Here is a 227,710-nt window from a genome sequence, read left to right as displayed (position 1 = left end):
CCGGCCACCAGGCAATAACCCGCCAGGAGCGGATCGATCAGGTAATCCCAATAGTTTTCCGAGGCCTTGAGTCGCAGCGCAAAGGCCAGCGTACCCAGCGCGAGCATCAAGACTGCCAACGCATTGCCCAGCCACAACAACGCCAGCGTCAGCAGGCCGATAGCGACGATCAGCGGCCGTGGGTTGAAGCCCCAGCGGTACGGATCGACATACGTCAGGCCCATCGTCGCCGGATACAACAACGCGGCCAGCACGGCAAACAGCACCAGCACCTGAACCCGCGCCGACAGTGCCTGCTTCCTTACGACGCCGAGCCGGACCAGACTGGCCCAGCCGAGCAACACCAGGGTGGTGATCGCCAGATCGTCGGTAAAACTGCGCAGGTACGCCGCCACAGGCAGATCACCGACCGGAATGAAACTGACCGCCGCCAGTACCGGCAGCAGCCACGGACGCCAGCGTTGCGTGCAGTGCATCGAACCCAGCAGGACGAAACCGAGCAGGATGAAAGTCAAATGGGCTTGCCAGAGAAACAGCATCACAGGCGCTCCGCCAGCCAGGCTTCATTGAAGCTGACGTGTTTGATGAAGGTGTTGTTCCACGAATACACCAGGTGATACAGCCCGTCGCTGCCCCGGCTGAAGTACGGATATTCGTACTCGAAATCACAGCCCTGCGGCTTGCACACCCGGTAATCCAGATTGCTCAGAAAGCGCTGTTCCAGCGGCAAGCGTCGGGCACCGCTGGAGGCGCGAAAGCCTTCGCCGATGATCGCCTTGTAGGCTTGCGGGGCGAACGGTTGGCCGAGCGGGTCGGGCGACTGATCAAGTTCGATCACATTACGCCAGTGATTCAGGTCGGCATCGGTGCCGTACAGGCTGAGCTTGAAGCGTCCGTCCTGCAGATCGTTCAGCGCCACCAGCAGACCGTTGTCATCGGTGCCCACCGCCGCCAGCGACGAGTTGGGATTGGCCGGCTCCAACGGGTACGGCTCGCTCCAGGTCTGCCCGGCATCCTCGGTGCGGCTGGCCAGCACCCGATGATGGGTCTCGCCGGCATAGCGCAGCATCGCCACTGCACGTCGCCCGTCCAGCGGCACGATGGTCGGCTGCAACGAATGCTTGCCACGGCTGATGCGGAATTTGTCGATCACCGCGCCGTCTGCGCTCAGGTACAGATACTCGGCGAATTTGCCCATGAACTCGTGATACACCGGCAGGCCGATCGAACCGTCGGCATGAAACACCGGCGCCGCGCGCACCAGCGTGCTGATGTTGAAAAAAGGCGACGTGATCAACTGCCGTGGCGCCGTCCAGTTGCGCCCGAAATCATCGGAGACCATCACGTTGATCGCGCTGGTGGCCCAGCCCCCCACGGACACTGACACGTAAAACATCCACAGGCGCTGATCCGGCGCGAGGGCAATCACCGGGTTGCCCAGTTTGCGGATGTAACGCCGGGTGCCGTCGCGGGTCGATTCGCGGGTGGCCAGCACTTGCTCGGCGCCCCATTCCGCCGTGTCGGCGTCGTAACGCGCGGTGCGGATCTGCACGTCGGCAGCGCCCTCGCGGGAGCCGGCAAACCACACCGCCATCAGGTCGCCGCCCGGCAGCGCCGTGACCGACGACGAATGCACGAAATCATTCAATTGCGAGGAGACGAAGCGGCTGTTGTACAGCGGTTCCGGCGTCTGCAACGACGCATCGACCCGCGGCGTCGTCACGGCAAACGGCGCCAGTACATGGGCCGGGTGACTGCGCCAGGCACCCGAGAAAATCAGGCACACGGCCAGTCCGCCAAGGGTCAGTTTCAAGCGATAGGACAGCGCACGCATAGTGGACTCACGGCAAGGACAGGATGGAGGGTCATCGGCAAAACATCCTTGTCAGCACGTCGGATCGTCCGGCAAGCGGCGACGGCGTCCCGTGAGCATCGACAACGGCAAGTTGTCGCGAACCAGAAAACTCTCGAACAGCGCGGCAGCGATATGCAGACACACCAGCACCAGCAAGGTGTCGACCGCGGTTTCGTGCACCTGCAACGGCCAGTCGGCGCCCCATAAGGCGTCGACCTCTTCCATGGCCCAGCCGCTTGCGCCAGCAGTGAACATCGCCAGCAGCATCAGAATCATCACCAGCGCGCCAATCGGCGAATGCCCGAGGCGATGCTCGGGCCTGCCGGCAATCAGCGAACGCGCATGGGCGATCAGCCGCGCCGGCGTCGGCCAGAAATCCGCCCAGCGCGCACTGCGCGGCCCGACAAAGCCCCACAGCAGTCGGACCAGCAGCCAGCCCATCGCGTAATAGCCGAGCCAGACGTGCCAGTCGTCCCCCGCTTCATTGAAGAAATAATTGGCGACGAAGACGCCCGCGATGGACAGATGAAACAGCCGCACCACGGGGTCCCACAGGCGCAGGGACGCGCTCGGCATCAGCCCTTGATCTCGGTCTTCACCGCTTTGCCACTGACCGGGTCGTGGTAGATCTCGACCTTGCGCTTGTCCTTGTCAAAGCCATAGATCTCGTAGCAGTTGCCGTCGGTGACCTTGAACTTGCTGATTTCGTAGCCTTGGGCCTTGAGCTGCTCCTGAAAGGCTTTCTGGTCTTGCCATTGCGAGCGTTCGGCACTGGTGCATTGCGGGCCGGCGACGGCCAACGGGCTGGCAACGATCAGGGACAACAGCAGAAGTTTGCGCATGGAAACACTCTCGCTCGATGGGGAAGGCCTCACTGTGCAAAAGCAACCTTAGTGAAAGCTTAGTTGGCAACGAGTCGTTACATCTTTCCCGTCGGGTGAGCTGCCACAGCCGGCTGCGCAGCGGCATGATGCGGCCGGTCACCCGCCCTGTTTCTGCAAGAGAATCCACTATGCGCCTACTGCTGGTCGAAGATGATCGCGCCCTCGGCCAAGGCATTCGCGTTGCCCTCGGCAGCGAAGGCTACACCCTCGACTGGTTGCAGGACGGGGTCAGCGCCTTGCACGCCCTGCGCAGTGAAAGCTTCGATCTGCTGCTGCTCGACCTCGGCCTGCCGCGCCTCGACGGCCTGGCGCTGTTGCAACGGCTGCGCGGCGAACAACTGGATCTGCCGGTGCTGATTCTCACCGCCCGCGACGGCACCGCCGAACGCATTGCCGGGCTGGACGCCGGTGCCGACGACTACCTGATCAAGCCGTTCGATGTCGATGAATTGAAAGCGCGTATCCGTGCCCTGTTGCGCCGCAGTCAGGGCCGCGCGCAACCGGTGCTGGAGCATGCCGGAGTGTGCCTCGACCCGGTCACGCAACAGGTCAGTTGGCACGGCAACGAGGTGGTGGTGACGCCGATGGAATATCAACTGTTGCACCAACTGCTGGCCCGCCCCGGCAAGGTTGTCACTCGCGAACGCCTGTCCCGGGCGCTGTATGGCTGGCAGGAACGAGTCGAGAGCAACACCCTCGAAGTGCTGATCCACAACCTGCGCAAAAAGCTCTCGACCGAGTTGATCCGCACCGTGCGCGGTGTCGGCTATGTGCTGGAGCTCAAGGCATGATTTCCATCCGTGCGCGGATTCTGGTGCCGGTGCTGATACTGGTGTTGATCGGCGATGTGCTGATCAGTTGGCTGGTGCTGCGTGACAGCCACCATGAGATCGAAGAAGTCTACGATGCCCAGTTGGCGCAAAGTGCCCGTCTGTTGCAAGGCGTGCTGGCCCAGCGCGCGCCGGGCGACAACGACTGGAGCCGGCTCTATCAGGCCTTCGATGAAGCCATGAGCCGGGTCGGCGACGGCGAGGCTGCGCACCCTTACGAAACCCGGCTGACCTTTCAGGTCTGGCGCAGCGACGGGCAGTTGCTGGTGCGCTCGGCCGAGGCGCCGGAGCTCGCGGCGCCGCCGACCACTCCGGGCTCGCATGACCTGATGGAGAATGGCCGCGACTGGTGCGCCTTTCTGCTCAAGGATCCGCAACAGGGGCTGCTGATCTGGGTCGGCGAGCGCGACGATATTCGCCAGGACCTGATCGAGCGCATCGTCGGCCACACGCTGTGGCCGAGCCTGATCGGCGTACCGTTGCTGGCCGCGCTGATCTGGCTGACCATCGGCTGGGGCCTGCAACCGCTGCGCGCCATGGCGCAGAGCATTCGCGGGCGTGACACCGAAACCCTGAAACCGCTGCACCTCAGCCCTCTGCCGCATGATCTGGAGCCGATGCAAACCGCGCTCAATCGCCTGTTGCAGCAGATCGACAATCTGTTGGCCCGCGAGCGCCGCTTCATCGCCGACGCCGCGCACGAACTGCGCACGCCACTGGCGATCCTGCGGATCCATGCGCAAAACGCGCAACTGGCCGCGACCCCGCAACAGCGCGAAGAAGCCCTGGAATATCTGGTCAGCGCCGTGGATCGGGCGACGCGCATTGCCAGCCAATTGCTGACCATGGCGCGTATCGAACCGCGCCTGGCCAACCCCGAAACCAGCGCGGTGGACCTGACCGAACTGGTCCGCGAAGAGCTCGCCGAACTGGCGCCGCTGGCCCTGGAAAAAGACGTCGAACTGATCCTCGACAGCGAGCACCCCTGTCCAATCGAAACCGACCCGGTAGCCCTCGCCATCGCCCTGCAGAATCTGGTGACCAACGCCCTGAATTTCGCCCCGCCCGGCAGCGAGGTGCGGGTGCAGGTGCAACCGCAGGCAGGCGGTGCGGTGTACATCAGCGTCGAGGACGCCGGGCCCGGAATCAACGAATTGGAATACGCGCGGCTGTTCGAGCGTTTCTACAGCCACGGCCACGGCAATGGCGCCGGACTCGGGTTGGCGATCGTGCAGATGATCGTCAGCAAGATCGGCAGCTCGCTGCAGTTGTATAACCGAGCGCAGGGCGGTTTGTGTGCCGAGTTGCGGATCAACGAAGTTCCCAAGGGCCTGACATCGGCCAGTTAAAATCCAATGGCTCGCTACAGGAAATTCTGATCACAGAAGGCTCAAGGTGAGTGGACCTCTTCAGCTCGACTCTTTTGACAAAATTTTCATATTTGCCCGATTAAGATCCGGGGCCTCGTTGGGGAGTAGCCTGTTTCCGAGTCCCTCGGAAGCGTTCGTATCAACATTCTCGGCAACACGCCGTGGTGCGAACACCTTTTGGTTGGTGAGACCGACGACACATCCATGCCTAAAGTCGGGCGTGTGGTTGTGTCGTTGACTCATAGCCCGACTGGAAGTATGCCCCCGTGAATCCTGTTTCCCTCATTTTCCTCGCCCTGGCCATGTCCACGGACGCGTTCGCCGCGGCCATCGGCAAAGGCTCCAGCCTGCACAAACCGCGTCTGAGCGAAGCACTGCGCACCGGTCTGATCTTCGGTGTGATCGAAGCCATCACCCCGATCATCGGGTGGCTGATCGGCCAGGCCGCCACTCGATGGGTCGCCGAATGGGACCACTGGATCGCCTTCACCCTGCTGGTCATCCTCGGTCTGCACATGATCTACAACGGCCTCAAACACGAAGACGAGGAAGAAGAAAAACCCGGTCAACACTCGTTCCTGATTCTGGCGGTCACCGCGTTCGCCACCAGCATCGACGCGCTCGCGGTCGGCGTCGGCCTGGCATTTGTCGACGTGAATATCTGGGTGGCCGCAGCGGCCATCGGCCTGGCGACCATGACCATGGTGACCATCGGCGTGATGCTCGGTCGGGTACTCGGCGCAGTGGTCGGCAAGCGTGCGGAAATCGTCGGTGGCGTGGTGTTGATGATCGTCGGCGCGACCATTCTGTACGAACACTTGTCCGCCTGATTCAACCCCTGACCAATACTGCCAGTGCCAACGCGTTCCCCAAGGCGGCGCCACTGGCGGTGTTGTCGAAGATGCACCAGGTCGCGGCGCCTTCTGCTGCCGCGACTTTCAGCTGCTGTGCCAACGCTTGCAGATAACGTTCGTCGTAGGTGCTGTGGTAAATGCGTGGTGAACCGTGCAGCCGCCAATAGCGTATACCCGGCCAACCCTGCACTGAGCCATCGGTACTGATCCGCGAGGGATCGACCACCACTTGGGCGATGCGATACGCCCGCAACATCGGTTCCGCCGCCACCCACGATTCATGCCGTGGTTCAAGCACCACGTCACCGTCGAATCGCTGTCGCAACGCCACGAAAAATGCTTCAGCACTGGCCGGCGCAAATGCCAGCGATGGCGCAAGCTGTACCAGCAAACATCCCAGCCGATCCGCCAGGCCGCCGCACTGGCCGAGGAACTCATCCAGCGCCTGATCACAGTTTTCCAGGCGCAATTCATGGGTGATCCGTTTCGGTACCTTCACCGAAAAACGAAAGTCCGGCGGCACCGAATCCGCCCAGCGCTCATAGGTCTGACGACGATGCGGGCGATAGAACGAGCTGTTGATTTCCACCGCATTCAGCCGCAACGCATAACGCTGGAGGTGAGTGCCCTGCTGCGCAAACTCAGGCCAATACTCGCGCCCGAGGCTCCAGCCCGCGCAGCCGATGAAAATCGTTGGTGCCGTCAATCGCTCTCCCTCATCGCTATTTCTTGTGCGGCAGCACCGCGCCCAGCACTTGCTTGGCAGCCTGCACGATGATGCCCGCTTCGTCCGGGTCGCCCTTGAGCAGCGTTGTGGCAAATTTCTTCGCCTGTTCGAGCTTGATGTGTGGCGGCAACGGCGGCACGTTGGGGTCGGTCTTGAACTCAATCAGCACCGGTACGTCCGAGGCCAGCGCCTGCTCCCAGGCGGCGGCGACGTCTTCTTCGCGATCGACGAAAATCCCTTTCAGGCCGATGGAAATGGCGAACAGGTGATACGGCACGTCGGGGATGCTTTGCGAGGCTTCAAACTTCGGATCGCCCTCCATCACCCGCTGCTCCCAGGTGACCTGATTCAAGTCTTCGTTGTTGAACACTGCGCAGATCCACTTCGGGCTTTCCCACTGACGCCAGTATTTGGCGACGGTGATCAGCTCGGCCATGTTGTTCATCTGCATCGCTCCGTCGCCCACCAACGCAATCACCGCGCGCTCGGGATGTGCGAACTTGGCGGCAATCGCATACGGCACCGCTGCGCCCATTGAGGCCAGGCCACCGGACAGCGAACACTGCATGCCGCGGCGGATCTTCAGGTCGCGGGCATACCAGTTGGCGCAAGAGCCCGAGTCGCTGGTGATGATCGCCTGCTCCGGCAGACGCGGTGACAGCTCATACACCACCCGCTGCGGATTGATCGGGTCGGCTTTGGCCATGGCGCGTTTTTCCAGGGTTTTCTCCCAGCTGCCGCGCCAGCCTTCGACTTTTTTGCGCCACTTGCGCGAGGTCTTCTGTTCGAGCAAGGGCAGCAGCGCGGCGAGGGTTTCTGCGGAGTCGCCGACCAGATTGACCTCCATCGGATAACGCAGGCTGAGCATGTCCGGCTGCAGGTCGATCTGCACGCCGCGCGCCTGACCTTCCTTCGGTAGAAATTCGGCGTAAGGGAACCCCGAGCCAATCATCAGCAAGGTGTCGCACTCGCTCATCAACTTGTAGCTCGGCTCGGTGCCCAGCAGGCCGATGCTGCCGGTGACCCACGGCAAGTCGTCCGGCAACGCGGCTTTGCCGAGCAGTGCCTTGGCCACCCCGGCGCCGAGCTTTTCCGCGACAGCGATCACCTCATCGGTCGCCTGCAATGCACCGGCGCCCACCAGAATCGCGACTTTTTCGCCGCTATTCAGAACGTCGGCGGCACGCTGCAGATCCGCCTCATAGGGCAGCACTTTCGGCTTGGTATAACCGACGCCGGAGTGCGCGGTGCCGTGCGCTCGCGCCGGTGGCTCGTACTCGAGATCCTGCAAATCATTGGGCAGGATGATCGCCGTCACCCGCCGCTCGCCAACCGCCGTGCGTACCGCTCGGTCGAGCAGATGCCGGACTTGCGACGGCGCCGACGCCTGCTGCACAAAGGCGCCGGCCACATCCTTGAACATCGAGACCAGGTCCAGCTCCTGCTGATAGTGGCTGCCGAGTGCGGTGCGCGCCTGCTGGCCGACAATCGCCAGCACCGGCTGGTGATCCATGCGGGCGTCATACAGCCCGGTGATCAAGTGCGAAGCTCCGGGGCCCGAGGTGGCGATGCACACGCCCAGTTCGCCAGTGAACTTGGCATGGGCCGAGGCCATGAACGCGGCCATTTCTTCGTGCCGCGCCTGAACGAATTCGATCTTGCCGTTGGCTCGGGCGAGCGCGCCGAACACGCCATTGATGCCGTCTCCCGGATAACCAAAAATCCGCGTGACGCCCCATTGGCCAAGCCGCTCAACCAGAAAATCTCCCACTGTCGTCGTCATCTCGTTCCTCGCCTGTCACCGATGCATGAAGCCTGCCCGGCGTGACATCCGCCGGGCGGTACAAGGGTCTGGACAGTCGAGGCGCGCGCGAAGTTTCGATTGTTTTTGCCGCTAACCCGTGACGACCGGCGCTGTCTGCGGCCAGTCGGCCTCGTCGATCTGCTCAAGACTAAGGTGAGCCGTCTCCTTGAGAAGCAATGAACACAGCGCCACGATGCCCAGCGCAATCGCGCCGTAAACTGCCACCCCGAATGCGTTGTGGTGGTTGGCGATCAGAATCGCTGTGGCCGCACTGGATGCCGTCCCGCCACCCAGCGCCGCGCCGATCTGATAGGCCGCCGACATCCCCGAATAACGCAGCTGCCGTGGAAACTGTTCGGCCAGGAACGCCGGAATCGGACCTTGCGTCGCCCCCATGAATGCACCGATGGCGATGTACGCAGCGGTAGAAATCCATAGGCTCTTGAGGCCGACCAACGGGAAGAACGCGAAGAAGCCGAGGGCCATGATCACCGCGCCGAGAACCATCACCTTACGACGGCCGATCCGGTCGGAGAGCAAGGCAAACAGCGGCGCGGTCATCACGATGGCGATCGACAGCGACAAGTCGAAAACCAGCGCGTCAGTGCTGCCATAACCCAGCTGCGTGGCGTACGACAGAAAGAACGTGCTGCCGATGTAGGCAATGGTCACGTAGCCAAAGGCAATGCCGGTGCACAACAGCATGGCTCTGGGCCGTGCGCGCAGTGCTTCGAGCAGCGGCATGCGCACGTGCGCCTGCGGTTCGGCCGTTGTTTCGAGCGGCTTCTGCAAACGCGCATACAGGCCGATCAGCACCAGCACGCCACCGAGCCAGAACGGAATGCGCCAGGCGAATCCGGCCAGGTCATCGTGCGACACGACACTGACGATGGCGAACACCCCGGCACCGAGAATCCCGCCGATACCGATGCCCATGCTGGTGAAACTGCCCCACAGCCCCCGTCGTCCGGGTGGCGCCGATTCGATACCGAACAATGCCGCACCTCCCCACTCGCCACCGGCGGCAAAGCCCTGCACCAGCCTGAGCAGCACCAGCAACACCGGCGCGCCGGCGCCGAGGGTGGCATAGCCCGGCAGGCAACCGATCAGCAGCGTGCTCAAGCCCATCAGCAGCAGCGTGATCACCAGCATTTTCTGCCGGCCCAGCTTGTCGCCGTAATGCCCGAACACCATGCCGCCCAGCGGCCTGGCGAAGAAGCCCGCACCGAAAGCCCCGAACGCCACCAGGGTCGCGGTCAGCGGATCCATCTGCGGGAAGAACACCTTGGGAAACACCAGCGCGGCGGCGGTGCCGTAAATCACAAAGTCATAGAACTCCAGGGCGGTGCCCATGCCGGAGACGAAAAACGTCCTCAGCGCAGACGGGGAACCGCTCTTGCGATCAATCTCGGTAGCCATGTGCAATGCTCGTTTTGTTTTTATTGGAAGCAGCGACTCAGAAACGCAGATAGCCGTTTCGGGCCAGTTGTTTAGGGTTGCCGGCAGCGTATTCGAGCACGCTGTTTTCAGTGTCGATGCCGATCGTCAGCAGGGTTTCCCAGCGCTCGGTGGCCGGCATGCTCAGGTCGGGGTGGAAGCAGATCGGCGCGTCTTCGCCCGCCTCGCCGCACATGGCGTCAGCCCGACGGCTCAGCTTGCCACTGGCCATGCTTTGCCGCGCCGCGTTGACATGGGCGAAACGCGCGTAAGTCGTCGAGGCGTCAGGCGTGCGTTCGCCGAGGCTCAGTTCGGGGTCGAGAAAGTGGTTGGTGTGGGTGATCCAGCCCTCGGCATCAGGTCGCACCACAGCGGTGAAGGCCGGTGACATTTCAATGCTCACCGCACGAGGGCTGGAGTCATCACGGGAGAACACGGTCAGCACCGTGGAGGCGCTCACCCGCGCCGAACGCGCCAGAGCAATCGCTTCATCAACACAGGTGGCTTCTTCGAGAATGCGCCGGGCAATCGCATGCACCGGTACTCCGGCAGACCCGTTGTCGCTGGCGTGGTGCAGGATATTGAAGTGCAGCCCCAGCCCCGCACTGTTCACGCCGATCTTGCCGAGCATGCCGAATTCGGTGAACAGCTTGACCGTCATGCCCCCGGCCGTGGTCAGTTGCAGGAGCAGCCCGTTGGGCACCAGCGAATCGTGCCAGTCCCAAGTCTGAATGGTGCGCGGCGGCAGTGCGCCGTTGGGCGCGAACACGGCGGTCGAGCACTCGCCTTCGGTGGACGCCGGCATCACCGCCAGAATCTCGGTGCGGGCGTTGAGGCTGGCGAGCTGCCAAAGCGGCACGCCAGCACCTTCAGCGGTGGCGACGATTTCTTCGGCGAGGCTCGGGCACCAGCCTTGCAGGGTTTGCAGGCTGGCTTCGCCGATGGCCTGCACCTGTGCCTGGGGAACACCGACCTGATTGAAGAAATCCAGATAGAGCGCCACCGTCTGGCGGATCTGCGCGGCCCAGGTGGCGCCAATCTGATGCCCGCGAATCTGCGGGTTACGGGTGTCGGTGACGAAGCAATGAACATTCACGAAAGGGTTTCCTTGTTTACGTTGCACAGAGAGGCCATCAAGGCTTGCGGCGGTAGATTTCGCGACCGGCAAACCAGGTAGTGAGCACTTGGGTGTCGCGCAGGGCTTCGGACTCGACACTGAACACATCGCGGTCGAGCACGATCATGTCCGCCTGCTTGCCGGGCTTGAGCGAACCGATCTGGTCTTCCAGGCGCAGGACCTTGGCCGCGTTGAGGGTGTAGGCCTGGAACATGGTCTGGCGGTCGATGTCTTCGGCGGCGTTGAGCACGCCTTTCGGGCCTTTGCGGCTGACGGCCTGATAGATCGCTTTCCAAGGCTCGGGGGTGGTGATCGGCCAGTCACTGGCGCCGGCGATAGTCGCGCCGTTCTTCAGCAGCGAGCGCGCCGGGTAGGTGTACATGAAGGCCATCGCGCTGACGTAGGGCTTGACCAGATCCATGCTCGACTCATCGGCGGCGGCCCAGAACATCTGCATGGAGGCGATCACATTCAGCGCCTTGAAGCGGGCGAACTCCTTGGGGTTGACCATTTGCAGATGGGTAATCGAGTGCGCGATGCCACTCTGGCGATCCTTGCGCGCCTGCTCGATGCCGTTGAGCGACTCACGCACCGCGCGGTCGCCAATGGCGTGGATGTGCACCAGCCAGCCGCGCGCATCGGCGGCGCTGACCAGTTCGCCGAAATGCGCGGGGTCGATCAGCAGCTCGCCGGTCTTTTTCGAGTTGCTGTACGGCTCAAGCATCGCCGCACTTTGCGCCGGCACTTCGGCCACACCGTCGGCGAAGATCTTGATCCCCGGCAAAGTCAGGTTGCTGACACCGAGGAACTGTTGACGGACCTTGTCCAGCTCATCGAGGTCGGCCGGTGTAGCCTTGGAGTCGGCCATCAGCAACGCCGCAACGTGGGCGGTCAGCTCGCCGTTCTCCGAGAGTTGCTTATAGGTCGGCAACACCCCGAGCGTGCTGTTGGTGACGTCACTGCCGGGGACTTCGTTGGCAATCGGGTCCATCCACCCGGTGATTCCCAGACGCTTGTAATAGCTCAGCGCCGCGCGCCCGCCGGCCAGCAACGCCTCAGCCGTCGGCGGCGGCAGCAAGGCCTGCACCGGGTACAGACCGGCATCGACGAGGAAGCCATCCGGGGTGCCGTCGGGGTGATGGCCGATGGTCGCCTGCTCTTCACCTTTGAGGGCCTTGACCTTTTCAGGCGTGACGCCGGCACGTTCGAGCATGGCCCGATTGGCCCACCCGGTGTGCAGATCCCAGCCCAACAGCAGGATCGGCTGGTTCGCCCATTCGCCCTGATTGAAGCGCTGTTCGAGAGCCGCGACGTCACTCCAGTAGGTCGACGGCAACCCGCCGACACTGAGGAATTCCCCGCGTTGCGCCTTGCCGTCCTGGCGCCACTGGCGCAGGCGTTGTTCCAGTTGTTCGAGCGGCAATAACTGCCCATCGAGGTTGGCCTGCAACAACTGCAGCCCGCCCTTGATCGTGTGGGAATGCGAGTCGATGAAGCCCGGCATCAGCACGTTGCCGTGCAGGTCGATCACCTGCGTGGCTGCCGTTTTCAGGCGCAACACCTGCGCATCCGTACCCACTGCGAGGATCTTGCCGTTCTCCACCGCGACCGCTTGCTGCAAGGCCTGGCCGGGTTCGGCGGTGTAGACCTTGGCGTTGTGCAGGATCAGCTCGGCTGACGCCAGACTTTCCAGTGAGGCACAGGCCAGTGCCGATGACACCATCAGGGTCAGTAGCTGCTTCATGAGGTTTCTCGTTATTTTTGTTAGGCTGCGAACAAGCCTATCCAAGCCCTGGCGATAACTGAATGCCACCTCGCGCACAACTTCTGTGCCCAGCAGGAATAGATCAATGGACAAGATGAGCGCCCTGACCATGTTCGTCGCCACCGCCGAACACGGTAATTTCAGCCGCGCCGCCGAGGTGCTCGGCAAGACCCCGTCAGCTCTGACCAAAGCCGTGGCACAGCTGGAAGAGGAACTCGGTACACGGCTGTTCGACCGGACTACGCGGCGTATGGCGCTGACCGAGGCCGGGCGGATTTATCTGGACGGCGCGCGGCAGGCGCTGATGCAACTGCAACTGGCCTGCGAAGGCGTCGAACAGCTCAAGCACGAATTGAGCGGCGGCTTGCGCATCACCGCCCCGCCGTCCTTCGCCCCGGCGTTTCTCAACGAAGTCTGCTGCCGCTTCCTCGACGCCCATCCGCAGGTGCATCTGGAGGTCGACTTGAGCGACAGCTATGACGATCCGGTGGATGGCGGTTACGATCTGGCGCTGCGCGACGGCCCGATCGATCTGCCGGGAGTGATCGCCCAGCCCATCGTCGAAAATCAGGTGGTGTTGTGCGCCAGCCCGGCGTATCTGGCACGCAAGGGTCAAGAGGTGTCGCTGGACAACTATCAGCAACATGATTGGCTGATCTTCCGGCACCCGCTGCTCAACCGGCATTTCTGGTGGGTCAAGCAAGGGGATCGGCGGATACGTTTGACCCAGCCGAGCCCGCGCGTGGCCAGCGACAATTACGACTTTCTGCTGGCCTGCCTGCTACAGGGCCAGGGCCTGCAGTTTCTGCCGCAATGGAGCGCCGCACCGTATCTGGCGCGCGGCGAACTGGTGGAGGTGATGCCCGAATACTGGCGTGAGCCGAGCGCATTCGGCCCGTGGATTTACGTGCTGTATCTGGCCCACCGCCGCAGCACGCGCAAGGTCAAAGTGTTTATCGAGTTTCTGAAGGCGCACTGGCGCCCATTACCGCAAGGGACGAATGAAAATGCAGCTACCGCAGACATGGCGCAGCCGCTTCGCTGACAGCTGCCCGTTCGACCAGCGCCTCGAAGCGAAAATCGCTCTGGCCCGGGAGCACCTGCTGGACGAGTTTTTCTGAGCGGCGAGTCAACGATGCGGGTGCACCGTCATCGACACCAGTTTGATCACAATCGGCCGCACCACGAGGATGCACAGAAACGCCACCGGCATCGCCAGCTTGTAGGCGTGCAGCGCATTACCCAGGTAGTCGTTATCAATGCCGGAGTTGGCGGCGGTGATCACCAGCGACATCAGGAACGCCATGATGGTCGCCATGTACAGCGCAAACACATACGGCGTCGCCCGCGGTGACAGCTTGCGACGCGAGGGATACAAGGCTTCGGTGGTTGTTCTTTGATTCATATGGCTTTTCCATCCATTGACAGGGAGCCGGCACCTTAGCAAAGCCCCCGCCCGCCAACTAGACGGCCCGCCACAGGTACTTTATAAAGCAGAACTTACGAATCGAACCCACTCGGCGGGACACGGATGAATCTGTTGGCGGCGATTGCCAGTTTTATCAAAGTGGTCGAAGCCGGCTCCATCGTCGGCGCCGCCAAGACTCTGGGCGTCAGTGCGGCCGCCGTGAGCCAGACCCTCAATCGCCTCGAAACGCACCTCGGCGTACGCCTGCTGCAACGCACCACCCGCCGCATGGCCCTGACCGAAAACGGCGCGCAGTATTACGAAAAGGTCAGGCGCATCGCGGCGGATCTGGAGTCAGCGCAAAGCTCGATCATCAGCGATCAAGGCGAGCTGCACGGCCGCTTGAGCATCGCCTCGACCTCCGCGTTCGGCCGGCATGTGCTGGCACCGCTGATTGCCGGTTTCGCCGCGCTGCACCCGCGCCTGCTGGTGGAACTGTCGATCACCAATGGCAAGATCAACCACATCCAGAACGGTATCGACCTGAGCCTGCGGATCAAGCCGCAACTGGAAGACGGCATCGTGGCACGCAGAATCGTGTCCCTGCCCTTCGTCTTCTGCGCCGCCCCTGCCTACCTTGAGCGCGCCGGTGTACCGCAAGCGCCGCAAGACCTGCAGCACCACGCCTGCCTGGCGTTCCGCTACCCGCTGGACGGGCGCTTTCTGCGCTGGGGTTTTATCCGCGACGGCCAGCACTACGACACCCCGATCAACGCCACCGCCATCAGCGACGACATCGACGCCCTGGCGCAAATGGCCGTCAATGGCGCAGGCGTCACACGCCTGGCCGAATTCGTCGCCGCCCCCTATCTCGAAAGCGGTCAGCTGCTGCCGCTGTTCGAGCAATACCAGGCTGAACACCAGGCTTACGGCGAGCCGATGGAGATCTTTGCCTGCGTGCAGGAGCGTGCGGCGCTGACGCCGAAGGTCAGAGCGTTCGTCGACTATCTGACAGAACACTTGAAGAGGCGCTGGCCGGACGAGAATGCTTTGGCCGCGTCATTTCACATCCGCACTGAAAAGGAATTGCAGTGAGCCATCTGCTTAACTGGCTCATTGCAGCATCCCGACTCAGGAGAGCGACGATGAAACTCAGCGCAACCGTGACGGCACTATTGATCACCGCCAGCCTGGCCGGTTGCGCCGGCTCATCCGGTTCCAGCGTGAACCTACAGTTGACCGCCACGCGGCAAAATACCGGGCAGATCGGCAATGTCACGTTGGCCGACTGGGGCAAACAGACCAATTTCAATTTCTTCATCAGCGGCGCCCCCAGTGGCGCCTCGCTGCCCTTGCGCCTCTACGCCTTCATCAACAAGGGCCATTGTCAACAACCCGGGCCGGTGGCGTACGCGATGAATGACAGGGTCAACACCGAGCGCCAGGCGATTCGCGGCTGGACGTTCTCGCGCAGTGCGCCAGTGGCCCTGGCGGATTTGCTGGCCGGCGATTACTCGCTGGTGGTGCGCACGGCGGCGACTGATGGCAGCGTCGATATCTTTTGCGCAGATATCCGCCAGGGCAACAGCGTTAAATAACCGTGGGCGAATGCACCGCAGCGCCCTCGGCAAACTGTTGGCTGCACAGGCTCATCTGTTGCGTGATCCATTGCTGGAACAGCATGGCATTGGTGCTCTGCGCAAACGGTCGCGCTGACAACAGGCAATAGCTCGAACCGTCGCGCACAAAACCGAATGGCGCGATCAACTGGCCGGACTTGAGTTCGTCCTGCACCATCAGAAACGACGTCATGCCAATCTCCAACCCTGCCAGCGCCGCCTGAATGCACAGGTAGAAATGCTCGTAATCGACCCGGCTGGCGTCTGCCGCGGTCATATCCGCCAGCCGCAGCCAGTTGTCCCACGCCTGCGGGCGCGTCTTGCCGCGCAACAAGCGTGCGCCGTGCAAATGATCGCTTGCAGGACGACCGGTCGGCACGCAGACCGGGGCGATCCACTCCTCGCAAATCGTCACGCCATGCACGCTTGCATCCCAATGGAAATCGTCACGATCGACAAGGTGATTGATGCCGCGCTGATTGGCCTGGCGGCCTGTTTGATGATTCCGGGGGTTGCGCAGACTTGAGCCAGAGCGTTTATGCTGTCGCGTCTGATACCCGTCAGGTCATTCTCGGCACAATCACGATGAGGCCCGTTTCATGAGTAAAGCGCCCTACGTACCGCCCAAAGTCTGGAAGCACGAAGCACCGTCCGGCGGCCAGTTCGCCAGCATCAACCGCCCGATTGCCGGGCCGACGCATGACAAAACGCTGCCCGTGGGCAAGCATCCGCTGCAGCTTTATTCGCTGGCAACGCCCAACGGCGTGAAGGTGACCATCCTGCTGGAAGAGTTGCTCGCACTGGGGCACACCGGTGCCGAATACGATGCGTGGCTGATTCGCATCAACGAAGGCGATCAGTTCTCCAGCGGCTTTGTCGAGATCAACCCGAACTCGAAGATTCCGGCACTGCTCGACCGGAGCGCGCAGCCGCCGATTCGGGTGTTCGAGTCCGGCTCGATCCTGTTGTATCTCGCGGAGAAATTCGGCGCCTTCCTGCCCAAAGACCCAGCCGGGCGCACCGAAACCCTCAACTGGCTGTTCTGGCAGATGGGCGCGGCGCCTTATCTGGGTGGTGGCTTCGGGCATTTCTACGCGTATGCACCGGAGAAGCTCGAATACCCGATCAACCGCTTCACCATGGAAGCCAAGCGACAGCTCGACGTGCTTGACCGCCGTCTCGGTGAAAGCCGCTATCTGGCCGGCGACAGCTACACCATCGCCGACATCGCCGTCTGGCCGTGGTACGGCCAACTGGTGCGCAACAACGTGTATTCGGCTGCCGAGTTTCTAGCGGCCCAGGAGTACACCCACGTGCAACGCTGGGCAGAAGATATCGCCCAGCGACCGGCAGTCAAGCGCGGGCAACGCGTCAACCGCACCTGGGGTGACGAGGCGAGCCAGGTCGCGGAACGGCATCAGGCCAGCGACCTGGATTGATTCCAGGGCTTAAACGGTTTGCCGGCGCATGGTCAAAATCGCCGTACCAAAACCGATGAACGTGGTGCCCACCACCCGGCTGACCCAACGCGACAACGCGGGCCGGGTCAGCACACCCTTGGCCCGGGAGGCCAGCGCGGCATACAGGCTCAGCGACGTCACCGACAATGCCATGAAGATTGAGGTCAGGATCAGGAACTGCGGCAACAGCGTTGCGCCCTGATCAATGAACTGCGGGAACAGCGCGGTGAAAAACATCGTCGCCTTGGGGTTGGTCACCGCCGTGAGGAACGCCGACTTATACAGCTTCGTCCGGGTCGGCCGGCTCTTGCTCACGTCATCGGCAATGCCGTCGGGCAGCATCGGGCCTTTCTTGAACAACTGCTTGAGCCCCAGATAGAACAGGTAGCCGGCACCAAGAATTTTCACCGCATTGAACAGCCACTCGGAACTCGCCAGCAATGCCCCCAACCCCAACATCGCCGCCGCCGACAGGCAGAACAGGCCGCTGGCATTGCCCAGCGATGACCAGATCGCGCTGCGCTGCCCGTGAGCCAGGCTGTTGTTGATCGCCATCAAAGTCGCAGGCCCGGGACTGGCGATGGCAATTGCCGCAACCAGGGTGAAGGTCAGAATCGAGTGAGAATCCATTTTCAATGCTCGTGGGTAGTGAGGTGAGGCATGTTACCGCAGCTTCAGCTCTCTGCACGCGGATTCAGGCGATAGAAAAAAGTACCGGGCCTGACCCGGAGGCAGTGGCGGGTAAAGAGCTGGATACGCTGATCTACAAACCTGGGAATACGCGAAGAGTTCGCCTTTGATCCGGCGTACGACTTCCTCGCTGCCGGCGATATATGATGAGCGCTTTTGATCGCTGGCCATTGTCGGCAAAGGAACTCGCAATGCCCCCTGGAAAACGTGAACTGGCGCGGATCGAGAGGCGCTTGATTGCCACGCTCACTGACGCGTGTGAAACCGCAAAAGGTGAAATCAAAGGCTTCACCTGGCTGACCCACACCGTTGACCTGAACGAGTTGCCGGAAACCCTGACAGTCATCTGGGTGTTCGAAACCGAGGCAGACAAAACGCTCGCCCTGACGCAAGCCAAAGCACGCATCTTCGAACTGACGGCCACCGCACTGAGGGAAGCCGACATCGACCTGCGCCCTTCAGACCGCTGTGTGCGTTTCGACTCCGAACAAGAGTGCCTGCGCACGCACGGTGGCAACTGGCGTGCGCGTCTGGCGCAAAACACGCGGGGGCAACGGTGATGGAGCTGTAAGCACCCGGCTTTCGATCAGGTTCGCTATCATCCTTCGCAGCTGGCTTTCTCCTTCAGGGACAGTTAAACCATGGAACAGTCCAAACCAGATCCTGGTTCCGATTGGGTAGTGCGCAGCACTCAGCCGGGGCGGATAGAACGCATCGAGGCCTGGTTTGGCGGCCATGGCTACCAGCCACATCGGCACGACACTTATTCGATCGGCCGCACACTCTCCGGCGTGCAGAGCTTTCACTACAAGGGCACCTTGCGCCACGGTTTGCCGGGAAACACTTTGCTGCTGCATCCAGATGAACTGCACGACGGCATGGCCGGGACCGAAGCAGGTTTCCACTATCGCATGGCCTATATCGACCCGGCCCTGATTCAGCAGGTTTTAAAGGGTGAGCCGTTACCCTTTATCGCCGGCGGCCTCTCCAGCGATCCGCGTCTGTATCGGGCCAGCGAATCCTTCGTGCAGGCGATGGATCACACACTCGATCCGCTGGAAGAACAGGACGCCCTGTTTGAGCTGGCAATGGCCCTGCGAGCGGTGGCGGGCAAACCTCGTGGACGCAAACTGCTCGACTACCCGGCAGCCGAGCGCGCCAGAGAATTCATCATGGCCCACCTGCACCAGAGCGTGACGCTGGAGATGCTGGAGCACGCCAGCGGCCGTGAAAAGTGGAGCCTCTCCCGGGACTTCAGAGTGCTGTTCGGCACCAGCCCTTATCGTTTCGTGACCCTGCGTCGCCTGGATGTATTCCGCATGCTGGTACTTGACCGGTTCTCGCTGGTGGACGCCGCGCTGGCGGCGGGTTTTCACGACCAGAGTCACATGACCCGACACTTCACCCGTACTTATGGTGTATCTCCGTCGCGTTGGCTGGAGCGCGTGCGCACACAGGGTCAACTTGCAGGATCGTACAAGCATTGCCAATCGCCCCTTCGCTAGGCTGACGACTCCCGTTTGAGAGAGGATCTGTCATGTCACACACCCGCAAAGAACCGAGTCTGCACGCCATCAATCTGGCGCAAAAAGCCGCACTGATCGACCAGCAATGGAGCCCGCGAGTGGTCGCCGAAATGAATGACTACCAGTTCAAGGTGGTTCGCATCGAAGGTGAGTTCATCTGGCACTCCCACCCGGAAACCGATGAAGCCTTTATCGTGATCGAAGGCACGCTGCGGATCGATCTGCCCCATGGCAGCGTCTACATCGGGCCAGGTGAGTTGTACGTCGTGCCACGCGGGATCGAGCATCGGACGGCAGCAGAGGGAGAAGCGCGATTGATGATGATCGAGCCTCGGGGTGTGCGTAACACCGGACACGAAGGTGGGGAGCGCACGGCGGACAACGACGTCTGGATCTGAACAGAATGCGCCGTGAAACCGTGGTTTTACGGCGCCATTGATGAGTTTTCCAGCCCTAGCGTTGCCGCTGATACTGTGCCACCAACTGGTCGAGAAACTCGAAGAGCTTGAGGTTCATCTCCTCATAGACATTGGTTCGAAGCGCCGCCGGCTGCTGCACGAATCGACGTCCAGTCGCCGCTGCCAACTCGTCGCCGGATGCGCCAATCAAGGACTCCACGGCATCCGCCGTGAACTCCATGTGGCACTGAAAGCCGTAGACCAGATCGCTGTACTCGACAATCTGCCGCGGGCAACCTTCACTTGCGGCGAGGATCTTCGCATCCGCCGTCAGCCCCGGCATATCGTTGTGCCAATGCCCTACCTCCAGCACATCGCCGAAGTGCGCCACCTTCGCATTGCCCTTCCCCGCCTCCGTCAGCCTGATCGCAAACTTGCCGATTTCCTTTTCCGGGCTGTGACCGTGTGCAGCCCCCAGCGCCTCACCCACCAGTTGCGCCCCCAGGCAGACGCCCACTACCGCTTTGTTTGCCTTGATGGCTTTAGCGATCAATCCGCACTCGGCAGCCGCGTCGAAATGCGGGCAATCCTCCAGCGTAGTCGCCGGCGATTGCGGGCCACCCAGCACCACCAGCAGGTCAATGCTCTCCACGCTTTCGGGCAAGGCATCGAACGCGTGGACATGCGAATAGCTTGCCTCGTACCCCCGCTGCAGAACCCAGGTCTCATAGGCACCGGGCAACTCGAATGCTTCGTGAACCACGAAATGAACGTTCATTGAAAATCCTTGATGGGAGGCGCGATGGAGCGACACGCAAAAGACTATATGACACACAGTGTCATTAGCAAGCCTGGCTTTCGGCCGGAAACGCTCCCGCTACATGCCCTGCGGATCTTCATAATTCGGCAGGTGGATGGCGTCAGCCTTCGGTGAAAGAATCTTTGCGAACAAGCTCCTCAACCCCGGTGCGGTGGCCATCCTCAACACTGCGTGGCCGAGTGCAATGCCCAGACGTGAATGCGGCGATGCCAGTCTCGGCGCGAACCCGGGCACGCTTTGCGCCTGCGTCACGTAAGGACGCAGGCGCTTTTCGTAAGCCGCGAACGCTTGGGTGTGGTCGGCGTGGCGGCCCAGTTCACCGGCCAGCACATACGCGCCGCACAATCCCAGGCTCGTGCCCATGCCGCTGATGGGCGAGGCACAATAGGCTGCATCGCCCACCAGCGCGATGCGCCCCTTGGACCAACGGGGCATCTTGACCTGCCCCACTGCGTCCAGATAAAGGTCGGTTGCATCCTCCAGCGCAGCGAGCACGCGAGGCGTCTCCCAACCGGCATCGGCGAACATGTGCTTGAGCAACGACACCTGCTGATCCTTCGGCAGTTTCTCGTACCCGCTCGGCGCTTGCTGGAAAGACAAAAAGGCCCTCGTGGTGCCCAGATTATCCGGGCGCAAACACACACAGCGGCCGCCGGGGATGTTGTACCAACGCATGACCTGACCATCGCTCGGCTGCCGAGGCACGGTGAAATAGGCGGTGTAGAGATTGAGGGGGCGGCGCTGGACTTCATCGCCAAATACCTGATTGCGCGTCGCCGAGCCGATGCCTTCGGCGACAATCACCAAATCGTAAACCTGCTCACTTCCCTGCTCGAAGCGCACCTGCACCTGCTCGCCATCGTCCTCGATGGTTTCGATGCTGTCGCCGAACCGATACGTGACCCGGTCCTGGCTGTGGCGGATCAAGAGTTTGGCGAGTTCGCCGCGCAGGATTTCCAGTTCGGCGATAGGGCCGTCACCCTCAAACGCATCCACATCAATGAACGCTTTGGTCTGATTGCCCCGGTCAACAAAGGCGATGCCCTGCTCATGGGTCGTGTTCGCCCGGATCTGGCCCTCAAGCCCCATACGCTGAACGACGATACGACCGGCACCCCGCACGTCGATCGTCTGCCCGCCATCGCGAAACGCCGGCGCCCTCTCGACCACGGTGACGTCCATGCCCTGCCGGGACAGCCAATAGGCCAGGGCAGGCCCGGCGATGCTTGCTCCGCTCACCAGCACTTTTTTTGCTTTCATCGCGCGCCCTGCTGTTCAGCGTCAGGATCAGCGCTACCGGGCAAGGTGCTGCGGTAGACCTCGATCACCTGCCCGAGAAACCCCTCGACCACCGCGCGCTCCCGCCCTTCGAGCGCGCCGAGCACAGCGCTCAGGCCATTGAGCATTGGCGCGACATGCCGATAAGCCTGCGCCACCGACTCGGCTACGGGACAGACCAGCACCCGACGCTTGTCATCGAGCTGGCGCTCACGGACCACATGCCCGGCGCGCTCCAGTCGGTCGATGACTTGAGTAATGCCTGCGGTGGTCACAGAAAGCCGCGCTGCAAGCTCGGTGGGCGGCAGCGGTCCGTCCGTGATCAAGTGCTCCAGCGCGGCCATGTCGGTCTGATTGATGCCCAGGGCCATGCCCAGATGGCTCGCCGATTTTCGGGTCAGGATAGCGATCTGCTGCAGCTGCTGGCCGACGGTGTCGCTGGCGATTTGCAGATTGCGTGGGTCTTCGGCGGGGGGTGAAGGTGACTTCATGCTTAGCGGCTATCCAGAATTTCGAGGCTGATCGTGATGAGAAAAGCCAAGCTAACATATAGCTAACTTGCTTAGCTAGTTTCCGAAGCCGGGTTGATGAATGGCCCGCTTTGCCGAAAAGACTCTAGGTAGGTTTCAAGTACCGATAAAGCGTCTGACGACTGATATCAAAATCACGTGCCAATCTGGATTTGCTTTCCCCGTTGCTGGCTCGGCCAATCAAACTGACAACCTGACTGTCAGACAGTTTTTTCTTGCGGCCTCTGTAGGACCCCCGACTCTTTGCGCTAGCAATTCCTGCGGCCTGTTTTTCCCTGGTCGCCGCACGCTCGAACTCTGCGAGCTGCTCCATGACGGCAATGATGGGCTCCACCACTTCAAGACAGTCATGGCGAAAAATCAGGTTTTCATTCAGAAACTCGAGCGTTACCTGTTTTTCCATCATCTGCCGAATGATGCTGCACAACTGTTCGGTGCTGGAGGTGAGCGATGCCATGCTGTCCACCACCACGGTGTCCCCGCATTGCACGTAGCGAATCAGCCTTTGAAGGCCTGCGCGATTCACGGAATTGTCGGCAAGCTCATCGAAAAACATTGCGTCAAATACATCATGACGGCTGATTTTCTCTGTGTTGTCCTCGGACGGTTGTAGAGACAGCCGGAAATATTTTATGCGGTGCAATCTCATGGTGCCTCCTTGGCAATACTTGTACGCATGCATTTTATATTTGTACAAACTGTAACTAAATAATCAAATAATTACACAACACCTGTAACACTTGACCCACCCAAAATACACAGTTGCAAAGACGGGTACTTGCCTTATCATTTCAAAACCCGAAATGATTCTAGCAAGCTTTTTGGAATGCCGTCGATTTGGCACTTATTGAATAGCGCGCACGCACTTTGCGCGGTGTTTTTTAGCACCTGTTGTTTTATCGCTCGAACAATTGACGTGACCGGCTTGACGGGACGGGTAACTCCCCGGCGCAAACAGAGGATGAATAAATGAATGTCATGGAAAACACCAGCCCACTTGAACGCCCTGATACCGATCAGGAAAAGATCGAGAATGTAACCAGGCGCATTACCGAACATGGCAATTATCTACGTGAGCGTTATCCGGTCCTGCAGTATCAGAATGCTCTTGGTGCGAGCGTCATGGCGCTTTCCCTGATAGGGATGGTCGTCACGGGTGGCCTCTATCTGGAGGGTCTTATCCCCGGATGGCTGTGTATTCTGGTCAATGCGCTGCTGACTTCGTTCATTCATGAAATCGAGCATGATTTGATTCATCGTCTTTACTTCAGAAAACAGCCGCTTGCGCACAATGCCATGATGTTTTTGTGCTGGCTGGCCCGGCCGGGAATGCCCAGTCCGTGGCTAAGGCGCAATTTGCACTTTCATCATCACAAGGAATCCGGAACCGACACGGATGTCGAGGCCTGGATAACCACCAGTGGCAATCCGTGGGGAATACTTCGGTTATTGAAACTGATGGATGGATTTGTATTTGGTTTTCTAAATGCGGTTTTTGCTCCGGGATGGCGGCAAAAGGTAAAATTGTTGGGCAAGATTATCCGCCTCAATACACCGTTCGGTCTTTTATATTGGGGATGCTGGTATCTGTTCCTCGGCTACCATCTGTATGTCTGGCTTGGCTCGATCATTGGACAGGAAATCCATAGCTCTGCTGCGACGCTGACGTTAATGAACATCATCAATAGCGTAGTTGTTATTCTGATCGCCCCAAACATGATACGGCAGTTCTGCCTGTTCTTTATAAGCTCAAACATGCACTACTACGGCGATGTTGCCCCACGCAATGCGCTACAACAAACCCAAGTAATGAATCCTTGGTGGTTGTGGCCGTTTCAGCTGTTCTGTTTCAACTTTGGCAGCACTCACAGCATTCACCACTTCGTGGTGAGAGACCCGTTCTATCTTCGTCAGATGACGGCACCTTATGCTCATAAAGTCATGGCCGAGGCAGGTGTCAGATTCAATGACTTCGGCACCTACAAGCGTGCGAACCGCTTCTCCATGGATCACTCTCACACTCGGTCGCGGGGGTGAATTTCCCAACAAACACTAATTGTTTGAAGCACTTCAAATAGGAGGAACTCGAGGGATGAAAGCGCAAGGGATGTGTGCCAAGCAGTTCGAAGCGGTCAAGCAAGCCTTCGAAGACATGTTTGATGATCCTCAAGAGCGCGGGGCCGGGCTCTGCGTGCAGGTCGGCGGAGAAATGGTTGTAGACCTGTGGGCCGGCATGGCCGATCAGGAGGGCAAGAAGCCCTGGGCCCGCGATACGCTGGCCAATACCTTTTGCGTTGTAAAACCCTATGTTGCGGTGGCCATTCTGATGTTGGTCGAGGCCGGCAAGCTCGAACTGGATGCGCCTGTGGCCCGCTACTGGCCGGAGTTTGCCCAAAACGGCAAAGCCAGGGTCACCCTGCGTCAGGTGATGAACCACACTGCGGGCCTGCCGGCGCTGCGCGCACCCGACCATAACCCCATGATGTATGACTGGGAGCATATGGTGCGGATCCTCGCGGCCGAGTCGCTCTGGTGGGAAGCAGGAACAGACCTGGGGTACGGCACCACCACCTTTGGCTGGATTCTTGGTGAGTTGATTCGTCGGGTGGACGGACGAGATCCCTGTGTCTTCATCCACGAAGAGATTCTGGACCCCCATGAACTCGACGTTCACCTTGGCGTGGACGACCAGGACTTTCATCGAATTGCTCGTTTCGACAGTGCCACGGGACGCGTTGGTGATCCGTACTCGCAAGCCTTGCGAACCGTGCTGAAAAACCAGCCAGCACATGTCGCGACACTCGCATTCACCAACCCCGGGATGGTGCCTCGACGAACCAGTGATCCTCGCTGGTGGGCCTACCGTCAGCCGGCTGTGTGTGGTCACGGCACCGCTCATGGCCTCGCCGGTTTCTACAGCGCGTTGCTGGCCGGACGCTTTATCGGTCGCGAACTGCTCAGCGAATTCACTCAAGAGCACAGTCATGGCATGGATCGGGTATGGATGCGCCCGATGCGTTATGGATTAGGCTGCATGCTGGAACAGCAAATCGACCCGACAGCTTCCCACGCCATGGGCCCGGACACCTTTGGTCATATCGGCCTGGGTGGCCCGATAAGTTTCGCCGACCCCGAAAAGCAAGTGAGCTTTGGTTTCGTTACCACGACCTCGGGCAGCCATTCGATGATTGATCCGCGCCCTGGCCGGCTATCATCGCTGGTCTATGCGGCGCTTTGAGCGGGATATCCATCAGGCAGGGTGCGTGCTCAAGGCTACGCACCAGCCACTCTCTGCCCAGGCTCTTGCCGCAACGTGCCAAGGCCTCGAAACCCGATCCACCTGGCACCTCATCTGCCGCCGTTCAGGCGCAACGCCAATACCTGCAAATGCCCCGAACTTATGGCGATCGCCAACAGCACCAGCATGATCAACAGCCAATCAGTGGCACCTGGATGCTGGCCGAGGACCACCATCGAACTGAAGATGCCAAACACCGGAATCAACAGTGACAACGGTGCTACCCGCGACATCGGGTATTCACGCAACAACAGGTTCCAGCCCCAGTAACTGAAATGCGTCGCGGCGTAGACCTGGAAAGCCAGTGAAAACAAGGTCATTGCATTGAACTGTGAAGGCAGCGCACTGAACGGCGCCGAGCCATGCAACAGCCACGTCAGCAACAGCAGCGGAATCGGCGGAAACAGGCTGGCCCACACCACGAAGGCGAAGATCTCACGGACCTTCGAGACCTTGATCACAACGTTGCCGATACTCCATGCCATTGCGCTACCGATGACCAGCGCCACACCGGCCCTCGATGCATCGCCCGGGCTGCTCACCACGATCCCGAGCAACCCTGCGGCTGCCAGCACGCTCCCGACCCATTGCGCCCGCCGCAGATGCTCACCGAAAAAAATCACTCCCCAGCCCAAAGTGAAAAATGCGCTGCACTGGATCAGCAGCGACGCAGTGCCGGGTGGCACGCCCCAAGCGATTCCGACGTTGATCAACGCCCACATCGCCACGCCAAAAATCAGCCCGTATGCGGCCAGCCAGCGCAAGGCAACGCGCGGCCGTTTGACGAAAAACACCCAAGGCAAGGCAGCCAGCGCAAAACGCATCGCGGTCAATAGCAGCGGGTCGATGCCGGCAAGCCCAAGCTTTGTCACGGGGAAATTCAATCCCCAGACAGCCGTTACCAACACGGCGAGTAATACATGTTTTTTCTGCATATTCAGTCTTTCTCGACGCACAGCGGAAATGCTCGTGTGCAGAGAAATATGCAGGTAATCAATCTGGCCTGCTTTCCGTGGAAGGCCAACTTTCATTAGAATCGGGCCATGCGAGAAACAATCCAGGACACCTATCAGAATATTGCGCGCGATGCCGTCGTGACGGCGCGCGACTACGCCGACGGCGCACTGTTCCCGCGCCATGACCATCAACGTGGTCAGTTTGCGTACGCCGCCAGTGGTGTCATCACCGTGTTTACCGATGACGGCAACTGGGTCGTGCCACCCCAACGCGGCATTTGGGTTCCGGCGCAACTCCCCCACTCCATGCAGATGCGCGGCCCGGTCACCCTGCACAACACCTATATCCGCAAACACGCGGCTCGCCGGCTGGGCCTGCCGGAGCAATGCCAGGTGCTGGACGTCTCGCCGTTGTTGCGCCAGTTGTTGTTGAAGGCCATCGATGTGCCCCCGCGATATTCCATTCAAGGACGTGACGGCCACCTGATGGGATTGCTGCTGCACGAAATTGCCGACATGCCCGCGCTGTCCCTCAATGCCCCGCTGCCGACAGATCCACGCCTTGCGAGGGTCTGTCGTGAGTTTCTGGCCCAACCTTCGCTGGAGGTGAGCATCGACGAAATGGCCCTGCGCGCCGCAATGAGTCGCCGGACCTTCACCCGGCATTTTCGGCTGCATACCGGGATCAGCTACATCGAATGGCGACAGCAAGCCTGCCTGCTCGCAGCGATTGTCCAGCTAGGCAAAGGTCAGCCGGTGACACAAGTCGCCCTGGCGTTGGGTTACAGCAGTTCAAGTGCTTTCGCGACGGTGTTCAAGCAATTGCTGGGGGAAGTGCCCAGCCGTTACTTTGTCGAGCCGTAGGTTCAGGGCGCATGATTGATTGATTCCGTTGCCCCCGGCCACAGGCGAAAGCCGTCAGCCATTAACAGCAGAAAACCACCGCATGCAAACACTGGACATGACCAACGCTACAGCGCCAGCGTCGTCCGCTTCGATTGGAGGGCCACACCATGGACGCTATTGCCGACTACTCAAATGAACACCATCTCCAGCCTTTATTACAAACAAATGACAGGAATTACGCCCGATTAGTCCACAAACGCGACACCCACGTTGAGCCCGAATCCCGGCTGAGATAGAACACCTTGGCAGCATTGGCCGCAGTGGCTCAATCCGTGTTTTAAGGGCTCAAACGTGAAAATAAAAATAAACCAGATCTCCCCCTTGTTCCTCTCTCTACTGATGCTGCATGGCGCTCCCGCCTTTGCCGAAGAAGCCGCCAGCCCGCCATCGAATCTTCTGACCGCCGCCGTCACCTGGAAGCAGACTGCCGCCGAGTTCGAGGCGCTTTATTACCAAGGGTTCAACGTCGCCCGAATGCAACTGGATCGAGCGCTGCAGGCGCACAAGCCGGGCGATAGACCATTGGCGATCATCAGCGATGTCGACGACACCGTGCTCAGCAGCAACAGCTATTGGGGCTACATGATTAATGCCGACAAGGAGTTTTTCGACGACGCGGCCTGGGACCAATGGGTGGCTGACAATGGCCCGGTTGCCACGCCCGGTGCGGTGGACTTCCTCAGCTATGCGCAATCCAAAGGCGTTGAGATTTTTTACGTCACCAGCCGCGACCAGGGTGAAAAAACCTATGAATACGCCTTGGCGAACCTGCGCAAAAACAACCTGCCGGTGGCCGACGAGAAACACCTGACGGTTTACCGTGACAGCTCCAACAAGGAGCCGCGTCAACAGGAGATCGCCAAGGATTACGATGTGGTGGTGATGCTCGGTGACAACCTCAACGACTTCAAGCGCAAGTACTACGTTGCAGACGTCAAACAGCGCACCAGCCTGATGACCGAGGACAAGGAGCAGTTCGGGCGCAAGTTCATTATTTTCCCGAACCCGACCGATGGGCACTGGCTCAAAGCGATTTTCGGCGACTCGGAACCACCGGCCACCGCGCAGAATCGTGCGAAGTTCAAGGCGGCAGCGGGTTCTACGGCCTGGCAGCCCAAACAGTAACTTGCTGATGCGATTGTCAGTCAGCGGGGGCGACAACTATTGTCGCTCCCTGCTCGGCCCGACCAGGATCCGCCAATTCTCAGATAAACGCAGCCTCGACAAAGGCCTGCAGCGTTTTCTCTTGCAGTATCTCGATGGAAAAATGCCCGAAGCGCTTTGGCAACCAGATAATCCGTCTCCCGGCGGTGGCTCCCATCGAAACGATACTCATGGTAAGCACGACGCGATTGTTCATGTAGTCGGTTTCATCACCGATTTCCCCATTGGAATACCTTCCCGTCTGTGAGACAAAAGCCCGAGCCTTTCGAGGCAACCACGCCATCAAGGAGCGCTGCACCCCATGGATGAAACCATCACTTACCGAACTGCGACGGTCGAAGACGCACTGAGCATGTGTGAGCTGGGCCAACTGCTCAATGAGGTGCACCACACGGCCCGCCCCGACATTTATGCCCCTGCCACCGTGGAGTTTTCCCGCGATCTGCCTCACTGGTCAGGCCTTTTCGAGAAGCCGGGCCATGTTGTTTTCATCGCCAGTGTCGATGACCAAGCGGTGGCGTTTATCACCGCCAGCCTGTCGGCCAGTTCAGGGCCATTGATGCAGTCGCAAAACGTTGTGCGCATCGGCTCGGTGTGTGTCGCCGAACCGTTTTCGGGCAAAGGCATAGGGCGCGGGCTGATGGCGCTCGTGAAAAACTGGGCAGTCGAACAGGATGCTCAGGATCTGCGTTTGACCGTCTGGCCGTTCAATAGCCGTGCCGCGCGGATGTATGCGGAGTTCGGATTTGAACCCCGCGCCTTTGAAATGGGCATGCGTTTGTAGACGCTTGCCCGCTCGCAGAACCCTGCCTCAACCCAAGCGCATCGACAGTTCGATGTCGTCGGCAAACGGCACGGACAGGTAACCGTTCTGCGGTGCGCGCACGTAAGCCAGGTACTCCGGGCAATAGTTGGTGTTATCCGCCACCACCAGCGCGCCCGGTTTCAGGTGTTTCTCCACCAGGCTCAACACGTCGCCATACAACGCTTTGGCGCCATCGAGCAGGAGCAGATCAACTGAAGGCGGCAGGTCGCTGGCGAGGGTGACGAGTGCGTCGCCTTCACGGATCTGCACCAGGTCGCTGACGCCGCCTTCGACGAAGTGATGACGCGCCAGGGCGATTTTCTGCGGTTCGAATTCGCTGCCGATCAGCATGCCGCCACCGTTGTCGCGCAGCGCCGCCGCCAGGTGCAGGGTCGATAGGCCGAACGAGGTGCCGAACTCGACAATCGCCTTGGCCCTGGCATTGCGCGCCAACATGTACAACAGCTTGCCGGTGTCACGGGAGACCGGAAGCCACAAGTCCTTGAGCATTGCGTAGAGCTTCAGATACTCGGTCTTGCTGTGCATCAGGCGTTCGCGCTCCGCGCCGGATACCGTTTCCAGCAGCGGACTGGTGGCGGCGCTGGCCTGGTTGTAGAGGCGTTCGATCAGGCTCGCCAGTGGTTCAGTGGTCAGGGTTGTCATGATTGCTTTCCGTCAATGGGGGATTAAGATGCGAGCAATTCGTCGCATTTAAATGATGCGAGTGATTCACCGGATCCGCTATTCGCGTTTCCCCCGAGGCCCGAGCCGCCCATGAGCAATCGCCAGACCGCCCGTATTTCCTCACGCAAACAGCCGCAGCAGGCGCGCTCCACCGATCTGGTCGCGGCGATTCTGCAGGCGGCTATTCAGGTTTTGACCGAGCATGGCGCCACCCGATTCACCACCGCACGGGTCGCGGAAAAGGCCGGTGTGAGCATCGGCTCGCTGTATCAGTACTTCCCCAACAAGGCCGCGATCCTGTTCCGTTTGCAGCGCGATGAGTGGCTGCACACCACGCAGATGCTGCAGCGGATTCTGGAAAATATCGAGCAGCCACCACTTCTGCGCCTGCGCACATTGGTGCAGGCATTTGTCCGTTCGGAGTGTGAAGAGGCACAGATGCGCGGCGCGTTGAACGATGCCGCGCCGCTGTATCGCGACGCCCCCGAGGCGCACGAAGTGCGCGCGGCAGGACGGCAGATCTTCGCCGCGTTCATCTCGCAACTGTTGCCCGAAGCCAGCGGGCCAACGCGCGCGGCGGCCTGCGAACTGATCCTGACCACGCTCAGTTCGGTGGGCAAGGATTTTTCCGCCAGCCCACGCGCCGATCTGGAAATCACCGCATTCGCCGACGGCCTGGCGGACATGTTCAGCGCTTACGTGGTGGCGCTGAATCAACCTTCAGGGTAAATCGGCTGCGTGCGGTCTGATGCGGGTGAACTGCTGTTCGGTCACGAGGGTGCCCCACTGATTGCCCTGCTCTTCCTTGCTCAGTTCGAAGCCGGACGCTTCATACAGTTGGCGCGCGGCGTCGAGGCCCTTGAAAGTCCAGAGCTGAATGGCGTCAAAACCCTGCTGATCACAAAACGCCACGGCCGTGTTCAGCAGCTGCCGGCCGACACCGCACCCACGGCAACCATCGTCGAGGATGAACCAGCGCAAATGCGCTTGCTGATGACCCAGGTCCTGCCCGTCGATCGCGATCGAACCGACGATGCGCTCGTTGAGGGTCGCGACCCAGATCTGGTTGCACGGATGATCGAGGCGACCGACGAACTCTGCCACGCCACTGGCGACCCGGCTTTCGAAGATCGCGCCGAAACCGGCATGCCGCGAGTAGTAATCGGCATGCATTTGCGCCACGCGGCCAATCAGGCCCGGGCGGTAGCCGGCGCTGATCGACAGGTTCGGCGTGAGTGTCTGTTCAGCGCCCAGGCGAATGCTCTTGAGGGCGTGGGCGTAGGTCGTGAGGCCTTGCGCCACGCTCTGTTGCTGCGAGGGATTGAGCGCCTGCAATGCCTTGTTGACCTGCGCCTGCCCGAAAGCGTGAATGGCAGCGACGGTCTGCCGGCCTTGCGGCGTCAGCTGCAAGCGCTTGACGCGAGCATCCTCGGCGGCACGCTCCTGGATCTCGCCGGCCTTGATCAGCTTGCCGACCATGCGGCTGACACTCGACTTGTCCAGCCCCAGGCTTTGCGCCAACTGCGCAGCGCTCACACCGTCCCCTGCCTCGATTTCCAGCAACGCGTGGACACCCGAGGCGGAGTAGTCGGTCGCTGCCAGCGTGGCGCGCATGAAGCCCAGTTCCCGCACCATGATGCGCGACGCCGTGCGGATGTCTTCGATCAACGCTGGGGCAATCGTCATGACCAACCACCTCTGAAAATGGTTGTCCGATACAACCATAATCCGCTACCGCAGTGCAACGGGCCGACTACGCTGAGTAACAGCCAAACGCATCGGGTCGACAAATCCGGCAGCAGGTTCCACCATGGCCCCTTTCCTTGAAATGACAGCGAGGCGTTGTAATGAGCCAATCCACCATCCGCGCGTTGATCCTTGATGACTACGCCGACAGCAGCTTTCGCGAAGCACAGATCGAACGCCCGGTGCCGCAAGCCAACGAGGTACTGGTGCGCATCGTGGCCAGTGGCGTGAACCCCATCGACTACAAGATCCGCACCGGCAACGCACCGTACGCCATGCCGCAGCTGCCAGCGATTCTCGGAACTGACATGGCCGGCGTGATTGAAGCGGTCGGCGCCAACGTCAGCCACCTGTCAGTGGGTGACGAGGTGTTCGGCATGGTCGGCGGCGTGCGCGGCCTGTCGGGGTCGCTGGCCGAATACCTGGCGGTGGATGCCGACCTGGTGGCGCTCAAGCCGAAGAATCTCGGGTTCCGAGAGGCGGCAGCAGTGCCGCTGGTGTTCCTCACGGCGTGGGAAGGTCTGGTCGACCGCGCGCACGTCAAGGCCGGTCAGAAGGTGTTGGTGCAAGGTGGCGCGGGCGGTGTCGGGCACATGGCGGTGCAAATTGCTGCGGCCTTGGGCGCTGAAGTGTTCGCCACGGTGTCGCCGGGCAAACGTGCGATTGTCGAAGGCTACGGCGCCACCGCCATCGACTATAAAAGCGTGCCGGTCGAGCAGTACGTAAACCAATTCACCGACGGCAAGGGTTTTGACGTGATCTACGACACTGTCGGCGGCCAGAGCCTGGATGATGCGTTCGCAGCGATCCGCCTCTACGGCCACGTCAGCAGTTGCGCGGCGTTCGGCACCCACAACCTGGCCACCGGTTCGCTGCGCAGTGCGACGCTGTCGGGTATTTTCGTGTTGCTGCCGATGCTCACCGGGGTCGGGCGCAAGCACCACGCGGAAATCCTCGGTTACGCCACGCGGTTGATCGAGGAAGGCAAGGTCAAGCCGTTGATGCACGCTGAACGCTTCAGCCTCAGTCAGGCGCGACAGGCACACGATGCGGTGCAACAGGGCACGGCGATTGGCAAGGTGGTGATCGACGTCGCCTGAGCGGCAAAAAATCAGGGAAAAAAAAGCCCCGCAACCGAATGAGGTGCGGGGCAAAGGATTGGTTGGTTGCGGCCAACCAAAGGAGCGCGGTCAAAACAGTTCGCAAGCCTGGGTCAGAGGCAATCCTGGGCGGCGCGTTCAAAGCTTGATGGCAGGAAGTTGGAGGCCAGCAAGTGGCGCTCGTAGATGAACACCTTGCCGCCGCTGCCGGCCTTGTAGGCTTCCAGCACGTTGTCCGCCGAGACCTTGCTCGGTACCACGATCCGGTAGCTGCGCTGCGTTTGCGAGACAGTCGGGTTCAGCGCACTGAGCTGCAGCTTCGGCACCACGCAATCGGCGTACTGCGCCGGGGTCTTGCTGGTCTGCAAGGTCAGCGTCGGGTCATTCGGCGCGGAAGCGCAACCGGCGAGCAGCAGCGTGGCAACGGCCAGGGTCGGGGCAAATAAAGAACGCATCGGTGTAATCCTGAAAATAAAGGTTCGGTTCAACTGGCAGTGGTCCAGCGTCACGGCGCCGCCTCTGCCCTTTATGTTTTTGAGTTTTCAGCTTGAAGCCACCAACGCCTTGAGCGAGGCATCGAACTGCTTCAAGGCATTGAGTTGCAGGTCACGTTGTTTCTCGATCTGCGCGGCAATCTCATGCGCCGCCTTGTCGTGTACCCAGACCGACGGGATCTGTTTCTCGACGGAGCCTTCGGCCTTGCCGATGTACTGCAGGTCGGCGTCGTAGAAACGCGCGATGAAGTGCGCTTCGAACAGGCTGTTCTGCTGGGTCAGCAAGCGGTTGAAGGTGTCGAGTTTCACCACGATGTCCGGATGTGCCTGAATCAGCGCATCGAGGTTGTCGTAGACAGTCACTGACATGAACTGGCGCTGCAGCGAGCTGAGCAACCAGTCGATCGCCAGCTCCGGATCAGAGCTGCGCACAAAGGCCGCGCGAATCTGCGAGTCCAGCGCATCCTTGGCCCCGTGCAGCGCCATGTCGTGGTAACGCGTCAGGTACTGCAGGTTTTCCCGGGTGTTTTCGCTGTACAGCACACCCACGCTCTGCGAATGCTGCAACGTCGCGACACTGCCGGCGATCGGTTGAAGATGACACGCACAGGCGTCGTCTGCGAAAGACGGTGCGGTGGTCATCACCCCGCCCATCAGCAGGGCGATCAGCGCCAGTCGGGTCAGTGTCTTCATCGCGCAATTTCCTTGAGCTGCGTGTTCAATGAAGGCAATTTTCCGCCTATTGCATACAAAGCTGAACTTGCGTTTCGTGATGGTCACTATTACTTCTAGCGATAGTTGCGCACGATAAAGACAGGTACACACTCATCCACAACGACCAGAACAACAGTGAGGTAGCCGATTTGAGAACCTTTGACCTGATCCGCGACGCGGTCTTGCCCGACTTTCGCGAGCGGGTGGCCGAATATCTGGTGCAGTACGAAAGCGTGTTGCTGGACAAAGGCATCACCGATGCGAAGCTCAAGCGTGACACCGCCAATCAGCTGCGCGGCTACCTGCGCGGGCTGAACACCACACGGGTATTGGGCATGGCCTACTGGGAAGAACTGGATCGACGGGTCGTCGACACCTGGCTCGCGCCGGCGCCATGACCGACTAGACTTGCCGGGCTGCCAATGTCCCGTCAGTCGAACCGGAGGTGTCCCCATGAGCAACACCGAACCTGCAACTTTCAACGGCTGGGCCGCCACCGCTGCCGGCGCCCCGCTGGAACGCTACCGCTACGACCCCGGTCCGTTGGGCGCAGAGGACGTGGAAGTCGCGGTGGAATACTGCGGCGTCTGCCACTCCGATCAGTCACTGATCGACAACGACTGGGGCATCAGCCGCTACCCGTTCGTGCCGGGCCACGAGGTGGTCGGCAAAATCGTGCGCGTGGGTCCGCAGGTGCGCGGTCTCGAACTGGGCCAGCGCGTCGGCATCGGTTGGTACAAGGGCAGTTGCATGCACTGCTCATCCTGCATCAGCGGCTCGCAACAGCTGTGCGGCACCGCCCAACCGACCATCATCGGCAGCCACGGCGGCTTCGCTGACCGTTTGCGCTCGCACTGGGCATGGGCAATTCCGGTGCCCGCCAATCTTGATCCGGCCATGGTCGGCCCGCTGTTCTGCGCCGGCTCCACCGTGTTCAACCCGTTGCTGCAGTTCGGCGTCAAACCCACCGACCGCGTCGGCGTGGTCGGTATCGGCGGCCTCGGTCATCTGGCGCTGCGCTTTCTCAACGCCTGGGGCTGCGAAGTCACCGCGTTTACCTCGTCGTTGAACAAACAGGACGAAGCCCGGCGTCTCGGCGCGCACAACGTGGTCGCCTCGACTGACAGCAATGCGCTGAAAGCGATTGCCGGTACCCTGGACTTCTTGCTGATCAGCGCCAACGCCGACCTTGACTGGACGGCGATGCTCGCCACCCTGCGCGGCAACGGCCGGCTGCATTTTGTCGGCATCGTGCCCAGCGCGATTCCGGTGCATGTGTTCGACCTGATCCCGCAGCAGAAATCCCTGTCCGCCTCCCCGGTCGGCTCGCCCGGGACGATGGCAACCATGCTCGAATTCTGCGCCCGGCATCAGATTCTGCCGCAGGTCGAGATGTTTCCCATGAGCAAGGTCAACGAGGCGGTCGACCATCTGCGCAGCGGCAAGGCGCGCTATCGCGTGGTGCTCGACGCCAGCCAGTAACGAAACCGTGCGGCGCCTGTCCGTGCAGACGCCGCCGCTCCTGCCAAAACAGGCCCAAACGCTTACAATCGCCGGTCTAACCGAACTTCAGACAGGCTCTTCAAGAAATGCCGCTCGATCCACCAACGATGCTGACCATCTCGATCGCTCTAGCGGCCGCTGCCGCGCTCTACCTGGCGGTCGAGTGGCGCAGTATTCGTGAGCCTTCGCTGCTGTTGTGGAGCGCCGGTTTCGCCACGATTACCGTCGGTTCCACCTTGGCCCTGCTGCGCAGCAACGGCTTTTTGCTGATCGGCATCTGGTTCGCCAACGGCCTGCTGGTGACCGCCCATTTCCTGTTTCTGCTGGGGGTGGCGCGCTTCACCCGGATTCGGCTGTCCCGGGCCTGGTACCTGATCTTCGTCACCTGGCTGGTGATGTTGCTGCTGCCGGACGGGCCGCTGTGGTCGAAGGTGATGCTGGCCGCCAACTCGCTGCTGGTGGCCGCCTCGACGCTCAAGGCCAGTCTGCTGCTGCGTCCGCATGGCAAATCGCTGAGCGTCGGCGCGGTGCAACTGCGCTACGTGTTGCTGGGCCACGGTATTTTCTATGTGGCCAAGGCCCTGACGGTGATGATCCCCGGGACTCTGATTGATCTGGCCGCGTTCCGTGGCGAAATCATCCAGATCTCGCTGGTCGAAGGCGCGATGGCGATCATGCTGATCGCGCTGTCGATGACCGGAACCGAACGCTACCGGCGCGAAGAGCAGATCGCCCGGTTGGCCGCCCGTGATCCGCTGACCGCCCTTTTCAACCGCCGCGCCCTCGACGTGCGCGCCCCGCGCCTGCTGAGGGACGTCTCTGCGCAGCAACCCGGAGCGCTGCTGCTGATCGATATCGACAACTTCAAACTGGTCAACGACCAGTACGGCCACACTGCCGGCGACCGCCTGCTGGTGGCCTTGAGCGAGATGATCCGTGCCGAATCACCCGACGGCGCACTGGCCGCCCGACTGGGCGGAGACGAGTTCGTGATATTGCTGAATAACGCGCCGAGTGAACGCATCGTCGCCCTCGGCGACACCCTGCGCGATCAGTTTCAGCGCAGCGCCATTCAGGCATTCCCGACCTCGGAGCCAGTGACGCTGAGCATCGGCGCCACCCTGTTCAACAAGCCGCCAGCCAGCCTCGCAGCACTGATTGAGCAAGGCGATGCCGCACTCTACGAATCCAAGCGCGGCGGACGCAACCGCCTGCGCCTGACCGGACTCACCCCTTCAGGATGACCAGACCCATGCCCTGTTTCGACACTCCCCTGCAAGACCTCGCCGCCCCCGAAGGCGTCTGCTACGGCTGCGGCGGCCGCAATCCGCACGGGCTGCACGTGAAAAGCTTCTGGCACGAAGACGGCGTGCACGTCATGGCCGAACACCTGCCGGACGACAAATACTGCGGCTGGCCGGATCTGGTGTACGGCGGCTTGCTGGCGATGCTGGTCGATTGCCATTCCAACTGGACGGCGATGGCCTGGCACTATCGTAACGAACAGCGTGCACCGGGCAGCCTGCCGCGTATCGACTGCGTGACCGGCAACCTCGGCATCAAGTTCATCAAACCCACACCAATGGGCGTGCCACTGACCTTGCGCGCCAAGGTCGAGGGCGAGGTCGGGCGCAAGACGCGGGTGATCTGCGAGGTGTACGCCGGGGATGTGCTGACGGCGATTGGCGATTCGGTGTTTGTGCGAATCGATACCGGGCAACTGGCAGACGCTGCTCACGGGCGACAGGCATAGAGCAAACGCGGCTAGGCGCGACCCTGTCGAAAACGCAGAAGCTATCGCAGACCGCACTTCCCAGGAGTTTCCAACCCGTGTCCGAGCTGCCGATCCACTTCGCCTACACCCGACGTTTCAACGCCGTGCTCGCCTATATCGAGGCCCATCTCGAGGACGACTTGTCGGTGAGTACGTTGAGTCAGGTGGCGAACTTTTCGGTGTTTCACTTCCATCGGCAATTCAGCGCCTTCGTCGGCGTGCCGGTCTCGCGCTACGTGCAGCTGATGCGATTGCGCCGAGCGGCGCATCGGCTGGCCGCGCAACCGGAGCACTCGATACTCGACGCCGCGTCTGACGCCGGGTTCGAGAGTCCGGAAGCGTTCAGCCGAGCGTTCAGGCGCGACTTCGGCATGACGCCGAGTGCCTTCAGGAAGCAGCCGAACTGGCAGACCTGGAATGCGGTGTTCGCCATCCCTCACTTTTCCAGGAGCGTCATCATGCACACCAGAATCATCGATTTCCCAACCGTACGGGTCGCCGCACTTGAGCATTGCGGCTCGCCGGGTGAGGTTCAGCAAAGCGTGCAGAGATTCATTGCGTGGCGCATGCACAGCGGGCAGTCGCCCGTGGCGTCGAGTCGCACCTTCGGCATTCCCTACAACAATCCCGACACCACACCCGCGGAGGATTTTCGCTTTGCCATTTGCGGTGAGATTGACCAGGCCGTCACACCCAATACGTTCGGCGTGCGCGAAATGGTCATTCCCGGCGGTCGTTGTGTGGTGGTACGACACGTGGGTTCACCGGATCACATCGGCGAAACGATCTACCCGATCTACCGCGACTGGCTGCCAACCAGCGGCGAGGAATTGCGCGATCATCCGCTGTTTTTCCATTACCTGAGCGTGTATCCGCAGACGCCGCAGGAGCAGTGGCAAACGGACGTGTACGTGCCGTTGCAATCGTAAGAGCCGCCGAGGTGTTTTTCCGCTTGTCGTGTGCAATGCCAACCCCTTATAAGAGCGGCTCTTTCTCTCGAACTAAAGGATGTACACATGAGCAATGCCTGGAACGAAGGGTATTTCACCGACGAGGGCTACACCTACTCGTACAGCCGGGAAATCAACCCGGTGTTCCAGCGCTTTTGTCTGTTGTTGCGTGGCTTTGCCACGCTGGAAAATGCCGGCGGCTATCACTGCGAGCTGGGCTTCGGTCAGGGCGTCTCGATCAACATCCACGCCGCCGCCAACCCGGGAAACTACGTCGGCACGGACTTCACGCCGTCCCAGGCGGCGCATGCCATCGCTCTGGCCAACGACTGGAACAGCCAGGCGCAGCTGTACGATGACAGTTTCGAGCAACTGCTGGCCCGCGATGATCTGCCGGCGTTCGACAGCATCAGCCTGCATGGCATCTGGACGTGGGTCAGCCGGGATAATCAGCAACTGATCGTCGAGTTCGCCCGTCGCCACCTCAAGCCGGGGGGCCTGTTGTATGTCAGCTACAACTGCTTCCCGGGCTGGTCGCCTTCGGCGCCATTGCGCAATCTGTTCAGCCTGCACAACCGCTTTGCCAGCCAGATTTCTACCAGCCCGGCCAAACGCATCGATGCCGCACTGCAGTTTTCCGAAGCGCTGCTGGCGGCCAATCCGAAATATGCCCACGCAGCGCCGAGCCTGGGCGCCCAGTTGAACAGCATCAAGGGCCAGAATCGTCAGTACGTGGCCCATGAGTATTTCAACCGCGACTGGAACTGCATGTATTTCACTGACGTGGTCGACGCCATGACCGCAGCCAAACTGGACTACGCCGCGACCGCCGTGCCGCTGGATACCGTGGCCCCGCTGAACCTGAGCGCAGAAGGCATGGACTTTCTCGAGGGCATCGAGCATCCGGTCATGCGCGAGCAAGCGCGTGACTACTTCGTCAATCAGAATTTCCGTCGGGACCTGTACATCCGCGGCGCCAATCGGCTGTCTGCCGCCGAGCACCGTGACGGCCTGCTGAGGACCCGCTTTGCCCTGTTGCAGACCGTTGAAAGCATTCCGGGCACGGTGACCGGTCCGGCGGGCGAGGCTGCGCTGCAAGCGGAGATTTACAGTCCGGTGCTCGCAGCGCTCGCCGCCAACGCCTGCCAGCCGAAAACCCTGCAGCAATTGTTGATGGCGGTCGGCTCCGTTTCGTATGACGATCTGTTGCAGGCCGTCACCGTGCTGATTGGCATGGGCGTTGTTGCGCCGTGCCAGAGCGAAGCCGCCGAACGACAGGTGCAGGAGCGTTGCAACACCCTCAACCTGCAACTGTGCAAGCGTGCGCTGTTCAACAGCAACATTCAGGTGCTGGCCAGCCCGGTTACCGGCGGTGGCGTGCCGGTCGGCCGCTTCCAGCAGTTGTTCCTGATTGCGCTCAAGCAAGGCATGACGCATCCAGGCGAATGGGCAGAGTTGGCGTGGGGCGTCATCAGTGCCCAAGGCGAAGCGCTGCTCAAAGGTGATCAGCCGCTGCTCACCGCCGCAGAAAACCTTGCCGAACTGACTGAGCAGGCCCAGGCATTTGCCGAGACATCGCTGGGCATTCTCCAGGCGTTGAAAATTGCTTGATCCTTGCCTGCGCAGCGACTGACGCGCAGGCAACCCGGGCGACTGGCCGCCATCGAAAGCGCCAGTCGTCTGCGTTTACCGCTCTGAGTGCCGTCATCTGAGCAGCCACACCGCTTGCCTCGCCCCGCGCCCCGGCAAAGAAGCAAAATTGCCATGTGTTTCCATCGTTCCTTCTTGCGTCGCACTGTTCATTGCCCGTTCCTGTCTGGAGTTCCTCGATGCCCGCGTCAAAATCCCTGCCCACTGCCCTGTTGAGCCTCGCCCTCGCCTGCCCGGCCATGGCCGAGGAACCCAAAGGCATGGAATTGGGCCAGGTGCTGATTTCGGCCGAGGAACAGAGCGGCGCCGATGCCTCCGTGGCCGAGGCCGAGGCGCGCCTTGCGCAGGTGCCCGGCGGCACCAACGTGGTCGACCTGCGCCAGCCGCTGCAAGGTCGGGTCGCGAGCAATCAGGACGTGTTGGCGTATCAGCCGGGGGTCTACGCGCAGTCGGCGGGTAATGAGGGGGTGAAGATCTCGATCCGTGGCTCGGGAATCAACCGTGCACCCGGCGCTCATGCTTCGGGGCTGTACACCATGCTCGACGGCCTGCCGCTGACCGGCCCGGGCGGCACGCCCTACGAATTGCTCGAACCGCTGTGGCTCGACCATGTGGAGGTGCTGCGCGGCGCCAACGGCTTCGATCGGGGCGCTCTGGCGCTGGGCGGCGCCATCGATTACGTCAGCCACACCGGTTACGACGCGCCGAAATTGCAGGTGCGCTACGTCACCGGCAGCCATGGTTATCAGCAGCGTCAGGTCAGCTCCGGGCAGGTGCTGGGCGACTTCGACTACTACGTGTCGTTGACCGATTCGAACGCCGACGGCTATCAGGATCACACCGCCAGCGACAGTCAGGGGGTGATCGCCAATTTCGGCTATCGCTTCAACCCGAACCTGGAAACCCGTTTCTATTTCCGCTACCGGCAGACCGACAACGACCTCGCCGGGCGCGTGACCAAGCACTCGATCGAGCACGACCCGCGAGCGGCCAACCCGGCCTACGTGTCGCGCGACGACAGCCGCAAGCAACCGGGCAGCACCTTCATCGGCAACAAGACCACCTACTACATCGATGATGATTCGAGTATTCAGACCGGGCTGGTCTACCACGACTACCCGATGGACCTGCGCGAAGGCCCGAACCGGCTGAAAGTGGCCTACACCGACGTCAGCGGCACCTTCGATTACAAGCGCCGCGACAGCATTTTCGGTCTGGAAAGCCGCAGCACCGTCGGCCTGCGCACCACCAAACACCTGCCCAATGACGGCGCCAGCGAGTTCGTGCGCATCCCCAGCGGTAACACCGCCGGCTATGCGCCTGGCACCCGCATGCGTAACTTCACCTATCAGGGTTCGGACACGGTTCTGCACGTTGGCAACGACCTGGAAATCGCCGATGACCTGTGGCTGACGACCGGTCTCGCCGCTATCTATACCCGCCGCGAAAGCGCCGTCACCTACCCGCAAAGCGGCGGCAAGACCAGCCTGAGCGACTGGGACTACGCACCGCGCCTGGGCTTTCGCTATCAGCTCACGCCGGACCTGCAATTGTTCGGCAACCTCAGCCGTTCGGTCGAGGCACCGCATCCGTGGTCGCTGATCTACAGCTCGAACATCCGCTTCCCGGCCGGCAACGGTGCGGCGACCGGCACCCAGAGCGACCCGATCAAACTGCAAAACCAGACCGCCACCACCCTCGAACTCGGCGGGCGTGGCGACAGCGCAATCGGCCAGTGGAGCCTGGCGTGGTACTACGCGCAGGTGCGCCACGAACTGCTTTCGGTGCTGCCGGACGCCAACGCTGTCACGCCTTACGAACTCAACGCCAGCCCCACCGTGCATCAAGGCGTGGAAGCCAGCCTGCAAAGCACCCTGTGGTCAGCCGCCGACGGGCGCAAATTGAGCCTGCGCCAGGCTTACACCTTCAGCGACTTCCATTACCGCGACGATGAGCGTTTCGGCGACAACCGCCTGCCCGGCCTGCCGATGCACTACTACCAGGGCGAACTGCGCCACGACTGGCCGCAAGGCTTCTTCGCGGCGGTCAATACGCAACTGGTGTCCAAAGTCGCGGTGGATTACGCCAACAGCTACTACGCCGATCCCTACGCGCTGTTCGGCGCCAGCGTCGGCTACAACGCGCCGAAAAACGACTGGCAAACCTGGCTGGACCTGCGCAACCTGACCAACCAGCACTACGCCGCGACGGTCACTCCGGGGTATGACGACAAGGGCCAGGACGCGGCGCGGTCTACGCCGGGTGAAGGATTGGGGGTTTATGTCGGGGTGTCGTGGAGCTTGCTCTGACCGCATGAGCTGACCATCACTCAAGGCATGCAGCGGGTCAGAACGGCCCCTGCGTCATCACCCGCGTCTCGATGATATTGCGCAGAGCCTCGACCCGCCGCTGATACAGATCCGTCAGACAACCGACCTTGGCGCCACAGGCCTTGCGGCTTTTCTGAAAGGCCTGTTGCTCGCCGATCAAGGCGTCGCGCCCGCCCATCGGCAGCAGGCGTTTGTCGAGGCTGAACAGCTCGCCCATGGTCACATCCAGATCGTTCAGCGCGCGATTGGCGCAGACCGCTTTTTCGTCCGCGGCCTTGGCCTTGGCGCAATCGAAGCTGGCGGCGCGTGCCATATCGGCGGCCAGCAGCAAACCGGCGCCGAGCAGCGCGCCGATCACCGATGAAATTTCTCGAACTCGCGTCATGTCGTCGTATCCAACGTGGTAAGCCAATGGAGGTATGAAAAATGAAAAGTACCGATGACAGCAAGCCTGCAACCCCTCACAACGCACCACCGCTCGACGCGGCGGGCAAACCGGTGGATGTCGTTCGCCGCGATCTGCAGGACAGCGACGACAACACCAGGGCCGTGGACGAGGTGATTACGCCAACCTCGATCCGCACCAAGGAACAGGAGGCCGAGGAACTCAAGCGTAAGACCGATGCGATCGAACGCAAGGTTGCCGACGGCAATTAGTTCGCCCAGCACCGGACAGCGCTGCTCGAATATACCTGGCGAGTGCATTGCTTATTGCCAATGAATCCATCCGTTGTGTGCTCCTTTCTGTCCTACCGATAACCGTGTCCGCTCAAAGGCTTGGAGGCCTTGAGCGAGCACGCCCGGTTTACCGTCAATGTCCCGCGCACGACCGTTCGGCGCTTTCTCTGGCAGGCCTGCGAAATCGGATCTAGGGTTGCGTGGCTGGCGATATGCCAGCGACCCGCGAACGTCAGACAGACGCTCGCCCGTAGCGGCACTGGAAAAGAAATCAGGGATGGTTTTTGTGCTTGCGGTTCCCTCTGCGCTCTAGCCGAGCGCACCACTGATCCCTGCGTTTCGTTGTGTTCTATCAAGGACAGAAAGATGAACAACGTACCGGTCAATTCCTCTCGCCTGTCACTGCGACAGGCCACGCGCGACGCTCCGAAAGCCCAGCCCGGCGGCTTCGGCTGAGAACTCGCGCGCCAGCGCCGGTGTCTGCGCGCCGATGCTGGGCAAACTGAAAATACCACTTGATCAGATCCCGACGGATCAGGTTGCTCGCTCGCCGAGAACGCCGCTTGCCGGTGTTCTTGCAGGCAGAGGCTGCCTGTCTGTCAGGTAAGGCGCCCCTTCACCAGGGGCGGTTCTGCAGCACGGATGAGGAAAACCTCGTTATGACCCGTTCAACGGCCAACATCCCGCCTTACGGGGTCGCCATTCAAAGTGCGATCAAACAAGGCGATGTGCAGCACATGAAGACGTTGTTGCAACAACGCGACACCAGCAAACCTGAAGCGCAAGACCTGAAAGACGCGTACGAAAACCTGGCCAGGGAAGTTTCCAGGCACGAAAAGTCCTGAAGCCATCAATCACATTGCAATGGAGGCAAACAACATGTCCGGTTCTACTGAAAATGTCGGCCTGTTTCCGGTGAGCTACCGCATCGGCACCGGCGCGCCCGGTGCGCAGACGCTGGTACTGCACCTGCTGGTCTCGACACCCAATACGAAGGTCAACGGTACTGCAGCGATCACCCAGGCAACCAATCCGCCACTCGACGTGCATTCAGACGTCTGGGGCGAGTACACCTACCTCACCGTGATGTCGCCCGGGGTCAGCAAAATCCTCGTGACCGCCCAAGGCAATCACGGCGGCCCGGGGTCCAACTCGATCAATAACTTCGATGTGCGTCTGGTGGTGGGTACCGACTGGCGCGAAGGCGTCGCCAACTATCGCTACTTCGATGGTCAACGCTGGCACGAGGTCAATAACGCCCCGGCGCATCTGCAGGAATCGCTGCCATCACCGTACAACCCAGGCCCTGTGATCAATCCGCACCCGCCAACCCTGCCGCTGTACGCCGCGCCGATTCAGAGCGCAATCGCCAGCGGTGACCTGGCCCAGATGAAGAATCTGGCCAAACTCGCCCAGCAGCAGCTGGACCAGCAACCGCAACTGCAGAGCGCACTGGAAGCGGCGAAGAAAGAAGTCAGCCGGCTGCAGAGCCGCTGAGTCAGGCCACTTGATCCGCCATTCATTTTAGGGAGTAGCACCATGTCGATCGGACTTTTTCACACCCGTCTCAGCATCAGCAATGCACTGCCGGGCGCACCGGTTCTGACCCTTGATCTGCTGGTCGATACCGCGCACAAGCGTGTCAGCGGGATCGCCAGCGTGTTCCAAGCCACTTGGCCGACGGTCAATTACCGGGCGCAGGTCTGGGGCAGCTTTTCCGAAACCAAGCTGACGGCCAACATCGAGAACCACATCATCCTCACCCTCGACGGCGGCCCGAGCGGCCCGCTCAGCCAGATTGCCCAGACGTTCCACCTCAGAGGCATTCTGGGCAGCGACTGGGCCAGCGGCTTTGTCGATTATCGCTACGAAGAACAGGGCCAGTGGCACGAAGTGAAACACGTTGCAGTGCATCAGGCTCCCAACGAGCAGCCGCATCCGGGGCCACATCCGCAGCCGCTGTACGCCGTGGCTGTGCAGCAGGCGCAGACCAGCGGCGATCTGGCGCAGCTCAAAATCGTGGTGCAACAGGCCGAGCAACAAGTGGCGCACGAAGGTGCATTGCGCAGTGCCCTTGAGCATTTGAAAGCGGAAATCGCGCGACTGGAAGCGCGCTAACCGGTAAGCCCCGGGCGAGATCGCAACGGATCTTGCCCGGGGCTTGTTCAACCGCGGTCAATCCCTTCGTAGCGCGCACAGGATTGTGCGCAAGGATTTCCCATGTCAGACGTGCGCCCCGCCCGTTACCTCAGCGACACCGATCTCAAACGCTATGTGCCGGTGCACGTAGTCTGGGAGATCACCCTGGCCTGCGACTTGAAATGCCTGCATTGCGGCTCCCGCGCAGGGCATCGACGGCCTGACGAACTCAACACCCGCGAGTGCCTGGACGTCATCGACGCGCTGGCCGCGCTCGGCACCCGCGAGATCACCCTGATCGGCGGCGAAGCCTATCTGCGCAAGGACTGGACGCAACTGATCAAAGCCATTCACGACCACGGCATGTACTGCGCGATCCAGACCGGCGGACGCAATCTGACGCCGGCGAAAATGCAGGCGGCGGTCGATGCCGGGCTCGACGGCGTGGGCATTTCCCTGGACGGCCTGGCGCCGCTCCACGACGCGGTGCGCAACGTACCCGGCTCGTTCGACAAGGCCGTGGACACCCTGCGCCGGGCCAAGGCCGCGGGGCTGGCGGTGAGCGTCAATACCCAGATCGGCGCCGCCACACTGCCGGACTTGCCGGCGCTGATGGACACCATCATCGAACTCGGCGCCACCCACTGGCAGATCCAGATCACCGTGGCCATGGGTAACGCGGTGGATCATCCGGAGTTGCTGCTGCAACCCTATCAACTGCTGGACGTGATGCCGTTGCTGGCACGGCTGTATCGCGAAGGCGTCGACCGTGGCCTGCTGATGAACGTCGGCAACAACATCGGTTATTACGGACCGTATGAACACCTGTGGCGCGGCTTCGGTGACGAACGTGTGCACTGGACCGGTTGCGCCGCCGGCCAGACGGTGCTGGCGCTGGAAGCTGACGGCACGGTCAAGGGCTGCCCGTCCCTGGCAACCGTCGGTTTCTCCGGAGGCAATGTGCGCAACATGAGCCTGCACGACATCTGGCACTACAGCGAAGGCATGCATTTCGGCCGTTTGCGCTCGGTGGATGATATGTGGGGTTACTGTCGCGGCTGTTATTACAACGATGTCTGTCGCGGCGGTTGTACCTGGACCTCGCACTCACTGCTCGGCAAACCCGGCAACAACCCCTACTGCCATTACCGAACGCTGGAACTGCAAAAGCGTGGACTGCGCGAGCGCATCGTCAAGGTCGAGGAAGCCGCGCAGAAATCATTTGCAGTCGGCCGTTTCGACCTGATCACCGAACGCATCGACACCGGCGAGAAGGTCAGCAGCGTCAGTGACAGCGGCCAGGTGGTCAAACTGGCGTGGATCAATCAGGGTCAGCAGTCTCCGGAACAAGGCCGGATCGCCCCGCAGCTGAGCCTGTGTCGCAGTTGCCTGCAGTACATTTATCCGCACGAGGTCAGCTGTCCGCATTGCGACGCCGATGTCGCCACCGCCGAAGCCGAGTATCAGGCCAATCGCGCGCGGCAGCAGGCGATCATGAACACGCTGACCGGGCTGCTGGGCATCGCCCCCAGTCACTTGAACTGAGCGCCTGGCGCCCTTGCAGTAGATATTTTCCCTGTCTGTCCCGGGTTCTCCCGCCCGGGACAACCCTCCCCCTGCCCTGCAGGCCACGGTTTTACTGGGCTTGTCCTTTCTGCTTCAGCAATTTGTATTCACATCCCAGCTTAATAATATTTTACCGATACCCCCCTCCTGCCTAGTCTGACCGCAAGCAAAACGGACAAGCCTGAAGCGATCCGAATCCACTTGCCTTGCCAGGAAGGATGTAGAAATGACCACTGAAATAATAAAAACAGACACGCTTGTCGTGGGGGCCGGACAGGCCGGTGTGGCGATGAGCGAGCACCTGAGCAAACTCGGCGTGCCGCACCTGGTGCTGGAGCGCAGCCGCATTGCCGAACGCTGGCGCACCGGACGCTGGGACTCGTTGGTGGCCAACGGTCCGGCGTGGCACGACCGCTTTCCAGGACTGGAATTCGATGACGTCGACCCTGATGGTTTCGCCCATAAAGAACGGGTGGCGGACTACTTCGAAGCCTACGCGAAGAAATTCAATGCGCCGATCCGCACCGGCGTCGAAGTCAAAAGTGTCGTGCGCAATGTCGGCCGTCCGGGCTTCACCGTCGAGACCTCCGGAGGGGTGATCGAGGCCAGCCGCGTCGTGGCGGCAACCGGTCCGTTCCAGCGTCCGGTGATCCCGCCGATCGCCCCGCAAGATCCGCGTCTGTTGCAGATCCACTCCGCTGACTATCGCAATCCGCAGCAACTGCCCGACGGCGCGGTGCTGGTGGTCGGTGCCGGCTCGTCTGGTGTGCAGATCGCCGATGAATTGCAGCGCTCCGGCAAGCAGGTCTACCTTTCGGTCGGTGCCCACGACCGTCCGCCGCGGGCCTACCGCAACCGTGATTTCTGCTGGTGGCTGGGGGTGCTCGGCGAGTGGGATCAGGCCGCTATGAAACCCGGTCGCGAGCACGTGACCATCGCCGTCAGCGGTGCCCACGGTGGGCGCACCATCGACTTCCGCGGTCTGGCCCATCGTGGCATGACTCTGGTCGGCGTGACCGAATCGTTCAACAACGGCGTGGTGACCTTCAAGCAGGACCTGGTCGACAACCTCAAACGCGGCGATGACAACTACCTGGCCCTGCTGGACGCCGCCGACGCCTACATCGAGCGCAACGGCCTCGACCTGCCGCAGGAACCTGAAGCGCGCGAGACCTATCCGGATCCCGAGTGCGTGAAAAATCCGCTGCTCGATCTCGACCTGGCCAAGGCCGGCATCACCTCGATCATCTGGGCCACCGGGTTCGCCGTGGATTATTCCTGGCTGCAGGTCGCGGCATTTGATGACAAGGGCAAACCGCAGCATCAGCGCGGCGTGTCCAGCGAGCCGGGGGTGTATTTCCTCGGGCTGCCATGGCAGTCGCGGCGCGGTTCGTCGTTCATCTGGGGCGTGTGGCACGACGCCAAACACGTGGCCGATCACATCGCCACCCAGCGCAAATACCTCGACTACAAAGATGCCGAGCAGCGTGAAGCCGCCCTGCATTCGACCGCCAACACGAAAACCGCCGACACCGTCGACGCTTGACCTCCCTCTTTCGCGGCGGTGCCCGGTGCACCGTCGCCGCCACTGTCTGGAGCTGTACATGAGCAAGCCAACCCACACCCGCATCCGTATGTTCAACACCAAGGACACCTACCCTAACCAGACCCTGGACAACGACCTGTGCCAGGCCGTGCGCGCCGGCAACACCGTGTATGTCCGTGGGCAAGTCGGCACCGATTTCGACGGTAATCTGGTAGGCCTCGGCGACCCGCGTGCACAGGCCGAACAGGCTATGCGCAACGTCAAGCAGTTGCTGGAAGAAGCCGGCAGCGACATGAGCCACATCGTCAAGACCACCACCTACCTGATCGACCCGCGCTACCGCGAGCCGGTGTACCAGGAAGTCGGCAAGTGGCTCAAAGGCGTGTTCCCGATTTCCACCGGACTGGTGGTGTCGGCACTGGGGCAGCCGCAGTGGCTGATGGAGATTGATGTGGTGGCGGTGATTCCCGAGTAAGTCGGCAGACCGCGTCGCGGCTATCGCGAGCAGGCTCACTCCTACAGGGGAATGCATTCCAATTGTGGGAGCGGGCTTGCTCGCGAAGAGGCCCGCAAGGACAACAAATTCCTGGAACGGAGTTAGACCATGACCTTTTCAATCGCAGCCCGTTGCCCCGAAACCGGCCAGTTCGGTGTCGCCATCAGTTCCTCCAGCATCGCCGTCGGCGCGCGCTGCCCCTGGCTGCTGCCGGGTGTCGGCGCAGTGTCGAGCCAGAACATCACCCTGCCGTCCCTCGGCCCGGAAGTCCTCGCGCTGATGGAACAGGGCGTGGCGCCTGACGCTGCGCTGGACAAAGTGCTGACCCGTAACGGCTACAGTCAATACCGGCAGATCACCGCGATCAACCACCTCGGCCAGACCGCGCATTTCAGCGGCGCACAAACCCTCGGCGTGCACAACGCGGTCAGCGGCGAACAATGCGTGGCTGCCGGTAACATGCTCGCCGGACGCGCGGTGATCGAGGCGATGGTCAGTGCCTTTGAAGACGGTGAAGGCCAATTGGCCGACCGTTTGCTCAAGGCCCTGCACGCTGCACAAGCCCTCGGAGGCGAAGCCGGACCGGTGCATTCGGCGGCCGTGGTGGTGGTCGGCGAACAGACCTGGCCGATCGTGAATTTGCGGGTCGACTGGGCTGACGAAGACCCGATCAGCCAGTTGCAAAAACTCTGGGACGCCTATCAGCCGCAGTTGCAGGATTACATCGACCGCGCGCTCGACCCGGCCAAAGCGCCGGGCTATGGCGTTGCCGGTGATGATCGATGAACAGCGTCGCGTTGCTCAAGACGCTGGTAGGGTTCGACACCACCAGCCGCGAATCCAATCTGCAACTGATCGAGTTCGTGCGTGATTACCTCGCCGGTTTCGATGTGTCGTGCACGCTGATCTATAACGCCGAGCGCAGCAAGGCCAATCTGTTCGCGACGATTGGCCCGGCCGATCAACCGGGCATTGTGCTCTCGGGGCACACCGATGTGGTGCCGGTCGACGGTCAACCTTGGACCGTGGCGCCGTTCGAGCTCAGCGAACACGACGGCAAGCTGTTCGGACGCGGCACGGCGGACATGAAGGGCTACATCGCCTGCGTGCTGGCCCTGGTGCCGACGCTGGTCGCCGCAGCACTGCGCATGCCGGTGCACATCGCCCTGTCCTACGACGAAGAAGTCGGTTGCCTCGGAGTGCGTTCGTTGCTCGCCGAACTGCAACAGCGCCCGGTCAAACCGCTGCTGTGCATCATCGGTGAACCCACCGAACTGAAACCGGTGCTCGGCCACAAAGGCAAGCTGGCGATGCGCTGTGACGTGCACGGTCATCCATGTCATTCCGCCTACGCACCGCTGGGGGTCAACGCCATCGAGTACGCCGCCGAACTGATCGGCGAACTGGGGCGAATCGGCCAGCAACTGCAAGCGCCCGAGCATCACGACGGGCGTTTCGACCCGCCCTACAGCACGGTGCAGACCGGGGTGATCAGCGGCGGCAAAGCGCTGAATATCGTCCCTGCCGATTGCCGCTTCGACTTCGAGATCCGCGCCCTGCCCTCGCAGGATCCGGCGCGGGTCGCGCAGCAGCTGCAAACCTACGCCGAGCAGCAGGTGCTGCCGCGCATGCGTGCGGTGAGTGCGCACAGTGAAATCCGCTTCAGTGAGCTGTCAGCCTATCCGGGCCTGGTCACCGATGCGCAGAGTCAGGCGGCTGAACTGATCGCGGCGTTCTGCGGTTCCCGGGAATTCGGCACCGTGGCGTTCGGCACCGAGGGCGGGCTGTTCGATGCGGCGGGTATTCCCACCGTGGTCTGTGGTCCCGGCAGCATGGACCAGGGGCACAAACCCGATGAGTTTGTCAGTCGTGCACAACTCGATGCCTGCGATGCGATGCTGCAACGAATGCTGACCTCGATTCGCGCCTGACCCCTTCGGCCCGGCTGCCTGCCTTCAGGCGTACAGTCGGGCCAACTCCTCGCGACAATGATCGACGAACAACTGCACCGGTTTGGTCAGTTGCACCCGGCGCAGCCAGGCCGCTGACAATCCCGAGCCGGTCACGGTTTCCACCAGCGGCACGCACACCACTTTCTGCCCGTCGTAGGTGTACTCGCCGAACGGTCGGGTCACCAGAATCGAAAAGCCGAAACCACGCCCGACCATGCCACGCACCATCTCGATCGATGGCGAGCTGAAGACGATGTGCGGGGTCAGTCCGCGCTCTTCGAAGATGCTTACAAAGTAGGTGCGGCTGGGCACCACGTCGAGCAGGATCATCGGTTCCAGCACCAGATCGTGCAGCGAGACTTTCGCCTGTTGCGCAAAGCGATGATCGGCCGGCAGCAAGGCGTAAGGCTGTTGCGGCGGCATCAGCGGCGTGGTGTCGATGGTGGTGTCGAGGTCGTGTTCGAACAGCATTGCCACATCGATGCTGCCAGCGGTCAGGGCCTGCACCAGCTCCTGTTGTTCGCCATCGCGAATACGGATTTCCACCCCCGGCCAACGCTCCTTGAAACCGGCGATCAGACGCGGCAGGTACAGCGGCGCGACCGTTTCGAAACAGCCGATATCGATCTGCCCCGAGACCACGTCGTTATCAGCCAGCGCGTTCTGCTCGAACTCATGCGCCACTCGCAGCAACTCCATAGCCTTGCGATAAAACCGCGAGCCGCTGGGCGTCAGTGACACACCCTGGGCGTGATGACGGATGAACAGCTGCACACCAAAGCTTTCTTCCAGATGCTTGATCGCGGTCGACACCGACGGCTGGGCGATATAGAGCTTGCGCGAGGCTTCGGCGACGCTGCCGCAATCGGCGGTGGTGACGAAGTATTTGAGCTGGCGCAGGTTGTAGGCAGCCATATAAAACCTCTGCAGAGAAACGACGCGTTTGTGGCGAGGAGATTCATCCCCTCACCACAGAACTGTGTAAATCCAGAAAAGAGCGAAGCCTGAACATACCGGACAGCCCCCGGACCCGGGGCATATATTTTTTAAGGTCTGAAGCAACAAACTTACTAATTTATCTATCCCGGGCCTTTGCACATGATCGCTTCAACAAGAAATGCGCCGTCCGTGTCGGCGCTTACCGAAGTACGTCCACGTACTCATCCTTGCCTTGGAGTTCGTCATGTCCACCTCTGCAACAACGTCCGCCCCGCTCATTGAAAAACACACGATAGGATACGTGCCCCCCGAAGATCGCCACGGAAAGGTCAGGGATCTGTTCACGCTGTGGTTCGGCGGCAACATTGCGCCGTTGCCCATCGTCACCGGCGCGCTGGGCGTGCAGTTGTTCCACTTGAATCTGGTCTGGGGCATCGTCGCCATTCTGGTCGGTCATCTGGTCGGCGGCGTGCTGATGGCGCTGCATTCGGCGCAAGGCCCGCAGATGGGCATTCCGCAGATGATCCAGAGCCGCGCGCAGTTCGGCTCGCTCGGCGCCCTGCTGGTGGTGCTGATTGCCGGCGTCATGTACATCGGCTTCTTCGCTTCCAACATCGTGCTGGCCGGCAAGTCGCTGCACGGCGTGGTCGATAGCGTGCCGGTGCCGGTCGGCATCGTCATCGGCGCCCTCGGCTCGGGGATCATCGGCATCATCGGCTACCGCTTCATCCACGTGCTCAATCGCATCGGCACCTGGGTGCTGGGGATCGGCATCGTGGTCGGTTTCGGCTACATCTTCACCCATATCCAGACCGATGATTTCCTCACCCGGGGCAGCTTCAACCTCTCCGGCTGGCTCGCCACCGTGTCGCTCGCCGCGCTGTGGCAGATCGCGTTTGCCCCTTACGTGTCCGACTATTCGCGTTACCTGCCGGCCGACGTCAAAGTCTCGTCGACGTTCTGGACCACGTATCTGGGTTCGGCGCTGGGCTCGAGTCTGGCGTTCATCTTCGGTGCCGTCGCCGTGCTGGCGACGCCCGTGGGCATGGACACGATGGACGCGGTGAAAATGGCCACCGGCTCGATCGGTCCGCTGATGCTGGTGCTGTTCCTGCTCAGCGTGATCAGCCACAACGCTCTCAACCTGTACGGCGCAGTGCTGTCGCTGATCACCCTGGTGCAGACCTTCGCCTACCGCTGGATCCCGACCGCCAAAAGCCGTGCGGTGATCTCGATCATCGTCCTGCTGGCCTGCTGCTTCGCCGCGGTGGGCGCGTCGAAAGACTTCATCGGTCACTTCGTCGACATGGTGCTGGTGCTGCTGGTGGTGCTGGTGCCGTGGACTGCGATCAACCTGATCGACTTTTACGCCATCCACAAAGGCCAGTACGACATCCAGTCGATCTTCCAGGTCGACGGCGGCATCTACGGACGCTACAACCCGCAGGCGCTGCTGGCCTACGCGATCGGCATCGCCGTGCAGATCCCGTTCATGAACACCCCGCTGTACGTCGGCCCGATCTCGGCACACATCGACGGCGCGGACCTGTCGTGGCTGGTGGGCCTGCTGGTGACCTCGCCGCTGTACTTCTGGCTGGCCAGTCGTGACAGCGCCTATCGCCGGCGAATGCTGACCGGCGCGAAGCTGGTGGGCAGTCTGTGAGGGTGCCTGCATGACAAAAGAAGGCCCGCCATGCGCGGGCCTTCTGCATTGCAGTGTGGTATTTGTTGAGGCCCGACAGGCACCCACGAGACAGGGAATCCCATGCTGCGAATTCTGGGCAAGGCGTCATCGATCAATGTGCGCAAAGTGCTGTGGACCTGCGCCGAACTACAGTTGCCGTTCGAACGCGAGGATTGGGGCTCGGGCTTCAAACCTACTGACACACCGCAGTTTCTGGCCCTCAACCCTTGCGCCATGGTGCCAGTGATTCAGGACGGTGATTTCACGTTGTGGGAATCGAACACGATCATTCGTTACCTGGCGGCCACCCATGACGGCGCAGACCTCTACCCCGCCGAGCCGCGAGCCCGCGCGCGGGTTGATCAGTGGATCGACTGGCAGGCCTCGGAACTGAACCGCTCGTGGTCGTATGCGTTTGTCTCGCTGGTGCGCCAATCACCGGATCATCAGGACAGCGCTGCTTTGGCTAACGGCATCGCGCAATGGTCAAGGAACATGGCGATTCTCGACCGGCAGCTACAGAAGACTGGCGCCTACGTCAGCGGCGAAGCATTTTCGCTGGCCGATATTCCCATCGGACTGTCGGTGAATCGCTGGTATGAAACGCCGCTCGCGCATCCGGACTATCCCGCCGTCAGCGCGTATTACGAGCGTCTGAGCCAACGCGAAGGCTTTCGGCTCTACGGCAGAAACGGTACGCCGTGACGCAAAAAAACCTCTGATTCCAGCGTTCGGAATCAGAGGTTTTTTATTGACCTGAACAGCAGATCAGGCAGGCACGCCCAGAATGATATGCGAAGCCTTGATTACCGCCGTGGCGCTGACACCCTTGGCCAGACCCAACTCTGCAACGGCATCACGGGTGACGATCGAGTAGACCTTCGAACCACCGGCCAGCTCGATCACCACTTCAGCATTGACCGCGCCATCAGTCACGCTCAGTACTTTGCCTTCCAGGCAGTTGCGTGCCGACAGGCGAATGTCGCTGGACTCGGTCATCAGCATCACCCACGGCGCCTTGACCAGCGCCACGGCTTCTTTACCAACGGCGATGCCGAGGTTCTTGATGCTTTCCATGGTCACGACAGCAACCAATTGCTCGCCCCCGGCCAGAGTCAGAACCACTTCGGCGTTGACTGCGCCGGCTTGAACCTGGCTGACTTGGCCTTTGAATACGTTGCGTGCGCTGACTTTCATGACGGGCTTCCTTTTTTGACTTTAGAGTTAGGAAAAACGGCCTGCATCATCGGAGTAAACGCTATGTAGAAACAACTATAGCGCTGCGCCCTGTTGCCACACTTGAGAGCTGCCGAACAACGATAGATCAGATCAGCAGATCTTCATAAAACGCGCCGAACGGTCGCTGCGGGTGGGCAATCTGGATTTCCAGAATCCATACACCGGCATGCGGTGCCTGGTCGAAATCGCCGAGATTGCCACCCTTGTAAATCGCATGAGGGAAGTCGCTGACCCGGTGACCCTTGATGTCGAGGTGTAACACCCAGCCCATGGCGTTGGCCTGATCGGTGGCATAGCGGTACAACTCGACCCCGGACACGCCTTCGCGCCAAAACGCCTCGACCCGATCAAACAGCTCCTTGGCTGCCGCAGCACAAGCGATCATTTCCGGGTCGGAACCGGTAGTGAACGTCGCGCCGGCATCGCCTTCGTGCCCCTGCCAGACCACGCCCATGTCGATGAGGAAAATGTCATTTTCACCCAGCACCGGATCGCCGTCGGAACGCTGCTTGAAGGTCTTCAGGGTGTTGGCGCCAAAGCGGATCAGCAGCGGATGCCAGATACGGTCCATGCCCAGTTCGAGGAGGATCTGCTTGCCCTGCTCCTGCGCTTCGGATTCACGCATGCCGGGCTTGATCACCTTGGCGATGGCGTCGACGGCTTTCCAGGTCAGGCCTTGCGCGTGACGCATCGTTTCCAGCACAAACCGTTCGCCGACCGCTTCTTTACCGCTAAGGGCTGCACTCATTTCCTTGTTCCTCATGGCTACGCTGTATAGTTTTTTATATTGCGAAACGCAGATAAAGATACAGCCATGACACAAGGTGTCAATTACTCTTCTGCACGCACCACACCGCGCTCTTCCAGCAAGCGCACGAACATGCTCAAGCTACGCGACACTGTGCCCCGTCGCCACACCAGCCACGTGGTCAGATAACGAAAATCCGCCGCCAGCGGCCAGACGCTGATTGTGGCGCTGCCGGGCATGCTCTGCAGCATCTTGCGCGGCATCAGCGCCAGCCCCGCCCCGGCGCTGACGCAGGCGAGCATGCCGTGATAGGACTCCATCTCGAAAATCTTGCCTGGCACGGCGGCGTCGGTGCTGAACCATTTTTCGAAGTGGTGACGGTAGGAGCAGTTGGAGCGGAACGCATAAATGTTCTCGCCGTTGACGTCCGCTGCGCGCAGCACCGGGGCGTGATTGAGCGGCGCGATGATGACCATTTCCTCTTCGAACGCCGGCACACCTTCGAGGGCCGGGTGCAACACCGGGCCGTCGACGAACGCCGCCGCCAGCCGCCCGGACAGCACGCCATCGATCATCGTCCCGGACGGCCCCGTCGACAGGTCCAGATCGACCTTGGGGTGCAACTGGTTGTACGCCGCCAGCAACTCGGGAATACGCACCGCCGCGGTACTTTCCAGCGACCCCAGAGGAAACGCGCCCTGCGGCTCTTCACCCGCGACGGTGGCGCGGGCTTCCTGCACCAGGTCGAGAATGCGCCGCGCGTACTCAAGAAAACTCCAGCCGGCGGGCGACAAGCGCAAACGGCTTTTCTCGCGGATGAACAGGTCGACGCCCAGATCCTGCTCCAGCTGTTTGATCCGCGTGGTCAGGTTCGACGGCACGCGATGGATCTGCGCCGCGGCGGCGCTGATGCTGCCGTGCTCGGCAACGGCCTTGAAGATTTCCAGTTGCACCAGATCCACAGTCATTCTCCAAACGTGAAAGAAAGGATCTTTATTATTCAGTTTCCAGAAAACAAACGCCACCCTACTCTAGGCCCATCCACTGAACTCGCAGGAGCCAGCCATGAGCCCGATTTCCAGCCAGACCCACGCCATCTCGATCAACCCCGCCACCGGCGAGCAGATTGGTCATTACGCCTTTGAATCCGCCGCCGCCCTCGACGCCGCGCTGACCCGCGCCGCGTTCGGTTTCTCGAAGTGGAAACGCAAGCCGCTGCAGGACCGCTCCCGCGCCCTGAGCGCTCTCGCGGGTGCGCTGCGTGACAGCGCCGAAGCCATGGCGACCATGATTACTCTGGAAATGGGCAAGCCGATCGCCCAGGCCCGTGGCGAAATCGAAAAATGCGCCAAGCTCTGCGAGTGGTACGCCGAAAATGGCCCGGCCATGCTCGATGCCGAACCGACGCAAGTCGAAGGCGGCAAAGCGCGGATCGAGTACCGTCCGCTCGGCCCGATCCTCGCGGTGATGCCGTGGAACTTCCCGATCTGGCAAGTGCTGCGCGGCGCAGTACCGGCCCTGATCGCCGGCAACACCTACGTGCTCAAGCACGCGCCCAACGTGATGGGCAGCGCCTACCTGCTGCGCGATGCCTTCAAGAACGCCGGTTTCGCTGATGGCGTGTTTGAAGTGATCAACGTCACCCCGGAGGGCGTTTCCAGCGCCATCGCTGACCCGCGCATCGCAGCCGTAACCCTGACCGGCAGCGTGCGCGCCGGCATGGCCATCGGCGCCCAGGCCGGTGCCGCGCTGAAGAAATGCGTGCTGGAACTGGGCGGTTCCGACCCGTTCATCGTGCTCAACGATGCCGATCTCGACGAAGCCGTGCAGGCTGCCGTTATCGGTCGTTATCAGAACTCCGGCCAGGTGTGCGCCGCCGCCAAGCGCCTGATCATCGAAGAAGGCGTGGTCGAGGAATTCACCCGCAAATTCGTCGAGGCCACTCGCAAGCTGAAGGTTGGCGATCCGCTGTCCGCTGACACCTACATCGGCCCGATGGCACGTTTCGACCTGCGTGACGAACTCGATCAGCAAGTGCGCGACACCCTCGAAGAAGGCGCCACCCTGCTGCTCGGCGGCGGCAAGGCGCAAGGCCAGGGCAACTACTACGAGCCGACCGTACTGGCCGATGTCACCGACCGCATGACCTCATTCAAACAGGAACTGTTTGGCCCGGTGGCGTCGATCATCACCGCCCGCGATTGTGCCCACGCCATCGCCCTGGCCAATGACAGCGACTTCGGCCTGACCGCCACGATCTACACCGCCAACGTGCAACTGGCCCAGCAATTGACCAGCGAACTGGAAACCGGTGGCGTGTTCATCAACGGCTACTCCGCCAGCGACCCGCGCGTGACCTTCGGCGGCGTGAAGAAAAGCGGATTCGGACGCGAGCTGTCGCACTTTGGCGTACGCGAGTTCTGCAACGCACAGACGGTGTGGCTGGATCGCAAATAACCCGCAAGATCACCTTCCGCAGCGCCTACAGGTCGGGGGCCTGGCAACGACCTTGCGAGCGACACCGAAATCTGTAGGAACGGGCTTGCTCGCGAAAGCGCTGGAACAGTCACTTTTGCAGTGATTGACCTGCCCTCTCGCGAGCAAGTCCGCCCCCACTGTGCCCTGGCGTCAAGCCGCTGCCTGTTGCGCCTTTGCGACCGTTCGATCCTTGCTCAACAGCCCGAGCACCGCCGCCGCCGAGGCCAGGGTGATCACGGTCAGGATGTGCAGCAAGTATTGAAACGCCGAGGCATAACCCTGCACCAGACGCTCATTGGCCAGCCCCGGAAGCGTGTTGATCGCATGCACCATGTCCCCCGTGGTGACCCGGTGCGCCGTCTCGGCAATCAGCACCGTATCGACATTGCCTGTCACTGCACTCGACAGATCGTTCTGCAGCAGCGAAGCCAGCATCGCCGCGACACTCGCCAAAGCAATACCCTCACCCGCCACCCGCACCGTGTTGAAAATCCCTGCGGCCATCCCCGCGCGCTCTTTTGGCACGACGCTCACCGACAAACCATCCATCAGCCCCCACGGCAGGCCGGCACCGATACCGATCAATACCATCGGCACGATCAGCGCGTGTTTCGGCTCGCCGACGTTGTACAGACTCAGCCAGTGCAACCCGAGCGCGGCTATCAGAAAACCGCCCCCCGACAGGATGCCCGCCGAGACAAACCGGGTCATCGATGCCGCCAGCATCGGTACCACCAACATCGGAGCGGACAGCGCCAGCAACAGCAGACCGGCGTCGATTTCGCTCAAGCCTTCCACGCCGATAAAGCGCAGCGGCAACATAACCACCAGCACGATGTAGCAAAAGCAGGTGCCGATCGGCAGCATTTGTACGCCGATGAAGCGCGGAAAACGGAACAGGGTCAGATCGAGCATCGGTCGTTTGGCACGCATTTCGATCATCACGAACAACGCCAGCATCAATGCCGAAGCACTCAGCAGACCGACCACCAGCAGGTTGCCCCAACCACTTTCCGGTGCCTGGATCACACCAAAAGTGAACAACGCCAGCATCGCGCTGTAGGTGATTGTGCCCGGCCAATCCAGCCCCTTGGCATCCGGATCGCGGGTTTCGCGCATGCGTGGCAGGCCGAAGACCATGGCAATCACGCCGATCAGCGCGGTGAAGTCGAAAATCGCCCGCCAATTGAACGCTTCGATCAATGCCCCGGCCACTAACGGGCCAAACGCCAGACCGATACCGAACGTGGTGCCGAGCATGCTGTAGGCACGAGTGCGGGCATGGCCTTCGAACTCCTGCGCCAACGCCGCCGAACCACTGGCCAGCGCCGCAGCCCCGGCCACACCTTGAACAGCTCGCAGCACGTCCAGCCAGAACACCGACGGTGCCACGCTCTGGGCAAGCGATGCCGCCGTGAACAGCAACATGCCGAAGGTGAACAGGCGTTTACGCCCATAGACATCGGCCAACGCCCCTGCCGCCATCAGCAAACTGCCGAACGACAACATGAACGCATTGGTGATCCAGGTCAGGGCAACGGGACTGCCGCCCAAATCACGGCCAATGGCGGGCGTCGCCACCGCGCCACCGGTAAAACTCAAGGGAAGTACCAGTGCCGACAGGCACACCGCTGCGAGGATCAGCTGCTGGTTACGCGCTCCTTGCTGTTGAGCGACAGGTGTCATGAATTCGTCCTTTATGAAGTTTGCCAGGCTGCCACTGTAAGGCCGTGCTATTGATGTGATAATCCCAGCAAACCTGCATGACTTTGTGAAAGGCATTCACAGATGAAATCATCCTCAACGGCAGACCTCTCAGTATTCCTCTGCACGGCACAACACTTGAACTTCAGCAAAGCCGCCGTCGAACTTGGCCTGACACCGTCAGCCCTGAGCCATTCGGTAAAGGCACTGGAGAATCGCCTCGGCGTGCGCCTGTTCAATCGCACCACCCGCAGCGTGGCGTTGACCGAGGCCGGCGAGCGCCTGTGTGCGCGACTGAAACCGGCGTTCCGCGACATCGAAGACGCACTGGAAGACCTCAACCATTTTCGCGACAAACCCACGGGCAACCTGCGCATCACCTGCGGACGCCAGGCATGCGAACTGGTATTGCTGCCGATTGCCAGCGAGTTCCTGCAGGCGTATCCGGACATTCGAATGGAAGTGGTCGAAAGCGAGGCACTCCTGGATATCGTCGCCGGCGGATTTGATGCGGGCGTGCGCTTTGGTGATCGACTGGAGGCCGACATGGTATCGCTGCCGATTGGCCCGGCAATGCGTTCGGTGGTGGTCGCTTCGCCGGCATTCCTTGAGCGCCATCCTGCGCCACAACAACCCGAAGACCTGCACGACTTGCCGTGCCTTCGCCACCGCTATCCCAGTGGCACGATGTATCGCTGGGAGTTCGAACGTGAAGGCATTGCCCGGGAAATCGAGGTCAGCGGCCCACTGACCCTGGGCGACGTCAGCCTGATGGTCGGCCCTGCGCTGCAAGGCCTGGGATTGGCGTATGTGTTCGATGAAATGGTCAGCGAACACCTGGCATCAGGGCGTCTGATTCAGGTGTTGGCCGATTGGTGCCCTTACTACCCGGGCCTGTATCTGTACTACCCGAGCCGGCGCCATGTACCGGCGCCGCTCAAGGCTTTTATTGAGTTCGCGCGCGAGCGCAGTGGTCGCTAGGGTTTTACAGGTATTTCAGCCAGGCAATGTCGCGGCGCCGCGCCTTCAGTGCCGAGAACCAGCGCACTGCCGGGTACAGCGCAAGCGTCAACAGCGCCGATACCAGCCATATCGCCGCCACTGAATCGAAGCCGAAGTAGCTACCGTGGTTAAGGCCGAACAGCGCCACGGCGATCAGATACAGCACCTTCAGCACGTACAGGTGCAGCAGGTAGAAAAACATCGGCGCCGAACCGAAAACGCACAGCCAGCGAATCCAGTGACGCGTCTGCACTCGCTCAAACACCCGCAACAACAGCAGTCCCACACTCAACGTCAGCGTGATGAACAACAGCGATGGCGGGTACTTGGTGATATTGAAAAACGCCATCAGCGTTTGCACGGTCGTGTCATGCAGCGCCCAGGGCTTTTCGCCGTAACCGTTGAGCAGCCGCAGCCCCACGAAACCCAGCAGACCGGCGACACCGCCCAGCAACAGGCACTGCTGACGAGTCCCGGCATCGGCCATGCGCGCGAACCAAGGGCCCAGCGCATAACCCAGCCCGATCACACCGATCCACGGCAACAGCGGATACGAGGTACGCAAGCGCAAGCTGTCGCCGGCGTCGATCCAGCCGCGGTCATGCAGAATCGCCCATGGCACATGCGGTGCCGACTCCGGCGCGAAATGCAGCCCATCGAGCACGTTATGCCCGGCGATGATCGCCAGACTCAGCGTCAGCAGCAGCCAGCGCGGCAGCCACACCAGCAGCGACAACGCGATCATGCTCAGGCCAATCGCCCAGATCACCTGCAGATAGATCACACTCGGCGGCAACTGAAACGTCCAGGCGAAATTCACCAAAGTGAATTCCAGTACCACCAGAAACAGCCCCCGCTTGAATAGAAAGGCACTGACGTCGGTCTTGCCCGCATACTTCTCGCCAAACAACCACGCAGACAATCCGGTCAGCAACACGAACACCGGCGCGCACAGATGCGCCAGCGTGCGGCTGAAAAACAACGCCGGCTCGGTGCTGGCGATGTCCATCGGGTCGGAGACCTGACGGTGCAGCACAAACGTCTCGCGCACGTGGTCCAGGAGCATGAACAGGATGACCAGACCTCTTAGCGCATCAATGGACAACAAGCGCCCGGTCGGCGCCGGGCTGGAAGGAGCACACGCAATCGTCATGGACATTTCGCTATCGAATGGATGAATCGGGGTGATCGCAACGGCGCGGCTTCCCTGTGAATTCTCGTTACTCTATAACATTAATAATCGAAGCCCAACCCAGACGCTACCGGTTCTCAAAAAAGCCGCAGAACCTTCGCCGCCATTTGCCCTATCACGTCAGGCTTCTATAGTGATCAGGCGCCCCCCGCCCTTTGCGCCTGCTGTCGAGCCTTGTCCATGACCCAGACCGAACACCTGATCATCTGCGAGCACTGCGATTGCGTGTACGAGAAAGTCGTGCTCGGCAAACACCAGAAAACCTCCTGCGTGCGTTGCGGTGGCGTGCTGCAGCGCTATAACGGCCTGACCGTCGAGCAGCGCCTGGCCCTGAGCTTCACCGCAGCCATGCTGTGGCTGTTCGCCAATTTCTACCCGGTGATGAGCATCAGCATGAAGGGCCTGAAAAACAGCGCGACGCTGTGGGATTCGGTGCTGGCGTTGAGTCAGGGACCGATCACGTTCATGGCGATGGTCGCGGCAATTTCGATCATCATCGCCCCGGCGTTTCAGCTGGTGCTGTTGATCTGGGTCCTGAGTTTCGCCCTGTCCTCGCGGCGCGCGCCGGGGTTCAGGTTGTGCATGCGCTGGCTGGAAACGCTGCGCCCGTGGAGCATGCTCGAAGTCTGTCTGCTGGGGGCGATGGTGGCGGTGTTCAAATTGGCCGGTCTGCTCGATGTACTGCCGGGCATCGGTCTGTTCGCCCTGGCGGTGTTGAGCCTGATGATGATCCGCATCGCCGGTCGCGACACTCGTGATTTGTGGGACATTCTATGAAGCGACCACCGACCGCCAGCGAACTCAACCTGTGCCTGTGCCACAGCTGTGGGCTGGCCTGCGACATGACCGATGAGCCGCACCAGTGCCCGCGTTGCGAGGCGCCCCTGCATCGACGCAAGACCAATTCCCTGGCCCGCACCTGGGCCTACATGTTCGCTGCGCTGGCGTTTTACGTGCCGGCCAATCTGCTGCCGGTGATGAACACCGTGATGCTCGGCAATGGCGCCGACAGCACGATCATGAGCGGCGTGCTGGAATTTTGGGAAGGTGGTGCGTGGGACATCGCCCTGATCATCTTTATCGCCAGTATCGCGGTGCCGGGGATCAAGTTCGTCGCCCTGACACTGCTGCTGATCACCGTACAGCGCGACAGCGGCTGGGCGCGCCGCGAGCGCTCGAAGCTGTACCGTTTCGTCGAATTGATCGGTTATTGGTCGATGCTCGACGTGTTGGTGGTCGCACTGGTCGCGGCGCTGGTGAAGTTCCAGGCGCTGGGCGATATCGAGCCACGACCGGGCATTCTGTTCTTCGGCCTGGTCGTGGTGTTCACCATGCTCTCGGCGATGAGCTTCGATCCGCGACTGATCTGGGACAACGCCCCGGAGGACGAGCCACTCAGCGACGCACCACCTCAAGCAACACCTGCAACGGATGGCGCAACGCCCGATCCGACTGGCGCTTGACCTGACTGCGGCACGAATAACCGGTGGCCAGCGCCTCGCCGCGCTCGCCCGGCGCCTCGATCTGGTTGGCCCAGGATTGCTCGTAGATCACCGCCGACGTTTCGCGGTTGCGCGCCTCGTGGCCATAGGTGCCGGACATGCCGCAGCAACCGGTGGCCTGCGTCGCCAGTTTCAACCCGACCCGTTCGAACACCTGCTCCCACTGTCGGGTGGCGGCCGGTGCGTTGGTTTTCTCGGTGCAGTGCGCCAGCAGACGGAACGCCTGGGCCGAATCTGCAGCGGCCTGCTCCGGGATCACCTTGAGCAACCATTCCTGGACCAGCGCGACTTCCGGGCACTCCTGCATGCCGGGTACTTTCAGGTATTCCTGGCGATAGACCAGGGTCATTGCCGGGTCCAGCCCCAGCAGCGGCACGCCGACATCGGCCAGCTCACGCAGTTGCTGCGCATTGCGCAACGCCGCGCGGTTGAACGCCGAGAGGAAGCCCTGCACATGCAGCGGCTTGCCATTGGCGCTGAACGGCGCCAGATACGCCTGATAGCCGAGTCGCGAAACAAGCTCCAGCAAATCCGCCAGCAGCGGCGCCTCGAAGTATCGGGTGAACGCATCCTGCACCAGCACCACACTGCGCTCGCGTTGCGCCGGGGTCAGTGCCGCCAGCCGGGCAACCGTCGCCGGCTGCACCTTCCAGCGGCGCAGCGCCGCGTGGAAATCAAAGCGGCTGAGCAACGGCACATCGACCATGCCACCGAGACGTTCAAGCAGATTGCGGACAAACGACGCGCCCATCACACCGTTGTACAGCGCCGGAATCCTCGCCATGTACGGGATGCTGTACTCCAGCGAGGCGATCAGATAGTCCCGCGCCGGGCGCAGATAACGGGTGTGATACAGCTCGAGAAAGCGCGAACGGAATTCCGGCACATTGACCTTGACCGGGCATTGGCCCGCGCAGGACTTGCACGCCAGGCAACCGGCCATGGCGTCGTAGACCTCATGGGAAAAGTCGGCGCCCTGGCTGCGGCTGTTGCGCCAGCGCGTCCAAAGGCTGCTGAAGAAGCCCGGACGACGGATCGCATCGGACAACACATCCACACCCGCCTCGCCCTGCAACCGCAGCCATTCGCGGATCAGCGATGCGCGGCCCTTGGGCGATTGCGCACGCTCGCGGGTGGCTTTCCACGACGGACACATGGCGTCGTCGGGATCGAAGTTGTAGCAGGCGCCGTTGCCGTTGCAATGCAGGGCCGCGCCGTAGCTTTGCCAGACTTTCTCGTCGATCTGCCGATCCAGTTCACCGCGCAGGGTTACCTCGTCGATCTTCAGCAGCGTCGCGCCGCTGTTGGCCGCAGTGGCGATCTTGCCCGGATTGAACTGGTTGAACGGGTCGAACGCGGCCTTCAACGCTTGCAGCGCCGGGTACAACTCGCCGAAAAACGCCGGTGCGTATTCCGAGCGCAGGCCTTTGCCGTGCTCGCCCCACAGCAGTCCGCCGTAGCGCTGGGTCAGCGCTGCCACGCCATCGGACACCGGTCGCACCAGCGCGGCTTGCTGCGGATCTTTCATGTCGAGAATCGGCCGTACGTGCAGCACGCCGGCATCGACATGGCCGAACATGCCGTACTGCAACCCATGGCTGTCGAGCAGCTCGCGCAACTCGGCGATGTACTCGGCCAGGTGCTGCGGCGGCACCGCCGTGTCCTCGACAAACGGCTGCGGCCGCGCTTCACCGGCGACGTTGCCGAGCAGACCCACCGCGCGTTTGCGCATGCCATAGACCTTGTTCACCGCCGCCTGACCGACCGCCAGCGTATGGCCCAGGCGTTCGACCGTGGTGTCGTTGCTCAAGTGTTCGAGGAACGCTTCGACTCGGCGCTGCAGGTCTTCGGGATCATCACCGCAAAACTCCACCAGATTGATCCCCAGCGTTGGCCGTTCGGCACTTTGCGGGAAGTATTCGGCGACGCCGTGCCAGACGATATCCTGCATCGCCAGCAGCAACACTTTCGAGTCGACGGTTTCAATCGATAGCGGCCTGAGCGCCATGAGCGCCCGGGCATCACGCAATGCGTCCATGAACCCGGCGTAGCGGATGTTCACCAGCATCGTGTGTTTGGGAATCGGCAGCACATTGAGCCTGGCCTCGACCACAAACCCCAGCGAGCCTTCGGCGCCGCACAGCACACTGTTGAGGTTGAAGCGCTTGTCAGCCTCGCGCAGGTGCGCAAGGTCGTAGCCGGTCAGGCAGCGATTGAGATCAGGAAAGCGCTGTTTGATCAGTTCGCCCTGCTCATCAATGATCTGCCGCGCACAGCGGTAGACCTCGCCGACCCGATCTTCCCGCGCACACAGCGCTGCCAGATCGTCTTCAGCCAGCGCCTCGCCGTGCAGGCGCTCGCCGCCACGCAGGATCATCTCGAGTTGCAGCACGTGGTCACGGGTCTTGCCATAGGTGCAACTGCCCTGACCGCTGGCATCCGTGTTGATCATGCCGCCGACAGTGGCGCGGTTGGAGGTCGAAAGCTCCGGAGCGAAGAACAACCCGGCGGACTTCAGCGCGGCGTTGAGCTGATCCTTGACCACCCCGGCCTGCACGCGTACCCAGCGCTCTTGGACGTTGATCTCCAGAATACGGTTCATGTGCCGCGACAGGTCGACAACAATGCCATCGGTCAGCGACTGACCGTTGGTACCGGTGCCGCCGCCACGCGGGGTGATCACCACTTTCTGGTAAGCCGGCTCGGCGATCAGTCGTGCGACCCGCGCCACATCCTCGGCGTCCATCGGAAACACTGCCGCTTGCGGCAGGCGCTGGTAGATCGAATTGTCAGTGGCGAGCACCACGCGGCTGGCGTAATCGGCGCTGATCTCACCGCGAAAACCGCTGGCTTTCAGGGCGTTGAGGAACTGCTGGTAATCGGCAGTCAATGCGGTGGCGGGCGACAGCTGGGCAATCATCGGTCAGGGAATCTCGGTCAAAATCGGGCCGTGTGGCGGTGAACAGTTGTGCGCAACGAATGATTGCGTCACGCTCCCGCCATCTCATGGTGCTTATGTTCATTGCTTGGCGCCACCGGGACAAGCGTAAAATCGACCCGCAATCCATGACTAAAACGAATGAATCCGCGAACCCTCACCCCTTCCATGTCGTTGTTGCTGGCCTTCGAGGCCGCCGCGCGCCATGAAAGCTACACCCGCGCCGCCCACGAACTGTCGCTGACACAGAGTGCGGTCAGCCGCCAGGTGCAGATTCTGGAAAAGATGCTCGGCATGCGTCTGTTCAGCCGCGAAGGCCGGCAAGTAGTGCTGACCGATGTCGGGCGCATGTATCAGCGCGAACTGGCCCAAGCGCTCGGACAGATCCGCAGCGCGACCTTGCAGGCCATGGCGTTTGGTTCGGGCATCCACAGCCTGCGGCTGGCGACGCTGCCAACCTTCGGCTCGAAATGGCTGCTGCCACGACTCAAGGATTTCTACACCGCGCACCCGGGCATGACCGTGCACTTGCATTCGCGGATCGAAGCGATCGACTTCGACACCAGCGAGATCGATGCCGCGATCTGTGTCGGTGGTGGTGACTGGCCGGGACTGAGCGCCCTGCCCCTGCACACCGAAGAACTGGTGGTGATCGCCAGTGCGCAGCTGTCAGCGGTCGAGTATCAGGACGCCGAACAGCAGATTGCCGAACAGCTGCTGCTCAATGTCAGCAGCAACGCCCAGGCCTGGGCGGAATGGTTCACTCATCACCGCCTGCCGCACCGCAGCATGCGCATCGGGCCGAGCTTTGAAATGACCTCGCACTTGATTCAGGCGGTGCGGGCCAATATCGGCGTGGGGCTGGTACCGCGGATTCTGGTGGAGGATGAATTGCTTAACGGCGAGCTGCTGCAACTGGGGGAACCGATTACCAGTCGGCGCAGCTATTACCTGGTGTATCCGCCGCGTAACGAGGCGTTGCCGTCGTTGAAGGCGTTTCGGGATTGGTTGGTGGACACGCTGTGATCGGCGCCCCCGCACATGCAAAACATAACGAAACGCCGCTCGATGAGCGGCGTTCAGTCAATCCCTGTACTGGCGCTTTAGCGGAGGCGGCGCACTCGGCCCTTTAACGAGGGGTTTGGCCAGCAGTTTGCCGTCCGGGCCATAAAAGAGGCGTCTGACGTCAGGCGGCATGGGAGTAGGCTCTTTTGCGCTCATGTTGAAACCTCTTCGATAGAACTGAATTCGACCCACTGAACTTTCGAGGAATCTATCACTAATAGTTCGGCGCCAAAAGGCAGCGCCACGCCATCCTCCCCCAGCCAGCCTGGATTGAGCATGATGAACTGTCCCTCCAGAGGTCCGGAAGGCCACTCGACGGGCCAGCCAAACAATCGCCTTTCATCCGTCAAATGCAGAGTTACCAGCCGATTGTGGCGGACAAACGTGCTGTACCACTCGTTGGGATAAGAGTTTTTATTCGTTACATTTTTACTTCGTAACCATTTGTGCAGTTTGTCATTCGAAGCCAGAGCACACGACAACAGCCCAAGCGCCATTGAAACGATAAACGCCCACAAAGCCTCGGCTTTACCATCCCACTTTCCTACAGAGATACCCTTCGAGCCTATCCACAAACAGGCAGCTCCGAGCCCCAACACCACCCCATGAATCACAAACGTAAAAATCAACGCCTGCACAATCTGTCCAAACGTGTCAGGTCGCTTGAATGCGGTGAGCGTATAAAAAATCCAGGTCGAGACAAACCCGGGAATCAGATACTGCAACAACGGAATCACTTCTTTGACCAGATCATCCATGATCCGTGGCTCCTTGAAAGACTTGCCGGCCCGATAAGTGACCGGCAATCAAAGCCTAGTGCACGCTGAAAGAATGCCTTCGCCCAACTGTCACAGCGCATTACGCCAGCCGCTAAACCTGCGCATCCTGCAAAATCAGATCCGCACCCTTTTCCGCCACCATCAGCACCGCCGCATGGGTATTGCCCGACGTTACGTTCGGGAAGATCGACGCATCGACAATCCGCAACCCTTCGAAGCCATGCACCTTCAGGCGCTTGTCGACCACCGATGTCTGCTCGTCCGCTCCCATCGCGCAAGAACCACAGAGGTGATAGATCGAGCCACAGTTGTCGCGAAAGTACTGCAACATCTGCTCATCGGTCTGCACCGCCGGGCCGGGCAACACTTCATCGACGGTGATGCTCTTGAGCGCCGGGGCGTTCATGATCTTGCGCATCAGGCGACTGCCCTGAATCACTTCATCGATGTCCTTCTGCGTGCTCAGGTAGTTCGGGTCGATCAACGCCGCGTCCCGTGGATTTTTCGAGGCGATTTCGACGTGCCCGCGACTGGTGGGCCGGCACGGATTGAAGCACAGCAGGAAGCCCGAGTAAGGTTCCGGCTTGAGGCTGGCCTTGTTGTTTTTCGGGATCTGGTACGACAGCGGGTTGAAGTACAGCTGCAGGTTGGGATGCACCTGCTGCTGGTCGCCGCGAAAGAACCCGCCCGCCTGATTGACGCTCATCGCCAGCGCGCCCTTGCGGGTCAGCAGGTATTTGATGCCGAGCTTGAGCTGGCCGAACAGCGAGCTCAGTTCATCATTGAGCGTCGGGATGTTGGCCTTGTAGTAGTAACTGGCACACAGGTGATCCTGCAGATTCTGCCCCACCGCCGGCAGGTGCCTGACCAATGGAATCTGGTGCCTGGCGAGCAACTCGCGATCGGCCACGCCGGACAATTGCAGGATTTTCGGCGTATCGACCGCGCCCGCACACAGGATCACCTCCTTGCGCGCCGTAAAGGTGCGCGTCACACCGTGCTGGGTGATCGAGATGCCAGTGGCGCGCTGCTGCGCAGCGTCAAACAGCACGCGATCCACCAGGGCGTAATGCTCGACCGTCAAGTTCGGCCGGCTCAGTGCCGGATGCAGATGTGCAAAGCTGCTGGAGCAACGCTGGCCGTTTTTGGTGTTGACGTCGTACAGGCCCGCACCTTCGAATTTCGCCCCGTTGAAATCGTCGCTGCGTGGATAGCCGAGCTGCGAACAGCCCTCAAGAAACACATCGCAGATCGGGTGGGTCTGGCCCTTCATCGGGGTGATGCTGATCGGGCCGCTGCCGCCATGGTATTCGCTGTCGCCCAGCGGATGGTTTTCCAGTTTGCGGAAGTACGGCAGCACGTCCTTGAAGCCCCAGCCGTCGTTGCCGTTGGTCGCCCAGTCATCGAAGTCATGGGCCTGGCCGCGCACGTAGATCATCGCGTTGATCGAACCCGAACCGCCCTGCACCTTGCCGCGCGGGGCGTAGATTTCGCGATTGCCCAGTTGCTTCTGCGGCTGGCTGTAGTACATCCAGTTGAAGGTCGGGTTGTAATACATTTTGGCGAAGCCGACCGGAATCCTGAACCACAGCGAGCTGTCTTTACCGCCCGCTTCCAGTAGCAGCACCGTGTATTGCCCGCAGGCCGAGAGCCGATTAGCCAGCACGCAGCCTGCTGCGCCGGCGCCAGCGATGATGTAGTCGTATGTCATGCACGGTTACCGCGTAAGTCGTTGTACAAATCGAAAAGCGCACCACACTCCCCTGTGGGAGCGAGCCTGCTCGCGAAGGCGTCGTATCAGCCGCCACTCTCAGAGGGTGACCCACCGCTTTCGCGAGCAAGCCCGCTCCCACAATGGATCTGCGTCAGCCTTTGGCCGGGGATGTGTCTTTGACGTCCACTGGCGTCGGCGCCATTTGCAGGTGCAGGCGCTCGCCGGTGTACGGCGAATGCCTGCGCACCACGTCCATGTTCAGTTCCACGCCCAGGCCCGGTTCGGTGGACGGGATGATGTAGCCGTCCTCCCACTGCAGCGGCTTGTTCAGGATCTCGGCATGGAAGCCGCCCCAGGTCTCGATGCTTTCCTGAATCAGGAAGTTCGGGGTGCAGGTCGCCAACTGGAAACTGGCCGCAGCGCCAATCGGTCCGTTGTACAGATGCGGAGCGATCTGCGCGTAGTAGGCCTCGGCCATGCTGGCGATTTTCTTGGCTTCGAGCAGGCCGCCACAGCGCGCAACGTTCATCTGCAGAATCGACGCGCCGCCGGCCTGCAACAGCTTGAAGAACTCGTACTTGGTGGTCAGCCGTTCGCCCGTGGCAATCGGGATGCTGGTCTTGGCCGCGACTTGCGCCATGGCCTCTTCCTGCCCCGGCGGCACCGGCTCTTCGAACCACAGCGGGTCGTACTTTTCCAGGCGCCTGGCCAGACGAATGGCCGATGACGGCACCATTTGCCCGTGAGTCCCGAACAGCAGGTCGCACTTGTTGCCCACCGCTTCGCGGATCTTGCGGCAGAAGGTTTCGCAGCGCTCCAGCACCTCCAGCGAAATCTGGTGCCCGGAATACGCGGTGTAAGGGCCGGCAGGGTCGAACTTCACCGCCGTGAAGCCCTTGTTCATATTCTCCACGGCGCATTCAGCCGCCAGATCCGGATCGTCGTAGTCGTACTCGCCACGGCTGTTGACCGGGTACAGATAGGTGTAAGAGCGCAGGCGCTCATTGACCTTGCCGCCGAGCAGTTCGTAGACCGGCTTGTTCGCCGCTTTACCGATGATGTCCCAACAGGCCATTTCCAGGCCGCTGACCACCCCCATCATGGTCAGGTCGGGGCGTTGGGTGAACCCGCTGGAATAGGACTGGCGGAAGAAGCGCTCGATATGGTGCGGGTCCTGATTGAGCAGGTAGCGTTCGAACACGTCGTCGATGATCGGCAGCATGGCGTTGGGGCCGAAGGTCGCGGCGTAGATCTCGCCGACGCCTTCGATGCCGCAGTCGGTCCTGAGCTTGACGAACAGCCAGTACATGCCGCCGATGTGCGGTGGCGGTACGGCGACGATATGGGTTTCCAGGGCGATGATTTTCATGTCAGGCACCAGTTTTCTTCGAGGATTTGCGATTGATTCGGGCACGCAAGGTCACAGCAGCCAGAGTGCCGAGCAGTCCGATAAAGGCGATGTAGCCGAAATACAGCTTGTAACCAAAGGCTCCCGGGAACCGTTCGGTGAGGTAGCCGTTGATCAGCGGAATAAAGGCATCCGGCATATAGCCGACCACCGAGACGATGCCGATGGCCAGACCGGTGATGCGCAGCGGAATGTTGCAGCTGTCGAGAATTGCCCAGTACAAACCGCGAATCGCGTAAGTCATCAGGCCAATGAAAATCACCGTGGCAATCAGCAGCCCCATGCTGTTGAGCGCCGGGAATACGATCAGGCCGACGATCGCCAGACTCGCCAGCAACAGCGCGACGATCAGCACCGAAATGTTCGAGAACCTGTCCCCCAGCCAGCCGCCACCGATGCCGCCGATCGGGCGCATCCACAACTTGATAGTGGTGATAGTGCCGGCCATGACGGCGGTCAGGCCGCTGCCTTGCAGGTAGTCCGAGAAGCTGTAGGTGGCCCAGAAGATGTGATAACCGCAAAACACGATCGCCGTGACCAGCCATAGCTCGGGAATCTTCACCAGCGTCGCCAGATCCGTGAGCAGGTTGAACTTGCCCTTCTCCACCGGCGGCGTGTCCGCCATCGATTTCGGATCCTTGATCAACACCAGCACGCAGCCGATGGCGATACAGGTGAAGGCGTACAGATAGACCACATGGCGGAAGCCTTCGGCGGTGGATTCACCACGGGTTTCGGTGGCGAAGGCGAACAGCGCCAGCGCAACCGTCGCCAGCAGCGCCTCGACCAGGCCGCGACCTCCATCGAGGATGCCGAAGAAGCGCCCCTGTTCGGTGTGATGAGCGATCATCTTCACCCGTTTGAGCACCGAGGCCCAGAAGGTCAAACCGGTGGTCAGGCCCCAGCAACCGAAGATGATCATCAGCCCGCTCATCGACGGCGCCGTCGAATACCACAGGCCCAGCGCGCCGGTCGCCACCAGCGAAAAGAAAATCAGAAAGCGTGGCGCAATGCGATCCGCCAGCCAGCCGCTGGGCAAGTAGCTGAGGAGGAAAATCGTGCCGAGCATCGAGTACAGATAGCCCAGTTCACTGTGGTTGATCTGGAACACTTCGAGCATCGTGGTCTGGTAGACCTGACGCAGGTACAGAATCGGATAGATCGCGCCGGCCGCGAGCACCAGCAACATCAATTGGACATAGCGACTTCCCTTGTCACTCGGGCTTTTCACAGCCGAATGGGAACCCTGAACAGCGGCAGCAGAGGATGCATGCTTGGACATTGAAGTGACCTCGGGCGACCCGTGCTCCGGGCGCCCCTGATAATTGTTTTTATAGGTGCAGCATGAGGCGTGTTGCGGTGGATCAGTACTTCATGACCACGAGGCGGGTCTGGGTGAATTCGAGCATGCCGTGCTTGCCGTCATCGCCGCCCAGGCCCGAGCGTTTCCAGCCGGCGTGGTAGCCCTGATACGGGTCGGCCGGGGTGCGATTGACGTACAGCTCGCCGGCTTCGATAGCGTTGGCGACTCTCTGCGCGGTGCGATAGTTCTCGGTGTAGAGCACCGACGACAGGCCGAACTGATGATCGTTGGCCATCGCCAGTGCTTCATCAATGTCGCGGTACTTGAGCACCGGCAGTACCGGGCCGAAGATTTCTTCCTGGACAATTTCCATGTCCTGGCGGCAGCCGCTGAGCAGGGTCGGCGGATAGAAATGCCCACGACCTTGTGGCAATACACCGCCGCTTTCGAGGACCGCACCGTCGGCGATGGCGCGCTCGACCATGGCGTGGATGGTCTGCTGCGAACTGGCGTTGACCAACGGCCCCATCAGGCTGGCGTCCGTGGCGCGATCGCCGAATTTCACGGCGGCAATCTTGGTCTTGAGCAAGGCGAGGAAGCGGTCATGAACGCTTTCCTGCACGTAGACCCGCTCCACCGCCGTGCACAACTGGCCGCAGTGGGTGGTTTTCGACGCAACGATGGCCGTGGCTGCGGCTTCCAGATCGGCATCGGCCTCGATGATCGCCGGGGTCTTGCCGCCCAACTCCAGCGACGGCTTGGCGATGTTGGCCTTGCAGTAGTCGAGGACGATGCGCCCGGCGTTGACGCTGCCGGTCAACGTAATCAGGCCCACGGCTCTATGAGTGCAGACTGTCGCTGCGGTCGCGTGATCCATGGTCAGAATATTGATGACGCCCGCCGGCATGCCCGACTGTTGCACCGCTTTGGCGATTTCGAACGCCGAGGTCGGGGTGTTGTTGCTCGGGCGCACCACCACGGTGTTGCCGGCAATCAGCGCCGGGGCAATTTTGCGCAACAGGGTATAAACCGGGTAGTTGAACGGGATCAGGCAGGCAACGACACCGATTGGCTCGCGGTGCAGAAACAGGTTTTCGTCGGGGCTGTCGCTGGGAATGATCTCGCCTTCGATGCGGCGTGCCCACTCGGCGTGATAGCGGGTGATCTGCGCGGCATAACGCGCTTCGTTGCTGGCGTCGGCGACGCTCTTGCCGGACTCGGCAGCCAGCGCGACGCCGATGGCTTCGGCACGCTCTTCAAGGGCAGTGGCAAAGGCTCGCAGATGTTCGGCGCGTTCGATGCTGGTGAGCTTGCCCCAGACCTTTTGTGCGGTTGCTGCCGCATCGACGGCTGCGGTGGCTTCCTCGACGGTCGCGGCCGACACATGGCCGAGCAACGCTTCAGTGGCCGGGTTATAGACCTCGATCAGCGCCGCGCTGGCAGGCTCGATGAAGTGGCCGTTTACATAATTTCGCTCGATTCGCATGTGCATCGCCCATCGTTTGTTTTTATCAATGCCGCCAGTCTTGTCATCGCTGGCGGGTTGAACAAACGATTTAAAGGGCGCTTAAACATTCGAAAAATGCAGGTTACCCTCGCGTGCGCAGAATCCTGTGTGGGAGCGGGTTTGCTCGTGAATGCGGGGTGTCAGGCGTTGACGATGCAAGCTGACACACCGCATTCGCGAGCAAGCCCGCTCCCACGAGGGGATTTGGGGTGGATCAGGTCGCAGCGGTCGAGGGCTCGAGTTGGCGCTGCGCCAGCCAGATTTCCTCCTGCAGCCATTGCGCAAATACCTGCAACTGCGGCATCTCGGTCTGCTCCGGCCGGGTCACCAGCCAGTAGGACTGGTGCCCTTCCACGTGCACATTCAGCACTTGGGTCAACTGCCCGCTGGCCAACTCAGTGGCGACCATGTGCCAGTCGGCAATGGTGATCCCCAGCCCGTCGGTCGCGGCCTGAATCGCCAGGTCCAGCAGATCGAATTCGTAACCGCCCTGGGTATCGACTCCGCTGATGCGCGCCGCGTCCAGCCAGTGTTTCCAGGTCAGATAGCGCTGATCTTCCTTGGCCAGCACGTGCAGCAGCGTCAGTCGATTGAGGTCAATGCCCTGCTCGGCGCCCTCGCGGGTATACAACGACGGCGCGCACACCGCGATGTGCCGTTCCTGAATCAGCAGCGAACTGTCGAGGCCGTCCCATTCACCGTCGCCAAAACGGATCGCACAGTCGAGTGTGCTGGTTTCCGCCAGGCTGTCCTGCAAGCGCGTGGTGATGCTCAGTTCGAGTTCCGGGTGCTGCTCGCGCAAACGCCCCAGGCGCGGCATCAGCCAGCGACTGGTGAAGGTCGGCGGCGCGTTGATGTGCAACCGGTTGGAATGGGTTTTCTGCTGGATGCTGCGCACCGTCAGTTCGATCTTGTCGAACGACTGGTGCAGTGCCCGCAGCAGCACCTTGCCGGCGGCGGTCAGCTCCAGATGATGATGGCGCCGCTCCAGCAGGCTTTCACCGAGCTGTTCTTCCAGCTGCCGCACCTGACGGCTGACCGCACTCTGGGTGACGTTGAGCAACTCGGCGGCGCGGGTGAAACTGCCGGTGCTGCCGGCCACTTCGAACGCCTTGAGCGCGTTCAGGCCGGGCATTTTGCGTTTCATATCAAGGCACTCGAAAACCACTGACAAGGCGTAAAGCATCCCATGCCTGTGCCGGACTGTCCTACAGGATTTTTTGAGTAACATGCATTCGATGCAGGTTTGCGCATCGTTTTTATCGTTTGTTCAACCTCCAGCGGATGGCAAAACTGCGCGGCATCTCTAATAAAAACAATCGAGAGCCGCTTCATGCCCTTCCCTGCATCCTTGCGCCTGCGCACCACGTCTATCGTTCTGTTCTGCAGCGTTGCCGCTCCGGCGATGGCGGTACAAGTCACCGACAACCTTGATCTTGGCGGCGCCATTCGTGCGCGCTGGGACGTGGACCCGGATCGCGACATTCAGAAGTTTGGCCTCGACACGGTCTTCCTCAGCGCCAAATACAATTCCGACAGCTGGATCGGCGAGGCGCAGTATCGCTTCTACGGTCGCTCCTACCCTTACCAGTACACGAAAAACTATGGCGACATTCAGTTCGCCAAGTTCGCCTGGGTCGGCTACAAGTTCAATCCGGACCAACAGGTACAAGTCGGCCTGAACAGTGTGCCGTTCGGCCTGCAGCCGTATTTCGGCAGCACTTTCTACGAAACCCTGGGCAACGTCATTGGCCTGGAAGACGTGCAACAGGTCGGCGCCAAATACATCCAGCAAAGCGGCGACTGGAATATTCAGGCCGGTTACTACTTGCGTCCGGCGTGGCAAGGCAAAGGCACCAGCAAAGGCGTCACCTATTCCAGCGTGGTGTCCGGGGCTGACAGCTACGTGGCGGACGGCAGCGACAACCAGGAACGCAACACCGTGGTGCTGCGGGTGGCGAAAGCGCTGGAGCTGGGGCCGTGGAAATCCGAAGTGGGGATCTCCGGCCTGACCTCGACCTTGGAAAACAAGGACACCGACAACGATGGCCGGCGCAACGCCGTGGCCGTGCATTATCTGGGCAAAAATGGCCCGTGGGGCGTGCAGTTGCAGGCAGCACGCCAGCAGATGTCGCCGCGCAATGCCGGCACTGATGAGCGGGTGACCCTTGGCGGTTACGACGGCACTTACAACGTTGCCAGTCGCGGCAATCTGTACGTGGCGGATCTGAGTTACGACGTGGCTGGCAAATACCTGTTCGATCAGGTCAGCGGAATCAAGCTCTACACCAACTACAGTGCCTTCGACAAATCCGCCAGCGGCTTCAAGACTTCTGAGCGGATGATCCTCGGCAGCTCGTTTTCAGTGAGCAAATTGTGGGTCGCGACCGAGTGGTTGTTTGGCAGGAATGACCCGTACATCGGTGGCAGCAGTTACACCCAGAGCCTCGGTGCGGGTGGGCTGGATCAGTGGGAGAATCAGCTGTATGTGAACGTCGGTTACTACTTCTGATCCGGGATTTACCGCGCCTGAAAGTCAGCCTTCGCGAGCAAGCCCGCTCCCACCGGATGTGTGCCTGACACACATCCAATGTGGGAGCGGGCTTGCTCGCGAAGGCGTCCTGCCAAACAACGCTTGCATCCGCCCCCTCACCAATAGTCAGATAACCCCTACCAACAAAACCTACAAAAACAAAACCGAGCCAAACGCTCGACCCGGAGTTCCACCTCCATGCGTCAACTGCCCTCGCTCAACACCCTGCGCGTGTTCGAAGAAGTCGCGCGGCATCGCAGTTTCAGTCAGGCCGCACTGGGCCTGAACGTCACCCAGGGCGCCGTCAGTCGCCAGATCAAACAACTCGAAGACTACCTCGGTGTAGCGCTGTTCGTGCGCACGCCGCAAGGCCTGTCACTGACCGAAGCCGGCAGCAACCTCAAACCGCATCTGGCCGAAGCTTTCGATCACATGGAGCGTGCGCTGCAAGCGGTGCGCGTGCCCAATCTGCGCCAACGCCTGCGCGTGCTCGCGCCACCGACCTGGGCCACGCGCTGGCTGTCGCCGCACCTGCGCGCGTTCTGCCAGCGCTACCCGGACATCAGCCTCAGCGTGACCAATCAGGCCAGCCACGACAGCCTCTCCGAGATCGATTGCCACATCCGTTTCGGCCTCGCAGCGACCACCCATTGCGCCAGCCAACTGCTGGTGATGGAACGCCACATCGCCGTTGCCAGCCCGGAGCTGTTCGACGGCGAGCAAGCACCGGATCTGCGGCAATTTCCATTGCTGCACATTCTCCACGACGGCAAGCGCTTGAAGGTCTGGGAAAACTGGCTGGCAGCCATGGGACGCGACGACATCGATGCTGCCCGAGGTCTGGAATTCAGCACCCTGGACCAGGTGATTCACACCGCATTGGCCGGCGGCGGGCTGGCGGTGATCGACCGGCAGATGATCGAAAAGGAACTGGCTAACGGCAGCCTGTTGCCGATCACCCCGATTGAAGTGATCGGCCCGTATGGCTACTGGCTGGACGTGGCGAATGACAAGCAGGGCTTGTCGAAAGTGAAGCTGTTCACCGACTGGCTGAGCCTGGTGAGCAACCCCTGACACCGCAAAACCAATGTGGGAGCGGGCTTGCTCGCGAAGGCGGCAGATCAGTTGAAATCAATGTCGACTGACACACCGCTTTCGCGAGCAAGCCCGCTCCCACAGTTTTTGGGTGGCAGGCCGTTAGATCGGGGTGGCGATTTTGGTCACGGTGATGACGCTTCCCTCCACCGGACTTTGCGCCTTGCACGCCTGGCTCAGTGTCAGCGACTTGGTCTCCGGCGCCCACGCCCATGACAGCCATGCGCCAATCGCCAGGATCGCCGCGAGAATGCCCATGGTCGGGCTCAGGCCGATCCCCGCCACACTCACCGGCAGCAGAAAGGTGCTGACCGCCGAGCCCAAACGGCTGACTGCCGTGGCCAGGCCAATACCGCTGGCACGCACTTCGGTCGGGAAACTCTCCGCCGGGAACACCCCGACCAGATTGCTCACCGCCGACAGCACCAGGGTGAACACACCGAACACCAGCACCATCAGCCACGCTGCGCTACCCGGCAGCACCGCCAGCAGGAACAGCGCCACCGCGAGGATGATGAACGAGTTGATCAGGAAGCCGCGACGGCTGAACCTGATCGTGCACCAGATACCGATCAAGGCGCCGAGGATCAGCAACAGGTTGAGCATCAGTTCAGTGCCGAAGCCTTCGGCCAGGCCCATTTTCTGCAGGATCGACGGCAGGAACGTGTAGATCGCGAAGTACGGCATCACGATGCAGACGAAAAACAGGCAGTTGAACGCCGTGCGTTTGCGGTACTCGCGGCTGAACAGTACCGCCTAACCGGAGCGGGTTTGCGTGGTGCGGGTTTCGTCCAGTTCGACATTGTCGCCCAGATGCTTTTTGACAATCGCCCGCGCCTCGGCGATGCGCCCCTGGTTGACCAGCCAGCGCGGTGATTCCGGCGTGCCGATGCGCGCGATCAGAATCAATGCCGCCGGGATCGCCGACGACGCAAGCATCCAGCGCCAGGCATCGTCGCCGAGGCTGAGCATGGCGGTGCCGACGAAGGTTGCGGCAACGTAACCGAAGGTCCAGATCACGCTGAACGAACCGAGCAGTACGCCGCGATGTTTCTTCGGCGAGAACTCGGCGAGCATCGCGTGTCCGACACTGAAATCACCGCCCAGGCCAATGCCGATCAATACTCGGCAGAGAAACAGGCTCATCGCGCTTTCGACGTAGAACTGCATCACCGAGGCGATCGTGATCAGCACGAAGCTGGCGAGGAAAATCTTCTGCCGGCCGACCTTGTCCGAGATCCAGCCGAAAAACAGACTGCCGAGAAACAGCCCGATCAACGCCGACGCGCCGATCAATCCCTGCCAGAACGCATCCAGGTGCATCTGCGGGCTGAGCAAGGTAAACGCAATGCCGATCAGGCCGAGGATGTAGCCGTCGGTGAAGTGCGCGCCGAAGGTCAGCCCGGCGATCTTGATATGAAACCGGCCGATGGGCAGGTCGTCGATTTTTACGGGTTGAGCGGACATGTTCGTCTCCAATTGTTGTTATTGACGGAGAAACGGATTGCTCTTGCTTCTTCTGTAGGAGTGAGCCTGCTCGCGATAGCAGTGTGTCAGTCAAAGCCGTATTGCCTGATGCACCGTCATCGCGAGCAGGCTCACTCCTACAAGGGGTGGTGGTGGGGTTCAGAGACCGCCCATCAACAGGTATTTGATCTCCAGATAGTCATCCAGACCGTACTTCGAACCTTCGCGCCCCAGGCCCGATTCCTTGATGCCACCGAACGGCGCCACTTCCGTGGAAATGATCCCTTCGTTGATCCCGACCATCCCGGCTTCAAGGCCTTCGGCCATGCGCCAGACCCGGCCGATGTCGCGGCTGTAGAAATACGCCGACAAACCGAATGGCGTGTCATTGGCCCGCGCCAGCACGTCGGCCTCATCCTTGAAGCGGAAGCACGCGGCTACCGGGCCGAAGGTTTCGTCCTGGGCGATCAGCATGTCGCCGTTGACCTCGGTGAGGATGGTCGGCTCATAGAAGGTGCCGCCGAGAGCATGGCGACGACCGCCGCACAGCAACGTAGCGCCCTTCGCCAGTGCATCGCTGACATGGCTTTCGACCTTGGCCAGCGCGGCAGTGTTGATCAGCGGACCTTGCTCGGTCTCACCCTCGAGCGCGCTGCCGACGCGCATCGCGGCGACTGCTTCGGCAAGCTTGCCGGTGAAGGCCTCGTAGACGCTGTCCTGAATAAAGAAGCGATTCACGCACACACAAGTCTGCCCGGTGTTGCGGAATTTCGAGGCCATCGCGCCTTTGACCGCTGCGTCCAGATCGGCATCGTCGAAGACAATGAACGGCGCGTTGCCACCCAGTTCCAGCGAGACTTTCTTCAGGGTGTCGGCAGCCTGACGCATGAGCAGTTTGCCGGTGCGCGTGGAGCCGGTGAACGACAGTTTGCGCACGAGGCTCGAGGCTTGCAGCGCACCGCCAATCGCCACCGCATCACCAGAGACGATGTTGAACACACCCGCTGGAATCCCTGCCTGCTCGGCCAACACTGCCAGGGCAAATGCCGACAGCGGGGTCTCTTCCGACGGTTTGAGAATCATTGTGCAGCCCGCCGCCAGCGCCGGGCCGACCTTGCGGGTGACCATCGCCAACGGGAAGTTCCACGGGGTGATCGCCGCGACCACGCCGATGGCTTCCTTGACCACGATGATCCGCGCATCGGCCTTGTGGCTCGGGATCACGTCGCCGTAGGCGCGCTTGGCTTCCTCGCCGAACCACTCGAGAAAACTCGCGGCGTAGACCACCTCGCCCATGGCTTCGGCCAGCGGTTTGCCCTGTTCGCGACTGAGCAATGTCGCCAGGTCCTTCTGGTGGGCGAGCATCAGATCGCTCCAGCGTTTCAGGCGCTGGCTGCGCTCCTTGGCGGTGAGTTTGCGCCACGCCGGCAGGGCGCGGTTGGCGGCATCGATGGCCAGATTGGTTTGCTCGGCGCCAGCCTTTTGCACGTCGGCAATCAGTTCGCCGTTGGCCGGGTTGCGCACCGCGTAGGTCGCACCGCCCTGCCCCCACTGGCCATCGATGAAATTGCCGTGACGGATCAACTCGCTCATGCCACCGCCCCTTGCAAGGTGAACCGCTCAAGCCCCAGGCGTGCCGTGCGCAGGATGCGCTTGCCGGCGGTGTAGTCGTTGATCACATCGCACGGGGTGTAATTGCGCTCCAACTCGTGCAGCTCATCGGCATCCAGCCTGGTTTCCAGCGCCGCCAGCGCACTGTCGAACTGCGCGGTGGTATCGGCGCCGACCAGCATGCAATCGACCCCCGGATGGTTGGCCACCCACGCCTGGGCAATCTGCGCATTCGACACGCCACGGGCGCGGGCCACGCGCTGCACCGAGTGGGCGATTTCGAACGAGGCTTCGTCGCTGTACATCTGCTGGGTGAAGAAGTCGGTCTGGTTGCGGGTCGACTGTACGTCGCCAGTCAGCAGGCCACGGGCCAGCGGGCTGAACACCGAGACGCCGATGCCCTGATCGCGACAGAACGGAATCATCTCGCGCTCTTCTTCGCGGTAAGCGCAGTTCAACTGCAACTGCATATTGATCGGCTTGACCCAGCCGTTGCGTTCGCAGGCCATGAGGATCTTCGCCAACTGCCCGGTGAGCATGGTCGACACGCCGATATAACGGGCCTTGCCGGAGCGCACGATGTCGTTCAGCGCCGACATGGTTTCTTCGACCGGGGTGTTCACATCGAAGTAATGCAGCATGAACACGTCGACGTAATCCATGTTCAGGCGTTTCAGCGAGGCGTCGATGCTGTCCATGATGTGCTTGCGTGAATGGCCGCTGGCGTTGATCCCGCTGCGGGTGCCGTAACCGACCTTGGTGGTGATCACCAGGTCCTCGCGGCGGGCCAGGCGCTTGACGATGCGCCCCACCACTTCCTCGCCGACACCAGCGGAATAGAAATCAGCCAGGTCGATGAAGTTCACACCCTTGTCCAGCGCGTGGGCGACGATCGGCTCGCTCTGTTTTTCATTGAAAATCCACGGTTTCCAGTCCGGCGTGCCCATGTTCATGGTGCCCAGGCACAGACGAGAAACCTGCAGGCCGGAGTGGCCCAAACGAATGTATTGCATGGCGCGGACCTCAGGCTTTTGGCGTGTAGAAAGGGTTGCTGATGTGATTGACCACATCGGCCAGCTGCGCGGTTTGCGGCTTGCCGGTCAGGGCGGCTCGGATCGCGGTGCGACAGGCGTTGTAGTTGTTCAGGTAGACCGCATCGAGGTCGTCGCAGGCCGGGTTGACCCAGTTGGCGGTGACAATCGCCCACTCGTCCTCGGCTTCCGGCGGCAAGGTGCCGTCGAGCAGCGCTTCGAGCACGGCTTTGGCGATCCCGGCCTGCGATGCGCCCCAGGTGGCATTACCGTGCAGGTCGCTGCTGATCGCGGCCTTGTTCACATACAGGGTCATCGGCTTGACCGGAATGTTCGGCTGGGCGATCACCATGAATGGGCAATGGCCCTGACTAGGCGACGCCAGGCTGTTGGCGAACGCCTGTCCGGCCGGGCCATTGCGCGGGCCGATCAGGATGTTGATGTGTGCGGCGTTCACGCCCGGGCCTTCGAAACCTTCACCGATGTACAGGTCGAGTTCTTTCATCAGTCATTACTCTTTTGCGCTGCGAGGGATGGTCGATAGCTCACGCGGGCCGAATGGCCGGTGCGCTCAATAACGGGCGTAGGGAGATGCGACGAGGGAAACGGGACATGGCTGCAAACGCTCTCTGGTTGTTATTGATGAGCTGTGTTTGCGATTTTTTAACACCGGGGTTTGCGCGGGCTGTAACCATTAAAAATCATGGGGCCATGAGTTTTGGTCATAGCCTTTCGCGCAGGCAAAAAAATCCCGCTCAGGGAGCGGGACTGTCGTAGCGCGGTGGTCAGGCGACCACGGGGATCATCGGGTCAGCCGCCGCCAGTGCACTGATGCGATCGGCCGCTGGCGGGTAGATCCACTGAGTGTTGATCTGCGTCTTCAGGGCCTTGCCTTCCTGTTTGACCAGTTTCACCTGGCGATCCCAGCCCTCGGTGTACACCGCACCCCAAGCGCCGAGGTCGAGACAGGTCACGTATTTCGGCTGGCTGTACGGCGTCGGCTCGACACCGAGAATTTGCGCCGCGACGTTGTTGCCGGCGTGACGCCCCAGAGAGATCGCGTGCTGGCAGGTCATCAGCGCGTAATTGCCGATGGCATCGGTGGCGGCGTAAGCCACATCGCCCGTGGCGAAAATATCGTCCTGCCCCAGAACTTGCAGATGCGCATCGACATGCAGGCGACCCTGGCGATCGCGCTCACCCGGGATCTGTTCGGTCAGCGAGCTGGCGCGGACGCCGGTGGTCCAGACCACGGTTTTTGCCTCGATGCGCTGCCCGTCCGACAGCGTCACGCCATTGCCATCAACCGCTTGCACCGACACACCCAAACGCCATTCAACGCCCAGCGTGTTGCTGGCCTCGACAATCGACTGGCTGATTTCTTCGCCCATCGAGGCGCCGATCTTCTGTCCGCGATCAACGATGATCACGTTGATGTCGGCCTGCTCGCCGAGGATCTCGCGCAGGCGTCCCGGCATTTCGGTCGCGGTTTCAATGCCGGTAAACCCCCCGCCTGCCACGACCACCGTGTTGCGGGCCTCGCTGGGCGGCAGATCTTTCAGGGACTCGAGGTGGGCTTCCAGGCGGATCGCCGCTTCGATCTGGTCGACGTCGAATGCGTGCTGTGCCACCCCGGGCGTACTGGACAAGGCTAGCCCGCTGCCGCTGGCCAGCACCAGTTTGTCGTAGTGAAACACCTGCGGTTGTCCCGCGGCATCGATGTAACCCACGGTTTTGCCCGGGGCGTCGATGGACTCGGCCGCCCCCTTGATGAAGTGAACGCCGACCGCTTCGAACAGCTCGCCCAGCGGTGCGGCCAGTTGATGAGCGTTTGGTTCATAGAAACGCGGCCGCACGCGCAGCTCGGCCTGCGGCGCCAGAACAGTGACATCGACATTGTCCCGACCATGAATATCGACCAGACGCGCGGCACTCAATGCGGTCCACATGCCCGCAAAACCTGCGCCGATTACCAGAATGCGCTGTTTCATCGTTGTCTCCGGGCTCATTGCCCATGTGCTTGAAAAATGGCTGACACCTGCCCGTCAGGCGAGCGGATGCGTCTCGGCGCGAAAAAAGATTTCGAAGGTACAGTCCGTTGCTCACCGAATATTTCCGACTGTATTGGTCGTATTTATTTGCAACAAGTCAGATTAACTGATCATTCAAATCGAATATTCAGATATAAACACGCGAGAGAAAATCCGTACAAAAGCCAATAAACAGGCACATAAAGCGCTGAAAGCAGCGTAATACCCTAGCGAGCAACGTTGCCGAACAGCTTCAAGGCTGCTAGCATTTACGACAAATTAAGTCGGACTTATACATGTCTCTTTACAGCGCAGGCGTCGAATACGGCATCCATTGCCTGGCATTTCTCGTGGGCAATGGTGGTGACAGTCGGGAAGCCAGCGTGCGCGACCTGGCCGAACTGCAAGGCGTGCCGGTCGAATACCTGGCAAAAATCTTCACCAAACTGGCCAAAGGCAAACTGGTCGTCGCCAGTGAAGGCGTACGCGGCGGGTTCAGCCTCGCGCGGCCAGCGGACGAAATCACCTTGCTCGACATCGTCAAGGCGATTGACGGGCGCAAGAACATTTTTGAATGCCGCGACATTCGCGGACGTTGCGCCTTGTTTGAAGGCAAGCCACCAGAATGGGCCATCGAAGGCACGTGCTCGATTCACAGCGCCATGATGACGGCACAACAGCGCATGGAAGAAGCCCTCGCCCAACAGACCATTCTCGACATCGCGAGAAAGGTAGGACGCAAGGCCCCGGCGCAATTCGGCCAACAGGTGGAAGACTGGATTCAGGATCGCCGCGAGAAAAAGGGCCACTTCGGCAGCATCCCGCTGACCGATATTTCCGACTGACCTGCGCAAAACACAAAAAAAAGCAGAAACCGCACTCCGGTTTCTGCTTTTTTTGTAGCGGGCTTTGGTAACTGAAGCCGTGCGTTACAGGCAGTCACGCACTGATTTGCGCAACGACCCGGACTTGGCCCATGGCGGCCCTTGATACAGCGAAACCCGGCTGCCGTCCTTGTACTTGATGACGTCGAGAATCTCGTCGGCGGTCACGATGCTGGGCGCAGTGATCCGATAACCGTTGGAGATCGCCGTCTGCGTGGTCTTAGGAATGTCCTTCTGCCACAACGGCAACAGGCACGCGGCATAGTCTTTAGGCGCCTTGGTGCTGGTCTTGCTGAGATTCGGCTCACCCGGTACCAGTGACGCCGGCAACGAGCAACCTGCAAGCAATGCCAACGCCAAACTCCCGATCCATATCCGCATGGTGTTTCCCTGATCTGAAAAAAAGCGAATGTAACGTGTAACTGGGTGCACATCCATCGTGGCACCACGCCCACAGGGGAAATTGGACAAATATTTACATCCATTGCGCCAGGTGACAGACGAGCTGTGCACCCTCGATGAAAAAATACGGCTACTCTTTTCTACCGAGAATGTTCCGGAGGTGATCATGCGGCTCAATGAATACGAACACGAACTTCAGCGCGACCTGCAAGCCGTTGCATCGGATCTGAGGTGGTCGGCGGTCGACCTCAAGCGCATTGCCGAACAACTGCGCAAGAGCGGCAATGAAGCGGATGCCCAGGCAGTGCTCAGGTCTTGCGAGGTGCTGCAAAGCGATGAAGAGCGGCTGCAGTTGTATGCCAGGGAAGTAAAGACGCGCACCATCAGCCGAAGCAAAGTCCACTGACAACGCCCGCCCCTCAACAGAAGCCCCGGCAATCACCGGGGCTCTTTCGTTACCTTTGCGTCAACTTGTGGTGTGACTTCGCGCCCGCGCCGAGCGTTGTTTGTAACCCGGCAACGCGGCGGCGTAAGCCAGCGCCTCTTCTCTGCTACCAAACGACGCAAGGCGGTCGCCCTGGGTACAAACCCGCCATGGGCCGTTGTTCACGCTGAGTACGTCGTAGCCGTTCATGTGCATCTTGTTCAGTACAGGAATGCTCATGGGTACCTCCTTTTCTGCCGGCGATTGATTCAGCCATACCTTTTTACCTTACACCCAGCGGCTGCCGGTGTGCCGACCGAGTGTCGCGCCAGCGTTCCGGCACTTTTTGCTCGACCGGGCAATCCAAGATCCCACGGAACCTCTGGTTTGCGGCCCGGCTCGAATATTGCAGATTTATTTCATTTATGTGACACGCAGTAAACAGGTAACAGATGAAAGTACGTGCAACCGTCATTTGCGAGCAGGATCGACACATCCTCCTGGTGCGCAAACCCAGATGCCGCTGGACCTTGCCGGGTGGCAAGGTGGAGCCCGGGGAAAGCAAAGCCACCGCAGCAACGCGCGAGCTGCAGGAAGAAACCGCACTGGAGGCGGAACAGGTGCTTTATCTGATGGAGTTGCGCAGCGGCAGCACCCAGCATCATGTCTACGAGGCGTCAGTGCTGGACCTCGAACAGTTGCGCCCGCAAAACGAGATCACCGAATGCATCTGGCATCCGCTGGACGCCGTGCAGAATCTGCCCACCAGCGACGCGACGCTGCGCATCGTGCAGGCATTTCAGCGACGCTTGTGAGGTTTCAACCGGCGAACGCTCGGCGTCCGGCGCTCATTTCCGTGCGCAATTCGCCGATGAAGTTGGAAATATCGCGGATCGTCACCAGGTGTTCCGGCGACACACCATTGAGCAACAACTCGACCCGTCCGGAGTCAGGCTCGTAAACCTTGATCCGCAACAGTCCCTGCTCCACTTGGGTGCATTCGCATTCAAGCGACGGAAAGCCGGATTCGACTATCCGGCAAATGTCGGCAATGGCTAGCATGGGCGCACGCCTCGCAGGCGATGAGTCGGTCGACCCGTTGAGCATAGATGAGGCTTCGCCGACCTGCCGCCCCGGCAATTGCCAACCCGATCACATTTCTGGCGCAGCCTCAGTGCGCATCATGATCCCAGATCCAGTTCCACATCCCCGGCAGTTGCACCGGCTCCGAACTTTGCTGAACCGTGCGCGCCAGCGCCGCTTTCTGCAACGCCGCATGATCATCGTAAAACGGCTTGTCCGCCAACCTCACGCCAGTGGCTGCGGCACTGTCGAGGAGGATTTGCAGGTACTCGCGGGTATGGCGTGCGGTATAGCGGTTGAGGTCATGAAAGGTCACCACCACCGGAATCACCCCGTCCACGGTCGGAAATTCCCCGAGGGCAATCCGCTCGCGGACTTCCGACAGCTGCCGCAACATGTTCGCCCGGCGCCTGGGGCTGGCGTTGAAGCCCCAGATCTTGCCGTCGTTGGCGCTCAAATCGGTCAATAACACGTGCAGGCCGTGCTGTTGATAGGCCGCGAACGTGCGTTTGTCGTAATTCCAGAATGGCGGCCGCAGCAGGATTGGCGCCGCCCCGGTGATCGCGGCGATATCTGCACTGCCGTTGGTCAACGACTGCTCCAGTTCCTGCGGGTCGAGCGAGCGATGGTTGGTGTGCCAATGAGTGGCCGTGTGAAACCCCAGGATGTGCCCTTCGGCGTGCTCGCGGCGCATGATGCCGCGGCCGATCTCACTGTTGCCGGCACGGGGCGCGCGGGTCTGGACGAAGAACACCGCTTTGATGTCCGGTTGCACCGGGTTGACCTTGAGGCTGTCGAGCACCGTCGCCGACGGGTTCCAGAAGCTCGAAGCGCTCGGGCCGTCATCGAACGTCAGCAGAAACCGCACCGGCGCCTGGGATTCGAGACGGGTGGCGGTTTGCGCGGTCATCTCGATGGGCGCCGCTATGCAGCCGGCCAGCCCGAGCGCGATGGCCGCAGCACAGAGAAAGTTGAAAGCGTATTTCATGTTTTGCCTTGCGCCTGACCGTTGCGGCCCTGTTGTCGACTGGCAAAACTCCCTCGCCCTGATCCATCCCTGCGCCCGGCTGTTCGAGCCAGGTTTGGATAGGGTACACAGGCTTTGGTTCCGGCGCTCGTTCAGTCAGCCAGTACCTGCTGGAACGAGGTGTCGATGATCCCGGCGGTGGCCAGTGGCGCCGGCAATGCCTTGACCTTGAACAGAAAGTCCGCGGTGCTTTGCAGGTCTGCTGCGGCCTGTTGATCCACTGGCCCGACCGTCATGTGCGCCTGACGCAACCAGTGGCGTGACACCTGCTGATCGAGGTTGGCTTTCTTCGCCCAGAGATCTGCGTATTCGTCGGTATGGCTGTCGACCCAGGCTCGTGCCTGCTTCAAACGTCCGAGAAAATCGGTGATCGCTGCGCGTTTACTGTCGATTGATGGCGCCGACGCCGCAATGGCGCTGAGGCCCGGCATCAGGTTCTTCGCGGTGAGAATCGGTCGCGCACCGGAAAACACGATTTGCTGGGAGATGTACGGCTCCCACACCGGGAAGGCGTCGATACTGCCTTGCGGCAACGCAGCCGCCGCATCGATCGGCATCAGCTTGACGAACTCGACGTAATTTTCCGGCAGACCGCCCTGCTCCAGCGCACGCAAGGTCAATTGCTGGCTCCAGGCCCCGGGCCAATAAGCGACTTTCTTGCCTTTCAGATCGGCGATGGTTTTCACCGGCGAATCTTTCGGCACCAGCAACGCGATGGTGTCCGGGTTCTGCCGCGATACACCGATGAGCTTCACCGGCGCCTGTTTGGCGGCGAGAAACAGAAAACCGGAATCGCCGAGAAAGCCCAGATCCAGCGAACCGGTCTGCAACGCCTCGGCCAATGGCGCAGCCGCCTGGAAATGCTTCCAGTCAACGCTGTAAGGCGCGTCTTTCAACACCCCGGACGCTTCTATCGAGGCGCGGATGTTGTAGTAATTCTGATCACCGACGTGCAGGACCAATGGCTCAGCGGCGTAGGCCAGCGGAGTGGCGAACAGTCCGGCAATCAGGGTGGTACGGAGGAAACGGGAGAGCTTCATGGCGGTTCCTGCAATGGATTTTGCATAGACCATAACGCTCTTGATCAGCCATTTTTAAATTCGATTAATGCATAAGCTCAGCACCCTGAATGCTCGCTGTCCGTTACGCAACAGCCCCTCGTCACACTGTTGCTCCAGCAACAGCTGAACACCAGCAAACCTGGCAATCCTCCCGTAAACACGGGCTCAGACACACATGGCACAGAGCCTGCAATATTCCATTGATGCAGGACGCAGCCGTTAAAAATATATTTTCGGACATAAAAACAGTGCTTTTGCCGGAGCGCCCCCATGACATCGTTCTTACCGTTTTCCCGTCTCAAAACGCTGCTGGTCGCCAGCGCCATGGCGCTGGGCCTGCAACCGCTGGCCCACGCCGCCGAAGCCGCGCCCGCCGAGGTTCATCTGGATTACGCCTATTACTCCCCCGTGAGCCTGGTGCTCAAGCATTTTGGCTTCCTCGAAAAAGCCCTGCCTCAGACCAAAGTCAGTTGGGTGCTCAGCCAGGGCAGTAACCGTTCGCTGGAATACCTGAACAGCGGCGGCGTCGATTTCGCCTCCAGCGCCAGCCTCGCTGCCGTGCTGAGCCGCGCCAACGGCAGCCCGATCAAATCGGTCTACATCTACAGCCGCGCCGAATGGACCGCGTTGGTGGTGCGAAAAGACTCGCCGTACCAGAGCGTTGCCGACCTCAAAGGCAAGAAAATCGCCGCCACCAAGGGCACCGATCCTTACCTGTTCACCCTGCGCAGCCTGCAACAGGCCGGGCTGAAAAAAGACGACGTGGAGTTGGTACACCTGCAGCATCCGGACGGCCGCACCGCGCTGGAAAAGGGTGATGTCGACGCCTGGGCAGGCCTTGACCCGCACATGGCGGCCAGCCAGGTCCAGGCCGGTTCGCGCCTGCTCTATCGCAACCCGGCGTTCAACAGTTATGGCGTGGTCAGCGTCACCGAGCAGTACGCCAAGGAGCATCCGCAAACCATCGCCAGCGTGATCAAAGCCTACGAACAGGCGCGGGAATGGGCATTGAAAAACCCGGATGAGTTCGCCGCCCTGCTCGCCAAGGAATCCGGCCTGCCGCTGGACGTGGCCAAGCTGCAACTGTCGCGCACCGACCTGAGCAGTCCGCAACTGACCGCCAAGGATGTGCAGGCCTCCAAGGCAGCGGCGCCGATTCTGGTTTCCGAGGAGCTGGTACGGCGTGGGGTGAATATCGATCAAGTCATCGATCAGTTGCTCGACAGCGGTGTGCAGCAAGCCGTCGCCCGCCAGTAATCGATCAGACTCACCGCGAACCGGTGCCTGACGCGGTTTCGCGGTGAACGGAGCCCACGTATGACCACACGCAGTAATGAACTGCCCGCACCTGGGCGCCTGTCGAAGACGCGTCCTTCCCCGCTCAATCCAACCTGGCGACGGCGCTTGAAAGGCCTGGCCCTGCCGCTGCTGGCCGTAGTCGCACTGGAGTTCATCGTGCGCATCGGCTGGCTGCCGTCCTACCAAATGCCCGCCCCGAGCGAGATCGCCCTGACCCTCACCGACCTCGCCGAAGGCGCTTTGTGGAAGCACATTGGCGCCAGCCTGATTCGCGTGTTGCTCGGGTTTGCGATCGGCGCCAGCCTGGCGCTGGTGTTTGCCGCTTGGGTCGGTCTGAGTCGTGAGGCCGAAGCGTATCTGGAGCCGACGTTCGCCGCCCTGCGCTCCATCCCGAGCCTGGCCTGGGTGCCGCTGTTGCTGCTGTGGCTGGGCATTGATGAAACCTCCAAAGTCGTGCTGATCGCCATCGGCGCGTTCTTTCCGGTCTACGTCAACGTGGTCGCGGCGATTCGCAACATTGATCGAAAACTGGTGGAGGTCGGGCACATTTATGGCTTCAGCCACCTGCAACTGGTTCGGCGAATTCTGTTGCCGGCCGCCCTGCCCGGTCTGTTCACCGGGCTGCGCAGCGGCATGAGCCTGGCGTGGATGTTTCTGGTGGCCGCCGAACTGATCGCCGCGACCAAGGGTCTGGGCTATCTGCTCAGCGATGGGCGTGAAACCTCGCGACCGGACATCGTGCTGGCGGCCATCATCGTGCTCGCCCTGCTCGGCAAACTCAGCGACGGGTTGCTTGCGGGGCTGGAGCGCCGCTGGCTGGCCTGGCGCGACACGTTCTCAGGTCAAGAGGCGAAGGCGTGATCCTCAATCGTCCCGCGTCAAAACCTCGAGCAACTCGATCTCGAACAGCAGATTCGAATTCGGCGGGATCTTGCCCATCGTCCGCTCGCCATAACCCAGGTGCGCGGGCACCAGCAGCTTGCGCTTGCCGCCCACCTGCATGCCCATGAGTCCCTGATCCCAGCCCTTGATCACCCTTCCAGTGCCAATCACGCACTGGAAAGGTTTGCCACGGCTGTGGGAAGAATCGAACTCGCTGCCGTCTTCCAGCCAACCGGTGTAATGAGTGGTGATCAGCGCGCCTTTGACGGCGGCCTTGCCCTCGCCCACCTGGAGATCGATTACCTGCAGTTCATCATTCATAACATTCACTCTATTGTTCAGCTGGCGGCCGTTTTCCCAGAATTGTCGGTGATTGGCAACCCGCAAGCGCAGATCAACGCTGTATCCGAAGTGAGTGACCAAGCATTAACATAGCAAACCGCCATTACTTCTCGGATCGACTCCTCATGCTGGCAGCGCCCCAATGATTCAGCTCTGGATCGGCCTTGCCATTGGCGTCGTCATGCTTGCTGTGATTGCCGTGCTGGTTTTGCGCGAACGCGACTTGCGCCGGCAGTTAGCCGAATACCGAGAACTGCTGGCCCGCGCCGCCGAAGGCAGGAACATCCATCAGGACCACGACGCCGAGCGCTTCAAGCGCAGCCAGTATTTTGCGCGGATCGGCACCTGGGATTGGGAAGTCGACACCGATCGACTGTACTGGTCGGACGCGATCTACGGCATGTTCGGGTTCAAGATCGGCGAGATCACTCCGTCCTATGCGCTGTTCTGTTCCTGCGTGCACCCGGACGATCGCCTGCGCGTGCGCGACGGCGAGTTGCGCTGCCTGGAGACCGGCGAAAACCACGATGAGGAGTACCGCGTGGTCTGGCCCGATGGCACGATTCGCTGGCTGCGGGAGACCGGTAACGTGGTGCGCAACGACCACGATGCGGTCATCAAAATGATGGGTGTGGTGCGCGACATCACCGAAGAAAAAGCCTCGGCCAGTTACCTCAAGCACCTCGCCCACTACGACCCGTTGACCGGACTGCCCAATCGACTGGTGCTGGAAGAGCGCCTGGCCGAAGCACTGGACCAGGCGCGACAAACCAACACCCGCGTGGCACTGGTGTTTGTCGACCTGAACGGTTTCAAAAACATCAACGACCATTACGGCCACGCCGCTGGCGACCGCGTATTGATCACCACCGCCACCCGCCTCAAACGCATCCTGCGCGCCACCGACACCGTCGCGCGCATCGGCGGCGACGAGTTCGTGGTGATCCTGCAAGGCCTGGCGCCGAGCCTCAATCTGCAAGACGAAGCCCGCCGCATCTGCCAGAAGATTTTCATCGAACTGTCGCCACCGATCGGCATCGGCAACGACCAGCGCCACATCGGTACCAGCCTTGGGGTGGCGGTGTTTCCCGACCATGCGCCAACCATGGATCGGCTGCTGCACATTGCCGATCTGGCGATGTATGAAGCCAAGCGCAGTGGGAACAATCAGTATCGGTTGGGCGGCGAAAGCCCTGCACGAGTGCATGTGCAGGGCCTTTGAGCCCGGTGCTTAACGCTCGACTGGTTGCATCTGGACGATGGTGCCGTTGGTGATCATGACCATTACGTACTTGTCGTTGATTTGCACCCACTGCGCCTGTTCGATCGGTGCTTTCAAGCCTTTCTGTTTCCAGTTTTTCAAGGCTTTGTCGCTGCGCTGATAAATGTCTGGAGCCCGGTCGTTGACCTTCAATTCACGGTCGCTGGTCGGGGACTGGACAGCAGGTTCGCTTGAGGTTTGCGCCGCTTGAACAAGTGGACTGATCCCGGCAATGCCGGCGACGAGCGCCAGGCTGGCGATTAGGGTTTTGCTGTTCATCGGTGAACCTCCTTCAGATGTGTGATACCTGAACTCCGACTGCGGAGTCACAGAATCATTCCTTGTTTTTTTGCCTGGGCTGGCCGGGAGAGTGTAGTTGGCAGACAGGCCGTTCTCGCGAGCCAGCTCGCGCCCACAGGATCCGGGCTCAACCGCGTGCTTTTGCGCTAACATGCCGCGCAAAATCCCGCCGAGTGAACAAGGACATCACCGTGAACACCTATCTTGTCGTCAATCTGGTTTTGCTCGGACTCTGCGCGCTCTATTGCGTGTACCTGTTCAATGCGCTGGTTGCCCGGCGCAATGAAATCAAAAACGCCTTTGCCCAGGTTGAAGTCCAGCTCAAGCGCCGCTACGACCTGATCCCCAATCTGGTAGCGGTTGCCAAAGGCTACCTTGCCCACGAGCGTGAAACCCTCGAAGCGGTGATTGCAGCGCGCAATGCCGCAGTGGTCGGGCTCGAGGCTGCACAGGCGCAGCCGGGCAGCGCAAAAAACATCGAACAGTTGGGCCTGGCGGACAGCACCCTCAGCAGCGCTTTGAGTCGGCTGAATGTGACGCTGGAGGCTTATCCCGACCTCAAGTCTTCGCAAAACATGCAACAACTCAGCGAAGAGTTGAGCAGCACTGAAAACAGGGTCAGTTTTGCGCGCCAGGCCTACAACGATGCGGTAATGGCCTACAACACGCTCAAGCAGGGCTTTCCGGCCTTGCTGCTGGCCCCCGGATTCGGTCACGGCAGCGACGCGGCGCCGTTGAAATTCGCCGACACGCTGGCAATCAAAGTCGCCCCCAAAGTTTCTTTCTGACCCCTCTCTGCCCACGGACGGCCTCATGAATTTCTTCCAACAACAACGCCAGGCGCGTCACCAGACCGCTTTGCTCGTCGCGCTGATGATCATCGCAGTGCTCTGCCTGATCACCCTTGCCAGTCTGCCATTTGTCATCGGCGTCCTTGATAACCAGCATGACAGCGAGGCCAGGATCAAAGCCCTGCACACCACAGCCGTGGTCGCCATGATCGTTTCGGGCATCGTGTTGCTCGGCAGTCTGTTCAAGTATTTTCAACTGTTGGGCGGCGGCAAAGTGATCGCGGAAAAGCTTGGCGGGCGCCCGGTCAACGACGACGTGCGCACAGCGGATGAGCGTCGACTGATGAATGTGGTCGAGGAAATGGCGCTGGCCTCCGGCGTCGCCATACCGGCGGTGTATCTGCTGCCCGACGAAACCATCAATGCGTTCGCAGCGGGTTTCACCCCCAAGGATGCGGTGATCGGCGTCACCCAGGGCGCGATATCGCTGCTGACGCGCGAGGAACTGCAAGGGGTGATCGCTCACGAGTTCAGCCATATCTACAACGGTGACATGCTCCTCAATACCCGCTTGGTGGCGACTGTCCACGGGATTCTGGTGGTGGGTCTGGCCGGCGCCTATTTGCTGTTTGGTCTGACCAGGTCGAAGAAAAGCAAAAAGAACGATGACGGATATCTTTTGCTGCTGCTGGCGTTCATGGGCATGGTGTTGTGCGTGGCCGGTTTCATCGGCAGCTTCTTTGCCAACGTGATCAAGGCTGCCGTGAGCCGACAGCGCGAATACCTCGCTGATGCCAGCGCCGTGCAATTCACCCGCAACCCCCAAGGCATTGCCGGCGCGCTGAAAAAAATCGGCAGCCAGGGCTCGACCCTGAGTTCGCCACGGGCCAAAGAGTTCAGCCACCTGTATTTCAGCGCCGGCTCGACGTCATTCTTCAAGAGTCTGTTCGCCACCCATCCTGACCTGAGTGAGCGCATCCGGCGGATCGATCCGCAATGGGACGGCCAGTTTACGTTACCGCCCGCGCAGTAACCGCCTGCACACCTGAGCACGATGCCTCAGGCGCACTCGACAATTTCAGGACATTACGATGAATTTCTTCCAGCAACAGCGCCAGGCCAAGCGCCGCACCGTGTATCTCATTTTCTTGATGTTCATGGCAGTACTCAGTCTGATCGCAATGTCGTGTGTGCTGATGACCATCCCGGTCGAGGATGGCAGCGGTAACGTCCTGATGGATTTGAAGCTCGATCGGCAGTTGGTCATGACCGTATCGGCGGTGGTCGTCAGCATCGTGCTGCTGGGCAGTCTGACCAAGCTTGCGGATTTGTCAGAAGGCGGCAAAGTGGTTGCGCGACGCCTCGACGGGCGCGTGATCAACCACAGCGCGCAGACGCTGGAAGAGCAGCGATTGATGAACGTGGTGGAAGAAATGGCCATCGCCTCCGGAACCGCCGTGCCCACGGTGTACTTGCTGCCCGATCTGGGCATCAACGCCTTCGCGGCGGGACTCACGCCACAGGACGCCGTCATCGGCGTCACCCAGGGCGCAATCAGTGTGCTGACCCGTGACGAGCTCCAAGGGGTGATCGCCCATGAGTTCAGTCATATCTATAACGGTGACATGCGCCTCAACACCCGACTGATTGCCATCGTCCACGGGATCATGGTTCTCGGGTTGACCGGCAGCTATATCCTGGAAGGCACGGAACATGTCGGCAAAACCCCGCTGCAGCGCAGTAAGTTCGTCGCGATACCGATGTTGATTGGTTTTGTACTGTTGTTTGTGGGTATCGCGGGGACGATTTTTGGCAATCTGATCAAATCTGCAATCAGTCGACAGCGTGAATTCCTCGCCGATGCAACTGCTGTGCAATACACCCGCGACCCGCAAAGCATCGCCGGTGCGTTGAAGAAAATTGGCGGTTATGAATTGGGCGCAACCATCAGTTCCGCGCGCGCGGAGGAATACAGCCACTTGTACTTCGGACCGGGTTACTCGAACAGCGACTCGACGGCTTCCCATCCTGATCTGCAGGAGCGAATTCGCCGAGTCGATGCGCAATGGGACGGCAGCTTCATCAAAATCGCAGCAGCGCAAACCGAGACGCAGTCCACCGCCAGACCGCCCCTACCGGAGGCGTTCGGCGGTGTTCCCGCTGCGGCCAAGTCGGTGCTTTACGATATGAATGCAGTTCAGGCTTCTGTTGCGGCCATGGGTGCCCCGCAAAAAGAACACCTGATGGAAGCTCGCCGTGTGCTGGAAGACATTGAGCAAACGCTCAAATCCGCAGCCCGCAACATTGAGGGCGCACAGGCCATTGTTTATGGGCTGCTGCTGTCACGTTTCGATTCCCTGCAAGGGGCTCAACTTGATGCACTGCGGCGGGAAATCGACGAGAGTGTGTTTGATGCCGTGGGTCTGCTGCGTGAACCACTAGCGCAGCTCAATCCCGGCCTGCGTCTGCCATTGCTTGATCTGGCGATTCCAAGCCTGCAACAGCTGGACAAAAAATCGTTTGCCAAGGTCAAGCGCAACCTGAATCTGCTGATCGACGCCGATAACGAAACCGAGTTGCTGGAGTGGACGCTGCTGCGCATCGTCGAACGCAATGTCGAGGGCGCACCAGCGGTACAGTTCAAATTCGGCCTGTTCCAGTGCGCCGAACAACTGCTGGTGCTGTTGAATGCGCTGGCGCGCGCCGGTCAGCAGAATCAGCAAGTGGCGTTACAGGCGCTGCACTTTGCCTGGGAGGAATTGCCGTTCGAGCGACCGTTGGAATTGCCTGTCGAGCTTGAGGATCTGCAAGGGCTCGAAGCCGCAATCAAACGCCTGCGTCACCTGATGCCCGAGGAGCGCCCCGCCCTGCTCAATGCCATGACCCGGTGTGTGATGCATGACGGGGTGATCACTGTGGCGGAGGCCGAGTTGTTTCGTGCGGTGGCGGATCTGCTCGATTGCCCGCTACCACCCTTCCTGGTCACACCACCCGAAACGCAAACCAGCAAGAAAGAAATTGCAGGCGAAGAAGCCAGACAATCCAGCATTGGCGTTGCCTGACACACCGCATTCGCGAGCAGGCTCGCTCCCACAGGGCCTAGTGGCATTAACAAGATTTGCAGACAACCCACAAACCTGTGGGAGCGAGCCTGCTCGCGAAGAGGCCGGCACATCCAATATTTTCTTCGCCTGATACACCGCTTTCGCGAGCAAGCCCGCTCCCACAGCGCCCAGTGGCGTTAACAAGATTTGCAGACAACCCACAGACCTGTAGGAGTGAGCCTGCTCGCGAAGAGGCCGGCACATCCAATATTTTCCTCGCCTGATACACCGCTTTCGCGAACAAGCCCGCTCCCACAGCGCCCAGTGGCGTTAACAAGATTTGCAGACAACCCACAAACCTGTGGGAGCGAGCCTGCTCGCGAAGAGGCCGGCACATCCAATATTTTCTTCGCCTGATACACCGCTTTCGCGAGCAAGCCCGCTCCCACAGGGCCCAGTGGCGTTAACAAGATTTGCGGACAACCCACTAACTTGTGGGAGCGGGCTTGCTCACGAAGAGGCCGGCACATCCAATATTTTCTTCGCCTGATACACCGCATTCGCGAGCAGGCTCGCTCCCACAGGGCCTAGTGGTGTTAACAAGATTTGCAGACAACCCACAAACCTGCTCGCGAAGAGGCCGGCACATCCAATATTTTCTTCGCCTGATACACCGCTTTCGCGAGCAAGCCCGCTCCCACAGCGCCCAGTGGCGTTAACGGGATTTGCAGTCAAACCACTAACTTGTGGGAGCGAGCCTGCTCGCGAAGAGGTCGGCACATCCAGCATTTTCATTGCGTGATAAACCGCTTTCGCGAGCAAGCCCGCTCCCACAGGTGCGGTGGTAATTCAGAGGATTGATCCACTTGGCGCATCAATCCATACCAATAATGCAATTAACATCCGGTTACACCTGCGCCACTATCCGCCGCAATAACAACCGTGCGCCGCTTCCACGTCGCGCACGTCATAAAAGCGGTGGAGTTCTTTTCTATGACAGCCTCAATCCCTCACGGCGGCTCGCGGGCCGGCGCCATTTTCCGGGTGACCTCGGGCAATTTCCTCGAACAGTTCGACTTCTTTCTGTTCGGTTTCTACGCCACGCAGATCGCGGCGGTGTTCTTCCCGGCGAGCAGTGAGTTCGCTTCCCTGATGATGACGTTTGCCGTGTTCGGCGCAGGCTTCTTGATGCGTCCGCTGGGGGCTATCGTGCTCGGTGCCTATATCGATGACGTGGGCCGCCGTAAGGGGCTGATCGTCACCCTGTCGATCATGGCCAGCGGCACGATCCTGATCGTGCTGGTGCCCGGGTACGAAACCATCGGTCTGTTCGCTCCGGCGCTGGTGTTGATCGGGCGGCTGTTGCAAGGCTTCTCCGCCGGTGCGGAACTGGGCGGGGTTTCGGTGTACCTCTCGGAGATCGCCACCCCGGGCCGCAAGGGCTTTTTCACAGCCTGGCAGTCGGCCAGTCAGCAAGTGGCGATCATTGTCGCCGCTGCGCTGGGCTATGCGCTGAATGCGTGGATGGCCCCCAATGTGATTGCTGACTGGGGCTGGCGGATTCCGTTTTTCGTCGGTTGCATGATCGTGCCGTTCATCTTTCTGCTGCGCCGTAACCTGGCGGAAACCGAGGAGTTCGCCGCACGCAAACACCGCCCGAGCATGGGCGAAGTGTTCCGCACCCTCGGCCAGAACTGGGTGGTGGTGCTTGGCGGCATGCTGATGGTCGCACTGACCACTACCGCGTTTTACCTGATCACCGTCTACGCGCCGACCTTCGGCAAAACCGTGCTGCACCTGAGCACCTCCGATGCGCTGCTGGTGACCTTGCTGGTGGGTGTGTCGAACTTCTTCTGGCTGCCGATTGGCGGCATGTTGTCCGACCGTATCGGCCGGCGTCCGGTGCTGATCACCATGTCGCTGCTGGCCCTGGCCACCACGTATCCGGCGCTGTCATACCTGGTGCAGGCGCCGAGCTTCAGCCACATGTTGCTGTCGCTGCTGTGGCTGTCGTTCATTTACGGCATGTACAACGGCGCAATGATTCCGGCGCTCACCGAGATCATGCCGGTGGAAGTGCGGGTGGCCGGTTTCTCTCTCGCTTACAGCCTGGCGACCGCAATTTTCGGCGGCTTCACCCCGGCGATGTCGACCTTCCTGATCCAGTACACCGGTGACAAGGCCGCGCCCGGTTACTGGATGAGCGTCGGCGCACTGTGTGCGTTGTGCGCCACGTTGTACCTCTATCGCCGCGCAGGCGGCCGGTTGCAACCGGTTGCCGCATAAGGAGCAATCACTTTGAAAAAACTGATCAACCTCAGCGCCGTCGCCCTCTTCGCATTCAGCGCCCTGGCACACGCTGAACAGCTGAACGTGATGACGTCGGGCGGCTTCACCGCCGCGTACAAAATCCTCGGGCCGAAATTCGCTGCCGCCACCGGCAACACCCTCGACACCCAACTCGGCCCCTCGATGGGCAAAGCCCCGGAGGCAATCCCCAATCGGCTCGCTCGTGGCGAACACGCCGACGTGGTGATCATGGTCGGCTATGCCCTCGACGACCTGATCAAACAAGGCAAGGTCGATCCGGCCTCGCGGGTCGAACTGGCGGACTCGCGCATCGGCCTGGTGGTGCGTGAAGGCGCGGCGAAACCCGACATCAGCAGCGTCGAAAGCCTGAAGAAAACCCTGCTCGACGCACAGTCGGTGGCCTACTCCGACAGCGCCAGCGGCGTGTACATCGAGCAGCAGTTGTTCAAGCAGCTCGGCGTTGAGGATCAACTGAAACCGAAGGCGAAGATGATCCCGAAAATCCCGGTCGGCTCGGTGGTTGCCACTGGCGACTATCAACTGGGCTTCCAGCAGGTCAGCGAATTGCTGCCAGTGCCGGGGGTGAGTTTTGTCGGCAAGATTCCGGAGTCGGTGCAGGCGGTGACACGCTTCGCCGCCGGCATTCCGGTCGGCGCGCAGCATCCAAAAGAGGCCAGAGCCCTGCTTGCCTACCTCGCCGCACCCGCCGCCCAGGCGGATGTGCAGGCCACCGGGCTGGATTCGGTCAAGCGCTGATCGTGGGCGGCTGGACCTTCATTTCCACCACCAGCCGCTCCAGTTCCAATGCCGCCGGGGTCAACGTGCGATCCCGGCGCTTGATGATGCCGACACTGCGCATCACCTGCGGATCAGTCAGCGGCACCCGCGTCAGGATCGGATGATCCGGGCCGGGCATCGCCATCAGCGGCACAGCCGCCACGCCCAGTCCTGCTTCCACCAGACCGATCATGGTCGTCACGTGCCGCGTCTCGCAAATGCTCGGGCGCTGCGGCACCACGCCGCTCAAGGCCTGATCGAGGAGGAAGCGGTTGCCCGAGGTCTTGTCCAGCGAAATGTAGTCCTGCTGATAGAACTCATCCCAGGTCACACTGCTGCGCCCGGCCAACGGGTGATCGCGGCGACAGGCAACCACGTAGCTTTCCTGCACCAGCGGTTCGAATTCGACTTTGGCCTCCTGGGTGCCCATGAAACTCAAGCCGAAATCCGCCTCGCCGTTGACCACCGCACTGAGCACATCGTGGGCGCTGGAATCGAGGACTTTGACCTTGATGCGCGGAAACTGCTGGTGATAACGCGCGACCACCCGCGGCATGAAGTAGTAAGCCGCCGACGGCACGCAGGCGACGGTGACGTGCCCCAGTCGCGTCGAGGCCACTTCGCTGATGCCCAGCAGCGCCACGTCCAGGTCATCGAGCAAGCGCTCGACGCTGGGCATGAAACCACGTCCGGCCTGGGTCAGGCTGACCTTGCGCGTGGTGCGCTCGAACAGCTTCACGCCGAGAGCGTCTTCGAGCTTTTCGATGCGCCGGCTCAGGGCCGGTTGCGACAGGCGCACGGTGTCGGCGGCCTTGCGGAAACTGCCCTGCTCGACCACGGCGCGAAAGGCTTGCAGGTCGTTGAGATCGAAGTTGATGGCCATGGCGGGACTCGCAAAGGACTGATTCGCAGAGGCTATCAATGTAACCAATTGATGCGCGCTTTTACACAGCGCGTTCCGTCGAGAATTGCCGCTGGATCGAAGCCAGGTTGCGCCGCCGGATCCAGCCGCTGGCCAGGCGGATCAGCAGCCAGTAAGGGGTAAACAGCATTTTCGTGCGGGTATTGGCGCAATAGACGAAGGTTTCGGTGCGCAGCGTGCGAATGCCCTGAGCATGCTCGATGACCTGAAAGCGCAGCACCAGTTTGGCGACGTTCGGGTCGTCCAATGCCTTGAAAGCTTGAGCATCAGGGATGTCGCCCGTCTTCAGATCCGGGCGCCAGAAACGTCCCGCCAAACCGAAGGTCACTTCAGAGGCGGTGCGTTCAAGGAGCGTGAAGGCATCAAAACCAAAGGGAGCGGTTGGCTGCTGCAATGCGGGGTCGCCGAACTTGCGCAGTATTTTCCCGGGTAATTCACGCAGGGACAGCAGCGCATCGACCACGCGGTCTTCGCGCATGTCCAGCGCGCAAACCGCAGCGATGATCGCGTCTGGCTGCGCACGGATTGCACCCGATTCGTGGCGCTCGTGAAACTGGAACAACCGCAGAAAAGGCGACGGATATTCCCACAGCAGATTGTCCCTGCGCCCGATGATGCCCAGTGCGTTGCAGAATGTGCGGTTCATGAATCAGCGGTCCCGTGTGATCAGACGATGTGAACCAGAACGCGGCACCTTTGAGGTCGATGCGGGCATCGCCGCAAAGGTGCTGCATATCGCCGGTCAATGGCTGGGTCAGGCCTGCAGGCGCTCACCGGTTGCCGGCGCCGGCGAGTCCGCCAGAGCGGTTTTTTCCGGTACTTCACAGGGTGCCACAGCGATGGTCTGGCGCAGGTCGACCTTCAACGCGCCCCACGACAACCCGGCGCCGAAACCGCACAACACAACGTGTGCGGCCTGCGGCGTGCCGATCGCGGCATGGCGCGACAATACGATCGGAATCGAGGTGGAACTGGTGTTGCCGACACCATCGATGTCGACCGGCATTTTTTCCGCCGCCACACCAATCATCCGCCGCAGGTAATTGAGCATGAACGCGTTCGCCTGATGCAGCACCAGCAAGTCCAGCGTGGCGGGGCTCGACCCGGTGGCGTCGAGCAAGGTCTTGACGGTCTGTGGTACGCGGTTGAGGGCAAAGTTCATCACCGCCGTGCCATCCATCTGCAAACGCTGGATGGTCGCGCAGACGTGGCTGCCCTCCTCCCGGGCGTAGCCGATGTCCGACTGCAGCGCCGCACCGCCGCTGCCGTCGGCACCGCAGATGAACTCGAACTTGCCTGCACCCGGCTCCAGCAAGGTCGCCGACGCAGCGTCGCCAAAGAGCATCTTCACGTGGCGGTCGCGCTCGTCGAGGATCCGCGTGGTCACGTCGCCGGTACACAGCAGGATCTTCTTGCAGGCGCCGGACGAAATCAGTGCGCCCGCTTGCACCAGTGCACTGATGTAGCCAGAGCAGCCAGCGGCCACGTTCAGCACCAGACAATGCTGCGGCAGGCCGAGAGCCTGCTGCACCATGAAGCCGACACCCGGCACCCAGGAATCGGGCGTCTGGGTGACCACGATCAGGCCATCGATGTCCTGTGCCGCAGCATGCCCTTGGTCGAGCAGATTGCGACACGCGGCGATGATCAGGTCGGAGGTGTGCAGGGTTCTGGTTTCCCGGATCGACTGAATGCCGGTGCTTTTGGCGATACGTGCGACTTCCTTGGCGCCGAACAGTTCGGCGAAGTCCTCTTCAGTCACACGGCGCTCAGGCAGCGCCGCCGTGACCGCACGGATGGCGACGCCTTCAATGGTCAGCAGGCTCATGCGGCGTCCTTGATTTTCCGGTCGATCAGATCGAACAGATCCTGCACCGTGACCACGCGCTCGATCTCCTCGCCCGACACACTCACGCCGGTTTGTTCGAACACCAGGGCGACAATCCCGATTCGCGCCATCGAGTCCCAGTTGTCGCTGTTTTCCAGCACGGTTTCGCCGTGCAGCTCGGCCAGCGGAATGAACAGGATTTCAGCGATGCTTGCGCGCATTTTTACCAGATCAACCATTTGTCATTTCCTTATAACGTGATGAGTAAACCGGTCTCACGACTGGGCGAGAACGCCGGGGTGACGCATTTTCTTGAAGCGGCTGGTGTACAGCGGAGTCTCGGCAATGGACACCACCCGCGGCAGTTGCTCCGGGGCCAAAACGCCGCGAACGTGCTGATACAGGCGGACCTTGAAGGCCTCCAGCGCTTCCGGTTCGAACAAGGTGAACTGCGCGGCAACAATCTGCCCGAGCAGCGGGTTGGGCTGCGCGTAGACCACCACGTCGCAGACATTTTCCAGGCCCATCAGCACGCTTTCCACGTGCGACGGAAACACCTTCTTGCCACCGACGTTGATCAGATCGACCGCCCTCCCCGTGACCCGAAAGTAGCCTTCGTGTTCCTCGGCCAGATCATGGGTGATCAGGTAGCCGTCACTCGACAGGTCGCCGGCGCTGGCCAGGTAGCCAAGCATGTTGGTTGCGCCACGCACGTGCAGAATGCCGTCGACCACCCGCAGGCTGTAATTCGGGTCCTCGATTTTCATCCACGCGCTGTCGCCATCCTTGCTGCGGCACGGCAGCACACCGATTTCCGACATCCCGTACAGCTGCTGCAATTGCACTTGCGGCATCACGTTGGCAATGCGCTGGATGGCTTGCGGCGAACTCGGCTCGGAGCCGAAATAGATGCGCTGCAGACTGGTCGTGTCCCACTTCTGGAAAACGCCAGTGATCGTCGCCAGGTTCAGCAGCGTCGGCGACACGTGCAGGGTTTGCACGTTGAACGATTCGATGCAGCGACCGACCTCTTGCGGCGAACGCTCCTTGGGCAACACCAGCGTGCCATGGGTCGCCAGCGCCTGCAGCACGGTGACCAGGCCACCGATATGATCGAACAACAAAAACGCCAGAATGGTGCCGCAGCGTTCGGCACTCAGGTAGCGCTCGAAAAATGGCGCGATGCTGTGCACCACGCCTTTGGCCGGCCCGGTCGAACCTGAAGAAAACACAATGAAACCGGCCTGATGTTGCGACAGCAGTCCGTCGACCGTGGGCGGTACCTGATTGTTGCCGTGAGCAATGACTGCCGACTCCGCCCCCCCGCCGATCACCGAAAACCGCGCGCCCGCAGCGCCCGCCAACTGCGCCAGTTGCTCCTCTCCCTTGGGCACAGAAAGCGCGACGACGTTGTTGTGCAGCCACAACGCGAACAGCATGCAGACACTGTTGAAGCTGTAGTTGTCGACCAGCAGCACGCACGAATCGCAGACGGACTTTGCCGCCAGTTCCGCACCATAAGCGTTTATTTGCGCGTGCAACTGATCATAGGTAAAGCGCCCCTCATCACTGACGATCGCCAATTGGCTGCCGGCGCTTTTCAGATGAGCCAAAAATGCTGCTACTTGCATACCCCAACCCCTCGTTCGGTCAAACGGCTGGAACCTGAGCTTGCGCTGCAGACAACCGGTCCATGATGTAGGCGATCAGCGTGCCCAGCGTGGCAAACGGTGTGGCGGCTTCGGGCAGGTCGGTGGTATCGGCCAGACGCACGTCAACGCCCAACTGGCTGCGCAGTTTTTCTTCGACATCGACGATGATCGACACCAGGGTCAGCGAGTCGATGCTGCCGTCCACGCCATAGAGGCGGCTGTCTTCGCCATGGGACAAATCGATCGGGGTACTCAACAACAGATCCTGTTGCCGAATGGCTGACTCGGTCAGCGCTTTGACTTGATTGAACATTCCAACATTCCTTTATTGGCTGATGCAGGTCCCAGCGTTGACTACGCCTGAGACAATGGCTGGTGCGCTTTCTGGTGATCGGCCAGCGCCGTGCGCATGTCGACAAATATCCCGCTCTTGATTCCGTAGGCATCGGGTGCGTCGATCATCGCCAGGATGTCGATTGCACGTTGCGCGGGAGAGACCATGTAGCCGGGCGCCAACGCCCTTTGCTGCAAGGACTTGAGATCGGCAAAGTCGGCGGTACGCTGGCTGAAGCTCACCTGCCGCGACAGCCCGGTGTCGACATTGCACAGGCCGAGCACGGCGAAGAAGATCTCCGGATTTTCCTCGGCATACACGCCGCCCAATGCCTTCAGCGCAGCTTTCGACAGGCTGTACGGCAGCGTACCCGCACGAAAGCGTACGCCGGCCATCGAGGCTGACAGCACGCAGGTCGCTGGACGGTGCGCGGCAGACAGCATCAAGTCGAGAATGGCCTTGTTCGCCAGCACGTTGACGTTGAGCACATGCTGCAACTCATCCAGCGAGAACTCCCCACCACGCCCCGGCACATTTCCGCTGACCCCGGCATTGAGGAAAAACCGGTCGACGCCCTGCTCCAGAACGGTGGCAAAGTTGTCCTTGAACAACTCGCCCATCTCGCTCGGCCGGGAGAGGTCGAACGGCCGAAAGTGGAAGTTCGGATGGCCCATCAGCTGATACGGCTGACGGCGCGAGGTGCCAAAAACCGTGTGCCCGTTTTGCAGATGCAGTTGCGCCAGCGCCTCGCCGATGCCGCTGCTCACGCCGGTGATGAACACCCGCTGTTTGCCCTTCTCGCGGGGACCTGTGGTGGCGTTGCGTTTGACCGTGTGCATCAGAATTTACCGGCCGAAAAACCGCCATCAACCGGCATCACGGTGCCGGTGACAAACGACGAGGCGTCGCTCAGCAGCCACAGGATCGCGGCAGAGATTTCGCCCGGATTGGCGAAACGCTTCATCGCCGTCACCTGCAGCTTGTGTTTGGTCGATTCCGGGTTGGCCTTCAGGCGTTCTTCCGAGTTCATGCCGCCCAATGTCGGGCCGGGGCACACGGCGTTGACGCGAACCGAATGGCGCTCAGGCAAGGCTTCTTCAGCGCACTCGATCGCGCACACCTGGGTCAGCATGTTCAGCGCAGCCTTGCTGGTGGAGTAGGCGCTTTGCTTGGCCACCCCGAGCAGACCGGCGCAGGACGAGACGTTCACGATCGAGCCGCCGGCATGTTTCGAGATCAGGTTGGTCTCGTGCTTGAGCAACAGCAGCGGGCCCAGCAGATTGATCTCCAGTACGCGTTTCCAGTCTGGGAAATCCATGTCGCGGATCGGCGCGTGTTTGGAGGTGACGCCGGCGTTGTTGACAGCCAGATCAAGGCGACCGTGTTTGTCGTTGATGATGCGAAACAGCTCGATGATCGAGGCTTCATCGGTGACGTCGCTTCTGATGAACGTGCAGTTGTCGCCGAGGCGACTTTGCGCCGTCAGGCCATCGTCCTCGTTGCGCCCGGTGATGTAACAGATGCAGCCGGCCTCGATCAGCTTCTGGCTGACATCGAAACCGATCCCGCGTGTGCCGCCGACAACGAGGGCGATCTTGGCGTTGAAGTTCATTTCAGGGTTTCCTCATAGTGCTGTTGTAGTTGTTCTGGCCGTCGATAGTCAGGATTGACGCAGCAGTAAACGCGCTCGGCCATGGGGTCTTTTTTGTCGCGGAAACAAAAGGCATCGCCTCGGCAGCGGTTGACCTGATCCGCTCGGCCCGCCAGTTGCTTGGCGACAAAGCGCTGGTCGGCGAGCATGGCGCGGCCGAACCCGACGAAATCGGCATCACCGCTGGCGATGATTTCATTGGCTTGCGCCACGTCCGCGACCGAACCGGTAAAGCCCACCGGTATCCGCACGAAACGCTTCAGATAGCGGCAGCCGGCGCGCGACATGGCTAGGGCCTGTTCGGTATTTTTGAAAAAGAAGCGGAAGGTCTCACTGATGCCCAGCGAACAGGTAATCGCCGCAACCCCACTGGCCTCCAGAGCGGTGACGACATCCCCCAGCAACGCGGCGTGCTGCCCTTCTTCGCCGAGGCCATCGTCCATGCCCAGGCGCACGGTGACCGCGACCTTGTGGTCGGTGGCCTCGCGGATGCCCGCCACGATGGCGAGCAACAGCCTGGCGCGCTTGAGCGGCGTGCCGCCCCAATCGTCCTCGCGCCGGTTGGTCTTCGGCGAGAGGAAGCTGCTGATCAGATAACCGTTGGACGCCTGCAACTGGATCAGCGTGGCCCCGGCCTGCTGCGCATAGCGTGCGGCGGCACAGAAATGCTCGATGCAGCGCTGGATCTGCGCCTCGGTCATTGCCACCGCCCGCGCCTCGGGATGCGCGCTGAGGATGGTTGGGGACGCAATGGCGCTGGGGGTCAGAATAATCCCCTGCTTCGACGGCAGAGACTGCGGCCCGTAATGCTGCAGTTGTACCCCGAGCGGAAAACCCCGCGCCCGCGCCGCATCAAACAGCGGACGCAGGGCCTGCGCGTGGGCCGCCGAAGTCAGCCGCAGCCCACGACTGTTGTAACGCGCATCGGCGTCGACGCTGGCATTACCGAGAAAACCGAAGCCGGCGCCGCCGTCCATCAAGGCTTGATAAACCGCGAAAAACGCCGGCTGCGGGAAGCCGTGTTCATTACACAGATCCATGCCGAGCGAGGAAAAATACAGCCGATTCTTCGCCACCGCATGCGCACCGAAATGCAACGCCTGCGTGGCGGCCTCGAAGGTCGGGGGTTGCTTGATCATTGCTTCAGCGCCGCAAGCGCCGCCTCATCGAGGTAGACAAAACCGCGCTTGATGATGTCGCTGATCACCTGCAAGCCGTTGAAGTCCACCTCAGCGAACTCCCACGACGAATGCTCGCCCTGACCGGCAAGGCGAATGCCGGTGGTAAAACTGAATTTGCCTTCGTAGACGATATTCAGGCTGACCGGGTCAGGCAGATCCGATGTCGTCGTCACGCAACCGCTCTTGCCCAGGCCCAACAGTTGCACCTCGGCGCTGCGACCCTGCTTGTCGCTCAGGGTGCAGGCCAGCTTCAACGGTTGCAGTGGGGCAAACCAGTCGTTGGAGTGGATGAAGATGTTGCGCGTCTTTTCGAACAGCGGCATGTCGATCACGGTGGCCTTGGTGTCGACCGTGGCGAACAAGGTCTGGCGTTGATAGAACGCAACCCGCAAATGGATTTTCTTCGGCGATGTGGCATCACTCGGGGTCATGTTGTCGACCACCAGTTCGATCGGATACATCAGCTCGGCGTAGGCGAAAAAGCTCGCGTTCAGCTCGTTGACGCTGACAGTGACGGCACCGCGTGCATGATCGGTGTGGTGGTACAGGTGGTGATAGACCGCCTGGCGCGCCGCCTCGATGAACATCGTACCCGGCACATGTTCGTGCGCCTTGCGGTAGAAGAAGTAGTTGTCGGCGTTATTGATGAAGCGAAACGAACTGGCGCGGCGAATGGCCGGAATCGATTCGCACAGTGCGGCCACCGAGAACTCCAGGTTGTCGCCCTTCGTCTGGACCGCCCCCAACTGCGCAGCGACGATCTGGTAGGGCAGCGCCCTGACCTTGTTCCATTCATCATCGGCGCCGACGCCGGCCATCCGGGTCTTTTTCTGTAGCTCGGGCGCAATGTCGAAGCGCGGCTGCTGGTTGGCGCTCAAGGCATAGTTGCGCACCAGCGGGTTATGCCCGTTGGCCTCAATCAGGGCTTCGTCCAGATACAACGGAAGCGCGTCTCTGGGGGCGCAAATCAATACGTCGTCCGCCGAACCTTTGTGCAGGAGATCGGGCGAAATGCTGTCGTTATTCATCATGGTCAGCTCATCTCGGTAGTGGTTGTATTTTTTGTTGTACGGGGCTGGCGACAGCCTTCGGTTACGAGGCTTCCATCACGTCGCGTTCCTCTTCTTCACTCAGTTGCCTGGCGATGACAGCGGATGGCTGCCATGACTCGACACCGTGGATGACCGGTTTGTCCGCCAGAATCTGTTCGATGAGTTCTTTCTCACGCAGACGTGCCGCCGCAATCGAACGGTCCTTGACGTGGCCGTAGCCGCGAATCGAATCCGGCAGACTCGCCCAGGCAACGAACGCCGACAGATTCTCCGAGTTCAATTTCGGCAACAGGCGTTGCAGGGTTTGCTCGTAATCGCTCAGCAGACGGCGTTCTTCACGGCGCTCAGCGGAATAACCCAGCGGATCGAACCGGGTATGGCGCAACACGCGGCCCTTGGCCAGGACCTTCAGCAGCGGCAGGATCCAGCCGGAGAACGCGATTTTTTTCGGCTCGCCGGTGCTCTCTTGGTTCTTGCGCAGCAGCGGCAAGGCAAAGTGGAATTTCAGGCGAATGCCCCCGTCGAATCGTGCTTTCAGGGAGTCGGTGAAACTGCGCGTGGTGAGCAACCGCGCGACTTCGTACTCGTCCTTGTAGGCCATCAGCTTGAACAGATTGCGTGCCACCGCCTGAGTCAGCGCGCTGTCATCACCGGCTGCCGGCAGCGCCCGCAGTTGCGCGATGACCTTGCGATAACGTGCTGCATACGCAGCGTTCTGGTAGTGGGTCAGGAACTCGCTGCGATTGTTGATCAACTGCTCGAGACTTTCGCGGCGACCACGCATGTCGCTGATGTCGCGGATCGCGATCGTCGACACGGCGTCCACCGGTTGGTCGAGATAAGGCGCAACAAAGGCTGCGTCCTGCGCCCACAGCCGGCCCCAGGCAAAAGCCAGATGGTTGGTGGCGGCGCTGCCGGCCAGGTCGATGGCCTTTTTCAACGCTGCCAGCGACACCGGCACTGTGCCCTGCTGCCAGGCATAACCGAGCAACAGCATATTGGCTTGCATCGGACTGACCAGCGAGTTCGCCAACTCCCCGGCATCGAGGCTGTGGAAGTGCTCGGCGCCGACCTTTTCTTTCAAAAAGGCCTGAATCGCGTCGGTCTCGATATTCAGTTGGGTATTGCGCAGCATCGCGCCGGTCTGGGTCATGGCAGTGTTGGCAATGACCACGGTCTTGTTTGGCCGCAGCGTCACCAATGCATCGTCCTCGCTGGCCACCACCAGATCGGCGGCAAGCAGCAGGTCGGCCCCGCCGATATCGATGCGGTGCTGGTGCAGCGCATCGGCACTGCCGGCCAGGCGCACATGGCTCAACACCGCACCGCCCTTCTGCGCGAACCCGGTGAAGTCAAGCACGCTGACTGCACGCCCATCCAGGTGAGCGGCCATGGCAATCGCCCGCGCCACGGTCACTACACCCGTACCGCCAACACCCGCCAGCAGCATTTCATACGGCAGCTCGAGCGAGCGCGGCACTGGCGGCAGCGCCAGCGCTTCGGCCCGCGCCAGCACCTGGGCGCTGTCGGCCAGTTTGCGCGGACGCTGCCGTGGTTTGCCGGTCACCGTCACGAAGCTCGGGCAGAAGCCCTTGATGCACGACAGATCGGTGTTGCACGAGTGCGGATCGATGCGACGCTTGGCGCCGAACGGTGTTTGCACCGGGATCACCGACAGGCAGTTGGATTTGACCTGGCAGTCGCCACAACCTTCACAGACGGCTTCGTTGATCACCACTTCAGTCTTTACCAGCGGTGCCGGCAATTGCTTCTTGCGGCGGCGCCCTTCAACAGCGCAGACCTGATCGAAAATCAGCACGCTGACACCGCAAGTGTCGCGCAGCTGCAACTGCACTTCTTCCAGCTTTTCGCGGTGAAACACTTCGATGCCCTGGGGCAGACTGTCATGCGCCTGATAGCGCTGCAGGTCATCCGCCACCACCACGATGCGCTGCGCGCCTTCGGCCTTGAGCAGCTCAACGGCTTTTTTCACCGTCAGCTTGCCGTCGATAGGCTGACCACCGGTCATGGCCACCGCATCGTTGTAGAGCAGCTTGTAGGTGATGGTCGCACCGGCCGCGATGGCCTGGCGCACCGCGAGGAACCCAGAGTGGAAAAAGGTCCCGTCGCCGATGTTCTGGAAGATGTGCGGCGTCTGCACGAACGGTGCCTGGCCCAGCCAGTCGACCCCTTCCCCGCCCATCTGCACGCTACCGGTGGTCGAGCGTTCCGGCATGCGCGCTGCCATTGCGTGGCAGCCGATGCCGAGCCGCGCTTCACTGCCCTTCGGCACCTGGGTCGAGGTGTTGTGCGGGCAGCCGGAACACAGATAAGGCGTGCGCCGGATCCAGTCGCCAGCCCGCGAAATACCGGGCATACGCCAGAAATACGGAAGGCTGAGGTCGATGCCCAGGCCTTGCAGGCGCTGCTGCAACAGTGCGGCGATGCGCGACGGTCGCAGCTCCTCGTGGTCCGAGATCAGCGCCTGGCCGTCCTCGTCGGTCTTGCCGATGATCACGGCACGCTGGTCGTGGGCCGCGTTGTAGTACTTCTGTTTGAGCTGCTCTTCGACGATCGCCTGCTTCTCCTCGATGACCAGCACCTTGCCGGCGCGCTGGGTCCAGGCGTCCAGCACCGGCGACAGCGGGTACACCAGGTTGATCTTGAGCAACGCGACGCCGGCGTTTTCCAGTTGTTCGAGGGAGATACCGCATTGCTGCAAGGCCTGGCGCACGTCGCCGTAGGCCTTGCCGACTGCCGCGATGACCAGCGTTGGCTGGGCTGGCGCGGTGACGGCGGTATCGATCGGATTGGCCAGGGCAAAGGCACGGGCAGCGTCGAATTTGAACGCGGTCCGGCGTTCGATCTGCATGCCTGGCAGGTCCGGCCAGCGCCAATGCAGGCCGTCCGGCCCCGGATCGATATCCGGGGTGACGAATGTCGGCAGCGTGATCGACTCGACGGAGGTGGTCGCCTCGACAGTTTCGGTGATGGCCTTGAACCCCACCCACAATCCCGAGACCCGGGACAGCGCCCAACCCCACAGGCCACATCGCTCATAGTCGCCAAGGCCGGCCGGGTGAATCACCGGCAAGCCCCAAGCGATCAGCGTGCGGTCGGATTGATGCGACATCGACGACGACACGCAACCGTGATCATCACCCGTGACCACCAGAACGCCGCCGTTGGGCGAGGAACCATAGGAGCTGCCATGCTTGATCGCGTCACCCGAGCGATCGACCCCCGGCCCCTTGCCGTACCACATGCCGAACACGCCGTCATACAGACGCTGCGGGTCGGTTTCCACGCGCTGGGTGCCGATCAGGGCCGTGGCCGCCAGATCTTCGTTGATCGCCGGTAGAAAGCGGATGTTGGCGTTTTCCAGAACCGCCTTGGCCTTGACCAGCTCGCGGTCCACGCCGCCCAGCGGTGAGCCGCGATAACCGCTGACAAACCCCGCCGTGCGAATGCCGTTGGATCGATCAAGTTCGGCCTGGGACAGCAGCAGCCGCACCAGCGCCTGCTGACCGCTCAAAAAGATCCGTTCGTTGGGCTGCGCGTGCTCCCGGCAATACATCGAGCGACTGTCGTACTGCTCGATCCGCGACAGTGCAGCCTGAGCCTCAGTACTCGCGAGTTTGTCGGGTTGCAGGCGTTGACGTTCTGAATCAATGGAATCTAAGTACACAGTTTCAAATCCTTATGAAAACTTCACATTAAATGTGCTTTTTTGCGCACTACAGCAGAGGTTGCATCAAAACTTTCGGCCGCTATACGACGGAAATACGGGAGTACCAGTACCTGATTGGCCGCACGAAAAGACGCACCCGCATGGCTCCGCGACTTTTCGGAAGCACATCGAGTTATTTCAGTCCTTTTAAGCAGGCAGCAGAAAAAACAGGCACAAAGTTTCAAATCCTTGTGAAAGCGTTACTTCAAATAGATGGATATTCTCGCCTCGGCGAGCACAACTTCAGACTGGCGAATTCGCCCCGGCAAGAGTGACGGCGTTATAAGCGCGTGACGGCTCGCGGCGACCCGATTCAACTGAAGTTGCCGACGTCATGAACCGTTCGGAAACGCATCACCTGCGGCTTGGAGAGCAAGCTGCTGCACAGGGGCTATTCGTTTTTTTGAAATGATCGATCCGGCCGAGTCCACGATTCTTCGAGACCCGATCAAATGATTGTCATGAATTTGGCGACGTGACAATGGCGCCATGATTTCTGTCTGTCCACGATCTTGTGTCACGCCCCGGACAAAACAGGAAGCGAACTGATCGAGCCGAAATCGCAGAGGTTCCGATCCAATGGAATCCAGATACAAGTTTCAATTCCTTATGAAAACTTTGCGACCATCCTGGCCGCTTTATTACGGCCGTTATAAACGGCCAGCATCTTGGCGGAAAAATAGTAGGTTCGGAGTGTGCACCTTGTCAATCGCTGTAACAAACATTTAATGGTCATTTGCAAACTATGAACTATCTGGTTCACGCAATCACAACGGGCACACATCTAGAACATGGCACTGCAAGCTTTACATTATCGAATCGGCTGTCTAAGTCTCCGACTTACCGCAGCAAGCGCTTTATCTTTCACAACTTCGCCCATCGCCAGCGATTATCGAGCCATCACACAATGGCTCGGCGATATCGCGCCCGCCACCTATAAGACCAAAGTCTAACTTTACTTAATCATATAACCGCAAAACCAACTTTAACTCGTTGACGGCAATTCGATAACTTTGAAGTTATTTCGATGATCATCGGCGCCTGGCACTTGCGTCAAAAAAGACATTGATCGATCAAACGCTGGCCAAGAGCGCCTGTGGTGCGACGGGGAATCAGCCTTTATCCTTGACGCCCCCGCCGTACCGCTGTCAGGAGACAACCCATGCCCCATGAAGGCAACCTGTTACAAGCCGCTGTCGTGTTTCTGTTCGCGGCAGTGCTCACCGTACCCTTGGCCAAGCGCCTGCAACTGGGTGCCGTGCTCGGTTACCTGTTGGCGGGGGTGATCATCGGCCCGTCGGTGCTCGGCTTGATCGGCAACCCGCAAAGCGTTGCGCACATCTCGGAACTGGGCGTGGTGTTGCTGCTGTTCATCATCGGCCTGGAACTGTCACCCCGCCGTCTTTGGGTGATGCGCAAATCAGTGTTCGGCGTCGGGCTGGCGCAGGTGCTGCTGACTGCTGCGGTCATCGGCGTGCTGGCGCTGTACGTGTTCGGGCAACCGCTCAACAGTGCGATTGTGCTCGGCCTGGGCCTGGCGTTGTCGTCCACGGCTTTCGGCCTGCAAAGCCTGGCCGAGCGCAAGGAGCTGACCAGCCCCCATGGGCGGCTGGCGTTCGCGATTCTGCTGTTTCAGGACATCGCTGCGATCCCGCTGATCGCGCTGGTGCCGATGCTCGCCGGCGGTGCTCACGACACCAGTAGCGCCGCAAGCCTGAACCACGGTTTGCAGGTGCTCGGCGGGATCGCCGTGGTGGTGGTCGGCGGGCGTTATCTGTTGCGTCCGGTGTTTCGCGTGGTGGCGAAAACCGGTCTGCCGGAAGTCTCCACCGCCACCGCATTGCTGGTGGTGATCGGCACGGCGTGGCTGATGGATCTGGTCGGTGTGTCGATGGCGCTCGGCGCATTCCTCGCCGGCCTGCTGCTGGCGGACTCGGAATATCGCCATGAACTGGAAGCGCAGATCGAGCCGTTCAAAGGTCTGCTGCTGGGGCTGTTCTTCATCAGCGTCGGCATGGGTGCGAACCTGAGCCTGTTGCTCAGTGCGCCGATCACCGTGCTGGGACTGACGCTGTTGCTGATCGGTTTGAAGCTGCCGCTGCTGTTTGTGGTCGGGCGTCTGGCGGGTGGGCTGAACAAGGTCAGTGCGATCCGCCTGGGCATTGTGCTCGCGGCCGGTGGTGAATTTGCTTTCGTGGTGTTCAAGATCGGTCGCGATCAGGGTCTGTTCGAACCGCGCCTGTACGACCTGCTGGTGCTGACCATCACCCTGTCGATGGCGTTGACGCCCTTGTTGCTGTTGATCTGTGCACGGCTGGTCAGCCCGAAGGTGCAGCCGGTGGAGGTGCCGGAGAAATTCCGCGAAATCGATACCGAGACGCCGCGTGTGGTGATCGCCGGCATGGGCCGGATGGGGCAGATCGTGGCACGGATTCTGCGTGCGCAGAACATCAAATTTGTGGCGCTGGACACCTCGGTGGAAACCATCGAACTGTCGCGCAGCTTCGGCGGCGTGCCGGTGTTCTACGGCGACCCGATGCGCCCGGAGATCCTCAACGCGGCCAAGGTTGGCGAGGCGGAATATTTTGTCATCGCCACGGATGATCCGGAGACCAACATCAAGACCGCCGAGATCGTGCGCAAGCTGTATCCGCACATGAAAATCATCGCCCGGGCACGTAACCGTCAGCACGTGCACCGTTTGGTCGATGTCGGCGCCGAGCCGATTCGAGAGACGTATTACTCCAGCCTGGAAATGAGTCGCCGCACCCTGGTCGGGCTTGGTCTGACCCAGGCTCAGGCCGATGCGCGGATCAAACGCTTCAAGCACCACGACGAACAGGTGCTGGAAGCCCAGCACGCAATCTACGATGACGCTGCCAAAGTCCTGCAGACCGCCCAGGAAGCCCGGGCGGAACTGGCGCGATTGTTCGAGTCGGATCAGCTTGAAGAGGAATCGCGCAAGGCCTGACCTTCACACAAATCCAATGCAGGAGCGGGTTTGCTTGCGATGGCGCGGTGTCAGGCAACACTTCGGCAACTGACAGATAGCTTTCGCGAGCAAGCCCGCTCCCACAGGGTTTGCGTCGCGCGCAAATGATCGGCATGCCATTGGCCAATGTGGGAGCGAGCCTGCTCGCGAACGCGGTGTGTCAGGCAACACGCCGGCAACTGGCAGATTGCTTTCGCGAGCAAGCCCGCTCCCACAGGGTTTGGCGTCGTGCGCAAATGATCGGCATGCCATTGGTCAATGTGGGAGTGAGCTTGCTCGCGAACGCGGTGTGTCAGCCAACACGCCGGCAACTGACAGATTGCTTTCGCGAGCAAGCCCGCTCCCACACGGTGCCGTACCTGGACTTTGTGAACACCAGAGAAAACGGTGGGAGTGGGCTTGCTCACGAAGAGGCCGGCACATTCAACATCGATTGCGCCTGTCCGGACGCCTTCGCGAGCAAGCCCGGTCCCACAGTGTCCAAGGTGTGGCCGAGACTGCATGCACAACCCCATCCTGTGGGCGTGACGCCCGAATCAGCGCCGCTTCAACGCCTGCTTGTGCGCATACATCGCTCCGTCGGCATCCGCCAGCAGGCGATCGACGCTGTCGTGACGCGGCGGGTCGTATTCGATCTGGCCAACACTGAAACGAATGTCATAGCCGCGTTGCAACATCGCATTGCGTTCGTCGAGGATGTCTTTGAGTCGCGTCATGATCGCCGTGGTTTCGACGTGACTGGAGCCGGTCAGCAACACCACGAATTCGTCACCACCGAGGCGTCCGACCACGTCGCTCTCGCGAAAGGCAATGCGCAGCACGTCGGCAAATGTCTTCAGCGCACTGTCACCTTCGGCATGCCCGTAAAGATCATTGATCTGCTTGAAGTCATTGAGATCGAAGAACAACAACGTCGCCGGTTTCTGCAGGCGCGCGCAGGCGTCCAGACCGTGTTGGGCAAGGGCCTTGAAGCCGCGGCGGTTGGACAGCAGCGTCAACTCGTCCATGCTCGCCATCTGCACCGCCATCAACTCTTGCTCGGCCATGCGCGCCAGATCGCGCAGCAGTTCACGCTCCTCGTCATCGAGTTGCCGGGGTTTGGTGTCGATCAGGCACAAGGTGCCCAGTTTGCTGCCATCGCTCACTTGCAGCGGACAACCGGCATAGAAGCGGATGCCCGGCGCACCGGTCACCAGCGGATTGTCGTGGAAGCGTTCATCCTGTGCCGCATCACTGATGTGCAGAATCTGGTCCCCCAGAATCGCATGCCCGCAAAACGACACGTCGCGTCCGGTCTCACTGGCATCCAGCCCCACGCACGACTTGAACCACTGCCGATTGGTATCCACGAGGCTGACCAGGGCAATCGGCACGTCGAACACTCGCCGCGCCAGGCGCGTCAGCCGATCGAATCGCTCTTCGGGAGCGCTATCGAGCACATTGAGCCCGCGCAGTGTCGCGACACGGGCCTGTTCGTTGGCGGGTTTTTCCGGGGCCAGCATGGGTTACTCCATCGAGGGGTCTACCGCTTCAGAGTAGACCATGCGGTGTTTGACTCCTCTGCGCTGTTACCTTTGGTCAGCCGCCCGCCACCGGGCATGGGCCACCGGCATCGGCCCAAAGCTTGAACTGCTCGACAAAAATGTCATGCGGCACCGGCACCGGCGTGCGCCCTGCCCCGGGATTCCAGCCCCACAGCACCAGTTTGTCGTCGCTGACGTGCTTGATCAGCGCCGCGAAATCACGGTCGCCGTTGCTGGAACGATCCTTGATCATGGCGCATAACTTGTCGGGCGGCAGGCCGATCCAGGCCATTTTGTGTGCCGCCGGCGGCAGGCTCCAGTGCGGTGCACCCGGCGGCGCATGCGGGCCATAACTGGCCGGCGGGTTGCTTTCGGCGTGGCAGGTGGCGCAAGGCAAACCGGCGGCGCCCTTGCCGTCCATGCCGCGCACTACATTCATCGCGTGCGGGGTGCCGGCGTCGAACTGCAGCGGCGAATCACCCGGGATGTGGCAGTTCTGGCAGCGCGGGCTCTGGAACACCTTCTGCACCGTGCCAAACGCCTTGAGCGCTTCCTGGTCATCGGCAAACAGGTCCGAGGCGTAACCGCCCAGACCCAGCAGAATCAACGTACCCAACAGCAAATGTCGCTTCATCTCACACCCCCGACAGTTGCAGCGGCAGTTCACGCAGGCGTTGCCCGGTCAGGGCAAAGACCGCATTGGCCACCGCCGGCGCGGTTGGCGGGACACCGGCCTCGCCGATACCCCCGGGCTTGTCGCTACTGGGCACGATATGCACCTCGACCAGCGGCATTTCGTTGAGCCGCAACACCTGATAATCGTGATAGTTGGACTGCACCACCATGCCGTTCTTCACCGTCAGTTTGCTGTGCAGCGCCATGCCCAGGCCAAAGGTGATGCACGATTCCATCTGCGCCGCGATGCTCTGCGGATTGACCGCAATCCCGCAGTCCACCGCACACACCACCCGGTGCACGCGAATCGCCAGGTTGTCCTGCGAGACCTCCGCGACCTGCGCCACATAACTGCCGAACGATTCGTGCACCGCCACGCCCAACGCATGCCCGTCCGGCAACGGCGCGCTCCAGTTGGCCTTCTCCACCGCCAGGTTCAGCACGCCCAGATGCCGTGGATGATCCTTGAGCAGTGTTCGTCGATACTCCACCGGGTCCTTGCCCGCCGCCGTGGCCATTTCATCGATCAGCGACTCCATGACAAACCCGGTGTGGCTATGCCCCACCGAACGCAACCACAACACATTGATTCCGGTCTGCGGTGAATGCAGCTCCACCTGCTGATGGGCCAGGCCTTTGAGATATGGGCTGTCGGCCACGCCTTCGACCGAGGTCGGGTCGATGCCGTTCTTGACCATGGTCGCTTCCAGCAGCGTGCCCGTCATAATCGATTGGCCGACCAGCACATGCTGCCAGCTCAGCGGCATACCCTGCCCGTCCAGACCAATGCGCGCCTGATGCAGGAACATCGAACGGTAATAACCGCCGCGAATGTCATCCTCACGGGACCACACGGTTTTCACCGGCGCCCCGGCGGCTTTAGCCACCTGCACCGCTTCGGCGACAAAATCCGACGTCGGATTGGCCCGACGCCCGAAGCCGCCACCGAGAAACTCGGTGTGAATCTCCACCTGCTCGGGCTTGAGCCCGGTGATCTTGCCGGCGATCATCTGGTCGAGGGTCTGGAATTGCGTGCCGGTCCAGATCTCGCACTTTTCGGCGCTGATCTTCACCGTGCAATTGAGGGGTTCCATCGGCGCGTGGGCCAGATACGGCACGCTGTACTCGACGTCGATTTTCTTCGCCGCCTTGTCGAAATTACCCTTGGGGTCCCCGGCTTGGGCGGCCGATGTGCCCGGCGTTGCCGCCAGTTTGCGGAAACTGTCGAGCAGGCCCTGGCTGCTGAGGTCGGCGTGCGGCCCCATGTCCCAATCGACTTTCAAGGCGTCGCGGCCCAGTTTGGCCGCCCAATAATGCTCGGCGATCACCGCCACACCGGTCGGCACCTGCACCACTTTGTGCACGCCAGGCACTGCCAGCGCCTCGGCGCCCTCGAAGGATTTGACCGTGGCACCGAACACCGGCGCCCGCGCGACCATCGCGGTCATCAAGCCCTCGAACTGCACGTCCATGCCGAACTTGGCGCGCCCGGTGATTTTCTCAGGGGTGTCGAGGCGCCTGGTCGGTTTGCCGATGACCTTCCAGTCCTTGGCCTCCTTGAACGTGATCGACTTCGGATCCGGTACCGGCAGTTGCCCGGCGTCGTCCGCCAGCTCGCCGTAGGTCGCGCGTTTATCGCCGGCAATCACCACGCCCGATTCGGTGCGGATCGTCGACGCCGCGACGTTGAAGCGCTTGGCCGCTGCTTCCACCAGCATCTGCCGTGCCGTGGCCCCCGCCAGCCGATAACGGTCGAACTCCATCCAGGTCGAGGTCGAGCCGCCGGTAATCTGCATCCCGCCAAACGCCGGCATGCCGTAATTGGCCGCCGAGGCCGGCGAGTGTTCGACGCGGATCTTCGACCAGTCGGCGTCCAGCTCTTCGGCAATCAGCATGGTCAGGCCGGTCCAGATACCCTGGCCCATTTCCGAATGCCCGAGCAGCACCGTCACGCTGTTGTCTGCGGCTATCCGTAAAAACGCATTCGGCGCAAAGACCTTGCCTTCATTCTCCGCCGCCCGGGCAAACCGATGGGCACCGGGCACGACAAACGCCACCACCAGACCGCCACCCAGCACGGCACTGCCCTTGAGAAAGCCGCGACGCGATACAGGACTGTTCATCGTTTACCTCCCAATCAGCCAATCTCGGCCGCACGTTTCACCGCCGCGCGGATTCGCGGATAGGTGCCGCAGCGGCAGATGTTGCCGGAGAGCGCCTGATCGATATCGCTGTCGGTGGGCTTGGGGATTTTCGCCAGCAGCGCGGCGGCCGACATGATCTGCCCGGACTGGCAGTAACCGCACTGCACCACGTCCAGTTCGGCCCAGGCTTGTTGCACCGGGTGCGAGCCGTCCGTGGACAGGCCTTCGATGGTGAGGATTTTCTGGCCGTTGGCCACAGCGGTGGCGGGCGTGATGCAGGCGCGCAACGGCGCCCCATCGACGTGCACGGTGCAGGCGCCGCACTGGGCCATGCCACAACCGAATTTGGTACCGGTCAGGTGCGCCACATCACGCAGGACCCAGAGCAGCGGCATGTCGGCCGGCACATCGAGTTCCTGATCCTTGCCATTGATATTCAAGGTCAGCATCGGGGGATTTCCTCAGACTCACGGTGTTCTGAAGGGGGCGTCGCTACAGCCGGCAAAGCCTGTGCGCGCCTCGGCTTATCCCTTTCAGCAAAGCCTAATTTGCGCCGCAAGCCAGACGTTGCGACCACCGGTCATGCCCCAACGCAAAAATGTCGACTTTAATCCTACGGCTGATAACGGCGCTCACCCGAGCCATCACGACCGGTCTTCAGCGTGCGCGCTAACTCATCACTTTGCTCAGGAGTCGCGAACATGGGATTTGTCACCACCAACGACGGGGTCGATATTTTCTACAAGGACTGGGGCCCTAAAGACGCGCCGGTGATTCACTTCCACCACGGCTGGCCGCTCAGCTCGGACGATTGGGATGCGCAAATGCTGTTCTTTCTCGGGCAAGGTTTTCGGGTGATCGCCCATGATCGCCGGGGCCACGGCCGCTCGAGCCAGGTGTGGGACGGCCACGACATGGACCACTATGCCGACGACGCCCTGGCCGTGGTCAAACACCTGGGGCTGAAGAACGTCGTGCATGTCGGCCACTCCACCGGTGGCGGCGAGGTGATCCATTACATCGCCCGGCATGGGCAGGACAACGTCGCCAAAGGTGTGTTGATCAGCGCCGTGCCGCCGTTGATGGTCAAGACCGAGAACAATCCCGGCGGGCTGCCGAAATCGGTGTTCGATGATTTTCAGGCGCAACTGGCGGGGAATCGGGCGCAGTTCTATCGAGACATTCCGAGCGGTCCTTTCTATGGCTACAACCGGCCCGGCGCCAAGCCTTCGGAAGGGATCATCGGCAACTGGTGGCGCCAAGGCATGATCGGCGGGGCCAAGGCGCACTACGACGGCATCGTCGCCTTCTCGCAGACTGATTTCACCGAAGACCTGAAGAAAGTCACCGTGCCGGTGCTGGTGATGCACGGTGAGGATGACCAGATCGTGCCGTATGCGAATTCGGGGCCTTTGTCGGCGAAACTGCTGCCAAATGGGACGCTGAAGTCGTACCCGGGGTTTCCCCACGGAATGCCGACGACAGAGGCGGCAACGATCAACGCGGATCTGCTGGCATTTATACGCGGTTGAAATAAGTGGCCTGCACACAACATCGGGGCCGACCGAACCACCGCTTTCGCGAGCAAGCCCGCTCCCACATTTGTCTGCGGCGTACACACAAACATCCGCGCCACACAAAACCCTGTGGGAGCCAGCCTGCTGGCGAAGGCAATCTTTCAGTTGATACTGAGCTGACCGAACCACCGCTTTCGCGAGCAGGCTCGCTCCCACATTTGTCTGCGGCGTACACACAAACATCCGCGCCACACAAAACCCTGTGGGAGCGGGCTTGCTCGCGAAGGCGATCTGTCAATTGATACTGGGCTGACTGAACCACCGCTTTCGCGAGCAGGCTCGCTCCTACATTTGTCTGCGGCGTACACACAAACATCCGCGCCACACAAAACCCTGTGTGAGCGGGCTTGCTGGCGAAGGCAATTTGTCAGTTGATACTGAGCAGACTGAACCACCGCTTTCGCGAGCAAGCCCGCTCCCACATTTGTCTGCGGCGTACACATAAATATCCACGCCACACAAAACCCTGTGGGAGCGGGCTTGCTCGCGAAGGCAATCTGTCAATTGATACTGGGCTGACTGAACCACCGCTTTCGCGAGCAGGCTCGCTCCTACATTTGTCTGCGGCGTACACACAAATAACCCTGTGGGGCCGGGCTTGCTCGCGAAGGCTGGTTTTGGGCTGCCATTATTCTTCTGTTCGGCCCGGGCTTTCACGGTCACGTTCGTAGTGGTGAGCCAGCGGCAGCACCGGTAGCCAAGCCTCGCGACGGACAGTCCAGAGTTCATAAGTGGGTTTGAACTGGTTCGGCTCATCAAACGAGCCGACATTCACCTCAACTTCATCACCCGAACGCCCCAGTACGGGTGACCCACAGCGTGGGCAGAACACTCGCCCTTGATATTCCCCGGTGGTGCCGCTGACGGTCACCGCGCTTTCGGGGAATATCGCCGACGCATGAAACAGCGCGCCGTGATGTTTGCGGCAATCGAGGCAGTGACAGAGGCCGACGCGGTAAGGTTGCCCGGTTGCCTCGAAACGTACATTGCCGCACAGGCAACCGCCGATGAATTGATCCATGTCGCACCTCCTCTGATTGCTTATGTCTTCAGTGTCTGAACGCAACACTGCGCACACGTTTAAATTACATGAATCATTGCGGCAAAATCCGTTCCCCCCCGCGCTGCTTTGCGCAGTCCATACTGCATTCCTCATCCCCACATTTCGGACACTGACATGCCCTCCCCCGAAGCCACCCTTCTGCAGAGCTGGCACATCAACGCTGACGCCTGGATCGAGGTGATCCGCAGCGGTGCCATCGAAAGCCGCCGGCAGGTCACCGATCAGGCGATCCTGCTGGCAATCATGGGCCGTCAGCCGGAACGTGTGCTCGACTTGGGTTGCGGCGAAGGCTGGTTGTTACGGACGCTGGCCGATCGGGGCATTGATGCGACAGGAGTGGATGGCGATACGACGCTGGTCGAGGCGGCACGCGCGGCAGGGTCGGCCAAGGTGCAGGTCGCCAGTTACGAAGAGCTGGTTGACGCCAAGGTCAATGTCGGCCGCGATTTCGAGCTGATCTGCGCGAACTTCTCGCTGCTGCATCAGGACATCATTGCGCTGCTCACGGCGATGAATGCATTGCTCGTCCCCGGCGGCGCCTTGATCATCCAGACGCTGCACCCGTGGGCGGTTGCAGCAGGCGACTATCAGGACGGCTGGCGTGAAGAATCCTTCGCCGGGTTCAAGGGCCAGTGGCAGCCGATGCCGTGGTACTTCCGCACGCTGTCGAGTTGGCTGAATGCCCTGGACATCGCGGGCTTCAGGCTGATCGGCCTGCAGGAACCGCAGCATCCGCAAAGCGCGGTGCCGCAGTCGTTGCTGATGATCGCCGAATCGCGCTGACTCGGCAGCTTGAGCCCCTTGTGGGAGCGAGCCTGCTCGCGATGGCGCGGGGTCAGGCGACGCCCATGCAGGCCGTGCCGACGCCATCGCGAGCAGGCTCACTCCTACAAGGGGTCAATTGCTCGAATTGTCGATCTACGGCACCGCCAGTCGACCAAGGACTGACTACGCTGTTAATCCTGCGTGTCTAACCTGCCGAGGATGACTGCCATGCAACGCTTTCAAAAAATCACGCCGTGCCTGTGGTTCAACGATCAGGCTGAAGCGGCGGCGACGTTCTACTGCTCGATCTTCGATCACTCGAAAATCACCGGCCTGACCCACTACAGCAAGGTCGGTCAGGAATTTCACGGCAAACCGGAAGGTGCGGTGATGACCGTCAGTTTCGAGCTCGACGGCCAGAGCTTCACTGGCCTCAATGGCGGGCCGATGTTCAAGTTCAGCGAGGCGATCTCGTTTCAGGTCAACTGCCAGAATCAGGAAGAAGTCGACCACTTCTGGGGCAACCTGTCTGCCGGCGGCCCGGTCGAGGCCCAGCAATGCGGCTGGCTCAAGGACAAGTTCGGGGTGTCGTGGCAGATCGTGCCGGTGGCGTTCATGCACATGATGCTGGACGCCGACACCAGCAAGTCACAACGGGCGATGCAGGCCATGTTCAAAATGAAAAAACTCGACATCGCCGAACTGGAGCGGGCCTTTACCGGCCAGAGCTAATACACTCCGGGACTGGCCTGCCGGGAACAATAACGATGAAACACGCTGCCGCCAAAAACCCTGAAAAAGCCCCGCGCTTCTGGCGCGATGACGCCCTGCCGTTTATCGAAGCACGGGCCATCGCCGATGGCCGTGAGGTCTGCTACGCCCGGCATTCCCATGCGCATTTCTCGATTGGCGCAATCACCGCCGGGCGTAGCATTTATGTGCATGAACACGCGCAGTTCGAGGTCGCGGCCGGCACCGTGGTGCTGATGAATCCGGGTGACGTGCATGCCTGCAACCCGATCGATGACCAGCCGTGGTCATACCTGATGCTGTATGTGGAGACGCCCTGGCTGACGGATTTGCAGCATCAACTGGGGTTCAGTGCCGAACTCGCGTTTCGCCGATTCTCCAGCACCCACTTGAATGACCCGCGGCTGTTCCGGGAACTGCAAGGGCTTTACGACACGCTGGTCGATGAGCAGCAGGATGCGCTGCGCAAACAGAGCGCAGCGGTCGAGTTTTTCAGCGATCTGCAAGGGCACCTGAACCCGGCGGAACGACCGTTGCGCGAGCCGAATTTCAAGCTCGAACGCGCCGCCGACTTCATCCGCGAACGCTGCACTGCCCTGCTGAGCCTGGACGACATCTGCACGGCGGCGCAGTTGTCGCCGTCCTACCTGATCCGCGCGTTCAAGCTGCATTACGGCATGACCCCGCATGCCTTTTTGGTCAACCAGCGCATCCAGTTCGCCCGCGAACGCTTGCGCAACGGGCAATTGATCGCCGATGTGGCGCTTGAAGCGGGATTCGCCGATCAGGCGCATTTTCAGCGGGCATTCAAACAGTACCTGGCCGCCACTCCGGGTCAATATCGCGGCTGACAGCCAAAACCGGCTACGCTGCAGATCAACCACCCGCCCTGGCCCGGGAGTTTGCCCTGGATGATCCTGATTCTTTTACCGTCCGCCGATTACGACCCGACTGAAAGCAGCGTGCCGTGGCAGGCGCTGCGCGACGCGGGCATCGAGGCACGCTTTGCCACGCCGCAAGGCCTGTCTGCCTACGCCGACCCACGGCTGGTGAGCACCGGGTTCGGGCCACTGAACCCTATGCTGATGACACGCAAGGCCGATCTGCACAGTTACGCGCAGATGATCGACAGCCCGGCGTTCCTTCAGCCCCTGGCGTACGCTGATGTCGACCCGACGCAGTTCGACGGTTTGCTGATCCCCGGTGGTCATGCCAAAGGCATGCGCAGCCTGCTGGAATCGGCGCAGGCACGAGACATCGCCCTGCAGTTTTTCAACGCACAAAAACCCGTGGCGGCGGTGTGTCATGGCGTGCTGTTGCTGGCCCGCACTCTCGACCCCGACACCGGACGCTCAGTACTGTTCGGGCGCAAGGTCACGGCATTGCTAGCCTCGACCATGGAGTTGCCGGCCTGGCTGATGACGGCAGTCTGGCTGGGGCGCTACTACCGCACTTACAAGCAGACCGTCGAGGCAGAGGTCACCGCGGCGCTGTCGCACAAGGCCGATTTTGTACGTGGCCCGCTCATCGCCAAGCGCGATAGTGCACAAGCGCCGCAAACCGGGTTTGTGGTGCGCGACGGCCAACTGCTCACGGCTCGCTGGCCCGGTGATTGTCACCGATTCGCCGCCGAGTGGGTGGCCCTGCTGCAAAGCAGATACGCCAAATACCCAAGCTTCAAGGCAGCAGCAGATACCCTGCACTCACCGCCAGCAGCAACGCCATGAGCCGATTGAACAAACGCATCCCCGCTGGATTGCCCAGATACCCGCGCAAAAACGTCCCGGCATACACCCAGCAACCCACCGACAGATAGCAAATCACCAGATACACCGCCGCAAACTGCCAGACCAGTCGCGCCTCGCCATCGGCCACAAATGCGCCCATCCCCGCCACGCAGGCCAGCCAGGCTTTGGGGTTGAGCCATTGCATCACGGCGCCATAGAGCATCGTCGGTGCACGTCCCACTTCCCCGGTACTCAACTGTCCATCATCAATCGCCAGTTTCCAGGCCATGAACAACAGAAACGCGACCCCGGCCAGTTGCACCACACGGGTCAGTGACGGCCACAGTGTCAGGACTTCATGCAGCCCAAGTCCCATCAGGACCAGCAATAGCACAAAGCCCAACGTCGCCCCGGCCACATGCCGTTGACTGGCCCGGAAGCCGAACCGCGCACCGGAACTCAGCGCGACGATATTGACCGGCCCCGGCGTGATGGACGCCACCAGGGCAAATGCGGCCATTGAAACAATCAGACTCATTGCACACCTGCTTCAAAACGGGGAACAAGATGACCACGGTAGCGAGTAGCGCGCCTGCGATATTGCACAAAATTACCCTGACACAATCTCCTTCGCCTCCGCTATTGCGCATCCGGCCCGCGCGCCTGAAAACGTCCCGACGCAATAACGATTAAAACAAGCCACTCAAACACAGCCTGAAACCAATCACGCAAGTCAAAAGAACATAGAGATGGATATAGTTCCCACCCGGACATCAACTTCTACCGGATTCAAATAGAACTCTCTAAACCACGGACGGACTTCGGCAATGAAAATCCCCGCAAATCTTTTTCCCGGCGCACCCTTATCCGCACATCAACTAGAGCGCCGCGCAGCAGCCGAAACAATCAGAACCACACTGGACGCGCTGAAGAAACTTAAAGCATCTGACCCTTATCGCTACTCCACCAATCTTATAGATCTAAAACAACTGGTCGTATCGATTACCGAAGAAAGCCAGTTCTATGCCTCTCAGCTTTCGGCGCATATTGTGCTGCGTCAGTTAGTCCGACAACCGCCGTTCACTGCCATTGTCAGAGCCTTAAACTTGACCAGCGACAACTGGACCCTGATCAGCGAAGAAGGGTTGATCTTTCAGGTTTATGAAGTTGAAAAGCGGGGCGGCATTTTTCTCGAATTCATTAACATTACAGAACAGGTCCGCGCCGACGCTTCACTCAAGACCGATGCCGAGCTGGTGGCAAAAAATGCGTTTCTGACCGGCGCAATCGTTTCTTCCAGCAACCGCGTGCCACTGCTCAACTGGTTACAGTTCCAGCAACTGAGTATGCCTAAGACGATCGACGAAGCGCACAACCTGATCGCCCTGCTCGAGCTGACGTTGCCCTCTGCGCCGACACACGGTAACTACTGGGGCGTCTGCGGTGAAACCGGCGAAACGAAGCTCGTTATCGACGACGATGACCATTCGCAGATCTATCAAGCCATCTACAAGCTGCTGCAACGCGGCGATACACGCCGAGAGCCACTGATCAACTATTTGACCAACGCGTTACTCAAACAAGAGACGGCGACGTTTCTGCGTGAATATCCGGAACAAAGCTGGACGCTGTTGATCGAGACAGACGAAGCCAAGGCATTCGCGCAATCCTGCCTTGATGCATTGGACCTGCCGCAACCAGCCAACGCATCGCCCATCAGTACAGAACAACGCAGCCGTCTTTTGATTGCTGCATTGATGCTGGACTTTTCATTGGGCCGCGCCGACAAAAACCAGAGTTTTGTCGCGCATAACATCTACACATCGAGCCATGTTCACGCCAACGCCCATGAGATCCGCAAAGCCCTGCAACAGATGCTTACCAGGCACGGAGTCAACGAGCCTGCCGTACCGCTGGCAACCCAGCTGATTCTTGCCGGGCTCGCACCGGAGTGTCTGGTCAGGGCTCCGGCGGCACTGCAGATTGGCACACCCGGCTGGGTGATGTTACGCAAATCGGTATTGCTGGCCGAAAGCATAGCCCCCGGACTTTCCCGCCAGATATCCTATGAAAAACTGCTTGAGCTTGGGGCAATTACGCCAGTCAGCACTCAACAAGAGATGCTGCACGATTGGGCAAACCTGCAAGCAATCAAGGACTGGGCGACACTCAATGAAGTCGACCCGGTCAACGCCGATGTACTTCCGACACAGGAAATCATCAAGCAGGCCGCCATTCACTACAACGCACACATAGAGGCCGCAACAACAGCGCTCGACGTGATCGCCACCCCACCCGTCAGTCGGCGGAAACTGGCAATTGCTGTACTGAATGAAACTGGCTGCCCGCCGCTGACGCAAGTAGAGCTGCCTCGTGATCGCCGCTACAAAAGCCAGTACTATTCCGTGCTGGATATCTACATGACGCGTAATTTATTACGCCTACAGGAATACGACACCCGAACGGGCAAGAGCATCTACCAAAAATCCCCAAGCCTGTTAGCGCTGGAGCCGATCAACACCCTCTATACAATCAAGGTAAAAGAGCACTTCGAGAAATATAAATCTGCAATCGCTACGGTTTCACGGCTGGCCATGTCGCGCCTTCCCCTGGAGGACCGGTTGGCGATCGAGCACGGTGAACTGGCTATTTATCATGTGCGCAATACAAGGCCACACGCAGGATCAGGAAGCAACAATCCACCGCGCGATGCCGCCAATACGGGAAGTTTTGGCGTGGTGATTCTATGCCGACTCGGCACGCAAATAAGCGGTTATGAATTATTCCCGTTACAGGGCATATGCCGCCGCAATCCAGAACTGGCTAAAGCCTACACGCAAGGCCGGACTCTCGATAGGAGTGGGTGGTACACCGTCGGCCCTAATGGTGATGACGACCCTTTCAAGTCTTTGACCTTTCTGAATAACGCCGTTGTCGATATGGACGAGTATTTCAAAGGAAGCGAGCAAAGGGATGAAGAAGAATATAAAACAACGGGGGTCTTGCTCGAGCGCTTTGCTGAACTTGAAAGCCTGCCTGATAGACCTCCGTACCTTCGCAGCCCGCTGCAAAGTTTCCACTCCGAACGTTTCAACATGATTGGAGAGAAAGTTGCCAACCATAATCCACCTACCACTTACGATCAGTTTTATGCCACGGGCTACGACAAAACCAAACTCCAAGAGAGGCTCGATCAAAACGACAACATCGTGGATACCTTTCTTAATATCATCATTCCGTTCAAACAGTGCATCGAAGGCATCGTTTCGGGAGACCGAGAGCGTCACAGCGAAACTGTATTCAGCTGTGTCATGGACCTTACCGCCATCCTCTTTGTCTTTGCCGGAGCGGTCGGCCCCTTCAGTAAAGCGCTGGCCAGCAGCTCAAAGCTGCTGAATCTGAGCAAGGTCGGCTCACGATTTTTGTTATCGGCGTTCAATCCGCTTGATGGCGTGCCAACACTGGCCTACGGAGGAGCCAAACTGGTTGGCAAAGGAGTGATGAAACTGAGTCACTTCGGCCATTTCGTGACCAAGGCTGGTGCAGGTCAACTGCGTGCGTTGACCGCAACAACCAGTGGCTCGTATGACCTGGTCAGGGCGCTGAACAAGACTGGCGTCGCCGCCGATATTCGCATGACGCTGCCGACAGTGGCTCACGCCCGGGCGCTGTTCAACGATGATGCGCTGGAAACGGTCGAACACATCGTCGCACGACTGAGTGGCGAGGCGGTTTCCGTCCCCAAAGGCACGTCGTCGGCAGAACTGCAGCATCTGTTCAACAATGCGACGAGAGAAGCGACTCAGTCCTCGAAAGGCTTCCGAGACCTGGAGTCATTGATCGGCCATGCCGCAGCGAACGACGTACTGATCACCTTCACAAAAAGCAAAGGTCCTCAGTTCAACGGCACCAAGTTCACTACAAACGCGGGTGACTATTCCGACACACTTGGCTTCCTGGCCGAGCTCGAAACAAAGAAAATCAACTACCTCAAGAGTCATCAGCAAAGCGTCTTGAAACTGGATCTGGGCAAGCCGCCCTACACCGACGTAATGCCGGAATCTGCTTTCAACCCCCAGGGTTTCACCGACCATGCACAGAGGGCCGGAGCCTGGATGGTCAAGGGCTCGACCTCCGATAACGAACTGGAACACATCGTTGCGATCCTGCGTGAATACACGGGCAACAACAAATCCCTGACCGACGCGGCCGTGGTCAAAGAGATCCACAGCCGACTGGTTCCTCAACTGGCAGGGACTGTGCGTGAGGCCGGTGCGCCCTCAAAATATGGCAGCAGCGTCAGTGGTTATGCCTTGTTGGAGCAACATCTGAAGCAACTGGATGCCGCCCATGATCACTTCGACAAGCACTTGCTGGCAGCCATTGCAGGTTTTCAGGGCTTCGGCGATGGCAATGGCCGCACCGCCAGCGCGGTGTACGCGATCAGCCAGCTACGCAACAACCGATTTACACCGATGCCGAAACACGTGTTCATATTGTTGAGTGACCTGGGTTGACCCCGGGTCCGTGCCCCGTTCGCCGGGGCACGGACTATTCATCGGTTTTCAACACTCACCGGCACGGTGAACCGAAACTCGGTGCCCTTTCCCGGCTCGCTGCTGGCCTCGATCCGCCCGCCATGGGCTTCAACGATGCCCTGAGTGATGTACAAACCCAACCCGGTTCCGGTCGGATTGCCCTCCTTCACCGTCCAGTAGCGGTCAAACACATGTGCCAGGTTTTCCTTGGGAATGCCTTCGCCGGTATCACGCACGGTGAACACGATTTCGTTACCCACCGACTTCGCCAGCACGCCCACCGAGCCCCTGTGTGGCGTGAACTTGATCGCGTTGCCGATCAGGTTCGACAGCACCTGAAACAGACGCTCCGGATCGGCATGGATTTTCAGATCGGCGTCGGCTTCAAACGAGATGCTGATGTCCTTGTCCAGCGCCAGCGGCCCGAGCAGCGCCTGGGTCTCCTCGAACATCTGCCCGACATCCAGAGTCTGCGGTGCGATGCTGTAGCGCCCGGCGTCGATTTTCGAGGTATCGAGCAGGTCTTCGAGCAGCGTGTTCATGCGCCCGGCCGCTTGCTGCATGGTGTCGATGGCTGTGGAAATCCGCCGTGAGGTATGCGGGCCGTCGGAGCTGAAGGCTTTCTGCATCATGCCGCAGAGCATCGAAATCACCGTCATCGGGTTGCGCAGGTCGTGGGAGACCACCGCCACCAACTCGTCCCGTGCGCGCACCGCCTCTTGCTCGCGGCGCACTTGCCGGGCCAGATCGTTTTCCAGGGCCGAGCGGCGCAGGTCATTGGCGGCAAACCGGTCACCGTGGCTCCATTTGGTGGAGATTCCGGCCATCTCGACTTTCCAGATTTCGAATGACGTGCGCGGGCGCAGCCGCAGGCCGGCGTCGGAGTTTTCCAGATCCAGCGGTTTGCGCGGATCGCCGCTCCAATTGATGTTCTCTTTCACTTCCGGGCGGAACCACAGCACACCGTTGTCCACCGGTTTGGGCAGGCTCATCGCAAGGACGCCGCTGGCCACTTGCTGAAACTGCGCGGCGGGCGGGTACACACTGGCCAGGTGATGACTGGCGAACACCGCCTCGCCGCCGTCCTGCAACCAGCGGTGCAAAGCGCGGATGTCATCCGGCTCCGGGCAGTTGCCGTAACGGTGCAACTGCTTGTCTTCGATGATCGCGATACCTCCCGCCCCGGCCAGCGCCATCAGCACTTGCGGCTGCTGCGCCAGACCGTCGAAAACGTTTTGCGGCGAATCGATCATTGCCTGATTGAGCAGCGCCAGCGCCTCAACCTTTTCTTCACGCTGACGGCTGATTTCCAGCGCTTCCATGGCGCTGATCTGCAGCGACAATACCTGGCCGATGGTCTGACAGGCGCTGCGCAGCTCATGCGGCACGTGCAGCGGCTGACGGTTGCCGCAACTGATCAGGCCCCACAATTTGTCGCCCTTGAGCAGGGAAATGCTCATCGACGACAGCACGCCCATGTTCTTCATGTACTGACAGTGGATCGGCGAGACGCTGCGCAGCGTGGCGAAACTCAGGTCCAGCGCGGTCTGGGTGTCAGGACGCAGCTTGGGCACCAGCGGTACCGGCTGGTAATCGGCGTTGGGGATGATCCGTAGCCAGTTGGTGCGATACAGCTCACGCGCCTGCTCGGGGATGTCCGAGGCCGGGAAGAACAGACCATTGAACACTTCCATCGACGGATCGGACGCCTCGGCAATCACCTGGCCGTGCCCCTCCTCTTCGAATCGGTAGATCAGCACCCGGTCGTAACCGGTCATCGCCTGGATTTCCTTGACGCTGATGTCGTACAGCGCCTGCAACGTGGTCGCCGCTTGCAGGCGCTGGAGCATGCGCCCCAGGTGGGTCTGGTTGCCGGCGACGTTACGCGGCTGGAAGTTCTCGACGTGGATTTCCAGTTCCAGAATCAACACGCCCTGATGGCGGTGCAGCAGGCCTTCGAACGCGGTGCCGTTGAGGTGAAAATGCAGCGGTCCCGCGTCGGAGAATGACGCTTGCTGCATGGCTGCGCGCACGGCAGCGGCGTGCACGTCACCGAGCAGACTGTGCAGCGGCTGACCGATCAGTTGTTCTGCCGGGCGCGCCAGTAAGGACTCGACGTTGGCGCTGATCTGAATGATTTCCAGAGCAGGCTCGCTCAGGGTCAGCAACAGGCCATGGGGCTGGATCGCGCCGGGAAAGCGAATCGGTTCGTCGGCGCAGTTGGCCAGCAGTTCTTCAAAGGCTTCTTGGTCTTGCGGGGTCATGCCAGTACCTCCCGGCTTTCGAGCCAGCGCTCGAAACAGCTGAATGTGGTTTGAGCCGCGGCGACAACAGCCGCACGCTCGTCGACGTCCATCGGGCACGCGCCCAGGTATTCAATGAAATCGCGCCAGCGGCGGCCGGTGGCGGCGCCGTAAACGTCGAGAAAGGCTGCACCGTTGTCGGCGTCCAGACTCAGGCGCGTGGCGATTTCGCGGCGCAGGATCTGCCCGCCCAGCGTCGCGCCTTCGAGCACGTACAACACGCCCAGGCACGCCGCGCCGGAATCGATGACCGGCAATTTGCGACAGATCGGCAAGCGCTCCAGCCCCTGGGTCGACTCGCCCATGTTGTGCAGATCGCGTTGCAGGGTTGGGGTCTTGAGTCGCGGGGCGAGATCGAAATCGGCGGGAATGCAGGCGCTGTCGAGCAAGGCGGTTTCCAGTGGCTGGTAAAACCCGTAATAGGCCTGCATCAACCGGTGGAAGGCGTCCGCATCGAGCTGATCGGAGAAAAAAGGAAGGCGTTTTTCCAGTGCGATGTGCAGTTCGGCAGTGCCGGCCCGCAGATCTTGCAGCACTGGTGGCACATAAACATCACGAGCCTTTGATTGCATGTATTTCGCTCTTGGTGGGGCCGCCTGGGGCCTTGCAGGGTTGGTATGACAAAGGGCGAAGTTATCACGGCCTCCGCCCATGCTGACTGGGCAGGCAATTTTTTTCTGCCGCAGCCACCCCCTTCGAGTCTTTCTGAGTGGCCGTGGCAGCGTAAAGTTCGACCGGGTTGATCAACGAGCATCGACGCTGTACCGCGACAGCGTCGCTTGACTGTACGGGGCGCTACGCCCGGGGGCTGTGATAAAAATGCGCATCCACGTTTCTGGAGTGCCGCCATGGACCTCGCCACGCTCACACTGTTTCTCCCGGCCTGTTTCGCCCTGAACATGGCCCCCGGCCCGAACAACCTGCTGTCGGTGAGCAATGCCACCCGTTATGGTTATCGACGTGCCTGCGCGGCCGGTATCGGGCGGATTCTGGCGTTCGCCGGGATGATCGCCCTCGCTGGCGCGGGACTGTCGGTGGTGCTGCAAACCTCGGAATGGCTGTTCCACGCGATCAAGATCATCGGCGCGGCGTATTTGTTGTACCTGGCGTGGCAACTGTGGCGGGCCAATCCCGATGCCGGGCAGCAGCTAACAGGCACCTCGGTTGGCTTATTCCGCCTGGCGCGCCAGGAGTTTCTGGTGGCGGCGGGTAATCCGAAAGCGATCCTGCTGTTCACCGCGTTTCTGCCGCAATTCGTCGACCCGAGCCGTCCGGTACCGGCGCAATTCGCCGTGCTCGGCGCGCTGTTCCTGCTGCTGGAATGGATCGCCATCGGCGCCTACGCCTGGATGGGCCTGCACATGCGCCGCTGGTTCGCCGAGCCGCGCGGCAAACGCATCTTCAACCGTTGCTGCGCGGGACTGCTGTCGGCGGCGGCTTCGGTGCTGCTGATGGCGAAACGGGCTTAAGCCTCGGACGGGCCTTTGAGTTCGACCTGATTGCCGTCCGGGTCGAAGCAGTACAGCGACAGACCATAGCCCTCGGCGCCAAAACGTCTGGCGGCTTTTTCGACGCTCAGGCCGTGCGCCTGCAAGTGTTCGGTCAGCGCCGGTTCATCGAACGGTTCGATGCGCAGGCAGAAGTGATCGACGTTGCGCCGCTCGGCACCGGCCGCCCCGCCGCCCTTGCGCCCCAACTCACCCTGCAAGTCGACAAGATCGATCATCGAACTGCCGGCACGCAGGTGCACCAGCCCCAGTTTCTCGTTGTGCCTGACCACTTCGGCACCGAATACCTGGCCGTAAAAATCGATACTGCGCTGCAGCTCTGCGACGCGCAGGACGATGTGGTCGATACGTTGGATGATGAACGGTTGCATGGGGTTGCTTCCTCAAATCGGCGACCCGCTGATTGTGGTGCAGAATCAAAAAAATTCATTGTCGATTTTTCGGTGGAGCCATCGAAATCCTGGATTTAAGCTCTAGCCATGAACATACAAACCGCAATCCTGCCGCCCCACGCCGAGATGGTTCGCGCCATGCTCGAACGCGACACCGCCTATGAGGGGGTGTTTTTCACGGCCGTGAAAACCACCGGGATCTTCTGCCGCCCCAGTTGCACGGCGCGCAAGCCGAAACCGGAAAACGTCGAATTCTTCGCCCATGCCGATGAATGCCTGACGGCCGGCTATCGCGCTTGCCTGCGCTGCAAACCGCTGGACGCCGCCGCGATTGCCCCCGAATGGGTGCAGCGCCTGCTGACCGCCGTCGATGCGGACCCGGAGCTGCGCTGGAGCGACGCTCAGTTGCTGGCCGCAGGCATCGAGCCGCTGAAGCTGCGGCGCTGGTTCAAGCAGCATTTCGGCATGACTTTCCACGCCTGGCTGCGCACCCGTCGGCTGGGCATGGCGCTGGGCGGAATCCGCCAAGGTACGTCGATTGACCATGCGGCGTTTGATTCCGGCTACGAATCGCTCAGCGGTTTTCGCGATGCGTTCCAGAAGTCGTTCCACATCACCCCGGGCCGGGCGGCCAACAGTGAACCGCTACTGTTCACCCGTCTGACCACGCCGTTGGGGCCGATGATCGCCATGGCCGAACATCGCGGGCTGGTATTGCTGGAGTTTCTCGATCGCCCGGCACTGACCCGCGAGATCAATGAGCTGCAGACCCGCCACGGCTACGTGGTCGCACCGGGGCACAACGCCCATCTGCAGCAGATCGAGCAGCAACTGAACGAATATTTTGCCGGTACGCGCAGCGTGTTCAGCGTACCCTTGCACCTGCCCGGCAGCGAGTTCGCGCGGCAAGTCTGGCGCGAACTGCTGAACATCCCTTATGGCTGCACCAGCACCTACGGCAGTGTCGCCGCACGCCTGGGCAAACCCGGCGCCAGTCGTGCGGTGGGGCTGGCCAACGGGCACAATCGCCTGGCGATCGTGGTGCCATGCCATCGGGTGATCGGTGCGGATGGTTCGCTGACCGGCTATGGTGGTGGGCAGCCGCGCAAGGCGTTTCTGCTACGGCTGGAAAACGCCGCCGTGCAGCTCACGCAGCCACTGGCTTTCTGACCACGGCACAACATAAAAGAAGGGATTTCGATGAGCACACTCGACACACAGTTTCACCAGCTGCACCAGGATGGCCTGCTGATCCTGACCAACGTCGCCGATGCCACCGGTGCGCGACTGGTCGAGCACGCGGGCGGCAAAGCGGTCGCCACCAGCAGCGCGGCGGTGGCCTGGGCCCATGGTTATCCGGACGGCAATACCCTGCCCCTCGAACGCTTGATGTCCACCGTGGAGTCCATCGCCCGGGTGATCAAGGTGCCGCTGAGCGTGGACATCGAAGCCGGTTATTCCGATGACCTGGGGCGCGTGGCCGAGGTCATCGATGCGGTGTTGGCCGCCGGTGCGGTCGGGATCAATATCGAGGACGGCAGCGGCGCACCAGAGCTGTTGGCGCGCAAGATCGAAGTGGCGCGGCAAGTCGCTCAGAAGCGTGATGTGAAGCTGTTCATCAACGCCCGCACCGACGTTTACCTAAAAGGCCTGGTCCCGGCGCAAGACCGCGTCGCTGAAACCCTGCGGCGCTCGGCGCTGTACCAGGCGGCCGGGGCTGATGGTTTGTTCGCGGCCGGCGTCACCGCTGCCTATGAAATCGAGGCGATCTGCAAAGGCACATCGTTGCCGGTCAACGTCCTGGGGTTCGCCAGCCTGCCCTCGCCCGAGGAGCTTCAGGCCCTGGGTGTGCGCCGTTTGAGCGCCGGCTCCGGCATCGCCGAGTTCCTCTATGGCGCAATGGATACCCTGGTGAAAAGTTTCTTTGCCAGCGGCAAGCTCGACACCCATGCGCTCAAGGCGCTGACCTACGGCGAAGTCAACGGTCTGCTGAAATAAGCATGGCCGAGCGTTATCAAGCGGCCCGCAAACATCTGGCCGCACTCGACGAGGACTGGCAGCGGCACATCAGCGCTGTCGGCCCCTGCCTGCATCAACCGCACCCGGCGCGTGATCCTTACGAGTCGCTGGTGCGGGCGATTGCCTATCAGCAACTGCACGCCAAGGCCGGCGACGCGATTGTCGGGCGTCTGGTGGCATTGTTTCCCGGGCAGACGTTCCCCCGACCTGCGCAGATTCTGGCGGCGGGCTTCGATCAACTGCGCGGCTGTGGCTTCTCGGCGGGCAAGATTGCGACGATTCAGGGCATCGCCCAGGCGAGCCTGGACGGCGTGGTGCCGGATTATCCCACCGCGCTGGCGATGGATGACGAGGCGTTGATCGAGCGCCTCGTCAGCCTGCGCGGGGTTGGCCGCTGGACTGTGGAGATGCTGCTGATTTACAGCCTGGAGCGCATGGATATCCTGCCGGCGGACGACTTCGGCGTGCGCGAGGGTTATCGCCGGTTGAAGGGGCTGGAAGTGCAGCCGACGCGCAAGCAGATGATCGAAATCGGCCTGACGTGGAGCCCGTACCGGACGGTGGCAGCGTGGTATTTGTGGCGCGTGGCAAAACCGTTGCCCTCACCCTCCCGGAGAGGGCTGGGGTGAGGGTTGGCTTTTCACAGACCTGATTTCAACTTGCTGAACGCCCGGATCAACGCCCGGTTGAACACCTTGCCATTGTCATTCTTGCTGTACAGCGAAGCCCTCACCGCCTCTGACGGGTACGTCCCCGGATCATTGCGGATCGACGCATCCACCAAACCGTCCGCCGCCGTGATCGCGTTGGCGTAGTGAATGGTGTCGGTGATCGGCGCGATCACCTCGGGGGTCATCAGGTAATCCATCAACGCCAGCCCGGCCTGGGGATGCGGTGCATCCTTGGGAATGACCATGGCGTCAAACCAGATCAGCGTGCCTTCTTTCGGGATGCGGTAACTGAGCTTGAACGGCTTGTTTGCCGCCTGCGCCTGCCCTGCCGCAATCGCCACGTTGCCGTTCCACGACATCGCTACGCAGGTGTTGCCGTTGGCCAGGTCGCTGATGTTCAGGTCATTGTCGAAGTAGCGAATGTACGGGCGGATCTTCGCCAGTTGCTGCTCGGCGAGTTTCAGGTCGTCGAGGCTCTGCCGGTTGATGTCCAGGCCCATGTATTTCATGACCGCCGCGAACACCTCGTTCGGGTCGTTGAGCAGACTCACCCCGCAATCGGCAAATTTCGATACCACTGCCGGGTCGAACAGCATCGCCCAGCTGTCGGTTGGCGCATTCGGCAGGCGCTGCCGGATCGCGTCTTCCCGATAACCCACCCCGGTGGTGCCCCAGGCGTAGATCCCGGCGTAGCGGTTGCCCGGATCGAACACCGCCATGTGCTGGCGAAACTCTTCACCCACCCCGGCAAAGTGCGGCACCCGTGCCTTGTCCAACGGCTGGATCGCGCCGCTCTCGATGGCCCGCGACAGGTGCTGGCCGGCGGTCAGCACCAGGTCATAGCCACTACGTCCGGTGAGCAGTTTGGTCTCCACGGTTTCCAGCGAATCGAAGTGATCGGCGACCACGTGAATGCCGGTTTTTGCTTCGAAATTCCTCAGCGTATCCGGGGCCAGGTATTCGCCCCAGATGTACAGGTTAACCACCGGTTTGGCCGTGTCGGCGGCCTGCACACACAGGGGTGCAAGCACCAGCAATAACGCTTGAGTCAGTTTGTGCAGGCCCATCATTACACCCCCTTTTTGTAAGGCGTGCCGGCGTACTGCGGCATGGTGATACACGCGACGTTGCCGCCACCGAGGAGGATTTCCCGGGAGTTTTCAATGCCGACGATCTTGTGCTGCGGGAACAGTTCGGCAAGGGTCGCCAGTGCCACCTGATCGTTGCGATCACCAAACAGCGGCACCACGATCGAGCTGTTGCCGGCGTAGTAGTTGATGTACGACGCACAGATTTTCGTGCCGGCCTGACGGGTGTGGGTGCTGTCCTGCTGATCGAGGCCTTCGGCTTCTTCGGCGGTCCACTCCAGCACGTCCGGTTGCGGCAGCTTGTGCACGATCAACTCGCGACCGCGACTGTCGCGGGTGCTGCGCAGGATGTCGTAGGCCTCCTGATAAATTTCCCATTGCGGGTCATCGCGGTTGTCGGTCCATTGCAGCACCACTTCGCCGGGACGCACGAAACATGCGAGGTCATCGACATGGCCGTCGGTTTCATCGAACTTGCAGCCACGTGGCAGCCAGATCACCTGCTCGGCACCGAGGTAATCGGTCAGGCGCCGGGTGACTTCGTCCTTGCCCAGATGCTGGTTGCGATTGCGGTTGAGCAGGCATTGTTCGGTGGTGAGGATGCTTCCCTGGCCGTCGCTCTGGATCCCGCCCAGTTCGGCAATCAGCGGTGCGCGGTAGCGGTCGAAGCGCTCGATTTCGAGGATCTTGCTGGCGATCTGATCGTCCTTGTCCCACGGGTAGTAGAGACCGCCGTCCAGGCCACCGTAGGCGTTGAACTCGAAATCGACGCCGCGCACTTCGCCGCGCTCATCGTTGACCACAAAGCAGGGGCCGCTGTCGCGGAACCAGGTGTCGTTGCAGGTCATCTCGACCACGCGCACTTGCGGCGGCAACTGGCGGCGGGCGGTGGCGAATTGCGCGGCCGAAGCGCAGACGGTGACGGGTTCGCTGTGGGAGATCGCCGTGACAATCTGCACCCAGACTTTCTGCGCCGGTTTCGCGCCGTTGCGCCACACGTCGGTGCGCTCCGGCCAGCCGAGCCAGCAGCCGGTCTTGCGTTCGAATTCGCCGGGCAGACGGAAGCCGTCGCGTTTAGGGGTAGAGTCGAGCAAACGTGCCATGATCAAACCTCGTCTTGGGGATGGGAATGACCACAGGCTACGGTCGCGGACGCTTGGCCCGCCAACGATGATTATTTCGGAACCGTTGAGTTCAATTCATCAATCGGTCAGCTGATCGTTGAACCATTCGAGCATCTGCGCGACCGCCGGACGCTCCAGGCGCAGCCGTTCGCAAACCAGCGCGTATTGGCCGAGCGCGGTCATGCTGGAGGTGAATGGCCGCACCAGTCGCCCGCTCAGCAAGTCCTCGTGCGCGGTAAGGTTGTCGCCCATCGCCACCCCCTGCCCCTGCGCCGCCGCTTCCAGCGCCAGCCCGGCATGGGCGAAATACAGTTGGCGCTGCGGGCGTAGATCGCCGGCATGACTGGTGAGCCACGCGGTCCAGGTCTTGCCGTCCTGGTCGTCGTGCAGCAGGCAATGGCGCGCGAGGTCTTTCGGGGTTTTCAACGTGCCCTGGTTGAACAGCCCGGGGCTGCACACCGGGAAGAACTGTAGCGCCGGCAACGGCCGCACGAAGTAGGCGCTGCTATCCACCGGGCCGGTGCCGTAGGTGATCGCCAGATCGATGTCTTCACCGGGCGCGCTGGCGTCGATCGGCTGTTCGTAGAGATGCAGGGTGATGTGCGGGTAGCGCGCATAGAAATCGGTGAGGCGGTTCATCAGCCACTTTTGCGCCAGTTCTGCCGTCACAGCCAGGCGCAATACCGCCAACGACGAGGGGTCGCGCAGTTCATCGCAGGCCTCGCCGATCAGTTCAAAGGCTTGCTGCAGGCTTTGCATCAGGCGTCCGGCGGCGATGGTCGGGCGAATCTGCCGGCCTTCGCGGATGAACAGCGAAACGCCGAGTTGCTCTTCGAGCTGACGGATCTGGTGGCTGACCGCACTGTCAGTGACGCACAGCTCAGCGGCGGCCCGGCCGAAATGCGCGTGACGGGCGGCGCACTCGAAGGTTCGCAGAGCGGCCAGTGAGGGGAGTTTTCGCATGGGGTGATCCCTTTTTTGTGGGACATGCTGACCGGGCTGGCGGTGGGCGTCCAGTGGCTGCGCGTTATCGTTCTTCGCGAGCAAGCCCGCTCCCACATTTTGAAATGCGTTCCCCCGTGGGAGCGAGCCAGCTCGCGAAGGCGTCCAGTGGCTGCGCGTTATCGTTCTTCGCGAGCAAGCCCGCTCTTGAAATACGTTCCCCTGTGGGAGCGGGCTTGCTCGCGAAGGCGTCAGCATGATCGCCACAAACCTTCTAGGCTGAACCGGACCACTTCAGCCCACCGGAGGCCCCTCATGCACCTCGAAGGCTCCTGCCACTGCGGCGCCGTCACCTTCAGCCTGACCAGCGCCCACCCTTACCCTTATCAACGCTGCTACTGCTCGATCTGCCGCAAGACCCAGGGCGGTGGCGGCTATGCGATCAACCTCGGTGGCGACTCGAACAGCCTCAAGGTCCAGGGTCGCAAGAACATCAGCATCTACCACGCGAAAATGAAGGATGAAGGCGAAAAGCGCGCCCACCGCAGCACCGCCGAACGGCATTTCTGCTCACAGTGCGGCAGCGCTTTGTGGCTGTTCAGCCCGCAATGGCCGGAGTTGATCCACCCGTTCGCCTCGGCCATCGACACGCCATTGCCGACACCGCCGGAACATACGCATTTGATGCTCGGTTCGAAGGCGCCATGGGTTGAGGTGGACGCAACGCCTGGGGACAAGCAGTTTGAGGTTTATCCCGAAGAGTCGATTGCGCAGTGGCATGAACGGTTGGGGCTGGTCAAATGAGTCGGGAATTGCGGTGTGATTGATGGCCTCTTCGCGAGCAAGCCCGCACCCACATTTGGAATGCATTCAACCTGTGGGAGCGAGCCTGCTCGCGAAGAAGCCGGGACTGGCAACGCAGATCAATCCAGATGCGCCCAGGTCATCCGAAACGACGCCCCACCCCAAACCGACTCCCCCACTTCGACCTGCCCGCCATGGGATTGCGACACCCGCCGCACCAGTGCCAGCCCCAAACCAAAGCCGCCCGTGCGCCGATCACGGCTGGCATCGAGCCGCGAGAACGGCTCGAAGATCTTCTCCCGTCCGTCCACCGGCACACCCGGGCCGTCGTCGTTGACCCGCACCTCGTAATAATCACCGGTGCGCACCAGCGTTACTTCAACGCGCTGTTCGGCATAACGAATAGCATTGCGCAGCAGATTGATCACCGCCCGCGCCATGAATCGCGGCTCGATGCGCACTGTGTCGATCCGACAATCACCGATCAGCAATTGCACCCCCGCCGCTTCTGCCTCCAGCGCCACGCTGCCGACCACGCTGTCGAGCCAGTTGGCGGCCTGAATGTTCTCACGCTTGATCACCGTTGCACCGCGTTCCAGGCTGGCGTAGGTCAGCAGTTCGGAGACCATTTCCTCCAGCTCGCCAAGGTCGGCGTACATGTCGGCGATCAGTTCGCGGTTCTGGCTGGCGTCCGGTTGCTGCTTGAGCTGATCGAGCTCAAACGAAAGCCGCGCAATCGGCGTACGCAGTTCATGGGATACGGCGTTGGTCAGCTCGCGCTGATTGGCGATCAGGCTCTCGATGCGCGCCGCCATCAGGTTGAAGTGCTCGGCCAGGTCGCGGATGTTCGAGCGCTTGGACAGTTGAATGCGCACCGAAAGGTCGTTATCGCCAAAGCGCTCGGCGGCCAGGCGCAGTTTCTCCAGATCGCGCCAGTGCGGGCGCACCCAGAAGAACAAGACGATGCCGATCAGCACCGCGAGCATCGCGTAAGCCACCGCAATGTAGAACGGCATCAGGCTCGGCTCCGGCGGCAACTTGATGCTGAGCAACTGCGAACCACCGTCGATGTTGCTGATGAACTGGGTGTAGTTGTCGCGAATCACCAGCAGGTTCTGCGCCAGTTCGGATTTTTCCTCAGGGCTGAGAGCCAGTTGATCGGCCTCCACCAGCTTCAGCGACAAGCCGTAGTGCGGGCGCAACGCCTCCAGTTGCTGCTCACGCGCCGCGCCTTGCTGATCGCGCATGTGCTCGACCAGTGACCACGCCTGCCCACGCACCGCCTCACGGTTGTAGGCCTGCATCTGATTGTCGAGCAATGCGTTGAAGGTGTGCTCGACGGTTTGCAGGGCCAGCACCAGCCCCACCGTCATCACCAGAAACAGCCCGAGGAATAACCGCAGCATCTACAGCTCCCAAGCGAACGGATTGAACAGATAGCCCTTGCCCCACACGGTCTTGATGCAGACCGGCTCGCGGGGATTGTCCTTGAGCTTGTTGCGCAATTTGCTGATGTACACGTCGACACTGCGATTGAGCCCGTCGAAGGCAATGCCGCGCATGCGGTTGAGGATGTCATCGCGCGACAAGGTCTTGCCGGCAGCGCTGGCCAGCAGCCACAACAGCTCGAACTCCATGGTGGTCATTTCAATGATTTCGCCGGCCAGGCGCACTTCGCGACAGCTGCGATCAATGCTCAACCGGCCGAACTCCAGCGAGCTGACGACGCCGCTGTCCGGCACCTGGCGCCGCTGCAAGGCGCGCAGCCGCGCCAGCAGCACCGGCGGCTTGATCGGTTTGATCACGTAGTCATCGGCGCCGGATTCCAGGCCGAGAATGTGGTCGAGGTCGTCTTCCTTGGCGGTGAGGATGACAATCGGCGTGTCCGACACGCTGCGGATTTCCCGGCACACATGCAGCCCGCTCTGCCCCGGCAGCATCAGGTCGAGCACCACCACTTTGGGCTGGAACTCGAGAAACGCGGCCATCGCCAGATCACCGCGATGCACCGCGCGCACCTCGTAGCCATGCTGTTCGAGAAAGTGCGCAATCAGCGTGGCCAGACGCTCATCGTCTTCGACCAGCAGGACTTTGCCAAAACCCAGGTTATCCATAACGACCGTCTGCCAACCCATGTGTGAAGTGGCCGACATTATGGCGGCAATCGCGGGTGTGGCGTGGTTGCAGGCAGCAAAAACCGGCCACTGGGGCCGGTTTTCGGTGATATTTCATACTCTTAAGAGTTTTTAACAGTTTGTGTGTCAGGCCGCGGCCGGCACACCGCTGTGGAAGCGAAACTCTTCATCCGGCGATTCGATCAGCTCCTGCTCGGCAGCGCGGACCTTTTCGATCACCTGGGCGATGTCCTTCGCGTCGCCGTACTGGTAAGCCAGCTTCAGATAACCCTGAAAATGCCGCGCCTCGCTTTTCAGCAGGCCGAAATAGAACTTGCCGAGTTCTTCGTCCAGATGCGGCACCAGCGCCTCGAAACGTTCGCAACTGCGTGCTTCGATGAACGCGCCGACTACCAGCGTATCGACCAGTTTCACCGGCTCGTGACTGCGCACCACTTTGCGCAGGCCCGAGGCATAACGCCCGGCATGCAGCTGGCGCAACTCGATCTTGCGGCGCTTCATGATGCGCATGACTTGTTCGTGGTGCACCAGCTCTTCCCGGGCCAGACGCGACATCATGTTGATCAGGTCGACGTGGGAATGGTACTTGGCAATCAGGCTCAGCGCGGTGCTGGCGGCCTTGAACTCGCAGTTCTTGTGGTCGATCAGCAGTGTTTCCTGATCGGCCAGTGCGGCCTGGACCCAGGCGTCGGGCGTGCGGCAGCCAAGGAATTCGTGGATTTCGGGCAGGATCATGGGGCTCACGGTAAAGGTATTGGCGCGAAGGGCGCCGATTATACCGGCCTGCCCGCAGACCACCAGTCGCAGGCGTTGATATGCATCAAGTCGCAGGCCGATGAGCAGCAACTATAGTTGTGCAACGCCGTGCCTTTTCTTTGCTGGAGACTCCGCTCATGCAAGCCATTCGCAGCATTCTGGTGGTCATCGAACCCGAACATTCGGAAAGCCTGGCGCTCAAGCGCGCCAAGTTGATCGCCGGCGTGACCCAGGCGCATCTGCACCTGCTGGTGTGTGACCGCAAACACGACCACGCCGGCATGCTCGGCGTGCTCAAAGCCGCGCTGATCGCCGACGGCTACAGCGTGACCACCGAACAGGCGTGGAACGAGAGCCTGCACGAAACCATCATCGATGTGCAGCAGGCCGAAGGCTGCGGGCTGGTGATCAAACAGCACTTTCCTGACAGCGCGCTGAAAAAAGCCTTGCTGACCCCGGCGGACTGGAAACTGCTGCGTCACTGCCCAACCCCGGTGCTGCTGGTGAAAACCTGCATACCATGGAAGGACCGGGTGATTCTGGCAGCGGTCGACGTGGGCAACGCCGATGGCGAACACCGGCATTTGCACACGACGATCATCGATCACGGCTTTGACATCGCCAGCCTGGCCAAAGGGCATCTGCATGTAATCAGTGCGCACCCGTCGCCGATGCTCTCGGCGGCTGACCCGACCTTTCAGCTCAAGGAAACCATCGAGGCCAGGTATCGCGAGCAATGCCGGGCGTTTCAGGCCGAATTCGATGTCGATGACGCTCATCTGCACATCGAAGAAGGCCCGGCGGATGTGCTGATCCCGTTCATGGCGCACAAGCTGGAAGCGGCGGTGACCGTCATCGGCACTGTGGCGCGGACCGGGTTGTCAGGGGCGCTGATCGGCAATACCGCCGAAGTGGTGCTCGATTCGCTGGAAAGCGATGTGCTGGTGCTCAAGCCGCAGGAGGTTGAGGACCATCTGGTGGAGCTGGCGGTGAAGCACTGAGAATTGCGCTGTATTGGATGGACCCTTCGCGAGCAAGCCCGCTCCCACATTTGGAATGCACTCCTACCTTTAGAATGCATTCCTCTGTGGGAGCGGGCTTGCTCGCGAAGCTTTTGATCTTCAGGCGCCGAAGGCGTCTTTCAGGAAGCCGGGCGCAATGTAGCGCTGGTAATGCGCTTCCGACAGCAGGAAGAATTCCCGATCAATGGCATCGCGCAGTTCCGGCAGGTTCCAGTCGCGGAACTCCGGCAGCAACACCATCCCATAGGCTTCCAGATTAATGATCACCCGCGCCCCGCGAGCAATCAGCTGATAGGCCCAGCAATATTCCGACTGGTGCGGCACGAAGCGGATCTTGCGCTGCTCCAGCTGCTGGCGCAGGCGCGCCGAATCGAAGATCTCGACCTTGCCCGCCATCACTTGTGACAGCAATTGCTCAAGACGCAACCACACCGCGCGCTTTTCCTCCTCGTTGTAACCATTCCAATTGATCACTTCGTGGTGGAAACGCTTGCAGCCGCGGCACACCAGATCTCCGTAAACAGTGGAGCAGAGGCCGACGCAGGGGGTCTTGATGGTCTGATTGGGCATAAATTGGCAAAACACTGAAACGCGGAACAGGCCGGCATGTTAGCCCTTTGTCGGGCATTGATCACCCCTCAAACGTCAGGGACAAGCGCTGGATCGCGGTTTGCTCCGCCCGCGCACAACGCCACCAAAGTCCAATAGAGTCCGACTTACCTTTAAATTTTTTTTGCCGTAGAATCAGCCAGCCTTTTAAGGCGCCAATGTCCGTTAGAAGCTGTTTTCAAAGCGTCACGAGCACAGTCGTTCCTTCAGAGCGGTGTTGGCGAAGGGTTTTTCCAGCGGGGAAAAGCCCAACGCCAACCCTCATCAGCTCCCCGTTCTGCAGGCGTAAAACTTTGAAAGCAGCTTCTGTAAGGAATTGCCGGTAATTCTGGCCAAACGACCCACAACGTCGTGAGGTGCATGAGTACGGCAATTTCGGGATGAGCGTCCCGGACACCCATTTGGGACCACTGATGAGGGTAATAACTGTGCTTGAAGCCTACCGCAAACATATCGAAGAGCGTGCAGCCCTGGGTATCGTTCCCCAGCCGCTTAACGCCGAACAAACTGCAGGCCTGGTCGAGCTGCTGAAGAATCCTCCGGCTGGCGAAGAAGCTTTCCTCGTTGACCTGATCACCAATCGCGTACCACCTGGAGTGGACGAAGCCGCTTACGTCAAAGCCGGTTTCCTGTCGGCTCTGGCCAAAGGCGAAGTCTCCTCCCCTCTGCTGGACAAGAAGCGCGCTGTAGAACTGCTCGGCACCATGCAGGGCGGCTACAACATCGTGACCCTGGTCGAACTGCTGGACAACGCCGAGCTGGCGCCAGTGGCTGCCGAAGAACTCAAGCACACCCTGCTGATGTTCGATGCCTTCCACGACGTGGCTGAAAAAGCCAAGAACGGCAACGCTCACGCCAAAGCCGTGCTGCAATCCTGGGCTGACGGCGAGTGGTTCAAGAAGCGCCCTGTTCTGGCCGACAAGATCAGCCTGCGCGTGTTCAAGGTCACCGGCGAAACCAACACCGACGACCTGTCCCCTGCTCCAGATGCCTGGTCGCGTCCTGATATCCCGCTGCACGCCCTGGCCATGCTGAAAATGGCCCGTGACGGCATCGTTCCGGACGAGCAAGGCAAGACCGGCCCGATGAAGCAGATCGAAGAAATGCGCGGTCAAGGCTTCCCGATCGCCTACGTCGGTGACGTGGTCGGTACCGGTTCCTCGCGTAAATCCGCAACCAACTCGGTCCTGTGGTTCTTCGGCGATGACATCCCTTACGTGCCGAACAAGCGCGCTGGCGGTTTCTGCTTCGGCAGCAAAATCGCTCCGATCTTCTACAACACCATGGAAGATGCCGGCGCACTGCCAATCGAGTTCGACGTTACCAACATGAACATGGGCGACGTGATCGACCTGTACCCGCATGCTGGCAAAGTCTGCAAACACGGCACTGACGAGGTCCTGACCACCTTCGAAATGAAGACCCCGGTTCTGTTGGACGAAGTACGTGCCGGCGGCCGTATTCCTCTGATCATCGGCCGTGGCCTGACCGAGAAGGCTCGCGCCGAACTGGGTCTGCCTGCGTTCGACCTGTTCAAAAAGCCTGAAGCACCGGCTGAAAGCACCAAGGGTTTCACCCTGGCGCAGAAAATGGTCGGCAAGGCGTGCGGTCTGGCAGAAGGCCAAGGCGTACGTCCTGGCACCTACTGCGAACCGAAGATGACCACCGTAGGTTCTCAGGACACCACCGGTCCGATGACCCGTGACGAACTGAAAGACCTGGCGTGCCTGGGCTTCTCCGCTGATCTGGTCATGCAGTCCTTCTGCCACACCGCGGCGTATCCGAAGCCGATCGACGTGACCACCCACCACACCCTGCCTGACTTCATCATGACCCGCGGCGGCGTTTCCCTGCGTCCGGGCGACGGCATCATCCACTCGTGGCTGAACCGCATGCTGCTGCCAGACACCGTCGGTACCGGTGGTGACTCGCACACCCGTTTCCCGATGGGCATCTCGTTCCCGGCCGGTTCCGGTCTGGTCGCGTTCGCCGCTGCCACCGGCGTCATGCCGCTGGACATGCCGGAATCGATCCTGGTGCGCTTCAAAGGCAAGATGAAACCTGGCATCACCCTGCGTGACCTGGTTCATGCCATTCCTTACTTCGCCATCCAGAACGGTCTGCTGACCGTCGAGAAGAAAGGCAAGAAAAACGCCTTCTCCGGCCGCATCCTGGAAATCGAAGGCCTGGAAGGTCTGACCCTGGAACAGGCGTTCGAACTGTCCGACGCCTCGGCCGAACGTTCGGCTGCCGGCTGCACCATCAAGCTGTCGAAAGAGTCGATCACCGAGTACCTGAACTCCAACATCACTCTGCTGCGCTGGATGATCGGCGAAGGCTACGGCGACGCACGCACCCTGGAACGTCGCGCTCAAGCGATGGAAGCCTGGGTTGCCAACCCGGAACTGATGGAAGCCGATGCCGACGCCGAATATGCCGAAGTCATCGAAATCGATCTGGCCGACATCAGCGAGCCGGTACTGTGCGCGCCGAACGACCCGGACGATGCCCGTCTGCTGTCCAGCGTTGCTGGCGAGAAGATCGACGAAGTGTTCATCGGTTCGTGCATGACCAACATCGGTCACTTCCGCGCTGCCGGTAAACTGCTGGATCAGGTCAAGGGTCAGCTGCCAACCCGTCTGTGGCTGTCGCCACCGACCAAGATGGACGCTCACCAACTGACCGAAGAAGGCTACTACGGCATCTACGGCAAGGCCGGCGCACGCATGGAAATGCCAGGCTGCTCGCTGTGCATGGGTAACCAGGCACGCGTTGAGCCGAACAGCACCGTGGTCTCGACGTCCACCCGTAACTTCCCGAACCGTCTGGGCGACGGCGCGAACGTCTACCTGGCTTCGGCCGAACTGGCGTCCGTTGCTTCGATCCTGGGTCGCCTGCCGACCGTCGAGGAGTACATGGAATACGCTGGCAAGATCGACAGCATGGCGGCCGATGTCTACCGCTACCTGTCCTTCGACCAGATCGCCGAGTTCCGTGAAGCTGCTGCGAACGCCAAGATCCCGGTCGTTCAAGCCTAACGTTGCAACGCAATGAAAAACGCCGCCCATCGTGAGATGAGCGGCGTTTTTTTATGCCTGAATGACCTGTGGGAGCGGGCTTGCTCGCGAATGCGGTGTGTCAGCTACATTTTTATCGACTGACACAACGCTATCGCGAGCAGGCTCACTCCTACAGGGGGTTATGGGTTGAGCTTGCGGGCCTGCTGCACCGCGCCATCCACGCTCAATCCACTGAGGATCACCCCGTTGGCCGTCACCTCCGGCAACGCCTCCAGCACCGCCAGCGCTTCATGCTTGAGCCGCGCCAGAATCAGCCGCTTGCCTTCCTGATGCACCCGCAGAAAAAACTCCTGCATCGCCTCGATACTGGTGCCATCCAGATCCGGGGTTTCTTCAAGACTGAGGATCACCGTGTGCACCGGCGCGTCCGAATGCCGGATCAGACGCAATGCCGCGCCGAGAATCCGCTCCACATTGGCAAAGAACAGCGCCTCACTGGGCCGCACAATCAACACCCCCGGCTCAGAGACAGCCGTCGGATGGCGCTGCAGATCGACAAAATCATGCCCGCCATCGATTCGCCCGAGCACCTGAATATCCGCTGCCGACATCTGCTTGAGCATCAGCAACACGCTGATGGCCACCGACACCAGCAGTCCATCCAGAATCCCCAGCACCAGCACCGCCCCTACCGCGCACAACACCAGCACCCGGTCCCGGCGCCAGATGAAATAGCGTCCCAGCGGCTGCAGACTCAAACCACGGCCCAGCGCATGCATGACGATGGCGGCCAGAATCGGTTCCGGTGTCAGGGCAATCCACGGCAATACAGTCAACACGATCACCAGCACCACCAGCGCCGCCACGCCCCCGGCCCAGCGTGAAGTTGCCCCGGCCGCCTCGTTCGCCGACGTCGCCGAATACCCTGCCCCCGCCGGCATGCCATGAAACAGCCCGGACAACAGGTTCGATGCACCCAACGCCAGCAGGTCACGGTTGGAGGTCACACGATCACCGTGCTTGAGCGCGAACGAACTGATCGAGCCGTAAGACTCGGCATACAGAATCATCACCAGCGCAAACCCGACTTCGCCCAGCCGCAGCCAATCGGCGAACGGCAGCACCGGCAGGTTCGGCACCTCCAGGCTCAGGTCGATCAAGCCGATCAGCGGCACGCCATGTGCCGGCAGATTCAGCCATTGCCCGGCAACGATGCCGATCACCACCACCAGCAAACCACCGGGCACCCGTGGAAAGCGGGCAAACAACCCCAACAATACCAACGCGACCGCCGCCACAGCGGCGGCCGGCCAGTTCCATTGCGGCAATTGTTCAAGCAGTTGCGGGGCAAAACGCACCAGATTGGCATCTGTCAGGTGCACGCCGACCACACTGGCGACCTGCTTGAGAATGATGGTCAGCGCCAGGCCGAAGGCGAATCCGCGCAACACCGGTTTGGCGATAAACGAGGTGACGCTGCCGAAACGAAAGATCCCCGCCAGCAAGAACAGCCCGCCAGTGACCAGCACCAGCCCGACCGCCAGCGTCGCGCGCAACTGCGGGTCACCATTGGCCATGGTCGCGGTGGCCGCCGCCAGTACCGCCGCAGATGAAGATGTCGCCGAAACAATGGCAAAGCGGCTGGTGCCAAACAGCCCATAGCAGAGCAGCCCGGCAAACAGCGCGATCACCCCCGCCTGCGGCGCCAGCGCGGCGATGGTCGAATAAGCGACCGCTTCGGGCAACAGCAGACCGGCAATCGACAGACCGGCGAGGATGTCCTGCCAGCGATTGGGTGGTGCTACAGGTTGGGGCGCGCTCGACAATCCACTGTCTCCAGACGAAAAAAAGCCGCTGTGCGCATCACGCACAGCGGCCACTGTAGCTGAGTATCCGGCGCTTTGGCTTACGCCGTCAGCGAATAAATCACCGCCGAAATGGCCACCAGACCTACCGCGGTAACGAACACGTTCGATGCCTGACCGCGATAGCGCGCCATCGCTGGCACTTTGCGAATCGCGTACATCGGCATCAGGAACAGGATCGCCGCGATCACCGGACCACCGACGGCCTCGATCATCCCGAGAATGCTCGGGTTCAGGGTCGCAACGATCCAGCACACCACCAGCATGAACGCCGCGACGATGCGATCCAGGGCCTTGGCGCCCGGACGCTTGCCGCTCTTGACGATCAGGCCCTTGAGGCCTTCGCTGGCGCCGATGTAGTGACCGAGAAACGACTTGGAGATCGCCACGAATGCAATCAACGGCGCCGCAAACGCAATGGCCGGGTTGCTGAAGTGGTTAGCCAGATAGGACAGGATCGACAGGTTCTGCGCCTTGGCTTCAGCCAGTTGCTCCGGCGACAGGGTCAGCACGCAACTGAAGACGAAGAACAGCACCATCACCACCATCAACAGGTGGGCACGGCAGAGGATCTGCGAGCTGCGCTGCTCCGCATTGGCACCGTAACGACGCTTCTGGTCCACCGCGAACGCCGAAATGATCGGCGAATGGTTGAACGAGAACACCATCACCGGGATCGCCAGCCACAGCGTGTGCAGCAATGCCGACGGCGCTGGCACTTGCGATGCCGTGGTGAGAATGCCGCCGGTCCAGTGCGGGATCAGGTACACCGCGAGGAACAGCAGCGCGACGATGAACGGATAGACCATCAGGCTCATCGCCTTGACGATCGCCGTTTCGCCGCAACGCACCACAGCCAGCAGGCCGAGGATCAGCACGAACGACAGCAACACGCGTGGCGGCGGCGTGATATGCAGTTGGTGTTCAAGGAAGCTGGCGACCGTGTTGGTCAGGCCGACGCTGTAGATCAGCAGGATCGGGAAGATGGCGAAGAAGTACAGCAGGGTGATCAGCGCACCGGCCTTGATGCCGAAATGTTGCTCGACCACGTCGGTGATGTCGGCGCCTTCGCGACCGGAGAGCACGAAGCGGGTCAGGCCGCGGTGGGCGAAGAAGGTCATCGGGAAGGCCAGCAGCGCGAGGATCACCAGCGGCCAGAAGCCACCCAGACCCGCGTTGATCGGCAAAAACAGGGTACCGGCGCCAATGGCCGTCCCGAACAGTCCCAACATCCACGTGGTGTCATGGCGATTCCAGCTCGACAGTTCAGCTGGTGCTGCCGCTTCATAGCGTGCGTCGACGCTATTGGCCTGATCATTCATCCGGTCGGATCTCCGCATTCCGGTCACTTGCCACTCGGTCAGGACGCGTCGGAAAAAACCGACAGACATGCTCCGGCCGAAACAGGGGCGCGATTCTCCGCGATAAATGAGCAGAAGCAAAGACTTAGCTGAGGAATGGTTGTACGGATCAGATAACCGGGTTGTCGTTTTCGGGAAAATGACTGTCGGCAACAGGTATGCGCCATGTCGTTTTCTGGCAAGCTTCAGTGCAATGTGCGATCGGGAAGACTTGATCAGATCGATCGGGCGAGGAGGAATCCGAGTGACATGCAAAAAAGGCCGAACACCAGCATTCCCCAGATTGGGTACATATCGCCCTTGTTTTTAATACGCATTCTTTCCTCCCACTCATCGTGCTCTCGTTCCAGTTCCTCCATTCTGGCTTTGTGGTCATAGGTGCTCATGTCGATGTCCCTTGCTGAGTGATAGACCTGTCTGTCGTGAAACGCGCACGCTCAATACTTGAAAAAAACGCCTGCTACTGCAGTGATGGCTGTCGCAATCCCAGCCAATAGTGCGAGCGGATACAAATTCGTTTCCCTGCTTAGCTTTTTTCTTCCGCCAGAAGTTTTTTTCTTTCGGCTATGAGTTTGCGTGTTTCATTTTGGAGCCGTTCGAGTTCCAGATGTTCTCGATTGTTTTGAAGCATTCGCCTTCCTTGGCTGTTGGCAGTGACTGCCCGGGCTGCTTTGTGTCCACATGATTTCGCGTTCATCGCCGTTCCGACAGCAGATGCATCCGCCAACTTCGTAGGCAGAATCCGCAAATTTCGTAGGTAGCCACCGACGCTTTCGCAAGCAGGCTCGCCCCCACAGGTGATCGCTTTCCAAAGGTGGGAGCGAGCCTGCTCGCGAAGGCGTCGATTCAAGCACCCGATACTTTCAATTTCGCCCAATTCATCTAGCGTCAATGAGTCCCCTGCCCCATGGAGTCTCTGCCCATGCCCCTCGTCCGCGTCGAAATCAAGAAACACGCCGATCCCACGTTCGCCAAACGCATCGGCGAGCAGATCTACGTCGCCATGCGCAACACCATCAACGTACCGGAGCATGACAACTTCCAGATCCTCAACGAGCACGATGCCGAGCATTTCATCTTCGACCCGCAATATCTCGGCATCCAGCGCACAGACCAGCTTGTGATCATCCAGATCACCCTCAACGAAGGCCGAACCCAGGAGCAGAAAAAAGCCCTGTACCAGACTATCGCGCAAAGCCTGAACACGCAGCTGGGCATACGCCTGGAAGACGTGTTCATCAATCTGGTGGAGGTCAAAAAGGAGAACTGGTCGTTCGGCAATGGCATCGCGCAATACGCCAGTTGACAGCCCTTCGCTGCCGCCAGCATGATCGGCCCATGAACCTGCGCCCGCTGCACCTCACCCGTACCACCACGACCGCCACCGGCGGGTCTTGGTGTGGCTGTCTGAGGTGAATCCAGCGCAGTGAACCCAAGGCCCCGCCAGCAATGGACGGGGCCTTGTTGTTTCTCCCGTCCGTGCGGCACTTGCAACCCTCAAGGAGAAACACCATGTCCGCAGCTCTGCTGGTCATCGATATGCAGGTCGGTCTGTTCCATGGCCCGGAAAAACCCCACGACGGCGCACGGGTGCTGGCCAACATCCGGCACCTGATCAATCTGGCACGTCAGCAGCACGTGCCGGTCTACGCCGCACGCCACACCGGCCCGCAAGGTTCGCCGATTGCCGCCGGCAGTCCGTTCTGGCAAATACTGCCGGAACTCGAACTGCGCGCTGACGCCGACCACCTGTTCGACAAGTCCCGGCCCAATGCCTTCCACGGCACCGGACTGGCGCAGCAGCTCAAAGCCGCGGGGATCGAAGACCTGTACCTCGTCGGCATGAAGACTCAGTACTGCATCGACGCCACCTGCCGTGCCGCCGCCGACCTGGGCTTCAAACCGGTGCTGGTGGCCGACGCACACACATGCATGGACACCCCGGTGCTGCCGGCCAAAGCCATCATCGAGCACCACAACGCCACCCTCGGTGGCGCCTTCGCGCGACTGATCAACAGTGCCGACGCGAGCTTCTGACGAAGCGTCCACGCGCCCCCCGTTTCAGCTCCTACACTGGCTGAAGCGGGGCTGCAGCCACCATTGCCAAACCGCTCTGGAATCAGCACTCTGACACGACTCTCGCGACCGAACCGCCATTGATCAACAGGAGCCGCGCAATGCCCGCCACCGTTCTGGTACTGGTTGAAACCATCAATGACTATCTGCCGATTCTCGAGCATCAGGGTTTTCACCTGATCCTCGCGCCAACCCCCGCCGAACGGGCGCAAGCCATCGCCACCCATGGCTCGCGAATCGACGCCGTACTGACCCGAGGCCCACTGGGCCTGACCGCCGATGAAATCGCAGCCCTGCCGATCCTGAAGATCATCACCGTGATCGGTGCCGGGTATGAACACGTTGACCTGCAGGCGGCCAGCGACCGCGGGATCACCGTGACCAACGGCGCTGGAGTCAACGCCTCGTCGGTGGCCGACCACGCGATGGCGATGCTGCTGGCATTGGTGCGCGACATTCCGCGCTGCGACGCCGCCGTGCGCCGGGGTGAGTGGCCGAAAATCATGCGCCCGTCGCTGGCCAATAAACGCCTGGGGATTCTCGGCCTGGGCGCGGTGGGCATGGCGATTGCCAAGCGCGCCCACCTCGGTTTTGACATGCAGATCAGTTACCACAACCGCCAGGTTCGCAGCGATGTGCCATACGCATTCTGTTCGACGCCGACCGAACTGGCGCGGGCCGCGGATTTTCTGATCGTTGCCACGCCCGGCGGCATCGGTACCCAGCATCTGGTAACCCGCCCGGTGCTCGACGCATTGGGCCCGAAAGGTTTCATCGTCAATATTGCAAGGGCCAGCGTGATCGCCACTGCCGACCTGATCATCGCCCTTGAGCAACGGCGGATTGCCGGCGCTGCACTGGATGTGTTCGATCACGAACCGCAGGTACCGGATGCGCTGAAAATCTTGAACAACGTGATTCTTACGCCGCACGTTGCGGGGCTGTCACCGGAAGCCACCCGAGGCACGGTAGAACTGGTAGGGAAAAACCTCGTGGCGTTCTTTTCCGGTCAGCCGGTGCTGACGCCGATTGCGCTGCCGCCGCGCCTGGGCAATCAGCGGGTGCACTAAAGCACCCCGAGCAAGGTCCACAAACGCCGCGATTCGGCGTCCGCCGAGATCAACTCGCCGAGTAACTCACTCAACGGTTTATTGCCCCACTCCACCCCGCGACGAATCAGATACGGCACAGGGCTGTGCGGTTCGGTGCGGGCCAGGTACTCGGCAATCAGCAGCAGTTGTCGGTAAGCCTCTTCACGACTGGCCGGCTCGCGAAACGCTTGCGCAGCCGGCGCCTCTGCATCCGGTTGCGCCACGGCGACAGGAACCTCAACCAACGCAGGTGGCGGTGCCGGCTGTTGTGGGTGCATGGCAATGAACTCCTGAACCAGCGTCAGCAACGCTTGAATGGTTTCCTGCAACGGGCGAAATCCCGGCCCCTGCTCACCCAGATACGCATCGCTCCAGGCGTCCAGCCGCTGCAGATGCTGCAGGCTCAGCAGCAGATTGCCCTGCATGCGCAACCAGAACGCCATGGGTGTAACGCGGATCTGGTCGCCGAGTTTCTTCTGTTCGTTGCGCGCGGTGTCAGCCGAAGTCTTGGCGTTTTTGCTGTCGTTGGCCTTGACCTGCTGCACCTGCAAGCGGCGCCAGACGTCCAGGGTGTAGACCTCGAAATCACTGCTGTGCGCGCCGAACAGCGGCACCCGCGTCAGCAGAACTTCACTGTAGCGGCGCACCAGCCATTCCAGCGGAATCACCCGCCACGACTGGTCGCCGTCCTCGGCTTGCGGGTGCACTTGCTCGGGGTAGCGCTCGCACAGGCCGGCGATCAGCGCGAGGCTGCCGGGCAAGCCGTCCAGTGCTTGCAGATGCAGCCACGCCTCGCCCAGCCACGCGGCAAGCATCAGATCTTTGCTGCGCTCCAGCAGCAGCGTCGTGGTGAGCGCTTCCACGTCCGGCCAGTTCGCCCGCTTGATCGCCGACTGCCAGACCCCGGTCGGCAGGCTGGTGTCATCCTCGCGGCGCAAGTCACGCAACTGGTCGTACTCGCGCTCATAGCGCAAATCCACCCCACAGGGTTGCTCGACGCTGATGGGCGCCAGCAACTGCTCGATCAGGTCCGGCAAAGTCGTCGATGGCAGGCTCACAGCCCCTCCTCTTTACGCACGTCCAGGGCGGCGGTGGCGCCGGTCAGTTGATACGGCGAACGCGGTGCACGGGTCGGCAACGGCGGAATCGCCAGCGGCAGTTTCGAACCCTGACTCATCAGCGACAGGCGCACGAACATCCGCGTGAATTCGCTGGTGACGCTGTCGGTCGCCGCCGTCACCGGCAGGCGCAGCGCCAGTGGAAAGTCGGTGTAATCGAGGTTTGGCTGACGCTGCACGGAAAAATGCGCACGCATCAGCCGCAGTAACGACCAGGGGCCGCCGTACTCCCAACCGGCCTCCATGTCGCGCACCACCAGGTTCGGTTGCAGCGGGTCGTTGACCGGGCGCTCCTTGCCGTTACGCGCCCAGCGCAAGGTCAGGCGAATCGGCTGGCCGACCATCCAGCGCAGGTTCGGCTGTTCGGCACCGGGGTAGTTGATCTGCTGATTACCCGCCAGCAGGCCCCAGGCAATCACCTGATCGGCCCCCCTTTCTTCCTCGCGATCGGTGCGCCAGCGCACGTCGAGCTCAACCCCGAGAATGCCGCTCTTGTCACGCACGAACAGCGGCGTCAGCCACACGCTGGCCTGCTTCAGGCGATTGAGAAAATCTTCGGCGGCCAACCGCTCCGGCGTCTGGCTCAGGACCAGTCCGGCCTGGGCGACCGCCAGACGCTTGTCGACGATTTCCAGAAAGTGCTGGACCCGTGCCGGGTCGGCATCTTGCGCCTGCACACCGTTGGCAAATGGAAAGCGATCCGCCAGATATTGGTTGAAGTAGGTCGCCAGCTCGTTCCACGCCGCCGCAGCCTGCTGCTGTTGCAGGAACTGGCAGCGCTGCATGGCGCTCTGTTGCAACTCCACCGCGCGCATCGCCAGAGTGCCACGGCCACCGGCGATGTTGGCCGACTGCAACAGCTGCACGCAGGTGCCGGTGTCCATCTCGACAAAGTCACGGCTGACCAGTTGCTCGATCTGCGCGGGCGAGCTGGCCGGGTTGGCGTCCTTGTACTTGAGCAGTTCGTCGTTGAGCGCGCTGAACTGGGTCACTCGTTCGTAATCGATCGCCGACAGATTGCCCTGCTGCGTCATCAGCCACTGCAACGCCGAGGTGCGCCGCTCGGTGATGCCGAGCATGGTATTGAATTGCTGCTTGAGGCTCAGCTTCAGGTCCTGCACATCACTGGCGCCGTACAGCTGCAGACCGAGGTTTTTCGAGCCGTCCCACTGGCTGATTTCGGTACGACCGCCGAACAACGGCTGCGCGGTGATTTCCTCCAGGCCGCTGACGATCTGCGCCAACGCCCGCCGGTTCAACGCCCCCTGCAGGCGCGACGCCAGATCGCTGCGATGCACCTCGACGAAGGCTTTCTGCAGGGCCATCGCCTGCTCTGCCTGCACGTTGAACACGGCGTAAGGATGAGTCTGATCGTTGTGATCCTTGAGGCTCAGCCACATCGCCTGAGCGGCGGCGCTTTCAGCGGCCTGCAGCAAGGCTTCGCGATACGCCGGCGGGATGCGCGGCAACTCTTCGGCGACATAACTCTTGTAGCTGGCGAAATAGCTGAGCGAGGTATTGAGGTCGTCACCGTCGACCGTCTGGCCCTGCAGGTTGACGTTGTCCTGGCTGGCGCGCATCGCAACCGACACGAAGTCGCGCTTGAACAGCGCCTGCACCGCGTTGTTGAGCTTGACCACCTGCTCCTGCAACGCCAGTTGCCCGCTGCCCTGCTGCACCAGCAAGTTACCGCGCGAACCGACCTGGGCAATCCACTGATCGCGAAAGCTCTGTTGCAGCTTGCTCGCCTGCTGATCCAGTTGCTGCTCGACCGCCGGCCCGAGCAATGAACTCTTGCGCACCTTGTCGAGGAAATCGCGATAGCCCGGCACCAGTTCCTGGCCCTTGCCGCGACTCCAGGTCGAATTGGTCAGGGCAATGGCCGCTTGCAGATCGTCGATCAGTGCGCGCAGATCCTCCAGCTCGCTCAGGCTGTTACCACTGCCCGCCTCCAATTGCTCAAGATGCAGCTTGAGGTAACCGGCCTTGCTGACGAAGTTGTCGGCGAGGAAATACTGATCGAGCCAACGCTCCATCATCCCGGTGAAGTTGCTGACGATCAGCGGCCGGTCCACGCTCAGGTCCAGCGCCTGCAACTCGCCGCTGTCGCCCGCCGCCAGCAGCCGATTGTAGTAAGCGGCGTGGGGCAAGGTGGCGGCGTTGAGGTTCAGTGACAGCGCACTGTTGCTCAGTTGCACCAGATCATCCAGCGGCACCCGCTGGTTATTCTGCACTTCACCGAACAGCTGGTTCTGTTGCTCAAGACGCAGCGCGCGATCCACCAGGTCGCTCGCTTTCTGATAGTTCTGCCACTGCGCCGGGTCTTCGCTTTCCACACTGTTGCGTCGGTCGGTGCTGCGGATTGCCTTGATTTTCGCCAGTTCCGCGACCAGCAGGTCGTGCAGCGGTACCAGCATGTGGCGCTGGGTGGAGCGAAACAGCTCCTGCTCCAGCCAGGTGTCGAAGGAGGAAAACCACGAGCTCGGAAACACCAGCGACGCGTAATGCCAGTGCGGGGCTTTTTCCAGCACCCGCCAGAAGCTCTGCACGTTGCGCCGGGTCGGCTCGATCCGGTGCGCCTCGTCGGTGACCGCGACATAACTCTTCTGCGCGCCCTGCATCAGCCGCGCCAGTTCGTGAGCATCGCGCACCGCATCGCGCCAGATCCAGACCATCGCCACCGCCCACACCACCCCGACCACCAGCGCGACACCGGCGGTGATCCGCTGCCAACGCTGGCGCAAACGCAACAGACGCGGCACGCCCTGGGCCAGGCCCCGTTCGCCCACCAGTCGCTCGCGCCACAACGGACGCACGAACGCACTGCGCTGCAAGCCGCTGTCGTCCGCAGAAAAACCGTCCAGCGCATCTTCCGACGGCTGATTGGCGGTCAGATACACGCCGCGAAAACACGGCGCCTCACCTTGGGCATTACCCTGGAATACCGGCTCGAGCACATTCTGCAAGCTGCGACGCAATGTCTCCAGGCGCTCCGGCAAGGCATACAGGTCGGCACTCAAGTGCCCGGACAACGTACCGATTTCGATCACCGCTTCTGACACCGCGCGGTGTAGGCAATCCAGCGCCTGATCGCTCCACTGGCCCTGCCACACCGCGTCGCGGGCGTAGGGTGACGACCAGCCCAGGGTGCGCTCGCGAACTTCGTCGGGCAGTGCGCTGATCAGTTCCTGAAACCCGGGCAACTCCTCAAGGCCGGTGATGATCACGTACACCGGCACACTCAAGCCGAAACGTTGCAACAGGTCGATGAAGCGGCGGCGCGCCGCCAGACCGAGCTGGGTGGCCTGCTCCAGATTGCCCAGACGATTGGCCGGTACGGTCCAGATCACCCCGTCCAGCGGGCGTTTGCTGCGCAGACGCAACATCAGCCCGAGCAGACGCCACCAGCCGCCACGCTGCAGGTGCATGCCGTCTTCGGGCAGGAACAACGCCTGCGGCACCACCAGCACCGCACCTTCGGGATCGGACCACCAGCGACCGAACCACGCCGGTTTGTCGGTTGGCTGCAAACGCCATTCGCTGACCAGTTGCGTGCCCTGGGCTTCATCGCCGAGCAACAGCAGCCATGGCAACTGATAACGATCGTGACTGCCCTGTTCTTGCTCCATGTGCCGCACCGCAGCATAAAAGCTGCGAATTGCCGCCCCGCTCTGGGTGCGCAACCACCACACGGCTAAGGCGATGATCACCAGCAGCAACAGCAGCGCGACGCCCCACGCGACCATCGACAGGACGCTCATGAGTCTTGCTCCGCCGTGACCGCCGGATCGCTGATTTGCAGCACAGGCTCCAGCTCCGAGCGAATGTCACGCCAGAAAAACTGCCCGAGGCCGGTCAGCAGCAGCACCATCGCGACAATGCCCAGCGCCAGCCGAAAACCGTCCGGCAAAGCGCTACGCACCGGCAGTTGCAGCGGCGCGACCCGTGAGGGCTGCAGCAGCCGCTGGCTGACATCGGCGTAACTGGCGTCGTCCTGCCAGGCAAAATTGAACAACGCCAGACGCCATTTTTCCAGCTGCGCCTGGCTGTGCTCGCCGCGCAGACGACCGTGGAAGCCGAGGATCAGGCACTGCAGATAGACGTTGGCCAGATCACGGCTGGTGGGTTGCTGTTCGTCGAGCAGCGTCTGAATCGCCGCCGGCAGTTGCTCGCCGGCCTGCCGACTGGCGTACAGCCGCGACTCCAGCGGCTTGTCCTGCCAGGCGGCCTGTCCGGGCCAGGGCGTAAACAGCAGCGTTTCATCGACCAGTGCGACAAACGCGTAAACCAGCGCCTTGACCTGTTCAGTCGCTGAATCGCCGACCCGCGAATACGCCGTGCGCCACAACCGTTGCGAAGCCTGGGTCGACAACTCGACCACGGTGTCCACCAGCGCCGCTTCGTCTTCGCTGTCCTTGGGCAACTGGCTCCAGTCCACTTGCCATTGTTGCCAGGTCTGGCGGAACGCGCTGCTCAGCGGTGCGTCCTGCAACCCCAGGCTTGCGGCACTTCCTTGGGACATACGGCGTTCCTTGTGTGATCAGGCACTTTCGCTGTTCTGGGCGACAAACAGCACCACTTGCCAGGGACTGCTGGTCAGCTTCGCGGCGGGCGCGGCGATCATCAGCGGCAGTTGCGCGTCGAACCACGCCCCTTGGGCAGTGACCACGAACAGCCGCGTGTCCTCACCGACGCTATATGCCACCTGCTCGCTGCGACTCATCGCCTGATGCGTCAGACCGCTCATGCGCTGGCGGCTGAGCAAGGCGATGTGCGGCGCCGAAGCGATGATTGCGCCCCGCAGCCAGTCACCGGCGGCCTGCTCGCTGGCACCGTTGGGCATGCGCAGGCCGATCACCAGTCGCTGGCTCGGTTGCTCATCGGGCAACTGAATGGAGAAGCTCTGCTCACCGCGTTCGAACGGCAGGCTGCGATAACCGGCACGGATCAGTTCGAGGGTGGTTTCCAGCCATTGCAGCACCGCGTCGTAACCGCGCTGCAGCTCCAGAAAATCCAGCGGCGCGAACGCCGGCACCCCGGCCAGCGGATCGAGTGCCGACCATGCGCCGGCCAGGCCCAGCAGTTGCACATACACACTCTGCGGATGGGCGATGCGGCTGTTGAGCGCGCCTTCGACTTCCGGCAGGCGTGCCCACAACGCGGTCAATTGCCGGCGAATCTCCAGCGCATCGTCCTGATTGCCGGCCTGTTGCGCCTGACGCAGACGGCCGCCGAGGAACATGCATTTCTCCCGGGCCCGCGCGCATAGCCCGGCGACACGCCGGCCCAATGGCGCGTCGGGCAACAGCACCGGAGTTGGCGGTGTATAGGCCAATGGCAGGAAACCACCACCTTCCTTGCGGACTTTCAACAGCGGCAGACAGATCGAATCGGCCCTGTTCGCTTGCGTGCACAGGCGCGGATTGGGCCGCCACACGGTGATCGATTCCGGGAATTCGCCACTGGTAAGATCCGGCAATGCCTCGCCGACCACCGACTGCAAACGCCCCTTGAGCGGCAGCAGTTGCCCGGCGCGCCACAACGGGCTGATCGCCAGGTACACCGTGACGGTGGCATCGTCGGTGGCGCTGATTGCCGCGCTGACATCCAGCTCCAGCATCGACCCGCTGCCGGCTTGCAGATTCACCGGCAAACCGTCGGGCATCGTTCCCTGCAACGACAGCAGCCGCACCACGCCACCGCTCAGCGCCGAAGGGTCGAAATCCATGTGGCTGACGCCCCAGAACCACGGATTGCAGGCTTGCGCCAGGTGCGCGCCGAGGGCTTCGGCTCGCAGGCCCTGCAACTGAAAATGCTGGGGCAGCAATTGCATGCCTTCGTGCCAGCAGACCGCGTCAGGTAGCAGACTCATACGACTCCCTTCGACTGCACCGCGAACCGGCGGCGGACGGTGTGTTTCAGTTTTCCTTGCTGACCAGGCTCATCTCGCGACTGTCGAACTTGAGCCACGCTTCGCTCTGATCGTCCAGCCGCAAGCGGTGTGCTCCGGGTGTGTTATAGCTGGCGAAGACCAAAAGTCCAGCGGCCTTCTTGCCCCCCAGCGGGAACGGTTGGCGGTCGATGAATTGCCCCGGCACCAGCTCCACACCCCACACACTCATCAGCTGACGATAGTCGCGCTGATACTGCTCGCGCTCGGCAAACCACTGGCTGGCACTGATGCCTGACAGTTGCTTGAGCAGGTCCGGGTCGTTGACCGCGATGAAGTCCACGGCAATCGGCGTGTCGTCATTGGCCTTGGGCGCGACGTCGAGGGTCAGGCTGTCGAGATCCACTTTCGGCCCGAACAGGGAACACCCGGTCAGCAGCGCCAACAAAAACGCTACAAAAAATCGTCCGCACAAAATGAATTTTCCTTTTCCCGTGGCAGTCCAAAATCGTTTTTGCTTGCTTTTTTATAGACCTGTTCTAGCGTCTTGGGTAGTTCGGTTCCTGCAGCCGAATGAGGAAGGTTTGTCAAAGGAACGACAGGTCATCTGCCACCCTTTCTAACCTACGGTCCAGTAAGGGAAAGCGATGAACGGGCCTCCCCGATGCATTGCGCCCGCCTTCGCATCGGAGTCAACCACCATGGCAGAAAGTACTCAGCACAAGCTCGACCGGGTTCGCCCGCCCCGAGTGCAAATCACCTACGACGTCGAAATCGGCGATGCCATCGAGAAAAAGGAATTGCCGCTGGTGGTCGGGATCCTCGCCGACCTCTCGGGCAAGCCGCTCGAACCATTGGCAAAACTGAATGAACGGCGTTTTACCGAAATCGACCGCGACAACTTCAACGAAGTGCTCGCCTCGATCGGTCCACGTGCGACCTTGCAGGTCAACAACACCCTCAGCGGCGACGACAGCAAGCTCAACATCGAACTCAACTTCAAACACATCGACGACTTCGACCCGGTCAGGGTGGTGGAGCAAGTCACCCCGTTGCGTCGCCTGTTCGAGGCACGCCAGCGCCTGCGCGATCTGCTGACCAAACTCGATGGCAACGATGACCTGGACAAACTGCTGCGCGACGTCATCGCCAACACCGAAGGTCTGCAGGAAATCAAGTCGGCTCGCCCGGACACCGCTACCCCGGCCGCTGACGCCGAGGCTCCGGCCGAACCGCAAGCCTGATCATCCACCTAACGAGGGGAGAATTCGCCATGCCCGCCGCCGCCCAGAATCAAGCCAGCGACAATGCTGCAGCCGAAACCTTATCCCTGCTCGACCGAATCATCGCCGAGGGCCGCATGGCCCACGATGACAGTCAGCAGGACTACGCCCGCGACATGCTCGCGGAGTTCGCCACCCAGGTACTTGACGAAGGCATGGCCATCGACAAGGACACCGTGGCGATGATCAACGACCGCATCAGCCAGATCGACGAACTGATCAGTGCCCAGCTCAACGAGGTGCTGCACCACCCCGACCTGCAGAAACTCGAAGCGTCCTGGCGTGGCCTGCACATGCTGGTGCAGAACACCGAAACCAGTACTCGCCTCAAGTTGCGCCTGCTCAACGTCACGCAGAAAGAGTTGCAGAACGACCTGGAAAAAGCCGTCGAATTCGACCAGAGCGCGCTGTTCAAGAAGATTTATGAAGAGGAATACGGCACCTTCGGCGGGCATCCGTTCAGCCTGCTGGTGGGTGACTACACCTTCGGCCGGCACCCGCAGGACATCGGCCTGCTGGAGAAACTGTCGAACGTCGCCGCCGCCGCCCACGCCCCGTTCATCGCTGCCGCCAGCCCGCGTCTGTTCGACATGAACAGCTTCACCGAACTGGCCGTACCTCGTGACCTGTCGAAAGTCTTCGAGAGCCAGGAGCTGATCAAGTGGCGCTCGTTCCGCGAGAGCGAAGACTCGCGCTACGTCTCGCTGGTGCTGCCGCACTTCCTGCTGCGCCTGCCTTATGGCCCCGAAACCTCGCCGGTCGAGGGCATCAATTACGTTGAAGACACCAACGGCACCGACCACAGCAAATACCTGTGGGGCAACGCCGCGTGGGCGCTGTCGCAACGCATCACCGAAGCCTTTGCCAAGTACGGCTGGTGCGCGGCAATCCGTGGCGCGGAAGGCGGCGGCGCGGTTGAAGGCTTGCCGGCGCACACTTTCCGTACCAGCTCCGGTGACTTGTCGCTCAAGTGCCCGACCGAAGTGGCGATCACCGACCGCCGCGAGAAAGAACTCAACGACCTCGGTTTCATCGCCCTGTGCCACAAGAAGAACAGCGACATCGCGGTGTTCTTCGGCGGCCAGACCACCAACAAGTCCAAGCTCTACAACACCAACGAAGCCAACGCCAACGCGCGGATCTCGGCGATGTTGCCGTACGTGCTCGCGGCCTCGCGTTTCGCCCACTACCTGAAGGTGATCATGCGCGACAAGGTCGGCAGTTTCATGACCCGCGACAACGTGCAGACCTACCTCAACAACTGGATCGCCGACTACGTGCTGATCAACGACAACGCGCCGCAGGAAATCAAGGCGCAGTACCCGTTGCGCGAAGCTCGCGTGGATGTCACCGAAGTCGCCGGCAAACCCGGTGCCTATCGAGCGACCGTGTTCCTGCGGCCGCACTTCCAGCTGGAAGAACTGACGGCATCGATCCGCCTGGTCGCCACCCTGCCGCCTCCGGTAGCAGCCTGACCTGCCTGCGCCCGCAGGATTTTCCTGCGGGTGCTCCCCCGTTTGTCTAGCGCGATAACCTTCAGGAGTTTCAAGCGATGGATGCAATCATTCTCGACCTCGGCGGCGACATCAAAGGTGACAGCCTGCTCGAGGGTTACAAGGACAAGATCGAGGTCATGTCCTACAGCCACAACGTGGCGATGCAGGTGACCAACGACGTCAGCAACTCGGAGCGTACATCCGGCCGGCCGCACATCGGTGAATTTACCCTGACCAAATTCATCGACAGCTCGACCCCGTCCCTCAACGAGTATTGCTGCGCCGGCAAGCCGATCCCGGAAGCCAAGATCACCATCGGTCGCAACGCCGCCGAAGGCAGCGGGCAGATCATGCCGTTCATCATCTACACCCTGACCAATGTGGTGATCTCCAACGTCAGCGTCAGCGGCGGCACCGGCGGCAAACCGGTGGAAACGCTTTCCCTGAACTTCACCAAGATCAAATGGGAACTCACGGCGCAAAAAGACGACGGTACCAAGGAAGGTACGGCCGGCACGGTCTGGGACCTGGCGGCGAACAAGGCCAGCAAGTAACCGGACGCCCTCGCCATGGCAGGCACCGGGATACGTGCACCACTGTTCGAACGCCTCGCCTGGAGCGAGGCCGACGAACCGCCGGTGTTCGATCGGCAGGATTTGCTCGACTCGGTGCACACCGAGCTCGGGCGCCTGTTCAACACCCGCCGTGGCCCGCGCACACTGACGGTGCCCCCCAGCGTGATCGACTACGGCATCGCCGACTGGAGCGCGCTGCAACAGCAACGCAGCGATGACCGCCGTCGCCTGGCGCGGGACATTCGCGAGGCCATCACCCATTTCGAACCACGCCTGCTGCTGGGCGAGGTTCAGGTCAATCCCCTCCCCGAACAGCCACAGCGATTGAGCATCCGCCTGCTCGGCCAATTGCGCAGCGGCGCGCAGCACTGGCCGGTGGCATTTGTCATCGAGCCCGGCAACGAAGGGCTGGAGGTGCGCCATGAGCGACTCGATTGACCCGCAACTGCTCGACTATTACCAACGCGAACTGACCTGGTTGCGTCACGCTGGCAGCCAGTTTGCCGAACGCTATCCGAAGGTCGCGCGGCGGCTGGAACTGTCTCCCGGCGAATGCCCGGACCCACACGTCGAGCGCTTGCTCGAAGGCTTCGCCCTGCTCGCGGCGCGTCTGCAACGACGCCTGGATGACGACTACGCCGAGTTCAGCGACGCCTTGCTGGAACAACTCTATCCATTGGCCGTACGCCCATTGCCATCCTGCGCCATCGTGCAGTTCGAGCCTGACCCGAGCAAAGGCAAACTCGACGGCGGCTATCCCCTGCCCCGGGACACGCCGCTATTCGTCACCACCAGCAAGGGCGAAAGCATTCACTTTCGCACAAGTGCCGCCGCGCGGCTGTGGCCGATCCAAGTGACTGAAGCACTGTTGCTCGGCAGTGATGAAGCCCAGGCGTTGACCGGTGTGGCGCAGTCTCGTTCGGCATTGCGCCTGAGTCTGCGTTGCCTTGGCGAAAGCCAATGGTCTGAGCTGGAGATCGAAAGTTTACGCATTCACCTGGCTGCCTCACCGGTAATCAACGCCGGGCTCTATGATTTGCTCGGTGCCCATGCGGTGCAGGTGCTCGCAGGTTCACCGGGGAGTATTCCGGCGAAGGTGAAGGGACTGCCGCAGATCGTCGGGTTCGCTGACGACGAAGTGCTGCTGCCGGACGAGGACGGCGTACACCCGGGCATGCGCCTACTGGCAGAGTACTTTACGTTTCCCGAGAAATTTCATTTCTTCGACCTGCCACTCGGCGGTGTTTCCAGCGACAGCCAGACGCTCTACCTCTACATCGTTTTCGACCGTGCACCGGCCGGCCGATTGCACTTGCAGGCCAGCGACATCGCCTTGGGCTGTGCGCCAGTGATCAATCTGTTCCCGCGCACCTCCGAGCCGTTGCGCCCCGACGGCACCCGCAGCGAGTACCGACTGGTCGCCGACAGCCACCGGGAAAACAGTGTCGAAATCCACAGCATCCGCAGCATGCGCGCCAGCTCCAGCGCCGGCGTGCAACGCCTGCCGGCCTATTACGGCAGTCAGCACAGCGGCGGCGATCAACAGCGTTACTGGCATTCGCGGCGCGTCAGTGGCCAGTCGCCGAACCGACTCGGCAGCGATCTGTTGGTCAGCGTGGTCGACACCCGTTTTGAACCGCAAACCGATCTGCCCGACTACAGCCTCACGGCCGAGCTGCTGTGCACTAATCGGCATCTGGCCCAGAGTCTGCCGGCCGGTACGCCACTGGGATTCGAGCGGCCGGGCCCGGTGGCGTGGGCGCGCCTGCGCAATCCGCCGAGCCCGCAGAGTCTGCCGCGACTGGACGGCGATTCACGCTGGCGGCTGGTGTCGCAACTGACCCTCAATCATCTGTCGCTGGTCGAAGGACCGCAGGCGCTGGATGCGCTGAAAGAAATTCTGCATCTGCATAACCTGCGCGATGAAGCCAGCGCCCTGCGCCAGATCGAAGGTTTGCTGAGCCTCGCTTGCGAGCGGGTGATCGGCCACGTCGGCGCCGATGCCTGGCGTGGCTGGCGCAACGGACTTGAAGTGCAATTACAGCTTGATCCGCAACATTTCGTCGGCAGCAGCGCGGTGCTGTTCTCGGCGGTGCTGGCGCAATTCTTTTCGGTGTACGCCACAGCTAATCGCTTTGTGCGCACGGTGCTCATGCAGGCAGACAAGGAGATCAAGGCATGGCAACCCCAAGCCGGCATGCCCCTGTCGCTCTGACGCTGGGCCAGCGACTGCGCCGCGATCCGCAGGCGTTCGAGTGGTTGCAGGCGTTGCTGTTGCTGGAGCGCGAACAGCCGCAGGCCGATTCCCTGGGTTCAGGCACGTCCCCGCAGGCCGAAGCCTTAAAGCTGCGCGGACCATTGACGCCGGTGTTCGCCGCCAGCCAGATCGAAAGCCTTGAGGAAAAACCGGGGGAACCGCTGACCCTGAATACACCGATGTTCGGCCTCGGCGGACCCGACGGCCCACTGCCCTACGCCTATCAGGAATGGTTGCAACAACGGGCCAGGGCCAAGGATCACGCGCCCGCCGAGTTCCTCGATCTGTTCCAGCATCGGCTGCTCAGCCTGCTCTACAAGGTGATGCGCAAACACCGTATCGCCCTCGGGTTTACTACGCCCGGTGCTTCGCCGGTGCAGGCGCAATTGCGGGCGTTGACCGGGTTGTTGCCCAAATCCCTGCAAGAACGCCAGGCGATTCCCGACTGCGCGGTTCTGGCCTGCACCGCGTTGTACGCCGATGGCCGCCGGTCATTGGCAGGGTTCGCGGCGATTGTCCGCGAGCAGTTTTCCGTGCCGGTGGAGCTGAACGCCTATGAAGGCGCATGGCGTGAGATTCCGGCTGCCAGCCGCAGCGTCATGAAGGCTGGCGGGCGCAATCTGCAACTCGGTCGCACTGCGGTCGCCGGCACTCGGGTCTGGGATGAGCACGCCGGAATTCGCCTGACACTAGGGCCATTGTCCTCGGCGCAGGCCGGGCGCTTTTTGCCGGACGGCGAAGCGCACCCGGCACTGGCGAGCCTGGCCGCGCTGTATTTCGGCCCGGATCTGGACGTGAAACTGGTGATGTTGGTGCGTGGTGCCGGGCCGATGAAACTCGGTCGCCAGGCCCCGGCCCTGCTGAGCTGGAACGGCGGATTGCAACGGCAGGCCAGCCTCACCGTGCAGCGCATTGAAACCCGCCTTCGTCAGCTGGAGATCACCTGAAATGGAACTGGCCAGCCTGATCGGACGCCTCAACCCGGACAACCGTCGCGCCCTCGAACGCGCGGCCCAGCGCTGTTTGCAGCGCGGGCATCACTTTGTCGAGATCGAGCATTTGTTGCTGGAACTGCTCGATATCGAGGGCGGTGATTTTGCTTTTCTGCTGCCGCGTTTTGGATTGGAACGGGATGCACTGACGGCTGAAATCAACAAGGCGCTGGACTTGTTCAAGGCTGGCAGCACGCGTACGCCTGCACTGTCTTCGCACACGTTGGGATTGCTTGAAGATGCGGTGGTGCAAGCGAGTGTGCAGGGGATCGACAGCATTCGTTCCGGGCTTCTGCTGTTGGCATTGATCGACCGTGACGAGCGCCGCAGTCTGTTGCTCAACAGTGCTTCGTCCCTGCTGCGAATTCCCAAGGAGGCCCTGCGGGCGAATCTGCTGGAGTGGACGGAGAACTCCCGCGAACATGCAGGCCCGCGCTCTGTCGCCTCTGGTAACCCGGCGCCACGGCAGGACTCGGTGCTCAATCAGTACACCCAGGACCTGACCGCCGACGCTCACGCCGGACGCATCGACCCGATCGTTGGTCGCGACGGCGAGATTCGCCAGTGCATCGATATTCTTTTGCGGCGCCGGCAGAACAACCCGATTCTGGTTGGCGCACCCGGCGTCGGCAAAACCGCTGTGGTCGAAGGCTTGGCCCTGCGCATCGCCGCCGGGGACGTGCCGCCGTCGTTGCAAGAAGTCAGTCTGCGCGTGCTCGACCTCGGTCTGTTGCAGGCTGGCGCCGGGGTCAAAGGTGAATTCGAACAGCGTTTGAAAGGCGTGATCGACGCGGTACGCAGCGCCGACAAACCGATCATCTTGTTCATCGACGAGGCCCATACGCTGATCGGCGCTGGCGGTGCCGAGGGTGGCAGCGATGCGGCCAACCTGCTCAAGCCAGCGCTGGCCCGAGGCGAGTTGCGCACCCTCGCCGCCACGACCTGGATGGAATACAAGAAATACTTCGAGAAAGACCCGGCCCTCGCCCGCCGCTTCCAACTGGTGCAGGTCGAAGAGCCGGACGAAATCACCGCCGTGGAAATGCTCCGTGGCGTCGCCGCCAAACTCGAACAGCACCATGGCGTGCAGGTGCTCGACGCGGCGATCCATGAAGCGGTGAAACTCTCGCACCGTTACATTTCCGGCCGCCAGTTGCCGGACAAAGCCATCAGCGTCCTCGATACCGCGTGCGCCCGGGTCGCCCTCGGTCAGCACGACGTGCCGCCACCGCTGGAAAGCCTGCGACACCGGCAGAACAGCCTCAAGGATGAAGTCGAACGTTTGCGGCGTGAACAGGCTACCGGCCTGGATCACAGGGAACGCATCACCCTGCTGGAAGATGAATCGAAAACCAATGTGCAGGCCATCCGCGAACTGGAAACCCGCTGGAGCGAAGAACGCGTCGCCGTGCGCGAGCTACTTGAAACACGCCGCGAATTACTGGCGTTGAGCGAAAGTGCCGACAGCGACAAACCGGATGAAGCCACTGACAGCCGCATCGACCATTTGGCCGCCGAATTGCTGCGTCTTGAGGCCGGGCTGGATGCGATTCGCCAAGACGACCCGCTGGTTCCCGAACAGGTCGACAGCAAAACCGTTGCCGCCGTGATCGCCGGTTGGACCGGTATCCCCGTCGGCAAAATGCTTGCCGACGAAGCCCATGCCGTACGTACCCTTGGCCAGCGCATGGGCTTGCGTGTGATGGGCCAGACCACGGCGCTCTCGACCATCGCCCAGCGCCTCCAGGCCTACCGCGCCGGGCTCACCGATCCGCAGAAACCAGTGGGTGTGTTCTTGCTGGTGGGCCCCACGGGCGTCGGCAAAACCGAAACCGCGTATGCGCTGGCCGACGCGCTGTACGGCGGCGAACGCAACCTGATCAGCATCAACCTCTCCGAATATCAGGAAGCCCACACCGTGAGCCAACTCAAGGGCGCCCCTCCGGGTTACGTCGGTTATGGCAGTGGTGGCGTGCTGACGGAAGCGGTACGGCGCAAACCGTATTCGGTGGTGTTGCTGGACGAAATTGAGAAGGCCCACCCGGATGTGCTGGAAGCGTTCTACAACGTCTTCGACAAGGGCTTGATGGAGGACGGCACCGGCCTGGTGGTGGACTTCAAGAACACCGTGATGCTCGCCACCAGCAACGTTGGCGCGGAACTGTTGCTCGATACGCCCGTGTCACAGATCGGCTCTGAAGCCTTCAACGAGGCGCTGCACAAAGTCCTCCTGCAAGCCTTCCGCCCGGCGTTCCTGGCGCGCATGACGGTGGTTGCGTACCGGCCGCTGGATGAGCAGACGCTGGAAGGGATTGTGCTCGCCAAGTTGGAAAAACTACGCGGACGCTACAAGGCAGCGACCGGTAAACAGTTCGAGTTTGACTCGGGAATTGTCAAAGCCGTGCTCGCCAAATGCAGCGCGGCGGGTGCGCGGGATGTCGAGAATGTATTGATGACGCAGGTGACGGGAAAGTTAGCGGAGTGGGTGTTGGAATAACCAGACAAGGAAAACATCATGCCGGCCTTTATGCTCAGCTCAGGATATATAGGAACGCCCTCGGACTACACCGAGATATGCACACTTTTTGCTGGAATGGTCTGGTCTCCCGACGTGGTTACCGTCTATATCACAAATGGCTGGCACACTGGTTTTGAAAGCAGATATAGGCCAACCGCAGGCGGTGGATACGAAGCCTATCTTGCCGAAGTGACTTATTGTGGTTACCGCATGAACTCCGATAGCGCCCCAAAGGCTCATTTCTATTGGAACTGATGAATGTAACAGGACCGAGTGTAAGGGGACAGATCTATTTTTCGCTCCCTGTTCAAAATTGCAATCCGTCATGAATAAAGACAAGGAAACACGCAGCCATGTTCGGAATCCCCTATAAAAACGGAAAACACCTTTGGCTGAGTTCGCCAAAAACGGATTGGTCCCTGGGTACGATGATGTTTGTCTTCGGACATTCAGCCTGGAATCCACAGGATGGCTTCTATTCCCTCCCTAAAGGTTCTCAGGTGGGTTTTTATAACGATGCCGGCGAATTGATGAACGCTGCGAAAGCCAAAGCCATGATCTGGGACGCCAGCGAACTCAAGGCGCCAGATACGATCGTCAAACAATTTCAATCCGTACAAAACCTGCGCCTGTATCCAGCCCCGGAACATCTTGGCGGCGTTCGAGCTGCATTCGATTACGCGTCCCTTCACGGGAATGCCATTCCTGTGCTTACGTCCGCAGAAGATGACCGTGGCGTTACGATGAAAAACATCATTGAGCGCTTTCCGGATAAATACATCATCTGGCTTGGCTGTCGGGGCATGCAGTTCAGGTAGAGGTATCGGAAGAAAAACATTATCCGGATCTAACCCAAGCGTAGTGGCCGACTTATGAGAATCGGAAGCTTCAACGTCGAAAAGAACGGCAAGTCCTCGACCCTCGACAAGCAGACCCAGGTCGATTTCTTTATTCACAATTGCTGCACCAGTGATGCATGGGATGCCGATATTGTTTTTCTGTGTGAAATACATTCTGCTCAGGTCAATAACTACAGATCCAACCTGGCGGCCATCTACAAAAACTACACGGTGCATGCTTTCGATGGCGGCTACTCAAATGCCTACATCGTTATGGTCAAAAGCTTTGAAGCGCTTCAGGTGTGTAGCCAGGGAAGCCTCTTCGGACTGAACAGAGATCTGATCGCTGTGGAAGCCAATGGGGTCAAAAGCTACACCGGCTACGTGTTTCTCGCTCACTTCAAATCCGGGCAAACCGGGCTTACCCGAAGCCAACTCAAGTCCTGCACGGCCTTGGGCGGCAGGTGGGTGGCGACGGGGGACTTGAATCTTGATCACGCCAACGTCGGACAGCTCGACACCGCAGGCCTCGCCTATGAATGTTGGGGCGGTCAGCAAACTCAAAGCAAAGGAGGAATTCTTGATTGGGTTCTGGCTTCCGTAGACGTAAAGGTCAAAGTCGTCGACATCACCGGGCTCGGGCATATCTTCGACATGTCCGGTCCTGATCATCGGCCGATTCTTTTCGACGTCACCGGTTGAGTCCAGCCTTGCAGTGTCATTGAGGAAATCCGATGCCGCGCTCCACCGACAGCAACTCTACCCTTTCCCTGACGGCCGCCTCGCTGTCGGCGCTTTACCCTGATTCGCTGTCCGGCGACGAGGCGCTCAACCTGTTGGGTTCGCAAACCCTCAACGGCCTCAACGACGGCACCGCCCTCACCCTGACCAGCGCTGTCGCCACTCATGTCACCACCACCCTGCACAACGACGCCCAACTCCGTCACTTCGACGCGCTGGTCGCCGAAATCCGCCAACTCCCTGCCGACGCCACCGCCGAGCGCTATCAACTCGTATTGCGCCCGTGGCTCTGGTGGCTGACCCTGGCCAGCAACAACCGCGTGTTCCAGAACCTCGCCACGTCGGACATTGTGACTACGATCTTCAAGGCCCACGGTTTCAGCGATTTCAAACTCTCACTGACCGACAGCTACACCCCACGGGAATATTGCGTGCAGTACGGCGAAACCGATTTCGCTTTCGTCTCGCGGCTGCTGGAAGAGGAAGGCATCTTCTGGTTTTTTACCCACGAGGACGGCAAGCACACGCTGGTGCTGGGTGACAGCAACGATGCTTTCGTACCGATCCCCAACGGGCCGAAGGTCAAATATCTGGGCCAGCAAATGGGCGAGCGTGAGTTGCATGGCATCCGCTCAGGCCAAGTGTGTGTGCAAGCCGTGGCCGGCGTGTACAAGGCGACGGATTACGAATTCACCACGCCGACCACCTCGCTCTATGGCCAGGCCGAAGCCGTGGCCGGGCCGCGTTCGATCTATGAGCATCCCGGCGGTTACAACGCCAAGGCTCGCGGCGATACGTTGACCAAGCAACGCGTCGACGGTTTGCGCAGTGAGGAAAAACGCTTTGTCGGCGAGAGCGACTGCCGCTGGCTGATTCCGGGCCATTGGTTCACCCTCGACGGCCACGAAGACGCAAGCCTGAACATCGATTGGGTCGTCACGCGGGTGACCCACGACGCCAGTCATGAAAGCTATCGCAACCGCTTCGAAGCAATCCCCAAAGCCACACCCTTTCGCCCGCAACGCCTCACGCCCAAACCGCGCATGCATCCACAGACCGCCATCGTCGTTGGCAAGTCCGGCGAGGAAATCTGGACCGACGAGTACGGCCGGATCAAGTTGCAGTTCCCGTGGGATCGCGACGGAAAGAATGACGAAACCAGTTCCTGCTGGGTGCGCGTGGTGCTGCCGTGGAGTGGCAAGGGTTTCGGCATGCAGTTCATTCCGCGCATCGGTCAGGAAGTCATCGTGACCTTTATCGACGGTGATCCGGATCGGCCGCTGGTGACCGGTTGCGTGTACAACGGCGACAACGCCCAGCCCTACGCGCTGCCGGCCAACCAGACGCAATCGGGGATCAAGACCCAGTCGTCCAAGGGGGGTGCCGGATTCAATGAATTGCGCTTCGAGGACAAGAAAGACGCGGAAGAGGTGTTCTTGCAGGCGCAGAAAGACCTGAAAATCAACGTACTCAACGACTCCACCGCCACCGTCGGCCATGACGAAACTCTCACCGTACAAAACGCCCGCACCCGCACGGTCAAGGACGGCGACGAGACCGTAACCCTGGAAAAAGGCAAGCGCAGCGTGACGATTCAGACCGGCAGCGACAGCCTCGATGTGAAGGACAGCCGCACGGTAAAAGTCGGCGCCGACCAGAACCACAGCACCGGCGGCAACTACACCGACAAGGTCACAGGCGATTACAGCCTGACGGTGGACGGCAACCTGACAATCAAAGTCAGCGGCACCCTCACCCTGCAAAGCGGCGGCAGTTTCACGATCAAGAGCGGTGCGGATCTGGCGTCGTCGGCCAGCACCTCGATCACCCACAAGGCTGGAACTGCCTTGACCAATCAGGCCGGCACCTCGCTGGACAACAAGGCCGGGACTACGCTGACCAACGACGCTGGCATCAGCCTGACTAACAAGGGCGCGGCCTCGCAGACTGTGGACGGCGGCGGCATGCTGACCATCAAGGGCGGGCTGGTGCAGGTCAACTGACAGGGAGCAGGCATGGCAATCACACCGCTGGATTTGCAGCAGGATGACAAACAACTCAAGGGTCGTTTGCAGGACGGTCAGCTCGACGGCGCGTTGCAGATCAAGGATGACGGGCGCAAACAAGCGGATCTGAATTACAGCCAGGGTGAATTGCAGGGCATGTCGCTGCTCTATCACCCTAACGGCAAGGTCTCGGCGCAGATGCCGTTTGTGCTCGACAAACTGCAAGGCGTGGCGAGTTTTTATTCGGCCGAGGGTTGGTTGCAGCGCAAGGCCACGTATCGGCGTGGCTTGTTGCATGGCGAGGCGTTCAATTACTTTCCGGATGGGCAAGTGGCGGAAGCGGAGTTTTACCGCGATGGTGTGCGTGAAGGGCGTTATCAACGCTTTCACCTCAACGGCAAGCCAGCGGCGGAGGCACGGTATCTGAACGGCCAGTTGATGGAGCCAGAGCAAGGGTTTGCCGAGGACGGGCGGCCGCTGGGGGCGGACGGCAAACCGATTTCCCGGGTGCGCTGGTGGTATCAGCGGTGGGCGGATCCGCAGCAGGCCTGAGGTTCTCTATTGGCAGCACTGGCCTCTTCGCGAGCAGGCTCACTCCCACATTTGATCGCATTCCAGGGTGGGAGCGGGCTTGCTCGCGAAGAGGCCGGCACCGCCACCACAAGCCTCAGGGAATGAGCATCTGCATCTGCCCCGGCATGACGATCTTGATCACCCCCGCCCAGTTGCACATCAACGTGCTGTTGGCATCAATCGCCGGCATACCGCCCAACAACAACGTCGGCGCGCCGCCGGGAATCCACGGCGTGGCGGTCGCCGGTATGCACGGCATCGGCGTCAATACGCCGAGTGCCGCAGCCGTCGCCGCTGCCACCATCGGATTGGCCATGCTCATGCACACCCCGAACGGCAGGATATTGACCAGCGGTATGTGATCCATGATGTTCGCCGCCGGCATCCCGCCGGTCAGCGTGCGGTTGACCGGCAACACGTTGAGCACCGCCGGGGCGGCGCCGAAACTGCATTGCAGGGTGGCGCTGGCACAGACTTGCGGGCAGCCCATTTCATAGCTCCTTGCTGGACACGGCATACCCGCTAAACCTTAGTCTGCCGCGGCCCGTCGCGCACATTCCCAAAGGTGATTATCCGGCAACACGCTAACCTATAAGACCGACCCGCGCTTGTGACCATCCGAGCGCACCATTAGATTAGCCAATGATGTCTGGCCTCCAAAATAAGCAGAAGGGATAAGCATGGCGCTTACTGACCAGTCCACCCGGATCCGCTCTGGCGAAGAACTCGATGCCAGCCTGATCGATCCGTACCTCAAGGCGCACATTCCGGGCCTGACCGGCTTGCCGGCGATCAGCCAGTTTCCCGGCGGTGCGTCTAACCTGACCTACCTTCTGGAATACCCGCAGCAGGAGTTTGTCCTGCGCCGGCCGCCGTTCGGTCACAAGGCCAAATCCGCCCACGACATGGGCCGCGAATTTCGCATCCTCAATCAACTGCGCGACGGTTTCCCGTACTGCCCCAAGGCCTACGTGCACTGCACCGACGAATCGGTGATCGGCGCCGAGTTCTACGTGATGGAACGGGTCAAGGGCATCATTCTGCGCTCCGACCTGCCGCCGGAACTGGGCCTCGATGCGGTGAAAACCGAAGCGCTGTGCAAGAGTTTCATCGACCGTTTCGTCGAGCTGCACCGTGTCGATTACAACGCCTGCGGTCTCGGTGATCTGGGCAAGCCGCAAGGCTACGTTGCCCGCCAGATCAAGGGCTGGAGCGAACGCTACGAAAAAGCCCTGACCCCGGATGCGCCACATTGGGAACAGGTCAAAGCCTGGCTCAACGACAAGATGCCGGCCGACCACCCGACTTCGAGTATCGTCCACAACGACTACCGTTTCGACAACGTGATCCTCGACCCGGACAACCCGATGCAGATCATCGGCGTGCTCGACTGGGAACTGACCACCCTCGGCGACCCGCTGATGGATCTGGGCAACACCCTCGCCTACTGGATCGAAGCCGGCGACCCGGCACCGGTGCAACTGATGCGCCGCCAGCCGAGCCACGCCCCGGGCATGCTGACCCGCCGCGAATTCGTCGATTATTACGCCGAGCGCTCGGGCATCCAGATCGACAACTTCGACTTCTACTACACCTACGGCCTGTTCCGCCTGGCCGGCATCGTGCAGCAGATCTACTACCGCTTCTACCACGGCCAGACCCAGGACAAACGCTTCGCGCAGTTCATTCACATGAACAAACTGCTGGAGCACATGAGCCTGCAGGTCATTGCGAAATCGAGCCTCTGACGGCCCACACCAAGGAACCCCTATGTCCAAGACTCAGTTGTTCGACCTCGACGGCAAAATCGCTTTCGTCTCCGGCGCCAGCCGCGGCATCGGTGAAGCCATCGCCAAACTGCTGGCCCAGCAAGGCGCCCACGTGATCGTTTCGAGCCGCAAGCTCGAAGGCTGCCAGCACGTCGCCGACGCAATCGTCGCCGCCGGCGGCAAAGCCACCGCCGTGGCCTGCCACATCGGTGAAATGGAGCAGATCAGCCAGGTCTTCGCCGGCATCAAGGAACAATTCGGGCGTCTGGATATCCTGGTCAACAACGCCGCGACCAACCCGCAGTTCTGCAATGTGCTGGACACCGATCTGGGTGCGTTCCAGAAGACGGTCGACGTGAACATCCGGGGCTACTTCTTCATGTCGGTGGAAGCCGGCAAGCTGATGCGCGAAAACGGTGGTGGCAGCATCATCAACGTCGCGTCGATCAACGGTATTTCACCGGGCGTGTTCCAGGGTATCTATTCGGTGACCAAGGCCGCCGTGATCAACATGACCAAGGTCTTCGCCAAGGAATGCGCGCAGTTCGGCATCCGTTGCAACGCCCTGTTGCCCGGCCTGACCGACACCAAGTTTGCTTCGGCGCTGGTGAAGAATGACGCAATCCTCAAGCAGGCGCTGACGCAGATCCCGCTCAAGCGCGTGGCCGACCCGAGTGAAATGGCCGGGGCGGTGTTGTACCTGGCGAGCGATGCGTCGAGCTACACCACCGGGGTTTCGCTGAATGTGGACGGTGGGTTCCTGTCCTGATTCGGCTGACAATCAATAACCCTGTGGGAGCGCGAAGGCGTCGAGTCAGTCAACGTTGATGCTGGATGGGCCGGCCCCTTCGTGAGCAAGCCCACTCCCACCCTTGATCTCGGCCGGGCCCTGAACCGCCATCTATCGCCTATCTTCTGCGGGAGCGGGCTTGCTCGCTCCCACATGGGTTGTATTTCAGGCATCGATGATCTTGGGCAACTTCCGCCCAAAGTCCACCCGCCGCAATCGCGCCGTCAACGGCAAACACTGCGGTCGACCCGAGCCCTCAACGCAAACGCCGCACCACGCTACTGCGTGACACAGCGAGTGGTGGTGATATGCCGAGTGACCTGCTCGTCAACGTACATATCGCCAGACACCTGGGTATTTTCCAGGGTTTGACACGTACGAACCGGCGGCGGCGGAGGTGCAGCAGGCGGCGGTGGCGGAGGACTGGCGCAACCGCCGAGCAGCGCGACGCAAAGGGCCAGCGACAAGAGTGGATACACGCGTTTCCCAGGATTATTCATAGGATGACCCGCGATAAATGGAAGAGCCACTTCCGCAATCACGCCCGACTGCAGCGGATGACAGAAGACCTGACTACTCATTCTTTATAGCCGACCACCTTGTAAGCGCCAGTGAAACGGAGGGGGATGGGGAAATGGGCTGTCGATTTTGCGGGGAAGGATCGGGGGAGTGAATTCAGGGGGAACGGGGGATCGTGAGGCCGCCTTCGCGAGCAGGCTCGCTCCCACAGTGGGAATGGGGGCGTCCTGATGGAGATTGGGCGGCTTTCGGGCCGCCTTCGCCAGCGGGCGAAGGCCTGCAGTGAAGCAAAGCGGCGCGCCCGCTGTGCTCCTGACCATTCAAACCCAGGCAGTCGTTGCCGCAGCAACGGATCTACCCCCAAAACCCCGGCCTAAGCCAAATCCGGATCCCGCGAGGAACGCAACGAATTGCTCTCCAACTCATACCGCAACTCATCCACCAACGCCGCCACTGACTCTGGCGTACGCAACGCATCGAGCTTCAATCCGCTGATCACCAGATCCACCTGCCCCGTCTCCGGGTGATACAACTTCACCGTCAGCGAATGATCACCATCCACCAGACACTCACACGCCAACGGCGAAAAACTCTGCTCCAGGCGCGCGCGCAACTGCGCAAGATTCATCATGGAGGCTGTTCCTTTAGCTGCTTCGAAGGGAGCACGATCCCAAGCCAACCGGCTCGTATCGCACTTCACCAGACTAAGAACACCCCGAGCACGCCAACACCTCCATTTGCACCGGATCAACTAGTGCATTTGCACCTACCGTTGACCCTTGCCACCCCGCTCACCGGAAAACAAACCCCGCTCGCGCGCCCAGACAATCGCCTCGCTACGGCTGTGCACATCGAGCTTGGAATACACCGTCGCCACATGATTACGCACCGTGTTCGGCGCCAGCTTCAGCCGCGCCGCAATCTCCTTGTCGGCCAGCCCTTCACAGATCAGCCCCAGAACATCACGCTCGCGCGCCGTCAGGTCGGTGAACGACACGCTGGGCAGTTGCGGCGAGTTGACCTTCTTCACATTGGCCAGTTTTTCAATCAGCGTACGGCTGAACCACGAGGCGTCTTTCATCACCTCTTCAATCGCCGCCACCAGCTCAAGCTCAGTGCGTTTGCGCTCGGTGATGTCCATCAGCACCAGCAGATAACACGGCGTATCCTGAATATTCACGGTGTCGGCGGACACCGCGCACTCCAGCAGATCCGCGTCCTTCTTGCGCACCCGCACATCGACCCGATCCACCCGTCCGTTTTTTGCCAGTGCGGCCAGCAGCCGGGCGCGGGCGCCATCGTCGTCGATGAAGTTCAGCTGCGTCACGGTTTTGCCCAGTACCTCGTCGCTGTCGTACGCCAGGGTGTCGAGGAACGCCTGATTGACGTCGATCACCTGCTGCTCGTCAGCGCTGCAGATCAGAATCGGCACCGGGGTCAGGCGGAACGCCTTGGCAAACCGCTCTTCACTCTGGCGCAGCGCCACTTCAGCCTTGTGTCGCAGCTCCATGTCGACGAAGGAAAACAGCATGCAGTCCTCGTCGTTGAGCTGCAGCGGCTGACCGGCGACGATCACCTGCTTGCTGCCGCCATCGGGCAGACGCAGTTCGGCCTGCATTTGCGGAATGGTCGCCACATCGCGCAGGCGCTGAATCGCCAGGTCCTTTTTTTCAGCCTGTTCAAAGATGTCGATTTCGTAAGCTGAAGTACCGATCACTTGCTCGCGGGTGTAGCCGGTCATCTCGAGAAAACCGGGATTGACCTTGATGTAGCGCAAATCGCTTAGGCGGCAGATCACCGCCGGTGCCGGGTTGGCGTTGAAGGTCTTTTCGAAGCGCTGTTCGGCGTTGGCCCAATCGGTGACGTCGCTCATGATCAACACCAGCGACTCCGGCTGCCCTTCGCGGTCAGTCAGGATCATGCTGCGCACGCTATGCACCCAGACGTGTTCGGGGTCGTCCACGGCAGACACCTCGATCAGCACGTCGCTGAAGGCCTCGCAACGTGCCGCACGGCTGATGGGGTAGTTGTCCGCTGGCACCGGATGATTGTTGCGATAGCGCAGGCTGAAACGCTTGGCGTACTCGTCAGCGTTGCTGCCCAGCTCACCGATCCGGCTGACCCCGTGCATGGCCAGCGCTGCCTCGTTGGCCCAGAGGATGCTCTGATCGAGTTCCAGCAGAATCACCCCGTCGGACAGCCCGGCAATAATCTGCTGCAACTGGCGACGATTGGTTTCACGGGTCAGGACTTCCTGGCTCATTGGATCTCCACAGGGAATGCGCGTGTGAAGATTACGACCGCAGACGCCCGTGATCGTGCCGACGAGTTCAGCACACCGCGAAACCTGTGGGAGCGGGCTTGCTCGCGAAGGCGTCGTGTCAGTTGAAAATTCAGTTGAAGGACACACCGCATTCGCAAGCAAACTCACTCCCACAAGGGGTCAGCGGTGATTTGCAGATTCCACCAGTTCGCGCAGGGTGTCGAGAAACAGCTTCAATACCGGCGAAGCATCGTCCGCGCGATAAGTGGCATACAACGGCACTTCCGGCAGCGCCGGAGTCAGCTTGCGAAATACCAGCCCCGCCGGCGCCAACTGCGCGATCGAGGCCGGCAACAGCGCCACGCCAAAACCCGCGCGCACCAGGCTGAGCAAGGTCTGCACCTCAATCACCTGCTGGCGGATCTGCGGAGTGAACCCGGCCTGGATGCAACACTGATAGAGAAAATTGGCGAACCGCGACTGCTTCAATTCCAGCGCGACAAACGGCTCCAGAGCCAGATCCGCCGGCGCCAGCGGTTCGCGACCGGCCAGCGGATGATCGGCCGGCATCACCACGTGAATCGGCTCATGGATCAGCAGTTCATTGCGCAGTAGAGGATCGTCATAACCGACGCGAAACACGCAGGCGTCGATACGCTTTTCCTTCAGCGCCTTGACCTGCGCCGCCGGGGTCATTTCGTGCAACCGCCAGCTCACTTGCGGATAGCGCTCGCGAAACAGGTGCAAGGCCTTGGGCAGCACGCCAACCATCACCGAGCTGATCATGCCGATTTCCAGCTCGCCGAGCTGCCCGCGCCCGGTCTGGCGGGTCAGGTCCAGCGCCCGTTCAAGCTGCTCGAACACCAGCGGCGCTTGCTCCTTGAGCATCTGCCCCGCTGCCGTCAGCTCGACCCGATGGTGACTGCGCTCGAACAGTGGCGTGCCCAGCTCCTCCTCCAGCAGCCGAATCTGCTGGCTCAGCGGCGGCTGGCAGATGTGCAGGCGCTCGGCGGCCCGGCCGAAGTGCAGCTCATCGGCCAGGGCCATGAAATAGCGCAACAGGCGCAGGTCCATGGCGGCTTACCCCAGGCTCAGCGGTGTTGAGCGCTGGCGCACGCCGGTCAGCGCGAACAAGGCGTTGGCTATCGCCGGAGCCACCGACGGACTGCCCAACTCGCCGACGCCACCGGGTTTGCCCGGTTCGCCGTCCAGCACCAGAACGTCCGTGACCGGCATGTCCGACATCCGGGTCACGCGGTAGTCGTGGAAGTTGCTCTGCACCACCCTGCCCTGTTGGATGTCGAGCCGGTCGAACAGCGCATGGCCGAGGCCCCACATCAGGCCGCCGTAGATCTGCTCCTCGACGCCACCGGGCGACACGGCCAGGCCGCAATCGACCACGCACGTCAGCTTTTGGATTTTGGCCTTGCCATCGACCGTCGCAACCTGCGCCACCACCGCGATAAAACTGGTGTAGCCCTGATTCGTCGCAATCCCCAATGCGGTGCCCGGCGGCAACGGCTGGCCCCATCCGGCGCGCTCGGCAGCCTGTTTGAGCACCGCCACATGCCGTGGCCGCTCCTGCATGTTGGCCAGCCTGAACGCCAGTGGATCGGCGCCCGCCGCATGGGCCAGTTCATCCATGAAGCTTTCCACGGCGAACACGTTGGGGATGAAGCTCACCGAGCGATACCAGCCGCTGGGCACCTGGCTTTCGTGCTTGACCCAGTTCAGTTCAAGATGTGGCGGACGGTAGGCGAAGTCCCACGCGGTGATCGATTCAGTGGTGCTGTAATCCATGTGATCCGGGCGCTCGAAGTAACCCGGCTCCCACTGCTCCGGCGACGCCGGTGACACCGCGTGCAACTGCAGCGCGCTGAGTTTGCCCTGGGCGTCGAGCGCGCCTTTGACCCGGTGCAGCGTCGCCGGGTGATTGAACAGCGCGTGCATTTCATCTTCGCGGCTGTTGAGCAGTTTTACCGGTACACCGCTCTGCTGCGCCAGATACGCCACTTCGAACAACCAGTATTTGGCCTCCCGCGCACCGAAGCTGCCACCGGACACCAGCTCGTTGATGGTGACTTTGTCCTTGTCGATGCCGCACACGGTTTGCGCCGCTTCCAGGGCCGAGGACGGCACCTGCACACCGCCCCAATAGGTGATCGCCTGGTCCCTGACCTGCGCAGTGATGCAGATCGGCTCCAGCGGGTTCTGCACCTTGTAGGGCATGGTGTAATCGGCTTCGATCAGCTTCGCCGCAAGCGGCCATTGCGCGCCGACGTCACCATGAGTCATGGCCTTGATGGTTTGGCTTTTGGGATCGGAAATAGCGGCCGCTTGCGCCTTGGCCAGTCCTGCGCTGTCGAACCCGTCCAACGGCGAATCACTCCACTTGATCTCCAGCACCTTGCGCCCCTGCTGCGCCGCCCAGAATGTATCGGCCAGCACTGCCACGCCTTCCAGGTTGCCGCCGAGCACATCGGGCCGCCCCGGAATCGCGATCACCCTGCGCACCCCCGGTATCTGCAACGCTGCCACCGAATCGACGCCGAGCACCTTCGCACCGACCACCGGCGCCCGCTGAATCACCGCCACCAGCATCCCCGGCAACTGCACATCGATGCTGTACTTGAAGCCCCCGCAAACCTTGGCCGCCGCGTCACGCTTGTGCCGCAGTTTGCCGATGTATTTGAACTGCGCCGGATCCTTCAACGTGACCTTGGCCGGTGCCGGGAGATGTGCTGCCACGTCGACCAGTTCGCCGTATCCGAGGCTGCGCTTGCTGGACAGGTGAACCACCCGGCCTTCCTCGGTACTGCAGCTGTCGGGGCTGACTTTCCATTGTTTCGCCGCCGCCGTGATCAGCAGCGCCCGCGCGGTAGCCCCGGCCATGCGCAAGCGTTCGTATTCCAGCGACACACTGGTGCTGCCGCCGGTGGAGAAAACTTTCCAGATCGGGTGAATGTAGGTGTCGAAGAACGGGTCTTCCGGGGTGATGACCTGCACGGTCATCGGGTTCACATCCAGCTCCTCGGCCACACACGCAGCCAGCGCCGTTTGCGTACCAGTGCCGGAATCGTGCTTGTGCACCACCAGTTTCACGGTACCGTCGGGGAAGATCCGCACCCAGGCGTTGGGTTCAAATTCCGTGGCCGGGGCCGGGGCTTTCGGGTCGCTGGCGGCCACGCCGCTCGGCAGATACAGGGCAATCGCCAGACCCGAAGCCACCGTCGCCGCTTGCTTGAGAAACACCCGGCGTGAAGGTTCGATCAAGGTGGCGTCGAGCGGGCTCATCACGCCTCCTTCGGCGCATTCGCCGCGCGCTTGATCGCTTTGTTGATCCGCCCGTACGTGCCGCAGCGGCAGATGTTGCCGGTCATCGCATTGCGGATCGAATCGTCGTTCACCGCCGTGCCCGTGTTGAGCAACGCAGCCGCTGACATGATCTGCCCGGATTGACAGTAGCCGCATTGCGGCACATCTTCGGCGACCCAGGCCAGTTGCAGCGGATGGCTTTGCGTCGGCGACAAGCCTTCAATGGTGGTGATGCTGTGGCCCGCGACGGCGGCCAGCGGCAACTGGCAGGAACGCACCGCGACCCCGTCCAGATGCACGGTGCAGGCACCGCACAGGCCCATGCCGCAGCCGAACTTGGTGCCGGTGAGTTTCAGTTGATCACGCAGGGCCCATAACAAGGGCATGGAGGGGGACGCTTCATCCAGCTCGCGTCGTACGCCGTTTACCGTGAATGCAATCATTGTCAGGCTCCAAAAGAGCGGCCCGTCTTTGTGCGGGCCTGGTCATCGATTATCGGGACCCCGGGCAAAACGCGGCCAGCGACGATTTCTGCCAACCGCTGTAAGCAGGACTAACAACATGTACAAGCGATACCCGTCGGTGCAGTCCATGAGCGCGTTCATCCACGCGGCGCGCAGCGGCAGTTTCTCCAGCGCCGCGCGCAAACTCGACCTGACCCACAGCGCCATCAGCCAACAGATCCGCGCGCTGGAGGATTTCATCGGCCAGCCGCTGTTCGTGCGTGAAGGTGGCGGCAGCAATCTGACCGATGCCGGGCAGTTGTTTGCCAGTGTGCTATCGGACGGTCTGGCGCAGATTGATCGGGCGATTTCCTCGGTGAAAAACCGCAGCATGACGCAACGTTTGACGCTGGACGTCGACAGTGAATTGGCGCAGAGCTGGCTCAACCCACGCCTGCCGCAGTTGCTCGATGGGCTGCCGGATTACGAGGTGACGCTGCTGTCGATGCCGCGCAGTGATCGCAGCGCGTTCGAGCGGGTGGATCTGGCGTTGCGTTACGGTTATGGCGACTGGGATGACTGCGAGATGACGCAGATCTGTGGTGATCGGGTGTTGGCGGTGGCTTCGCCTGAGTTGCTTGAGCGCCATGGCTTGCAACTGCCGTTAAGCCCCGCGCAGATTCTCGAACTGCCGCTGTTGGGCTATACGCGACGCTCGTGGATTCCGTGGCTGGACGCGGCCGGGATGACGCCGACCGAGCCGCCGGCGCGGGTGATTTTCGATAACGCGGCGAACCTGATTGCGGCCGCCGAGGCCGGTGTCGGAGCAGGACTGGTGCGTGGTTTATTGGCGGCTGACGCGTTGCGCAGCGGGCGGCTGGTGGCGTTGAACGAAGCGCAGATTGCAGCGCATTACAACCTCTATGCAGTGTGGCCGCACGGCCAGGCCGAGCGTGTGGCGCCGGTGGTTGAGGTGATCAGGCAGCTAGCCTTGCAAACACCCCGCTGACGCCTTCGCGAGCAAGCCCGCTCCCACATTTCGAACGCATCCGCCAACTGCAATGCATCCCCCCCTTGTGGGAGCGAGCCTGCTCGCGAAGAGGCCCTGTCAATCACATCACCGCTGAATAACACCCCGCCTTCGCGAGCAGGCTCACTCCTACATTTCGAACGCATGCCGCCAGCTGCAATGCATCCCCCCTTGTGGGAGCGGGCTTGCTCGCGAAGGGGCCCCATCAGTCATATCACCGTTGAATGACACTCCGCCTTCGCGAGCAGGCTCACTCCTACATTTCGAACGCATGCCGCCAACTGCAATGCATCCCCCCTTGTGGGAGCGGGCTTGCTCGCGAAGGGGCCCCATCAGTCACATCACCGTTGAATGACACCCCGCCTTCGCGAGCAGGCTCACTCCTACATTTCGAACGCATGCCGCCAACTGCAATGCATCCCCCCTTGTGGGAGCGAGCCTGCTCGCGAAGGGGCCGGTACATTCAGCGCAAATCCAAAACCATATCGCCCAAGTATCACCACCGCGCCCAATTAATATTGTACGAACCCCTCCCCCCTTTCCAATACTCGCCCTCAGCAACCACCCACCCGGGCCGGATGCGAACAGGCGAGGGAATGCGCGTGTCTTGCGCATAGAAACGGCCGATTGCCCGGGACGTGGATGCCGAGAGCCGCAAGGCTCCCTTCCCCGCTATCAGGAGATCGACTTCAATGATCATCGATATCAGCTGCTATCCCACGGATCTCGTGGACCTCGCCTGGAGGCATGACGGTGACCCGTTCACCGGCGAGCGTCTGCTGGAGATGATGGATGGCCCGTACATGGTCAACGGCAAACCTCGCCGTATCGACAAAGCCTTCATCCAGCCGCCGCAGGGCAACACCATTTACACCTGGACCGACGGCGAACTCTCGGGCCGCGAATCCATCGACGCCTACATGGCCTACACTCTGAAAATGGTCCAGACCTACCCGGATCGCTTCATCGGCTGCTTCGTCTACAACCCGCGCTGCGGCGTGGAAAACGGCATCGAGGCAATCGAGCGCTACGTCAAGGAACACGGTTTCAAGATGGTCCAGATGCAGGCCAACATGCACGCCTACCGGCCTGACCGTGCACTCGACTGGGTACGCCCGTGCTTCGAGAAATGCGCCGAGCTGGGCATTCCGGTGAAGCTGCACACCGGCGACGGCCCGTACAGCATCCCGTCGGAATGGGTGCCGATGATCAAGGAATTCCCCAACGTCGATTTCATCATGGCCCACTTCGGCGTGCAGACCGGCGGCGTCTACGTGTTCGAACCGATGCAATGGGCGATGGAGCTGCCCAACGTCTACTGCGAATCGGGCTGGTGCCTGCAATCACGAATCGTCGAGTTCGCCAAGGTATTGCCGACGCACAAGATCCTGTTCGGCACCGACACGCCACCGAACGAACCGGGCATGTGGCTGCGCCTGCTCGAAGTGCTCTGCCACGAACCGCCACAGGGCTTGAACCTCGACGAGGACACCCTCGAAGACTACCTGGGCAACAACACCGCGCGGATGATCGGCCTTGAGCCCACCCCGCCACCGCGTTCCGTTTCCGAAGCAGAGGCGCAACTCAAGCGCCCCGTCACCACTCAACTGGCCAGGAGCTGAACCGATGATCATCGACACCCATCTGCACCCCACCAACCTGGTCGATGAGGCCTGGCGCCACACCGGCGAACCGTTCACTGGCGAGCGCATGCTCAAGCTGATGGACGGCCCGTACATGATCAACGGCAAGCCGCGCCGGATCGACATGGGTTTCATCCAGCCGCCACCGGGCAACACCGGATATCGCGACGGCAACCGCCGTGGCCGTGAGGGCGTGCGCGACTACATGTCGTACGTCGCCGAACTGTGCGTGAAGTACCCGGATCGCTTCATCGGCAACTTCAACTTCAACCCGCGCTGGGGGCCGGAAAACGGTGCGGCAGAGCTGGAATTCCACATCAAGGAATACGGCTTCAAGATGCTCAAGCTGCACGCCAACATGCACGGCTATCGCCCGGACCGCGCACTCGACTGGCTGCGCCCGGCAATGAAAGTCTGCGCCAAATACAACATCGTCGTGTTGATCCACACCGGCGACGGTCCGTACACGATCCCGACAATGTTCTACCCGATCATCCGCGAGTTCCCGATGGTCAATTTCATCATCGGCCACTTCGGCATCCAGACCGGTGGCAACTACTCGTTCGAAGCGTTCTGGATGGCGATGGACACGCCGAACGTGTACTGCGAATCGGGCTGGTGCTTCCAGTCGCGGATCGTCGAGTTTGCCAAGGAACTGCCGCGCAACAAGATCGTGTTTGGCACCGACTCGCCACCGAACGAGCCGGGCATGTGGCTGCGCGAGCTGGAGGTGTTGTGCTCACCGGCGCCGCAAGGGCTGGGCATCGATGAGGATCATCTCGAGGATTACCTGGGCAACAACATCGCCCGGTTGTGCGGGATCGAACCGACGCCGCCGCCCAAGGACCTGGCCGAGGCGGACATACGCCTGACCACCACGTATCTCTAGGTACACGCACATTCCAATGTGCGAGCGGGCTTGGTCCGGGCGGCGATCCAACGAATGCGGTGGATCAGTCACCTTCACCGCTGAATGACACACTGCATTCGCGAGCAAGCCCGCTCCCACAGGGGAGCAGTGTCACCACAGGCAACACAGCGACTTTACAGGCACGAAGATGACCCGGCGTTCCTTCGACCGGCAGGCCAACGGCTGCTCGATCGAACACCAACTCACCCCTGCGTGCCTGCTTTTTACGAGGTGAAACCATGACCCGTTCGACGCTCGGCGACTCCCAGGACTTTCACGTGTTCATCGATGCCTATCGCCGTGAGTACCCGGACGATGTGCTGACCATCACCCAACCTGTTTCTGCCGATCAGGACGTCACCGCCCTGGTCGATGCCCTCGCCGCCCAAGGTCGCGATCCGCTGCTGATCTGTGAAAACGTCGGCAATCTCAAGGGGCCGGTGGCGACCAACCTGTTCGCCTCGCGTACCCGCATTGCACGGTTGTTCGGCGTCACCCCGGCGCAATTGCACGAAACTTTCCAGCGCCGCGCCAACCAGCCCATCGCCCCGCGCTATGTGGAAAGCGGCCCGATCCTCGATGAAGTGTTCGAAGGCGAAGCACTGGATCTGGCGCTGCTGCCGATGCTCAAGCACTTCGACAGTGATCGCGGCCCTTACATCACCAACGCGATCATCATCGCCGAGGACCCGCTGACCGGCATCGCCAACATGAGCTACCACCGCTCGATGCGCCACGCCCGGCAGGCCCTCGCCACCAGCCTGCACTCACGCGGGCACTTGTGGCGGATGCTGCAGACCGCCCGTGAACGCGGCGAAGAGTTGCGCGTGGCGATGGTGGTTGGCGCGCATCCGTTGTTCATGCTCGCCGCCGCGGCACGCTTGCCCTACGGCAGCGATGAACGCGCAGTGGCCGGCGGCTTGTTCGGCGCACCGCTGGAACTGGTAAAAACCCCACGCTACGGCATCGGCGTACCGGCTTGCGCCGAGTTTGTTCTGGAAGGCGCCATTGACCCGGCGGCCTACGCCGAGGAAGGCCCGTTCGGCGAGTTCAGCGGCTATTCCTCGGATCGTTCGACCAACAACGTATTGCGAGTCGACACCCTGTTGAAGCGCAAGGACGCCTGGCTGGTCGACGTGATGGGTGGCCGCTACGCCGAGCACCTGACCCTCGCCCGGCTACCCCGCGAGGCGGAAATGAGCGAGAAGCTCAAGGCGCGTTTCCCTGCCGTCACCGCCGTGCATTACCCGAACTCCGGCACGCATTTTCATTGCTACGTGGCGCTGGACCAAAGCCGCGATGGCGAGGCGCGGCAGATCATGCTCGCCCTGCTTGGCTGGGACCCGTACCTGAAAAACGTGATCGCGGTGGACAGCGACATCGACATCACTGACGACAGCCAGGTGCTGTGGGCGCTGGCCACGCATTTCCAGCCGCATCTGGACCTGTTCATGATCGACGGTTTGCCCGGCAGTCCGCTGGATCCGTCCTCATCCGTCAATGGCACCACCTCGCGCATGGGCCTGGATGCCACACGCGGCTCAGGCTTCGACGGGATCAGGGCGCAGCTTGATCAGGATGTGCTCGAGCGGGCGCGGGTTTTGCTCAAAGGGCTACCAGTGTGAACCGCCAGCGGATGGTGGTCGGGATCAGTGGCGCGTCGGGTTTCATCTACGGCGTGCGCCTCCTGCAATTGCTCGCCGAACTGGACATCGAAAGCCACCTGATCATCAGCCGCGCCGCGCTGCTGACCATGGCCCACGAAACCGACTACAAACTGGCCGACGTCGCTGCACTCGCCAGCCACTACCACCGCGCCGATGACGTCGCCGCCGGGATCGCCAGCGGTTCGTTTCGCTGCCTGGGCATGGTGGTCGCGCCGTGTTCGATGCGCACGCTGGCGGAAATCGCCACTGGCACCTCGTCGGGGCTGATCGGCCGCGCCGCCGACGTCACCCTCAAGGAGCGCCGCACCCTGGTGCTGATGGCCCGCGAAACGCCGCTGACCCTCGCCCACCTGCGCAACATGACGGCGGTCACCGAGATGGGCGGGATCATCGCGCCGCCGGTGCCGGCGTTCTATGCCCGCCCGGAAAACCTCGGGCAAATGGTCGATCACAGCCTGGGCCGAGTGCTCGACCTGTTCGGCCTGGATGCCGGCGTTGCCCGCCGCTGGCGTGAACACCCAAATCCCTGTGGGAGCGAGCCTGCTCGCGAAAGCGGTGGATCAGTCGCCTCCGCGCTGAATGACACACCGCATTCGCTAGCAGGCTAGCTCCCACAGTTGATCGCACTCCGACAAAAAAGCTAAGGAGATCCAGATGAACACCCCCTTCAACGCCCCAACCCCCAACACCAAAATCCCCGTGACCATCCTCACCGGTTTTCTCGGTGCCGGCAAAACCACCCTGCTCAATTACATCCTCAAGGAAAACCACGGCCGTAAAATCGCCGTGATCGAAAACGAGTTCGGCGAGGTCGGCATCGACGGCGATCTGGTGCTCAGTTCGGAGACCGAAGAAATCTACGAAATGGTCAACGGCTGCGTGTGCTGCACCGCCGAGGTTCGCGAGGACCTGGTGCGCATCGTCCGTGAACTGGTGGCGCGTCCGGTACGCCTCGATCACATTCTGATCGAGACCAGCGGCCTGGCCGATCCGTACCCGGTGGCGCAAAGCTTTTTCATCAACGACCCGATCGCCGAGGAAGTCGAACTCGATGCAATCGTGACCATGGTCGACGCCAAGCACATCGCCCAGCACCTGGAGGATCTGCAACTGGATGGCGTCGATAATCAGGCGGTGGACCAGATCGTCTGCGCCGACCGCATCGTCATCAACAAGGTCGATCTGGTCAGCAGCGACGAGGTGGAAACCCTGCGCGGCAAGATCCGTGGTTTGAACGCCACGGCGGATCTGGTGACTTCGACTCACGCGCAAATCGACCTGACGAAAATCCTCGGCATCGGCGCGTTCGAGTGCACGCAAAAGCTCATGGAAATCGGCGCGCACCAGCACGATCACGATGACCACCACGATCATGAAGAGCCCGACCACGAGCACGATCCAAGCGTGTCCTCGGTGGGCATCGCCGTGGACGGCGCGGTCAACCTGATGGCCTTCCACCGCTGGATCAGCGAGCTGCGCTCATCGCAGGCCGACAATCTGTACCGCATGAAAGGTGTGCTGGCGGTGGCCAACGAAGACCAGCGCTACGTGCTGCAGGGCGTGCACAGCCTGGTGGAGTTCCGCGCCTCGACCGCATGGGGCACGGAGCCCCGTTCGAGCAAGATTGTGTTCATCGGCCGCGACCTGGACCGCGCGGCCCTGAACCAGGGCTTTGCCGCCTGCCTGGCAGGCTGAACAAGGTGTTGGAGCCGGTGGATGGCGGCTTCGCAGCACGAATGACTGATGCCATTTTTTTGAACAACACAAGCCCGCTCCCACAAGGATTGCGGTGTCTCTAAGACAGCATCAGACGAATACCCCTCTTTACCGAATAACAACAGCTAGAGGTGATTCCCCATGTCGTCAGCCACGCCCTCCTCCACCGTCCACCCCGTCGACCGCGTCCTGCCGGTGCGACAGATGCTCACCCTCGGCCTGCAACACATGGCTGTCTCGTACATCGGCGCCATCGCCGTGCCGTTGATTGTCGCCAGTGCCCTGAAGATGTCCCATGCCGACACGGTGGTGTTGATCAGCACCACGCTGTTTTGCTCGGGCATCGCCACCCTGCTGCAAACCGTTGGTTTCTGGAAGTTCGGCGTGCGTCTGCCGATTCTGCAAGGCGTGGCGTTCAGCAGCGTCGGGCCGGTGATCGCCATTGGCAGCGACCCTCAGGTAGGGTTCGCCGGGGTCTGTGGCGCGGTGATCGGCGCCGGGATCTTTACCATGCTGATGGCGCCGTTCGTGGGCCGATTGCGGCGGTTCTTCCCCCCGGTGGTCACCGGGTGCATCGTCACCGTGATTGGTTTGCAGCTGTTCCCGATTGCCTACGAGTGGGTCGGTGGCGGACGCAACGCGAGCAACTTCGGCGCCCCGGCGTTTCTCGGCGTGGCGGTGGTGGTGTTGCTGACTATTCTGCTGGTCAACCGTTATGGCAGCCCGTTGCTGCGCAACATGGCGGTGCTGATCGGCATGCTGATCGGCGCCGGTCTGGCGTACGCGCTGGGCATGGGCAATTTTCACAGCGTCGAAGACGCGCCATGGCTGACCGTGCCCTACCCGTTCTACTTCGGCCTGCCGACCTTCAGCCTGATCCCCATCGCGACGATGGTAGTGGTGATGATCGTGCAGATGGTCGAGTCGATGGGACTGTTCGTGGCCATCGGTGACATCGTCGACAAACCAGTGGAAGACAAGCAGGTGATCAACGGCCTGCGCGCCAATGGCCTGGCCAGCACCATCGCCGGGATGTTCGCCGCATTTCCGTTCATTGCCTTCATGGAAAACGTCGGCCTGGTGATCCTGACCGGCGTGCGCAGCCGTTGGGTGGTGGCGGTCAGCGGCCTGCTGATGTGCTCGATTGCACTGGTGCCCAAGGCTGGCGCAATCATCGCCTCGATGCCGACGGCCGCACTGGGTGGCGCCGGTATTGCGATGTTCGGTGTGGTCGCGGCGGCAGGCATCCAGACCCTGGCCAAGGTCGACTACGAACGCAATCGCTTCAACGTACTGATCGTCGGTTTCACCATCGCCGCCGCGCTGGTCCCGGTGCTCGCACCGTCCCTGTTCAAACAAATGCCCGAGTGGTCACAGCCGTTCCTGCACAGCAGCGTGGTGATCGCCTGCCTGGTGTCGGTGCTGCTCAACGCGGCGCTCAACGGCGTCAGCGTGCCCGACACCACACCCGGCAAATCCGCCTCGCACATCCTTTGACTGGAGCCTGCCCATGACTCAACTTCAAAACATCCTGATCAAAAACCCGCTCGCGGTGATGACTGGCCTGCGCGGCCCGCGTGCCCGGGCGGGTGCGGTGGACGTCCGCGTGGTCAACGGACGCATTGCCGAAATGGCCGCCAACCTTGAGCCTCAACCCGGTGAACGGGTCATCGATGCCCGTAACAGCGTGGTCTATCCGGGCTGGATCAACACTCACCACCACCTGTTCCAGAACCTGCTCAAAGCCGTGCCCGAAGGCTTGAATCAGGATCTGCAGGGCTGGCTGGCGAGCGTGCCCTACCCGCGCCTGAACCGCTTCACCCCGCAACTGGCGCGGATCGCCGCACGTTTGGGCATGGTTGAATTGCTGTTGTCCGGCGTGACGACCTGCGCTGATCACCACTACCTCTACCACGCGCACGGTACGACCGAGACCGGGGATTTGCTGTTCGATCTGGCCGATGAATTCGGTCTGCGCTTTGTGCTGTGTCGCGGTGGCGCGCTGGAGTCGGCGAGCGCCCACCCGGGCTTCTCGAAAACCGCGCTGCAACCGGAAAGCCTCGAGCAAATGGTCGGCGACCTCGAACGGTTGAAATCGCTGTATCACCAGGACACCCCGGACGCCCTGCGCCGGGTCGTGGTGGCGCCCACCACGCCGACCTTTTCGCTGCCGCCGACCCTGCTGCGCGAACTGGCGCACACCGCGCGCGGCCTCGGTTTGCGTTTGCACACACACCTGTCGGAAACACAGAACTACGTGAATTTCTGCCGCGAGAAATACAACTGCCTGCCGGTGGAATTCGTCGCCGAGCACGAATGGCTAGGCCCCGACGTATGGTTCGCCCACGCCGTGCACCTGCAACCGGGAGAAATCCGCATGCTCGCCCAGACCGGCAGCGGCATCTCGCACTGCCCGGTGAGCAATGCGCGCCTCGGTAGCGGTGTCGCGCCGGTGCCGCAGATGTACGAGGCTGGCGTGCCGATCTCCCTCGGCGTCGATGGCGTCGCGTCCAATGAGTCCGGAAGCATGGTCGGCGAAGCCAACACCGCGTGGCTGATCCACCGTGCGGAGCAAGGCGCCTCGGCGACCACGGCTGAAGATGTCATTCACTGGGGCACGGCGGGTGGCGCGCAAGTACTCGGCCTCGGAGCGGTCGGCACGCTCGAAATCGGTCAGGCAGCGGACCTGGTGATCTACAGCCTCGATCATCCACGCTTCTTCGGCTTCCACGACAGCGCGGTTGCACCGGTCGTCGCGGGTGAACCGATTGCCGTGAAATACAGCCTGGTGGGCGGGCGGATCGTGGTTGATAACGGCGTGATTCCGGGGCTGGACATCGAACGCATGCGTGCCGAGGCGTGGGAAGGTGTGCAGGCGATGATGAAGGTCGAGGATTGACTCAAGTTCCGCCCGGATCCCTGGTGTGAGCGGACTTGGTCCGGGCGGCGATACGACGAAAGCGGTGGGTTATTCAGCAATTGTGCCGACTGAACCAGCGCCTTCGCGAGCAAGCCCGCTCCCACAGAAAAACCAGGTATTCGCGGACTCGGGTTTTGTCGACTAACGTTATCCCCTCATCGGATTGAGCCCCTGCCAGTGACACCGGGCTCTTGATCAAGGAGAGACTGATGACGTCGCGTCGCAACATCGAACAGACCTACCGCACCTGGTCCAGCCCGATTCTGCTGGAGCTGAAAAAGCGCGAACACCAAATGGCGCCGTTCGAGCGTCAGGCACTGGAGAATGTCTTGGTCGAACGCCGATTGCTGGATGTGGGCAACCCGAACGGCCCTGACCGACGTCAGAGTTCCATGGACAAAAAAAGCGAACGTTGAACGCCTATCCTTCCAGAGCACAAAGGGTGTGCATGAACACTGCCTGCCCCCGGCATCAGGGAACACGTCGAACAGCGTTCATATCATCAGGGAGCGGGATACAGGCTTGACCGACAAATAAAAAAACGCCAATGCCATTCTGGCTTGTGCGCCCGTAAAGGTCGGCAAAATCCTTCCCTATTTTTTCCATGGCGGCCTCCAGCGAAGGAGCATCAGTGCGGAAAAGAACTTCACCAACATAGTCGTTTCCCGTTCTTTTTGGTTTGTACATGCACAGATAGGTTCTATCTGCTGCGAAAGAAGGAGCGCCATATCCGATCAATGTGATCGCAGCCACAAACGCCATATGCTTAAGGCTCGCACCGCTATTTTTTCCCGACATGTTCAGCCCTCCCATGGAATTATCAAAACTTGCGAAAACCGCAAGCCTTGATAATTCCATGTCAGGGTAATACTGAGCAGCGGAAATGAAACCTGTAAGAAATATCAGCTTTTGAGACCAATTGGTTACAAGTACCCAAGAGGTTCATTCATTTTCGCTGTAATCGACAGTTCCTGCGCGTGCAAGAACCGTCGCAAGCTCAAGCTCCTAATCGTCAAGCTGCCGCTTTACCGCCCGCCACCGCCGCCGAAGCCGCGAGCATCGCCCGCAACAACACCGCACATCCGGCGGCCAGATCGTCTGGCGCCGCGTTCTCGATTTCGTTGTGGCTGATGCCGCCCTCGCACGGCACGAAAATCATCCCGGCCGGGCCGAGTTCGGCGAGGAAGATCGCGTCATGGCCGGCGCCGCTGACGATGTCCATGTGCGACAGGCCGAGGCCTTTCGCGGCGCCGCGCACGGCTTCGACGCAGCCTTTTTCGAAGTACAGCGGCGGGAAGTCGGCGGTCGGGGTCAGCTCATAGGTCAGGCCGTGCTCTTCGCAGGTGGCGTCGATGACCTGCTTCACCTCGGCAATCATCGAGTCCAGGCGCGCCGGTTGCAGATGACGGAAGTCGAGGGTCATGCGCACTTCACCGGGGATGACGTTGCGCGAGCCGGGATAGGCTTGCAGGCATCCGACCGTGCCGCAGGCGTGGGGTTGATGGCCGAGGGCGGCGCGATTGACGGCGCCGACAATGACCGAGGCGCCGACCAGCGCATCTTTGCGCAGGTGCATCGGCGTCGGACCGGCGTGTGCTTCGACGCCGCGCAACTTCAGGTCGAACCACTTTTGCCCGAGCGCGCCAAGTACCACACCGATGGTTTTCTGTTCGTCTTCGAGGATCGGGCCTTGCTCGATGTGCGCCTCGAAATAAGCGCCGACCTTGTGCCCGCTGACTTTGCGCGGGCCGGCGTAGCCGATGGCATTCAGCGCTTCGCCGACGGTAACGCCCTCGGCATCGACCTTGGCCAGGGTTTCTTCGAGGGTGAATTTCTCGGCGAACACCCCCGAGCCCATCATGCACGGGGCGAAGCGTGAACCTTCTTCGTTGGTCCAGACCACTACTTCCAGCGGCGCTTCGGTTTCCACGCCGAGGTCATTGAGGGTGCGCAGCACTTCGACGCCGGCAAGCACGCCGAAGCAGCCGTCGAACTTGCCGCCGGTGGGCTGGGTGTCGATGTGACTGCCGGTCATCACCGGCGGCAGGTCGGGATTGCGCCCCGGACGACGGGCAAAGATGTTGCCGACCTCATCCACCGTGACGCTGCACCCGGCGTCCTTGCACCATTGCACGAACAGGTCGCGGGCCTGGCGGTCGAGGTCGGTCAGGGCCAGGCGACAGACCCCGCCCTTGACCGTGGCGCCGAGCTTGGCCAGTTCCATGAGCGAGGCCCAGAGGCGATCGCGGTTGATGTGCTGATGGGTGGATTGCAGAACGTCTACGGCTGCGTTCATGGTGATCTCCTCAGGCAGTTTCTTATGGGGGTTGCTGTGGTATCTGGTAGACCTCTATCGCGAGCAGGCTCACTCCTACAGGGAAACGCATTTCACTTGTAGGAGTGAGCCTGCTCGCGATGAGGCCCTCCCTTACACTGGAGATTTCACGACCGAAGGCTGCGCCCGCATCACGCACAACCCGTAATAAATCACCCCGCCCAGCGCCGAGCCGGTGAACCAGCCGTAGCTGTAGAACCAGCTGAACGCGTCGCTGCCGAGCGACAGCAGGGTCAGCAGCACCGGCACGCCAAATGCGGTAAACCCGGCCCAGTTCCATGCCGGATAGACGTCATCGCGATACAACCCGGCCAGGTCCAGTTGCTGTTTCTTGATCAGAAAGTAGTCCACCACCATGATCCCGGCGATCGGCCCGAGCAGGCTCGAATAACCCAGCAGCCAGTTGGAATACACGGTCTCCAGGCTAACGTCGGAGACGATCAGCCCGAGTTTCTTCAGCAGCTCGTGGGCCATCAGCGCCAGGCCAACGAAGCCGGTGAGCAACACCGCTTTGGTGCGATTGATCACCTTGGGCGCGATGTTCTGGAAGTCGTTGGTCGGCGAGACAATATTCGCTGCCGTATTGGTCGACAGCGTGGCGATGATGATCAGCGCCATGGCCACTGCGACCCACACCGGGCTTTGAATGTGTCCGATCAGGCTCACCGGATCGGACACGGTTACCCCGACCAGTTTCACCGAAGCGGCAGTCATCACCACGCCCAGCGAAGCGAACAAAAACATGGTCAGTGGCAGGCCGAAAATCTGCCCGAGGATCTGGTCCTTCTGGCTCTTGGCGTAGCGGCTGAAGTCAGGAATGTTCAGCGACAGCGTGGCCCAGAAGCCGACCATCGCCGTCAGTCCGGCGGCGAAGTAACTGACGACACTCGCGCCTTCCGGGCGTTTCGGCGCGATTGCCAACAGCTCGGTCATCGACACATTGGGCATCGCCCACACCAGCAGGCCGATGCCCACCGCCACCAGCAGCGGCGCGGACAGGGTTTCCAGCCACTTGATCGACTCGGCGCCACGGATCACCACCCACAGGTTCAGCGACCAGAAGATCATGAAACCGATCACTTCGCCGGTTCCGCCAAGGGATTTCCAGCCCTCGAAGATCGAGCCGAGAAACAGGTGAATCGCCAATCCGCCGAACATCGTTTGAATACCGAACCAGCCACACGCCACCAACGCGCGAATCAGGCACGGCACGTTGGAGCCGAGCACGCCGAACGACGAACGCAGCAGCACCGGAAATGGAATGCCGTACTTGGTGCCGGGAAAGGCGTTGAGCGTGAGCGGGATCAGTACGATGACGTTGGCCAGCAGAATCGCCATCAGCGCTTCGCCAACGCTCAGCCCGAAATACGCAGTGAGCACACCGCCCAGGGTGTAGGTCGGCACACACACCGACATGCCGACCCACAGCGCGGTGATGTGCCATTTGTTCCAGGTTCGTTCGCGCACCTTGGTCGGTGCCATGTCGTGGTTGTATCGGGGACTGTCGAGCACGTCGCTGCCGGCTTCGAGTTCGAACAAGCCGTCGCGCTCGGTCACTTGCGATCTGTTCTGTTGCATGGCCGCTCCACTGTTTTTCTGATTATTTTTTTGCTCATCAGGCGGCTGCACACCAGGGTGCGAGCCGGACGATGGCCGGAGGAACTGACAACTTTCGTGTACCGGCCACGGTGTCAGCGGCGGCATCAATAAACGTGCCGGGTGCCCCGCTTGCGCATCGGGCCATGCTTCAAACGTTTTGCAACTTGATGATATTTATCAGTTTTAATTATTCACCTGATGAGTTCTCGAAAACTTGTCTGGGTGCTCAGGCTAAACACCTGGCAAGTTGTCCGAACAGACAGGACTCAAACTGGTGCACTGCATTTATTTTCATTGTGAACGTGCAACCGCAGCTCAACTTCAAGCGGCTGATTTCACATAGGAAATCTTGCTCATATTTCCATCCTGTCAAGTGCGTCAAAATGGTGAACCGCCTCACCATTTTGGTGATTTATAGTTTTTATTGTTATTTTTCATACACTTAAAATAGCAATAAGCTTATAAAAAATAATCTTGAACAATTGCAGAACTGCGACTAGCTTCTATTCCTGACAGCGCTGACAGGAATACGCCGATCATCGCTGTACATCAATAAAACATTTAGAACCGGCACAAGTCGGTCATGCCTGCGAGGAACTCGGAATGTCTCTGTTGATCCGTGGCGCCACCGTTGTTACCCATGATGAAAGTTATCGCGCCGACGTCTATTGCGCCGACGGTGTGATCAAAGCCATCGGTGAAAACCTTGATATTCCCGCCGGCGCCGAGGTGCTCGACGGCAGCGGTCAATACCTGATGCCCGGCGGCATCGATCCACACACTCACATGCAACTGCCCTTCATGGGTACCGTGGCCAGTGAAGACTTCTACAGCGGTACGGCGGCCGGTCTGGCTGGCGGGACCACCTCGATCATCGACTTCGTGATTCCCAACCCACAGCAGTCGCTGATGGAAGCGTTTCACCAGTGGCGCGGCTGGGCGGAAAAGTCCGCATCCGACTATGGCTTCCATGTCGCGATCACCTGGTGGAGCGAGCAGGTGCGTGAGGAAATGGCCGAGCTGGTCAGTCATCACGGGATCAACAGTTTCAAGCATTTCATGGCCTACAAGAACGCGATCATGGCCGCCGACGACACGCTGGTGGCGAGCTTCGAGCGCTGCCTGGAACTCGGCGCAGTGCCGACCGTGCACGCGGAAAACGGCGAGTTGGTCTATCACCTGCAACGCAAGTTGATGGCTCAGGGCATCACCGGGCCGGAAGCGCATCCGCTGTCACGGCCGTCACAGGTCGAAGGTGAAGCCGCGAGTCGGGCGATTCGTATCGCCGAGACCATCGGTACGCCGCTGTACCTGGTGCACGTTTCGACCAAGGAAGCCCTCGACGAAATCACCTATGCGCGCAGCAAGGGCCAACCGGTGTACGGCGAAGTGCTGGCCGGGCATCTGCTGCTCGACGACAGCGTTTACCAGCACCCGGACTGGCAGACCGCCGCCGGTTACGTGATGAGCCCGCCGTTCCGTCCGCGCGGGCATCAGGATGCGCTGTGGCATGGCTTGCAGAGCGGCAATCTGCACACCACCGCCACCGACCATTGCTGCTTCTGCGCCGAACAGAAAGCCGCCGGCCGCGACGACTTCAGCAAGATCCCCAACGGCACCGCCGGCATCGAAGACCGCATGGCGGTGTTGTGGGATGAAGGGGTCAACAGCGGGCGTTTGTCGATGCAGGACTTCGTCGCATTGACCTCCACCAACACGGCAAAAATCTTCAACCTCTACCCGCGCAAGGGCGCGATCCGCGTCGGTGCCGATGCCGACCTGGTGCTGTGGGACCCGCAAGGCACCCGCACCATCTCCGCCAAGACCCACCATCAGCAGGTGGACTTCAACATCTTCGAAGGCAAGACCGTGCGCGGCGTGCCGAGCCATACCGTCAGCCAGGGCAAAGTGGTCTGGGCCGACGGTGATCTGCGCGCCGAGCGCGGGGCCGGACGCTATATCGAACGGCCGGCGTATCCGGCGGTGTTTGATTTGCTGAGCAAGCGGGCTGAGATGCACAAGCCGACTGCCGTTAAACGCTGACACCGAGGCCTTCGGCCTTCGCGAGCAGGCTCGCTCCCACATTTGAAATGCATTCCCCTGTGGGAGCGAGCCTGCTCGCGAAAGGGCCTGTTCGGACACCACAAAAACCACTGCCCGACAGAGGCAGAGAACCTCAATAACCGTGAGGCACAAAACCGTGATCGAGACCCTGAACCATCTCCCGCACCCGCACGAAAGCGCGGCCGCCCTCGCCGGCCACTTCACCGATCTGGCGCCGCCGCTCAATGCCCGGCAGGCGCATCTGGAAGCCTCGCGCTGCCTGTATTGCTACGACGCGCCGTGCGTGAATGCGTGCCCGAGCGAGATCGACATTCCGTCGTTCATCCGCAACATCCATCAGGACAACGTGCCCGGTGCAGCGCAGAAGATTCTTTCGGCGAACATCCTCGGCGGCAGTTGCGCTCGGGTCTGTCCGACCGAAATCCTCTGCCAGCAAGCCTGCGTGCGTAACAACGCCCACGAATGCGCGCCGGTGCTGATCGGCCTGCTGCAACGCTACGCCGTGGACAACGCGCACTTCACCGAGCATCCATTCCAGCGTGCGGCCAGCACCGGCAAGCGCATCGCCGTGGTCGGTGCCGGGCCGGCGGGCTTGTCCTGCGCCCACCGCAGCGCCATGCACGGTCATGACGTGGTGATTTTCGAAGCGCGGGAGAAGGCCGGTGGTCTCAACGAATACGGGATCGCTAAATACAAACTGGTCGACGACTACGCGCAGAAAGAATTGGATTTCCTGCTGCAGATCGGCGGCATCGAGATCCGCCACGGGCAGAAACTCGGCGACAACCTGACCCTCAGCGAATTGCATCAGCAGTTCGACGCGGTGTTCCTCGGCCTCGGCCTCAACGCAAGTAAACAACTCGGTCTGGCCCACGAGGACGCCCCCGGCCTGCTCGCCGCCACCGACTACATCCGCGAACTGCGCCAGGCCGATGACCTCTCGCAACTGCCGCTGGCCGAGCACTGCATCGTCCTCGGCGCCGGCAACACCGCGATCGACATGGCCGTGCAAATGGCCCGCCTCGGTGCCCGCGATGTCAATCTGGTGTATCGCCGTGGCGCGGCGGACATGGGCGCAACCGGCCATGAACAGGACATCGCCAAGGCCAATCAGGTGCGGCTGCTGACCTGGGCGCAACCGGAGGAAGTGCTGCTCGACGCACAAGGCCAGGTGCGCGGCATGCGTTTCGCCCGTACGCAACTGAACGACGGTCGCCTGCAAACCACCGGCGAAACCTTCGAACTGGCCGCTGACGCGATCTTCAAAGCCATCGGTCAGGCCTTCGACGGCAGCGCCCTCGCCGACCCGCTGGCGCGCGAACTCAAGCGTCAGGGCGAACGGATTCAGGTCGATGAAAATCTGCGCACCAGCATCCCCGGCGTGTATGCCGGCGGCGATTGCACCAGCCTCGATCAGGACCTCACTGTGCAGGCCGTACAACACGGCAAACGCGCCGCCGAGGCGATCAACGCACAACTGATGCTCAACGTGGAGGCTGCATAAATGGCCGATCTCTCGATTGTCTTCGCCGGTATCAAAGCCCCCAACCCGTTCTGGCTGGCCTCCGCGCCGCCGACCGACAAGGCCTACAACGTGGTCCGCGCCTTCGAGGCCGGTTGGGGCGGCGTGGTCTGGAAAACCCTCGGCGAGGACCCGGCGGCGGTCAACGTCTCATCACGCTACTCGGCGCACTACGGCAACAACCGCGAAGTGCTGGGCATCAACAACATCGAGCTGATCACCGACCGATCGCTGGAGATCAACCTGCGCGAGATCACCCAAGTGAAGAAAGACTGGCCGGACCGCGCGCTGATCGTCTCGCTGATGGTGCCGTGCGTGGAGGAGTCGTGGAAACACATCCTGCCGCTGGTGGAGGCCACCGGTGCCGATGGCATCGAGCTTAATTTCGGCTGCCCCCACGGCATGCCGGAGCGCGGCATGGGCGCGGCGGTGGGTCAGGTGCCGGGGTACGTCGAGCAAGTGACGCGCTGGTGCAAGACCTATTGCTCGCTGCCGGTGATCGTCAAACTGACGCCGAACATCACCGACATCCGCGTCGCCGCTCGGGCTGCGCATCGCGGTGGCGCCGATGCGGTGTCGCTGATCAACACCATCAACTCGATCACCAGCGTCGATCTGGAACACATGGTCGCCCTGCCCACCGTCGGCAGCAAAAGCACCCACGGCGGTTATTGCGGCTCGGCGGTCAAACCGATCGCGCTGAACATGGTCGCCGAGATTGCCCGTGATCCGCAGACCCAAGGCCTGCCGATCTGTGGCATTGGCGGCATCGGCAGTTGGCGCGATGCGGCGGAATTCATCGCACTGGGCAGCGGCGCGGTGCAGGTATGCACGGCGGCGATGCTGCATGGGTTCCGGATTGTCGAGGAGATGAAGGACGGCCTGTCGCGCTGGATGGACAGTCAGGGCTATGCGGACATTGCCGCGTTTTCCGGGCGTGCGGTGGGCAACACCACCGACTGGAAGTACCTCGACATCAACTATCAGGTGATCGCCAAGATCGACCAAGAGGCGTGCATTGGTTGCGGGCGTTGCCACATTGCCTGCGAAGACACTTCACACCAGGCGATCAGCAGCCTGAAGCAGGCCGATGGCACGCATAGATATGAAGTGATCGATGATGAGTGCGTGGGCTGCAATCTGTGCCAGATCACCTGCCCGGTGGCCAACTGCATCGAGATGGTGCCGATGGAGACGGGCAAGCCGTTTCTGGACTGGAATCATGATCCGCGCAATCCGTACCATGTCTCACCTTAAGGCCGGTAGCGTCTGAACTGACGCCTTCGCGAGCAAGCCCGCTCCCACATCTGGAATGCATTCCTCCTGTGGGAGCGGGCTTGCTCGCGAAGGGGCCAGCAGCCTCCACATCTGGAATGCGTTCCTCCTGTGGGAGCGGGCTTGCTCGCGAAGAGGCCAGCGGCTTCAACACATCAATCAGGGTTCCAATCCGATTCCGCGCAAAATCACACTGGTCACCGTCTGCACCGCCCGCTCGAACTGCATGTCCGACAGCGGCTGGTGCTCATTCAGAATATTCACCTGATGATCGAAGTCGGCGTAATGCTGGGTCGAGGCCCAGATCATGTACAGCAGGCTCGACGGTTCCACCGGCAGAATCCGCTGGTCTTCGACCCACTGACGGATCTTCGCTTCCTTCATTTTCGCCCAGTCGTACAGGCTGATGTCCAGCGCCTCGCCTAAGGTCGGCGCACCGTGGATGATCTCATTGGCCCAGACTTTCGACCCGTATGGCCGGCTGCGCGAGTGGTTCATCTTGGCGCGGATGTAGCTGCTGAGCACCACTCGCGGATCGTCGAACATCTCGAAGCACAGCGCATCCTGCTTCCACACTTCCAGCAGATCAAACAGCACCGCGCTGTACAGTTCGCTCTTGGTGGAAAAGTAGTAATGCAGATTGGAACGCGGCAATTGCACTTCAGCAGCGATGTCAGCCATGGCGGTGCCGCCGAAGCCTTTTTCGGCGAAGACTTTTTCCGCCGCCAGAAGGATTTTCTCGACGTTGCTGCGACGAATCTCGATCTTGTGATTGCCCATGTGGGCTCCCTGACAACAGCGTTGCCCAAGACTAGCACCCGCTCTGGTGCCGGGGCGACCGCTGAAAACGAAACTTCGTACAGATGCACGCGGATGAGTAAACTGAGCACCTCTCAGTTCCTGCCTCAGAGGTATCCGCGATGCTGCTCAAGAACGTCCTGACCACCACTGCCCTGCTCGCCTCCTTGTTCACCGCGTCTTGCGTCTTCGCCCACGCCCATCTGAAAAGCCAGACCCCGGCTGCCGACAGCACCGTCGCCGCACCTGCGGACCTGCGCCTGACCTTCTCCGAAGGCGTCGAAGCCAGTTTCACCAAAGTCACCTTGACCCACGATGGCGCTCCGGTCGCGATCAAGCCACTGAGCACCGAAGGCGACAAGAAAACCCTGATCGTCACCCCGGCAGCGCCACTCAGCGCCGGTGAGTACAAGGTCGAATGGCACGCAGTGTCGGTCGATACGCACAAAAGCGAAGGCGCCTATCAGTTCAAGGTTGGCCAGTAATTCATGAATGAAGCGCTGGTGCTGTGCCGCTTTGTGCATTTCAGCGTGGTGTTGATGCTGTTCGGGGCCTGGCTGTTCCGGCCGCTGTTGCTCAAGGCGCCAGTGCCGGCGCTGGATCGGCAAGTGGCGCGACTGGCGCGCTGGCTGGCGACGATTGCGCTGGTCAGCGGCGTTACCTGGGCACTGTTGATCACCGCGAGCATGGCCGGTTCGGCAGCGGCAGCATTCGATCCGGACACCGTTGGCGTGGTGCTGGGCAATACGTTTTTCGGTCAGGTCTGGCGTTGGCATCTGCTGATCAATGCGCTGTTGCTGGCGTTGCTGTTCACGCCGTGGCGTTCGAGTGCACCGTTGCGTCTGGGCTTGAGTGCGTTATTGTTGGCGACGCTGGCGCCGGTCGGTCACGGCGCAATGCTCGATGGCCTCAGCGGGCAATTGCTGATCCTCAACCAGATCATTCACCTGACGTGCGTAGCCGCGTGGCTCGGCGGTTTGTTGCTGCTGGTGCTGATTTTGCGCCAGCCAGGCGAACCGATGAGCCGGATCCTGCAGCGCTTCAGCGGTGTCGGTTACGCGGTGGTGGCGGGCCTGCTGCTCACCGGGCTGATCAACGTCCGCGTGCTCACCGGCCAGTGGTGGCCGACGCCGCTGTTCGCAGGCTTTGCCCTGATTCTGCTGATCAAGGCTGCGCTGGTGCTGGGCATGCTCGCCCTGGCGCTGTTCAATCGTCTGCGGATTGATGATTGCCAACAGCGCATGGGGGCGCTCAAACGCAGTGTGGTGCTGGAGTGGTTGTTGGGGATTGGTGCTGTGGCAGCCGTTTCACTACTCGGCACCCTGCCGCCGATGATTTCCGCCTGAACCCAGCTCAAGCCCGCTCCCACAGGGTTATGAGCTGATCAGTGAGGTTGGGTATCGCCCTTGGCGGTATCGATGCTGACCACCACCGACATGCCCGGGCGCAAGCGCTCCTCTTCCTGCTGATCCGGATCGATGGTGATCCGCACCGGAACCCGCTGGGCGATTTTCACGAAGTTGCCGGTGGCGTTGTCGGCCTGCAACAGGGCGAACTCCGAGCCGGTGCCGGGTGAGATGTGCTGTACATGCCCGGTGAATCTGCGGTGGTTCAAGGCATCGACAGTGAAGCGCACCGGTTGCCCGACGCGCACGTTGTCCATCTGGGTTTCCTTCATGTTGGCGATCACCCATTTCTGGTTCGGCACCAGCGCCATCAACTGCGCGCCGGAGTTGACGTAGGCGCCGAGGCGCACACCGATCTGCCCCAGCTGGCCGTCACGCGGCGCCACGATGCGAGTGTTCGACAAATCGATCCGTGCCAGTTGCACCGCCGCTTCGGCACTGGTCACTGCAGCTTCCAGCGAGCCGCGATTGACGATCACCGTTTGCAGGTCCTGACGGGCGATTTCCAGATTGGCCTTGGCCTGGGCCACGGCGGCGATGCCTTGCGCGTTAGCAGCCAGGGCGACGTCCATCTCACGCTTGGACACCGAGCCGTCACTCACCAGTTCCTTGTTGCGCCGCAAGTCCGCCTCGCTTTTGCGCAACTGGGCCTCACTGTCGGCGACCACCGCCTGGCGCAATTTGATCGTCGCTTCGGCGCTGTTGCGCTGCTGCACCACATTCGCCAGCGAAGCCTTCTGCACCGCCAGTTGCGCCAGTGCCTGATCGAGGTGCTGCTGATAAATCCGGTCGTCCAGGCGCACCAGCAATTCGCCGGCCTTGACGAACTGGAAGTCCTGCACCGGCACTTCATACACGTAGCCGCTGAGCTGTGGCCCGATGATCGTCACCTGCCCGCGCACCAGCGCGTTTTCGGTGGTCTCGACCGCGCTGCTGAACGGTGGCAGTTGCCAGGCGTACAGCACGATCAGCACGCCGACGATGGCAATCGCGGCAAAGCCCAGCGACGAGATGATCCGCACCCGCAACGAGCGCGGCTCGGTGTTCGGCGAGGACGGCGGCGCGACGCCTTCCGGGGTGGCGGCGATGGCGTTGGTAGTTGTGGTGGTCGGTTCGGTCATGAATTGGAGGCACCGCTAGAAGGTACGGAAGGCGCAGGGTCGACGGCTTTGGTGGTGCTCATCAGCCACAGCGCACGAATGGAAAGCCAGATCATGGTCAGCACCGCAATCACGGCGATCAGCATGAACACATCGTTATAGGCCAGCACGTTGGCTTCGCGGGTCGCGGCATTCGACAGGCTGCGAATCCCGGCCAGGTTGCGCAGGCTCGGGTCGGCCAGCAAGGAGCCATAGGCCGACCCGCCGCTCTGCACGCGGGCGGCCACCAGCGGATCGGACAGCGTCAGGTGCTCGACAAGGTGGCTGGAATGGAATTTCTCGCGCGCGATCTGAAACGTACCCAGCAGCGCCGCGCCGAGCAGCCCGCCGAGGTTGTTGCAGATCCCGAACAACACCGAAAAGCTCACCAGATTGCGCGGATTGGTCAGCACGTTGCGGGTGCCGAAGACCATGGTCGGACCGAGGAAAAACGTGCTGCCGAAGGCCAGCAGGAACTGGCTGAAATACAGGTTCGCCGGGCGGGTCAGGTTGTTGGAAAAGCTGTCCATCACCGAGCCGGTGGCCATCAACGCCAGCGAGATGATCAATGGCATCAGCAAGTGCTTGGGGTCGATGGTCAGTGCACTGGTCGCCAACCCGGCGATACTGCCAATGAGCATGACCACGTACAGACTGTGTAACTGCTCATAACCCATGTTCAGGTTTTGCATGAAACCGACGGCGCCGGTGGATTGCTCCGAAGTGACCATGCGAATCAGGGTCACCGCCAGCGCCAGGCGGATCATCGTGCCGCTGCCGAGCCAGCGGGTCATCAGCATCGGGTTGCTGCGGTTGTGCTCGATGGCCAGGCCCGCGAGGATCAAGGCAATCGAGGCGGCGAGCGCATAGCCGATCCAGTTCGCCTCCAGCCACCAGTCGATGCGCCCCAGCGACAGTACCGCGCAGAGCAGTGCCACGCCGCTGGCGAGGATGGCGAAGGTAAGGAAATCCAGCGGTTCGAAGGTTTTGAAGCGGTCACCGGGCGGCAACTTGAGCATCAGTACGCAACCCAGCGACAACAAAGCCATGCCCAGCTCGAACAGGTACAAGCCGCGCCATTCAGCGATCTGCAACAGGTCCTCGGAAAACAATCGCGCCAGCGGCAGCGCCAGTTGCGAGGCACCCAGTCCCAGCACCAGCGCCTTCAGTCGCCACTTGGCCGGAAACGCCTGGACCATGTAATACAGGCCCAGCGAACTCAGTGCTGCACCGACCATGCCGTGGGCCGCGCGCACTGCGATGGCCGAGCTCAGGTCATTGACGAACAGATGACCGAACGTCACCAGCGCATACAGCACCAGAAACACCTCGGTGAATGCGCGCAGGCCGAACTGCTGGCGAAACTTCACCAGCAGCAGGTTCATCGAGACGTTGGTCATCACGTACGCGGCCGGCAGCCAGGCCATCTCCGCCGTGGTCGCGCCCAGCGCGCCTTGCAGGTAAGGCAGGTTGGCGACCACCAGCGAGTTGCCCAAACCACCGGTCACCGCCACCAACAGCCCGACCAGCGCATAGGCCAGACGTTTGCGGCTGGAATGCAGCGGCGTCGAGGGGGAACCGGGCAGACTGGGCTTCTCGTGAGGCTGCCAGTTGCGCGGGGCGTATCGATCCATTGAATGGCCTTGTGCTGGAGATGACTGAAGTTTGCCGCAAAATCACCGGTTTCACACTCATCCAGAGTGGGAGCGGGCTTGCTCGCGAAGGCGGTGTATCCGTCGACATATTTATGGACTGGCACTGCGCCTTCGCGAGCAAGCCCGCTCCCACCGGGATTTGCACATAGTTTAATTCGTAAGAATTGTTTCAAGGAACGCTTCATTCGGAACGCACAGGCGCATCCGAAAGTCAGCTTCATGCGCAAGGATCAGATCGTGCTGACCGAGAAAAATCCGCTGATCGACTGAAGAACGAAAGACCGTCCGATCTTTTCAGGCGCGGAGCAACATATAGGCGGCGACCACCAGACACACACTGGCAAACCCGACCTGCAGCGCCCGCGCCGGCACCCGCGCGCAGAGTTTGCGGCCGATGATCATGCCGACGATACTCGCCACAATGAACGCCATACCTTGCCCGTCGATGCGCACCCCGGCATGGAACGCGCCAATCACGCCGATGGCGGAAATCAGGCTGATGACCATCAGCGAGGTGGCAACGATGCCGCGCATCTGCACATCAGTCAGTTGCTTGAACGCCGGCACGATCAGGAAGCCGCCGCCAACGCCGAGCAAACCCGAAACCACACCGGTCACCGCGCCCAATGCCGCAAGGGTCGCGGTGCATTTGGCGGTCCAGTCGAAACGACCGGTCTGTTCATTGAGCATGCAGTTCTTCTGCCCCCAGCTCGCGTGACCGTGATCGCTCGGCCCCTCCTGCTGACGCTCACGGCGCAACATGCGCCAGGCCACCATGACCATCAGCAGACTGAAAAGGATCATCAGGATCTTCTCCGACAACTGGTGCGCGAAGTAGATGCCCAGCGGCGAAAACACCGCACCAAGCGCGGCAATCAGCAGCGCCGCGCGATAGCGCACCAGTCCATGCCGCAAACCGTCGATCGCCCCGACCGCCGCCGCACTGCCCACCGCAAACAACGCCACAGGCGCCGCTTGCGTCATGCTCCAGCCCAGACCGAGCACCAGCGCGGGCACCGCGAGAATTCCGCCGCCCGCGCCGGTCAGCCCGAGAATCAACCCCATCACCACGCCAAACAGACTCGCCAGCAACATAGCGTTTTCTCAGTCAACCTTGGACAAGGACGTCAGCCACTCGCGGCCCTTGAGCATGCCGTTCCAGTAGAACCACGGCAGCAGCGTTGCCTTGAGGAACCACGCCGAGCGTCGCGGCACGGTCGCATCAAGGGCGAAGGTCGGCAGCAGTTTGCCGCCGTAGCCGAACTCGGCGAGGATCACCTTGCCCTTCTCCACCGTCAGCGGGCAGGAACCGTAGCCGTCGTACTTCAGTGGCAGCGGTTGCTGCTTGCGCAGAGCCAGCAGGTTTTCTGCGACTACGACGACCTGCTTGCGCACGGCAGCAGCGGTTTTCGCATTGCTCGTGCCGCAGATGTCACCGAGGCCGAATACCTCGGGATAGCGCGTGTGTTGAAGAGTGTGCGGATTGACCTCGCACCAGCCAGCGGCGTCGGCCAGCGGGCTCTGGGCGATGAATTGCGGCGCGACTTGCGGCGGCACCACGTGCAACAGATCGAAGGTTTTCGCTTCACGGGTGACGTTGCCGTCGGCGTCCTTGACCTCGAACCAGGCGGTTTTCGCCGGGCCGTCAACCTCGACCAGATTGCTGTTGAAGGCCAGTTGCGCGTTGTACTTTTCGATGTACTTCATCAGCGGCGGAACGAAGGTGGCGACGCCGAACAACGCCGCGCCAGCCAGGTTGAATTCAACCTCGACCTGGTTCAACACACCGGCTTTTCGCCAGTGGTCGCAGGACAGGTACAAGGCCTTCTGCGGTGCGCCGGCGCATTTGATCGGCATCGCCGGCTGGGTGAACAGCGCCTTGCCGCCGCGCAGTTTCTGCACCTGATCCCAGGTGTATTGCGAATGCTGATAGCTGTAATTGGAGGTCACACCGTGCTGGCCGAGGCTTTCCTGCAAACCCTCGATCTTCTCCCAGGCCAGACGCAGGCCGGGGCAAACAATCAGGTTCTGGTAAGTGACGGTGCGTTGATCGCCGAGGGTCAACTGGCGCTGGTCGGGATCGATGCCGGTTACCGCCGCCTGAATCCAGGTGGCCTGACGCGGCATCACCTTGCTCATCGGTCGAGCGGTGTCCTTGACGTCGTAGGCGCCACCGCCGACCAGGGTCCACGCCGGTTGATAGTAGTGCTGGGTGCTCGGCTCGATGACCGTGACTTTCAGATGGGGATCACGCTTGAGCAGACTGGCGACGAAGCCGATGCCGGCGGTACCGCCGCCGATGACCACGATATCTGCACTGATGGATGAGCCCCAGTGTTGATCGTTCATTGATTGTTCCTTATTGCTGCACGCAAGGTTGTCTCAGCCTTCACATAAAACCAATGTGGGAGCGGGCTTGCTCGCGAAGGCCTCGTATCATTCAGCAGTAATGTCGACTGATACGACGCCTTCGCGAGCAAGCCCGCTCCCACAGAGGATAAAAGTGTTGGCCAGCATTTATGGGTGACCCCAGCTCTTGAGCACCGCCCCGCAATACAACCCGGAGAGGGTTTTCATCACCTGGATGACTTCAGGGCTGGCCAGGCCGTAAAAAATGTATTTGCCTTCGCGACGGGTCGCCACCAGCCCTTCATCGCGCAGGATGCCCAGTTGCTGGGACAGGGTTGGCTGACGCACGCCGGTCATTTTTTCCAGTTCGCCAACGTTGCGCTCGCCCTGGGTCAACTGGCACAGGATCAACAGGCGATCCTCGTTGGCCAGTGCCTTGAGCAGCGCGCAGGCCTTGGAGGCGGAAGCCCGTAATTGGGCGACTTCACATTCGGTCAGACTGGATTGCATTTGCACGATGCCTTGAACGTCACTTAAGCTGTGAACATTATGTTTTTACATAAAGTGTTGCAACCCATTTCCCTTGTTCAGGTTCGTGTCCATGCCCGCGCAGATTGAAGCTTTCCTCGACCCCGCCTCCTCGACCTACAGCTACGTGGTCTATGAAGCTAGCGGCGGGCAGTGTGCAATCGTCGATCCGGTACTCGATTACGACGGCGCTGCCGGTCGCACCTGCACCGCGCAGGCCGACAGGATCATCACCTTCGTGCGTGAACACCGCTTGCAGGTGCAATGGTTGCTGGAAACCCACGCCCACGCCGATCACCTGTCCGCCGCGCCGTACTTGCGCCGCGAACTCGGCGGCCAGATCGCGATTGGCGAGTCGATCAGCACAGTGCAGAACGTGTTCAAGGCACTGTTCAATCTGGAACCGGAATTCTGCGTCGACGGCTCGCAGTTCGATCACCTGTTCGCGCCCAACGAGTCGTTCATGATCGGCAACCTCAAGGCCACCGCCCTGCACGTCCCCGGCCACACCCCGGCGGACATGGCTTACCTGATCGACGGCGAACAGATTCTGGTCGGCGACACGCTGTTCATGCCCGACGTCGGCACCGCCCGCTGCGACTTCCCCGGCGGCAACGCGCATCAACTGTTCAATTCAATTCACAAACTGCTGGCCTTCCCCGCCAGCGTCAAACTCTACGTCTGCCACGACTACCCGCCCGAAGGCCGCGCTGCGCAGTGCCAGACCACCGTCGGCGAACAACGCCAAAGCAATATTCATGTGCACGACGGGATCGATGAAGCGGCGTTCGTCCAGATGCGCACCAAACGCGATGCCGGGCTGGGCATGCCGACACTGTTGCTGCCGGCGATTCAGGTGAATGTGCGGGCGGGGAATTTTCCGCAGGCCGAGGACAACGGCGTCGTGTATCTGAAAGTGCCGATCAACAAGCTCTGACAAAAAAAGATCTTCAGGCGCCCAGCGTCAACCCATTCGCCGGCAACGGCAACGCGGTTTTGTAGCGCACCTGTTTCAAGGCAAAGCTCGACCGGATGTTCGCCACCCCCGGCACCTTGGTCAGAAAATCCATCATGAAGCGCTCCAGCGACTGAATGGTCGGCACCAGCACCCGGATCAGATAGTCCGGGTCACCGGCCATCAGGTAGCACTCCATCACCTCGGGGCGGTCGGAAATCGCCTCTTCGAAATGCTGTAACGCCTCCTCGACCTGCTTCTCCAGGCTGACGTGAATGAACACGTTGACATGCAAGCCCAGCAGGTCGGCGTCCAGCAGCGTCACCTGCTCGCGAATCAGCCCTAACTCCTCCATTGCCTTGACCCGGTTGAAACACGGCGTCGGCGACAGATTCACCGAGCGTGCGAGGTCGGCGTTGGTGATGCGCGCGTTCTCCTGAAGGCTGTTGAGAATGCCGATGTCGGTACGGTCCAGTTTGCGCATGAGACAAAACCACCTGTTTTTTATGTTTATGCAGAATTTCTATCTGCAAATCGTCTCCAGCGCAACGAAACAGAGAGAAATATTCTTCTGGCCCGGGCCTATGATTGTTGTAGGACAAGATTTCCTCTACCGAGGAATGACTGCCAGCTCACTACAAGAAATTCACAAGATCGAGCGTAGAAGCCATGACCCAAGCGTATGAACCGCTGCGTCTGCACGTCCCTGAACCTTCGGGCCGTCCAGGCTGCAAAACCGACTTCTCCTACCTGCATCTGACCGATGCCGGTACGGTGCGCAAACCTTCCATCGACGTCGAACCCGCCGACACCGCCGACCTGGCCCGTGGCCTGATCCGCGTGCTCGACGATCAGGGCAACGCCCTCGGCCCATGGGCTGAAAACGTGCCGGTCGAAATCCTTCGCAAGGGCATGCGCGCCATGCTCAAGACGCGGATCTACGACAACCGCATGGTGGTTGCCCAGCGTCAGAAAAAAATGTCGTTCTACATGCAGAGCCTTGGCGAAGAAGCCATCGGCAGCGCCCAGGCCCTGGCCTTGAACATCGACGACATGTGCTTTCCGACTTACCGCCAGCAAAGCATCCTGATGGCCCGCGAAGTGCCGTTGGTCGACCTGATCTGCCAACTGCTGTCCAACGAGCGCGATCCGCTCAAGGGCCGGCAACTGCCGATCATGTACTCGGTCAAGGACGCCGGTTTCTTTACTATTTCCGGCAACCTCGCGACCCAGTTCATTCAGGCTGTCGGCTGGGGCATGGCTTCGGCGATCAAGGGCGACACCAAAATCGCCTCGGCGTGGATCGGTGACGGCGCCACCGCCGAATCGGACTTCCACACCGCCCTCACCTTCGCTCACGTTTACCGCGCGCCGGTGATCCTCAACGTGGTCAATAACCAATGGGCGATCTCGACCTTCCAGGCCATCGCCGGTGGTGAAGCCACCACCTTCGCCGGACGCGGCGTCGGTTGCGGCATCGCCTCGCTGCGCGTGGACGGCAACGACTTCTACGCGGTGTACGCCGCTTCCGCCTGGGCTGCCGAACGCGCCCGCCGCAACCTCGGCCCGACCATGATCGAATGGGTCACCTACCGCGCCGGCCCGCACTCGACCTCCGACGATCCGTCGAAATACCGCCCTGCCGATGACTGGAGCCATTTCCCGCTCGGCGACCCGATTGCCCGCCTGAAGCAGCACCTGATCAAGGTCGGCCACTGGTCGGAAGAAGAGCACGCCGCTGTCAGCGCCGAGCTTGAAGCCGAAGTGATTGCCGCGCAGAAACAGGCCGAACAGTACGGCACCCTCGCCGGCGGCCAGATTCCAAGCGCCGCGACCATGTTCGAAGACGTCTACAAAGAGATGCCGGAGCACTTGAAGCGCCAGCGTCAGCAGTTGGGGATCTGACATGAACGATCACAACAACAATATTCAGTTGGAAACCGCGATGACCACAACCACCATGACCATGATCCAGGCCCTGCGCTCGGCCATGGATGTGATGCTTGAGCGTGACGACAATGTGGTGGTGTTCGGTCAGGACGTCGGCTACTTCGGCGGCGTGTTCCGTTGCACCGAAGGCCTGCAGACCAAGTACGGCACCTCGCGGGTGTTCGACGCTCCGATCTCCGAAAGTGGCATCGTCGGCGTTGCCGTGGGCATGGGCGCCTACGGCCTGCGTCCGGTCGCCGAGATCCAGTTCGCAGACTACGTCTACCCGGCTTCCGACCAGATCATTTCCGAAGCGGCGCGCCTGCGTTATCGCTCGGCCGGCGAGTTCACTGCGCCGATGACCCTGCGCATGCCGTGCGGCGGCGGCATCTATGGCGGTCAGACGCACAGCCAGAGCATCGAGGCGATGTTCACTCAGGTGTGCGGCCTGCGCACCGTGATGCCCTCCAACCCGTACGACGCCAAGGGCCTGCTGATCGCCTCCATCGAAAACGATGACCCGGTGATCTTCCTCGAACCGAAACGCCTGTACAACGGCCCGTTCGACGGCCACCACGACCGCCCGGTAACCCCGTGGTCGAAACACCCGCAAGCCCAGGTGCCGGACGGTTACTACACCGTGCCGCTGGACGTCGCAGCGATCACGCGTCCGGGCAAGGACGTGACCGTACTGACCTACGGCACCACCGTCTACGTCTCGCAAGTCGCGGCCGAAGAATCCGGTGTTGATGCCGAAGTCATCGACCTGCGAAGCCTGTGGCCGCTGGACCTGGAAACCATCGTCAAGTCGGTGAAGAAAACCGGCCGCTGCGTGGTGGTGCACGAAGCCACTCGTACCTGCGGTTTCGGCGCCGAGTTGGTGTCGCTGGTGCAAGAGCATTGCTTCCATCACCTGGAAGCGCCGATCGAACGTGTCACCGGTTGGGACACCCCCTACCCGCACGCGCAAGAGTGGGCGTATTTCCCTGGGCCGTCCCGAGTGGGCGCGGCGTTGAAACGGGTCATGGAGGTCTGAATGGGCACGCACGTTATCAAGATGCCGGACATCGGCGAAGGCATCGCAGAAGTAGAACTGTCGCAGTGGCACGTCAAGGTTGGCGATCTGGTGGTTGAAGACCAGGTGCTGGCGGACGTGATGACCGACAAGGCGATGGTCGATATTCCGTCGCCGGTGCACGGCAAGGTGATTGCGCTCGGCGGTCAGCCGGGTGAAGTGATGGCGGTCGGCAGTCTGCTGATCAGCATCGAGGTGGAAGGTGCCGGCAACTTGAAAGAGTCCGCCGCGCCAGCTCCGGTTAAAGAGGCGCCGGTTGCGCCGAAAGCTCAAGCGCTGGTCGAGAGCAAACCTGCCGCTGCTGCTGCACCGCGTCAGGCTCCGGTTTGCCAAGGCCCGATGGTTGCCCGCGAGGCCGATGAGCGTCCTCTGGCTTCGCCGGCCGTGCGCAAACACGCGCTGGATCTGGGCATTCAGTTGCGTCTGGTACGCGGCACCGGCCCGGCCGGTCGCGTACTGCACGAAGACCTCGATACCTATCTGGCGCAAGGTCAGTCGAACGCTTCGGCGCCGGTTGCCGCCGCTTATACCCAGCGTAACGACGAAGAACAGATTCAAGTGATCGGCATGCGCCGCAAGATCGCCCAGCGCATGCAGGACGCCACCCAGCGTGCCGCCCACTTCAGCTACGTCGAGGAAATCGATGTCACCGCGATTGAAGAACTTCGCGCCCATCTGAACGAAAAACACGGCGCCAGTCGTGGCAAGTTGACCTTGCTGCCGTTCCTCGTCCGTGCGTTGGTCGTGGCCCTGCGCGACTTCCCGCAGATGAACGCCCGTTACGACGACGAAGCTCAGGTCATCACCCGCCTCGGTGCGGTGCATGTGGGCGTCGCCACGCAAAGCGATGTTGGCCTGATGGTGCCGGTGGTGCGTCACGCCGAGGCGCGCAGCCTGTGGGACAGCGCCGCGGAAATCTCGCGTCTGGCAACAGCCGCCCGCAATGGCAAGGCCAGCCGCGACGAGCTGTCCGGTTCGACGATTACCCTGACCAGCCTGGGTGCGCTGGGCGGTATCGTCAGCACCCCGGTGCTGAACCTGCCGGAAGTGGCGATTGTCGGCGTGAACAAAATCGTCGAACGGCCAATGGTCGTCAAAGGCCAGGTGGTGATCCGCAAGATGATGAACCTCTCCAGCTCGTTCGATCACCGCGTGGTCGATGGCATGGACGCGGCGCTCTTCATCCAGGCCATCCGTGGCTTGCTCGAACAACCCGCCACTTTGTTTGTGGAGTAAGGCACGCATGCAATCTCTGAACACTACGCTGCTGATCATTGGCGGCGGCCCCGGCGGTTACGTCACGGCAATTCGCGCCGGGCAACTGGGCATTTCCACCATTCTGGTCGAAGGCCAATCGCTGGGCGGTACTTGCCTGAACATCGGCTGCATTCCGTCGAAAGCGCTGATTCACGTGGCGGAACAGTTTCACCAGACCCGGCACCACAGTCAGCATTCGACGCTGGGCATCAGCGTTGCGGCGCCGACCCTGGACATCAGCAAAAGCGTCGAGTGGAAGGATGGCATTGTTGATCGCCTGACCACCGGCGTCGCGGCGCTGCTGAAAAAGAACAAGGTTCAGGTCATCAATGGCTGGGCCAAGGTCATCGACGGCAAAACCGTGGAAGTCGGCGACACGCGGATCCAGTGTGAACACCTGGTGCTGGCCACCGGTTCGACCAGTGTCAACTTGCCGATCCTGCCGATCGGCGGGCCGATCATCTCCTCCACCGAAGCGCTGGCCCCCAAATCCGTGCCAAAACGTCTGGTGGTGGTCGGCGGTGGTTACATCGGCCTGGAACTGGGCATTGCTTACCGCAAGCTCGGCGCCGAGGTCAGCGTGGTCGAAGCGCAGGATCGCATCCTGCCGGCGTACGACGCCGAACTGACGCAACCGGTGCACGAAGCGCTGAAGCAACTGGGCGTGAAGCTTTATCTCAAGCACAGCGTGCTGGGTTTCGACGGCACCTTGCAGGTGCGTGACCCGAACGGCGACACCCTCAATCTGGAAACCGATCAGGTGCTGGTGGCGGTCGGTCGCAAGCCGAACACGCAGGGCTGGAACCTCGAAGCACTGAACCTGGACATGAACGGTTCGGCGATCAAGATCGACAGCCGCTGTCAGACCAGCATGCGCAACGTCTACGCCATCGGCGACCTGAGCGGCGAACCGATGCTCGCGCACCGCGCCATGGCTCAGGGCGAAATGGTCGCCGAGCTGATCAGCGGCAAATCCCGCGAATTCAACCCGACCGCCATCGCCGCCGTGTGCTTCACCGACCCGGAACTGGTGGTGGTCGGCCAGACCCCGGACGAGGCCAAGGCTGTGGGACTCGACTGCATCGTCTCGAGCTTCCCGTTCGCGGCCAACGGCCGAGCGATGACCCTGGAGTCGAAAAGCGGCTTCGTGCGGGTGGTCGCGCGTCGTGACAATCATGTGATTGTCGGTTGGCAAGCGGTCGGGGTGGGTGTTTCGGAATTGTCGACCGCGTTCGCGCAAAGCCTGGAAATGGGTGCGCGGCTGGAAGACATCGGCGGCACCATCCACGCGCATCCGACTCTGGGTGAAGCGGTGCAGGAAGCGGCGTTGCGTGCCTTGGGGCATGCGTTGCACCTGTAATAGAGGGTGGCTGTGATGGCCCCTTCGCGAGCAAGCCCACTCCCACATTTGGAATGCATTGCCCTGTGAGAGCGGGCTTGCTCGCGAATTCTTGAGTTCAACACGAACTATCTGTCTGTCATCCGATAGTCCGGGCTGCGAAACCGCTCAAGAATGAAGTATTGTTGTGCCCATCCAAAAAAACGTCAGAAGCCTTGAACCGTTTCGACGGTTGTTCAGTGATAGAGGGTGTCATGGGTAACGAAAGCATCAATTGGGACAAGCTGGGTTTTGATTACATCAAGACCGACAAACGCTATCTGTCGTACTTTCGCAATGGCGAGTGGGACAAAGGCACCCTGACCGAAGACAACGTGCTGCACATCAGCGAAGGCTCGACTGCCCTTCACTATGGCCAGCAGTGCTTCGAAGGCCTGAAGGCCTATCGTTGCAAGGACGGTTCGATCAACCTGTTCCGTCCGGACCAGAACGCCGCGCGCATGCAACGCAGCTGCGCCCGCCTGCTGATGCCGCACGTGTCCACCGAGCAGTTCATCGAAGCGTGCAAGGAAGTGGTTCGCGCCAACGAACGCTTCATCCCGCCTTACGGCACTGGCGGCGCGCTGTACCTGCGTCCGTTCGTGATCGGCGTGGGTGACAACATCGGCGTGCGTACCGCCCCGGAGTTCATCTTCTCGGTGTTCGCGATCCCGGTCGGCGCCTACTTCAAGGGCGGCCTGACCCCGCACAACTTCCAGATCTCCAGCTTCGACCGCGCCGCCCCACAAGGCACCGGTGCGGCCAAGGTCGGTGGCAACTACGCCGCCAGCCTGATGCCGGGTTCCCAGGCCAAGAAGGCACACTTCGCTGACGCCATCTACCTGGATCCGCTGACCCACAAGAAAATCGAGGAAGTCGGTTCGGCCAACTTCTTCGGGATCACCCACGACAACAAGTTCATCACGCCGAACTCGCCGTCGGTCCTGCCAGGCATCACCCGTCTGTCGCTGATCGAACTGGCCAAGACCCGTCTGGGCCTGGAAGTGGTAGAAGGCGACGTGCTGATCGACAAACTGTCGGACTTCAAGGAAGCCGGTGCCTGCGGTACCGCTGCGGTGATCACCCCGATCGGCGGCATCAGCTACAACGACCAACTGCACGTGTTCCACAGCGAAACCGAAGTCGGCCCGGTCACCCAGCAGCTCTACAAAGAGCTGACTGGCGTGCAGACCGGTGACATCGAAGCGCCAGCAGGCTGGATCGTCAAGGTTTGACCTGACAGCGGCTGATGCACAAAAGCCCCCATCGAGTGCTCGATGGGGGGCTTTTTCATGGACGCTGTTTGTGTAACCACTCAATGAACAACTGGGTGTGGGCCGACGCTTGCGGCGCAATGCCGTAATAGTAGCGTGGCAGTGGCATGCGCAAGTCCGGCAACGGGCAGACCAGCCGACCGCTCGACAAATGCGTGCCCAGCAATGTGGTCGGACACAGCGCGAGCCCCTCGCCGTTCACCGCCGCCTCCAGTACCCGGTGCATGTAGTCGAATTGCCGGATCACCTGCGTAGTGCTCTGGCTTTGCCCGAAGTGCATGGCCCAGTGGTGCCAGTCTTCGCGCCGCGCCCTGACGGTCAGCAAGGTATGAGCGCCGAGGCCTGCAAGGTTTGCCAGCGGCAGTCGTTCAATCAATGCCGGCGCCGCGACCAGCACCAGCTCATCCTCGAACAACGCGCGCGCCTCGAGTGACGGCGCCCAGTCGTCACGGCCACGCCGGATGACAATATCGAAATCGTCGCGGGCCGGATCCGGCGATTGGGTCTGCGTGACAACTTGGGTGTCGATGTGCGGATGTTGCGCCGTGAAGTCCGCCAATCGAGGTGTCAGCCATAACAGCGCGAAGGACGGCCGGACATTGATCTTGACCGTCGGCCGCGCCGCCTGCTGCTTCAACTCGGCCGCGGCGTCGGCAATCTGCGCCAGACCAGCACTGACTTGCAGATAAAAACGCTGACCTGCTGGCGTCAGCAGCGACTGCCGAATACGTCGTTCGAACAGCAAGACGCCCAAGTGTTCTTCAAGCAGTTTGACGTGACGGCTGACCGCACTGTGGCTGACGTGCAGTTCTTCGGCCGCCAGACTGAAGCTCTGATGTCGGGCAGCTACAGCAAAAGCGCGAACCGCATTGAGCGGGGGAAGTTGATTTTTCATGCGTCTAATTTAGTCACATGTGTGCTGCATTTAAAGCGTTTGTCAGCGCTTTGTCGCGACGCCAATCTGCCTGCACGCAGACACGCGACTCGATGGAGCAACACCATGCACAGCTACGGCCTCTTTGTCCTGTTCGCCGCCCTGACCATTCTAAGTCCCGGTCCGGGGGTGATCCTGACCCTGTCCAACGCCGTGCGCCTGGGCTGGACCGGCGCAGTGCCAGGGATTCTGGGGATCGCCTCGGGAGCCTTCGTGGTGGCCGCCCTCAGCGCCACCAGCGTCGGCCTGATTCTCAGCGCCTCGGCGGAGGCTTTCACCGTGCTGAAATACGCCGGGGCTGCTTACTTGTTGTACCTGGGCTTGAAGAGTTGGCGTTCGGATCGTTTCCGTACTCTGCAACAGGTTCGCCCCTCTCGTCCGGCCTACCGTTTTCTCGAAGCCGCCTCGTTGCAGTTTCTCAACCCCAAAGCCATCTTCTTCTTTCTGGCCGTGTTCCCGCAGTTCATCGACACGGAACAGGCTTTTTACCCGCAGTTTTTCAAACTGGTGGCCTCTTACGCGGTACTGGTGATTCTGGTGCACGGCAGCTATGCCCTGCTCGCCAATGCCGCCAAAGGCTGGCTGTCGAGCCCGAAAGGATCGTGGCTGGCAGCGAAAGTTTCGGGCGTGACCTTTGCCGGTTTCGGTCTGTTGATGGCTTCGGCAACCCGCTGAACGGACGGATTGCGCTCAGACTATTTCAACGCGATCCGCTTGCCTGCACGCCCGGCAATCCCGCTCGCCTGACCATTCTGCTGCTTGCCCATCCGCGCCTGGGTGATCAACCCGGGAATCAATTCGCCTTCCGGCAGGTTCTTCCAGAACCGCGCCGGCAAGTGCCCCTGCATGACCTTCTCGTTCAACCGCGCCGGATTGAAGATGTGGCTGTAATAGGTCAGCCACAGATCGCCATGGGGATCGTCGACGTTCTGCGCCAGTTGCTGCCATTCAATCGGGCATTGGCGCTGATGAATCAATTGTTCGCCGTCGTAATAGACGCCATCGCGCGGGGTGGCGATCAACCAGCGGTGCCGGCCCATGCGTCCGACGAAATGCTCGCTGGCACGCTGCAGGATGTCGTGGGCCGGTTCATGCCACGCCACGTATTGCGGGCCCGGCTGATCCTGCGGGCGTTCGATGAACCGAACGAACGCATGCAGATGATGCGCTTCGCGGTGTACCTGCTTGATCCGCCGCTGTAACTCGCTGCCGAGCTTGTCGCCGGCCATCATCGCCGTGCGGTCGCCATGGCTGACTCGCCAGAGCACTTCGTACAGAAGGCTCCAGCGCTGGTCGCCACGATATTGCGCAGCTTGCTCCAGGGTGTCGAGCAGCGCCCGGGGAATGCGCGCCTGAAACGGCCCCTGCCCTTCGGGCACCTGCACGTCACTGGCAAACAGGTCACTTACCCCTTCCGACGCCCAGCCCACCAGACTCGGGTCGATCTCATGACTGAGCAACCAGCGTGCCTGCTGGCGCCAGGTGTCAAACAGGTCATCGCAATCGAGATTGATCATCCCCACAACCCCATCTGCTGCGGCTGCGGCCGGTCACGCAATTGCTGATAAAGCATGTGGCTGGTGACCTCAGCCTGTTGCGGGTGGTAGTCGCTGGTGATGATGAACGGCTTGGCCTTGGCCAGCACACAGCGCATGCGTGCCACGTCTTCGTAACGGATGCGCCGTTGTTGGCGCAGTTGCACCAGACGTTCGGTGGTGCGCAGGCCGATACCCGGGATACGCGCAATCAGCGCTGGTTCGGCGCGGTTCAGGTCCAGCGGAAACACTTCGCGATTCTGCAGCGCCCAGGCGAGCTTCGGGTCGATGTCCAAGGCCAGATTGCCCGGCCCCTTGAGCAACTCACCGGCGCTGTAGCCATAACTGCGCAAAAGAAAATCCGCCTGATACAAGCGGTGCTCGCGCATCAGCGGCGGCGCGGCCAGTGGCACGCTTTTCGGACTGTCGGGGATCGGGCTGAACGCGGAATAGTAGACGCGGCGCAAACGGTAATTGCCATACAGCGACTGGGCGCTGTGCAAAATGGTGCTGTCGTCGGTGTCATCGGCACCGACGATCATCTGCGTGCTCTGCCCGGCGGGGGCGAACTTCGCCGAGCGCGGTTCGTTGAGTACCGTTTGCACACCGGTGTAGATCGTGTTCATCGCCTGCTTGATCGAACCGATCTGCTTCTCCGGCGCCAGGGTTTGCAGGCTAGCGTCGGTGGGCAATTCGATGTTGACGCTGAGGCGATCGGCGTAACGCCCGGCCTCTTCGATCAGTGCCGGGTCTGCCTCGGGAATGGTCTTGAGATGGATATAGCCGCGAAACTCGTGCTCTTCACGCAACAGCTTCGCCACCCGCACCAGTTGCTCCATGGTGTAGTCGGCCGAGCGAATGATCCCCGAACTGAGAAACAGCCCGCTGACGCAGTTGCGCCGATAGAAATCCAGGGTCAGCGTGACCACTTCCTCAGGCGTGAAACGGGCGCGCGGCACATCGCTGGAGCGGCGATTGACGCAGTATTGGCAGTCGTAGAGGCAGAAATTGGTCAGCAGCACCTTCAGCAACGAAACGCAGCGCCCGTCCGGCGTGTAGCTGTGGCAGATGCCCATGCCATCGGTCGAGCCCAGCCCGCTCTTGCCTTCGGAGCTACGCTTGGGCGCGCCGCTGCTGGCGCAGGAGGCGTCGTACTTGGCGGCGTCGGCGAGAATGCTGAGCTTGTCGATGATTTGCATGGCGAAGACTCGATACTGGTTATGCGTACAGTATCGAGTCTATCGCATTGGCACAAGGTGCAAACACGCGATCCTACAAAGGCACACGGCTACCTGTAGGAACAACCGCAGGCTGTGATCTTTTGACCTGGCCCTCTACCGGCAACTCAACCCCGAACCGCGCCCCGATCTCCCTGCGCCCCAGCGCCGTCAACGCCAGCGCCCGACTGTCCAGATCCTGCGTGAGCCACTTGCGCTTCAGCGCCGTCTGTAACAACGCGGCGCCCAGCGAACCACCCAGATGCGGTCGACGCATGCTCCAGTCAAGGCACGGGCAGGCGAACTTGCGGCGCAAAGTACTCAAGTCCTGCACCTCGATCCCCAAGCCCTCGAACAATGCCTCGCCGCTGTCGCTCAGGCGATAGGCCTGTTCGTCGGTTGCCACCAGCCACCCCGCCTCCAGCATGCGGTCGTGCAGCAACACCGCGAGCGTGCCGGCCATGTGGTCATAGCAGGTGCGGGCGAATTGCAGACGGTCCGGCGTGTGCGGCTTGAAGGTGGGCGCGGCGTTCTGGCCGATCACCATCAACGCTTCCAGCGCCTGTGCCACACGTGGGTCGGCAAGGCTGTAATAACGATGGCGGCCCTGTACGTGCAGGCGCACCAGGGCCAGATCCTTGAGTTTGCTCAGGTGCGCACTGGCGGTCGAGGCACTGACTTCGGCGATGGCCGCCAGTTCGGTGCTGGTGCGGGCGTGGCCGTCCATCAGTGAGCAGAGGATTTTGGTGCGCGCCGGCTCGGCGATGGCGGCGGCCACTTGCGAGACGCCGATGTCTTGATGTTCTGCGTGCATATTTCGCTCCCCGACGAATCGTCGTCGTTGCGAACTGAAGATACTCGCATCACTTTCCTGACGACAAGGCTGTGAACCATGGACCCGATCATCGCTGCGACGCATGCCGATCCTTATCCCTACTACGCCGAATTGCGCGCTCAGGGCGGACTGACCTTTCATCACGAACTCAAACTATGGGTCGCCAGCAGCGCCCGCGCGGTGTGTGCGGTGTTGGCGCATGCCGATTGCCGGGTGCGACCGATGCAGGAGCCGGTGCCCAAGGCGATTGCCTCAGGCATGGCTGGCAAGTTGTTCGGTCAGTTGATGCGGATGAACGATGGCGAGCGCCAGCGCTGCCCACGCTCTGCGGTCGAACCTGCGCTGCAGTTGATCGATGACTATCAGGTGCGCACGCTGGTCGCGGCACGATTGATCACAGCCGATGCCGACGGCTTATATAAGGCGATGTTTCGTGGCCCGGTGTCCGTGGTTTCAACGCTGCTGGGCTTGAGCCCGACGCAGGGTCGAGCGATCAGTGAACTCACGGCGGATTTCGTCGCCTGCCTTTCGCCACTGAGCAGTGATCTGCAACTGGCGGCGGCCCATACCGCTGCTGAGCAGTTACGCGGTTATTTCATCGAACTGCTGGCAGAACCGCACAGCGACTTGCTCAAGGCCATCGGCCAGCGCTTTGAGGGCGATGAAGATACGCTGATCGCCAACCTGATCGGCCTCTGTTCGCAGACGTTTGAAGCGACGGCCGGGCTGATCGGCAATGCCTTGATCGCACTGCGGCGTCAGCCTGGCTTGCGCGAAGCCTCGCTGGATGCGCTGCTGGCCGAGGTTCAGCGCTTTGATCCGCCGGTGCAGAACACCCGGCGATTTGTCGCGCAGTCGTGTGAGATTGATGGCGTGCGGGTCGAGGCCGGCGAGGTGATTCTGGTGCTGCTGGCTTCAGCCAACCGCGATCCCCTGTTGAATGAGCAGCCTGACCAATTCCTGCTCGATCGCCCGAGTCGGCGCAGCTTCAGTTTCGGCAGCGGCCGGCATCAGTGTCCGGGGCAAGCGCTGGCGCTGAGCATTGCCGCTGCGACGGTCAGAGAAATCCTTGATCAGGGTGTGAATCTGCAGCAACTGGCCTGGCATTACCGCCCATCGCTCAATGGGCGGATTGCGCTGTTCAGCGCGGTGCAGCTTTAAGCGCTGTGCAGCTCGATGGGGTTGTTGGCGAAGCCGGGCAAACGCGTAGGCCGAGAGGCCTAAAGATCCGCTCCTCTGAAGCGTTAACAGAGGACGCGCTGCAAAGTGATTCCCGGGCGTTACACCGGGTGTTTCAATGGCGATACAGACATCGACAAAACAGTCGTTTGAGCGAACTAACCGCCTGTCTGACATTTCAACCGTCATACATACATTTAGATGCACTACGGATAGCATGCGCGCCGCATTTCCAATTGGCATATCAGTTGACCAAAGAGTCAACAAAACCAGGAATCCCCTACAACTTTAACAAGCCTTGCAGAGAACTAAGTTGCGCGACGATTTTGCAATCAAACAGGCCAACGGCCTGGAGTGTATCTATCTGTCGATGACAGAACGCTTTCAACTCGACTGTTTTATCGGCCACTACATCAAGACCCGAAACCTGCGTTCAGTGCCAGACATCGAACGCATCCTGCGCACCACCCTCGAAAGCTACCCCGGCCACCCGCCGGTGATGGTCAACGAACTCAACGCGTGGATCGACAGGACCTTGGGCTATCGGGCGTCACACCCGGACTTCCCGTCGCTGGAAGACCTCTGATACAACGAAAAAGCCCCGCAATTGCGGGGCTTTTTTTGCAAAATGGTTTCAGAACTTCACGTCGGGCCCCGTGAGTTCCTTGTCATCATCGTGCTTCCAGGTCTGCTCCTTGCGCTTCTCGCGCTCGATCTCTTCTTCCGTCGGCTCATCGACGTCTTCGTCTTCATCCGCTCGCTCTTGCTCGGTTGTCATGTGCACCTCGCCTGAATAAAAAGAACCTGAATCCTTAAAGCGTAGAACAATTTTACCAGTGCAACTTACAACCACCAGCGCAACAAAAAGAAAAACGCCATGCTCAATAACATGCTGAGCAAAGTATTGCGCGTGTACAGCACCAGCCCGATCGCCACCAGCGAACTAAGCAGATACGGGTTATCCCACTGCAAATTCAGCTGTTTATCAGGCATGAACACGATCGGCCCGCAGATCGCCGTCAACATCCCCGGCACGGCAAAACCGAGAAACTGCCGTGCATTGCTGCTCAAACGCACCGGCAGGCGCGGTTCGAGAAACACGTAACGGTTGAGAAACACCAGGATCCCCATGCCGAAAATCACTGCCCAGATGATCATGTGCGCTCCCTGTACAACTTGTTGCAGACAAACCCTGCGGTCATCCCGGCCAGCCCCGACAGCACCAGCGCCGAGCCCCACTGCCAATAACTGAACAGCACCGAGCAGAACAACGACACTGCCACGCAAACCACGGTCGGCACATTGCGCACCACCGGCGTGATCAGCGCGATAAACGTCGCAGCAATCGAGAAGTCCAGGCCCAGATGCTCCAGCCCCGGAATGCTGCTGCCCAACACGATGCCGGCGAGGGTGAAGAGGTTCCAGGCAACGTAGAACGTCAGGCCAACGCCCAACGCATACCAGCGATTGAACTGTTGGCGGTCATGCTGGCTGGTCAGGGCGAAGAGTTCATCGGTGAGCAAAAAACCCAGACCGATGCGCCAGCGTCCGGGCAACGGCGAAATCACCGAGCGCATGCTCATGCCATACAACAAGTGCTGCGAGGTCAGCAGCAACGTGGTCAGCAGAATCGAGAAAATCCCGGCACCGCCCTTGAGCATGCCGATCGCTACCAGTTGCGCGGCGCCCGCGAACACGATGCTCGACAAGCCCTGTCCCTGCAATGGTGTGAGATTGGCTTCGATCGCCATGGAGCCGGCCAGCAACCCCCACGGCGCTGTCGCCAGGGATAACGGCATGATTGCCGCCGCACCGCGAAGAAACGCACTGCGCGGCATAAGTGAGTCAGACATAACGCTCTTCAACCGAGGAAACGGTCGCAGACTCTGCCAGCAAATGCCCCTTCACGGCTTGAACAATCTTGCGCACTTGCACTAAATCGCAGCGCCCGAGCGCCACTGTCGGCGTACCATGGAGGCCTTCACAATCGCGTCAGGGAGACGACATGCTGTACCGAATCGCAGCCGACGGGCTGGTGCTGTTTCATCTGTCATTCATTCTGTTCGTGCTGTTCGGCGGACTGCTGGTGCTCAAGTGGCCACGCTTGATGTGGCTGCATCTGCCGGCAGCTGCGTGGGGTGTGGCAGTCGAGGTGTTGCACCTGACCTGTCCGCTGACCTATTGGGAAAACCTGATGCGCCACGCCGCCGGGCAAACCGAATACGCCGGCGGCTTCATCGAGCACTACGTCTGGCCGATCATCTACCCCGCCGGGCTGACGCCGCAGATCCAGCTGGTACTGGGCAGCGTGGTGCTGATGATCAATCTGCTGGTCTATGGGCGTTTGATCCGCTCGTGGAAGCTGCGCCGCGCCAGCCGCATTCCGTTCTAACGCGCAGCCGGTTTCAGGGCCGCCAGCCAGGCCGGATCCAGGCGCTTCTGGTCAAGATCCAGACCCAGCGCCTGCATCCGCTCCCGGTGAGCTTCGACTTCCCGGTGCAATTGCGCGTGATCGCTGGAGTTGCCATCCAGTTCGTGCATCTGGGTCAGCCCCAGATGGTAGAAACGCAGCACCTTCATCGCGGTCGGGTCGTTCTGTTCAACAGCCGCCGTCACCTGATGCATGACGTTGGTCACGCTCATCAGGCTGCGCTTGAGCCGCCAGCTGTAGACCGCCGGCGCCATCCACGCCTGCTGCCAGAACTGCCCGCGCATCAGCGCCGCCGTCAGCAGAAACGCGACGAACACCCCGCCGACATTGAAGCGCAGATTATCCCCGCCGGGCTCGCCGAACAGCGCCACTGCCGCCGTGGAAAACCCCATCGCCAGCACCAGGAACAGCACGGCAATGATCAGCGTGCTGCGACGGGTCTGCTGGCGAAACGTTGCTGCGTCCATCGGCTGAATCTCGAACATCGGTGATGACTTCCTTGAGCGATAAAAAGGGCAACGGAAAAAACTCGCTGCGCATTATCGCCTCTCTCTGCGATTTAGCTATGCTGGGGGCCCTTTTCATCTTTTCAGCGTCCAACGGGGACATGGCGGTACAGCGCAGATCGTGCCATCTTCATTCATGGATACACACTATTCGGATGCCATCCGCCTGGTTTTGGGATGACATCGTTTTAAGGATCATTGCATGACCCAACGACACGTAATCAACGCCTCGGTCAGCCCGAAAGGCAGCCTGGAAACCCTTTCTCAACGTGAAGTCCAGCAACTGAGCGAAGCCGGATCCGGCAGCACCTACACCCTCTTCCGCCAGTGCGCCCTGGCCATCCTCAATACCGGCGCCCATGTCGATAACGCCAAGACCATTCTGGAAGCCTACAAGGACTTCGAAATCCGCATTCACCAGCAGGATCGCGGTGTGCGCCTCGAACTGCTGAACGCTCCGGCCGACGCCTTCGTCGACGGTGAAATGATCGCCAGCACCCGCGAGATGCTGTTCAGCGCCCTGCGCGACATCGTCTACACCGAAAACGAACTCGACAGCCAGCGCATCGACCTGAGCACCTCGCAAGGCATCAGCGACTACGTCTTCCACCTGCTGCGCAACGCCCGCACCCTGCGTCCGGGCGTCGAGCCGAAAATCGTCGTGTGCTGGGGCGGTCACTCGATCAACACCGA

At 61.0% G+C, this 227,710-nt stretch carries 213 protein-coding genes and 2 pseudogenes (2 of these 215 cut by a window edge); 108 read left to right on the top strand and 107 right to left on the bottom strand.

The window, feature by feature from the left end; translation table 11 throughout:
* The 4 genes in view from U862_RS0117550 to U862_RS0117535 are tightly spaced (at most 51 nt apart) and all read right to left on the bottom strand, a layout consistent with a single transcriptional unit that may run on beyond the window.
* On the bottom strand, positions 1 to 539 hold the 5' portion of the coding sequence (locus U862_RS0117550; protein ID WP_025111602.1) for a hypothetical protein. Its footprint begins 73 nt before the window's first position; 539 of the gene's 612 nt are visible here — the first part of the coding sequence; its start codon is at positions 537 to 539; its stop codon lies beyond the left edge, outside the window.
* Positions 539 to 1,834 (bottom strand): exo-alpha-sialidase, encoded by a 1,296-nt coding sequence (locus U862_RS0117545; protein ID WP_025111601.1) that lies wholly within the window; start codon positions 1,832 to 1,834, stop codon positions 539 to 541. Before U862_RS0117545 ends, U862_RS0117550 begins: the two co-directional genes overlap by 1 nt.
* Before the next feature lie 51 nt (positions 1,835 to 1,885).
* Positions 1,886 to 2,431, bottom strand: a complete 546-nt coding sequence (locus U862_RS0117540) for a cytochrome b/b6 domain-containing protein (RefSeq protein ID WP_025111600.1) — start codon at positions 2,429 to 2,431, stop codon at positions 1,886 to 1,888.
* Complete coding sequence (locus U862_RS0117535; RefSeq protein ID WP_025111599.1) at positions 2,431 to 2,697, bottom strand: PepSY domain-containing protein; 267 nt, start codon at positions 2,695 to 2,697, stop codon at positions 2,431 to 2,433. The genes U862_RS0117540 and U862_RS0117535 overlap by 1 nt, the downstream gene beginning before the upstream one ends.
* Positions 2,698 to 2,867: 170 nt before the next feature.
* Here U862_RS0117535 and U862_RS0117530 point away from each other — a divergent pair, with 170 nt between their 5' ends.
* From U862_RS0117530 to mntP, 3 genes are all read left to right on the top strand, one after another.
* On the top strand, positions 2,868 to 3,530 hold the full coding sequence (locus U862_RS0117530; RefSeq protein ID WP_025111598.1) for a response regulator: 663 nt from the start codon (positions 2,868 to 2,870) through the stop codon (positions 3,528 to 3,530).
* Positions 3,527 to 4,918 carry an ATP-binding protein gene (locus U862_RS0117525; protein WP_025111597.1) on the top strand — a complete coding sequence of 464 codons (1,392 nt, stop codon included), beginning with the start codon at positions 3,527 to 3,529 and terminating at the stop codon, positions 4,916 to 4,918. The genes U862_RS0117530 and U862_RS0117525 overlap by 4 nt, the downstream gene beginning before the upstream one ends.
* Before the next feature lie 287 nt (positions 4,919 to 5,205).
* Positions 5,206 to 5,769 (top strand): manganese efflux pump MntP, encoded by a 564-nt coding sequence (mntP, locus tag U862_RS0117520; RefSeq protein WP_025111596.1) that lies wholly within the window; start codon positions 5,206 to 5,208, stop codon positions 5,767 to 5,769.
* Position 5,770: 1 nt separating this feature from the next.
* On the opposite strand, the gene U862_RS0117515 is transcribed toward mntP, so the two are convergent.
* The 5 genes from U862_RS0117515 to U862_RS0117495 all read right to left on the bottom strand — a co-directional run bounded on the left by U862_RS0117515 (position 5,771) and on the right by U862_RS0117495 (position 12,622).
* The gene (locus U862_RS0117515; protein ID WP_029977704.1) at positions 5,771 to 6,499 is read right to left on the bottom strand and encodes a DUF72 domain-containing protein; all 729 of its coding nucleotides are present in this window, start codon (positions 6,497 to 6,499) and stop codon (positions 5,771 to 5,773) included.
* A gap of 16 nt (positions 6,500 to 6,515) precedes the next feature.
* Positions 6,516 to 8,303 (bottom strand): thiamine pyrophosphate-requiring protein, encoded by a 1,788-nt coding sequence (locus tag U862_RS0117510; protein ID WP_025111594.1) that lies wholly within the window; start codon positions 8,301 to 8,303, stop codon positions 6,516 to 6,518.
* A 111-nt stretch (positions 8,304 to 8,414) separates the two neighbouring features.
* Positions 8,415 to 9,743, bottom strand: coding sequence for an MFS transporter (locus U862_RS0117505; protein WP_025111593.1), 1,329 nt, complete (start codon positions 9,741 to 9,743; stop codon positions 8,415 to 8,417).
* Positions 9,744 to 9,780: 37 nt separating this feature from the next.
* Positions 9,781 to 10,857, bottom strand: coding sequence for a C45 family peptidase (locus U862_RS0117500; protein WP_025111592.1), 1,077 nt, complete (start codon positions 10,855 to 10,857; stop codon positions 9,781 to 9,783).
* A 37-nt stretch (positions 10,858 to 10,894) separates the two neighbouring features.
* A complete protein-coding gene (locus tag U862_RS0117495) occupies positions 10,895 to 12,622 on the bottom strand; it encodes an amidohydrolase (protein ID WP_025111591.1) in 1,728 nt (575 codons plus the stop codon).
* A 106-nt stretch (positions 12,623 to 12,728) separates the two neighbouring features.
* On the opposite strand from U862_RS0117495, the gene U862_RS0117490 reads away from it, so the two are divergent.
* Positions 12,729 to 13,688, top strand: a complete 960-nt coding sequence (locus U862_RS0117490; RefSeq protein WP_025111590.1) for a LysR family transcriptional regulator — start codon at positions 12,729 to 12,731, stop codon at positions 13,686 to 13,688.
* Positions 13,689 to 13,772: 84 nt separating this feature from the next.
* Here U862_RS0117490 and U862_RS0117485 read toward each other — a convergent pair whose 3' ends face one another.
* Positions 13,773 to 14,048, bottom strand: a complete 276-nt coding sequence (locus U862_RS0117485) for a DUF2798 domain-containing protein (RefSeq protein ID WP_025111589.1) — start codon at positions 14,046 to 14,048, stop codon at positions 13,773 to 13,775.
* Positions 14,049 to 14,174: 126 nt separating this feature from the next.
* Between U862_RS0117485 and U862_RS0117480 the strand changes: the two genes are divergently transcribed.
* Positions 14,175 to 15,146, top strand: a complete 972-nt coding sequence (locus U862_RS0117480) for a LysR family transcriptional regulator (protein ID WP_025111588.1) — start codon at positions 14,175 to 14,177, stop codon at positions 15,144 to 15,146.
* A 50-nt stretch (positions 15,147 to 15,196) separates the two neighbouring features.
* A complete protein-coding gene (locus U862_RS0117475; RefSeq protein ID WP_025111587.1) occupies positions 15,197 to 15,649 on the top strand; it encodes a hypothetical protein in 453 nt (150 codons plus the stop codon).
* On the opposite strand, the gene U862_RS0117470 is transcribed toward U862_RS0117475, so the two are convergent.
* Positions 15,642 to 16,094: a hypothetical protein gene (locus U862_RS0117470; RefSeq protein WP_256214702.1), complete on the bottom strand. Its 453-nt coding sequence runs from the start codon at positions 16,092 to 16,094 to the stop codon at positions 15,642 to 15,644. The two genes, U862_RS0117475 and U862_RS0117470, sit on opposite strands and share 8 nt — an antisense overlap.
* Positions 16,095 to 16,269: 175 nt before the next feature.
* Here U862_RS0117470 and yghU point away from each other — a divergent pair, with 175 nt between their 5' ends.
* Positions 16,270 to 17,109 (top strand): glutathione-dependent disulfide-bond oxidoreductase, encoded by an 840-nt coding sequence (gene yghU / locus U862_RS0117460; RefSeq protein WP_025111586.1) that lies wholly within the window; start codon positions 16,270 to 16,272, stop codon positions 17,107 to 17,109.
* A 9-nt stretch (positions 17,110 to 17,118) separates the two neighbouring features.
* On the opposite strand, the gene U862_RS0117455 is transcribed toward yghU, so the two are convergent.
* Complete coding sequence (locus U862_RS0117455) at positions 17,119 to 17,760, bottom strand: LysE family translocator (RefSeq protein WP_025111585.1); 642 nt, start codon at positions 17,758 to 17,760, stop codon at positions 17,119 to 17,121.
* A 251-nt stretch (positions 17,761 to 18,011) separates the two neighbouring features.
* On the opposite strand from U862_RS0117455, the gene U862_RS0117450 reads away from it, so the two are divergent.
* The 3 genes from U862_RS0117450 to U862_RS0117440 all read left to right on the top strand — a co-directional run bounded on the left by U862_RS0117450 (position 18,012) and on the right by U862_RS0117440 (position 19,744).
* On the top strand, positions 18,012 to 18,380 hold the full coding sequence (locus U862_RS0117450) for a hypothetical protein (RefSeq protein WP_025111584.1): 369 nt from the start codon (positions 18,012 to 18,014) through the stop codon (positions 18,378 to 18,380).
* A gap of 81 nt (positions 18,381 to 18,461) precedes the next feature.
* Complete coding sequence (locus U862_RS0117445) at positions 18,462 to 19,325, top strand: AraC family transcriptional regulator (RefSeq protein ID WP_025111583.1); 864 nt, start codon at positions 18,462 to 18,464, stop codon at positions 19,323 to 19,325.
* A 32-nt stretch (positions 19,326 to 19,357) separates the two neighbouring features.
* Entirely contained in the window at positions 19,358 to 19,744 is a 387-nt protein-coding gene (locus tag U862_RS0117440) for a cupin domain-containing protein (protein WP_025111582.1), read from the top strand.
* A gap of 55 nt (positions 19,745 to 19,799) precedes the next feature.
* Here U862_RS0117440 and U862_RS0117435 read toward each other — a convergent pair whose 3' ends face one another.
* The 4 genes from U862_RS0117435 to U862_RS0117420 form a co-directional block, all read right to left on the bottom strand.
* The gene (locus U862_RS0117435; RefSeq protein ID WP_025111581.1) at positions 19,800 to 20,522 is read right to left on the bottom strand and encodes a glutamine amidotransferase; all 723 of its coding nucleotides are present in this window, start codon (positions 20,520 to 20,522) and stop codon (positions 19,800 to 19,802) included.
* Positions 20,523 to 20,621: 99 nt separating this feature from the next.
* Positions 20,622 to 21,824 carry an FAD-dependent monooxygenase gene (locus U862_RS0117430; RefSeq protein ID WP_025111580.1) on the bottom strand — a complete coding sequence of 401 codons (1,203 nt, stop codon included), beginning with the start codon at positions 21,822 to 21,824 and terminating at the stop codon, positions 20,622 to 20,624.
* Entirely contained in the window at positions 21,821 to 22,333 is a 513-nt protein-coding gene (locus tag U862_RS0117425) for a MarR family winged helix-turn-helix transcriptional regulator (RefSeq protein ID WP_025111579.1), read from the bottom strand. Before U862_RS0117425 ends, U862_RS0117430 begins: the two co-directional genes overlap by 4 nt.
* 124 nt (positions 22,334 to 22,457) lie before the next feature.
* Positions 22,458 to 23,021: a recombinase family protein gene (locus tag U862_RS0117420; protein ID WP_025111578.1), complete on the bottom strand. Its 564-nt coding sequence runs from the start codon at positions 23,019 to 23,021 to the stop codon at positions 22,458 to 22,460.
* Positions 23,022 to 23,341: 320 nt separating this feature from the next.
* On the opposite strand from U862_RS0117420, the gene U862_RS0117415 reads away from it, so the two are divergent.
* On the top strand, positions 23,342 to 24,409 hold the full coding sequence (locus U862_RS0117415; protein ID WP_025111577.1) for a fatty acid desaturase: 1,068 nt from the start codon (positions 23,342 to 23,344) through the stop codon (positions 24,407 to 24,409).
* 55 nt (positions 24,410 to 24,464) lie between these two features.
* Positions 24,465 to 25,610 (top strand): EstA family serine hydrolase, encoded by a 1,146-nt coding sequence (locus U862_RS0117410; RefSeq protein WP_025111576.1) that lies wholly within the window; start codon positions 24,465 to 24,467, stop codon positions 25,608 to 25,610.
* A 110-nt stretch (positions 25,611 to 25,720) separates the two neighbouring features.
* Here U862_RS0117410 and U862_RS0117405 read toward each other — a convergent pair whose 3' ends face one another.
* A complete protein-coding gene (locus tag U862_RS0117405) occupies positions 25,721 to 26,605 on the bottom strand; it encodes an EamA family transporter (RefSeq protein WP_025111575.1) in 885 nt (294 codons plus the stop codon).
* 108 nt (positions 26,606 to 26,713) lie between these two features.
* Between U862_RS0117405 and U862_RS0117400 the strand changes: the two genes are divergently transcribed.
* On the top strand, positions 26,714 to 27,490 hold the full coding sequence (locus U862_RS0117400; protein WP_025111574.1) for a helix-turn-helix domain-containing protein: 777 nt from the start codon (positions 26,714 to 26,716) through the stop codon (positions 27,488 to 27,490).
* Between the two features lie 381 nt (positions 27,491 to 27,871).
* Entirely contained in the window at positions 27,872 to 28,657 is a 786-nt protein-coding gene (locus U862_RS0117395; protein ID WP_049828020.1) for a 5'-nucleotidase, lipoprotein e(P4) family, read from the top strand.
* 79 nt (positions 28,658 to 28,736) lie between these two features.
* Here U862_RS0117395 and U862_RS30785 read toward each other — a convergent pair.
* Positions 28,737 to 28,838, bottom strand: a pseudogene (locus U862_RS30785) (methylmalonyl-CoA epimerase); the annotation flags it as partial.
* A 159-nt stretch (positions 28,839 to 28,997) separates the two neighbouring features.
* Between U862_RS30785 and U862_RS0117385 the strand changes: the two are divergent.
* Positions 28,998 to 29,480 carry a GNAT family N-acetyltransferase gene (locus U862_RS0117385; RefSeq protein ID WP_025111572.1) on the top strand — a complete coding sequence of 161 codons (483 nt, stop codon included), beginning with the start codon at positions 28,998 to 29,000 and terminating at the stop codon, positions 29,478 to 29,480.
* A 27-nt stretch (positions 29,481 to 29,507) separates the two neighbouring features.
* Here the strand turns inward: U862_RS0117385 and U862_RS0117380 are convergent, their stop codons facing one another.
* Entirely contained in the window at positions 29,508 to 30,164 is a 657-nt protein-coding gene (locus U862_RS0117380) for an O-methyltransferase (protein ID WP_025111571.1), read from the bottom strand.
* A 111-nt stretch (positions 30,165 to 30,275) separates the two neighbouring features.
* Here U862_RS0117380 and U862_RS0117375 point away from each other — a divergent pair, with 111 nt between their 5' ends.
* The gene (locus U862_RS0117375; RefSeq protein ID WP_025111570.1) at positions 30,276 to 30,914 is read left to right on the top strand and encodes a TetR family transcriptional regulator; all 639 of its coding nucleotides are present in this window, start codon (positions 30,276 to 30,278) and stop codon (positions 30,912 to 30,914) included.
* Here U862_RS0117375 and U862_RS0117370 read toward each other — a convergent pair.
* On the bottom strand, positions 30,906 to 31,871 hold the full coding sequence (locus tag U862_RS0117370) for a helix-turn-helix domain-containing GNAT family N-acetyltransferase (protein WP_025111569.1): 966 nt from the start codon (positions 31,869 to 31,871) through the stop codon (positions 30,906 to 30,908). The genes U862_RS0117375 and U862_RS0117370 overlap by 9 nt on opposite strands.
* 161 nt (positions 31,872 to 32,032) lie before the next feature.
* Between U862_RS0117370 and U862_RS0117365 the strand changes: the two genes are divergently transcribed.
* Positions 32,033 to 33,031, top strand: coding sequence for a zinc-dependent alcohol dehydrogenase family protein (locus U862_RS0117365; protein WP_025111568.1), 999 nt, complete (start codon positions 32,033 to 32,035; stop codon positions 33,029 to 33,031).
* A gap of 113 nt (positions 33,032 to 33,144) precedes the next feature.
* Here U862_RS0117365 and U862_RS0117360 read toward each other — a convergent pair whose 3' ends face one another.
* Both U862_RS0117360 and U862_RS0117355 read right to left on the bottom strand, forming a co-directional pair.
* Positions 33,145 to 33,486, bottom strand: coding sequence for a hypothetical protein (locus tag U862_RS0117360; protein ID WP_025111567.1), 342 nt, complete (start codon positions 33,484 to 33,486; stop codon positions 33,145 to 33,147).
* Positions 33,487 to 33,573: 87 nt separating this feature from the next.
* Entirely contained in the window at positions 33,574 to 34,218 is a 645-nt protein-coding gene (locus tag U862_RS0117355; RefSeq protein WP_025111566.1) for a hypothetical protein, read from the bottom strand.
* A gap of 170 nt (positions 34,219 to 34,388) precedes the next feature.
* Here U862_RS0117355 and U862_RS0117350 point away from each other — a divergent pair, with 170 nt between their 5' ends.
* From U862_RS0117350 to U862_RS0117320, 7 genes are all read left to right on the top strand, one after another.
* Entirely contained in the window at positions 34,389 to 34,637 is a 249-nt protein-coding gene (locus U862_RS0117350) for a hypothetical protein (protein WP_025111565.1), read from the top strand.
* A 55-nt stretch (positions 34,638 to 34,692) separates the two neighbouring features.
* Positions 34,693 to 35,721 (top strand): NAD(P)-dependent alcohol dehydrogenase, encoded by a 1,029-nt coding sequence (locus U862_RS0117345; RefSeq protein WP_025111564.1) that lies wholly within the window; start codon positions 34,693 to 34,695, stop codon positions 35,719 to 35,721.
* 107 nt (positions 35,722 to 35,828) lie between these two features.
* Complete coding sequence (locus U862_RS0117340; RefSeq protein ID WP_025111563.1) at positions 35,829 to 36,986, top strand: GGDEF domain-containing protein; 1,158 nt, start codon at positions 35,829 to 35,831, stop codon at positions 36,984 to 36,986.
* Between the two features lie 8 nt (positions 36,987 to 36,994).
* Positions 36,995 to 37,495, top strand: coding sequence for a PaaI family thioesterase (locus tag U862_RS0117335; RefSeq protein WP_025111562.1), 501 nt, complete (start codon positions 36,995 to 36,997; stop codon positions 37,493 to 37,495).
* A gap of 86 nt (positions 37,496 to 37,581) precedes the next feature.
* Positions 37,582 to 38,445 carry a GyrI-like domain-containing protein gene (locus U862_RS0117330; protein WP_371262581.1) on the top strand — a complete coding sequence of 288 codons (864 nt, stop codon included), beginning with the start codon at positions 37,582 to 37,584 and terminating at the stop codon, positions 38,443 to 38,445.
* An 87-nt stretch (positions 38,446 to 38,532) separates the two neighbouring features.
* Positions 38,533 to 40,077, top strand: a complete 1,545-nt coding sequence (locus U862_RS0117325; protein ID WP_025111560.1) for a class I SAM-dependent methyltransferase — start codon at positions 38,533 to 38,535, stop codon at positions 40,075 to 40,077.
* A 218-nt stretch (positions 40,078 to 40,295) separates the two neighbouring features.
* Positions 40,296 to 42,425: a TonB-dependent receptor domain-containing protein gene (locus U862_RS0117320; RefSeq protein WP_025111559.1), complete on the top strand. Its 2,130-nt coding sequence runs from the start codon at positions 40,296 to 40,298 to the stop codon at positions 42,423 to 42,425.
* Positions 42,426 to 42,462: 37 nt separating this feature from the next.
* On the opposite strand, the gene U862_RS0117315 is transcribed toward U862_RS0117320, so the two are convergent.
* Entirely contained in the window at positions 42,463 to 42,831 is a 369-nt protein-coding gene (locus tag U862_RS0117315; protein ID WP_029977701.1) for a lysozyme inhibitor LprI family protein, read from the bottom strand.
* Positions 42,832 to 42,872: 41 nt separating this feature from the next.
* Here U862_RS0117315 and U862_RS0117310 point away from each other — a divergent pair, with 41 nt between their 5' ends.
* From U862_RS0117310 to argE, 9 genes are all read left to right on the top strand, one after another.
* Complete coding sequence (locus tag U862_RS0117310; protein WP_025111557.1) at positions 42,873 to 43,103, top strand: hypothetical protein; 231 nt, start codon at positions 42,873 to 42,875, stop codon at positions 43,101 to 43,103.
* A gap of 680 nt (positions 43,104 to 43,783) precedes the next feature.
* A complete protein-coding gene (locus U862_RS0117300) occupies positions 43,784 to 43,969 on the top strand; it encodes a DUF1843 domain-containing protein (RefSeq protein WP_025111556.1) in 186 nt (61 codons plus the stop codon).
* A 34-nt stretch (positions 43,970 to 44,003) separates the two neighbouring features.
* Positions 44,004 to 44,621: a DUF1842 domain-containing protein gene (locus tag U862_RS0117295; RefSeq protein ID WP_025111555.1), complete on the top strand. Its 618-nt coding sequence runs from the start codon at positions 44,004 to 44,006 to the stop codon at positions 44,619 to 44,621.
* A 42-nt stretch (positions 44,622 to 44,663) separates the two neighbouring features.
* Positions 44,664 to 45,242, top strand: coding sequence for a DUF1842 domain-containing protein (locus U862_RS0117290; RefSeq protein ID WP_025111554.1), 579 nt, complete (start codon positions 44,664 to 44,666; stop codon positions 45,240 to 45,242).
* A gap of 102 nt (positions 45,243 to 45,344) precedes the next feature.
* Positions 45,345 to 46,808, top strand: coding sequence for a GDL motif peptide-associated radical SAM/SPASM maturase (locus U862_RS0117285; RefSeq protein ID WP_025111553.1), 1,464 nt, complete (start codon positions 45,345 to 45,347; stop codon positions 46,806 to 46,808).
* A 247-nt stretch (positions 46,809 to 47,055) separates the two neighbouring features.
* Positions 47,056 to 48,375, top strand: a complete 1,320-nt coding sequence (locus U862_RS0117280) for an NAD(P)/FAD-dependent oxidoreductase (RefSeq protein ID WP_025111552.1) — start codon at positions 47,056 to 47,058, stop codon at positions 48,373 to 48,375.
* 58 nt (positions 48,376 to 48,433) lie between these two features.
* Entirely contained in the window at positions 48,434 to 48,850 is a 417-nt protein-coding gene (locus U862_RS0117275) for a RidA family protein (protein ID WP_003225869.1), read from the top strand.
* 129 nt (positions 48,851 to 48,979) lie between these two features.
* Positions 48,980 to 49,657: a DUF1028 domain-containing protein gene (locus U862_RS0117270; protein ID WP_025111551.1), complete on the top strand. Its 678-nt coding sequence runs from the start codon at positions 48,980 to 48,982 to the stop codon at positions 49,655 to 49,657.
* Complete coding sequence (gene argE / locus U862_RS0117265) at positions 49,654 to 50,802, top strand: acetylornithine deacetylase (protein WP_025111550.1); 1,149 nt, start codon at positions 49,654 to 49,656, stop codon at positions 50,800 to 50,802. Before U862_RS0117270 ends, argE begins: the two co-directional genes overlap by 4 nt.
* Positions 50,803 to 50,826: 24 nt before the next feature.
* Here the strand turns inward: argE and U862_RS0117260 are convergent, their stop codons facing one another.
* Positions 50,827 to 51,738, bottom strand: a complete 912-nt coding sequence (locus U862_RS0117260) for a LysR family transcriptional regulator (RefSeq protein WP_025111549.1) — start codon at positions 51,736 to 51,738, stop codon at positions 50,827 to 50,829.
* Positions 51,739 to 52,006: 268 nt separating this feature from the next.
* Here U862_RS0117260 and U862_RS0117255 point away from each other — a divergent pair, with 268 nt between their 5' ends.
* Positions 52,007 to 53,425: a cytosine permease gene (locus U862_RS0117255; RefSeq protein ID WP_025111548.1), complete on the top strand. Its 1,419-nt coding sequence runs from the start codon at positions 52,007 to 52,009 to the stop codon at positions 53,423 to 53,425.
* A gap of 102 nt (positions 53,426 to 53,527) precedes the next feature.
* Positions 53,528 to 54,151 (top strand): glutathione S-transferase family protein, encoded by a 624-nt coding sequence (locus U862_RS0117250; RefSeq protein WP_025111547.1) that lies wholly within the window; start codon positions 53,528 to 53,530, stop codon positions 54,149 to 54,151.
* A gap of 63 nt (positions 54,152 to 54,214) precedes the next feature.
* Here the strand turns inward: U862_RS0117250 and U862_RS0117245 are convergent, their stop codons facing one another.
* The 3 genes from U862_RS0117245 to U862_RS0117235 all read right to left on the bottom strand — a co-directional run bounded on the left by U862_RS0117245 (position 54,215) and on the right by U862_RS0117235 (position 56,395).
* The gene (locus U862_RS0117245) at positions 54,215 to 54,643 is read right to left on the bottom strand and encodes a molybdopterin-binding protein (RefSeq protein ID WP_025111546.1); all 429 of its coding nucleotides are present in this window, start codon (positions 54,641 to 54,643) and stop codon (positions 54,215 to 54,217) included.
* Between the two features lie 127 nt (positions 54,644 to 54,770).
* On the bottom strand, positions 54,771 to 55,433 hold the full coding sequence (locus U862_RS0117240; protein ID WP_025111545.1) for a M24 family metallopeptidase: 663 nt from the start codon (positions 55,431 to 55,433) through the stop codon (positions 54,771 to 54,773).
* Positions 55,434 to 55,516: 83 nt separating this feature from the next.
* The gene (locus U862_RS0117235; protein WP_025111544.1) at positions 55,517 to 56,395 is read right to left on the bottom strand and encodes a LysR family transcriptional regulator; all 879 of its coding nucleotides are present in this window, start codon (positions 56,393 to 56,395) and stop codon (positions 55,517 to 55,519) included.
* Between the two features lie 103 nt (positions 56,396 to 56,498).
* On the opposite strand from U862_RS0117235, the gene U862_RS0117230 reads away from it, so the two are divergent.
* Positions 56,499 to 57,890, top strand: coding sequence for an aldehyde dehydrogenase family protein (locus U862_RS0117230; protein ID WP_025111543.1), 1,392 nt, complete (start codon positions 56,499 to 56,501; stop codon positions 57,888 to 57,890).
* Positions 57,891 to 58,061: 171 nt separating this feature from the next.
* On the opposite strand, the gene U862_RS0117225 is transcribed toward U862_RS0117230, so the two are convergent.
* Positions 58,062 to 59,597, bottom strand: coding sequence for an MFS transporter (locus U862_RS0117225; protein WP_025111542.1), 1,536 nt, complete (start codon positions 59,595 to 59,597; stop codon positions 58,062 to 58,064).
* Positions 59,598 to 59,699: 102 nt separating this feature from the next.
* Here U862_RS0117225 and U862_RS0117220 point away from each other — a divergent pair, with 102 nt between their 5' ends.
* Positions 59,700 to 60,596 carry a LysR family transcriptional regulator gene (locus U862_RS0117220; protein WP_025111541.1) on the top strand — a complete coding sequence of 299 codons (897 nt, stop codon included), beginning with the start codon at positions 59,700 to 59,702 and terminating at the stop codon, positions 60,594 to 60,596.
* A 4-nt stretch (positions 60,597 to 60,600) separates the two neighbouring features.
* On the opposite strand, the gene U862_RS0117215 is transcribed toward U862_RS0117220, so the two are convergent.
* The gene (locus U862_RS0117215) at positions 60,601 to 61,770 is read right to left on the bottom strand and encodes a DUF1624 domain-containing protein (RefSeq protein ID WP_025111540.1); all 1,170 of its coding nucleotides are present in this window, start codon (positions 61,768 to 61,770) and stop codon (positions 60,601 to 60,603) included.
* A gap of 219 nt (positions 61,771 to 61,989) precedes the next feature.
* Between U862_RS0117215 and U862_RS0117210 the strand changes: the two genes are divergently transcribed.
* Both U862_RS0117210 and U862_RS0117205 read left to right on the top strand, forming a co-directional pair.
* Entirely contained in the window at positions 61,990 to 62,586 is a 597-nt protein-coding gene (locus tag U862_RS0117210; RefSeq protein ID WP_025111539.1) for a paraquat-inducible protein A, read from the top strand.
* Positions 62,583 to 63,272, top strand: a complete 690-nt coding sequence (locus U862_RS0117205; RefSeq protein WP_025111538.1) for a paraquat-inducible protein A — start codon at positions 62,583 to 62,585, stop codon at positions 63,270 to 63,272. The genes U862_RS0117210 and U862_RS0117205 overlap by 4 nt, the downstream gene beginning before the upstream one ends.
* On the opposite strand, the gene U862_RS0117200 is transcribed toward U862_RS0117205, so the two are convergent.
* The gene (locus U862_RS0117200; RefSeq protein ID WP_025111537.1) at positions 63,205 to 66,231 is read right to left on the bottom strand and encodes an FAD-binding and (Fe-S)-binding domain-containing protein; all 3,027 of its coding nucleotides are present in this window, start codon (positions 66,229 to 66,231) and stop codon (positions 63,205 to 63,207) included. The two genes, U862_RS0117205 and U862_RS0117200, sit on opposite strands and share 68 nt — an antisense overlap.
* 159 nt (positions 66,232 to 66,390) lie before the next feature.
* Here U862_RS0117200 and U862_RS0117195 point away from each other — a divergent pair, with 159 nt between their 5' ends.
* Positions 66,391 to 67,275 carry a LysR substrate-binding domain-containing protein gene (locus U862_RS0117195; RefSeq protein ID WP_025111536.1) on the top strand — a complete coding sequence of 295 codons (885 nt, stop codon included), beginning with the start codon at positions 66,391 to 66,393 and terminating at the stop codon, positions 67,273 to 67,275.
* A 191-nt stretch (positions 67,276 to 67,466) separates the two neighbouring features.
* Here U862_RS0117195 and U862_RS0117190 read toward each other — a convergent pair whose 3' ends face one another.
* The 6 genes from U862_RS0117190 to U862_RS0117165 all read right to left on the bottom strand — a co-directional run bounded on the left by U862_RS0117190 (position 67,467) and on the right by U862_RS0117165 (position 75,172).
* Complete coding sequence (locus U862_RS0117190; RefSeq protein WP_025111535.1) at positions 67,467 to 68,072, bottom strand: DUF6338 family protein; 606 nt, start codon at positions 68,070 to 68,072, stop codon at positions 67,467 to 67,469.
* Between the two features lie 112 nt (positions 68,073 to 68,184).
* Positions 68,185 to 69,804, bottom strand: a complete 1,620-nt coding sequence (locus U862_RS0117185) for a GMC family oxidoreductase (protein WP_025111534.1) — start codon at positions 69,802 to 69,804, stop codon at positions 68,185 to 68,187.
* 154 nt (positions 69,805 to 69,958) lie between these two features.
* Complete coding sequence (locus U862_RS0117180; protein WP_025111533.1) at positions 69,959 to 71,176, bottom strand: mandelate racemase/muconate lactonizing enzyme family protein; 1,218 nt, start codon at positions 71,174 to 71,176, stop codon at positions 69,959 to 69,961.
* A 1-nt stretch (position 71,177) separates the two neighbouring features.
* Entirely contained in the window at positions 71,178 to 72,497 is a 1,320-nt protein-coding gene (locus U862_RS0117175; protein WP_025111532.1) for a nitrate/nitrite transporter, read from the bottom strand.
* A gap of 82 nt (positions 72,498 to 72,579) precedes the next feature.
* A complete protein-coding gene (gene aldA / locus U862_RS0117170; RefSeq protein WP_025111531.1) occupies positions 72,580 to 74,004 on the bottom strand; it encodes an aldehyde dehydrogenase in 1,425 nt (474 codons plus the stop codon).
* A 235-nt stretch (positions 74,005 to 74,239) separates the two neighbouring features.
* The gene (locus U862_RS0117165) at positions 74,240 to 75,172 is read right to left on the bottom strand and encodes a LysR substrate-binding domain-containing protein (protein ID WP_025111530.1); all 933 of its coding nucleotides are present in this window, start codon (positions 75,170 to 75,172) and stop codon (positions 74,240 to 74,242) included.
* A 186-nt stretch (positions 75,173 to 75,358) separates the two neighbouring features.
* Here U862_RS0117165 and U862_RS0117160 point away from each other — a divergent pair, with 186 nt between their 5' ends.
* Both U862_RS0117160 and U862_RS0117155 read left to right on the top strand, forming a co-directional pair.
* The gene (locus tag U862_RS0117160; protein WP_025111529.1) at positions 75,359 to 76,537 is read left to right on the top strand and encodes a hypothetical protein; all 1,179 of its coding nucleotides are present in this window, start codon (positions 75,359 to 75,361) and stop codon (positions 76,535 to 76,537) included.
* 219 nt (positions 76,538 to 76,756) lie between these two features.
* A complete protein-coding gene (locus tag U862_RS0117155; protein WP_025111528.1) occupies positions 76,757 to 77,632 on the top strand; it encodes a LysR substrate-binding domain-containing protein in 876 nt (291 codons plus the stop codon).
* Between the two features lie 123 nt (positions 77,633 to 77,755).
* On the opposite strand, the pseudogene U862_RS0117150 reads toward U862_RS0117155, so the two are convergent.
* From U862_RS0117150 to U862_RS0117130, 5 genes and pseudogenes are all read right to left on the bottom strand, one after another.
* Positions 77,756 to 79,120, bottom strand: a pseudogene (locus U862_RS0117150) (MFS transporter).
* A 159-nt stretch (positions 79,121 to 79,279) separates the two neighbouring features.
* Positions 79,280 to 80,713, bottom strand: coding sequence for an NAD-dependent succinate-semialdehyde dehydrogenase (locus tag U862_RS0117145; protein ID WP_025111527.1), 1,434 nt, complete (start codon positions 80,711 to 80,713; stop codon positions 79,280 to 79,282).
* Positions 80,710 to 81,744: an aldo/keto reductase gene (locus U862_RS0117140; protein ID WP_025111526.1), complete on the bottom strand. Its 1,035-nt coding sequence runs from the start codon at positions 81,742 to 81,744 to the stop codon at positions 80,710 to 80,712. The genes U862_RS0117145 and U862_RS0117140 overlap by 4 nt, the downstream gene beginning before the upstream one ends.
* Positions 81,745 to 81,754: 10 nt before the next feature.
* Positions 81,755 to 82,267 (bottom strand): formaldehyde-activating enzyme, encoded by a 513-nt coding sequence (fae, locus tag U862_RS0117135; protein WP_025111525.1) that lies wholly within the window; start codon positions 82,265 to 82,267, stop codon positions 81,755 to 81,757.
* 280 nt (positions 82,268 to 82,547) lie between these two features.
* Positions 82,548 to 83,753 (bottom strand): NAD(P)/FAD-dependent oxidoreductase, encoded by a 1,206-nt coding sequence (locus tag U862_RS0117130; RefSeq protein ID WP_025111524.1) that lies wholly within the window; start codon positions 83,751 to 83,753, stop codon positions 82,548 to 82,550.
* 335 nt (positions 83,754 to 84,088) lie between these two features.
* Here U862_RS0117130 and U862_RS0117125 point away from each other — a divergent pair, with 335 nt between their 5' ends.
* Positions 84,089 to 84,637, top strand: a complete 549-nt coding sequence (locus U862_RS0117125) for an Rrf2 family transcriptional regulator (protein WP_025111523.1) — start codon at positions 84,089 to 84,091, stop codon at positions 84,635 to 84,637.
* Between the two features lie 84 nt (positions 84,638 to 84,721).
* On the opposite strand, the gene U862_RS0117120 is transcribed toward U862_RS0117125, so the two are convergent.
* On the bottom strand, positions 84,722 to 85,057 hold the full coding sequence (locus tag U862_RS0117120; protein ID WP_025111522.1) for a hypothetical protein: 336 nt from the start codon (positions 85,055 to 85,057) through the stop codon (positions 84,722 to 84,724).
* A 187-nt stretch (positions 85,058 to 85,244) separates the two neighbouring features.
* Here U862_RS0117120 and U862_RS0117115 point away from each other — a divergent pair, with 187 nt between their 5' ends.
* The gene (locus U862_RS0117115) at positions 85,245 to 85,484 is read left to right on the top strand and encodes a hypothetical protein (protein ID WP_025111521.1); all 240 of its coding nucleotides are present in this window, start codon (positions 85,245 to 85,247) and stop codon (positions 85,482 to 85,484) included.
* A 60-nt stretch (positions 85,485 to 85,544) separates the two neighbouring features.
* Here U862_RS0117115 and U862_RS0117110 read toward each other — a convergent pair whose 3' ends face one another.
* On the bottom strand, positions 85,545 to 85,742 hold the full coding sequence (locus tag U862_RS0117110; RefSeq protein WP_025111520.1) for a hypothetical protein: 198 nt from the start codon (positions 85,740 to 85,742) through the stop codon (positions 85,545 to 85,547).
* A 212-nt stretch (positions 85,743 to 85,954) separates the two neighbouring features.
* Here U862_RS0117110 and U862_RS0117105 point away from each other — a divergent pair, with 212 nt between their 5' ends.
* Positions 85,955 to 86,317 carry an NUDIX hydrolase gene (locus U862_RS0117105; RefSeq protein ID WP_025111519.1) on the top strand — a complete coding sequence of 121 codons (363 nt, stop codon included), beginning with the start codon at positions 85,955 to 85,957 and terminating at the stop codon, positions 86,315 to 86,317.
* A 4-nt stretch (positions 86,318 to 86,321) separates the two neighbouring features.
* Here U862_RS0117105 and U862_RS0117100 read toward each other — a convergent pair whose 3' ends face one another.
* The 3 genes from U862_RS0117100 to U862_RS0117090 all read right to left on the bottom strand — a co-directional run bounded on the left by U862_RS0117100 (position 86,322) and on the right by U862_RS0117090 (position 88,652).
* The gene (locus tag U862_RS0117100; RefSeq protein ID WP_003225919.1) at positions 86,322 to 86,564 is read right to left on the bottom strand and encodes a DUF1652 domain-containing protein; all 243 of its coding nucleotides are present in this window, start codon (positions 86,562 to 86,564) and stop codon (positions 86,322 to 86,324) included.
* A gap of 109 nt (positions 86,565 to 86,673) precedes the next feature.
* Entirely contained in the window at positions 86,674 to 87,573 is a 900-nt protein-coding gene (locus tag U862_RS0117095) for a polysaccharide deacetylase family protein (protein WP_025111518.1), read from the bottom strand.
* A 131-nt stretch (positions 87,574 to 87,704) separates the two neighbouring features.
* Entirely contained in the window at positions 87,705 to 88,652 is a 948-nt protein-coding gene (locus tag U862_RS0117090) for an ABC transporter substrate-binding protein (RefSeq protein ID WP_025111517.1), read from the bottom strand.
* Between the two features lie 291 nt (positions 88,653 to 88,943).
* On the opposite strand from U862_RS0117090, the gene U862_RS0117085 reads away from it, so the two are divergent.
* Both U862_RS0117085 and U862_RS0117080 read left to right on the top strand, forming a co-directional pair.
* A complete protein-coding gene (locus U862_RS0117085; RefSeq protein WP_025111516.1) occupies positions 88,944 to 89,930 on the top strand; it encodes an aliphatic sulfonate ABC transporter substrate-binding protein in 987 nt (328 codons plus the stop codon).
* 60 nt (positions 89,931 to 89,990) lie between these two features.
* Positions 89,991 to 90,833 (top strand): ABC transporter permease, encoded by an 843-nt coding sequence (locus U862_RS0117080; protein WP_025111515.1) that lies wholly within the window; start codon positions 89,991 to 89,993, stop codon positions 90,831 to 90,833.
* 3 nt (positions 90,834 to 90,836) lie between these two features.
* Here U862_RS0117080 and U862_RS0117075 read toward each other — a convergent pair whose 3' ends face one another.
* Positions 90,837 to 91,175, bottom strand: coding sequence for an FKBP-type peptidyl-prolyl cis-trans isomerase (locus U862_RS0117075; RefSeq protein ID WP_025111514.1), 339 nt, complete (start codon positions 91,173 to 91,175; stop codon positions 90,837 to 90,839).
* A gap of 163 nt (positions 91,176 to 91,338) precedes the next feature.
* Here U862_RS0117075 and U862_RS0117070 point away from each other — a divergent pair, with 163 nt between their 5' ends.
* A complete protein-coding gene (locus U862_RS0117070; protein ID WP_025111513.1) occupies positions 91,339 to 92,418 on the top strand; it encodes a sensor domain-containing diguanylate cyclase in 1,080 nt (359 codons plus the stop codon).
* Positions 92,419 to 92,427: 9 nt separating this feature from the next.
* On the opposite strand, the gene U862_RS0117065 is transcribed toward U862_RS0117070, so the two are convergent.
* Positions 92,428 to 92,736, bottom strand: a complete 309-nt coding sequence (locus tag U862_RS0117065) for an RcnB family protein (RefSeq protein WP_025111512.1) — start codon at positions 92,734 to 92,736, stop codon at positions 92,428 to 92,430.
* 212 nt (positions 92,737 to 92,948) lie between these two features.
* On the opposite strand from U862_RS0117065, the gene U862_RS0117060 reads away from it, so the two are divergent.
* The 5 genes from U862_RS0117060 (at position 92,949) to U862_RS0117040 (ending at position 99,658) form a co-directional block, all read left to right on the top strand.
* Complete coding sequence (locus U862_RS0117060) at positions 92,949 to 93,545, top strand: LemA family protein (RefSeq protein ID WP_049828019.1); 597 nt, start codon at positions 92,949 to 92,951, stop codon at positions 93,543 to 93,545.
* A gap of 25 nt (positions 93,546 to 93,570) precedes the next feature.
* A complete protein-coding gene (locus tag U862_RS0117055; RefSeq protein ID WP_025111510.1) occupies positions 93,571 to 94,581 on the top strand; it encodes a M48 family metallopeptidase in 1,011 nt (336 codons plus the stop codon).
* Between the two features lie 58 nt (positions 94,582 to 94,639).
* Positions 94,640 to 96,610 carry a M48 family metallopeptidase gene (locus tag U862_RS0117050; RefSeq protein ID WP_025111509.1) on the top strand — a complete coding sequence of 657 codons (1,971 nt, stop codon included), beginning with the start codon at positions 94,640 to 94,642 and terminating at the stop codon, positions 96,608 to 96,610.
* Positions 96,611 to 97,585: 975 nt separating this feature from the next.
* A complete protein-coding gene (locus tag U862_RS0117045) occupies positions 97,586 to 98,878 on the top strand; it encodes an MFS transporter (protein WP_025111508.1) in 1,293 nt (430 codons plus the stop codon).
* Between the two features lie 12 nt (positions 98,879 to 98,890).
* Positions 98,891 to 99,658: a substrate-binding domain-containing protein gene (locus tag U862_RS0117040; RefSeq protein WP_025111507.1), complete on the top strand. Its 768-nt coding sequence runs from the start codon at positions 98,891 to 98,893 to the stop codon at positions 99,656 to 99,658.
* Here the strand turns inward: U862_RS0117040 and U862_RS0117035 are convergent.
* The 11 genes from U862_RS0117035 to U862_RS0116985 form a co-directional block, all read right to left on the bottom strand.
* Positions 99,648 to 100,562, bottom strand: a complete 915-nt coding sequence (locus U862_RS0117035) for a LysR family transcriptional regulator (RefSeq protein WP_025111506.1) — start codon at positions 100,560 to 100,562, stop codon at positions 99,648 to 99,650. The genes U862_RS0117040 and U862_RS0117035 overlap by 11 nt on opposite strands.
* A gap of 61 nt (positions 100,563 to 100,623) precedes the next feature.
* Positions 100,624 to 101,247 carry a hypothetical protein gene (locus U862_RS0117030; RefSeq protein ID WP_025111505.1) on the bottom strand — a complete coding sequence of 208 codons (624 nt, stop codon included), beginning with the start codon at positions 101,245 to 101,247 and terminating at the stop codon, positions 100,624 to 100,626.
* A gap of 108 nt (positions 101,248 to 101,355) precedes the next feature.
* Positions 101,356 to 102,429 carry a ketoacyl-ACP synthase III gene (locus U862_RS0117025; RefSeq protein ID WP_025111504.1) on the bottom strand — a complete coding sequence of 358 codons (1,074 nt, stop codon included), beginning with the start codon at positions 102,427 to 102,429 and terminating at the stop codon, positions 101,356 to 101,358.
* Positions 102,426 to 102,668 (bottom strand): acyl carrier protein, encoded by a 243-nt coding sequence (locus U862_RS0117020; RefSeq protein WP_025111503.1) that lies wholly within the window; start codon positions 102,666 to 102,668, stop codon positions 102,426 to 102,428. The genes U862_RS0117025 and U862_RS0117020 overlap by 4 nt, the downstream gene beginning before the upstream one ends.
* 36 nt (positions 102,669 to 102,704) lie before the next feature.
* A complete protein-coding gene (locus U862_RS0117015; RefSeq protein ID WP_025111502.1) occupies positions 102,705 to 104,060 on the bottom strand; it encodes a fatty acid--CoA ligase family protein in 1,356 nt (451 codons plus the stop codon).
* 19 nt (positions 104,061 to 104,079) lie between these two features.
* Positions 104,080 to 104,394 carry a hypothetical protein gene (locus U862_RS0117010; RefSeq protein WP_025111501.1) on the bottom strand — a complete coding sequence of 105 codons (315 nt, stop codon included), beginning with the start codon at positions 104,392 to 104,394 and terminating at the stop codon, positions 104,080 to 104,082.
* A 41-nt stretch (positions 104,395 to 104,435) separates the two neighbouring features.
* On the bottom strand, positions 104,436 to 105,254 hold the full coding sequence (locus U862_RS0117005) for an SDR family oxidoreductase (RefSeq protein WP_025111500.1): 819 nt from the start codon (positions 105,252 to 105,254) through the stop codon (positions 104,436 to 104,438).
* Complete coding sequence (locus U862_RS0117000) at positions 105,254 to 106,027, bottom strand: SDR family NAD(P)-dependent oxidoreductase (protein ID WP_025111499.1); 774 nt, start codon at positions 106,025 to 106,027, stop codon at positions 105,254 to 105,256. The genes U862_RS0117005 and U862_RS0117000 overlap by 1 nt, the downstream gene beginning before the upstream one ends.
* Positions 106,024 to 107,205, bottom strand: a complete 1,182-nt coding sequence (locus U862_RS0116995; protein ID WP_025111498.1) for a tRNA-dihydrouridine synthase — start codon at positions 107,203 to 107,205, stop codon at positions 106,024 to 106,026. Before U862_RS0116995 ends, U862_RS0117000 begins: the two co-directional genes overlap by 4 nt.
* Complete coding sequence (locus tag U862_RS0116990; protein WP_256214701.1) at positions 107,202 to 108,278, bottom strand: AfsA-related hotdog domain-containing protein; 1,077 nt, start codon at positions 108,276 to 108,278, stop codon at positions 107,202 to 107,204. The genes U862_RS0116995 and U862_RS0116990 overlap by 4 nt, the downstream gene beginning before the upstream one ends.
* Positions 108,279 to 108,339: 61 nt before the next feature.
* Complete coding sequence (locus U862_RS0116985; RefSeq protein WP_025111496.1) at positions 108,340 to 111,987, bottom strand: indolepyruvate ferredoxin oxidoreductase family protein; 3,648 nt, start codon at positions 111,985 to 111,987, stop codon at positions 108,340 to 108,342.
* A gap of 1,204 nt (positions 111,988 to 113,191) precedes the next feature.
* Here U862_RS0116985 and U862_RS0116980 point away from each other — a divergent pair.
* Complete coding sequence (locus U862_RS0116980; RefSeq protein WP_025111495.1) at positions 113,192 to 115,000, top strand: monovalent cation:proton antiporter-2 (CPA2) family protein; 1,809 nt, start codon at positions 113,192 to 113,194, stop codon at positions 114,998 to 115,000.
* Positions 115,001 to 115,557: 557 nt separating this feature from the next.
* On the opposite strand, the gene U862_RS0116975 is transcribed toward U862_RS0116980, so the two are convergent.
* The 4 genes from U862_RS0116975 to U862_RS0116960 all read right to left on the bottom strand — a co-directional run bounded on the left by U862_RS0116975 (position 115,558) and on the right by U862_RS0116960 (position 119,812).
* Positions 115,558 to 116,523, bottom strand: coding sequence for a diguanylate cyclase (locus tag U862_RS0116975; RefSeq protein ID WP_025111494.1), 966 nt, complete (start codon positions 116,521 to 116,523; stop codon positions 115,558 to 115,560).
* A gap of 76 nt (positions 116,524 to 116,599) precedes the next feature.
* Positions 116,600 to 117,178, bottom strand: a complete 579-nt coding sequence (locus U862_RS0116970; RefSeq protein ID WP_025111493.1) for a hypothetical protein — start codon at positions 117,176 to 117,178, stop codon at positions 116,600 to 116,602.
* A 1-nt stretch (position 117,179) separates the two neighbouring features.
* The gene (locus U862_RS0116965; RefSeq protein ID WP_025111492.1) at positions 117,180 to 119,342 is read right to left on the bottom strand and encodes a xanthine dehydrogenase family protein molybdopterin-binding subunit; all 2,163 of its coding nucleotides are present in this window, start codon (positions 119,340 to 119,342) and stop codon (positions 117,180 to 117,182) included.
* A 14-nt stretch (positions 119,343 to 119,356) separates the two neighbouring features.
* Complete coding sequence (locus tag U862_RS0116960) at positions 119,357 to 119,812, bottom strand: (2Fe-2S)-binding protein (RefSeq protein ID WP_025111491.1); 456 nt, start codon at positions 119,810 to 119,812, stop codon at positions 119,357 to 119,359.
* A gap of 252 nt (positions 119,813 to 120,064) precedes the next feature.
* Between U862_RS0116960 and U862_RS0116955 the strand changes: the two genes are divergently transcribed.
* Entirely contained in the window at positions 120,065 to 120,895 is an 831-nt protein-coding gene (locus U862_RS0116955) for an alpha/beta fold hydrolase (protein WP_025111490.1), read from the top strand.
* 673 nt (positions 120,896 to 121,568) lie between these two features.
* Here U862_RS0116955 and U862_RS0116950 read toward each other — a convergent pair.
* Positions 121,569 to 121,961 (bottom strand): GFA family protein, encoded by a 393-nt coding sequence (locus tag U862_RS0116950; RefSeq protein WP_025111489.1) that lies wholly within the window; start codon positions 121,959 to 121,961, stop codon positions 121,569 to 121,571.
* A gap of 156 nt (positions 121,962 to 122,117) precedes the next feature.
* On the opposite strand from U862_RS0116950, the gene U862_RS0116945 reads away from it, so the two are divergent.
* The 4 genes from U862_RS0116945 (at position 122,118) to U862_RS0116930 (ending at position 125,245) form a co-directional block, all read left to right on the top strand.
* The gene (locus U862_RS0116945; RefSeq protein WP_025111488.1) at positions 122,118 to 122,786 is read left to right on the top strand and encodes a bifunctional 2-polyprenyl-6-hydroxyphenol methylase/3-demethylubiquinol 3-O-methyltransferase UbiG; all 669 of its coding nucleotides are present in this window, start codon (positions 122,118 to 122,120) and stop codon (positions 122,784 to 122,786) included.
* Positions 122,787 to 122,996: 210 nt separating this feature from the next.
* Positions 122,997 to 123,500 (top strand): VOC family protein, encoded by a 504-nt coding sequence (locus U862_RS0116940; protein ID WP_025111487.1) that lies wholly within the window; start codon positions 122,997 to 122,999, stop codon positions 123,498 to 123,500.
* A 35-nt stretch (positions 123,501 to 123,535) separates the two neighbouring features.
* The gene (locus U862_RS0116935; RefSeq protein ID WP_025111486.1) at positions 123,536 to 124,369 is read left to right on the top strand and encodes an AraC family transcriptional regulator; all 834 of its coding nucleotides are present in this window, start codon (positions 123,536 to 123,538) and stop codon (positions 124,367 to 124,369) included.
* Between the two features lie 60 nt (positions 124,370 to 124,429).
* Positions 124,430 to 125,245: a type 1 glutamine amidotransferase domain-containing protein gene (locus tag U862_RS0116930; protein ID WP_025111485.1), complete on the top strand. Its 816-nt coding sequence runs from the start codon at positions 124,430 to 124,432 to the stop codon at positions 125,243 to 125,245.
* Here U862_RS0116930 and U862_RS0116925 read toward each other — a convergent pair.
* The gene (locus tag U862_RS0116925; protein ID WP_025111484.1) at positions 125,196 to 125,783 is read right to left on the bottom strand and encodes a LysE family translocator; all 588 of its coding nucleotides are present in this window, start codon (positions 125,781 to 125,783) and stop codon (positions 125,196 to 125,198) included. The two genes, U862_RS0116930 and U862_RS0116925, sit on opposite strands and share 50 nt — an antisense overlap.
* Before the next feature lie 289 nt (positions 125,784 to 126,072).
* Here U862_RS0116925 and U862_RS0116920 point away from each other — a divergent pair, with 289 nt between their 5' ends.
* On the top strand, positions 126,073 to 129,762 hold the full coding sequence (locus tag U862_RS0116920; protein WP_157836074.1) for a hypothetical protein: 3,690 nt from the start codon (positions 126,073 to 126,075) through the stop codon (positions 129,760 to 129,762).
* 38 nt (positions 129,763 to 129,800) lie between these two features.
* Here U862_RS0116920 and U862_RS0116915 read toward each other — a convergent pair whose 3' ends face one another.
* Both U862_RS0116915 and U862_RS0116910 read right to left on the bottom strand, forming a co-directional pair.
* Positions 129,801 to 132,047 (bottom strand): ATP-binding protein, encoded by a 2,247-nt coding sequence (locus tag U862_RS0116915; RefSeq protein WP_025111482.1) that lies wholly within the window; start codon positions 132,045 to 132,047, stop codon positions 129,801 to 129,803.
* Positions 132,044 to 132,658: a biliverdin-producing heme oxygenase gene (locus U862_RS0116910; RefSeq protein ID WP_025111481.1), complete on the bottom strand. Its 615-nt coding sequence runs from the start codon at positions 132,656 to 132,658 to the stop codon at positions 132,044 to 132,046. Before U862_RS0116910 ends, U862_RS0116915 begins: the two co-directional genes overlap by 4 nt.
* Positions 132,659 to 132,934: 276 nt before the next feature.
* On the opposite strand from U862_RS0116910, the gene U862_RS0116905 reads away from it, so the two are divergent.
* The gene (locus tag U862_RS0116905; RefSeq protein WP_025111480.1) at positions 132,935 to 133,555 is read left to right on the top strand and encodes a LysE family translocator; all 621 of its coding nucleotides are present in this window, start codon (positions 132,935 to 132,937) and stop codon (positions 133,553 to 133,555) included.
* On the opposite strand, the gene U862_RS0116900 is transcribed toward U862_RS0116905, so the two are convergent.
* Positions 133,552 to 133,965 carry a VOC family protein gene (locus tag U862_RS0116900; RefSeq protein WP_025111479.1) on the bottom strand — a complete coding sequence of 138 codons (414 nt, stop codon included), beginning with the start codon at positions 133,963 to 133,965 and terminating at the stop codon, positions 133,552 to 133,554. The two genes, U862_RS0116905 and U862_RS0116900, sit on opposite strands and share 4 nt — an antisense overlap.
* Before the next feature lie 108 nt (positions 133,966 to 134,073).
* Between U862_RS0116900 and U862_RS0116895 the strand changes: the two genes are divergently transcribed.
* The 3 genes from U862_RS0116895 to U862_RS0116885 are packed head-to-tail and all read left to right on the top strand — an operon-like array spanning position 134,074 to position 136,634.
* A complete protein-coding gene (locus U862_RS0116895) occupies positions 134,074 to 135,156 on the top strand; it encodes a bifunctional transcriptional activator/DNA repair enzyme AdaA (protein WP_025111478.1) in 1,083 nt (360 codons plus the stop codon).
* Positions 135,157 to 135,186: 30 nt separating this feature from the next.
* On the top strand, positions 135,187 to 135,984 hold the full coding sequence (locus U862_RS0116890) for an isocitrate lyase/phosphoenolpyruvate mutase family protein (RefSeq protein ID WP_025111477.1): 798 nt from the start codon (positions 135,187 to 135,189) through the stop codon (positions 135,982 to 135,984).
* A 2-nt stretch (positions 135,985 to 135,986) separates the two neighbouring features.
* Positions 135,987 to 136,634, top strand: coding sequence for a DNA-3-methyladenine glycosylase (locus U862_RS0116885; protein ID WP_025111476.1), 648 nt, complete (start codon positions 135,987 to 135,989; stop codon positions 136,632 to 136,634).
* Between the two features lie 11 nt (positions 136,635 to 136,645).
* On the opposite strand, the gene U862_RS0116880 is transcribed toward U862_RS0116885, so the two are convergent.
* The 3 genes from U862_RS0116880 to U862_RS0116870 all read right to left on the bottom strand — a co-directional run bounded on the left by U862_RS0116880 (position 136,646) and on the right by U862_RS0116870 (position 139,851).
* Complete coding sequence (locus U862_RS0116880) at positions 136,646 to 137,743, bottom strand: extracellular solute-binding protein (protein WP_025111475.1); 1,098 nt, start codon at positions 137,741 to 137,743, stop codon at positions 136,646 to 136,648.
* Between the two features lie 2 nt (positions 137,744 to 137,745).
* Complete coding sequence (aguA, locus tag U862_RS0116875; protein ID WP_025111474.1) at positions 137,746 to 138,867, bottom strand: agmatine deiminase; 1,122 nt, start codon at positions 138,865 to 138,867, stop codon at positions 137,746 to 137,748.
* Between the two features lie 99 nt (positions 138,868 to 138,966).
* Entirely contained in the window at positions 138,967 to 139,851 is an 885-nt protein-coding gene (locus tag U862_RS0116870; protein WP_025111473.1) for a LysR substrate-binding domain-containing protein, read from the bottom strand.
* Between the two features lie 294 nt (positions 139,852 to 140,145).
* Here U862_RS0116870 and U862_RS0116865 point away from each other — a divergent pair, with 294 nt between their 5' ends.
* Complete coding sequence (locus tag U862_RS0116865) at positions 140,146 to 140,634, top strand: GFA family protein (RefSeq protein WP_025111472.1); 489 nt, start codon at positions 140,146 to 140,148, stop codon at positions 140,632 to 140,634.
* Positions 140,635 to 140,753: 119 nt separating this feature from the next.
* Here the strand turns inward: U862_RS0116865 and U862_RS0116860 are convergent, their stop codons facing one another.
* The 3 genes from U862_RS0116860 to U862_RS0116850 all read right to left on the bottom strand — a co-directional run bounded on the left by U862_RS0116860 (position 140,754) and on the right by U862_RS0116850 (position 143,504).
* Positions 140,754 to 142,040 (bottom strand): ATP-binding protein, encoded by a 1,287-nt coding sequence (locus U862_RS0116860; protein WP_025111471.1) that lies wholly within the window; start codon positions 142,038 to 142,040, stop codon positions 140,754 to 140,756.
* Positions 142,041 to 142,748, bottom strand: a complete 708-nt coding sequence (locus tag U862_RS0116855) for a response regulator (RefSeq protein ID WP_025111470.1) — start codon at positions 142,746 to 142,748, stop codon at positions 142,041 to 142,043.
* A 147-nt stretch (positions 142,749 to 142,895) separates the two neighbouring features.
* Positions 142,896 to 143,504, bottom strand: coding sequence for a tRNA-(ms[2]io[6]A)-hydroxylase (locus tag U862_RS0116850; RefSeq protein ID WP_025111469.1), 609 nt, complete (start codon positions 143,502 to 143,504; stop codon positions 142,896 to 142,898).
* 158 nt (positions 143,505 to 143,662) lie between these two features.
* Here U862_RS0116850 and U862_RS0116845 point away from each other — a divergent pair, with 158 nt between their 5' ends.
* Positions 143,663 to 144,526, top strand: a complete 864-nt coding sequence (locus tag U862_RS0116845) for a universal stress protein (protein WP_025111468.1) — start codon at positions 143,663 to 143,665, stop codon at positions 144,524 to 144,526.
* Between the two features lie 120 nt (positions 144,527 to 144,646).
* On the opposite strand, the gene U862_RS0116840 is transcribed toward U862_RS0116845, so the two are convergent.
* A complete protein-coding gene (locus U862_RS0116840) occupies positions 144,647 to 145,117 on the bottom strand; it encodes a DUF1289 domain-containing protein (RefSeq protein ID WP_025111467.1) in 471 nt (156 codons plus the stop codon).
* A 467-nt stretch (positions 145,118 to 145,584) separates the two neighbouring features.
* Here U862_RS0116840 and acnB point away from each other — a divergent pair, with 467 nt between their 5' ends.
* On the top strand, positions 145,585 to 148,194 hold the full coding sequence (gene acnB, locus U862_RS0116835) for a bifunctional aconitate hydratase 2/2-methylisocitrate dehydratase (RefSeq protein ID WP_025111466.1): 2,610 nt from the start codon (positions 145,585 to 145,587) through the stop codon (positions 148,192 to 148,194).
* 161 nt (positions 148,195 to 148,355) lie between these two features.
* On the opposite strand, the gene U862_RS0116830 is transcribed toward acnB, so the two are convergent.
* The 3 genes from U862_RS0116830 to U862_RS30905 all read right to left on the bottom strand — a co-directional run bounded on the left by U862_RS0116830 (position 148,356) and on the right by U862_RS30905 (position 151,788).
* Entirely contained in the window at positions 148,356 to 150,002 is a 1,647-nt protein-coding gene (locus U862_RS0116830) for a SulP family inorganic anion transporter (protein WP_025111465.1), read from the bottom strand.
* Positions 150,003 to 150,082: 80 nt separating this feature from the next.
* Complete coding sequence (locus tag U862_RS0116825; protein WP_025111464.1) at positions 150,083 to 151,363, bottom strand: serine/threonine transporter; 1,281 nt, start codon at positions 151,361 to 151,363, stop codon at positions 150,083 to 150,085.
* 254 nt (positions 151,364 to 151,617) lie between these two features.
* Positions 151,618 to 151,788, bottom strand: a complete 171-nt coding sequence (locus U862_RS30905) for a hypothetical protein (RefSeq protein WP_177327348.1) — start codon at positions 151,786 to 151,788, stop codon at positions 151,618 to 151,620.
* Positions 151,789 to 152,324: 536 nt separating this feature from the next.
* Between U862_RS30905 and U862_RS0116810 the strand changes: the two genes are divergently transcribed.
* The 3 genes from U862_RS0116810 to U862_RS0116800 all read left to right on the top strand — a co-directional run bounded on the left by U862_RS0116810 (position 152,325) and on the right by U862_RS0116800 (position 154,548).
* Positions 152,325 to 152,708, top strand: coding sequence for a tautomerase family protein (locus tag U862_RS0116810; protein ID WP_025111463.1), 384 nt, complete (start codon positions 152,325 to 152,327; stop codon positions 152,706 to 152,708).
* Positions 152,709 to 152,914: 206 nt separating this feature from the next.
* Positions 152,915 to 153,439, top strand: a complete 525-nt coding sequence (locus U862_RS0116805) for a cysteine hydrolase family protein (protein WP_025111462.1) — start codon at positions 152,915 to 152,917, stop codon at positions 153,437 to 153,439.
* Positions 153,440 to 153,579: 140 nt separating this feature from the next.
* Positions 153,580 to 154,548, top strand: coding sequence for a 2-hydroxyacid dehydrogenase (locus U862_RS0116800; RefSeq protein WP_025111461.1), 969 nt, complete (start codon positions 153,580 to 153,582; stop codon positions 154,546 to 154,548).
* On the opposite strand, the gene tssA is transcribed toward U862_RS0116800, so the two are convergent.
* Genes tssA through U862_RS0116775 form a run of 5 tightly spaced genes read right to left on the bottom strand, consistent with a single transcriptional unit; the run spans position 154,545 to position 162,052 of the window.
* The gene (tssA, locus tag U862_RS0116795; protein WP_025111460.1) at positions 154,545 to 155,627 is read right to left on the bottom strand and encodes a type VI secretion system protein TssA; all 1,083 of its coding nucleotides are present in this window, start codon (positions 155,625 to 155,627) and stop codon (positions 154,545 to 154,547) included. The genes U862_RS0116800 and tssA overlap by 4 nt on opposite strands.
* A complete protein-coding gene (locus tag U862_RS0116790; RefSeq protein WP_025111459.1) occupies positions 155,624 to 159,448 on the bottom strand; it encodes a type VI secretion protein IcmF/TssM N-terminal domain-containing protein in 3,825 nt (1,274 codons plus the stop codon). Before U862_RS0116790 ends, tssA begins: the two co-directional genes overlap by 4 nt.
* A complete protein-coding gene (locus tag U862_RS0116785; protein WP_025111458.1) occupies positions 159,445 to 160,209 on the bottom strand; it encodes a DotU/TssL family secretion system protein in 765 nt (254 codons plus the stop codon). The genes U862_RS0116790 and U862_RS0116785 overlap by 4 nt, the downstream gene beginning before the upstream one ends.
* 18 nt (positions 160,210 to 160,227) lie before the next feature.
* Complete coding sequence (gene tssK / locus U862_RS0116780) at positions 160,228 to 161,559, bottom strand: type VI secretion system baseplate subunit TssK (RefSeq protein ID WP_025111457.1); 1,332 nt, start codon at positions 161,557 to 161,559, stop codon at positions 160,228 to 160,230.
* 46 nt (positions 161,560 to 161,605) lie between these two features.
* A complete protein-coding gene (locus U862_RS0116775; RefSeq protein ID WP_025111456.1) occupies positions 161,606 to 162,052 on the bottom strand; it encodes a hypothetical protein in 447 nt (148 codons plus the stop codon).
* A 226-nt stretch (positions 162,053 to 162,278) separates the two neighbouring features.
* On the opposite strand from U862_RS0116775, the gene tssB reads away from it, so the two are divergent.
* The 11 genes from tssB to U862_RS0116720 all read left to right on the top strand — a co-directional run bounded on the left by tssB (position 162,279) and on the right by U862_RS0116720 (position 174,836).
* Positions 162,279 to 162,821 carry a type VI secretion system contractile sheath small subunit gene (gene tssB / locus U862_RS0116770; protein ID WP_025111455.1) on the top strand — a complete coding sequence of 181 codons (543 nt, stop codon included), beginning with the start codon at positions 162,279 to 162,281 and terminating at the stop codon, positions 162,819 to 162,821.
* 29 nt (positions 162,822 to 162,850) lie between these two features.
* The gene (tssC, locus tag U862_RS0116765; protein WP_025111454.1) at positions 162,851 to 164,335 is read left to right on the top strand and encodes a type VI secretion system contractile sheath large subunit; all 1,485 of its coding nucleotides are present in this window, start codon (positions 162,851 to 162,853) and stop codon (positions 164,333 to 164,335) included.
* Positions 164,336 to 164,412: 77 nt separating this feature from the next.
* Positions 164,413 to 164,910: an Hcp family type VI secretion system effector gene (locus U862_RS0116760; protein WP_025111453.1), complete on the top strand. Its 498-nt coding sequence runs from the start codon at positions 164,413 to 164,415 to the stop codon at positions 164,908 to 164,910.
* A gap of 15 nt (positions 164,911 to 164,925) precedes the next feature.
* The gene (gene tssE, locus U862_RS0116755) at positions 164,926 to 165,369 is read left to right on the top strand and encodes a type VI secretion system baseplate subunit TssE (protein WP_025111452.1); all 444 of its coding nucleotides are present in this window, start codon (positions 164,926 to 164,928) and stop codon (positions 165,367 to 165,369) included.
* The gene (tssF, locus tag U862_RS0116750) at positions 165,353 to 167,146 is read left to right on the top strand and encodes a type VI secretion system baseplate subunit TssF (protein ID WP_025111451.1); all 1,794 of its coding nucleotides are present in this window, start codon (positions 165,353 to 165,355) and stop codon (positions 167,144 to 167,146) included. Before tssE ends, tssF begins: the two co-directional genes overlap by 17 nt.
* Positions 167,110 to 168,135 (top strand): type VI secretion system baseplate subunit TssG, encoded by a 1,026-nt coding sequence (tssG, locus tag U862_RS0116745; RefSeq protein WP_025111450.1) that lies wholly within the window; start codon positions 167,110 to 167,112, stop codon positions 168,133 to 168,135. Before tssF ends, tssG begins: the two co-directional genes overlap by 37 nt.
* A 1-nt stretch (position 168,136) precedes the next feature.
* A complete protein-coding gene (gene tssH / locus U862_RS0116740; RefSeq protein ID WP_025111449.1) occupies positions 168,137 to 170,677 on the top strand; it encodes a type VI secretion system ATPase TssH in 2,541 nt (846 codons plus the stop codon).
* A 374-nt stretch (positions 170,678 to 171,051) separates the two neighbouring features.
* The gene (locus U862_RS0116735; protein WP_025111448.1) at positions 171,052 to 171,516 is read left to right on the top strand and encodes a putative adhesin; all 465 of its coding nucleotides are present in this window, start codon (positions 171,052 to 171,054) and stop codon (positions 171,514 to 171,516) included.
* A 54-nt stretch (positions 171,517 to 171,570) separates the two neighbouring features.
* Positions 171,571 to 172,239: an endonuclease/exonuclease/phosphatase family protein gene (locus U862_RS0116730; RefSeq protein WP_025111447.1), complete on the top strand. Its 669-nt coding sequence runs from the start codon at positions 171,571 to 171,573 to the stop codon at positions 172,237 to 172,239.
* A gap of 32 nt (positions 172,240 to 172,271) precedes the next feature.
* Positions 172,272 to 174,281: a type VI secretion system tip protein VgrG gene (gene tssI / locus U862_RS0116725; protein WP_025111446.1), complete on the top strand. Its 2,010-nt coding sequence runs from the start codon at positions 172,272 to 172,274 to the stop codon at positions 174,279 to 174,281.
* 12 nt (positions 174,282 to 174,293) lie between these two features.
* Positions 174,294 to 174,836, top strand: coding sequence for a toxin-antitoxin system YwqK family antitoxin (locus tag U862_RS0116720; protein WP_025111445.1), 543 nt, complete (start codon positions 174,294 to 174,296; stop codon positions 174,834 to 174,836).
* Positions 174,837 to 174,951: 115 nt separating this feature from the next.
* Here U862_RS0116720 and U862_RS0116715 read toward each other — a convergent pair whose 3' ends face one another.
* The gene (locus tag U862_RS0116715; protein WP_025111444.1) at positions 174,952 to 175,347 is read right to left on the bottom strand and encodes a DUF4280 domain-containing protein; all 396 of its coding nucleotides are present in this window, start codon (positions 175,345 to 175,347) and stop codon (positions 174,952 to 174,954) included.
* A 190-nt stretch (positions 175,348 to 175,537) separates the two neighbouring features.
* On the opposite strand from U862_RS0116715, the gene U862_RS0116710 reads away from it, so the two are divergent.
* Both U862_RS0116710 and U862_RS0116705 read left to right on the top strand, forming a co-directional pair.
* Positions 175,538 to 176,605 (top strand): phosphotransferase family protein, encoded by a 1,068-nt coding sequence (locus tag U862_RS0116710; protein ID WP_025111443.1) that lies wholly within the window; start codon positions 175,538 to 175,540, stop codon positions 176,603 to 176,605.
* Positions 176,606 to 176,627: 22 nt separating this feature from the next.
* Positions 176,628 to 177,395 (top strand): SDR family oxidoreductase, encoded by a 768-nt coding sequence (locus U862_RS0116705; protein ID WP_025111442.1) that lies wholly within the window; start codon positions 176,628 to 176,630, stop codon positions 177,393 to 177,395.
* 913 nt (positions 177,396 to 178,308) lie between these two features.
* On the opposite strand, the gene U862_RS0116700 is transcribed toward U862_RS0116705, so the two are convergent.
* The 5 genes from U862_RS0116700 to U862_RS0116680 form a co-directional block, all read right to left on the bottom strand.
* Positions 178,309 to 178,566 (bottom strand): DUF1652 domain-containing protein, encoded by a 258-nt coding sequence (locus U862_RS0116700; protein WP_025111441.1) that lies wholly within the window; start codon positions 178,564 to 178,566, stop codon positions 178,309 to 178,311.
* 135 nt (positions 178,567 to 178,701) lie between these two features.
* Positions 178,702 to 180,198 (bottom strand): helix-turn-helix transcriptional regulator, encoded by a 1,497-nt coding sequence (locus tag U862_RS0116695; RefSeq protein WP_025111440.1) that lies wholly within the window; start codon positions 180,196 to 180,198, stop codon positions 178,702 to 178,704.
* Between the two features lie 180 nt (positions 180,199 to 180,378).
* Complete coding sequence (locus U862_RS0116690) at positions 180,379 to 181,272, bottom strand: LysR substrate-binding domain-containing protein (RefSeq protein WP_025111439.1); 894 nt, start codon at positions 181,270 to 181,272, stop codon at positions 180,379 to 180,381.
* Positions 181,273 to 181,278: 6 nt separating this feature from the next.
* Positions 181,279 to 183,492 carry a molybdopterin cofactor-binding domain-containing protein gene (locus U862_RS0116685; protein WP_025111438.1) on the bottom strand — a complete coding sequence of 738 codons (2,214 nt, stop codon included), beginning with the start codon at positions 183,490 to 183,492 and terminating at the stop codon, positions 181,279 to 181,281.
* The gene (locus U862_RS0116680) at positions 183,492 to 183,956 is read right to left on the bottom strand and encodes a (2Fe-2S)-binding protein (protein ID WP_025111437.1); all 465 of its coding nucleotides are present in this window, start codon (positions 183,954 to 183,956) and stop codon (positions 183,492 to 183,494) included. The genes U862_RS0116685 and U862_RS0116680 overlap by 1 nt, the downstream gene beginning before the upstream one ends.
* A gap of 118 nt (positions 183,957 to 184,074) precedes the next feature.
* On the opposite strand from U862_RS0116680, the gene U862_RS0116675 reads away from it, so the two are divergent.
* From U862_RS0116675 to U862_RS0116635, 9 genes are all read left to right on the top strand, one after another.
* Entirely contained in the window at positions 184,075 to 184,965 is an 891-nt protein-coding gene (locus U862_RS0116675; protein ID WP_025111436.1) for a LysR substrate-binding domain-containing protein, read from the top strand.
* A gap of 713 nt (positions 184,966 to 185,678) precedes the next feature.
* Positions 185,679 to 186,608 carry an amidohydrolase family protein gene (locus U862_RS0116670; RefSeq protein WP_025111435.1) on the top strand — a complete coding sequence of 310 codons (930 nt, stop codon included), beginning with the start codon at positions 185,679 to 185,681 and terminating at the stop codon, positions 186,606 to 186,608.
* Positions 186,609 to 186,612: 4 nt separating this feature from the next.
* A complete protein-coding gene (locus U862_RS0116665; protein ID WP_007952854.1) occupies positions 186,613 to 187,518 on the top strand; it encodes an amidohydrolase family protein in 906 nt (301 codons plus the stop codon).
* Between the two features lie 260 nt (positions 187,519 to 187,778).
* Positions 187,779 to 189,164: a UbiD family decarboxylase gene (locus U862_RS0116660; protein WP_025111434.1), complete on the top strand. Its 1,386-nt coding sequence runs from the start codon at positions 187,779 to 187,781 to the stop codon at positions 189,162 to 189,164.
* 11 nt (positions 189,165 to 189,175) lie between these two features.
* Complete coding sequence (locus U862_RS0116655) at positions 189,176 to 189,814, top strand: UbiX family flavin prenyltransferase (RefSeq protein WP_029977696.1); 639 nt, start codon at positions 189,176 to 189,178, stop codon at positions 189,812 to 189,814.
* 46 nt (positions 189,815 to 189,860) lie between these two features.
* Positions 189,861 to 190,901 carry a GTP-binding protein gene (locus tag U862_RS0116650; RefSeq protein ID WP_025111432.1) on the top strand — a complete coding sequence of 347 codons (1,041 nt, stop codon included), beginning with the start codon at positions 189,861 to 189,863 and terminating at the stop codon, positions 190,899 to 190,901.
* A gap of 162 nt (positions 190,902 to 191,063) precedes the next feature.
* On the top strand, positions 191,064 to 192,419 hold the full coding sequence (locus tag U862_RS0116645) for a nucleobase:cation symporter-2 family protein (protein ID WP_025111431.1): 1,356 nt from the start codon (positions 191,064 to 191,066) through the stop codon (positions 192,417 to 192,419).
* A 13-nt stretch (positions 192,420 to 192,432) separates the two neighbouring features.
* Entirely contained in the window at positions 192,433 to 193,821 is a 1,389-nt protein-coding gene (locus tag U862_RS0116640; protein WP_025111430.1) for an amidohydrolase family protein, read from the top strand.
* 230 nt (positions 193,822 to 194,051) lie between these two features.
* Positions 194,052 to 194,258, top strand: coding sequence for a hypothetical protein (locus U862_RS0116635; protein WP_025111429.1), 207 nt, complete (start codon positions 194,052 to 194,054; stop codon positions 194,256 to 194,258).
* Positions 194,259 to 194,313: 55 nt separating this feature from the next.
* Here the strand turns inward: U862_RS0116635 and U862_RS0116630 are convergent, their stop codons facing one another.
* The 3 genes from U862_RS0116630 to U862_RS0116620 all read right to left on the bottom strand — a co-directional run bounded on the left by U862_RS0116630 (position 194,314) and on the right by U862_RS0116620 (position 197,755).
* Positions 194,314 to 194,700 carry a hypothetical protein gene (locus U862_RS0116630; RefSeq protein ID WP_157836073.1) on the bottom strand — a complete coding sequence of 129 codons (387 nt, stop codon included), beginning with the start codon at positions 194,698 to 194,700 and terminating at the stop codon, positions 194,314 to 194,316.
* A gap of 154 nt (positions 194,701 to 194,854) precedes the next feature.
* Entirely contained in the window at positions 194,855 to 196,138 is a 1,284-nt protein-coding gene (locus U862_RS0116625; RefSeq protein WP_025111427.1) for a Zn-dependent hydrolase, read from the bottom strand.
* A gap of 132 nt (positions 196,139 to 196,270) precedes the next feature.
* Entirely contained in the window at positions 196,271 to 197,755 is a 1,485-nt protein-coding gene (locus U862_RS0116620) for an NCS1 family nucleobase:cation symporter-1 (protein ID WP_025111426.1), read from the bottom strand.
* Positions 197,756 to 198,379: 624 nt separating this feature from the next.
* On the opposite strand from U862_RS0116620, the gene hydA reads away from it, so the two are divergent.
* The 3 genes from hydA to preA all read left to right on the top strand — a co-directional run bounded on the left by hydA (position 198,380) and on the right by preA (position 202,619).
* The gene (gene hydA, locus U862_RS0116615) at positions 198,380 to 199,819 is read left to right on the top strand and encodes a dihydropyrimidinase (RefSeq protein ID WP_025111425.1); all 1,440 of its coding nucleotides are present in this window, start codon (positions 198,380 to 198,382) and stop codon (positions 199,817 to 199,819) included.
* Positions 199,820 to 199,976: 157 nt separating this feature from the next.
* The gene (locus U862_RS0116610) at positions 199,977 to 201,344 is read left to right on the top strand and encodes an NAD(P)-dependent oxidoreductase (protein WP_025111424.1); all 1,368 of its coding nucleotides are present in this window, start codon (positions 199,977 to 199,979) and stop codon (positions 201,342 to 201,344) included.
* Positions 201,345 to 202,619: an NAD-dependent dihydropyrimidine dehydrogenase subunit PreA gene (gene preA / locus U862_RS0116605; protein WP_025111423.1), complete on the top strand. Its 1,275-nt coding sequence runs from the start codon at positions 201,345 to 201,347 to the stop codon at positions 202,617 to 202,619.
* Between the two features lie 177 nt (positions 202,620 to 202,796).
* Here the strand turns inward: preA and U862_RS0116600 are convergent, their stop codons facing one another.
* Positions 202,797 to 203,417, bottom strand: a complete 621-nt coding sequence (locus U862_RS0116600) for a TetR/AcrR family transcriptional regulator (RefSeq protein ID WP_025111422.1) — start codon at positions 203,415 to 203,417, stop codon at positions 202,797 to 202,799.
* Positions 203,418 to 203,557: 140 nt separating this feature from the next.
* Here U862_RS0116600 and copC point away from each other — a divergent pair, with 140 nt between their 5' ends.
* A complete protein-coding gene (gene copC / locus U862_RS0116595) occupies positions 203,558 to 203,920 on the top strand; it encodes a copper homeostasis periplasmic binding protein CopC (RefSeq protein WP_025111421.1) in 363 nt (120 codons plus the stop codon).
* A gap of 3 nt (positions 203,921 to 203,923) precedes the next feature.
* Positions 203,924 to 204,781: a copper homeostasis membrane protein CopD gene (gene copD, locus U862_RS0116590; RefSeq protein ID WP_025111420.1), complete on the top strand. Its 858-nt coding sequence runs from the start codon at positions 203,924 to 203,926 to the stop codon at positions 204,779 to 204,781.
* A 38-nt stretch (positions 204,782 to 204,819) separates the two neighbouring features.
* On the opposite strand, the gene U862_RS0116585 is transcribed toward copD, so the two are convergent.
* The 5 genes from U862_RS0116585 to U862_RS0116565 form a co-directional block, all read right to left on the bottom strand.
* A complete protein-coding gene (locus tag U862_RS0116585; RefSeq protein WP_025111419.1) occupies positions 204,820 to 205,962 on the bottom strand; it encodes an HlyD family secretion protein in 1,143 nt (380 codons plus the stop codon).
* Positions 205,959 to 207,614: an MFS transporter gene (locus U862_RS0116580; RefSeq protein WP_025111418.1), complete on the bottom strand. Its 1,656-nt coding sequence runs from the start codon at positions 207,612 to 207,614 to the stop codon at positions 205,959 to 205,961. Before U862_RS0116580 ends, U862_RS0116585 begins: the two co-directional genes overlap by 4 nt.
* A 315-nt stretch (positions 207,615 to 207,929) precedes the next feature.
* Positions 207,930 to 208,730, bottom strand: a complete 801-nt coding sequence (locus tag U862_RS0116575) for a sulfite exporter TauE/SafE family protein (RefSeq protein WP_025111417.1) — start codon at positions 208,728 to 208,730, stop codon at positions 207,930 to 207,932.
* Between the two features lie 9 nt (positions 208,731 to 208,739).
* The gene (locus tag U862_RS0116570) at positions 208,740 to 209,984 is read right to left on the bottom strand and encodes an FAD/NAD(P)-binding oxidoreductase (RefSeq protein ID WP_025111416.1); all 1,245 of its coding nucleotides are present in this window, start codon (positions 209,982 to 209,984) and stop codon (positions 208,740 to 208,742) included.
* Between the two features lie 168 nt (positions 209,985 to 210,152).
* Positions 210,153 to 210,494, bottom strand: a complete 342-nt coding sequence (locus tag U862_RS0116565) for a helix-turn-helix transcriptional regulator (protein ID WP_003224002.1) — start codon at positions 210,492 to 210,494, stop codon at positions 210,153 to 210,155.
* 91 nt (positions 210,495 to 210,585) lie between these two features.
* On the opposite strand from U862_RS0116565, the gene U862_RS0116560 reads away from it, so the two are divergent.
* A complete protein-coding gene (locus tag U862_RS0116560) occupies positions 210,586 to 211,449 on the top strand; it encodes an MBL fold metallo-hydrolase (protein WP_025111415.1) in 864 nt (287 codons plus the stop codon).
* A gap of 13 nt (positions 211,450 to 211,462) precedes the next feature.
* On the opposite strand, the gene bkdR is transcribed toward U862_RS0116560, so the two are convergent.
* Positions 211,463 to 211,951 carry a Bkd operon transcriptional regulator BkdR gene (gene bkdR, locus U862_RS0116555; RefSeq protein WP_025111414.1) on the bottom strand — a complete coding sequence of 163 codons (489 nt, stop codon included), beginning with the start codon at positions 211,949 to 211,951 and terminating at the stop codon, positions 211,463 to 211,465.
* 185 nt (positions 211,952 to 212,136) lie between these two features.
* Here bkdR and U862_RS0116550 point away from each other — a divergent pair, with 185 nt between their 5' ends.
* From U862_RS0116550 to U862_RS0116530, 5 genes are all read left to right on the top strand, one after another.
* Positions 212,137 to 213,372, top strand: coding sequence for a 3-methyl-2-oxobutanoate dehydrogenase (2-methylpropanoyl-transferring) subunit alpha (locus U862_RS0116550; protein ID WP_003224001.1), 1,236 nt, complete (start codon positions 212,137 to 212,139; stop codon positions 213,370 to 213,372).
* Between the two features lies 1 nt (position 213,373).
* The gene (locus U862_RS0116545) at positions 213,374 to 214,432 is read left to right on the top strand and encodes an alpha-ketoacid dehydrogenase subunit beta (RefSeq protein WP_003224000.1); all 1,059 of its coding nucleotides are present in this window, start codon (positions 213,374 to 213,376) and stop codon (positions 214,430 to 214,432) included.
* A complete protein-coding gene (locus U862_RS0116540) occupies positions 214,433 to 215,707 on the top strand; it encodes a dihydrolipoamide acetyltransferase family protein (RefSeq protein WP_025111413.1) in 1,275 nt (424 codons plus the stop codon).
* A 7-nt stretch (positions 215,708 to 215,714) separates the two neighbouring features.
* Positions 215,715 to 217,088, top strand: a complete 1,374-nt coding sequence (gene lpdA / locus U862_RS0116535; RefSeq protein WP_025111412.1) for a dihydrolipoyl dehydrogenase — start codon at positions 215,715 to 215,717, stop codon at positions 217,086 to 217,088.
* A 233-nt stretch (positions 217,089 to 217,321) separates the two neighbouring features.
* On the top strand, positions 217,322 to 218,341 hold the full coding sequence (locus U862_RS0116530; protein WP_025111411.1) for a branched-chain amino acid aminotransferase: 1,020 nt from the start codon (positions 217,322 to 217,324) through the stop codon (positions 218,339 to 218,341).
* A gap of 55 nt (positions 218,342 to 218,396) precedes the next feature.
* On the opposite strand, the gene U862_RS0116525 is transcribed toward U862_RS0116530, so the two are convergent.
* The gene (locus U862_RS0116525) at positions 218,397 to 219,275 is read right to left on the bottom strand and encodes a LysR substrate-binding domain-containing protein (RefSeq protein ID WP_025111410.1); all 879 of its coding nucleotides are present in this window, start codon (positions 219,273 to 219,275) and stop codon (positions 218,397 to 218,399) included.
* Between the two features lie 105 nt (positions 219,276 to 219,380).
* On the opposite strand from U862_RS0116525, the gene U862_RS0116520 reads away from it, so the two are divergent.
* Complete coding sequence (locus tag U862_RS0116520) at positions 219,381 to 219,989, top strand: LysE family translocator (protein ID WP_025111409.1); 609 nt, start codon at positions 219,381 to 219,383, stop codon at positions 219,987 to 219,989.
* 20 nt (positions 219,990 to 220,009) lie between these two features.
* Here the strand turns inward: U862_RS0116520 and U862_RS0116515 are convergent, their stop codons facing one another.
* From U862_RS0116515 to U862_RS0116505, 3 genes are all read right to left on the bottom strand, one after another.
* The gene (locus U862_RS0116515; protein ID WP_025111408.1) at positions 220,010 to 220,831 is read right to left on the bottom strand and encodes a TIGR03915 family putative DNA repair protein; all 822 of its coding nucleotides are present in this window, start codon (positions 220,829 to 220,831) and stop codon (positions 220,010 to 220,012) included.
* On the bottom strand, positions 220,828 to 222,048 hold the full coding sequence (locus tag U862_RS0116510) for a putative DNA modification/repair radical SAM protein (protein WP_025111407.1): 1,221 nt from the start codon (positions 222,046 to 222,048) through the stop codon (positions 220,828 to 220,830). Before U862_RS0116510 ends, U862_RS0116515 begins: the two co-directional genes overlap by 4 nt.
* Positions 222,049 to 222,121: 73 nt before the next feature.
* Entirely contained in the window at positions 222,122 to 222,880 is a 759-nt protein-coding gene (locus tag U862_RS0116505) for a helix-turn-helix transcriptional regulator (protein ID WP_025111406.1), read from the bottom strand.
* Between the two features lie 78 nt (positions 222,881 to 222,958).
* On the opposite strand from U862_RS0116505, the gene U862_RS0116500 reads away from it, so the two are divergent.
* Together U862_RS0116500 and U862_RS0116495 are read left to right on the top strand one after the other, a co-directional pair.
* On the top strand, positions 222,959 to 224,062 hold the full coding sequence (locus tag U862_RS0116500; RefSeq protein ID WP_025111405.1) for a cytochrome P450: 1,104 nt from the start codon (positions 222,959 to 222,961) through the stop codon (positions 224,060 to 224,062).
* A 331-nt stretch (positions 224,063 to 224,393) separates the two neighbouring features.
* Complete coding sequence (locus tag U862_RS0116495; protein ID WP_025111404.1) at positions 224,394 to 224,666, top strand: hypothetical protein; 273 nt, start codon at positions 224,394 to 224,396, stop codon at positions 224,664 to 224,666.
* Positions 224,667 to 224,714: 48 nt separating this feature from the next.
* Here U862_RS0116495 and U862_RS30900 read toward each other — a convergent pair whose 3' ends face one another.
* From U862_RS30900 to U862_RS0116480, 3 genes are all read right to left on the bottom strand, one after another.
* Positions 224,715 to 224,858, bottom strand: coding sequence for a hypothetical protein (locus U862_RS30900; protein ID WP_177327347.1), 144 nt, complete (start codon positions 224,856 to 224,858; stop codon positions 224,715 to 224,717).
* A gap of 65 nt (positions 224,859 to 224,923) precedes the next feature.
* Positions 224,924 to 225,235: an AzlD domain-containing protein gene (locus U862_RS0116485; RefSeq protein WP_177327350.1), complete on the bottom strand. Its 312-nt coding sequence runs from the start codon at positions 225,233 to 225,235 to the stop codon at positions 224,924 to 224,926.
* Complete coding sequence (locus tag U862_RS0116480) at positions 225,235 to 225,933, bottom strand: AzlC family ABC transporter permease (RefSeq protein ID WP_025111402.1); 699 nt, start codon at positions 225,931 to 225,933, stop codon at positions 225,235 to 225,237. The genes U862_RS0116485 and U862_RS0116480 overlap by 1 nt, the downstream gene beginning before the upstream one ends.
* 152 nt (positions 225,934 to 226,085) lie before the next feature.
* On the opposite strand from U862_RS0116480, the gene U862_RS0116475 reads away from it, so the two are divergent.
* A complete protein-coding gene (locus tag U862_RS0116475) occupies positions 226,086 to 226,472 on the top strand; it encodes a DUF2784 domain-containing protein (protein ID WP_025111401.1) in 387 nt (128 codons plus the stop codon).
* Here U862_RS0116475 and U862_RS0116470 read toward each other — a convergent pair.
* Entirely contained in the window at positions 226,469 to 226,996 is a 528-nt protein-coding gene (locus tag U862_RS0116470) for a DUF3087 domain-containing protein (protein ID WP_025111400.1), read from the bottom strand. The genes U862_RS0116475 and U862_RS0116470 overlap by 4 nt on opposite strands.
* Positions 226,997 to 227,219: 223 nt before the next feature.
* On the opposite strand from U862_RS0116470, the gene ppnN reads away from it, so the two are divergent.
* Positions 227,220 to 227,710, top strand: the start of a protein-coding gene (gene ppnN, locus U862_RS0116460; protein WP_025111399.1) for a nucleotide 5'-monophosphate nucleosidase PpnN. It continues 883 nt past the right edge of the window; only the first 491 of its 1,374 coding nucleotides appear in the window; it begins with the start codon at positions 227,220 to 227,222; its stop codon lies beyond the right edge, outside the window.

It is taken from the genome of Pseudomonas sp. H1h (genome assembly GCF_000633255.1).
Lineage (GTDB): Bacteria > Pseudomonadota > Gammaproteobacteria > Pseudomonadales > Pseudomonadaceae > Aquipseudomonas.
Note: the sequence above shows the minus strand (reverse complement) of the source record. Positions and strands in the feature narration are given on the sequence as shown.

Bases quoted from the DNA above. Each gene is read 5' to 3' on its own strand.
- U862_RS0117495 (WP_025111591.1), bottom strand. From the start codon at position 12,622: ATGAAGCAGCTACTGACCCTGATGGTGTCATCGGCACTGGCCTGTGCC.
- U862_RS0116630 (WP_157836073.1), bottom strand. From the start codon at position 194,700: ATGGAATTATCAAGGCTTGCGGTTTTCGCAAGTTTTGATAATTCCATG.
- U862_RS0117250 (WP_025111547.1), top strand. From the start codon at position 53,528: ATGCTGCGAATTCTGGGCAAGGCGTCATCGATCAATGTGCGCAAAGTG.
- U862_RS0116510 (WP_025111407.1), bottom strand. From the start codon at position 222,048: ATGCAAATCATCGACAAGCTCAGCATTCTCGCCGACGCCGCCAAGTAC.
- U862_RS0117190 (WP_025111535.1), bottom strand. From the start codon at position 68,072: ATGGATGATCTGGTCAAAGAAGTGATTCCGTTGTTGCAGTATCTGATT.
- tssC (WP_025111454.1), top strand. From the start codon at position 162,851: ATGCCCGCCGCCGCCCAGAATCAAGCCAGCGACAATGCTGCAGCCGAA.
- U862_RS0117420 (WP_025111578.1), bottom strand. From the start codon at position 23,021: ATGAGATTGCACCGCATAAAATATTTCCGGCTGTCTCTACAACCGTCC.
- U862_RS0117225 (WP_025111542.1), bottom strand. From the start codon at position 59,597: ATGACACCTGTCGCTCAACAGCAAGGAGCGCGTAACCAGCAGCTGATC.
- U862_RS0116920 (WP_157836074.1), top strand. From the start codon at position 126,073: ATGAAAATCCCCGCAAATCTTTTTCCCGGCGCACCCTTATCCGCACAT.
- U862_RS0116760 (WP_025111453.1), top strand. From the start codon at position 164,413: ATGGATGCAATCATTCTCGACCTCGGCGGCGACATCAAAGGTGACAGC.
- U862_RS0117300 (WP_025111556.1), top strand. From the start codon at position 43,784: ATGACCCGTTCAACGGCCAACATCCCGCCTTACGGGGTCGCCATTCAA.
- U862_RS0116520 (WP_025111409.1), top strand. From the start codon at position 219,381: ATGCACAGCTACGGCCTCTTTGTCCTGTTCGCCGCCCTGACCATTCTA.
- U862_RS0116720 (WP_025111445.1), top strand. From the start codon at position 174,294: ATGGCAATCACACCGCTGGATTTGCAGCAGGATGACAAACAACTCAAG.
- U862_RS0117220 (WP_025111541.1), top strand. From the start codon at position 59,700: ATGAAATCATCCTCAACGGCAGACCTCTCAGTATTCCTCTGCACGGCA.
- U862_RS0116840 (WP_025111467.1), bottom strand. From the start codon at position 145,117: ATGCCCAATCAGACCATCAAGACCCCCTGCGTCGGCCTCTGCTCCACT.
- U862_RS0117160 (WP_025111529.1), top strand. From the start codon at position 75,359: ATGCCCTTCCCTGCATCCTTGCGCCTGCGCACCACGTCTATCGTTCTG.
- U862_RS0116570 (WP_025111416.1), bottom strand. From the start codon at position 209,984: ATGAACGATCAACACTGGGGCTCATCCATCAGTGCAGATATCGTGGTC.
- U862_RS0116565 (WP_003224002.1), bottom strand. From the start codon at position 210,494: ATGCAATCCAGTCTGACCGAATGTGAAGTCGCCCAATTACGGGCTTCC.
- U862_RS0117280 (WP_025111552.1), top strand. From the start codon at position 47,056: ATGACCACTGAAATAATAAAAACAGACACGCTTGTCGTGGGGGCCGGA.
- U862_RS0117145 (WP_025111527.1), bottom strand. From the start codon at position 80,713: ATGAGCGAGTTGATCCGTCACGGCAATTTCATCGATGGCCAGTGGGGG.
- fae (WP_025111525.1), bottom strand. From the start codon at position 82,267: ATGAAAGAACTCGACCTGTACATCGGTGAAGGTTTCGAAGGCCCGGGC.
- U862_RS0116685 (WP_025111438.1), bottom strand. From the start codon at position 183,492: ATGAGCCCGCTCGACGCCACCTTGATCGAACCTTCACGCCGGGTGTTT.
- U862_RS0117455 (WP_025111585.1), bottom strand. From the start codon at position 17,760: ATGGATTCTCACTCGATTCTGACCTTCACCCTGGTTGCGGCAATTGCC.
- copC (WP_025111421.1), top strand. From the start codon at position 203,558: ATGCTGCTCAAGAACGTCCTGACCACCACTGCCCTGCTCGCCTCCTTG.
- U862_RS0117525 (WP_025111597.1), top strand. From the start codon at position 3,527: ATGATTTCCATCCGTGCGCGGATTCTGGTGCCGGTGCTGATACTGGTG.
- copD (WP_025111420.1), top strand. From the start codon at position 203,924: ATGAATGAAGCGCTGGTGCTGTGCCGCTTTGTGCATTTCAGCGTGGTG.
- U862_RS0117360 (WP_025111567.1), bottom strand. From the start codon at position 33,486: ATGCGTTCTTTATTTGCCCCGACCCTGGCCGTTGCCACGCTGCTGCTC.
- U862_RS0117485 (WP_025111589.1), bottom strand. From the start codon at position 14,048: ATGAATCAAAGAACAACCACCGAAGCCTTGTATCCCTCGCGTCGCAAG.
- preA (WP_025111423.1), top strand. From the start codon at position 201,345: ATGGCCGATCTCTCGATTGTCTTCGCCGGTATCAAAGCCCCCAACCCG.
- U862_RS0116545 (WP_003224000.1), top strand. From the start codon at position 213,374: ATGAACGATCACAACAACAATATTCAGTTGGAAACCGCGATGACCACA.
- U862_RS0116480 (WP_025111402.1), bottom strand. From the start codon at position 225,933: ATGTCTGACTCACTTATGCCGCGCAGTGCGTTTCTTCGCGGTGCGGCG.
- U862_RS0116700 (WP_025111441.1), bottom strand. From the start codon at position 178,566: ATGATGAATCTTGCGCAGTTGCGCGCGCGCCTGGAGCAGAGTTTTTCG.
- tssF (WP_025111451.1), top strand. From the start codon at position 165,353: ATGAGCGACTCGATTGACCCGCAACTGCTCGACTATTACCAACGCGAA.
- U862_RS0117210 (WP_025111539.1), top strand. From the start codon at position 61,990: ATGACCCAGACCGAACACCTGATCATCTGCGAGCACTGCGATTGCGTG.
- U862_RS0116950 (WP_025111489.1), bottom strand. From the start codon at position 121,961: ATGGATCAATTCATCGGCGGTTGCCTGTGCGGCAATGTACGTTTCGAG.
- U862_RS0117045 (WP_025111508.1), top strand. From the start codon at position 97,586: ATGACAGCCTCAATCCCTCACGGCGGCTCGCGGGCCGGCGCCATTTTC.
- U862_RS0117025 (WP_025111504.1), bottom strand. From the start codon at position 102,429: ATGAGCCTGCTGACCATTGAAGGCGTCGCCATCCGTGCGGTCACGGCG.
- U862_RS0117440 (WP_025111582.1), top strand. From the start codon at position 19,358: ATGTCACACACCCGCAAAGAACCGAGTCTGCACGCCATCAATCTGGCG.
- U862_RS0116580 (WP_025111418.1), bottom strand. From the start codon at position 207,614: ATGGATCGATACGCCCCGCGCAACTGGCAGCCTCACGAGAAGCCCAGT.
- U862_RS0117445 (WP_025111583.1), top strand. From the start codon at position 18,462: ATGGAACAGTCCAAACCAGATCCTGGTTCCGATTGGGTAGTGCGCAGC.
- U862_RS0117035 (WP_025111506.1), bottom strand. From the start codon at position 100,562: ATGGCCATCAACTTCGATCTCAACGACCTGCAAGCCTTTCGCGCCGTG.
- U862_RS0117530 (WP_025111598.1), top strand. From the start codon at position 2,868: ATGCGCCTACTGCTGGTCGAAGATGATCGCGCCCTCGGCCAAGGCATT.
- U862_RS0117185 (WP_025111534.1), bottom strand. From the start codon at position 69,804: ATGACATACGACTACATCATCGCTGGCGCCGGCGCAGCAGGCTGCGTG.
- U862_RS0117015 (WP_025111502.1), bottom strand. From the start codon at position 104,060: ATGCAAGTAGCAGCATTTTTGGCTCATCTGAAAAGCGCCGGCAGCCAA.
- U862_RS0117050 (WP_025111509.1), top strand. From the start codon at position 94,640: ATGAATTTCTTCCAGCAACAGCGCCAGGCCAAGCGCCGCACCGTGTAT.
- U862_RS0117345 (WP_025111564.1), top strand. From the start codon at position 34,693: ATGAGCAACACCGAACCTGCAACTTTCAACGGCTGGGCCGCCACCGCT.
- U862_RS0117375 (WP_025111570.1), top strand. From the start codon at position 30,276: ATGAGCAATCGCCAGACCGCCCGTATTTCCTCACGCAAACAGCCGCAG.
- U862_RS0116730 (WP_025111447.1), top strand. From the start codon at position 171,571: ATGAGAATCGGAAGCTTCAACGTCGAAAAGAACGGCAAGTCCTCGACC.
- U862_RS0117205 (WP_025111538.1), top strand. From the start codon at position 62,583: ATGAAGCGACCACCGACCGCCAGCGAACTCAACCTGTGCCTGTGCCAC.
- U862_RS0117075 (WP_025111514.1), bottom strand. From the start codon at position 91,175: ATGAATGATGAACTGCAGGTAATCGATCTCCAGGTGGGCGAGGGCAAG.
- U862_RS0117140 (WP_025111526.1), bottom strand. From the start codon at position 81,744: ATGCAATACATTCGTTTGGGCCACTCCGGCCTGCAGGTTTCTCGTCTG.
- hydA (WP_025111425.1), top strand. From the start codon at position 198,380: ATGTCTCTGTTGATCCGTGGCGCCACCGTTGTTACCCATGATGAAAGT.
- U862_RS0116910 (WP_025111481.1), bottom strand. From the start codon at position 132,658: ATGCAATCAAAGGCTCGTGATGTTTATGTGCCACCAGTGCTGCAAGAT.
- U862_RS0117215 (WP_025111540.1), bottom strand. From the start codon at position 61,770: ATGACGATTGCGTGTGCTCCTTCCAGCCCGGCGCCGACCGGGCGCTTG.
- U862_RS30905 (WP_177327348.1), bottom strand. From the start codon at position 151,788: ATGAGCACCTATGACCACAAAGCCAGAATGGAGGAACTGGAACGAGAG.
- U862_RS0117435 (WP_025111581.1), bottom strand. From the start codon at position 20,522: ATGAACGTTCATTTCGTGGTTCACGAAGCATTCGAGTTGCCCGGTGCC.
- U862_RS0116965 (WP_025111492.1), bottom strand. From the start codon at position 119,342: ATGAACAGTCCTGTATCGCGTCGCGGCTTTCTCAAGGGCAGTGCCGTG.
- U862_RS0116805 (WP_025111462.1), top strand. From the start codon at position 152,915: ATGTCCGCAGCTCTGCTGGTCATCGATATGCAGGTCGGTCTGTTCCAT.
- U862_RS0117400 (WP_025111574.1), top strand. From the start codon at position 26,714: ATGCGAGAAACAATCCAGGACACCTATCAGAATATTGCGCGCGATGCC.
- U862_RS0116620 (WP_025111426.1), bottom strand. From the start codon at position 197,755: ATGCAACAGAACAGATCGCAAGTGACCGAGCGCGACGGCTTGTTCGAA.
- U862_RS30900 (WP_177327347.1), bottom strand. From the start codon at position 224,858: ATGACAACCGAGCAAGAGCGAGCGGATGAAGACGAAGACGTCGATGAG.
- U862_RS0116890 (WP_025111477.1), top strand. From the start codon at position 135,187: ATGAGCACACTCGACACACAGTTTCACCAGCTGCACCAGGATGGCCTG.
- U862_RS0117175 (WP_025111532.1), bottom strand. From the start codon at position 72,497: ATGTCCAAGCATGCATCCTCTGCTGCCGCTGTTCAGGGTTCCCATTCG.
- U862_RS0117230 (WP_025111543.1), top strand. From the start codon at position 56,499: ATGAGCCCGATTTCCAGCCAGACCCACGCCATCTCGATCAACCCCGCC.
- U862_RS0116935 (WP_025111486.1), top strand. From the start codon at position 123,536: ATGAAACACGCTGCCGCCAAAAACCCTGAAAAAGCCCCGCGCTTCTGG.
- U862_RS0117100 (WP_003225919.1), bottom strand. From the start codon at position 86,564: ATGCTAGCCATTGCCGACATTTGCCGGATAGTCGAATCCGGCTTTCCG.
- U862_RS0116655 (WP_029977696.1), top strand. From the start codon at position 189,176: ATGGTGGTCGGGATCAGTGGCGCGTCGGGTTTCATCTACGGCGTGCGC.
- U862_RS0117315 (WP_029977701.1), bottom strand. From the start codon at position 42,831: ATGACGCGAGTTCGAGAAATTTCATCGGTGATCGGCGCGCTGCTCGGC.
- U862_RS0117410 (WP_025111576.1), top strand. From the start codon at position 24,465: ATGAAAGCGCAAGGGATGTGTGCCAAGCAGTTCGAAGCGGTCAAGCAA.
- argE (WP_025111550.1), top strand. From the start codon at position 49,654: ATGAACAGCGTCGCGTTGCTCAAGACGCTGGTAGGGTTCGACACCACC.
- U862_RS0117115 (WP_025111521.1), top strand. From the start codon at position 85,245: ATGCGGCTCAATGAATACGAACACGAACTTCAGCGCGACCTGCAAGCC.
- U862_RS0116675 (WP_025111436.1), top strand. From the start codon at position 184,075: ATGTACAAGCGATACCCGTCGGTGCAGTCCATGAGCGCGTTCATCCAC.
- U862_RS0116550 (WP_003224001.1), top strand. From the start codon at position 212,137: ATGACCCAAGCGTATGAACCGCTGCGTCTGCACGTCCCTGAACCTTCG.
- U862_RS0116945 (WP_025111488.1), top strand. From the start codon at position 122,118: ATGCCCTCCCCCGAAGCCACCCTTCTGCAGAGCTGGCACATCAACGCT.
- U862_RS0116990 (WP_256214701.1), bottom strand. From the start codon at position 108,278: ATGATGAATAACGACAGCATTTCGCCCGATCTCCTGCACAAAGGTTCG.
- U862_RS0116660 (WP_025111434.1), top strand. From the start codon at position 187,779: ATGACCCGTTCGACGCTCGGCGACTCCCAGGACTTTCACGTGTTCATC.
- U862_RS0117275 (WP_003225869.1), top strand. From the start codon at position 48,434: ATGAGCAAGCCAACCCACACCCGCATCCGTATGTTCAACACCAAGGAC.
- U862_RS0117355 (WP_025111566.1), bottom strand. From the start codon at position 34,218: ATGAAGACACTGACCCGACTGGCGCTGATCGCCCTGCTGATGGGCGGG.
- tssE (WP_025111452.1), top strand. From the start codon at position 164,926: ATGGCAGGCACCGGGATACGTGCACCACTGTTCGAACGCCTCGCCTGG.
- U862_RS0116825 (WP_025111464.1), bottom strand. From the start codon at position 151,363: ATGAATGATCAGGCCAATAGCGTCGACGCACGCTATGAAGCGGCAGCA.
- U862_RS0116905 (WP_025111480.1), top strand. From the start codon at position 132,935: ATGGACCTCGCCACGCTCACACTGTTTCTCCCGGCCTGTTTCGCCCTG.
- U862_RS0116475 (WP_025111401.1), top strand. From the start codon at position 226,086: ATGCTGTACCGAATCGCAGCCGACGGGCTGGTGCTGTTTCATCTGTCA.
- U862_RS0116860 (WP_025111471.1), bottom strand. From the start codon at position 142,040: ATGCTGCGGTTATTCCTCGGGCTGTTTCTGGTGATGACGGTGGGGCTG.
- U862_RS0117180 (WP_025111533.1), bottom strand. From the start codon at position 71,176: ATGAAAATCATCGCCCTGGAAACCCATATCGTCGCCGTACCGCCACCG.
- U862_RS0116975 (WP_025111494.1), bottom strand. From the start codon at position 116,523: ATGCTGGCCCCGGAAAAACCCGCCAACGAACAGGCCCGTGTCGCGACA.
- U862_RS0117295 (WP_025111555.1), top strand. From the start codon at position 44,004: ATGTCCGGTTCTACTGAAAATGTCGGCCTGTTTCCGGTGAGCTACCGC.
- U862_RS0117340 (WP_025111563.1), top strand. From the start codon at position 35,829: ATGCCGCTCGATCCACCAACGATGCTGACCATCTCGATCGCTCTAGCG.
- U862_RS0117155 (WP_025111528.1), top strand. From the start codon at position 76,757: ATGCGTCAACTGCCCTCGCTCAACACCCTGCGCGTGTTCGAAGAAGTC.
- U862_RS0117085 (WP_025111516.1), top strand. From the start codon at position 88,944: ATGACATCGTTCTTACCGTTTTCCCGTCTCAAAACGCTGCTGGTCGCC.
- U862_RS0116690 (WP_025111439.1), bottom strand. From the start codon at position 181,272: ATGGACCTGCGCCTGTTGCGCTATTTCATGGCCCTGGCCGATGAGCTG.
- U862_RS0117080 (WP_025111515.1), top strand. From the start codon at position 89,991: ATGACCACACGCAGTAATGAACTGCCCGCACCTGGGCGCCTGTCGAAG.
- tssK (WP_025111457.1), bottom strand. From the start codon at position 161,559: ATGAGTCTGCTACCTGACGCGGTCTGCTGGCACGAAGGCATGCAATTG.
- U862_RS0117415 (WP_025111577.1), top strand. From the start codon at position 23,342: ATGAATGTCATGGAAAACACCAGCCCACTTGAACGCCCTGATACCGAT.
- U862_RS0116850 (WP_025111469.1), bottom strand. From the start codon at position 143,504: ATGATCCTGCCCGAAATCCACGAATTCCTTGGCTGCCGCACGCCCGAC.
- U862_RS0116925 (WP_025111484.1), bottom strand. From the start codon at position 125,783: ATGAGTCTGATTGTTTCAATGGCCGCATTTGCCCTGGTGGCGTCCATC.
- U862_RS0116880 (WP_025111475.1), bottom strand. From the start codon at position 137,743: ATGGGCCTGCACAAACTGACTCAAGCGTTATTGCTGGTGCTTGCACCC.
- U862_RS0116980 (WP_025111495.1), top strand. From the start codon at position 113,192: ATGCCCCATGAAGGCAACCTGTTACAAGCCGCTGTCGTGTTTCTGTTC.
- U862_RS0116695 (WP_025111440.1), bottom strand. From the start codon at position 180,198: ATGAGCCAGGAAGTCCTGACCCGTGAAACCAATCGTCGCCAGTTGCAG.
- tssB (WP_025111455.1), top strand. From the start codon at position 162,279: ATGGCAGAAAGTACTCAGCACAAGCTCGACCGGGTTCGCCCGCCCCGA.
- U862_RS0117000 (WP_025111499.1), bottom strand. From the start codon at position 106,027: ATGAACTTCAACGCCAAGATCGCCCTCGTTGTCGGCGGCACACGCGGG.
- U862_RS0116790 (WP_025111459.1), bottom strand. From the start codon at position 159,448: ATGAGCGTCCTGTCGATGGTCGCGTGGGGCGTCGCGCTGCTGTTGCTG.
- U862_RS0116670 (WP_025111435.1), top strand. From the start codon at position 185,679: ATGATCATCGATATCAGCTGCTATCCCACGGATCTCGTGGACCTCGCC.
- U862_RS0117255 (WP_025111548.1), top strand. From the start codon at position 52,007: ATGTCCACCTCTGCAACAACGTCCGCCCCGCTCATTGAAAAACACACG.
- U862_RS0116865 (WP_025111472.1), top strand. From the start codon at position 140,146: ATGCACCTCGAAGGCTCCTGCCACTGCGGCGCCGTCACCTTCAGCCTG.
- U862_RS0117335 (WP_025111562.1), top strand. From the start codon at position 36,995: ATGCCCTGTTTCGACACTCCCCTGCAAGACCTCGCCGCCCCCGAAGGC.
- U862_RS0116995 (WP_025111498.1), bottom strand. From the start codon at position 107,205: ATGATCAAGCAACCCCCGACCTTCGAGGCCGCCACGCAGGCGTTGCAT.
- U862_RS0116625 (WP_025111427.1), bottom strand. From the start codon at position 196,138: ATGAACGCAGCCGTAGACGTTCTGCAATCCACCCATCAGCACATCAAC.
- U862_RS0117370 (WP_025111569.1), bottom strand. From the start codon at position 31,871: ATGACGATTGCCCCAGCGTTGATCGAAGACATCCGCACGGCGTCGCGC.
- U862_RS0117245 (WP_025111546.1), bottom strand. From the start codon at position 54,643: ATGAAAGTCAGCGCACGCAACGTATTCAAAGGCCAAGTCAGCCAGGTT.
- U862_RS0117320 (WP_025111559.1), top strand. From the start codon at position 40,296: ATGCCCGCGTCAAAATCCCTGCCCACTGCCCTGTTGAGCCTCGCCCTC.
- U862_RS0117310 (WP_025111557.1), top strand. From the start codon at position 42,873: ATGAAAAGTACCGATGACAGCAAGCCTGCAACCCCTCACAACGCACCA.
- U862_RS0117130 (WP_025111524.1), bottom strand. From the start codon at position 83,753: ATGAAACAGCGCATTCTGGTAATCGGCGCAGGTTTTGCGGGCATGTGG.
- U862_RS0117020 (WP_025111503.1), bottom strand. From the start codon at position 102,668: ATGGTTGATCTGGTAAAAATGCGCGCAAGCATCGCTGAAATCCTGTTC.
- U862_RS0116540 (WP_025111413.1), top strand. From the start codon at position 214,433: ATGGGCACGCACGTTATCAAGATGCCGGACATCGGCGAAGGCATCGCA.
- U862_RS0117125 (WP_025111523.1), top strand. From the start codon at position 84,089: ATGTCTCTTTACAGCGCAGGCGTCGAATACGGCATCCATTGCCTGGCA.
- aldA (WP_025111531.1), bottom strand. From the start codon at position 74,004: ATGCGAATCGAGCGAAATTATGTAAACGGCCACTTCATCGAGCCTGCC.
- U862_RS0117405 (WP_025111575.1), bottom strand. From the start codon at position 26,605: ATGCAGAAAAAACATGTATTACTCGCCGTGTTGGTAACGGCTGTCTGG.
- U862_RS0117505 (WP_025111593.1), bottom strand. From the start codon at position 9,743: ATGGCTACCGAGATTGATCGCAAGAGCGGTTCCCCGTCTGCGCTGAGG.
- U862_RS0117325 (WP_025111560.1), top strand. From the start codon at position 38,533: ATGAGCAATGCCTGGAACGAAGGGTATTTCACCGACGAGGGCTACACC.
- tssG (WP_025111450.1), top strand. From the start codon at position 167,110: ATGGCAACCCCAAGCCGGCATGCCCCTGTCGCTCTGACGCTGGGCCAG.
- U862_RS0117200 (WP_025111537.1), bottom strand. From the start codon at position 66,231: ATGATTGCCCAGCTGTCGCCCGCCACCGCATTGACTGCCGATTACCAG.
- U862_RS0116885 (WP_025111476.1), top strand. From the start codon at position 135,987: ATGGCCGAGCGTTATCAAGCGGCCCGCAAACATCTGGCCGCACTCGAC.
- lpdA (WP_025111412.1), top strand. From the start codon at position 215,715: ATGCAATCTCTGAACACTACGCTGCTGATCATTGGCGGCGGCCCCGGC.
- U862_RS0116635 (WP_025111429.1), top strand. From the start codon at position 194,052: ATGACGTCGCGTCGCAACATCGAACAGACCTACCGCACCTGGTCCAGC.
- U862_RS0116915 (WP_025111482.1), bottom strand. From the start codon at position 132,047: ATGACCCCGCAAGACCAAGAAGCCTTTGAAGAACTGCTGGCCAACTGC.
- tssI (WP_025111446.1), top strand. From the start codon at position 172,272: ATGCCGCGCTCCACCGACAGCAACTCTACCCTTTCCCTGACGGCCGCC.
- U862_RS0117120 (WP_025111522.1), bottom strand. From the start codon at position 85,057: ATGCGGATATGGATCGGGAGTTTGGCGTTGGCATTGCTTGCAGGTTGC.
- U862_RS0116470 (WP_025111400.1), bottom strand. From the start codon at position 226,996: ATGTTCGAGATTCAGCCGATGGACGCAGCAACGTTTCGCCAGCAGACC.
- U862_RS0117450 (WP_025111584.1), top strand. From the start codon at position 18,012: ATGCCCCCTGGAAAACGTGAACTGGCGCGGATCGAGAGGCGCTTGATT.
- U862_RS0117545 (WP_025111601.1), bottom strand. From the start codon at position 1,834: ATGCGTGCGCTGTCCTATCGCTTGAAACTGACCCTTGGCGGACTGGCC.
- U862_RS0116600 (WP_025111422.1), bottom strand. From the start codon at position 203,417: ATGGGCAATCACAAGATCGAGATTCGTCGCAGCAACGTCGAGAAAATC.
- U862_RS0117105 (WP_025111519.1), top strand. From the start codon at position 85,955: ATGAAAGTACGTGCAACCGTCATTTGCGAGCAGGATCGACACATCCTC.
- U862_RS0117285 (WP_025111553.1), top strand. From the start codon at position 45,345: ATGTCAGACGTGCGCCCCGCCCGTTACCTCAGCGACACCGATCTCAAA.
- U862_RS0116665 (WP_007952854.1), top strand. From the start codon at position 186,613: ATGATCATCGACACCCATCTGCACCCCACCAACCTGGTCGATGAGGCC.
- U862_RS0117110 (WP_025111520.1), bottom strand. From the start codon at position 85,742: ATGAGCATTCCTGTACTGAACAAGATGCACATGAACGGCTACGACGTA.
- U862_RS0117535 (WP_025111599.1), bottom strand. From the start codon at position 2,697: ATGCGCAAACTTCTGCTGTTGTCCCTGATCGTTGCCAGCCCGTTGGCC.
- U862_RS0117010 (WP_025111501.1), bottom strand. From the start codon at position 104,394: ATGTTCAATCAAGTCAAAGCGCTGACCGAGTCAGCCATTCGGCAACAG.
- U862_RS0116680 (WP_025111437.1), bottom strand. From the start codon at position 183,956: ATGATTGCATTCACGGTAAACGGCGTACGACGCGAGCTGGATGAAGCG.
- U862_RS0116530 (WP_025111411.1), top strand. From the start codon at position 217,322: ATGGGTAACGAAAGCATCAATTGGGACAAGCTGGGTTTTGATTACATC.
- U862_RS0116500 (WP_025111405.1), top strand. From the start codon at position 222,959: ATGGACCCGATCATCGCTGCGACGCATGCCGATCCTTATCCCTACTAC.
- aguA (WP_025111474.1), bottom strand. From the start codon at position 138,867: ATGGCACGTTTGCTCGACTCTACCCCTAAACGCGACGGCTTCCGTCTG.
- U862_RS0116560 (WP_025111415.1), top strand. From the start codon at position 210,586: ATGCCCGCGCAGATTGAAGCTTTCCTCGACCCCGCCTCCTCGACCTAC.
- U862_RS0117425 (WP_025111579.1), bottom strand. From the start codon at position 22,333: ATGAAGTCACCTTCACCCCCCGCCGAAGACCCACGCAATCTGCAAATC.
- U862_RS0117270 (WP_025111551.1), top strand. From the start codon at position 48,980: ATGACCTTTTCAATCGCAGCCCGTTGCCCCGAAACCGGCCAGTTCGGT.
- U862_RS0116645 (WP_025111431.1), top strand. From the start codon at position 191,064: ATGTCGTCAGCCACGCCCTCCTCCACCGTCCACCCCGTCGACCGCGTC.
- U862_RS0117165 (WP_025111530.1), bottom strand. From the start codon at position 75,172: ATGAAACGCAAAATGCCCGGCCTGAACGCGCTCAAGGCGTTCGAAGTG.
- U862_RS0117005 (WP_025111500.1), bottom strand. From the start codon at position 105,254: ATGCACACGGTCAAACGCAACGCCACCACAGGTCCCCGCGAGAAGGGC.
- U862_RS0116785 (WP_025111458.1), bottom strand. From the start codon at position 160,209: ATGTCCCAAGGAAGTGCCGCAAGCCTGGGGTTGCAGGACGCACCGCTG.
- U862_RS0117095 (WP_025111518.1), bottom strand. From the start codon at position 87,573: ATGAAATACGCTTTCAACTTTCTCTGTGCTGCGGCCATCGCGCTCGGG.
- U862_RS0117065 (WP_025111512.1), bottom strand. From the start codon at position 92,736: ATGAACAGCAAAACCCTAATCGCCAGCCTGGCGCTCGTCGCCGGCATT.
- U862_RS0117430 (WP_025111580.1), bottom strand. From the start codon at position 21,824: ATGAAAGCAAAAAAAGTGCTGGTGAGCGGAGCAAGCATCGCCGGGCCT.
- U862_RS0117510 (WP_025111594.1), bottom strand. From the start codon at position 8,303: ATGACGACGACAGTGGGAGATTTTCTGGTTGAGCGGCTTGGCCAATGG.
- U862_RS0116955 (WP_025111490.1), top strand. From the start codon at position 120,065: ATGGGATTTGTCACCACCAACGACGGGGTCGATATTTTCTACAAGGAC.
- U862_RS0116900 (WP_025111479.1), bottom strand. From the start codon at position 133,965: ATGCAACCGTTCATCATCCAACGTATCGACCACATCGTCCTGCGCGTC.
- U862_RS0117385 (WP_025111572.1), top strand. From the start codon at position 28,998: ATGGATGAAACCATCACTTACCGAACTGCGACGGTCGAAGACGCACTG.
- tssH (WP_025111449.1), top strand. From the start codon at position 168,137: ATGGAACTGGCCAGCCTGATCGGACGCCTCAACCCGGACAACCGTCGC.
- U862_RS0116800 (WP_025111461.1), top strand. From the start codon at position 153,580: ATGCCCGCCACCGTTCTGGTACTGGTTGAAACCATCAATGACTATCTG.
- U862_RS0116895 (WP_025111478.1), top strand. From the start codon at position 134,074: ATGAACATACAAACCGCAATCCTGCCGCCCCACGCCGAGATGGTTCGC.
- U862_RS0116710 (WP_025111443.1), top strand. From the start codon at position 175,538: ATGGCGCTTACTGACCAGTCCACCCGGATCCGCTCTGGCGAAGAACTC.
- U862_RS0117260 (WP_025111549.1), bottom strand. From the start codon at position 51,738: ATGGCTGCCTACAACCTGCGCCAGCTCAAATACTTCGTCACCACCGCC.
- U862_RS0117030 (WP_025111505.1), bottom strand. From the start codon at position 101,247: ATGAACCGCACATTCTGCAACGCACTGGGCATCATCGGGCGCAGGGAC.
- U862_RS0117070 (WP_025111513.1), top strand. From the start codon at position 91,339: ATGATTCAGCTCTGGATCGGCCTTGCCATTGGCGTCGTCATGCTTGCT.
- bkdR (WP_025111414.1), bottom strand. From the start codon at position 211,951: ATGCGCAAACTGGACCGTACCGACATCGGCATTCTCAACAGCCTTCAG.
- U862_RS0116940 (WP_025111487.1), top strand. From the start codon at position 122,997: ATGCAACGCTTTCAAAAAATCACGCCGTGCCTGTGGTTCAACGATCAG.
- U862_RS0117240 (WP_025111545.1), bottom strand. From the start codon at position 55,433: ATGAGTGCAGCCCTTAGCGGTAAAGAAGCGGTCGGCGAACGGTTTGTG.
- U862_RS0116650 (WP_025111432.1), top strand. From the start codon at position 189,861: ATGAACACCCCCTTCAACGCCCCAACCCCCAACACCAAAATCCCCGTG.
- yghU (WP_025111586.1), top strand. From the start codon at position 16,270: ATGAGTAAAGCGCCCTACGTACCGCCCAAAGTCTGGAAGCACGAAGCA.
- U862_RS0117395 (WP_049828020.1), top strand. From the start codon at position 27,872: ATGCTGCATGGCGCTCCCGCCTTTGCCGAAGAAGCCGCCAGCCCGCCA.
- U862_RS0117090 (WP_025111517.1), bottom strand. From the start codon at position 88,652: ATGAAGCTCTCCCGTTTCCTCCGTACCACCCTGATTGCCGGACTGTTC.
- U862_RS0117475 (WP_025111587.1), top strand. From the start codon at position 15,197: ATGAAACTCAGCGCAACCGTGACGGCACTATTGATCACCGCCAGCCTG.
- U862_RS0116505 (WP_025111406.1), bottom strand. From the start codon at position 222,880: ATGCACGCAGAACATCAAGACATCGGCGTCTCGCAAGTGGCCGCCGCC.
- U862_RS0117540 (WP_025111600.1), bottom strand. From the start codon at position 2,431: ATGCCGAGCGCGTCCCTGCGCCTGTGGGACCCCGTGGTGCGGCTGTTT.
- U862_RS0117290 (WP_025111554.1), top strand. From the start codon at position 44,664: ATGTCGATCGGACTTTTTCACACCCGTCTCAGCATCAGCAATGCACTG.
- U862_RS0116585 (WP_025111419.1), bottom strand. From the start codon at position 205,962: ATGACCGAACCGACCACCACAACTACCAACGCCATCGCCGCCACCCCG.
- U862_RS0117380 (WP_025111571.1), bottom strand. From the start codon at position 30,164: ATGACAACCCTGACCACTGAACCACTGGCGAGCCTGATCGAACGCCTC.
- U862_RS0117480 (WP_025111588.1), top strand. From the start codon at position 14,175: ATGAATCTGTTGGCGGCGATTGCCAGTTTTATCAAAGTGGTCGAAGCC.
- U862_RS0116960 (WP_025111491.1), bottom strand. From the start codon at position 119,812: ATGCTGACCTTGAATATCAATGGCAAGGATCAGGAACTCGATGTGCCG.
- U862_RS0116705 (WP_025111442.1), top strand. From the start codon at position 176,628: ATGTCCAAGACTCAGTTGTTCGACCTCGACGGCAAAATCGCTTTCGTC.
- U862_RS0117195 (WP_025111536.1), top strand. From the start codon at position 66,391: ATGAATCCGCGAACCCTCACCCCTTCCATGTCGTTGTTGCTGGCCTTC.
- U862_RS0117365 (WP_025111568.1), top strand. From the start codon at position 32,033: ATGAGCCAATCCACCATCCGCGCGTTGATCCTTGATGACTACGCCGAC.
- U862_RS0116970 (WP_025111493.1), bottom strand. From the start codon at position 117,178: ATGAAGCGACATTTGCTGTTGGGTACGTTGATTCTGCTGGGTCTGGGC.
- U862_RS0116735 (WP_025111448.1), top strand. From the start codon at position 171,052: ATGTTCGGAATCCCCTATAAAAACGGAAAACACCTTTGGCTGAGTTCG.
- U862_RS0116855 (WP_025111470.1), bottom strand. From the start codon at position 142,748: ATGGATAACCTGGGTTTTGGCAAAGTCCTGCTGGTCGAAGACGATGAG.
- U862_RS0116715 (WP_025111444.1), bottom strand. From the start codon at position 175,347: ATGGGCTGCCCGCAAGTCTGTGCCAGCGCCACCCTGCAATGCAGTTTC.
- U862_RS0116575 (WP_025111417.1), bottom strand. From the start codon at position 208,730: ATGTTGCTGGCGAGTCTGTTTGGCGTGGTGATGGGGTTGATTCTCGGG.
- U862_RS0116640 (WP_025111430.1), top strand. From the start codon at position 192,433: ATGACTCAACTTCAAAACATCCTGATCAAAAACCCGCTCGCGGTGATG.
- U862_RS0116845 (WP_025111468.1), top strand. From the start codon at position 143,663: ATGCAAGCCATTCGCAGCATTCTGGTGGTCATCGAACCCGAACATTCG.
- U862_RS0116525 (WP_025111410.1), bottom strand. From the start codon at position 219,275: ATGAAAAATCAACTTCCCCCGCTCAATGCGGTTCGCGCTTTTGCTGTA.
- U862_RS0117490 (WP_025111590.1), top strand. From the start codon at position 12,729: ATGGACAAGATGAGCGCCCTGACCATGTTCGTCGCCACCGCCGAACAC.
- U862_RS0116930 (WP_025111485.1), top strand. From the start codon at position 124,430: ATGATCCTGATTCTTTTACCGTCCGCCGATTACGACCCGACTGAAAGC.
- U862_RS0117055 (WP_025111510.1), top strand. From the start codon at position 93,571: ATGAATTTCTTCCAACAACAACGCCAGGCGCGTCACCAGACCGCTTTG.
- U862_RS0116515 (WP_025111408.1), bottom strand. From the start codon at position 220,831: ATGATCAATCTCGATTGCGATGACCTGTTTGACACCTGGCGCCAGCAG.
- U862_RS0116810 (WP_025111463.1), top strand. From the start codon at position 152,325: ATGCCCCTCGTCCGCGTCGAAATCAAGAAACACGCCGATCCCACGTTC.
- U862_RS0116870 (WP_025111473.1), bottom strand. From the start codon at position 139,851: ATGCGAAAACTCCCCTCACTGGCCGCTCTGCGAACCTTCGAGTGCGCC.